The organism is Brevibacterium sp. CCUG 69071 (assembly GCF_021023135.1).
In the GTDB taxonomy this organism is placed as follows: Bacteria; Actinomycetota; Actinomycetes; order Actinomycetales; family Brevibacteriaceae; genus Brevibacterium.
The window spans coordinates 55298-256923 of sequence record NZ_PGFV01000005.1; the positions used below are offsets into that span (position 1 = coordinate 55298).

186 protein-coding genes, 5 tRNA genes, 3 pseudogenes and 1 riboswitch (1 of these 195 cut by a window edge) are annotated in these 201626 nt (G+C 66.0%); of the genes and pseudogenes, 53 read left to right on the forward strand and 141 right to left on the reverse strand.

The window, feature by feature from the left end; genetic code table 11:
- On the reverse strand, positions 1–390 hold the 5' portion of the coding sequence (gene rpsG / locus CV023_RS14240) for a 30S ribosomal protein S7 (protein ID WP_230746784.1). Its footprint begins 81 nt before the window's first position; 390 of the gene's 471 nt are visible here — the first part of the coding sequence; its start codon is at positions 388–390; the stop codon falls past the left edge of the window.
- Positions 390–764, reverse strand: coding sequence for a 30S ribosomal protein S12 (rpsL, locus tag CV023_RS14245; RefSeq protein WP_167951898.1), 375 nt, complete (start codon positions 762–764; stop codon positions 390–392). The genes rpsG and rpsL overlap by 1 nt, the downstream gene beginning before the upstream one ends.
- A gap of 501 nt (positions 765–1265) precedes the next feature.
- Between rpsL and CV023_RS14250 the strand changes: the two genes are divergently transcribed.
- The gene (locus tag CV023_RS14250; protein ID WP_442859944.1) at positions 1266–1682 is read left to right on the forward strand and encodes a Fur family transcriptional regulator; all 417 of its coding nucleotides are present in this window, start codon (positions 1266–1268) and stop codon (positions 1680–1682) included.
- Positions 1683–1777: 95 nt separating this feature from the next.
- Entirely contained in the window at positions 1778–3985 is a 2208-nt protein-coding gene (katG, locus tag CV023_RS14255; RefSeq protein ID WP_230746791.1) for a catalase/peroxidase HPI, read from the forward strand.
- Positions 3986–4133: 148 nt separating this feature from the next.
- On the opposite strand, the gene CV023_RS14260 is transcribed toward katG, so the two are convergent.
- The 5 genes from CV023_RS14260 to CV023_RS14280 form a co-directional block, all read right to left on the reverse strand.
- The gene (locus CV023_RS14260; RefSeq protein WP_230746793.1) at positions 4134–4922 is read right to left on the reverse strand and encodes a hypothetical protein; all 789 of its coding nucleotides are present in this window, start codon (positions 4920–4922) and stop codon (positions 4134–4136) included.
- A gap of 88 nt (positions 4923–5010) precedes the next feature.
- Entirely contained in the window at positions 5011–6525 is a 1515-nt protein-coding gene (locus tag CV023_RS19045) for a sensor histidine kinase (RefSeq protein ID WP_230746795.1), read from the reverse strand.
- Positions 6522–7250 (reverse strand): response regulator transcription factor, encoded by a 729-nt coding sequence (locus CV023_RS14270; RefSeq protein ID WP_230746797.1) that lies wholly within the window; start codon positions 7248–7250, stop codon positions 6522–6524. The genes CV023_RS19045 and CV023_RS14270 overlap by 4 nt, the downstream gene beginning before the upstream one ends.
- A gap of 15 nt (positions 7251–7265) precedes the next feature.
- Positions 7266–9383 carry an ArnT family glycosyltransferase gene (locus tag CV023_RS14275; RefSeq protein WP_230746798.1) on the reverse strand — a complete coding sequence of 706 codons (2118 nt, stop codon included), beginning with the start codon at positions 9381–9383 and terminating at the stop codon, positions 7266–7268.
- Complete coding sequence (locus tag CV023_RS14280) at positions 9376–10635, reverse strand: glycosyltransferase (RefSeq protein ID WP_230746800.1); 1260 nt, start codon at positions 10633–10635, stop codon at positions 9376–9378. Before CV023_RS14280 ends, CV023_RS14275 begins: the two co-directional genes overlap by 8 nt.
- A 108-nt stretch (positions 10636–10743) precedes the next feature.
- Between CV023_RS14280 and CV023_RS14285 the strand changes: the two genes are divergently transcribed.
- The 3 genes from CV023_RS14285 (at position 10744) to CV023_RS14295 (ending at position 13723) form a co-directional block, all read left to right on the forward strand.
- Complete coding sequence (locus CV023_RS14285; RefSeq protein ID WP_230746802.1) at positions 10744–11430, forward strand: DUF1707 SHOCT-like domain-containing protein; 687 nt, start codon at positions 10744–10746, stop codon at positions 11428–11430.
- Positions 11427–12452 (forward strand): 6-phosphofructokinase, encoded by a 1026-nt coding sequence (locus CV023_RS14290; RefSeq protein ID WP_230746804.1) that lies wholly within the window; start codon positions 11427–11429, stop codon positions 12450–12452. Before CV023_RS14285 ends, CV023_RS14290 begins: the two co-directional genes overlap by 4 nt.
- A 107-nt stretch (positions 12453–12559) precedes the next feature.
- Positions 12560–13723, forward strand: coding sequence for an IS1249 family transposase (locus CV023_RS14295; RefSeq protein WP_230746805.1), 1164 nt, complete (start codon positions 12560–12562; stop codon positions 13721–13723).
- Between the two features lie 138 nt (positions 13724–13861).
- Here the strand turns inward: CV023_RS14295 and CV023_RS14300 are convergent, their stop codons facing one another.
- The 3 genes from CV023_RS14300 to CV023_RS14310 all read right to left on the reverse strand — a co-directional run bounded on the left by CV023_RS14300 (position 13862) and on the right by CV023_RS14310 (position 22561).
- Positions 13862–17734: a DNA-directed RNA polymerase subunit beta' gene (locus CV023_RS14300; protein WP_284934718.1), complete on the reverse strand. Its 3873-nt coding sequence runs from the start codon at positions 17732–17734 to the stop codon at positions 13862–13864.
- Positions 17735–17802: 68 nt separating this feature from the next.
- Positions 17803–21282, reverse strand: a complete 3480-nt coding sequence (gene rpoB / locus CV023_RS14305; RefSeq protein WP_230746807.1) for a DNA-directed RNA polymerase subunit beta — start codon at positions 21280–21282, stop codon at positions 17803–17805.
- Positions 21283–21478: 196 nt separating this feature from the next.
- Positions 21479–22561 carry a GNAT family N-acetyltransferase gene (locus tag CV023_RS14310; RefSeq protein WP_230746809.1) on the reverse strand — a complete coding sequence of 361 codons (1083 nt, stop codon included), beginning with the start codon at positions 22559–22561 and terminating at the stop codon, positions 21479–21481.
- A gap of 77 nt (positions 22562–22638) precedes the next feature.
- Between CV023_RS14310 and CV023_RS14315 the strand changes: the two genes are divergently transcribed.
- Complete coding sequence (locus CV023_RS14315) at positions 22639–23436, forward strand: MBL fold metallo-hydrolase (protein ID WP_230746811.1); 798 nt, start codon at positions 22639–22641, stop codon at positions 23434–23436.
- Here CV023_RS14315 and CV023_RS14320 read toward each other — a convergent pair.
- From CV023_RS14320 to CV023_RS14400, 17 genes are all read right to left on the reverse strand, one after another.
- On the reverse strand, positions 23423–24631 hold the full coding sequence (locus CV023_RS14320) for a hypothetical protein (RefSeq protein ID WP_230746813.1): 1209 nt from the start codon (positions 24629–24631) through the stop codon (positions 23423–23425). The genes CV023_RS14315 and CV023_RS14320 overlap by 14 nt on opposite strands.
- Positions 24628–25410, reverse strand: a complete 783-nt coding sequence (locus tag CV023_RS14325) for a hypothetical protein (protein ID WP_230746815.1) — start codon at positions 25408–25410, stop codon at positions 24628–24630. Before CV023_RS14325 ends, CV023_RS14320 begins: the two co-directional genes overlap by 4 nt.
- Positions 25407–26663, reverse strand: a complete 1257-nt coding sequence (locus CV023_RS14330; RefSeq protein WP_230746817.1) for a hypothetical protein — start codon at positions 26661–26663, stop codon at positions 25407–25409. The genes CV023_RS14325 and CV023_RS14330 overlap by 4 nt, the downstream gene beginning before the upstream one ends.
- Positions 26664–26823: 160 nt before the next feature.
- Positions 26824–27210 carry a 50S ribosomal protein L7/L12 gene (rplL, locus tag CV023_RS14335; protein ID WP_230746818.1) on the reverse strand — a complete coding sequence of 129 codons (387 nt, stop codon included), beginning with the start codon at positions 27208–27210 and terminating at the stop codon, positions 26824–26826.
- A 57-nt stretch (positions 27211–27267) separates the two neighbouring features.
- Entirely contained in the window at positions 27268–27801 is a 534-nt protein-coding gene (gene rplJ, locus CV023_RS14340; protein WP_230747235.1) for a 50S ribosomal protein L10, read from the reverse strand.
- Positions 27802–28163: 362 nt separating this feature from the next.
- Entirely contained in the window at positions 28164–29183 is a 1020-nt protein-coding gene (gene adhP, locus CV023_RS14345) for an alcohol dehydrogenase AdhP (protein WP_230747240.1), read from the reverse strand.
- A 139-nt stretch (positions 29184–29322) separates the two neighbouring features.
- A complete protein-coding gene (gene exaC, locus CV023_RS14350) occupies positions 29323–30846 on the reverse strand; it encodes an acetaldehyde dehydrogenase ExaC (RefSeq protein WP_230746820.1) in 1524 nt (507 codons plus the stop codon).
- A gap of 113 nt (positions 30847–30959) precedes the next feature.
- Positions 30960–32258: a helix-turn-helix domain-containing protein gene (locus tag CV023_RS14355; RefSeq protein WP_230746829.1), complete on the reverse strand. Its 1299-nt coding sequence runs from the start codon at positions 32256–32258 to the stop codon at positions 30960–30962.
- Positions 32259–32401: 143 nt separating this feature from the next.
- Positions 32402–33097, reverse strand: coding sequence for a 50S ribosomal protein L1 (gene rplA, locus CV023_RS14360; protein ID WP_230746830.1), 696 nt, complete (start codon positions 33095–33097; stop codon positions 32402–32404).
- Between the two features lie 64 nt (positions 33098–33161).
- On the reverse strand, positions 33162–33599 hold the full coding sequence (rplK, locus tag CV023_RS14365) for a 50S ribosomal protein L11 (RefSeq protein WP_230746832.1): 438 nt from the start codon (positions 33597–33599) through the stop codon (positions 33162–33164).
- A 275-nt stretch (positions 33600–33874) separates the two neighbouring features.
- Positions 33875–34783, reverse strand: a complete 909-nt coding sequence (nusG, locus tag CV023_RS14370) for a transcription termination/antitermination protein NusG (RefSeq protein WP_230746834.1) — start codon at positions 34781–34783, stop codon at positions 33875–33877.
- Between the two features lie 65 nt (positions 34784–34848).
- On the reverse strand, positions 34849–35127 hold the full coding sequence (gene secE / locus CV023_RS14375; protein WP_230746836.1) for a preprotein translocase subunit SecE: 279 nt from the start codon (positions 35125–35127) through the stop codon (positions 34849–34851).
- 99 nt (positions 35128–35226) lie between these two features.
- A tRNA-Trp gene (locus tag CV023_RS14380) sits at positions 35227–35299 on the reverse strand.
- Positions 35300–35379: 80 nt separating this feature from the next.
- Positions 35380–37053 (reverse strand): metallophosphoesterase family protein, encoded by a 1674-nt coding sequence (locus CV023_RS14385; RefSeq protein WP_230746837.1) that lies wholly within the window; start codon positions 37051–37053, stop codon positions 35380–35382.
- A 33-nt stretch (positions 37054–37086) separates the two neighbouring features.
- Positions 37087–38169: a UDP-N-acetylmuramate dehydrogenase gene (locus CV023_RS14390; RefSeq protein WP_230746839.1), complete on the reverse strand. Its 1083-nt coding sequence runs from the start codon at positions 38167–38169 to the stop codon at positions 37087–37089.
- On the reverse strand, positions 38166–38609 hold the full coding sequence (locus CV023_RS14395; RefSeq protein ID WP_230746841.1) for a MaoC/PaaZ C-terminal domain-containing protein: 444 nt from the start codon (positions 38607–38609) through the stop codon (positions 38166–38168). The genes CV023_RS14390 and CV023_RS14395 overlap by 4 nt, the downstream gene beginning before the upstream one ends.
- Entirely contained in the window at positions 38606–39055 is a 450-nt protein-coding gene (locus CV023_RS14400; protein ID WP_230746843.1) for an FAS1-like dehydratase domain-containing protein, read from the reverse strand. The genes CV023_RS14395 and CV023_RS14400 overlap by 4 nt, the downstream gene beginning before the upstream one ends.
- Positions 39056–39248: 193 nt before the next feature.
- Here CV023_RS14400 and CV023_RS14405 point away from each other — a divergent pair, with 193 nt between their 5' ends.
- The gene (locus CV023_RS14405; protein ID WP_230746844.1) at positions 39249–40958 is read left to right on the forward strand and encodes a biotin carboxylase; all 1710 of its coding nucleotides are present in this window, start codon (positions 39249–39251) and stop codon (positions 40956–40958) included.
- Between the two features lie 110 nt (positions 40959–41068).
- Positions 41069–42289: a serine hydrolase domain-containing protein gene (locus tag CV023_RS14410; RefSeq protein ID WP_230746846.1), complete on the forward strand. Its 1221-nt coding sequence runs from the start codon at positions 41069–41071 to the stop codon at positions 42287–42289.
- A 1-nt stretch (position 42290) separates the two neighbouring features.
- Here CV023_RS14410 and CV023_RS14415 read toward each other — a convergent pair whose 3' ends face one another.
- The 11 genes from CV023_RS14415 to CV023_RS14465 all read right to left on the reverse strand — a co-directional run bounded on the left by CV023_RS14415 (position 42291) and on the right by CV023_RS14465 (position 53781).
- On the reverse strand, positions 42291–43427 hold the full coding sequence (locus tag CV023_RS14415) for an MFS transporter (protein WP_230746848.1): 1137 nt from the start codon (positions 43425–43427) through the stop codon (positions 42291–42293).
- Between the two features lie 17 nt (positions 43428–43444).
- Positions 43445–44563, reverse strand: a complete 1119-nt coding sequence (locus CV023_RS14420) for an NAD(P)/FAD-dependent oxidoreductase (RefSeq protein ID WP_230746849.1) — start codon at positions 44561–44563, stop codon at positions 43445–43447.
- Between the two features lie 199 nt (positions 44564–44762).
- A complete protein-coding gene (locus CV023_RS14425; RefSeq protein ID WP_230746854.1) occupies positions 44763–46184 on the reverse strand; it encodes an FAD-dependent oxidoreductase in 1422 nt (473 codons plus the stop codon).
- 30 nt (positions 46185–46214) lie between these two features.
- Positions 46215–46541 carry a ferredoxin gene (fdxA, locus tag CV023_RS14430; protein ID WP_230746856.1) on the reverse strand — a complete coding sequence of 109 codons (327 nt, stop codon included), beginning with the start codon at positions 46539–46541 and terminating at the stop codon, positions 46215–46217.
- Entirely contained in the window at positions 46538–47338 is an 801-nt protein-coding gene (gene cobA, locus CV023_RS14435) for a uroporphyrinogen-III C-methyltransferase (protein WP_230746859.1), read from the reverse strand. Before cobA ends, fdxA begins: the two co-directional genes overlap by 4 nt.
- Positions 47339–47340: 2 nt before the next feature.
- Positions 47341–48654, reverse strand: a complete 1314-nt coding sequence (locus CV023_RS14440; protein ID WP_230746867.1) for a sulfate adenylyltransferase subunit 1 — start codon at positions 48652–48654, stop codon at positions 47341–47343.
- On the reverse strand, positions 48654–49562 hold the full coding sequence (gene cysD / locus CV023_RS14445) for a sulfate adenylyltransferase subunit CysD (protein WP_230746869.1): 909 nt from the start codon (positions 49560–49562) through the stop codon (positions 48654–48656). Before cysD ends, CV023_RS14440 begins: the two co-directional genes overlap by 1 nt.
- Positions 49559–50299 carry a phosphoadenylyl-sulfate reductase gene (locus tag CV023_RS14450; RefSeq protein ID WP_230746871.1) on the reverse strand — a complete coding sequence of 247 codons (741 nt, stop codon included), beginning with the start codon at positions 50297–50299 and terminating at the stop codon, positions 49559–49561. The genes cysD and CV023_RS14450 overlap by 4 nt, the downstream gene beginning before the upstream one ends.
- The gene (locus CV023_RS14455; RefSeq protein ID WP_230746873.1) at positions 50296–52020 is read right to left on the reverse strand and encodes a nitrite/sulfite reductase; all 1725 of its coding nucleotides are present in this window, start codon (positions 52018–52020) and stop codon (positions 50296–50298) included. Before CV023_RS14455 ends, CV023_RS14450 begins: the two co-directional genes overlap by 4 nt.
- A 154-nt stretch (positions 52021–52174) precedes the next feature.
- Positions 52175–52957, reverse strand: a complete 783-nt coding sequence (locus CV023_RS14460; RefSeq protein WP_230746875.1) for a sirohydrochlorin chelatase — start codon at positions 52955–52957, stop codon at positions 52175–52177.
- The gene (locus CV023_RS14465; protein WP_230746880.1) at positions 52954–53781 is read right to left on the reverse strand and encodes an aldo/keto reductase; all 828 of its coding nucleotides are present in this window, start codon (positions 53779–53781) and stop codon (positions 52954–52956) included. Before CV023_RS14465 ends, CV023_RS14460 begins: the two co-directional genes overlap by 4 nt.
- Before the next feature lie 151 nt (positions 53782–53932).
- Between CV023_RS14465 and CV023_RS14470 the strand changes: the two genes are divergently transcribed.
- Positions 53933–54553, forward strand: a complete 621-nt coding sequence (locus tag CV023_RS14470) for a hypothetical protein (protein WP_230746881.1) — start codon at positions 53933–53935, stop codon at positions 54551–54553.
- Here CV023_RS14470 and CV023_RS14475 read toward each other — a convergent pair whose 3' ends face one another.
- From CV023_RS14475 to CV023_RS14510, 8 genes are all read right to left on the reverse strand, one after another.
- Entirely contained in the window at positions 54554–54976 is a 423-nt protein-coding gene (locus tag CV023_RS14475) for a twin-arginine translocase TatA/TatE family subunit (RefSeq protein WP_230746884.1), read from the reverse strand. It abuts the gene before it with no gap.
- Positions 54964–55755: a twin-arginine translocase subunit TatC gene (gene tatC / locus CV023_RS14480; RefSeq protein ID WP_230746886.1), complete on the reverse strand. Its 792-nt coding sequence runs from the start codon at positions 55753–55755 to the stop codon at positions 54964–54966. The genes CV023_RS14475 and tatC overlap by 13 nt, the downstream gene beginning before the upstream one ends.
- Positions 55752–55997, reverse strand: coding sequence for a twin-arginine translocase TatA/TatE family subunit (gene tatA / locus CV023_RS14485; RefSeq protein ID WP_230746887.1), 246 nt, complete (start codon positions 55995–55997; stop codon positions 55752–55754). Before tatA ends, tatC begins: the two co-directional genes overlap by 4 nt.
- Before the next feature lie 38 nt (positions 55998–56035).
- A complete protein-coding gene (locus CV023_RS14490; RefSeq protein ID WP_230746888.1) occupies positions 56036–57052 on the reverse strand; it encodes an intradiol ring-cleavage dioxygenase in 1017 nt (338 codons plus the stop codon).
- Between the two features lie 71 nt (positions 57053–57123).
- Positions 57124–58104 (reverse strand): squalene cyclase, encoded by a 981-nt coding sequence (locus CV023_RS14495; protein WP_230746890.1) that lies wholly within the window; start codon positions 58102–58104, stop codon positions 57124–57126.
- 138 nt (positions 58105–58242) lie between these two features.
- Positions 58243–58319, reverse strand: a tRNA-Met gene (locus CV023_RS14500).
- Positions 58320–58346: 27 nt separating this feature from the next.
- Positions 58347–58419, reverse strand: a tRNA-Thr gene (locus tag CV023_RS14505).
- Between the two features lie 79 nt (positions 58420–58498).
- Positions 58499–59299: a glycerophosphodiester phosphodiesterase gene (locus CV023_RS14510; RefSeq protein WP_230746892.1), complete on the reverse strand. Its 801-nt coding sequence runs from the start codon at positions 59297–59299 to the stop codon at positions 58499–58501.
- Positions 59300–59429: 130 nt separating this feature from the next.
- Between CV023_RS14510 and CV023_RS14515 the strand changes: the two genes are divergently transcribed.
- Positions 59430–60602: a hypothetical protein gene (locus tag CV023_RS14515; protein ID WP_230746893.1), complete on the forward strand. Its 1173-nt coding sequence runs from the start codon at positions 59430–59432 to the stop codon at positions 60600–60602.
- Positions 60599–61831: a M20 metallopeptidase family protein gene (locus CV023_RS14520; RefSeq protein ID WP_230746894.1), complete on the forward strand. Its 1233-nt coding sequence runs from the start codon at positions 60599–60601 to the stop codon at positions 61829–61831. The genes CV023_RS14515 and CV023_RS14520 overlap by 4 nt, the downstream gene beginning before the upstream one ends.
- Before the next feature lie 326 nt (positions 61832–62157).
- Here the strand turns inward: CV023_RS14520 and CV023_RS14525 are convergent, their stop codons facing one another.
- Positions 62158–62688, reverse strand: coding sequence for a J-domain-containing protein (locus CV023_RS14525; protein ID WP_230746896.1), 531 nt, complete (start codon positions 62686–62688; stop codon positions 62158–62160).
- Positions 62689–62796: 108 nt separating this feature from the next.
- Positions 62797–62878, reverse strand: a tRNA-Tyr gene (locus CV023_RS14530).
- A gap of 159 nt (positions 62879–63037) precedes the next feature.
- On the opposite strand from CV023_RS14530, the gene CV023_RS14535 reads away from it, so the two are divergent.
- Positions 63038–63529, forward strand: coding sequence for a YajQ family cyclic di-GMP-binding protein (locus CV023_RS14535; protein WP_230746898.1), 492 nt, complete (start codon positions 63038–63040; stop codon positions 63527–63529).
- 18 nt (positions 63530–63547) lie between these two features.
- Here the strand turns inward: CV023_RS14535 and CV023_RS14540 are convergent, their stop codons facing one another.
- From CV023_RS14540 to CV023_RS14550, 3 genes are read right to left on the reverse strand one after another with little or no spacing between them, the layout of a single operon-like run.
- Positions 63548–64306 (reverse strand): alpha/beta hydrolase, encoded by a 759-nt coding sequence (locus CV023_RS14540; RefSeq protein WP_230746900.1) that lies wholly within the window; start codon positions 64304–64306, stop codon positions 63548–63550.
- Positions 64307–64364: 58 nt separating this feature from the next.
- A complete protein-coding gene (locus tag CV023_RS14545) occupies positions 64365–65291 on the reverse strand; it encodes a GTP pyrophosphokinase (protein WP_230746902.1) in 927 nt (308 codons plus the stop codon).
- Positions 65292–65313: 22 nt separating this feature from the next.
- A complete protein-coding gene (locus CV023_RS14550) occupies positions 65314–66729 on the reverse strand; it encodes an FAD-dependent oxidoreductase (RefSeq protein WP_230746903.1) in 1416 nt (471 codons plus the stop codon).
- 116 nt (positions 66730–66845) lie between these two features.
- Between CV023_RS14550 and rarD the strand changes: the two genes are divergently transcribed.
- From rarD to CV023_RS14570, 4 genes are all read left to right on the forward strand, one after another.
- Positions 66846–67760: an EamA family transporter RarD gene (rarD, locus tag CV023_RS14555; protein ID WP_230746905.1), complete on the forward strand. Its 915-nt coding sequence runs from the start codon at positions 66846–66848 to the stop codon at positions 67758–67760.
- Between the two features lie 82 nt (positions 67761–67842).
- Positions 67843–68244, forward strand: coding sequence for a GntR family transcriptional regulator (locus CV023_RS14560; RefSeq protein ID WP_230746914.1), 402 nt, complete (start codon positions 67843–67845; stop codon positions 68242–68244).
- A gap of 3 nt (positions 68245–68247) precedes the next feature.
- Positions 68248–69165 (forward strand): ABC transporter ATP-binding protein, encoded by a 918-nt coding sequence (locus CV023_RS14565; protein WP_230746916.1) that lies wholly within the window; start codon positions 68248–68250, stop codon positions 69163–69165.
- A 46-nt stretch (positions 69166–69211) separates the two neighbouring features.
- Positions 69212–69886 (forward strand): hypothetical protein, encoded by a 675-nt coding sequence (locus CV023_RS14570; RefSeq protein WP_330166663.1) that lies wholly within the window; start codon positions 69212–69214, stop codon positions 69884–69886.
- Between the two features lie 8 nt (positions 69887–69894).
- On the opposite strand, the gene CV023_RS14575 is transcribed toward CV023_RS14570, so the two are convergent.
- The 4 genes from CV023_RS14575 to CV023_RS14590 are packed head-to-tail and all read right to left on the reverse strand — an operon-like array spanning position 69895 to position 74033.
- The gene (locus CV023_RS14575) at positions 69895–70953 is read right to left on the reverse strand and encodes a permease (protein WP_230746921.1); all 1059 of its coding nucleotides are present in this window, start codon (positions 70951–70953) and stop codon (positions 69895–69897) included.
- Positions 70954–70958: 5 nt separating this feature from the next.
- Positions 70959–71969 carry a polyprenyl synthetase family protein gene (locus tag CV023_RS14580; protein WP_230747241.1) on the reverse strand — a complete coding sequence of 337 codons (1011 nt, stop codon included), beginning with the start codon at positions 71967–71969 and terminating at the stop codon, positions 70959–70961.
- A 58-nt stretch (positions 71970–72027) separates the two neighbouring features.
- On the reverse strand, positions 72028–73329 hold the full coding sequence (locus CV023_RS14585) for a geranylgeranyl reductase family protein (RefSeq protein WP_230746923.1): 1302 nt from the start codon (positions 73327–73329) through the stop codon (positions 72028–72030).
- The gene (locus tag CV023_RS14590; RefSeq protein ID WP_230746925.1) at positions 73326–74033 is read right to left on the reverse strand and encodes a demethylmenaquinone methyltransferase; all 708 of its coding nucleotides are present in this window, start codon (positions 74031–74033) and stop codon (positions 73326–73328) included. The genes CV023_RS14585 and CV023_RS14590 overlap by 4 nt, the downstream gene beginning before the upstream one ends.
- Positions 74034–74143: 110 nt before the next feature.
- Between CV023_RS14590 and CV023_RS14595 the strand changes: the two genes are divergently transcribed.
- Positions 74144–75508 carry an isochorismate synthase gene (locus CV023_RS14595; RefSeq protein WP_230746929.1) on the forward strand — a complete coding sequence of 455 codons (1365 nt, stop codon included), beginning with the start codon at positions 74144–74146 and terminating at the stop codon, positions 75506–75508.
- Positions 75509–75590: 82 nt separating this feature from the next.
- Positions 75591–77057: an HNH endonuclease gene (locus CV023_RS14600; RefSeq protein WP_230746937.1), complete on the forward strand. Its 1467-nt coding sequence runs from the start codon at positions 75591–75593 to the stop codon at positions 77055–77057.
- Between the two features lie 46 nt (positions 77058–77103).
- Here the strand turns inward: CV023_RS14600 and CV023_RS14605 are convergent, their stop codons facing one another.
- A complete protein-coding gene (locus CV023_RS14605; protein ID WP_230746941.1) occupies positions 77104–78825 on the reverse strand; it encodes a thiamine pyrophosphate-binding protein in 1722 nt (573 codons plus the stop codon).
- Positions 78826–78884: 59 nt separating this feature from the next.
- Between CV023_RS14605 and CV023_RS14610 the strand changes: the two genes are divergently transcribed.
- Together CV023_RS14610 and CV023_RS14615 are read left to right on the forward strand one after the other, a co-directional pair.
- Complete coding sequence (locus CV023_RS14610; RefSeq protein WP_230746942.1) at positions 78885–80435, forward strand: alpha/beta hydrolase; 1551 nt, start codon at positions 78885–78887, stop codon at positions 80433–80435.
- A 15-nt stretch (positions 80436–80450) separates the two neighbouring features.
- On the forward strand, positions 80451–81161 hold the full coding sequence (locus tag CV023_RS14615; RefSeq protein ID WP_230746945.1) for a hypothetical protein: 711 nt from the start codon (positions 80451–80453) through the stop codon (positions 81159–81161).
- Between the two features lie 25 nt (positions 81162–81186).
- Here the strand turns inward: CV023_RS14615 and CV023_RS14620 are convergent, their stop codons facing one another.
- The gene (locus CV023_RS14620) at positions 81187–82266 is read right to left on the reverse strand and encodes an o-succinylbenzoate synthase (RefSeq protein WP_230746946.1); all 1080 of its coding nucleotides are present in this window, start codon (positions 82264–82266) and stop codon (positions 81187–81189) included.
- An 84-nt stretch (positions 82267–82350) separates the two neighbouring features.
- On the opposite strand from CV023_RS14620, the gene CV023_RS14625 reads away from it, so the two are divergent.
- From CV023_RS14625 to CV023_RS14635, 3 genes are read left to right on the forward strand one after another with little or no spacing between them, the layout of a single operon-like run.
- Entirely contained in the window at positions 82351–83268 is a 918-nt protein-coding gene (locus CV023_RS14625; protein ID WP_230746947.1) for a 1,4-dihydroxy-2-naphthoyl-CoA synthase, read from the forward strand.
- A gap of 17 nt (positions 83269–83285) precedes the next feature.
- Positions 83286–84530: an AMP-binding protein gene (locus CV023_RS14630; RefSeq protein WP_230746949.1), complete on the forward strand. Its 1245-nt coding sequence runs from the start codon at positions 83286–83288 to the stop codon at positions 84528–84530.
- A 52-nt stretch (positions 84531–84582) separates the two neighbouring features.
- Positions 84583–85515, forward strand: coding sequence for a 1,4-dihydroxy-2-naphthoate polyprenyltransferase (locus tag CV023_RS14635; RefSeq protein WP_230746951.1), 933 nt, complete (start codon positions 84583–84585; stop codon positions 85513–85515).
- Here the strand turns inward: CV023_RS14635 and CV023_RS14640 are convergent.
- Positions 85512–85784: a DUF4229 domain-containing protein gene (locus CV023_RS14640; protein WP_230746952.1), complete on the reverse strand. Its 273-nt coding sequence runs from the start codon at positions 85782–85784 to the stop codon at positions 85512–85514. The two genes, CV023_RS14635 and CV023_RS14640, sit on opposite strands and share 4 nt — an antisense overlap.
- 84 nt (positions 85785–85868) lie before the next feature.
- On the opposite strand from CV023_RS14640, the gene CV023_RS14645 reads away from it, so the two are divergent.
- Positions 85869–86309, forward strand: coding sequence for a PLD nuclease N-terminal domain-containing protein (locus CV023_RS14645; RefSeq protein WP_230746954.1), 441 nt, complete (start codon positions 85869–85871; stop codon positions 86307–86309).
- Positions 86310–86535: 226 nt separating this feature from the next.
- On the opposite strand, the gene ccsB is transcribed toward CV023_RS14645, so the two are convergent.
- The 14 genes from ccsB to CV023_RS14715 all read right to left on the reverse strand — a co-directional run bounded on the left by ccsB (position 86536) and on the right by CV023_RS14715 (position 100811).
- Complete coding sequence (gene ccsB, locus CV023_RS14650; RefSeq protein WP_230746956.1) at positions 86536–87555, reverse strand: c-type cytochrome biogenesis protein CcsB; 1020 nt, start codon at positions 87553–87555, stop codon at positions 86536–86538.
- Positions 87556–87693: 138 nt separating this feature from the next.
- The gene (gene resB, locus CV023_RS14655) at positions 87694–89397 is read right to left on the reverse strand and encodes a cytochrome c biogenesis protein ResB (RefSeq protein WP_230746957.1); all 1704 of its coding nucleotides are present in this window, start codon (positions 89395–89397) and stop codon (positions 87694–87696) included.
- Positions 89397–90161, reverse strand: a complete 765-nt coding sequence (locus CV023_RS14660; RefSeq protein WP_230746959.1) for a cytochrome c biogenesis CcdA family protein — start codon at positions 90159–90161, stop codon at positions 89397–89399. Before CV023_RS14660 ends, resB begins: the two co-directional genes overlap by 1 nt.
- Positions 90158–90754 (reverse strand): TlpA family protein disulfide reductase, encoded by a 597-nt coding sequence (locus tag CV023_RS14665; RefSeq protein WP_230746961.1) that lies wholly within the window; start codon positions 90752–90754, stop codon positions 90158–90160. The genes CV023_RS14660 and CV023_RS14665 overlap by 4 nt, the downstream gene beginning before the upstream one ends.
- Positions 90751–91392, reverse strand: coding sequence for a histidine phosphatase family protein (locus tag CV023_RS14670; protein WP_230746962.1), 642 nt, complete (start codon positions 91390–91392; stop codon positions 90751–90753). The genes CV023_RS14665 and CV023_RS14670 overlap by 4 nt, the downstream gene beginning before the upstream one ends.
- Positions 91389–92726, reverse strand: coding sequence for a glutamate-1-semialdehyde 2,1-aminomutase (hemL, locus tag CV023_RS14675; protein ID WP_230746963.1), 1338 nt, complete (start codon positions 92724–92726; stop codon positions 91389–91391). The genes CV023_RS14670 and hemL overlap by 4 nt, the downstream gene beginning before the upstream one ends.
- A 47-nt stretch (positions 92727–92773) precedes the next feature.
- Positions 92774–93259, reverse strand: coding sequence for a MarR family winged helix-turn-helix transcriptional regulator (locus CV023_RS14680; RefSeq protein ID WP_230746967.1), 486 nt, complete (start codon positions 93257–93259; stop codon positions 92774–92776).
- Positions 93256–94248 carry a porphobilinogen synthase gene (hemB, locus tag CV023_RS14685; protein ID WP_230746969.1) on the reverse strand — a complete coding sequence of 331 codons (993 nt, stop codon included), beginning with the start codon at positions 94246–94248 and terminating at the stop codon, positions 93256–93258. Before hemB ends, CV023_RS14680 begins: the two co-directional genes overlap by 4 nt.
- Position 94249: 1 nt before the next feature.
- Positions 94250–95869: a uroporphyrinogen-III synthase gene (locus CV023_RS14690; RefSeq protein ID WP_230746975.1), complete on the reverse strand. Its 1620-nt coding sequence runs from the start codon at positions 95867–95869 to the stop codon at positions 94250–94252.
- Complete coding sequence (gene hemA, locus CV023_RS14695) at positions 95866–98343, reverse strand: glutamyl-tRNA reductase (protein WP_230746986.1); 2478 nt, start codon at positions 98341–98343, stop codon at positions 95866–95868. The genes CV023_RS14690 and hemA overlap by 4 nt, the downstream gene beginning before the upstream one ends.
- On the reverse strand, positions 98340–99035 hold the full coding sequence (locus CV023_RS14700) for a redox-sensing transcriptional repressor Rex (RefSeq protein ID WP_230746988.1): 696 nt from the start codon (positions 99033–99035) through the stop codon (positions 98340–98342). The genes hemA and CV023_RS14700 overlap by 4 nt, the downstream gene beginning before the upstream one ends.
- Positions 99036–99062: 27 nt before the next feature.
- Positions 99063–99308, reverse strand: coding sequence for a glutaredoxin family protein (locus CV023_RS14705; RefSeq protein ID WP_230746989.1), 246 nt, complete (start codon positions 99306–99308; stop codon positions 99063–99065).
- A 74-nt stretch (positions 99309–99382) separates the two neighbouring features.
- Positions 99383–99481 (reverse strand): 30S ribosomal protein bS22, encoded by a 99-nt coding sequence (locus tag CV023_RS14710; RefSeq protein WP_009882927.1) that lies wholly within the window; start codon positions 99479–99481, stop codon positions 99383–99385.
- A gap of 133 nt (positions 99482–99614) precedes the next feature.
- Positions 99615–100811 (reverse strand): acetoin utilization protein AcuC, encoded by a 1197-nt coding sequence (locus CV023_RS14715; RefSeq protein WP_230746991.1) that lies wholly within the window; start codon positions 100809–100811, stop codon positions 99615–99617.
- Between the two features lie 101 nt (positions 100812–100912).
- Here CV023_RS14715 and CV023_RS14720 point away from each other — a divergent pair, with 101 nt between their 5' ends.
- On the forward strand, positions 100913–102331 hold the full coding sequence (locus CV023_RS14720) for a TrkH family potassium uptake protein (RefSeq protein ID WP_230746993.1): 1419 nt from the start codon (positions 100913–100915) through the stop codon (positions 102329–102331).
- Positions 102324–102986: a potassium channel family protein gene (locus CV023_RS14725; protein WP_230746994.1), complete on the forward strand. Its 663-nt coding sequence runs from the start codon at positions 102324–102326 to the stop codon at positions 102984–102986. The genes CV023_RS14720 and CV023_RS14725 overlap by 8 nt, the downstream gene beginning before the upstream one ends.
- Before the next feature lie 44 nt (positions 102987–103030).
- Here the strand turns inward: CV023_RS14725 and CV023_RS14730 are convergent.
- The 4 genes from CV023_RS14730 to CV023_RS14745 form a co-directional block, all read right to left on the reverse strand.
- Positions 103031–103101: transfer RNA gene (locus CV023_RS14730), tRNA-Gly, on the reverse strand.
- A 173-nt stretch (positions 103102–103274) separates the two neighbouring features.
- Positions 103275–104330, reverse strand: a complete 1056-nt coding sequence (locus CV023_RS14735) for a hypothetical protein (protein WP_230746995.1) — start codon at positions 104328–104330, stop codon at positions 103275–103277.
- Between the two features lie 294 nt (positions 104331–104624).
- Positions 104625–106277, reverse strand: a complete 1653-nt coding sequence (locus CV023_RS14740) for a solute symporter family protein (protein ID WP_230746996.1) — start codon at positions 106275–106277, stop codon at positions 104625–104627.
- The gene (locus CV023_RS14745; protein WP_230746997.1) at positions 106274–106615 is read right to left on the reverse strand and encodes a DUF485 domain-containing protein; all 342 of its coding nucleotides are present in this window, start codon (positions 106613–106615) and stop codon (positions 106274–106276) included. The genes CV023_RS14740 and CV023_RS14745 overlap by 4 nt, the downstream gene beginning before the upstream one ends.
- A 107-nt stretch (positions 106616–106722) precedes the next feature.
- Here CV023_RS14745 and CV023_RS14750 point away from each other — a divergent pair, with 107 nt between their 5' ends.
- On the forward strand, positions 106723–107604 hold the full coding sequence (locus CV023_RS14750; RefSeq protein WP_230746998.1) for a helix-turn-helix transcriptional regulator: 882 nt from the start codon (positions 106723–106725) through the stop codon (positions 107602–107604).
- 56 nt (positions 107605–107660) lie between these two features.
- Here CV023_RS14750 and proC read toward each other — a convergent pair whose 3' ends face one another.
- From proC to CV023_RS14800, 10 genes are all read right to left on the reverse strand, one after another.
- Positions 107661–108497 carry a pyrroline-5-carboxylate reductase gene (proC, locus tag CV023_RS14755; protein WP_230747005.1) on the reverse strand — a complete coding sequence of 279 codons (837 nt, stop codon included), beginning with the start codon at positions 108495–108497 and terminating at the stop codon, positions 107661–107663.
- Between the two features lie 30 nt (positions 108498–108527).
- Positions 108528–109511, reverse strand: a complete 984-nt coding sequence (locus CV023_RS14760; RefSeq protein ID WP_230747008.1) for a sugar phosphate isomerase/epimerase family protein — start codon at positions 109509–109511, stop codon at positions 108528–108530.
- A gap of 128 nt (positions 109512–109639) precedes the next feature.
- The gene (glpK, locus tag CV023_RS14765; protein WP_230747012.1) at positions 109640–111172 is read right to left on the reverse strand and encodes a glycerol kinase GlpK; all 1533 of its coding nucleotides are present in this window, start codon (positions 111170–111172) and stop codon (positions 109640–109642) included.
- A gap of 57 nt (positions 111173–111229) precedes the next feature.
- Entirely contained in the window at positions 111230–111952 is a 723-nt protein-coding gene (locus tag CV023_RS14770; RefSeq protein WP_230747015.1) for an MIP/aquaporin family protein, read from the reverse strand.
- A 91-nt stretch (positions 111953–112043) separates the two neighbouring features.
- Positions 112044–113762 (reverse strand): glycerol-3-phosphate dehydrogenase/oxidase, encoded by a 1719-nt coding sequence (locus tag CV023_RS14775; RefSeq protein ID WP_230747031.1) that lies wholly within the window; start codon positions 113760–113762, stop codon positions 112044–112046.
- Positions 113763–113941: 179 nt separating this feature from the next.
- Positions 113942–114919, reverse strand: coding sequence for a Ppx/GppA phosphatase family protein (locus CV023_RS14780; RefSeq protein WP_230747033.1), 978 nt, complete (start codon positions 114917–114919; stop codon positions 113942–113944).
- Between the two features lie 9 nt (positions 114920–114928).
- The gene (locus tag CV023_RS14785; RefSeq protein ID WP_230747040.1) at positions 114929–115711 is read right to left on the reverse strand and encodes an enoyl-CoA hydratase/isomerase family protein; all 783 of its coding nucleotides are present in this window, start codon (positions 115709–115711) and stop codon (positions 114929–114931) included.
- A gap of 40 nt (positions 115712–115751) precedes the next feature.
- Positions 115752–116873: a bifunctional 2-methylcitrate synthase/citrate synthase gene (locus CV023_RS14790; protein ID WP_230747042.1), complete on the reverse strand. Its 1122-nt coding sequence runs from the start codon at positions 116871–116873 to the stop codon at positions 115752–115754.
- A complete protein-coding gene (gene prpB, locus CV023_RS14795; protein WP_230747044.1) occupies positions 116870–117775 on the reverse strand; it encodes a methylisocitrate lyase in 906 nt (301 codons plus the stop codon). The genes CV023_RS14790 and prpB overlap by 4 nt, the downstream gene beginning before the upstream one ends.
- Positions 117775–119271 (reverse strand): MmgE/PrpD family protein, encoded by a 1497-nt coding sequence (locus tag CV023_RS14800; RefSeq protein WP_230747046.1) that lies wholly within the window; start codon positions 119269–119271, stop codon positions 117775–117777. The genes prpB and CV023_RS14800 overlap by 1 nt, the downstream gene beginning before the upstream one ends.
- A 241-nt stretch (positions 119272–119512) precedes the next feature.
- On the opposite strand from CV023_RS14800, the gene CV023_RS14805 reads away from it, so the two are divergent.
- Together CV023_RS14805 and CV023_RS14810 are read left to right on the forward strand one after the other, a co-directional pair.
- Entirely contained in the window at positions 119513–120052 is a 540-nt protein-coding gene (locus tag CV023_RS14805) for a DUF4916 domain-containing protein (protein WP_230747048.1), read from the forward strand.
- 149 nt (positions 120053–120201) lie between these two features.
- Complete coding sequence (locus tag CV023_RS14810; protein ID WP_230747051.1) at positions 120202–121182, forward strand: universal stress protein; 981 nt, start codon at positions 120202–120204, stop codon at positions 121180–121182.
- A gap of 900 nt (positions 121183–122082) precedes the next feature.
- On the opposite strand, the pseudogene CV023_RS14815 reads toward CV023_RS14810, so the two are convergent.
- A pseudogene (locus CV023_RS14815) lies at positions 122083–123129 on the reverse strand (fibronectin type III domain-containing protein); the annotation flags it as partial.
- A 78-nt stretch (positions 123130–123207) separates the two neighbouring features.
- Positions 123208–123316, forward strand: a riboswitch (TPP riboswitch).
- 23 nt (positions 123317–123339) lie between these two features.
- On the opposite strand from CV023_RS14815, the gene CV023_RS14820 reads away from it, so the two are divergent.
- Genes CV023_RS14820 through CV023_RS14830 form a run of 3 tightly spaced genes read left to right on the forward strand, consistent with a single transcriptional unit; the run spans position 123340 to position 126297 of the window.
- Entirely contained in the window at positions 123340–123969 is a 630-nt protein-coding gene (locus CV023_RS14820; protein WP_230747053.1) for an ECF transporter S component, read from the forward strand.
- Positions 123969–125465 carry an ABC transporter ATP-binding protein gene (locus CV023_RS14825; RefSeq protein WP_230747054.1) on the forward strand — a complete coding sequence of 499 codons (1497 nt, stop codon included), beginning with the start codon at positions 123969–123971 and terminating at the stop codon, positions 125463–125465. Before CV023_RS14820 ends, CV023_RS14825 begins: the two co-directional genes overlap by 1 nt.
- Positions 125455–126297, forward strand: a complete 843-nt coding sequence (locus CV023_RS14830; protein WP_230747056.1) for an energy-coupling factor transporter transmembrane component T family protein — start codon at positions 125455–125457, stop codon at positions 126295–126297. Before CV023_RS14825 ends, CV023_RS14830 begins: the two co-directional genes overlap by 11 nt.
- A gap of 32 nt (positions 126298–126329) precedes the next feature.
- On the opposite strand, the gene CV023_RS14835 is transcribed toward CV023_RS14830, so the two are convergent.
- Positions 126330–126872: a hypothetical protein gene (locus tag CV023_RS14835; RefSeq protein ID WP_230747058.1), complete on the reverse strand. Its 543-nt coding sequence runs from the start codon at positions 126870–126872 to the stop codon at positions 126330–126332.
- A 74-nt stretch (positions 126873–126946) separates the two neighbouring features.
- Between CV023_RS14835 and CV023_RS14840 the strand changes: the two genes are divergently transcribed.
- The gene (locus CV023_RS14840) at positions 126947–127531 is read left to right on the forward strand and encodes a DUF1016 N-terminal domain-containing protein (RefSeq protein ID WP_284934791.1); all 585 of its coding nucleotides are present in this window, start codon (positions 126947–126949) and stop codon (positions 127529–127531) included.
- Between the two features lie 13 nt (positions 127532–127544).
- On the opposite strand, the gene CV023_RS14845 is transcribed toward CV023_RS14840, so the two are convergent.
- Together CV023_RS14845 and CV023_RS14850 are read right to left on the reverse strand one after the other, a co-directional pair.
- A complete protein-coding gene (locus CV023_RS14845) occupies positions 127545–128147 on the reverse strand; it encodes a class I SAM-dependent methyltransferase (protein WP_230747063.1) in 603 nt (200 codons plus the stop codon).
- Between the two features lie 23 nt (positions 128148–128170).
- A complete protein-coding gene (locus CV023_RS14850; protein ID WP_230747064.1) occupies positions 128171–129061 on the reverse strand; it encodes a LysR family transcriptional regulator in 891 nt (296 codons plus the stop codon).
- Positions 129062–129207: 146 nt separating this feature from the next.
- On the opposite strand from CV023_RS14850, the gene CV023_RS14855 reads away from it, so the two are divergent.
- The 3 genes from CV023_RS14855 to CV023_RS14865 all read left to right on the forward strand — a co-directional run bounded on the left by CV023_RS14855 (position 129208) and on the right by CV023_RS14865 (position 132356).
- Entirely contained in the window at positions 129208–130416 is a 1209-nt protein-coding gene (locus CV023_RS14855) for an NAD(P)/FAD-dependent oxidoreductase (RefSeq protein ID WP_230747065.1), read from the forward strand.
- 40 nt (positions 130417–130456) lie between these two features.
- Entirely contained in the window at positions 130457–131992 is a 1536-nt protein-coding gene (gene amaB, locus CV023_RS14860; RefSeq protein WP_230747073.1) for an L-piperidine-6-carboxylate dehydrogenase, read from the forward strand.
- Positions 131993–132131: 139 nt separating this feature from the next.
- Positions 132132–132356 (forward strand): PLD nuclease N-terminal domain-containing protein, encoded by a 225-nt coding sequence (locus CV023_RS14865; RefSeq protein WP_230747074.1) that lies wholly within the window; start codon positions 132132–132134, stop codon positions 132354–132356.
- A gap of 36 nt (positions 132357–132392) precedes the next feature.
- On the opposite strand, the gene CV023_RS14870 is transcribed toward CV023_RS14865, so the two are convergent.
- Positions 132393–132596, reverse strand: a complete 204-nt coding sequence (locus CV023_RS14870) for a hypothetical protein (RefSeq protein WP_230747075.1) — start codon at positions 132594–132596, stop codon at positions 132393–132395.
- Between the two features lie 173 nt (positions 132597–132769).
- Between CV023_RS14870 and map the strand changes: the two genes are divergently transcribed.
- The 3 genes from map to CV023_RS14885 all read left to right on the forward strand — a co-directional run bounded on the left by map (position 132770) and on the right by CV023_RS14885 (position 135409).
- Positions 132770–133537, forward strand: coding sequence for a type I methionyl aminopeptidase (gene map / locus CV023_RS14875; protein WP_230747082.1), 768 nt, complete (start codon positions 132770–132772; stop codon positions 133535–133537).
- Positions 133538–133604: 67 nt separating this feature from the next.
- Complete coding sequence (radA, locus tag CV023_RS14880) at positions 133605–134960, forward strand: DNA repair protein RadA (protein WP_230747084.1); 1356 nt, start codon at positions 133605–133607, stop codon at positions 134958–134960.
- 56 nt (positions 134961–135016) lie between these two features.
- Positions 135017–135409, forward strand: a complete 393-nt coding sequence (locus CV023_RS14885; protein WP_230747087.1) for a VOC family protein — start codon at positions 135017–135019, stop codon at positions 135407–135409.
- Positions 135410–135418: 9 nt separating this feature from the next.
- Here the strand turns inward: CV023_RS14885 and CV023_RS14890 are convergent, their stop codons facing one another.
- Positions 135419–136213: a hypothetical protein gene (locus CV023_RS14890; protein ID WP_230747089.1), complete on the reverse strand. Its 795-nt coding sequence runs from the start codon at positions 136211–136213 to the stop codon at positions 135419–135421.
- Positions 136214–136249: 36 nt separating this feature from the next.
- On the opposite strand from CV023_RS14890, the gene CV023_RS14895 reads away from it, so the two are divergent.
- Positions 136250–137284, forward strand: a complete 1035-nt coding sequence (locus CV023_RS14895) for an A/G-specific adenine glycosylase (RefSeq protein WP_230747090.1) — start codon at positions 136250–136252, stop codon at positions 137282–137284.
- 27 nt (positions 137285–137311) lie between these two features.
- On the opposite strand, the gene CV023_RS14900 is transcribed toward CV023_RS14895, so the two are convergent.
- The 16 genes from CV023_RS14900 to CV023_RS14975 all read right to left on the reverse strand — a co-directional run bounded on the left by CV023_RS14900 (position 137312) and on the right by CV023_RS14975 (position 153645).
- On the reverse strand, positions 137312–137896 hold the full coding sequence (locus CV023_RS14900) for an amino-acid N-acetyltransferase (RefSeq protein WP_230747092.1): 585 nt from the start codon (positions 137894–137896) through the stop codon (positions 137312–137314).
- A 139-nt stretch (positions 137897–138035) separates the two neighbouring features.
- Positions 138036–140588, reverse strand: coding sequence for an ATP-dependent Clp protease ATP-binding subunit (locus CV023_RS14905; protein ID WP_230747093.1), 2553 nt, complete (start codon positions 140586–140588; stop codon positions 138036–138038).
- Positions 140589–140661: 73 nt separating this feature from the next.
- The gene (locus CV023_RS14910; protein ID WP_230747094.1) at positions 140662–140826 is read right to left on the reverse strand and encodes a hypothetical protein; all 165 of its coding nucleotides are present in this window, start codon (positions 140824–140826) and stop codon (positions 140662–140664) included.
- A 235-nt stretch (positions 140827–141061) separates the two neighbouring features.
- Complete coding sequence (locus CV023_RS14915) at positions 141062–141394, reverse strand: histone-like nucleoid-structuring protein Lsr2 (protein ID WP_230747095.1); 333 nt, start codon at positions 141392–141394, stop codon at positions 141062–141064.
- Positions 141360–141605, reverse strand: a complete 246-nt coding sequence (locus tag CV023_RS14920) for a hypothetical protein (protein ID WP_230747096.1) — start codon at positions 141603–141605, stop codon at positions 141360–141362. Before CV023_RS14920 ends, CV023_RS14915 begins: the two co-directional genes overlap by 35 nt.
- Positions 141606–141610: 5 nt before the next feature.
- Positions 141611–143170 carry a lysine--tRNA ligase gene (lysS, locus tag CV023_RS14925; RefSeq protein WP_230747097.1) on the reverse strand — a complete coding sequence of 520 codons (1560 nt, stop codon included), beginning with the start codon at positions 143168–143170 and terminating at the stop codon, positions 141611–141613.
- Between the two features lie 123 nt (positions 143171–143293).
- Positions 143294–144184: a Rossmann-like and DUF2520 domain-containing protein gene (locus CV023_RS14930; RefSeq protein WP_230747098.1), complete on the reverse strand. Its 891-nt coding sequence runs from the start codon at positions 144182–144184 to the stop codon at positions 143294–143296.
- Positions 144181–146112, reverse strand: coding sequence for a PH domain-containing protein (locus tag CV023_RS14935; RefSeq protein WP_230747103.1), 1932 nt, complete (start codon positions 146110–146112; stop codon positions 144181–144183). The genes CV023_RS14930 and CV023_RS14935 overlap by 4 nt, the downstream gene beginning before the upstream one ends.
- A gap of 2 nt (positions 146113–146114) precedes the next feature.
- On the reverse strand, positions 146115–146615 hold the full coding sequence (locus tag CV023_RS14940) for a PH domain-containing protein (protein ID WP_230747108.1): 501 nt from the start codon (positions 146613–146615) through the stop codon (positions 146115–146117).
- On the reverse strand, positions 146612–147073 hold the full coding sequence (locus CV023_RS14945; RefSeq protein ID WP_230747110.1) for a DUF3180 domain-containing protein: 462 nt from the start codon (positions 147071–147073) through the stop codon (positions 146612–146614). The genes CV023_RS14940 and CV023_RS14945 overlap by 4 nt, the downstream gene beginning before the upstream one ends.
- 18 nt (positions 147074–147091) lie before the next feature.
- Positions 147092–148027 (reverse strand): 2-amino-4-hydroxy-6-hydroxymethyldihydropteridine diphosphokinase, encoded by a 936-nt coding sequence (folK, locus tag CV023_RS14950; protein ID WP_230747111.1) that lies wholly within the window; start codon positions 148025–148027, stop codon positions 147092–147094.
- Complete coding sequence (gene folP, locus CV023_RS14955) at positions 148027–148866, reverse strand: dihydropteroate synthase (protein ID WP_230747112.1); 840 nt, start codon at positions 148864–148866, stop codon at positions 148027–148029. The genes folK and folP overlap by 1 nt, the downstream gene beginning before the upstream one ends.
- A gap of 9 nt (positions 148867–148875) precedes the next feature.
- Positions 148876–149499 carry a GTP cyclohydrolase I FolE gene (gene folE / locus CV023_RS14960; protein ID WP_230747113.1) on the reverse strand — a complete coding sequence of 208 codons (624 nt, stop codon included), beginning with the start codon at positions 149497–149499 and terminating at the stop codon, positions 148876–148878.
- Positions 149499–151631, reverse strand: a complete 2133-nt coding sequence (ftsH, locus tag CV023_RS14965) for an ATP-dependent zinc metalloprotease FtsH (protein ID WP_230747116.1) — start codon at positions 151629–151631, stop codon at positions 149499–149501. The genes folE and ftsH overlap by 1 nt, the downstream gene beginning before the upstream one ends.
- Positions 151632–151785: 154 nt before the next feature.
- Positions 151786–152337: a hypoxanthine phosphoribosyltransferase gene (gene hpt / locus CV023_RS14970; RefSeq protein WP_230747122.1), complete on the reverse strand. Its 552-nt coding sequence runs from the start codon at positions 152335–152337 to the stop codon at positions 151786–151788.
- A 78-nt stretch (positions 152338–152415) separates the two neighbouring features.
- On the reverse strand, positions 152416–153645 hold the full coding sequence (locus tag CV023_RS14975; RefSeq protein ID WP_230747123.1) for an MFS transporter: 1230 nt from the start codon (positions 153643–153645) through the stop codon (positions 152416–152418).
- A 156-nt stretch (positions 153646–153801) separates the two neighbouring features.
- Between CV023_RS14975 and CV023_RS14980 the strand changes: the two genes are divergently transcribed.
- Positions 153802–155046: an amidohydrolase family protein gene (locus CV023_RS14980; RefSeq protein ID WP_230747124.1), complete on the forward strand. Its 1245-nt coding sequence runs from the start codon at positions 153802–153804 to the stop codon at positions 155044–155046.
- 13 nt (positions 155047–155059) lie between these two features.
- Here the strand turns inward: CV023_RS14980 and tilS are convergent, their stop codons facing one another.
- From tilS to dacB, 3 genes are read right to left on the reverse strand one after another with little or no spacing between them, the layout of a single operon-like run.
- Entirely contained in the window at positions 155060–156100 is a 1041-nt protein-coding gene (gene tilS / locus CV023_RS14985; protein WP_230747132.1) for a tRNA lysidine(34) synthetase TilS, read from the reverse strand.
- A complete protein-coding gene (locus CV023_RS14990) occupies positions 156087–157103 on the reverse strand; it encodes a zinc-dependent metalloprotease (protein WP_230747137.1) in 1017 nt (338 codons plus the stop codon). Before CV023_RS14990 ends, tilS begins: the two co-directional genes overlap by 14 nt.
- A complete protein-coding gene (gene dacB, locus CV023_RS14995) occupies positions 157100–158515 on the reverse strand; it encodes a D-alanyl-D-alanine carboxypeptidase/D-alanyl-D-alanine endopeptidase (RefSeq protein ID WP_230747144.1) in 1416 nt (471 codons plus the stop codon). Before dacB ends, CV023_RS14990 begins: the two co-directional genes overlap by 4 nt.
- Before the next feature lie 105 nt (positions 158516–158620).
- On the opposite strand from dacB, the gene CV023_RS15000 reads away from it, so the two are divergent.
- The gene (locus tag CV023_RS15000) at positions 158621–159109 is read left to right on the forward strand and encodes an inorganic diphosphatase (protein ID WP_230747146.1); all 489 of its coding nucleotides are present in this window, start codon (positions 158621–158623) and stop codon (positions 159107–159109) included.
- A 245-nt stretch (positions 159110–159354) separates the two neighbouring features.
- Positions 159355–159999, forward strand: coding sequence for a VOC family protein (locus CV023_RS15005; protein ID WP_230747148.1), 645 nt, complete (start codon positions 159355–159357; stop codon positions 159997–159999).
- 215 nt (positions 160000–160214) lie between these two features.
- Here the strand turns inward: CV023_RS15005 and CV023_RS15010 are convergent, their stop codons facing one another.
- The 9 genes from CV023_RS15010 to CV023_RS15050 form a co-directional block, all read right to left on the reverse strand.
- Positions 160215–162776 carry a PhoX family protein gene (locus tag CV023_RS15010; protein ID WP_330166664.1) on the reverse strand — a complete coding sequence of 854 codons (2562 nt, stop codon included), beginning with the start codon at positions 162774–162776 and terminating at the stop codon, positions 160215–160217.
- A 177-nt stretch (positions 162777–162953) separates the two neighbouring features.
- Complete coding sequence (locus CV023_RS15015; protein WP_230747152.1) at positions 162954–163715, reverse strand: CPBP family intramembrane glutamic endopeptidase; 762 nt, start codon at positions 163713–163715, stop codon at positions 162954–162956.
- Between the two features lie 35 nt (positions 163716–163750).
- Complete coding sequence (locus tag CV023_RS15020; RefSeq protein WP_230747161.1) at positions 163751–167635, reverse strand: efflux RND transporter permease subunit; 3885 nt, start codon at positions 167633–167635, stop codon at positions 163751–163753.
- A gap of 111 nt (positions 167636–167746) precedes the next feature.
- On the reverse strand, positions 167747–169033 hold the full coding sequence (locus CV023_RS15025) for an MFS transporter (RefSeq protein WP_230747164.1): 1287 nt from the start codon (positions 169031–169033) through the stop codon (positions 167747–167749).
- Positions 169030–169866, reverse strand: coding sequence for a nitroreductase family protein (locus tag CV023_RS15030; protein ID WP_230747166.1), 837 nt, complete (start codon positions 169864–169866; stop codon positions 169030–169032). Before CV023_RS15030 ends, CV023_RS15025 begins: the two co-directional genes overlap by 4 nt.
- Positions 169867–170397 carry a peptide-methionine (S)-S-oxide reductase MsrA gene (gene msrA, locus CV023_RS15035; protein ID WP_230747178.1) on the reverse strand — a complete coding sequence of 177 codons (531 nt, stop codon included), beginning with the start codon at positions 170395–170397 and terminating at the stop codon, positions 169867–169869.
- A 58-nt stretch (positions 170398–170455) separates the two neighbouring features.
- Positions 170456–171121, reverse strand: a complete 666-nt coding sequence (locus CV023_RS15040; protein WP_230747180.1) for a peptide deformylase — start codon at positions 171119–171121, stop codon at positions 170456–170458.
- Positions 171122–171140: 19 nt separating this feature from the next.
- The gene (locus CV023_RS15045) at positions 171141–171944 is read right to left on the reverse strand and encodes an HpcH/HpaI aldolase/citrate lyase family protein (RefSeq protein ID WP_230747182.1); all 804 of its coding nucleotides are present in this window, start codon (positions 171942–171944) and stop codon (positions 171141–171143) included.
- A gap of 8 nt (positions 171945–171952) precedes the next feature.
- Entirely contained in the window at positions 171953–172462 is a 510-nt protein-coding gene (locus CV023_RS15050; RefSeq protein ID WP_230747185.1) for a MaoC family dehydratase, read from the reverse strand.
- Between the two features lie 88 nt (positions 172463–172550).
- On the opposite strand from CV023_RS15050, the gene CV023_RS15055 reads away from it, so the two are divergent.
- Positions 172551–173210 carry a histidine phosphatase family protein gene (locus tag CV023_RS15055; protein WP_230747187.1) on the forward strand — a complete coding sequence of 220 codons (660 nt, stop codon included), beginning with the start codon at positions 172551–172553 and terminating at the stop codon, positions 173208–173210.
- A 34-nt stretch (positions 173211–173244) separates the two neighbouring features.
- Here CV023_RS15055 and CV023_RS15060 read toward each other — a convergent pair.
- Together CV023_RS15060 and CV023_RS15065 are read right to left on the reverse strand one after the other, a co-directional pair.
- Positions 173245–173835: pseudogene (locus CV023_RS15060) on the reverse strand (SRPBCC family protein).
- Positions 173748–174095: an ArsR/SmtB family transcription factor gene (locus CV023_RS15065; protein ID WP_230747188.1), complete on the reverse strand. Its 348-nt coding sequence runs from the start codon at positions 174093–174095 to the stop codon at positions 173748–173750. Before CV023_RS15065 ends, CV023_RS15060 begins: the two are co-directional and overlap by 88 nt.
- 149 nt (positions 174096–174244) lie before the next feature.
- Here CV023_RS15065 and CV023_RS15070 point away from each other — a divergent pair, with 149 nt between their 5' ends.
- Positions 174245–175066 (forward strand): HAD-IIA family hydrolase, encoded by an 822-nt coding sequence (locus CV023_RS15070; RefSeq protein WP_230747190.1) that lies wholly within the window; start codon positions 174245–174247, stop codon positions 175064–175066.
- A 238-nt stretch (positions 175067–175304) separates the two neighbouring features.
- Here the strand turns inward: CV023_RS15070 and CV023_RS15075 are convergent, their stop codons facing one another.
- Positions 175305–175550 carry a hypothetical protein gene (locus CV023_RS15075; RefSeq protein WP_230747192.1) on the reverse strand — a complete coding sequence of 82 codons (246 nt, stop codon included), beginning with the start codon at positions 175548–175550 and terminating at the stop codon, positions 175305–175307.
- Between the two features lie 527 nt (positions 175551–176077).
- Here CV023_RS15075 and CV023_RS15080 point away from each other — a divergent pair.
- Positions 176078–176374 carry a hypothetical protein gene (locus CV023_RS15080; RefSeq protein ID WP_230747193.1) on the forward strand — a complete coding sequence of 99 codons (297 nt, stop codon included), beginning with the start codon at positions 176078–176080 and terminating at the stop codon, positions 176372–176374.
- A gap of 142 nt (positions 176375–176516) precedes the next feature.
- Here CV023_RS15080 and cls read toward each other — a convergent pair whose 3' ends face one another.
- The 4 genes from cls to CV023_RS15100 form a co-directional block, all read right to left on the reverse strand.
- Positions 176517–177989, reverse strand: coding sequence for a cardiolipin synthase (gene cls / locus CV023_RS15085; RefSeq protein ID WP_230747194.1), 1473 nt, complete (start codon positions 177987–177989; stop codon positions 176517–176519).
- A 183-nt stretch (positions 177990–178172) separates the two neighbouring features.
- Positions 178173–179345, reverse strand: coding sequence for an acyl-CoA dehydrogenase family protein (locus CV023_RS15090; protein ID WP_230747195.1), 1173 nt, complete (start codon positions 179343–179345; stop codon positions 178173–178175).
- Between the two features lie 25 nt (positions 179346–179370).
- Positions 179371–181389: an acetyl/propionyl/methylcrotonyl-CoA carboxylase subunit alpha gene (locus tag CV023_RS15095; RefSeq protein ID WP_230747196.1), complete on the reverse strand. Its 2019-nt coding sequence runs from the start codon at positions 181387–181389 to the stop codon at positions 179371–179373.
- Between the two features lie 8 nt (positions 181390–181397).
- Entirely contained in the window at positions 181398–183011 is a 1614-nt protein-coding gene (locus CV023_RS15100; protein ID WP_230747197.1) for a carboxyl transferase domain-containing protein, read from the reverse strand.
- A 94-nt stretch (positions 183012–183105) separates the two neighbouring features.
- Between CV023_RS15100 and CV023_RS15105 the strand changes: the two genes are divergently transcribed.
- A complete protein-coding gene (locus tag CV023_RS15105; protein ID WP_284934742.1) occupies positions 183106–183741 on the forward strand; it encodes a TetR/AcrR family transcriptional regulator in 636 nt (211 codons plus the stop codon).
- A 21-nt stretch (positions 183742–183762) separates the two neighbouring features.
- Here CV023_RS15105 and CV023_RS15110 read toward each other — a convergent pair whose 3' ends face one another.
- The 3 genes from CV023_RS15110 to CV023_RS15120 all read right to left on the reverse strand — a co-directional run bounded on the left by CV023_RS15110 (position 183763) and on the right by CV023_RS15120 (position 188212).
- A complete protein-coding gene (locus CV023_RS15110) occupies positions 183763–184683 on the reverse strand; it encodes an NADP-dependent oxidoreductase (RefSeq protein ID WP_230747198.1) in 921 nt (306 codons plus the stop codon).
- A gap of 141 nt (positions 184684–184824) precedes the next feature.
- Entirely contained in the window at positions 184825–187002 is a 2178-nt protein-coding gene (locus tag CV023_RS15115) for a 3-hydroxyacyl-CoA dehydrogenase NAD-binding domain-containing protein (RefSeq protein ID WP_230747199.1), read from the reverse strand.
- Between the two features lies 1 nt (position 187003).
- Positions 187004–188212 carry an acetyl-CoA C-acetyltransferase gene (locus CV023_RS15120; protein ID WP_230747200.1) on the reverse strand — a complete coding sequence of 403 codons (1209 nt, stop codon included), beginning with the start codon at positions 188210–188212 and terminating at the stop codon, positions 187004–187006.
- A 294-nt stretch (positions 188213–188506) separates the two neighbouring features.
- Between CV023_RS15120 and CV023_RS15125 the strand changes: the two genes are divergently transcribed.
- From CV023_RS15125 to CV023_RS15145, 5 genes are all read left to right on the forward strand, one after another.
- Positions 188507–188917, forward strand: a complete 411-nt coding sequence (locus CV023_RS15125) for a hypothetical protein (RefSeq protein ID WP_230747202.1) — start codon at positions 188507–188509, stop codon at positions 188915–188917.
- A gap of 133 nt (positions 188918–189050) precedes the next feature.
- Positions 189051–189413 carry a hypothetical protein gene (locus CV023_RS15130; protein ID WP_230747204.1) on the forward strand — a complete coding sequence of 121 codons (363 nt, stop codon included), beginning with the start codon at positions 189051–189053 and terminating at the stop codon, positions 189411–189413.
- Between the two features lie 85 nt (positions 189414–189498).
- Positions 189499–190101 (forward strand): DUF4396 domain-containing protein, encoded by a 603-nt coding sequence (locus tag CV023_RS15135; protein WP_230747207.1) that lies wholly within the window; start codon positions 189499–189501, stop codon positions 190099–190101.
- A gap of 45 nt (positions 190102–190146) precedes the next feature.
- On the forward strand, positions 190147–191010 hold the full coding sequence (locus CV023_RS15140; RefSeq protein ID WP_230747209.1) for a uroporphyrinogen-III synthase: 864 nt from the start codon (positions 190147–190149) through the stop codon (positions 191008–191010).
- 471 nt (positions 191011–191481) lie between these two features.
- A complete protein-coding gene (locus tag CV023_RS15145; protein ID WP_230747211.1) occupies positions 191482–191637 on the forward strand; it encodes a hypothetical protein in 156 nt (51 codons plus the stop codon).
- Positions 191638–191820: 183 nt separating this feature from the next.
- Here the strand turns inward: CV023_RS15145 and CV023_RS15150 are convergent, their stop codons facing one another.
- The 3 genes and pseudogenes from CV023_RS15150 to CV023_RS19175 all read right to left on the reverse strand — a co-directional run.
- Positions 191821–192456 carry an AAA family ATPase gene (locus CV023_RS15150; protein WP_230747212.1) on the reverse strand — a complete coding sequence of 212 codons (636 nt, stop codon included), beginning with the start codon at positions 192454–192456 and terminating at the stop codon, positions 191821–191823.
- Between the two features lie 36 nt (positions 192457–192492).
- Positions 192493–192699: an Rv0909 family putative TA system antitoxin gene (locus CV023_RS15155; RefSeq protein ID WP_230747214.1), complete on the reverse strand. Its 207-nt coding sequence runs from the start codon at positions 192697–192699 to the stop codon at positions 192493–192495.
- Positions 192700–193197: 498 nt separating this feature from the next.
- Positions 193198–193377, reverse strand: a pseudogene (locus tag CV023_RS19175) (winged helix-turn-helix transcriptional regulator); the annotation flags it as partial.
- Positions 193378–193602: 225 nt separating this feature from the next.
- Between CV023_RS19175 and CV023_RS15160 the strand changes: the two are divergent.
- Entirely contained in the window at positions 193603–193827 is a 225-nt protein-coding gene (locus tag CV023_RS15160) for a 2-hydroxymuconate tautomerase (RefSeq protein ID WP_230747216.1), read from the forward strand.
- 82 nt (positions 193828–193909) lie between these two features.
- Here CV023_RS15160 and CV023_RS15165 read toward each other — a convergent pair whose 3' ends face one another.
- The 8 genes from CV023_RS15165 to CV023_RS15200 form a co-directional block, all read right to left on the reverse strand.
- Positions 193910–194146 carry a hypothetical protein gene (locus CV023_RS15165; RefSeq protein ID WP_230747218.1) on the reverse strand — a complete coding sequence of 79 codons (237 nt, stop codon included), beginning with the start codon at positions 194144–194146 and terminating at the stop codon, positions 193910–193912.
- A 1218-nt stretch (positions 194147–195364) separates the two neighbouring features.
- On the reverse strand, positions 195365–196135 hold the full coding sequence (locus CV023_RS15170) for a GNAT family N-acetyltransferase (RefSeq protein ID WP_230747220.1): 771 nt from the start codon (positions 196133–196135) through the stop codon (positions 195365–195367).
- Positions 196136–196176: 41 nt separating this feature from the next.
- A complete protein-coding gene (locus CV023_RS15175; protein WP_230747222.1) occupies positions 196177–197220 on the reverse strand; it encodes an FUSC family protein in 1044 nt (347 codons plus the stop codon).
- A 167-nt stretch (positions 197221–197387) separates the two neighbouring features.
- Positions 197388–198479 carry an ISL3 family transposase gene (locus CV023_RS15180; RefSeq protein ID WP_230747224.1) on the reverse strand — a complete coding sequence of 364 codons (1092 nt, stop codon included), beginning with the start codon at positions 198477–198479 and terminating at the stop codon, positions 197388–197390.
- 1049 nt (positions 198480–199528) lie between these two features.
- Positions 199529–199792: a hypothetical protein gene (locus tag CV023_RS15185; protein ID WP_230747225.1), complete on the reverse strand. Its 264-nt coding sequence runs from the start codon at positions 199790–199792 to the stop codon at positions 199529–199531.
- Positions 199793–199871: 79 nt separating this feature from the next.
- A complete protein-coding gene (locus CV023_RS15190; protein ID WP_230747226.1) occupies positions 199872–200306 on the reverse strand; it encodes a holin in 435 nt (144 codons plus the stop codon).
- 11 nt (positions 200307–200317) lie between these two features.
- A complete protein-coding gene (locus tag CV023_RS15195; RefSeq protein ID WP_230747227.1) occupies positions 200318–201217 on the reverse strand; it encodes a hypothetical protein in 900 nt (299 codons plus the stop codon).
- Between the two features lie 63 nt (positions 201218–201280).
- The gene (locus CV023_RS15200) at positions 201281–201613 is read right to left on the reverse strand and encodes a hypothetical protein (protein ID WP_230747228.1); all 333 of its coding nucleotides are present in this window, start codon (positions 201611–201613) and stop codon (positions 201281–201283) included.
- Positions 201614–201626 lie beyond the last annotated feature (13 nt).

Consider the following 201626-nt stretch of genomic DNA (forward strand, 5'->3'; position numbering starts at 1 on the left):
GCCGTTGCTCGCATCGAGGATCTCGTTCATCAGTCGCTCGGTCATTGTCTTCTCACGACGCTGGCGGGCGTATCCCACCAACCAGCGCAGTGCCAATGTGGTCGAACGCGTCGGACGAACATCGACCGGCACCTGGTAGGTCGCACCGCCGACACGGCGGGAGCGGACCTCGAGGGACGGACGGATGTTGTCGAGAGCCTTCTTGAGGTTGACAACTGGGTCGTTGCCGTTCTTCTCGCGGGTGCCTTCGAGGGCACCGTAGACGATCCGCTCTGCGGTCGAGCGCTTTCCGTCAAGCAGGATCTTGTTGATCAGCTGGGTGACGAGCGGCGAGCTGAAGACCGGGTCAACGACGATCGGTCGCTTGGGTGCAGGACCTTTACGTGGCATTACTTCTTCTCCCTCTTCGCACCGTACTTGCTGCGGGCCTGCTGACGTCCCTTGACGCCCTGGGTGTCGAGCGAACCGCGCACAATGCGGTAGCGGACACCCGGCAGGTCCTTGACACGACCACCGCGCACGAGCACGATCGAGTGCTCCTGCAGGTTGTGTCCTTCACCTGGGATGTAGGCGGTCACCTCGATCTGGCTCGAAAGCTTGACACGAGCGACCTTGCGAAGAGCCGAGTTCGGCTTCTTGGGGGTAGTGGTGTACACACGGGTGCACACTCCACGACGCTGCGGGCTGCCCTTCAGGGCAGGAGCGTCGGATCCTGCTGGGTTGACATGTCGTCCCTTGCGGACGAGCTGCTGGATTGTCGGCACTAAGCGTTCTCCATTTGCTTCTCGATAGACCTAATTCCCAATTCCGGCCATGGCGAACGCCATGTCTGCGAACCGTGGGACATATCCGACTGGACACCGGGTGAAGCTCGGCTCCCGATGCCAGTAACCGCGCGAACCTGCGAACCCTGCGGTCGGGTGTGTCGCAAGGACACGGACTCACAGAAACGAGGATCGGCGGTCTGCTCCGAAGAATTCTCACTGGGGGTCCGAGCCTCACAGAACGCTCGGTAGGATCATTCGACGGTGCAGATAACACAATCAGTCGCATTACAGAATATCGCGCCCGTGCACATCAGGTCAAAACCGGCCCCCGCGGCTCCGGGCTGTGACTCCGCGCGCGAAGGGGACCACGCCCCGCCTCGGCGCAGGGAAAGGCAGGCCTTCCTTGACTCATTCAAATGTAGACGGCATTCTGTTGCTGTGAGCGGGACGACTCAAGATCACGGACAGGACTCCTCCGCAGCCTTGCGGAGCAGCTCTCTGCGCGTGACGAAGCAGAGGTCAGCGGTCCTCGATGCCGTGTGGGATCATCCGCACGCGGACACCGAGACCGTCATCAATTCTGTGCGCGAACGACTGCCCTCGGTTTCTCACCAGGCCGTCTACGACTCGCTTCACACGCTCACCGAGGTCGGACTCGTGCGGTGCATCCAGCCGTCCGGGTCCGTCGCCCGCTACGAAAGACGGATCGGGGACAACCACCACCACCTCGTGTGCCGTTCGTGCAATCTCATTGTCGATGTCGACTGCACGATCGGTCAGGCCCCGTGCCTGACGCCTTCACACGACTCGGGATTCATCGTCGAACAGGCCGAGATCACGTTCTGGGGCCTGTGCCCCGAGTGCGCGGGATCGGAGTCTGGGCCGACGGATTCCGACTTGTCCCCTGCCGTCTGAGTCGGGTCATACCCCGGCCGAGCCCCCAAGTCCAGTCCTCTCTCCGATCTGTCTCCCAACGAGTCCGCAGCGGACTCGACTGCGAAAGGAACACGATGACCCAAACGACCACCGGCGGCTGCCCCGTCGCACAGACGAGCTCGGCGCCGGAACAGGAGCCGGACAACGAGAATCTCGTCACCCCCTTCCAGGGCGATGCGAACTCGCAGTGGTGGCCCAACCGCCTCAATCTCAAGATCCTGGCCAAGGGACAGCCGGCCCGCAATCCGATGGACCCGGGCTTCGACTACGAGGCCGAGTTCAACAGCCTCGACTACTACCAGCTCAAGGCCGACATCGAAGAGCTGCAGAAGTCCAATGAGGCATGGTGGTCCGCCGACTTCGGTCACTACGGTCCTTTCATGATCCGCATGGCCTGGCACTCGGCCGGCACCTACCGCGTGCAGGACGGCCGTGGCGGCGGCGGTGAGGGCCAGCAGCGCTTCGCCCCGCTGAACTCGTGGCCGGACAACGTCTCGCTCGACAAGGCCCGGCGCCTGCTGTGGCCGATCAAGAAGAAGTACGGACAGAAGATCTCCTGGGCCGACCTCTTCATCCTCGCCGGCAATGTCGCCCTGGAATCGATGGGGTTCAAGACCTTCGGCTTCGCCGGTGGCCGCACGGACGTGTGGGAGCCCGACAACGACGTGTACTGGGGCTCGGAGTCCGAATGGCTGGGCACCGACAAGCGCTACGCGGGCAACCGCGAACTGCAGAAGCCTCTGGCCGCGACCACGATGGGTCTCATCTACGTCAACCCCGAAGGCCCGGAGGGCGAGCCCGATCCCGTCGCCGCCGCGCACGACATCCGCGACACCTTCGGACGGATGGCGATGAACGACGAGGAGACCGTCGCCCTCATCGCCGGCGGCCACACCTTCGGCAAGACCCACGGCGCTGGACCCGAGTCCCACAAGGCTGCTGACCCCGAGGCCGCTCCCCTGGAGGAGCAGGGCCTGGGCTGGAAGTCCGACTTCGGCAGCGGCCAGGGCAATGACTCCATCGGCTCGGGAATCGAGGTCACCTGGACCTACCACCCGACCCGCTGGGACAACGAGTTCTTCCACATCCTCTTCGCCTACGAGTGGGAGGTCTTCGAGAACGAGGGCGGTCACCTGCAGTGGCGTCCCAAGGACGGCGGCGGGGACGACATGGTCCCGATGGCCCAGGGTGACGGACGTCGTGAGCCCCGCATGCTCACCACCGATCTGTCGCTGCGCTTCGATCCGGCCTACGAGAAGATCTCGCGTCGGTTCAAGGACGATCAGAAGGCCTTCGAAGATGCCTTCGCCCGCGCCTGGTTCAAGCTCACCCACCGCGATATGGGACCGGCTACCCGCTACCTCGGTCCCGAGGCGCCGAGTGAGGAGCTCATCTGGCAGGATCCGGTTCCGGCCGGCACTCAGCTCGACAAGGGTCAGCTCGAGGCTGTCAAGGCAGCCGTGCGCGAGTCCGGTCTGAGCGTGCCCCAGCTCGTCTCGACGACCTGGGCCGCCGCCTCCTCGCACCGCGTCTCCGATATGCGCGGCGGAATCAACGGCGGACGTCTCCGCCTCGAGCCGCAGCGCAGCTGGGAGGCCAATGAGCCTGCCAAGCTCGCCGAGGTGATCCCGGTTCTCGAAGGCATCGCCGAGCAGACCGGTGCCTCCTTCGCCGATGTCGTGGCGATCGCCGGTGCCGTGGGCATCGAGACCGCTGCCGCTGCCGCCGGACACGAGATCACCGTGCCCGTCTCCACCGGCCGCGGAGATGCCAGCCAGGAGCAGACCGACGTCGACTCCTTCGGCTACCTCGAGCCGACCCATGACGGGTTCCGCAACTACCTCACGGAAGGTCTGCCGCTCAAGGCCGAGTACCTGCTGCTCGATCAGGCCAGCCTGCTGGGCCTGACCCCTCCGGAGCTGACCGTGCTCATCGGCGGCCTCCGGGTCCTCGGAGCGAACTACGAGGACTCAGAGCTCGGCGTGTTCACGCAGCGTCCGGGTGAGCTGACGAACGACTTCTTCGTCAACCTGCTCGAACTCGGCAATGTATGGAAGCCGATCGGCCCCTCCGAGACCGCCAACGTCTACGAGTGCTACTCCCCCGAGGGTGAGAAGCTGTGGACGGGCAGCCGGGTCGATCTGCTCTTCGGTGCGAATTCCGAGCTGCGGGCCCTCGCCGAGGTCTACGCCTCCGACGATGCGCACGAGAAGTTCATCGCGGACTTCGTCAAGGTCTGGTCCAAGGTCGTCGAGGCGGACCGCTTCGATCTGCACCGCTGAGGCACGGACACGGTCACTGAAGTGACCGGCCTGAGCGCATGACGATGCCCCCACCGATTTCGGTGGGGGCATCGTCGTCTCTGCATGTTTGTCGTCGGCGCTGTCGTCTGGCAGGGGTCGGCCTGGTTGGGCTCGGCCGGGCTAGACGCTACTCGTCGCGGTTGAGGACGGCGAACCCGGTGAGGATCTGCTCGAAGTGAGTCACGGCGGCGTTCTCGATGTCAGTGTCGTCGCTCGTCGCCGAGGTGGTGTCGCCGGTGGCGTCCGAGCCGTCGGACGAGTCGCCTGTCGATGACGAGCCGTCCTGGCTGCTTCCATCGGTGCTGCTGCCGTCGGAACTGCCGCCATCGGAACTGCTTCCGTCCTGGGAGCCGCCCGACGTCGTTCCGCCGTTCGACTGGCCTCCGTTCGACTGGCTGCCGTTCGACTGGCCGCCGGGCATGCCTCTGCCGTTCTGCGCGCCGCCGCCCTGCTGGGCACCGCCCCCGTTCTGGGTCCCGCCCTGCTGGCCGCCGGGGCCGCCCATTCCTCCGGGGCCGTTCTGTCCACCCGGTCCCTGGCTCGAGCCGGACTCGGATGAGGCCATGACGGCCGAGGCGCCGATCGCGCCCCCGGCGAGTCCGCCGACGACGAACAGGGCCGAACCGGCGAGAATCGCCGGAACGAGCGGCACGCGCCGCTTCTTCTTCCCGCTCTCCGGGGTCGCCGCCGTCGGCGGGTAGGCAATGGCCGGACCCTGGTTGGAAGCAGGGCCCGGAGACGCCACCTGGTTGGGGTTCCGGCCCAGGCTCGGGTTCTGCCCCTGGTTGGGGTTCTGGCCCGGGTTCTGGCCCGGGTTCTGGCCCTGGTTCTGGCCCTGGTTCGGGGTCTGACCCGGGTTCGGAGTCGGCGCCTGGTTGGGGTTTTGGCCCGGGTTCTGGTTCTGGTTCTCGGTCATGGAATCTCCTCTGTTGGTCAGTGATTCCACTCTCGGCCACGGCGCTGTAGCCCATCCCAGCCGAGCCTGTGCCCTGGCTGTGGGATCCTCAGGCCGCGCGGAGTCGCAGCTCGAAGACCGTCCCATCGTCGGAGCTCGACATCGTGATGCTGCCGTGCATGAGGTCGACGAGACCGGCCGCGATCGCCAGACCCAAACCGGAGGAGCCTCCCTGCACCCCGGCCCGGGCCCGTGAAGCGTCGCCGCGGACGAAGCGATCGAAGACCCTGTCACGGATCTCCTCGGGGATTCCCGGACCGTCGTCGCTGATGCGGATCGCCACGATGTCCCCGGGCATCTGTCCGGAGATGGGCTTGTGCGCAGCCAGGGCTTCGACGTGGACCCGGGTTCCCGGGGGCGTGTGCACGCAGGCATTGGTGATCACGATCGACGCGGCCTGACGAACCTGATCGGCAGCACCCCGCGCTTCGAGGGCCTCGGGCGGGAGGTCGAGGACGATCGAATGGTCGGGGTGGACGACGTGGGCGTCCTCGACGAGCTCGAGCAGCAGGGAGGACACGTCCACGGTGTCCTGCTTCGTCGGCTGACGTCCGGCCTCGAGCCGTGCCAGGAGCAGCAGATCATCGACCAGAGCCGACATCCGCATCGCCCCCGCATCGATCTTCGACAGGGAGGTGGTCACCTCGGCGGGCAGGTCCTCACGGTAGGGACGGGTGAGGTCGGCCCAGCCGCGGATCGTCGCGATCGGGGTGCGCAGCTCGTGCGAGGCGTCGGCGACGAAACGTCGCATCTGCTCCGTGCCCCGATAGCGCTCCTCGAGGGCGGACCCGACGTGGTCGAGCATCCGGTTGACGGAGGCTCCGACGTCGCCGACCTCCGTGCCCGGCACGGCGAGCTCGCTCGGCACCCGCAGCGCGAGTTCTGGTCTGCCGGCGCTCAGCTCGAGATCGGTGACCTCGCGCGCGGTGCGGGCGACGTCCCGCAGGTCGCGCAGCTGCCGATGGATGATGATCGCCATCAGCGCCGCCGTCGTGAGCACGCCGATGATGACGACGAAGACCGTCGTCCACGCGGTGCGCTCGAGCGCAGAGTCGACATTGCCCTGCGGGACTCCGTAGACGGTCGTCGTCCCGTCATCGTCGAAGGCCACGACACGATAGGAGCCGAAGCCGGGGACGTCGACGGAGCGGTGTCCCCCGGCCGCGGACCGGGTGCCCTTCTCCAGCAGGGTCGACACGGCCTCGGCGGGGAGGACCTGCGGCCGGGACTGCCCCGCCTCGGCGATCAGCCCCTCACCACCGTCGCCGGCATCGACGACGACGAGCGCACCGTCCCCGACTCCGGGCTGGAACAGGTAGCGCAGGGCCTCGTCGACCGGTGACTGCGAATCCGAGCCGCCGGGACCCTGGTCCGGTCCGCCGTCGGAGCGGGCATGCTGGGTCATGCTCGAGAGCTGAGCGTCGAGGTCGGACATCAGCGAGGTCCGCACGCTCAGCCACGAGGCGGCACCGATCCCGGCCCCGACGAGGAGGAGCACGAGACCGGCGATGACGATCAGCCGAGTCTGCAGCCGCAGCCTGCGCACGGAGAACGCCCGGCTCACTGATCCGCCCGCAGGATGTAGCCGGCCCCGCGCTTGGTGTGGAAGAGGTTCGGCAGCTCGGCGAACGGGGCGTCGATCTTCTTCCGCAGATAGGACACATAGAGTTCGACGATGTTGCCGTTGCCGCCGAAGTCGTAGTCCCACACCCGGTCGAGGATCTGCGCCTTCGAGAGCACCACCCGCGGATTGCGCATGAACAGCAGCAGCACTTCGTATTCTCGAGCCGTCAGCTCGATCGGGTGCCCGGCGCGGGTGACCTCATGGGATCGTTCGTCGAGTTCGAGATCACCCACGCGCAGCACATCGTCCTCGTCGGCAGGGACGCTCGGGGCGCTGCGGCGCAGCCTGGCCTCGATCCGGGCGATCACCTCGTCGAGGTTGAAGGGCTTCGTCACATAATCGTCCCCGCCGAGACGGAGGCCCGTGAGCCGGTCGTCGATCTCGTCACGGGCCGAGAGGAAGACCACCGGAGTGTCGATGCCCTCTCCGCGGATCTTCTCGATGACCGCGAACCCGTCGAGGTCGGGCAGCATGACATCGAGGACGATGGCGTCGAAGTGCTCGCCGCGGGCCAAGTCCACGGCCTCTCGGCCGGTGCCGACTCCTGTCGCCTCCCAACCTCTGACATGGCAGGCCATGACGAGGAGTTCCGAGAGATTGGCTTCGTCATCGACGATGAGCACGCGTGGCGAGCTCGTGTCGAGGCCCTTCGCAGTCGGATTCATAGAACGATTATCCCCTCAACCGGCGCTGAGATCGTAGAGCGCAACGTCATCGACGGTCGTCGCTCCGAAATTCGCCGCGACCCAGGCCGCGATCTGCGAGGAGGAGGAATCGGAATCCGAACCGCCGGGTCCGCCGCCGGTTCCCGATCCGATGTAGTAGTGGATCTGCCCCTCGGCGACAAGCTGCTGGAACTCCTCGAGGGTCGGTGAGGGATCCGTGCCGTTGAACCCGCCGATGGCCATCACAGGCTCCTCGAGCGCGAGCTGGTAGCCGGCAGCCTGATTCGCCCCGGTCGCCGCCGCGACCCAGGTGAAGTCGGAGGCATCCGCGGAGAGCAGTTCGGTGAGTTCGTCCGAGGGCTCGGAGCCGTTGAGCAGACCGCCCATGCCGCCTACCCCACCGCCGCCGGGGCCACCCGCGGCGCGTTCGGTGCCGTCCCCGGCGGTCGAGTTCCCACCGCCGGGGGCTCCCCCGCCGCCGGGCATGCCGCCTCCGCCACCGGGACCTCCGCCCATACCCGAGCTCGTGCCGGCGATGGTGACGATGGATCCCTGAGTGCTGCCGGCGATCGTCCGCACGGACAGCTGCGCCGGAATCGCTGCGCTGCCGAGGATGGCGACGGCCACGAGCACCGAGGCGAGCGCGCGGGTGGGTCTCCGGTGCGCGGTGACGATGAGGCACAGGCCGCCGAGGACGGCCACGATGAGCACGCCCCACCGCAGCCACCCGGGGATCCCGGACATCTCCGAGCTGATGATGAACTGCCAGGCACCGGTCAGCACCCAGGCCACCGCGAGGAGCAGTCGCCTGACGTAGCCGGGTCGGCTCAGCAGCACGGCCACACCGATGCCGATGACCACAGCGATCGCCGGAACGAGAGCCACGGTGTAGTACTCGTGGACGATTCCATTCATGTTCGAGAGCACCAGCCAGGTGACGACGAGCCAAGCGCCCCACATGAGCACTGCCGCGCCGAGGCTGCCGCTCCTGCCGTTGCCGTCTGCCGTCCTGCCATTGCCGTCTGTCGCCCTGTCGGTCACGCCGCCGGTCTCCCCGTCGGTCACCCGTTCCGTGACCGCGGTGCCGCCGCGACGACGGGCCACCTCGGCGAGGATGAGGAGGACGATCGTGACGAGGAGGAGAACGAGTGCGGTGGGCAGGAACCAGGAGACCTGCTGGCCGAAGCTGCCGGTGAACAGTCGGGTGATCCCTGTTTCGCCCCAGCCGCCTCCCTGACCGCCGCCACCGACGGAACCGGTCTCATTGCCGGTCAGTCGCCCGAAGCCGTTGTAGCCGAAGGTGAGTTCGAGGAATGAGTTCGTCTGGGAGCCGCCGACGTAGGGACGGCTGTCCGCGGGTGTGAGCTCGACGAGCGCGATCCACCATCCGGCGCTGACGACCATCGAGCCGATCGGCACGAGCAGCCACAGCAGACGCCTGACCCACGAGGTGCGGGCGAAGAGCACCCAGGCGGCGGCGAGGCCGGGCACGATGAGGAGGACCTGGAACTGCTTGGTCAGGAAGCCCAGGCCCAGGCACACTCCGGCGAGGACCAGCCATCCGGCTATGCGGAGTGCGGCTCGGTCATGCCTGCCGGCAGCGGTGCGCAGGGCGTGCTGGGTGGCCACGACGGCTCCGACCATGAGGGTCACGAGCAGCGCGTCCGGGTTGTTGAAGCGGAACATGAGTGCCACGACGGGAGAGAGGGCGAAGATCCCGGCCGCACCCAGGGCAGCGGCCCGCTCCAGGCCCGCTCCGAGGTGGCCGCGCAGCGCCAGCCTCGTCGAGTGGGCGATGAGAAGCACGGAGACTCCGGCGAGGAGCACCTCGGGCAGCAGCATCGAGAACGAGGAGAACCCGAAGACGCGGGCGCTCAATGCCATCAGCCACAGGGCGGCCGGGGGTTTGTCGACGGTGATCGCGTTCGCGGAGTCGAGAGAGCCGAAGAGGAACGCCTCCCAGTTCTCCGATCCTGCCTGGACAGCCGCGGCGTAGAACGAGTTCGCCCAGCCGTTCGCGCTGAGGTTGACGAGGAAAGCTGCCACGGTGCCGAGCGTGAGCACGGCCAGTACGACCGGGTACCAGTGCCGTCGCCATCCGGTGGCGTGTGTTTCGCTGCGAGTCTCAGACATGCTGCGTCTCCCCCTGTGCGGTCTGTGCGGTCTGTGTGGAGTCGGCGCTGTGTGTCCCCGCTCGGCGAGGAGCACGAGCGAACACCCAGGTGCGCATCAGGACGAACCGGACGATGGTGGCCGCGAGGTTCGCCGCCGTGAGTACGGCGAGCGTGGCGATGCTCGCCCACTCGCCGGTGAAACCGGCAGAGACGGCCAGACCCGCCGAGGTGAAGGCGAGGCACAGACCGAAGGCGGCGAACCCCTTGAGCTGGGAGACGAAACGGCGGTGCGGTGAGCGCACGCCGAAGGTGTGGCTGCGGTTGAGTGCCGTATTCATCACCGTCGAGATGAGCAGGGCACCGATATTGGCCACAGCCGGGGAGACCACCTGGATCCCGAACAGGAACAGCACCGCGTAGAGGAGGGTGCTGATGATTCCGACGTCGATGAAATGGAGGATCTGGGCTCCGGTGTTCGGGGCCGGCACCTCATGCCCGTCCCAGGGCCGGCCGCTGGTGCGCAGCCGTACGATCCCCTTGATGTCCTTCCACGCCGTGGCGACGACGTCGACGGAAGAGTCGGGATCGTCTGTCCAGTCGGTGCCGAACTCGTGGATCCGGTACCCGGCCCATTCGGCGCGGGCGAGCAGCTCGGTGTCGAAGAACCATTCCTCGTCCTCGACCTCGGGCAGCAGCTCCTGCGCCGCTCTTGCCGAGAGCGCCTTGAACCCGCACTGGGCGTCGCTGAATCCGACGCCGAGGCTGAACTTGAGCAGCCGGTTGTAGCAGCGGGAGATGATCTCGCGTTTGACCCCGCGGCTGACCTCCAGCCCGGGCAGCAGCCGGGAGGCGATCGCGACATCGGCCAGCCCCGAACGGATGACCTCGACCATCGGGTCGAGGACCCTGATGTCCGTGGCCAGATCCACATCCGTATAGGCGACCACCTCGGCGTTCGAGGCCCGCCACACCTGGGAGAGCGCGCGTCCGCGGCCCTTCTCCTCGAGTCGGACGTACTCGACGTTCGGATGTGTCGCTGCCAGCCTCGCCCCGATCTCGGGAGTCGAATCGGTGCTCGCATTGTCGGCGATGATGACCGTGACCTCGGTGGTGCGTCCGCTGTCCGCGGCGAGCAGGGTCTCGACGGAGGCGGCGAGGCCGGCCTCCTCGTTGTAGACCGGAACGACGAGGTCGACGGTCGTGGGCGGACGGGTGGCCGTGGATGCTGTCTGCGCCTCGGGCTCCTGCCAGGCGATGTTCTCGTGTCTCATGGACTCCACATTCCCGTCAGCGCTTAGGCCGGGCATGGGTCGAAGCTGTGGCCAGCCTGTGGACTGTGTCCGGCAGGCCCGAGTGTGGTTCCCGCTACACTGGGCACCATGCCACACGACGACTCCGAGCAGCCTGCGACACCACGCATCCGCGCCTCCGACAAGGACCGGGACGCCGTCCTGGCGGTGATCACCGAAGCCGTGAGCAATGGTCGACTCGATCCGGAGGAGACCGCCGAACGTCAGGACGAGGCGATCTCCGCGAAATACCTCGACGAACTCCTGCCCCTCATCCTCGACCTGCCCGAAGGTCATGAGCTCTGCCGCGATCTGCAGCGCCAGACCGGGGGCGGAACCACGGCCGGTGCCTCGCTGGTCCAGCGTTCCGGGCCCTCTCCCCTGGCCCCGCGAGCCGATCCGGGATCCGCGGCACCCGTCAACTCCGTGGCCATCATGTCCGGACGCGAGGTCGACGTGCCCGCAGGCACCGCCGAGGTGACCACCTACGCTCTCATGGGCGGGGACAACATCGACCTCTGCGAAGTCATGGGCCCCGGGGTGACGGTGTCGGTGACCTCGTACTCCATGTGGGGCGGCCACGACATCTATGTGCCGCCCGGTGTGCGCGTCCGCGACGACACCGTGAACATCATGGCCGGCAACGAGATCCGCCAATCGGCGAAGGGCGACGGTTCGAACGGGACTCTCGTCCTCAAGGGCGTGTCCCTCATGGCGGGTCACGATGTGCATCTGGCCAAGGGATACCGAGCGAAGGATCAGGGACAACTGGAATGAAGATAGGCGTACTCACCTCCGGCGGCGACTGCCCCGGACTCAATGCGGTCATCCGCGGGATCGTCCGCAAGGGAATCCGATCACATCACAACGAATTCGTCGGCATCCGCGACGGCTGGCGCGGACTGCTCACCGACGACATGTTCGAGATGTCGATGCTCGACGTCCGCGGCCTCTCCGGGCGCGGCGGCACGATCCTCGGCACCTCCCGGACACATCCCTACGAAGACGGCGGGCCGGAGCGGATGCGCACGGTGATGGCCGAGCACGGGATGGATGCGATCATCGCCATCGGCGGGGAGGGCACCCTCGCCGGTGCCTCCCGACTCGTCGACGAGGAGGGCCTGAACATCATCGGGGTCCCGAAGACCATCGACAACGACCTCGGCAACACCGACTACACCTTCGGCTTCGACACCGCCCAGTCCATCGCCACCGAAGCGATCGACCGTCTGCGCACCACGGCGGAGTCCCACCACCGCTGCATGGTCATCGAGGTGATGGGCCGCAACGTCGGCTGGATCGCCCTGCACTCGGGCATGGCCGCAGGCGCCCACGCGATCCTCATGCCGGAGTTCCCCGTCAGCTTCGACCAGATCGAGGAGTGGGTGACCTCTGCCCGGGATCGCGGCCGTGCACCCATCGTCGTCGTCGCCGAGGGGTTCATCCCCGAAGGACTCGACGAGCAGATCGCCGATGCCGGTGTCGACAACAAGGGCCGGACCCGCCTCGGCGGAATCGCGAACCTCCTGGCACCGAAGATCGAGGAGATCACCGGCATCGAATCGCGGGCCACGATACTGGGCCACCTGCAGCGAGGCGGCTCCCCCACCGCCTACGACCGCGTGCTCTCGACCCGGTTGGGGATGGCCGCCGCCGACCTCGCCGAGGCGGGACAGTGGGGGAAGATGGCCAGCCTCAAGGGCACGGAGATCGTCGCCGTGGAGATGGCCTCGGCAGTGGACAGCCTCAAATCCGTGCCGTTGGACCGGTGGGAAGAGGCGCAGGTCCTCTTCGGCTGAGGCCCCGGATGTGAGGGTTATAGGCCAGATTGTGTGTACAGGATAGGCTCCTTTCCCAGTAGGCAGTAGGGCACTACAGGGGTGAACATGCTCTGGAAGCATGTTCAGTGTCCAATCCCCGAAATCACCCCCACTGTGGTGTATGCGAAAACAGACTCGTCAAGAACGGTGAAACCAGCGCAGGCCGCACCCGATGGCGATGCAAACACTGCGGAGCCTCAACCACTCGAACCCGGACTGATATCACCAGGAAAGCCGAGTTCACCAGCTTCATCGACTGGCTCACGAGCACCCGCAGCAGAGGCGACTTCGCCACCAGCACACGCACGTTCAACAGACACACCCAGTGGTGCTGGAACGTGGCCCCCACCGTGTCGCCGACGGGTGAGATCCACGATCAGATCATGCTCGATGGCACCTACTTCAACGGGTGGTGCGTCCTCATCGCCCACACCGGCGAACACGTCATCGACTGGCAATGGTGCGACAGAGAGAAGAACGAGTCCTGGACCGCGCTCATCGAACGCATCCCCGCCCCCGTCGTCGCGATCGTTGATGGCAACGGGCCCCTGACAACGACGGTCAAACGTCTCTGGCCGACCACACGGATCCAACGCTGTCACTTCCATATCCGCCAAGGCGGACACCGACATCTCACCCGGCGTCCGGCCCTGCTAGCCAACAAAGAACTCCTCGCGATCTTCACCACCCTCAAGAACGTGACGACACTCGACGAGGCCGCTGCCTGGACGGGCGAGTTCGCCGCGTGGGAGGCGAAGTGGGAGACGTTCATCAAGCACCGCACGCGCCCCCAGGCGGGACTGGCCCGGCCCGCGCATGTCCGGCCGGGCCAGACCTGGTGGTATACGCATCAGCGCACACGCAAAGCCTGTCGACTCCTGGCCACTCTCATCAGTGGTGGCCACATATTCACCTGGCTGGAACTGGCCGACGAGGGTATGAGGATCGCGAAGACGACGAACGCGTTGGAGGGCGGCCCGAACAAGGCAATCAAGGACTTCCTGCGCATGCACAGGGGCCTGCCGATCGAGCATGCCAGACGGGGAGTCGATTGGTTGCTGTATCTGCGCACAGAGGCCGCGAGGGATCCTTGGGAGTTCGTGACTCCGGCTGCGTGGGAGAAGAAGCCTGCGCGCCGAGTCGCTCGCAATGAGTCCGGCCGTGCGGAGACCACGTCGTTGTACGGGACCTCGTTCAGCATCGAGGACGGTAACGGAATCCAGAAGGGGTGGGGTGGACGATCACGGTGAAACCACCTGGTTCAGCCGGGAAGACACGCCCTACCCATACACACATTGTGGCCTATAACCCGGATGTGAACCGGTGAATGACAAGAGGGGCACCCACCTGATGGCGGGTGCCCCTCTTGTCTGCCTAGCGGCTCAGCCTCAGCTGAACGCGCCGTAGTCGTAGTCCTCCAGCGGAATCGCGGAGCCGGAATCGGCGCCGATGCCCGCGTAGAAGTCGCCGTAGCTGTTGGTGAACATCTCGGCCTTGGCCTCTTCGGTCGGCTCCACCACGATGTTGCGGTGTGTCTGCAGGCCGGTGCCGGCAGGGATGAGCTTACCGAGGATGACGTTCTCCTTCAGACCCATGAGCGTATCCGACTTGCCTTCCATCGCGGCCTCGGTGAGGACGCGGGTGGTCTCCTGGAAGGACGCGGCGGACAGCCACGACTCGGTGGCCAGCGAAGCCTTCGTGATGCCCATCAGCTCGTCACGAGCCGATGCCGGCTGGCCGCCTTCGGCGACCACACGACGGTTCTCGGCCTGGTAGCGGCCACGGTCCACGAGCTCGCCGGGCAGCAGGTTCGTGTCGCCCGACTCGATCACGGTCACGCGACGCAGCATCTGCCGCACGATGACCTCGATGTGCTTGTCGTGGATGCCCACACCCTGCGAACGGTAGACCTTCTGAACCTCCTCGACGAGGAAGCGCTCAGCCTCACGACGACCACGGATGCGCAGCACCTGCTTCGGATCGACAGCACCGACGACCAGCTGCTCGCCGGCCTTGATGTGCTGCCCGTCCTCGACCATGAGTCGGGCACGCTTGGAGACTGCGTGCTCGATCTCTTCGCTGCCGTCATCGGGGGTGATGATGACGAAGCGGGTCTTGCGGCTGTCGTCGATCTTGGCCCGACCGGTCGCCTCGGCGATGGGGGCGAAGCCCTTCGGTGTGCGAGCCTCGAAGAGCTCGGTCACACGCGGCAGACCCTGGGTGATGTCACCCGAGGACGCCGCCGCACCGCCGGTGTGGAAGGTACGCATCGTCAGCTGGGTTCCCGGCTCACCGATCGACTGGGCAGCGACGGTGCCGATGGCCTCGCCGATGTCGACGAGCTTTCCGGTCGCCATCGAACGGCCGTAGTGCATGGCCGAGATCTGCGTATCGGAATCCGCGGTGAGCACCGAGTGGACCTTGAGGTCCTCGATGCCGGCGGCGACCAGCGTGTCGATCGTCGCGGCGGTGACGTCGGTCTTCGCCGGGACGATGACATTGCCATCGGCATCGGTGACGTCGGAGACCGTGAGACGACCGTAGAGGCTGGTCTCCGCATATTCGTGCGGAACCAGGTTGCCCTCGTGGTCGCGTTCGGCCGCCGGCAGGGTGATGCCCTTGTTGGTGTCGGCGTCGGCGGTGCGGATGATGACGTCCTGGGACACATCGACGAGACGACGGGTCAGGTAACCGGAGTCAGCGGTTCGCAGAGCCGTATCGGCCAGTCCCTTACGAGCACCGTGCGAGGCGATGAAGTACTCGAGCACCGCGAGGCCCTCACGGTAGTTCGAGACGATCGGACGCGGGATGATCTCACCCTTCGGGTTCGTCACCAGACCGCGCATACCGGCCAGCTGACGGACCTGCATCCAGTTACCGGAGGCACCGGACTCGACGAGGCGGAGCACGGAGTTCTCCGCAGGGAAGTTCGTCCGCATCACCTGGTCGACCTTCTCGGTCGTCTCGGTCCACAGCTTGACGAGCTCGTTGCGGCGCTCGTCATCGGTCAGGGCACCGAGTTCGTACTGCTGCTGGACCTTGGTGTCGATGGTCTCCGCCTCGGCGAGGATCTCCGTCTTCGCCTCGGGCGAGACGACATCGGACATCGCCACGGTGATTCCCGAGCGGGTGGCCCAGTGGAAGCCGCCGGCCTTGAAGTTGTCCAGCGTGTGGGCAACTTCGACCTTCGGGTACTCCTCCGCGAGGTGGTTGACGATCCGGCTCAGCGCCTTCTTGTCGATCGTGGAGTTGATGAAGGTGTAGTCGGCGGGCAGGTACTCGTTGAACTCGGCGCGGCCGAGGGTGGTCTGCACGTCGAGCGGATCGCCGGCCTGCCAGCCCTCGGGCACCTCGATGTCGGAGCCGGGAACAACGTTCTCCAGGCGGATCGTGATGACCGAACCGAGGTCCAGCTCACCGCGATCGAAGGCCATGACGGCCTCGCCCATGCCGGAGAAGGAACGTCCCTCGCCGGCCAGGCCCTTGCGCTCGGAGGTGAGGTGGTAGAGGCCGATGATCATGTCCTGTGAGGGCATGGTCACGGGCTTGCCGTCCGAGGGCTTGAGGATGTTGTTCGCCGAGAGCATGAGGATGCGGGCCTCGGCCTGCGCCTCGGGGCTCAGCGGCAGGTGCACGGCCATCTGGTCACCATCGAAGTCGGCGTTGAACGCCGAGCAGACGAGCGGGTGGAGCTGGATGGCCTTGCCCTCGATGAGCTGCGGCTCGAAGGCCTGGATGCCCAGACGGTGCAGGGTCGGCGCACGGTTGAGCAGCACCGGGTGTTCGGTGATGACCTCTTCGAGGACGTCCCACACCTGCGGGTGCTGACGCTCGACCATCCGCTTGGCCGACTTGATGTTCTGCGCATGGTTGAGATCGACCAGGCGCTTCATCACGAAGGGCTTGAACAGCTCGAGTGCCATGGTCTTGGGCAGACCGCACTGGTGCAGGCTCAGCTGCGGGCCGACGACGATGACCGAACGGCCCGAGTAGTCCACGCGCTTGCCGAGCAGGTTCTGACGGAACCGGCCCTGCTTGCCCTTGAGCATGTCGGACAGCGACTTCAGCGGACGGTTGCCCGGTCCGGTGACGGGGCGACCGCGGCGGCCGTTGTCGAACAGCGAGTCGACGGCTTCCTGGAGCATCCGCTTCTCGTTGTTGACGATGATCTCGGGAGCACCGAGGTCGAGCAGACGCTTGAGGCGGTTGTTGCGGTTGATCACACGACGGTAGAGGTCGTTGAGATCCGAGGTCGCGAAGCGGCCTCCGTCGAGCTGGACCATCGGGCGCAGCTCCGGCGGGATCACGGGAACGACGTCGAGGACCATGCCCTCGGGGTTGTTGTCCGTGGTCAGGAACGCGTTGACGACCTTGAGGCGCTTGAGCGCGCGGGTCTTGCGCTGTCCCTTGCCGGTGTTGATCAGCTCGCGCAGCTTCTCGGATTCGGCATCGAGGTCGAAGTCGAGCAGACGCTTCTGGATCGCCTCGGCGCCCATCGCTCCGGTGAAGTAGAGGCCGAAGCGGTGGAACATCTCGCGGTACAGGCTCTCATCGCCCTCGAGGTCGTTGACCTTGAGGTTCTTGAAGCGGTCCCACACCTGCTCGAGACGGTCGACCTCACGGTCGGCGTTCTTGCGGAGCTTGTCCATCTCCTTCTCGGCGACGTCGCGCAGCTTCTTCTTGGCCTGGGCGGTGCCGCCGTCGGCCTCGAGTGCTGCGAGATCCTCTTCGAGCTTCTTGGCCCGGCGGTCGATGTCGGCGTCCCGGCGGGTGCCGATCTGCTGCTTCTCGACATCGATCTTGTTCTGCAGGCTGGGCAGATCCCGGTGCCGGGAGTCCTCGTCGACCGAGGTGATCATGTAGGCGGCGAAGTAGATGACCTTCTCGAGGTCCTTCGGAGCCAGATCCAGCAGGTAGCCCAAGCGCGAGGGAACGCCCTTGAAGTACCAGATGTGGGTGACGGGAGCGGCGAGCTCGATGTGGCCCATGCGCTCACGGCGCACCTTGGCCCGGGTCACCTCGACGCCGCAGCGTTCGCAGATGATGCCCTTGAAGCGGACCCGCTTGTACTTGCCGCAGGCGCACTCCCAGTCCCGGGTGGGTCCGAAGATCTTCTCGCAGAAGAGTCCGTCCTTCTCCGGCTTCAGGGTGCGGTAGTTGATGGTCTCAGGCTTTTTCACCTCACCGTGTGACCAGCCGCGGATGGCTTCCGCGGTGGCAAGACCGATGCGCAGTTCATCAAAGAAATTGACGTCAGGCACGTAAATCCTCTTTCCTGGCGATGAACACCTCGTTCATCGCAAAGTTGTGTCGGTTGAAGTGGAAGTCCTCAGACTTCTTCTACGGTCTGGGCTTCGCGGCGGGAGAGGTCGATGCCGAGCTCTTCAGCTGCTCGGTAGACTTCGTCCTCCGAGTCACGCATGTTGACCTCGTCGCCGTCCGAAGACAGAACTTCGACGTTGAGGCACAGGGACTGCATCTCCTTGATGAGGACCTTGAACGATTCGGGGATTCCCGGATCGGGCAGGTTCTCGCCCTTGACGATGGCTTCGTAGACCTTGACACGGCCCGGAATGTCATCGGACTTGATCGTCAGCAGCTCCTGCAGCGTGTACGCAGCGCCGTAGGCCTCGAGGGCCCAGACTTCCATCTCACCGAAGCGCTGACCACCGAACTGCGCCTTACCACCGAGCGGCTGCTGGGTGATCATCGAGTACGGTCCGGTCGAACGCGCGTGGATCTTGTCGTCGACGAGGTGGTGGAGCTTGAGCATGTACATGTAGCCGACCGAGATCGGGTACGGGAACGGCTCACCGGAGCGACCGTCGAACAGCTGGGCCTTGCCCGAGGAGTCGATGAGACGATCCCCATCGCGGTTCGGGGTGGTCGAATCCAGCAGTCCGCGCAGCTCCTGCTCGTGCGCGCCGTCGAAGACCGGGGTCGCGAGGTTGGTGCCGGCACCCGCCTCACGGGCGGCGTCGGGCAGCTCGGCGGCCCATTCGGGGCTGCCTTCGATCTTCCAGCCCTGCTTCGAGATCCATCCGAGGTGGATCTCGAAGACCTGACCGATGTTCATACGACGGGGAACACCGTGCGGGTTGAGGATGACGTCGACAGGGGTTCCGTCGGCGAGGAACGGCATGTCCTCGACCGGCAGGATCGTCGAGATGACGCCCTTGTTGCCGTGACGGCCGGCCATCTTGTCGCCGATGGTGATCTTGCGCCGCTGGGCCACGTAGACGCGGACCATCTGGTTGACGCCGGGCGAGAGCTCGTCGTCCTCCTCACGGTCGAAGACGCGGACGCCGATGACGGTGCCGATCTCGCCGTGGGGCACGCGCAGCGAGGTGTCGCGGACCTCACGGGACTTCTCACCGAAGATCGCCCGCAGCAGGCGCTCCTCCGGGGTCAGCTCGGTCTCACCCTTCGGGGTGACCTTGCCGACGAGGATGTCGCCATCGGTGACCTCGGCGCCGATGCGGATGATGCCGCGATCGTCGAGGTCGGCCAGGGCGTCGGGCGAGATGTTCGGAATGTCCCGAGTGATCTCCTCGGCACCGAGCTTGGTGTCGCGAGCATCGACCTCGTGCTCCTCGATGTGGATCGAGGACAGGACGTCGTCCTGGACGAGTCGCTGGGAGAGGATGATCGCATCCTCGAAGTTGTAGCCTTCCCAGGACATGAACGCCACGAGGAGGTTCTTGCCCAGAGCCATCTCGCCGTTCTCGGTCGAGGGGCCGTCGGCGAGAACCGCACCGACCTCCACGCGATCGCCTTCGTCGACGAGGATGCGCTGGTTGTAGGAGGTGCCGTGGTTCGAACGCTTGAACTTCGCAGCCCGGTAGGTCTGCTGGGTTCCGTCGTCGGCGAGGACGGTGACGAAGTCGGCCGAGACCTCGGTGATGACACCGGGCTTCTCGGCGACGATGACGTCACCGGCGTCGACGGCGGCACGGTATTCCATGCCGGTGCCCACGACCGGAGCTTCGGACATCACCAGCGGCACAGCCTGACGCTGCATGTTCGCACCCATCAGGGCGCGGTTGGCGTCGTCGTGCTCGAGGAACGGAATCAGCGCCGAGGCGACCGAGACCATCTGACGTGCGGAGACGTCCATGAAGTCGATCGAGTCGTACTGGACCAGCTCGGCTTCGCCGCCGCCGCCCTTCGGACGGGCGAGGACCTCGACCTCGGCGAAGCGCTGCTCTTCGGTCAGCGGCGCGTTGGCCTGCGCGATGTTGAACTCGAGCTCGTCATCGGCGGTGAGGTACTGGGTGTCGTCGGTGACGACACCGTCGACGACCTTGCGGTAGGGCGTCTCGATGAAGCCGAACGGGTTGATCCGCGCATACGAGGCCAGCGAACCGATGAGACCGATGTTCGGACCCTCAGGGGTCTCGATCGGGCACATGCGTCCGTAGTGCGAGGGGTGGACGTCGCGGACTTCCATGGCGGCACGGTCACGGGAGAGACCGCCCGGTCCCAGAGCGGAGAGGCGACGCTTGTGGGTCAGACCCGCGAGCGGGTTGTTCTGATCCATGAACTGCGAGAGCTGCGAGGTGCCGAAGAACTCCTTGATCGCCGCCACCACGGGGCGGATGTTGATCAGGGTCTGCGGGGTGATCGCCTCGACGTCCTGGGTCGTCATGCGCTCACGCACGACGCGCTCCATGCGGGACAGACCGGTGCGGACCTGGTTCTCGATGAGCTCGCCGACCGCACGGATGCGGCGGTTGCCGAAGTGATCGATGTCATCGAGCTTGACGCTGAGCTCGATGTCCTCGCCGTCACGCACACCCTTCGAGGTGTCCACACCTGCGTGCAGGGACACGAGGTAGCGGATGGTCGCGACGATGTCGTCGGTGGCGAGCACCGAGTCCGAGAGCGGAGCGTCGACGCCCAGCTTGCGGTTGACCTTGTAGCGGCCGACCTTCGCCAGGTCATAGCGCTTGGGGTTGAAGTAGAGGTTGTTGAGCAGGTTGCGGGCCGCCTCGGCGGTCGCGGGCTCGGCGGGGCGCAGCTTCTTGTAGATGTCGAGCAGCGCTTCGTCCTGCGTGTTGACCGTGTCCTTGGCCATGGTCTCGCGGATCGACTCGAACTCGCCGAACTCCTCGAGGATCTTCGATTCGGTCCAGCCGAGGGCCTTGAGCAGGACGGTCACGGACTGCTTGCGCTTGCGGTCGAGGCGGACCCCGACCTGGTCGCGCTTGTCGACCTCGAACTCCAGCCAGGCACCGCGGGAGGGGATGATCTTCGCAGTGAAGATGTCCTTATCCGTGGTCTTGTCGACACTGGATTCGAAGTAGGCGCCGGGCGACCGGACCAGCTGGGAGACGACGACGCGCTCGGTGCCGTTGACGATGAACGTGCCCTTGTCCGTCATCAGCGGGAAGTCACCCATGAACACCGTCTGGCTCTTGATCTCGCCGGTGTTGTTGTTCATGAACTCGGCGGTCACGTAGAGCGGCGCCGAGTAGGTCATATCGCGTTCCTTGCACTCGTCGATCGAGTACTTGGGAGCCTCGAACCGGTGCTCCCGGAACGACAGCGACATAGATCCACCGAAGTCTTCGATCGGTGAGATCTCTTCGAAGATGTCCTCGAGTCCCGAGGTGGTGGCGACAGAGTCGTCTCCGACCTCGATGGCTTCGGCGACGCGGTCCTGCCACGCTTCCGATCCGATGAGCCAGTCGAAGCTGTCGGTCTGGAGACCGAGCAGATCGGGAACCTCGAGGGGTTCGCGAATCTTCGCGAAGGAGATTCTCTGTGGGGGGTTAGCGGTCCTGGTGTTGTCGTTGGCGGCGGCCAATGGGATCCTTCCGAGTGCTTCACCATTTGATACGTTGACTGCCCACTCGCCATCACATTCCCAGCCGTGGGTGTGTCGGGTTTCGACACTCGGCGACAACGTGGTTCACTTGAGTGGAATTGGCTTGCCCCCCGCTATATGAAGGCACGCCACAGGCAGAGCAACGCAAATATCAAGCTTATAGCATCCGGTCAAGTCATGCAAGATTCTTCTTCCACAGGCCGACCCACGCCCAGGTGGCGAATCCCGCGGCATCGTTGATCGCGAGCATCCACGTGTTCTCCACCGCGTTCCAGGTGTACACGCGCTCCACACTCGAATCGGCGCCGAGGCGCGCGTGATTGGCGATCTTGAGCCGGGCACCGAGACCGTGCCCGCGATGTTCTCGAGCCACAAGGGTCGATCCCTGCCAGCCGATCTCGGGCCGATCCGCGAAGTGGGCGACCTCGGTGAAACCCGCGGCCTCCTCTCCTCTGAGCGCGAGTGCGGTGGACACGATCTCGCGCTTCTCGGCCCGTTCCGCGTCGAGGACCCGGACCCGGGCCGCATCCCATTTCTCCTCGTCGCCGAATTCGGCGGCACCTGGAGTGTCCGTCGACATCTTCTGATGGAGGACGGCGATCTGCTCGAGCCGGTGCTCCGGCGTCGGACCCTGCCAGGTCTCGATCACATAGCCGTCCTCGCGATCCGCTGGGTCTTCGTCCGCCCCGGCCGGCCCGTCTCCCGTGGCCTCGCCGCCGACCCTCGCCACCGAGCAGCGTTCGAGCTGTCGGAACGAGTATCCGCGGCCGGCCAGGAAGGCGACATCTGGTTGGGCGCTGGGCAGGCTGCCGAACCCGGACCCCGCCGCGATGTGCGCGCCCTGCGGCGCGGCATCGCGGACCGTCGGCGGCAGTTCGCAGTAGCTCGACAGCCGCGTCCGTCCGGCGGCTCGCATCTCCTTCTCCATCACCTGCAGCAGCCGGGAGCCGAGCCCCTGCCGCCGATAGGCGGGATGGACGGCGCACCACAGATCCGCGACATCGATGTTGTCGCTCAGCGGCAGATAGGCGAGGCCTTTGGCCACGATCATTCCGCCGAGGCGGCCGATCCAGGTCGTGTGGGTGAGATAGTCGTTGACCGAGGACAGCTGGCGGCGGACTTCGGCGGGCAGCGGATCGAAATCCTCCCCGAGTCCGGAACCGCGGTTGATGAGCGTGTCGAAGTCGAGCACCTCGGCGAGGATGCCGTCCACGGCCTGCTCGCTCAGCTCTCCCGCCCGGATCCGGGTGATCTCCATTGTCGGTGCCGTCCTCGTCGTGTGCGTGGTGACCGTCCTCACGCGACAGCCTCTGGCAGACATTCTAGACTTCGAGGATGGTCAGCGTACATGTACTCAGCTTCGATCCCGCCGGCGTCAACTCCGGCATCATCACCGGCGGGCAGCGCAGCCTGCTCGTGGACTCCGGCCCCGGCCCTCTCGCCGCGCGGACTCTCATGGACCGTGCGGTGGAGTTGGCAGAGGAATCCAACGGGCGGTCGCAGCCTGTCGACGTGGTCATCACCCACGACCATTGGGATCATTTCTTCGGCACTGCGGAACTCGTGCGCGCCGGGGCCGAGACCGTGCACGCCTCCACCTCCTTCGCCGCCGACCAGGAGGCCACCGCCTGGATCGCACTCGATGCGGTGCGCAGCGGTGAGGAATCCGACGACTACCTCGGGCAGCTGCCCCTCGACCCCATGGAGCTCGTCGTCGCCGTCTCCCCCGTCGACGGTTCGCCCGGCGAGCACGGCACCCTCGACCTCGGGGACTGCCCGGTGGAGTTCCATGTCCTCGGCGGACATTCGACGGCCGACCTCATCGTCCGACTCCCCCGGGCGGGAATCGTCTTCGCCGGCGATCTCGTCGAAGAGGGCGCTCCCCCGCAGGCCGGAGCCGACGCCTCGCTGAGTGAGTGGGCGAACAGCCTGCGCGCGCTGCTCGACTTCCCGGAGGCGGAGATCTTCGTCCCCGGGCACGGACGGCCCGTCGACCGCAGCTTCGTCGAGCGTCAGCTCGCCGATGTCGAAGGTCTGCGGGAGAAGCAGTCCGACGCCGAGGTGGCCCTGCCCTCACGTGCCCTGCCCGGTGAGCATGATCGTCGGGTTCCCCGGGAGATCAGGGTGGTGTGATGCCGCGCTGCCGGTGCAGCTCGGTCACGAGGTCGCCGCCGATGGCGCCGAAGAGCGTGTGCGACCAGATGCCGGGCACCTCCGCATAGGGGCGGTCGCCGTCGTAGATCCACTGCGGTTCCCGTCCTGCGTCGAGATCGTCCAGGCAGGTCGAGCAGACCGGTACGCGCACGCTTCTGCCCTCGGCAGATCCTGTCGCGGCCGTGCTCACTCGCGCGCTCGTCTGCGCTTCGCCGTGCAGCGGGTTGATCGTGCACAGGCTCTGCGGGGCGCCTCCGGTGCGCTTCGCCTCGGCCCGGGCCGCACGGGAACCGCGCTGGCCGGAGCGATGCAGCTTCACCTCGGCGATCTCCCGTCCTGCCTGGCGCAGGAGCACCATCGCTCCGGCCAGGTCGATGCGCTCGGAGTCCTCGTCGTCGACGATGGCCCGGGCCGCCTGATAGGCGTCGAGTCCGCGCTCGACCCTCTCGGCATCGGCGGGCTCGAGGCTGCTGGTCTGCAGCGTCTCGATCTCTTCGGCCAGTTCGAGGGTCTCGGAGCTGATGGTCTCCCGCAGGGACCTCCGCTGCAGGGAATCGACCCTCTCGAGCATCCGGGAGGGAAGACGGAACTGCTGCTGCGTGCGCGTCGCCGCCGCCCGCGAACGCCTGGCCCGAGCGAGCCAGATCCCGGCGATGACGAGGGCGAGCACGAGCACGGCACCGCCGAGGAACAGGCTCGAGAACGATCCCGAACCGTCGACCGTCTGCACCTCGCTGCCGGGAGCCTGCTGCCCGGTGACCGCCTCGTCCTCGGTGCGCTCCTGCGGGTCCGCATAGAGGTCGAGGAGCGTATTCAGCTTCGTCGTCGACGGGGTCGAGACGTTCCAGTCCTGTCGGGCGACGGTGAGCTGGTGCATCACCTGCATGTGCAGCTCGTGCTGGTCCTCGAAATGCTCGTCGACGGCCAGGTCGGACTGGCCGTTGATCATGATGAAGGCGCCCTCTCCCCCGTGGAAGACCTTGATCTGCTCGAGGAGGTCCCGGTCGACAGTCTGCTCATCCACGGCGATGACGTAGACGGCGAAGTCGATGTCCCCCGTCTTCGCCTCGGCCTTCTCCAGCAGGCCGGGGTTGAGGGTGCCCGCGAGGGACTCTTCGACGTAGAACGGGTCGGTGTGCAGCGCCTCGGCGACCTGCTGTGCATCGATGCTCATGCCTGTCTCTTCCTCGTCCATGCCCGCCAGGCGAAGATTCCGCCGGTGCCCAGTCCGCCTCCGACGAGGATGCCGAAGATCGCGCCGGCGACCGCGCTGCCGGCCGGATAGCTCAGGGCCCGGGGATCGTCTTCACGTTCCTCGTTGACGACGATCGGTTCGCCGTCGCGGTCGAGAGTGCGCGAATAGCTGTCCGCGGGGTCCTCGACCTCTGCGCCTTCGAGCGCGCGCACGTAGGTGAGGGCCTGAGCCGAGGCACTGTCGTCGATATCGGTCTCCGGGCGCGCTTCGAGACGACGGACGACCCCTTTGTCCCCCACCGACTCGGTGCTGTTGCCGATCACGAGGACCGTGGCCCGGTCATCGGGCAGCTCCACGGCGATGCGGGCGGCGAGCAGATCGGCCTCGCCGTCGGCATCGTCGAGATCCGAGGTGGACAGGAACGCGACGTAGATCGGCACCTCGAGGTCGCGGGTCTCGTCTCGGATGGCGGCGAGGTCGGCGTCGTCGATGTCGAAGGCCTGGTAGCCGTCGATGTGGATCGGGTCGGCCGCGAAGGAGGCAGCGATCGCACGGTAGCGTGCCGGGTCGTAGTCGGGGTCGTACTGACCGTCGATGCGATCGTCGTAGATCGAGTCGACGGAGATCTCATCGCTGTCCCCGGCGGCGATCCGCACCGACCTGGCCTCGTCGAACTTCGAGACGCTGAACATCGTCGCCCCGAGGGTCACCGCGGCGAAGACGAAGACTGCCAGCGCCCATCTCCACCATCTGGTCATCGCGGACCTCCCGATGCCAGGGCGTTGGAGGAGCCCGCCAGAGAGTTCGCGGAGCCCAGGGATGCCAGCAGCGCGTCCTCGAGCGGTTGGAAGCTGCCGAAGCCCGAATGCGCATAGACGTCGTCGCGGAGGTAGTAGGGCACCGGGCGGCGCGAGCCCGGCCGTTTGGGCACCATCAGCCGTGCCGGTTCGTGTCCTTCGTCGACCGCACCCCGGCAGTTCGCACACAGGTCGACGGTGAGGTTCGTTCCCTGCTGGCGGAGGACGAACTGCTCGATTCCCTTCGTGTGGTGGGGGAAGAGGAAGCAGAAGCGCGGTGCCTGAGCCGTAGACGAGGATCGTGAGCGCAGGCATGAGCGCACCCAACGATCGGTGAGCACGAGCGCATTGACTCCGTGGCGGTGGGTGAAGTCGGGGCTCTCGGCCCAATCGGGATGGGTGTCGATGAGGGCGGTGAGCGCCTCTTGGATTCGCCGTCCCCGGTCGTAGAGACTCCACCTCTCCTCGTTCGCGTCTGTGGGTTCGGGCAGCGGCTCGAGGGCCTTCTCCACACGGTCCTTCAGGGATCGGCTGCGGACGAGTTCGGGCTCGGTCGTCAGGCTCGTCCGCCAGGAGTACTGTTCCCGGCGTCGCAGCAGCCAGGCGCTCAGTCCGAGGGCTGCGAGGGCGGCGGCGCCGAAGACGAGTCCGTCGGGGTTGCCGATGTTCAGCCCCGTCGCGGAGATGTAGTCCTCGTTGCGATCTCCCGCATCACGGGTGTCGAAATCGGGCGGGGCGGGCGGTTCCTCGCCCTGTGCGGCCGCGACGAGGATGGCCAGCTGGTAGGGCACAGCCAGTTCGACCGGGAGGAAGTCGCCGCTGGCCGAGCGGGCCAGCGCCGTGGACGACCGTGGGATCGCTGGGCCGTTGCCGTCGACGAGGTAGGCCTGGGCGTTCGCTCCTCCCACGGCCTGCGAGAACAGGATGAGCGTCTGTTCGGCATCCCCGTCGTCGTGCACGCTGTAGGCCAGATCCGAGGTGAACCGTGCCCAGTCTTCGGCGGCTCGGGGCGGGACCTCGGAGACGATGGCGATGTAATGGGGCAGGCCCGACTTCGCGGTCTGTGCGGAGGCCGATTCGATCGCACTCTTCTGGTTTTCGGTGAGACCGGGAGCGACGATCTCATCGATGTAGAGCGGGCCATCGGCCCAGGCGTCGCGGATGCGCGATCGCAGCGTCTCGAGCGCGGAGGCCCCGGTGGTCTTCTCGGTCACTGTTCAAGGATATTGCGTCGGCGCTGATCCCGCCGACGCCGCCGGTTCCGGTTCTGCAACACTCACACTTACGGCGCAGGACCCGAACGCGAAGAACCCCACAGTGGTCCACTGTGGGGTTCTTCGGGATCAGGCAGCAGTCAGACCGCTGCCTGTGGAATCACTTGAGGGTGACGGTCGCGCCGGCAGCCTCGAGGGTTTCCTTGGCCTTCTCGGCATCTTCCTTGGAAGCGCCTTCGAGGACGGCCTTGGGGGCTCCGTCGACGAGGTCCTTGGCTTCCTTGAGTCCGAGGGAGGTGAGCCCACGAACTTCCTTGATGACGGGAACCTTCTTCTCGCCGGCCGATTCGAGGATGACGTCGAATTCGGTCTGCTCTTCAGCAGCAGCGGCTTCTCCGCCACCGGCAGCGGGAGCGGCGGCGACGGCGGCCGGAGCGGCAGCCTCGACGTCGAATTCCTCTTCGAACTTCTTGACGAAGTCGGAGAGTTCGATCAGGGTGAGCTCTTTGAAGCCTTCGATGAGCTCTTCGGGTGTGAGCTTAGCCATGGTGGCCAGTCCTTCCTGTGGGGGTCACACGGTGTGACCAGGTTGATGGGGTGATGCTCAGTCGTCCGAAGCAGGAGCGGATTCCTGCTTCTCGCGGAGGGCATCGACAGTGCGCGCGGCCTTGACCAGCGGAGCGGTGAACAGGTAGGCAGCCTGGTGGAGGCTTGCCTTCATGGCACCGGCTGCCTTTGCAAGCAGCACTTCGCGGGATTCGAGGTCGGCGAGCTGGTTGACCTGCTCGGCGGTCAGGGCTGCTCCATCGAAGTAGCCGCCCTTCACCACGAGCTGGGAGTTCGCCTTGGCAAAGTTACGCAGAACCTTGGCAGCCTCCGGGGGTTCGCCGTTGACGAACGCGATCGCGGTGGGCCCACTGAGGTGCTCATCGAGACCGGCGACTCCGGCTTCCTTGGCTGCAATCTTGGTCAGCGTATTCTTTACCACGGCGTAGCTGACGTTCTCACCGAGAGAGACGCGCAGTTCTTTCATCTGCGCAACGGTGAGACCGCGGTACTCGGTCAGCAACACAGCATCGGAGTTCTCAAACTGCTGTTTGATCTCCTCTACTGCGGCTGCCTTGTCTGGCCTCGCCATGGTATTCCTTTCATAAGTCGCACGGTCTGCCCCGACACCAAAAAAGCGCTCCACGCAGGAAGGCGTGAAACGCTTCACCGTTCGGTTCATGCGAACCTTCCGGAAGTATCTCGTGCTCACCTGCGTGGGTCACTCGCTTGCGAGTCTTCGTCTGCGGGCATCGAGATTCGATGGCGAATTTCGATGGATCCACAGAGACCGACGGTCTTGGGTGTCTTCAGTCTAACCAATCGGCAGCGATCCCGTCCACTCGCCCTCGGAATACGCACCGAGAGCCTGGTCACGTCCCCTCCCCCAACTACCTGACGGCGGCCCAGATACCTTGCGCAAGGGATCTGGGCCGCCGTCGGGTAGCAGTGGGGTCAGTATTCGATGACCACGCGGCCGTCGATCTTGCCGTGGAGCATCTCGTCGAAGATGCCGTTGATGTCCTCGAGCGGACGCTTCGAGAACGTCGGGTGGATCTTGCCCGCGGCATAGAACTCGAGCGCCTCGACCATGTCCTGGCGGGTGCCGACGATCGACCCGCGGATCGTCAGACCCTTGAGGACGATGTCGAAGATCGGGGCCGGGAAGTCGCCCGGGGGCAGACCGTTGAAGACGATGGTGCCGCCTCGGCGGGTCATTCCGATCGCCTGGCCGAAGGCCGCGGGGTGGACCGCGGTGACGAGCACGCCGTGGCTGCCGCCGACCTTCTCCTGGATGATCTCCGCCGGGTCCTCGGCGAAGGCGTTGACGGTGATCTCCGCGCCGTGCTTCTTGGCCAGGGCGAGCTTGTCATCGGCAACATCGACGGCGATGACGCGCATGCCCATGGCCACCGCATACTGCACCGCGATGTGCCCGAGCCCGCCGATTCCGGAGATGACGACCCACTGTCCGGGTTTGACCTCGGTGCGCTTGAGGCCTTTGTAGACGGTCACACCCGCACACAGGACGGGGGCGATCTCATAGGGGTCGGCGCCTTCGGGGATGATCGCGGCGAACTTCGTGTCCACGAGCATGTATTCGCCGAAGGAGCCGTCGATCCCGTAGCCGCCGTTGACCTGGGACTCGCACAGCGTCTCCCAGCCCTGTCGGCAGTGTTCGCAGGTTCCGCAGGCGCTCCACAGCCAGGCGTTGCCGATGGTCTGCCCGACCTCGACGTCGGTGACTCCGGGGCCGACCTTCTCCACGGTCCCCACACCTTCGTGACCGGGGATGAGGGGGACCTTCGGTTTGACCGGCCAGTCGCCGTGAGCGGCGTGGAGGTCGGTGTGGCATACGCCCGAGGCGATGAGTTTGACGAGTGCCTGGCCGGGGCCCGGCTCCGGGATGGCGTTCTGACCGACCGTGAGGTCTTTGCCGAATTCCTCGACGACCGCTGCTTTCATTCCTGACATCATTGACTCCTTTGTGGTGATGTGGCGAGGTGGATTTCATGCATTGCGGGGTTTGAGATTGTGGCCGAAGCACCCGACGGCGGCCCAGCTACGTGGCGCGAGGTTGCTGCGCCGCCGTCAGGTAGCAGTGGGGGCGGGATCAGAAGAAGCCCTGCTTGCCCTCCGCGTAGCTGACCAGCAGGTTCTTCGTCTGCTGGTAGTGGTCGAGCATCATCAGGTGGTTCTCACGTCCGATGCCCGAGGCCTTGTAGCCGCCGAACGCGGCGTGTGCCGGGTAGGCATGGTAGTTATTCACCCACACGCGACCGGCCTGGATGTCGCGACCGGCCCGATACGCGGTGTTGCCGTTGCGGGACCAGACACCGGCGCCGAGGCCGTAGAGAGTGTCGTTGGCCGTGGCGACCGCATTGTCGTAGTCGCTGAAGGTGGCCACCGAGACGACGGGTCCGAAGATCTCCTCCTGGAAGATCCGCATGCTGTTGCTGCCCTTGAAGATCGTCGGCTGGACATAGTAGCCCCCGGACAGGTCCCCGCCGAGGTCGGCCCGGGCACCGCCGGTGAGCACCTCGGCGCCCTCCTGCTTGCCGATGTCGAGGTAGGACAGGATCTTCTCGAGCTGATCGTTCGAGGCCTGGGCGCCCATCATGGTGTCGGTGTCGAGCGGGTTGCCCTGGACGATCTTCTTCGTCCGAGCGACGACCGCGTCGAGGAAGGGATCGGCGATGGATTCCTGAACGAGGGCCCGCGACGGACAGGTGCAGACCTCACCCTGGTTGAGGGCGAACATCGTGAAGCCCTCCTGCGCCTTGTCCCAGAATGCGTCGTCGTTGGAGAGCACGTCCTCGAAGAAGATGTTCGGCGACTTGCCGCCGAGCTCCAAGGTCACCGGAATGATGTTCTGCGAGGCGTACTGCATGATCAGACGGCCCGTGGTGGTCTCGCCGGTGAACGCGATCTTGCGGATGCGCTTGTTCGAGGCCAGCGGCTTGCCGGCCTCGAGGCCGAAGCCGTTGACGATGTTGAGCACGCCGTCGGGCAGCAGGTCGGCGATGAGTTCGGCGAGGACGAGGATCGAGGCCGGGGTCTGCTCGGCGGGCTTGAGGACGATCGCGTTGCCTGCGGCCAGCGCCGGGGCGATCTTCCACACGCCCATGAGGATCGGGAAGTTCCAGGGGATGATCTGCCCGACCACGCCGAGCGGTTCGTGGAAGTGGTAGGCGACGGTGTCCTCGTCGATCTGGGACAGTCCGCCTTCCTGGGCTCGGATCGCCGAGGCGAAGTACCGGAAGTGATCGACGGCCAGGGGCAGATCGGCGTTGAGTGTCTCACGCACCGCCTTGCCGTTGTCCCAGGTCTCGGCGACAGCGAGGGTCTCGAGGTTCTCCTCGATGCGGTCGGCGATCTTGTTCAGGATCACCGCACGCTCGGCCGGTGAGGTCTTGCCCCAGGCAGGTGCCGCCTTGTGCGCGGCATCGAGGGCGACCTCGATGTCCTCGGCGGTGCTCGCGGGAACCTCGGTGAAGGTCTTGCCGGTGATCGGGGTGGGGTTCTCGAAATAGTTGCCCTTGACCGGCGGAACCCACTGTCCGCCGATGAAGTTCTCGTACCGAGACTTGAAGGTCACAAGCGAGCCGTCCTGGCCGGGCTGTGCATAAACAGTCATTGCAACTCCTTTGATGCGTCTGCTTCCACCGGATGTTCTCCGTGTGCTTCAGACGCTACAGAGGGCAACGTTGCACGTGCGTTGCATCACATCCTCGGCCGGCGGCGCGAGGCTCAGAGTCCGAGGGCTTCGAGGCGGACGAGCGCCGCATTGCGTTCGGGGGCCTCGGGCGGGGCGAGGCGCAGCACGGCCATGAGCACTTCGTCATCGCTGCGGAACTGGGGCAGTCCGGCATAGCGCCACAGCTGCTGCCAGGTTCCGTCCTGGAGCAGAGTCTCGCGCATCAGCGCATCGAGCTCATCGCTGATCTCCCGGACGCCCGGCGCATCGGACTCCGGCAGCACCCGCCCCCGGTACCGATCGAGCGCGGTCTCCACATCCCGCTGCGCCAGCGCTTGGTGGATCCGTTCGACATCAGAGCCGAAGCCGCCGCGCAGCCGGTAGGGGCGGGCGTCGACCCGCAGATCGCCGAGGTGGTCGATGGCCCGGCGCAGACGTGTGATCTCGGCGCGGACCGTGACTTCGCTGCCGCCGACCGGCCACAGCTGCTCGACCAGTCCCCCGCCGCTGATGCCCTCCGGGCTGCGGTGGAGGAGGAGCAGGATCTCCGCGTGGCGTCTGGTCAGTGTCAACGACGTGCCGTCGGGGCCGCGCAGCTGCGGAGCAGTCCCGGTGACCGTGAGGTAGGCGTCCGGTCCTTCGCCGGGACGTGAGAGCTCGCCGGAGTTCGGGGTGTAGAGCTCGGAGAGTCCGGCGCCGGCGACCTTGGCCGTCGAGGTCAGCAGCGGCAGGACGATCGAGGACACGGCGTCGTCTCCCCCGGTGACATCGATGATGCCGAGGACCTGTCCGGTCAGCGGGTGTTTGACGGGCACGGCGCTGCAGCTCCAGGAGTGCACCTCGGGGGCGAAGTGCTCGGCCTGACTGATCTGCACGGCGCTGCCCGACCGCAGGGCCAGACCGGGCGCCGAGGTGCCCATCACATCCTCCGACCAGTCGGCTCCGGGCACGAATCCCATCGATTCGGCCCGATTGCGCACCGACCGTTCGCCTTCGACCCACAGCAGTCGTCCCTGTTCGTCACCGAGCGCCACGAGCAGGCCCGCATCGTTCGCGGGCTCGATGAGGTGGGAACGCAGCAAAGGCATGATCGAGTGGAAGGGGTGACGCCGTCTCACCTCGGCGAGCTGCTCGGCCTCATAGGCCACCCGGGTCTGCACCCCGGCAGGATCCCGCAGGCGGTCGAGGGAGCGGGTCCAGGATTCGAGGACGGAGGGGCGCACGCCCGGCGCAGACGGGTCGGTGTCGTGGGAGCTGAGACTCTGCAGGCGTTCATGGGCCCGGCGGACCATGCGCTGGTACTCGTCTTCGAGCAGCGGCATCGATTGCATGGCGGGGCGATCCACCTCCATCGGCGGGAGTCAGAGGGTTGTCTCAGTGGTCACAATCTATCCTCGAAGCCCGAGCCGGGCAAGGCCGCAGACAAGAAGGGGCGGGAAGTGATCAGCTCACTTCCCGCCCCTTCTCAGGCGAACTCTATGTCCGGATCGGTCGATCAGACTCGCAGAGTCGAGTTGTCGATCGGCACACCGGGACCGTTCGAGGTCGACACGGTCGCCTTCGTGATGTAGCGGCCCTTCGAGGAGGACGGCTTGAGGCGGAGGATCTCCTCGATCGCGGCATCGAAGTTCTCCTGCAGAGCAGCCTCGGTGAAGGAGACCTTACCGATGATGAAGTGCAGGTTCGAGTGCTTGTCGACGCGGAATTCGATCTTTCCGCCCTTGATGTCGGTCACGGCCTTGGCGACATCCATGGTCACGGTGCCGGTCTTCGGGTTCGGCATCAGGCCGCGGGGACCCAGCACCTTACCGAGACGGCCGACCTTGCCCATCATGTCCGGGGTGGCAACCGCGGCGTCGAAGTCGGTGAAGCCGTCGGCCACCTTCTCCAGCAGGTCATCGGAGCCGACGAAGTCAGCACCTGCTTCGCGGGCTGCCTCTGCACGGTCGCCGGCGGCGAACACCAGGACCCGGGCGGTCTTGCCGGTACCGTGCGGAAGGTTGACGGTGCCGCGCACCATCTGGTCTGCCTTGCGGGGATCGACCCCGAGGCGGAGGGCGACCTCGACGGTGGCGTCGTACTTCGCCACCGTGGTCTCCTTGGCCAGGACGATCGCCTGAGCCGGTTCGTACTTCACATCTGCGGCGATCTTCTCGACCGCGGCCTCATAGGCCTTTGAACGCTTTGCCATCTGCTTCTCTCCTTGCAGTCGTGGTGTGGGCTGCGTGGGCCCTGCCACTGTGGGTTGTGGGGTCTCAGACCTCGACGTCGGTGGTGATGCCCATGGAACGAGCGGTTCCGGCCACGATGCGGTCGGCCTGTTCCAGGGTGTTTGCGTTGAGATCGGGCATCTTCGTGCTGGCGATCTCACGCACCTGATCGGCGCTGAGGTGAGCGACCTTGACGGTGTGCGGAGTGGCCGAACCCGACTTCACTCCGGCAACCTTCTTGATCAGTTCTGCGGCCGGCGGGGTCTTGAGCACGAAAGTGAACGAACGATCTTCGAACACAGTGATCTCGACGGGAACGACGTTCCCGCGCTGGGATTCCGTGGCGGCGTTGTAGGCCTTGCAGAATTCCATGATGTTGACGCCGTGCTGGGCAAGCGCCGGACCGATCGGAGGCGCCGGGTTGGCGGCACCTGCCTGAATCTGGAGCTTGACGAGGCCGGCTACCTTTTTCTTGGGAGGCATGTACGGTCCTTAATCTTGAAGTTTCGATGCGCCAGACGAATACGGCGCATCGTCCGATCGCGGCCTCCGATAAGAGCCGCGATCAAACCACACCAGTATTCCATGCGCACTCACCCCGGAGCAAATGCCCGTGAGTGGGATCACGGCGGCTCCGACCACTGGAATCCCGGCTCGGACCCACGGCTCGAGGCCACAGTTCGAGGTCCCGGCTCGTACCCCCGAGACGCGAGAAGGGCCCGGACGAATCCGGGCCCTTCTCGGTTACGCATCTGTGGTCAGAGTTTGGAGACCTGGTCGAAGCCGAGTTCGACGGGGACATCGCGCTCGAAGATCGACAGCAGCACGGTGAGCTTCTGCGATTCCGGACGGATCTCCTGGATGGTCGCGGGGTGACCCTCGAAGGAGCCCTCCTTGACGAGCACGGACTCACCGACCTCGAACTCCACCTCGGTGATCGGGGCGGACTTCGCAGCCGCCTCGGCGGCCGGACCTTCGGCTGCGGCGGCCTCAGCCTGACGCTCTTCGAAGATCGGGGCGAGCATCGTGAACACCTCGTCGATCGACAGCGGGGTCGGATCGTAGGCGTTGCCGACGAAGCCGGTCACGCCCGGGGTGTGGCGCACGGCGCCCCAGGACTCATCGGTCAGCTCCATGCGGACGAGCACGTAGCCGGGGATGCGGACGCGGCGGACCTGCTTGCGCTGGCCGTTCTTGATCTCGACGACGTCTTCCATCGGAACCTGGGACTCGAAGATGAAGTCCTCGAGGTTGAGGCTGACGGTGCGGTTCTCGAGGTTCTGCTTGACGCGGTTCTCATACCCTGCGTAGGAGTGGATGACGTACCAGTCACCCTCCTGCATGCGCAGTTCGGATTTGAACTCCTCGGCCGGATCCACGGCATCGTCTTCGGCCGGAGCCTCGGCGGCTTCGCCCTCGACATCATCGGCGGCAGTCTCGTCCGCGTCGGCGGGTGATTCGGCGGCAGGGACCTCGTCCGCGGTGGCTTCGGCGGCTTCGCCCTCGGCGGAGTCCGCGACATCTGCGGTCTGGGCGACCTCGTCGGTCTCGACGACATCCTCGGTCACGACAGCCTCGGCGTCGGCCGCCGGTGCGTCGATCGATTCGTCGACGGTCGCGTCCTGAGTCTCAGGGGTCTCCTGCTCGGGTGAACTGGTATCCGACACCGATCAAATCCTCGCTTCTGGTGTAGTGATTCCCGGATGGGAGTGAAAAGTCTGAGCTGTGTGTGTCACCACAATGGCCACAGCGGTGTCCCGCCGAAGACGAACCCGACGAGCTTGCCGAAGACGAGGTCGAGGACCGTGACCAGGAGCATCATGAAGAGGATGAATCCCAGGACCACCAAGGTGTAGTTGACCAGCTGCTTGCGTGTCGGGGTGACGACCTTCTTGAGTTCGGCCACGACTTCGCGGAAGAACTGGAGGATTCGTCCGAAGAACCCGAGCTTCTTTCGACCGGTGGCACTGCTGGGTGCGCTGCCAGTCTTCTTTGCCGGTGTGTCGCTCACACATCCTCACTCGGTCGGTTTCATTGGGGACTTCACAATTGTTTCATGCCTGTCGAGGACGGCATCTCGCCGAGACGACGACGGCAGATGTCAACTGCGCAGGGGTGACAGGACTCGAACCTGCAACCTACGGTTTTGGAGACCGTTGCGCTACCAATTGCGCCACACCCCTTCAGCCGGACTTCTCCGACCACGAGAAACGAGCATACCGTCTCCGACCGCCGTTCGTCGAACCGGGTCTCCGGGGGCGTCTCAGTCCTCGTCGGGCGTGCTCGGCGGCTGGGCCGCGAGCGGCAGCGGAGTCGGGAATCGGACCCAGGGTTCGATGGTCACGACCTCATCGGGTGTGACCGTGATGATCTGCACGTCGATGGGGCGCTTCGTGGCATTGTCGACGCGGAGGATCGAGAGTTCCGCGTTCATCTTCAGCGGGCCCGGGGTCAGCGCGTTCGCCAGCGCCCCGCCGGTGGTGGAGCTGAGATAGCGGACTCCGCTGCCGAAGGTTTCCGGTCCGACCCGCCGGTGCCAGTGTCCGCTCAGAGCGTACTGCGCACAGCCCGAGCGCAGCGCCGGGGCGCCGACCTTCGCATCGTGGATGAGCATGATGTCGAACTCGGTCTCGCAGGCCTCGGTGCGAAGCTTCTGCGCGTACTGGTCGGCCGTGAGATCGGTCTCGAGCTGAGCTCCGGAGCCGAAGACGGTGCGTCTGGGGTCGGGGCCGCCGAAGAAGGTCACTCCGGCCATCTCCGCGGTCGAATCCTCGAGCACCTTCCAGCCGCGGCTCTTCGCATGTCCGCTCGTCTCGGTCGAGTCGTGGTTGCCTTTGACCATCATCCGCGGCAGGCCATCGGGCAGTTCGTCATCGAGGACGTCGAGGCAGTAGTTCTCCGCCGAGGTTCCGGTCATGGTGATATCGCCGCCGTCGATGTAGGCGTCGGCTCCGCTCATGCCCGCCACGGCCCCGACCACCCGGGCCATGCCGATGTTGCAGTGGATGTCCGAGCCGAACACGAAGGTGCTCACGCCCTCGCCTGCCCCGGTGTCACCGTCCGTGCCGACTCCCGCCGGGGGCACGAGGCCTCGGTCGCTCCAGTTGCCCGTCAGGGGTCGCTGGTTCCATTGCGCGCGGAGGTTGGCGAGCACCTGATCGTAGAAGGCGTCGTTGTCGTCGGAGAAGTCCTTGACCGCGGTGAACGCGGTGTCGATGATCCCGCCGAGGCGGCCCGTGACCTGGGAACCGGCCAGCGGAGTCCCGTCGAAGGCGGGATCGGCGACAAGGGGCTCCGGGCGTCTGAGCACGGCGGTGCCCAGGCCCGCGAGGACGAGCACGGTGACGAGGCCGATGCCGATGAGCTCCTTGCCGACGAAGGCGCGCATGACCCCGTCCAGGCGGGTGGGTCCGAGCACCACGGCCACGCCGACGAGGATTCCGGTGATGAGGCAGACGGCCAGTGCCCAACGGGAGAGGATCTCCCTGCTCAGCCCCTCGACGACCTGGTCGACCTGAGCCTGCGGGGCGGAGAACAGCGAGGCGTAGGAGGCGATGTCGCCGCCGAGGGCATCGACGGCACCTCCCCCGGGCACCGCCTCGGCGGCCGATCTCCCATCGCCGAGTCCGCCGTCGGCGTCCCGCCGCTGGGATGCCGAGGTCCGGCCCTCGTCCGCGGAGACCCCGGAGACCGGAATCTCGCCGATGTCGACTCGCAGCCCCAGGCCGAGGGGGATGTAGTCCTCGGCGGGGACGAGAAGGCGCCCCAGAGGCCCGAAGTCGACGGTCAGCCGGGAGTCCGCGGTGAGACGATACTGCGCCTCATGCGGGCCGAAAGTGAGATCGGCGCGGGCGGTGAAGAGCGACCACGGCAGGGTCGCCAGAGCGACCACGGCGAGGGTGATGAGCAGGGTGGAGGTTCGGCGGCGCGGTGACACTCCCCCAGTCTAGGGAAGAAATCCAGGGAAGATTCAGAGCCGGCAGCCGACGAAGGTCGGTTCGGGCTCGAGGACGATGCCGAAGGACTCCTCGACACCTGCCACGACCGTGCGCGCGAGCTCGAGCACATCGTCCGTGCTCGCCTCACCGCGGTTCGTCAGCGCCAGGGTGTGCTTGCTCGAGAGCCGGGCCCGCCCGGCGCCCACGCCGAAGCCCTTGGCGAAACCGGCGTGTTCGATCAGCCAGGCCGCCGAGGTCTTCGTCCGCCCCGGAATCTCGGCCCCGCTGAGCGGGTCCGTGACGGGGAAGCGGGGCGCTTCGGACGGCAGCGCATCCGGGTCGTCGACGATCGGATTGGTGAAGAACGATCCGGCCGACCAGGAGTCGTGATCCGCCGGGTCGAGGACCATGCCTTTGGACCGGCGGAGGGCGACGACGCTGCTGCGCACGCGCTCGGCGGCGACGCGCTGACCGATCTCCACGTCGAGCGCCGAGGCCAGCTGGGCGTAGCGGACGGGCAGCGACTCGGAGCTGCGCTGGAGCGCGAAGGTCACCGAGAGCACGACGAACTGCGGTGTCCCGGCCGCCTGTGCGGCACGTTTGAGCGCCGAAGTGCGGTAGCCGAATTCGAGTTCGACCGCGCTGAGATGACGGATCTGACCGGCGATCCGATCGAAGACCTCGACGGAGGTGATGAGCTCGCCGACCTCGGTGCCGTAGGCTCCGACGTTCTGAATCGGGGTCGCCCCGACCGAGCCGGGGATCCCGGACAGCGCCTCGAGTCCGGAGAGTCCGCGCTCGAGGGTGAGGGAGACGAACTCGTCCCAGCTCTCCCCCGCCTCGGCGGTGACTTCGCTCGTCGACTCCGAGACCTCCGTGACACCCACACCCGTGGTCGCCACCACGCAGACGGGACCGGAGAAGCCCTCATCGGCAATGAGCAGGTTCGAGCCGCCGCCGATGAAGAGCACATCGTGACCGCCCTGGGTCTGCAGCTCCAGGGAGTGCTCACGGCAGAACTCGAGCAGCTCCGCGCGGTCCCGCGCCACCCTGAGATCCGGGGCCGGACCGCCGAGGTGGAAGGTGGTGAATTCGGACAGGTGGGTCGAGGTCACCGGGAGACCCGCACCTGGGTGCGGCTGAGCACGTCGGTCTCGCCGGACTTGACGGTGACGTCGATGCGCGCTGTGCCCAAGGCCGCGTCGACGGCGCCGACGGTGGCACTCAGCGCAAGCGAGGCGGTCGGGGTCGCCGGAGTCCCGGATTCGGCATCGGGGACGAGCACCGGGGCGGAGAAGCGGGTGCGGTAGTCGACGACCGAACCGGGATCGCCGAGCCATTCGACGATCGGGGCGATGACCACGGCCATCGAGAGCATGCCGTGGGCGATGACTCCCTCGAGTCCGACCTCGGTGGCGAAGCGCTCGCTCCAGTGGATCGGGTTGTGATCGCCCGAGGCGGCCGCATAGTCGACCAGGGAGGCTCGGGACAGGGGGATCTCGGCTTCGACGACGGTGTCGCCGATGGTCAGCTGGGAGAAGTCGATGGTGCTCATTCTCCGTCTCCTCTCACGACGATCGTCGAGGTCACGGTGACCACGGGCTGGGCTGCGACATCGGTGATCTCGGTGCGGGTGGTGATCATGGCGTTGCTGCCGGCGGCGCGGACTCCGTCGACATGGGTGGTGGCCTCGAGGCTGTCGCCGGCGACGATGGGGCGGGTGAAGGAGAACTGCTCGGAACCGTGGACGACCTTCGAGAAGTCGATGCCCGAGTCCGGATCGGAGATGTAGGCGGCCTCCGACTTCTGCGCGATGATCACGGCGAAGGTGGTCGGGGCCACGACATCGCGGTAGCCCAGGGAGGTCGCCGCCTCGGCGTCGAAGTGGTAGTCGGCCTCGGCTCCGGTGGCGAGCGCGAATTCCGCGATCGCCTCCCGGGACACCTCATAGGGCCTGGGCAGGGAGTAGCTCGCTCCCTGTTTCTCGGTATTCACCGGCATAGTGCTCTCTTTCCGACGGTGGGGACTGCGTACTCCCAGCCTAGCCGCCTGCTTCGCCTCGGCGGAATCCGAGCGGCGGCGGGTGCGGGCCACCGGGAGTTCGCTTCCGGTTCATGGAATTGCTTCACTATCGGCCACAGCGCACTAGAACTGTTATATGTTGTCCACATCACATTGTACGAAGGAGTGAGCGATGACGAGTGAATCTTCGAACACGACCGCCACGTCGCAGAAGACGAACGACCGACCCCGGGTCAAGGACGGTGTGGCGGTTCCGTCCCCCGACTCTCCGGGAACGCCTCCTCCGAAGGCCGCGACCGCCTCGGCGACGGGTGCCGCAGCACCGAGCGAGCCGATCGATCCGGCCGAAGCCGAGGTCGCCGTCGGCACCGATGCCGCCTACGCCGGCGAGGAGGCCGACCGGGTCCAGATCCGACGACCCCTGCGCAACATCTCGGAGGTCCGACACTTCTTCCGCACCAATCAGACCCCGATCTACTTCATCGGGGCGACCCCCTTCAATCTGCTCGGCCTCGACCGCTGGGTGCGCAACTTCTCCTACATCACCTACTACGACGGCTGGGACGGCGGACACCCGCGCGTCTTCTCCCCGCGCTACAAGCCCTTCGTCGAGTTCGAGTCCGGTGAGGCGATCAACAACTGGCTGCTGCTCAACGCCGAGGTCCGGGCGCACATGACCCGCAACGTCCCGCACGGCGAGCGGGTGCAGGTGGCGATGGTCTTCTTCGACGAGGAGACCGAACGGATCTGCCGTGAGCTCGGCTACGATCTCATCCTGCCCTCGGCGGCTCTGCGCAATCAGCTCGACTCGAAGATCGAGACGACGAAGCTCGGCAATGAGGCCGGTGCCTTCTCCGTGCCCAACGTCCTGACCACGGCCGATACCTATGAGGCCCTGAATGCGGGGGCCGCCGAGGCGGACCTGGGCACCGATCTGGTCGTGCAGACCCCCTACGGCGATTCCGGGAAGACCACGTTCTTCATCTCCTCGGCCGCCGATTGGGAGAAGTACAAGGACGACATCATCGGCGAACAGCTGAAGATCATGAAGCGGATCAACAACACACCGGTGGCTGTGGAGGCCGTGATCACCTCGAGCGGCGTCGTCGTCGGCCCCTTCCTCACCGAGCTGGCCGGGTTCACCGAGCTGACTCCGTACAAGGGCGGCTGGTGCGGCAATGAGATGACCCCGGATGTGCTCACCGCCGATCAGCGAACCCGCGCCAGGGACCTCGTGCGCAAGATGGGCGAAGGTCTGCGCAAGCGCGGGTATCGCGGCTTCTTCGAGGTCGATGTGCTCGTCGATCTCGACACCGACGATGTCTGGCTCGGCGAGCTCAATCCGCGGATCTCGGGCGCCTCGGCGATCACGAACGTCACGGCCGGAGCCTATGCCGACGTGCCGCTGTTCCTGTTCCATCTGCTCGAGTACCTCGACGTCGAATTCGATCTCGACGTCGACGAGATCAACGAACGGTGGGAGGAGCTCTCGGGAGCCGACGAGTGGTCGCAGATGGTCATCAAGGAGACCGCCGACATCACCGAGTACATCACCCACTCCCCGCTGACCGGACAGTACTTCCTCGACCAGTACGGCACCCTGACGTACAAGCGGGCGGCCCTCGACTGGCATCCCCTGCAGAACGGCAGCGAGGTGTTCTTCCTGCGCATCTACGGTGCCGGGGAGTATCGCTGGAAGGGAGCCGACCTCGGCGTGCTGGTGACGAAGAACCCGCTGCAGACGAAGGCGGGCGGCTCGAACGCCCTGAGCATCCGCGCCAAGCACTTCATCGATTCGATACGCGCCATGTACTCCGGCGTCCCGGTCGCGGCCGAGGACCCCTCCCCCGCCCTGGGCGGGCCCGGCGCCAAAGGTGACTGACCGAACGGCGGGCGCCGCGGCGCCCGGTGATACTCTCGTCACGGACTGCGCGGCCGGAGCCGGCCGCCTGAGGAGTTTCGAGGCAGCGATGAGAGAGCTAGAGGTGAAGCGTGGCTGAGACGTCACCCGAGGAGACCGTGCCCGTCGTCGACCCCGCCGCAGGGGTCGACCGGGACAACTGGCAGGAACCCGACCACGTCCGCTGGTCCTTCCAGCACGTCGATCAGGTGCTGCCGACGACGCCGATCTCACGCGGCTCGGGCCCGATCGCCGAACTCCCCGCCGACCTGCAGGACCTCGGTGCCGTCGAGATCCCGGCCACCGAGTTCTCCGCGGCGCGCACCGTGCGCAGCGTCATCGAGGACAGCGACACCGATGCCTGGATGGTCCTCCACAACTCCACCGTGCTCACCGAGGAGTACTTCGGCACGATGGGACCGGAGACCGAGCACCTGCTGATGTCGGTGAGCAAGTCGCTCATCGGCACCGTCGCCGGCAACCTCGTCGGCGCCGGGGATCTCGATCCTGCTCGCCCGATCACCGACTACGTTCCCGAGCTCGCCTCCTCCGGCTATGCCGGGGCGAGCGTGCGCCACATCCTCGACATGCGCTCGGGCATCAGGTTCTCCGAGAACTACCTCGACCCGCAGTCCGAGGTCAGGCAGATCGAGGAGTCGATCGGCTGGTCCGAGGCGAAGCGGGAGACCCCGGGCATCGGCATGTATGACTTCCTCACCACTCTTGAGGCGAAGTCCGAGCACGGCGGGCCCTTCGAGTACCGCTCGTGTGAGACCGACGTCCTCGGCTGGGTGTGCGAGAAGGTCGCCGGCGAGAGCATGCAGACGCTGATGTCGCGTCTGCTGTGGTCGCGCATCGGCGCCGAACGCGATGCCCTCATCGCCACCGATCAGTACGGTGTGGGAATGTTCGACGGAGGGATCAATACGACCCTGCGGGACCTCGCCCGGTTCGGCTGCCTCTATGCGAACCGCGGAGTGTCCCTGACCGGCGAGCAGGTGGCGCCGACCTCGTGGATCGGTGACACGCTCACCGGCGACGCGGACACCCGGCAGGCCTTCGCCGACGGCCCCGGCGACAATCGGATGCCCGGGGGGATGTACCGCAACCAGTTCTGGTTCCCCTACCCCGATTCGCACGCCTTCCTGGCCCTGGGCATCCACGGCCAGATGATCTACATCAACCCCGGCGCAAACGTCGTCGGCGTCAAGCTCTCGAGCTGGGGCCTGCCCCAGGACGCGACGAAGCTGTTCCCCACCATCCGGGCCTTCGACGCGGTGGCCAAGGCCGTCGCCTCGCCCCTGCCGGACTGAGTCAGTCCTCGCCGAGGCGGACCGTGCGGAACGCAGAGAACCACAGTCCGATCGCGGTGAGTCCGAAGATGCAGACCGCCGCGGTCAGCGCGAACTGAGCGCCCGCTGCCGCGGTGACGACCCCGGCCACGGGTGAGAAAACGACGATGACGGCCCGGTCGGTCGAGCGCATCGTCGTGTTGGTCCGGGCCTGGAAGGCATCCGGGGTGATCGACTGCCGGTAGGCCATCTCGCGCGAGTTGCTCAGCCCGATCGCGAAGCCGTGGAGGAGCTGCCCGAGGAAGAGGACGGACACGGCAGTCAGTTGCGGGGCCTGCCCGACCTGCCCCGCCTGATGTACAGGCATTGCGGCCAGGAGCACGAGCACTCCCACCGTGGAGATCGCATGGGCGAGAATCACCGTCCGGCCGTAGCCCAGACGCAGTCCCACCGGCCGTGTCGCCACCGCTCCGATGATCCCGCCCAGTCCGCTGCCGGCCACGATGATGCCGAACCAGAAGGCGTCGAGGCCGATGTCGGAGAGGATGTAGTCGGCAGCGACCGTGAGAAGGATCGCCTGGGCGGCGAACCAGACATGGGTCCAGATCGCCAAGTCTCTCAGGCTGCGATTCGCGTACACCCAGCGCAGACCGGCCCCGATCTCCCTGAGCAGCTTCCGGTCACCGTCGCCGAGCGCCGGTCCTGCGGTCTCCGCGGCCGCATTGGTCCCGTCGATGCGAGCATGCGCGGACTGCAGCGCAGCGGACGGGATGAGTCGGGGGACGAACGCCTGGGAGGCGCTGTCATTGATCAGCGTGGCCGTGCCGAGCACGGCGACGAGCAGCAGCAGAATCGGCAGCGAGAGGTGCCCTGACCACCACAGCAGCGGGATGAGGCAGAGCAGGCAGGCCCGCATCAGATCGCTGGCGATCATCACCGGCCGCCGTCTCACCCGGTCGATGAGTGCGCCGAGGACGAGGCCGAAGAGCAGATAGGGAAGCCATCTGGCGGCACCCAGCCAGCCGAGGCCGATCGCCCCGGCATGCAGGTGCTCAACGATGATGACCTGGAGTGCGAGGAAGGTGATCCAGGCGCCGAAGCCGGAGACCGTTTCGGCCGCCCAGAACCAACGGAAGGCTCGGGGCAGCACCGCTCTCATGGGCTCAGACTAGCAAGTCACAGTCCGAGGTCGGCGATCTCCGCGGCGGGCTGGCCGAGGATCGCCCTGGCCACCGCGTCGCCGATGAGCGGGCCCATGGTCAGTCCGCCGGCACCGAACCCGGAGGCCAGCCACAGGCCCGGCGCGCCGGGCACCGGACCAGCGAACGGCAGTCCGTCGGCACGCACCGACATCGGGCGGATGCCGATCCGCGTCTCCAGCACGCTCGCCTCGGCGAGTCCCGGTGCGATGGACAGGGCATCGTCGAGCACCTGCTTCTGCCCGGCGGCCGTCGTCCTGACGTCGAACCCGACACCGTCCTCACGGGTGGCGCCGATGACGATGCGCCCGCCGTCGAAGGGGGTGATGTAGTGGTGGTCGAGCGGGTGGACCGTCGGCCACACCGCGGTGTTGGTCTCCGGCAGCCGCAGGTGCATGAGCTGTCCGCGCTGGGGTGCGATCTCCACCGCGGTGCCGAGGGTCTGCAGGATCGCTGCGCTGCGGGCTCCCCCGGCGATGACCAGGACGTCGAAGTCCTCCCTCGCCGAGGTGGTGCCCACCGACCAGGTGCGCGCACCGGCGGCGGTGATCGTATGGGCCGCGTCGTGGATCAGCCTCGCGCCCTTGAGCGCGGCGCCGGTGAGGATGGCATCGCGGAAGGTGCGCCCGTCGACCCGTCCGCCGCCGGTCACGAGCAGCCCGGTCATCTCGGCGGCCAGCGGAGGGAAGACCGCGGCGGACTCCGCCGCATCGAGTTCGCACATCTCACCGGCCACGGAACCGGCGGCGGCGACGCGTGCACGGATGGTTTCAGCCGCCTCGGCAAGGGTCCCGGGGTTCCGATTGACGACGAGGGCTCCGGTGCGCCGATAGCCGAGTTCGGGGATCCCGAGCTCGCGCAGCCGGTCGAGGAATTCGGGGTAGAAGTTCCCGCCGGCGGCGTAGGTGTCATAGTAGGCGCCAGTGCTCGTGGACACCCAGGGGGCGATGATCCCGGCACTGGCCGCGGTGGCCTGGCCGGCCATGGCGTCGTCGATGACGGTGACGTCGGCACCTCGGGAGGCCAGTCCGAAGGCGAGGGAAGCTCCGGCGATGCCGCCTCCGATCACGGCGATCCGGGCAGAACGGTCGGTCACGGTCAGACTCCTTCGTCGATGCCTATGCGCCGCGGCCTGCAGCGCCTCTTTCCGAGCCTACGTCCTTCCTCGGCGCATAACGCCCCAAGACTGACACGTTCTACCGTTGCAACGGTAGGACGTGTCAGTCTCGGCGACTGTTGTCTCGGAGACCGAGTGCCGCGGCGACTAGTGTCTCGGAGACCACTGCCTCAGCGCCTCAGTGTCCGGCGGCCGGCTGCCCTGCCGGTTCGTTCGAGACGTGTCCGCGCGCCTCGGCGAGCATGCCCTCACGGGTCGCGATCTTCACACGCTCACGGCCCTCGGCCTCGCCGGCGGCCTTCTCCGCCGTCTCGACCCGGTGGTAGCCCTCCCAGTCGACATAGTCGATGCCTTTGGACTCGAGGAGGTCGACGATGGCGTCCTCGCTCGGGTTCACCGGTCCGGTGAGAGCTCCCGAAGCTCGATCCTCGAGGATGTGCGTGATCGTCTCGAGGGCATCGCCCTTCGTGTGCCCGATCAGCCCGACGGGACCGCGTTTGATCCACCCGGTCGCGTAGACGCCGGGGATGACGTCGGCCTCGGCGGCCTTGGCCTGTTCTTCGGCGTCGACGACGCGTCCCTCATGGTTGGGGATGACGCCTCGCTTCGCATCGAAGGGCAGCTGCTGCAGTTCGCTGCCCGCATACCCGACCGCCCGGTAGACGGCCTGGATGTCCCAGTCGTGGAAGTTCCCGGTGCCCTTGACTCCCCCGTCGCCGTCGAGCTCCTGGCGTTCCGTGCGCAGCCCGGTTACCCGATCCTCGCCGAGGATGGCCACCGGTGCGTGGAGGAAGTGCAGGTGGAGGCGTCGCTTCGCACCCGTGGGCTCACGCATCGTGAAATCGGTCAGGGTCTTCGCGACCTGCTTGACCTGGTTCGAGGACTCAATCGCAGCCATCGACCCTTCGTCGAACTCGAAGTCCTCGGGATAGACGATGATATCGACATCGGCCACATGACCGAGTTCGCGCAGCTCCAGCGGTGTGAACTTCGCCTGCGCCGGTCCGCGGCGTCCGAACACGTGGACGTCCGTGACCTGCGAAGATTTGAGCCCTTCGTAGACGTGGTCCGGAATTTCGGTGGTGTGCATGTCGTCGGCCTGTTTGGCCAGCACCCGGGCCACGTCGAGGGCGACATTGCCGTTGCCGAGCACGGCGACCTGCTCCGCTTCGAGCGGCCAGGTCTGACCCACATCGGGGTGCGAGTCGTACCAGTTGACGAAGTCTGCGGCGCCGTAGGAACCAGGCAGGTCGACACCGGGAATCGACAGCGGCGCATCAACGAAGCAGCCGGTGGAGAAGATCACGGCATCGTAGAGGTCGGTGAGCTCGCCCAGTCCGAGGTCGACGCCGTACTCGACGTTCGAGAACAGGCGGATGTCGCCGCGGTCGAGGACCTTGATCAGAGCATTGATGATGCCTTTGATCCGCGGATGATCGGGAGCCACACCATAGCGGACGAGACCGAAGGGAGTCGGCAGGCGCTCGAAGAGATCGATGCTGACCTCGAAGTCGCGGTCTGCCTTGGTGAGCAGGTCGGCGGCGTAGATGCCGGCTGGGCCGGCACCGATGATGGCCACCCGGAAGGGCTGGGTCGTCATGGTTCTCCTTCTCATCGGGCGAAGCCCGGGTCAGTCGTCGGTGTTCTGCGGGGGCAGGCCCGCGATGAAGGGGTGGTCGGCGTCGATGACGCCATGGGCGGCGGCTCCGCCCGGGGAGCCGATGTCGTCGAAGAAGTCGACGTTCGCGGCGTGGTAGGACTCCCACTCCTCGGGAACGTCGTCTTCGTAGAAGATGGCCTCCACCGGGCAGACGGGCTCGCAGGCACCGCAGTCGACGCATTCCTCGGGGTGGATGTAGAGAGAGCGTTTGCCCTCGTAGATGCAGTCGACCGGGCATTCCTCGATGCAGGCGCGGTCCTTCACATCGACGCAGGGCTGGGCGATGATGTAGGTCATGGATTCCTCGTGAGTGCGGGTTGGGTCTGCGCCGCTGCTCTGAAGGCACCGACGGCGTAGGGGCTCAGGGTCACGACGTCTCCGGCGACGATGATGGCCGGGGACTTCACCGAGCGTCGCGCTGCCTGGAAGGCGATGGTGTCGAGCGTTCCGATGGTCACTCGCTGGTTCTCTCCATAGCCGTCCTCGATGATCGCGACCGGGCAGTCTCCCCCGCGTGCTCCTCTCGCGAGCGTCATCGCCGAGTGGGCCAGGGTGCCGATGCCCATGAGGACGACGACGGTGTGGTCACGCCCCCCGCCGAGTTCGGCCAGCTGATCGTGTCCGGTGACGACGCTGTAGGCGGTGGCGAGTCCGCGGTGGGTCAAGGGGATGCCTGCCACGGCGGGCACCGAGTTCGCGCTGGTCACACCCGGGACGACCTGTACCTCGACGCCGGCGGCGATGCAGTGGGCGGTCTCCTCCCCACCGCGGCCGAAGACGAAGGGGTCTCCGCCCTTGAGCCGGACGACGCGGCGTCCGCGCCGGGCTTCTTCGACGAGGATCTCGTTGATGCGCTGCTGCGGCACCGGGTGATGACCGGGATGTTTGCCGACGTCGATGATCTCCGCTTCGAGTGCTCGTCCCCGTTCGGTTTCGAGCTGATCGATGACCGAGCGGGCGCCGAGGCGGTCGGCGACGATGACATCGGCGCCCTCCAGGGCACGCAGACCCTTGACCGTGAGCAGACCCAGGTCACCGGGGCCGGCGCCGATGAGCAGCACGCTGCCCGGTGCCTGACGGGTGAACAGGCTCATGGTCACTCCTCCTCGGGGGCGTGGATGCCGGCGGCGACGGTCCCCCCGGACTGCCGATCGATGATGAGGAAGCCGCCGGAACGGCCGTGCTCGCGGAAGTCGGCCAGCGGCAGCGCACTGGCCAACTTCACCCGGGCCACGCCGATGTCGTTGCCCGCGAGCACCTCGGCGTCCTCGATCTGCGAGGTGGCGAGGTTCCGTCTCGATTCGACGGTGACGATGCCCTTGACCGTGGTGGTGCCGGCCTTGACGAGCACCCGATCTCCGGTGCGCAGCCCCTCAGCGGTGAACGGGAACACCTCGGCGCGCAGCTCCTTGCGCGGCTGCGGCAGGGTCCCGGCCGCGGCGAGCACGCTGCCGCGGGCGGTGTCGATGTCATCGGCCAGGCGCAGCGCCACCGACAGCGGGGCGCCCGCGGACTCCAAAGGCCCGTCGGCGGTGTCGATGCCCACGACCGTGGTCCTGATGCCGGCGGGGTGGACGTCGATCTCATCGCCGAGGTGGACCCGCCCGGAGGTGACCTGCCCGGTCACGGCCCGGTAGTCCCGGTATTCCTCGGGGTCGAGTCCCGGTGCGAGCCCTCCCTGAGGTCGCAGCACCGACTGCACATCGAGGCGGAAGGGCTCGAGGTCGGCGGTGTTCTCCTCCTTGCTCGGCAGGGTCTCGAGGAGTTCGAGCAGAGCAGGCCCGGAGTACCACGGCGTGTTCGCCGAGGTCTCCGCCACATTGTCCCCGGCCAGTGCGGAGACGGGAATGAGATGCGGTGCCTCGAGGCCGATCTCCACTGCCAGCGCCTCGACCTCGGCCTCGACCCGTTCGAGTTCGGCCCGATCGTAGCCGAGGAGGTCGATCTTGTTGATCGCGATGATCACGTGCTCGATGCCGAGCCGCTGGACCACGGTGAGATGGCGGCGAGTCTGCTCGGTGGCTCCGGTGCGGGCGTCGATGAGGACAACCACGGCGTCGGCGGTCGTGGCTCCGGTGACCATGTTGCGGGTGTACTGCACATGTCCGGGGCAGTCGGCGAGGATGAAGGAGCGGCGGTCGGTGGCGAAGTACCGGTAGGCGACGTCGATGGTGATGCCCTGTTCGCGTTCAGCTCGCAGCCCGTCGGTGAGCAGGGCGAAGTCGAACTCTCCGCCGAGGAATCCGCGTTCCCGACTCGTCGCCGTGACGGCCTCGAGCTGATCGGCGAGGATCGCCTTCGCATCGTGGAGGAGCCGGCCGACGAGCGTCGATTTGCCGTCGTCGACGGATCCGGCGGTGGCGAAGCGCAGCAGCGTCTTCGTCGTCGTGGTCACTGGTGTCGTCGTCATCAGAAGTATCCGTCCTTCTTCCGGTCTTCCATCGCCGCGGCCGAGATCCGGTCGTCGGCGCGTGTGGCTCCGCGCTCCGTCACGGTGGTCACGGCCACCTCGGCGAGGACGGAGTCGATGTCGGAGGCATCGGACTCCACGGCTCCGGTGCAGCTCATATCGCCGACGGTGCGGTAGCGCACGGTCCGTCGGATCACGTTCTCGTCCTCGCGCGGGGTCGAGAACTCACCCGTGGCCCACCACATGCCGTCGCGGTTGAAGACCTCGCGCTCATGGGCGTAGTAGAGCTCGGGCAGGGCGATGTTCTCCCGGGCGATGTAGCTCCACACGTCGAGTTCGGTGAAGTTCGAGATCGGGAACACGCGGACGTGCTCACCGCTGACGTGCCGGCCGTTGTAGATGTTCCACAGCTCGGGTCGCTGGTTGCTCGGGTCCCAGCCGCCGAACTCATCGCGCAGGGACAGGATGCGCTCCTTGGCACGGGCCTTGTCCTCGTCTCGGCGGGCTCCGCCGAACACCGCGTCATAGCCGCCGGCCGCGATCGCGTCGAGGAGCGGCTGGGTCTGCAGGGTGTTGCGCGTCCCGTCGGGGCGTTCGCGCAGCCGACCGTCGTCGATGTAGTCCTGGACCTTCGCCACGCTGAGCTCGAGGCCGTAGTGTTCGGCGGTCTCGTCGCGGAACTTCAGGATCTCCGGGAAGTTATGCCCGGTGTCGACGTGGAGCAGCCCGAAGGGGATCTTCGCTGGCCAGAAGGCCTTCGCCGCCAGGTGCAGCACGGTCACGGAGTCCTTGCCGCCGGAGAACAGCAGCACCGGCTTCTCGAACTCGGCCGCGACCTCACGGATGATGTGGATGGCCTCGGACTCGAGGACGTCGAGGGTGGACAGGGGTGCGTGGTCGATGCTCATACGTGTAGTCCGCATTCTGTTTTCGAAGTGCCCGACCAGCGACCGGCGCGAGGGTCCTCCCCCTCGGCCACGGGACGGGTGCAGGGCTGGCAGCCGATGGACGGGTAGCCCTGCGACAGCAGTGGATTGACCGGCACGTCGAAGGCGCGCGCGTAGTCGAGGAGGTCATCGAAGGACCAAGAGGCGACGGGATTGACCTTGACCAGGCCGTTCTTCTCGTCGAAGGTCACCAGCGGGGTGTTCGCCCGCGTCGGAGCCTCGTCGCGGCGCACCCCGGTGAACCAGAGCTCATAGCCGGCCAGGGACTTGCTTAAAGGTGCGACCTTGCGACGGGCACAGCACAGACCCGGATCGCGGGCGAAGAGGTCCTTGCCGAATTCGGCGTCCTGCTCGGCGACCGTCTGCTCGGGCATCACGTCGACGATGTTGACGTCGACCTTCGCCGCCACCTCGTTGCGGGTGGTGTAGGACTCCGGGAAGTGGTAGCCGGTGTCGAGGAAGAGCACGTCGACCCCGGGCAGGTACTGAGCGACGTAGTGCGGCAGGGCGGCATCGGCCATGGAGCAGGCCACGGCGCAGGCAGAGGTGTCGAAGTTCCGGGAGACCCAACGGATGACATCGGCGGGGTTGGATTCGACCACGCCGTTGTCGGGGTCACCGGCCAGCGCCCGATTGCCTGCCTCGGCGAGGGCTTTGAGATCCTCGATGCTGCGCTTGTCCGTGGTGGTCGTGCTCATACCAGCTCCTCATCATCGACGCGGTGGGCCCATTCGGAGAACGTCTCGGCCTCGGATCGGCCGTCGAGGAAGCGGCGGACGAGTGTCTCGACGTAGTCGCCGAGGTTGTCGGCGGTGACCTTGAGACCGCGGACGGTGCGTCCGAGGCCGGCTTCGTCGCGGTCCTTCGATGCCAGTCCCCCGCCGACGTGGACCTGGAAGCCGGGCACCTGTTCGCCGTCGTCGGTGGTCACAATCTGACCCTTGAGTCCGATGTCGGCGGTCTGGATCCGGGCGCAGGAGTTCGGGCAGCCGTTGAGGTGGAGGCTGATCGGATGAGGCAGATCGATGCCGGCCAGGCGCTCCTCGAGCTTGTCGATGGTGTCCGCGGCGGTCTGCTTGGTCTCGACGATCGCGAGTTTGCAGTATTCGATGCCCGTGCAGGCCATCGTCGAGCGGCGGAAGAGGTCCTTGCGGCTGGAGAGCCCGAGGGCGTCGAGGCCGGCGACGACGTCATCGACATCGGATTCCTCGATGTCGAGGAGGAGGAGCTTCTGGTGCGGAGTGGTCCGCAGCCGGGTCGAGCCGAACTTCTCGGCGAGGTCGGCGATCTGGCCCAGCAGGGTCCCGGAGACGCGTCCGACGACCGGGGTGACGCCGATGTAGTAACGGCCGTCGACCTGCTTGTGCACGCCCACGTGGTCTCCGGCGACGATCGGCTTGGTCGGTGCGGGCCCGTCGGCGAGGCGGTAGCCGAGGTATTCGGTCTCGAGGACCTCGCGGAACTTCAAGGGTCCCCACTCGGCGAGGAGGAACTTCAGGCGCGCCTTGTTCCGCAGGCGGCGGAAGCCGTAGTCACGGAAGATCTGGGTCACGCCCAGCCAGGTCTCGACGACCTGGTCGGGGGCGACCCACGTGCCCAGCCGTTCACCGAAGCGGGGAACCACGGAGAGGGCACCGCCGACCCACAGGTCGTAGCCGATGCCGTGTTCGGGGTGGTCGACGGCGACGAAGGAGCAGTCGTTGATCTCGTGGACGACGTCCTGGCTGGGGTGGCCGGTGATCGCGGTCTTGTACTTGCGCGGCAGGTTCGACAGGCTCGTATCGCCGATGTAGCGCCGGGAGATCTCCTCGATCGCCGGCGTCGGGTCGATGAGCTCGTCGGCGGCGATGCCGGCCACGGGTGAGCCGAGGATGACACGGGGCACGTCTCCGCAGGCCTCGGTGGTCTGCAGGCCGACGGCCTCGAGGCGCTGCCAGATCTCCGGGACGTTCTCGATCTCGATCCAGTGGAGCTGGATGTTCTGCCGGTCGGTGAGGTCGGCCGATCCGCGCGCGAAGTCGTTCGAGATGTCGGCGATCGTGCGCAGCTGCTCGGTCGTCAGCTTGCCGCCGTCGATGCGGACCCGGAGCATGAAGTACTCGTCTTCGAGCTCATGGGGTTCGAGCTTCGCGGTGCGGCCGCCGTCGATGCCGGGCTTGCGCTGGGTGTAGAGCCCCCACCAGCGGAACCGGGCATGGAGGTCATCGCCGGTGATCGAGGAGAACCCCTGTTTCGAGTAGACCTCTTCGATGCGGGCGCGCACATTCAGCCCGTTGTCCGCGGCCTTGTCGATCTCGTTCTGGTTGAGCGGTTCGGTGCCGTCGACCTTCCACTGGCCGTTGGACTTCTTCGGCCGCGCGGGTCGCTTCGGAGCCCCCGTGTCGGGGTCCTTCTTCAACTCATCGACATGTGTGGACATCGTCGCCTCCAAACGCTGCGGTGCACATTCGACTGGTTACGCTACTGGAGGCCTGATTGCTCAACAAATTAGGGTGCCCAAACAATGTCGCATCGTGTCGAACTAAGTCATGAGACGGTCCGTGACGATTTGCGACGGAGGAGTTGACCGTCGTTCACAGCACTGAGATCATGCGCTCCCGGACGACGTCGACGAGCCCCTGGGGCACGTCGTCGATCGCCTCTCCCGCAGGGTCGACCAGGCTTTTCGCATCGTCGGCCGAGGTCAGCAGCGGGTCGGTGAGGATGTCGGCAGTGCCCTCCACGAGCTTCTGCGCGACGTCTTGGAAGAAGCCGGGGGCGAGCAGGTAGCTGGACAGGACAATCCTGCCACCGAGCGCTCTTTTCTGCTCAACAATGCCGCCGATGCTGGCCTCTCCCCCGGCGTGGAATCCCACGTCGACGGGACGTCCCAGTTCGACCGACAGATGCTCGCCCATCTCCCGGCAGGCCGCGTTCGCCCGTTCATCGCTCGATCCTGCGGCGGCGAGGACGATGTGGTCGTCATCGGTGAGTGAGGGCAGGCGGGCGGCGAGCACTCGGGCCAGGCGCCGGTCGGGTCCGAGTGTCGGGGTCAGCCGGATGTCGCGGGCCGCAGTTCCGTTCGCCCCGCCGGCCCCGCCTGCCGTCGCCACGGCCTCGGCCAGATCGACGTGGACGTGATAGCCCGGGGAGAGCAGAAGTGGGACCAGCACGGTCGGGGCCTCGGACGGAAGCGTTCGGAGCACCTCGGCGACATCGGGATTCTGCACATCAACATGGCCGAGCATGACCTCGGCGACGAGGCCTCGGGCTCGCAGGTCCGCGGTGACCCGGGCGGCGAGCGCCTCGATGAGCCTTTGGCCCTGCTCCGAGGATGTCCCGTGGGAGATCAGTCCGAGTGCGGGGCGCGGGTTCACAGGACCTCCAGTGGAAGCGGTGAGGTGGGCGGCGGGAATGCTGCGTCGATGTCGGCGAGGTCGGCGGCGGTGAGCTCGATGGCGGCGGCAGCGGCATTGGCGCGCACGTGCTCGGGCGTCGAGGATTTGGGGATGGCGATGACGTCACCGGTCCGGATCGCCCAGGCCACGAGGATCTGGGCGATGGTGGCCTCGTGTCGTCCGGCCACCTCGGCGAGGATCGGGTCGTCGAGGAGTCGGCCCTGTTCGATCGGAGAATAGGCCATGGTTCCAATCGGGGGTTGGACGCTTCGATGGTGCGGGAGGAGGTCGAATTCCGGCCCGCGCCGGGACGGGTTGTAGAGGATCTGGTTGACCTGCGGCATCGCCGGCAGTCCGGCGAGGTCGGCGGGGTCGAAGTTGCTCACACCCCAGGAGCCGATGAGTCCGCGCTCACGCAGCTCCTCGAATCCGGCGATCGTCTCCTCCAGCGGATGGGGCCCGGGCCAATGGAGGAGGTAGAGGTCGATGCGGTCGGAGCCCAGTGCCCGCAGCGAACGCCGGCACGCGGTGACCGTGCCTTCCCTCGAAGCGTTGGCCGGCAGCACCTTGTCGACGAGGAAGACCTCGTCGCGCATCCCGGCGATCGCCTCGGCGACCAGGTCCTCGGCACGGCCGGACCCGTACATTTCGGCTGTGTCGATGAGGGTGAGACCGAGTTCGATGCCGGTTCGCAGGGTCGCGATCTCGCTGGACCGAGTGGCGGTGTCGTCCCCGAGGTGCCAGGTGCCCTGCCCGAGGAGGGGAAGCACAGTGCCGTCGGCCAGTGTGGTGGTCGGGATCATTCGGTCATGGTAGCCGACGCCGGTCTGCCGATGTGTCCGTCCGGACACATATGTCCCCGGATGCGCACACGCTCCACGCTCGGGCTGCGATCGACCGTGGCAGAATCGACGGTGTACGAACGACACCCGTGATCCACCCAGGAGAATGATCATGACACCGATGCGCCGGCTGACTTCGATGCCGCGGCTGCTCACCGCCCTCGCCGGCACCGCGCTGGCCCTGTCACTGACCGGCTGCGGTCTGCTCGGCGGTGGGAATGAGAGCGACCCCGCAGAGTCAGACGCCGCCCAGACGGAGGATGCCCAGTCCGCTGAGGCTGCGGAGTCCGGCGAATCCGAGGGCCAGATGGGACAGGCGGCGGAGACCGAAGAACCCACCGAGGCGGCCGAGCCCGAGCCGAGCGAGACCGAATCCGAGGATCCGTTCGCCGACGCTGCCACAACGACCAACTGGGCCAGCGACGATGCGATGGAAGTCGACAAGAAGGGCAACGGCACGGTGCCGGCCACATCACTCGAGGCCGATCTCGTCGACCTGTTCGAGAACGAACTCGACTTCGAGGTCAAGAAGGCAGAGTGCGCGGAAGATATGGATCTCCGCGAATGGTACGGCTTCGAGACGTGCAACGTCACGGTCAAGGACGACTCGATGACCAAGAAGGAGAAGACCTACTACGGGACGGTGAAGATCGTCGACCACAAAGACAAGATGATCAAGTACGAGCTCATGTTCCCCGGGATCGACAAAGAGGACTTCGACTTCAAGGACTGATCACCGATCGGCGGTCGATCCCACCGCTGCCCTCTCCTCGTCGCCCACATGACCATCGGTCGTGTGGGCGACGAGTCGTTTCCGGGGGTGTCCGGATGATCCGCTGATGACATATCGACCGGGCGCCTCGGCGGCGGAAGCGCCGGCCGCACCGGGTTCGCCCTCCGCACTGCGGACCGGGTCCTGTTCGTCCAGGGCTTCGCGGATGATCCGTCGCGGATCGTACTGGCGGGGGTCGAGCGTCTGCCAGTCCTCGGCACCCAGCGACTCGGCGGCACGGTCCTTGGCGACGTCGAGCTGAGACCGGAGCAGCCGGACCAGCTCGCCGAGCTTCTGTGCGCAGGAGGGCAGTCGGCTCGGACCGATGACGATCAACGCGATGATGCCGACGAGGACGATCTTCTCGAAGCTCAGACCGAACATGTTCGGCTCCTTTCAGTGTGCGGCTGATCCGGTGGCCGGTCATAGCCGCGGGTGCGGTCGTGGATCCAGGCGATGGCGAGCGCGGCGAGGAAGAGCAGGGCCATGGGCGCCGCGACGAAGACCATGGAGAGGACATCTGCGGCCGGGGTGACCAGGGCCGCGAAGATGACGATTCCGACGATGCTCACCCGCCATGCCTTGGCGATCGTGCGCGCCGAGAGCAGCCCCATGAAGTTGAGGACGACGAGGAAGACCGGGAGGACGAAGGCGATGCCGGTGGCCAGGACGATCTTGAACACGAAGTCGAAGTAGTAGGAGGCCTGCAGGATGGTGCTGTCTTCGGAGGCGGCGAAGGACGTGAGCACCTCGACCATCCGGGGGAAGATATAGAGGCCGGTGAGGCAGCCGCCGATGAAGAGCGGGAGTGCGGCGGAGAGGAATCCGAAGGTGTATCGCTTCTCCCTGACCGTCAGCCCCGGGGTGAGGAAACCGAAGATCTCGCCCAGCCAGACCGGGCTGGAGACGATGATTCCGGAGTACACGGCGATCCGCAGCTGGAGGTCGAAGGCTCCTGTGACGCTGTCGTAGTTGAGCGAGGCGCTGCGGGATTCGGCGAGCTCGGTGATCGGTGCCCGCAGGACATCCATGACGAAGTCCGAGGCGAGGTAGCCGATGACGGTGCCGATGAGCAGCGCCACCGCCGCGCGGATCGCCCGATTGCGGGCTTCCTTGATATGCGCGGACAGGGGCATCTTCGCCGCGGCGGTGGCAGTGCTCATGATCGGGTCCGCGCCCGCGCCTCGGCGGTGATCGGGTCGGTCACTGCTTCATAGGAGACGCATTCGCTCTCGGCCGCCGAGCCGGTGTCGGACGGGGACTTCTTCTCGGTGGTCTCGTCCTTGAGGATCCGGACGGACTGTCCGAGGCTCTTGGCGAGCGCGGGGAGTTTCGCCGCCCCGAAGACGAGGACGATGATCGCGAGGATGACGAGGGCGTGCCAGCCCGTGAGGTTGTGCAGCATGATGTGTGGCCTTTCGAATGGGTGTCTGCTGGGCGTGACTATTGGGCGGAGGAGTCGCTGCCGTCTCCGGCGGGAGCCTCACCGTCGGGAGGTGCTCCTCCGCCCTCGGGTCCGGCGCCGCCCTCGGGCGGCTGACCGCCTTCGCCGCCGCCTCCCCCGGCAGGTGCGGCACCGCCGGTGGGTTCGGTGTCCGTGTCGACGGGGACGTCGAGGGAGGCCACGTAGCCGGAGTCGGTGTCGCCGCTGATCGTGGCGAGCTGGTGTTCGCCGCCGTCGTCGCCGAAGACGTTGTCGTCATCGAGGCTGATGGCGGCGAGGTTCTTCGCCGATCCGTCGTAGGCCTCGAGTTCGAACACGGCGTTGCAGGCGTCTTCGGTAAGGGCCATCTGCGAGGTGGCGATCGCGTTCTCGGCATCGGTGATGGAGTCGACGTCGGGGTAGACCTCGAAGTGGATGTGCGTCCACCGCCCGGAGTAGCAGCCCGGGAAGACCGAGGTGAACGACACTTCGCCGTTCTCGTCGGCGACCTGGACGCCGCGCAGCCAGGTCGCGTCCTCGACACCGTCGGAGTACATCGAGTACCGGCCCTGGGCGTCGCAGTGCCAGGCGTAGACGGCGACTCCTTCGAAGGGGGCGTTGTCGCCCGCCATATCGGTGACCTTGAGATTGAAGGTCAGGGGCACGCCCTCGACGGTGTCGGAGCCGTCGATGTTCGAGCGGATGTCGGAGCGCACGATTCCCGACTCTTCGAGGATGTCCGGTCCGTTGGAGCCGTCTGCCGGGTAGGGGCCGGCCGTTTCGTCGGGGATCTCCGTGACCGATCCGCTGCTGCTCGAGCTCGAACTCGTCGAGCCGGAGGCTCCGGAGCTGCAGGCGGCCAGGGCCATGGTGCCGACTCCGGCGCCGACGAGTCCGAGGACCCCGCGACGGCTGAAGAGGGTGCGGATGTCGAAGGAGGCGCCTTGGTCGACGACCTCCTCCTCTGGACGGTCGAGGAGTCTGCCCTCAAAGGCGGGGCCGTCGGGTGTCTGGTCCGGTTCGGGTACGCGAGCCATGAGCTGTCCTTCCTTCGCTGATGTGATGACACCATCGTGGAGGCCGGCTCTGGCGCGGGACTGTGGCGTTCCTAGGTCACAGCTGAGGATGCGGAGGACGAATGTGCGCCGTCCCACCAGTCGAGGACGCGCAGGGCCTGCAGGGTCACCCATTTCGAGGGCTGGCCAGGGGGAACGTCGACGTGGAACCACACCTCTCCGTCGTGTCGGTGCCCCTGCAGCCAGGACCCGTCTTCTTCCCGTTGGCTGCGGATGGACTCGATCGCCTCGCTCATCCGCGGGTCGGGGACCGCTCTGTCGGCCTGCGCCGCGCGTCGGAGGAAGTCGGTCGCGGGGAGGATGCCGTAGAACCACCGTCGGGGGTGGAAGAGTGCGAAGACGCGATCGTCGAAGGGTTCGCCGCTGCTCTGCCGACGGAAGAGATCGCGGGTGAGCAGGTATTCTTCTCCCCGGGCCCGCGCCTCGGCGACCCGTGCGGAATCACCCGTGACCTGTTGGTAGTCGAGCAGTCCGATCAGGGCATTGAGGGTGGAGTGGAATGAGGAGACCTGCGAACCCTCGACCCATTCGCAGTTCCATCCTCCGTCGTCCTGCTGGTGGGTGAGGAACCAGTCGACGATGCCGTCGACCTCGGCGCCGAGCCAGAGTCCATTCGACAGGGTCCAGGAGTTGATGCACACGTCGACCTCGCCGCCCCAATAGGGCAGGTCCTCGTATTCCCAGCGCACCGCGGTGAGCTTCTCTGCGGTGCCGGCCAGCGCCGAGGCGTCGACTCCCCAGTCGCGCAGATCGTTGAGTGCCCAGGTGGTGGCCGTCCATGGCTGTGGTGTGTCTTCGTCGCCGCTGAAGTTCGCGGGGAAGAAGGCTCCTCCAGCCCAGGTGCCTTCCGGATCCTGCCGGCTCAGCAGCTCGCGGCTGAATCCTTCGCGCACCACTCGTGCTCGCGTGGACTGCCAGGTCTCCTCTGCGGCGCCGAGGAGGTCGCGCTCGACCTGCCACCGCAGGGCGGGGTCGGAGTCGAGAAGCCAGTCAGCCAGTCGTGCATCGATCATCGTCGTTCCTCTGCATCCAGCCTCGCCCCGGACGGGTGAGGTTCCTGGCACGAGGCTACGCCGCCCTACGGATGCGCGGAACCTCCGGAGACGAAAGAACTCCCCCACCGGACTGTCCGTCCTGGTGAGGGAGTTGAGTGGTAGCGGGAGGGGGACTCGATCCCCCGACCTCACGATTATGAGTCGTGCGCTCTAACCAGCTGAGCTACCCCGCCCCAGCGCCGCAATCTAGGCGACACGAGAGCCCCGAAAGGGAATCGAACCCTTGACCTTCTCCTTACCATGGAGATGCTCTGCCGACTGAGCTATCGGGGCAACAGGTAAGAATTTACACGGGTTTCCATGACCGGGGCAAATCCGGTCTCGGTGACCTCACTCACAAATCGCCCGACTCCTACTTCACGGGATCGAATCGGCCGGCCAGGAACCCCTGCAGCCGCCCGGGCTGATTGGTGATGATCCCATCGACCTCGGCGTCGAGGAGCTCCCGCCATTCGTTCATCCCGTCGACCGTCCACACGAACACGCCGAGGTCGTTGTCGCGGATCTCGGCGACGACCGATTTGCGCAGACTGAAGCCCTTGTACGAGGGGTTGATCGCGACCGCACCGAGACCGCGGGCGATCTCGATGTCCTCGGGCTTGGGCACCATCCGGAGCAGGAAGCGAGTGACCATCGGCAGCAGATCCCGGCAGGTCTCGAGGGTCTCGGTGTTGAAGGACTGGACGACCATCCGGTCGGCCGTGCCGGTCTCGACGACGAGCTCGGCGATGCGGGCCACCGCACCGGAGGACCACTCCCCCTTGAGCTCGAGGAGGAGCTCACCACCTCGGTGCTGGATATCGCGCATCACCGCGGCCAGCGTGGGAATCCGCACCCCGGTGAAACCAGGGCCCATCCACGACCCGGCATCGACGAAGGACAGCTCCTCGGCGGTCAGGTTCGCGACCGGACCCTTCCGGTTCGTGGTCCGGTCGAGATCGGGATCGTGGAGGATGACGGGAACACCATCGGCACTCGTCGAGGTGTCGACCTCGATGAAATCCACGCCGAGGGCACGAGCGGCATCGACCGCGGCGAGACTGTTCTCCGGCACCACCGCGGAGTAACCTCGGTGCGCGATGACCAGCGGACGGTTCATCGATCCGGGTCGCTCGGTCATGCCTCGCTCATGCAGGAACTGCAGAAAACTCATACGCCCACACTATGCCCTACCGCCTGCGCACGTAGTCCCACAGTTCAGGAAACGAGGACGAAACACGCTCAGAGCTCCGATGACGTACTATCTTGTGAGCTGATTCACTTTCCCCTAAGAAGGGCTCACCATGGAAGCCATATTCGCAGCCGCGATCGTCCTCGCCTTCATCGCTCTCGGCGAACTGATCTCGATCTGGTCCAAAGCGCGGGTGCCCAGCCTGCTCGTCGCAATGCTCGGCATCTTCATCTTCGCGAAGATCGGCATCGTCCCCGACACCGTCGTCGACGACTCGATGCTCGTGCAGATCTACACCATCCTCGTCGCACCCCTGCTCTTCCACATGGGTACGCTCATCCCCCTGCGGGTGATGCTCAAACAGTGGCGCTCGGTCATTATCGCCGTAGCCGGAATGCTCGCCGCCGTCCTCCTCATCCTCGTCGTGGTCGCCCCGCTCTTCGGCTTCGAGACCTTCGTCGCCGGCTCCGGACCGCTGGCCGGGGGCATCGTCGCTACCGGCCTGACCACCGAGGGCCTAACGGCCCATGGAGCCGCCTCATCAATCATCGTGCTGCCCGCCCTCGTGCTCATGCTCCAGTCACTGCCGTCGATGCCGATGACGAACTTCCTGCTCCGCCGCTATGCCACCAAACTGCGCGACAGCGGCGAACTCTACGAACTCGCCGCCGCCCATCACGAGGAGGACCAGGAGGCCGCGACAAAGAAGAAGCTCGTCACCTTGCCGCACTTTCTCGTCGACAATCAGCTCTTCATGCTCTTCCTCATCCTCGTCGGCGGTTCGCTCGCGACGCTCATTGCGATCCCGACCCACATCCCATCGTCGATCGTCGCTCTCATCCTCGGCATCATCGCCACCGCGATCGGGCTCTCCCCGGACAAGGCGATGGAGCGATCGAACTCCTTCGGCGTCGCCATGGCCGGCGTCATTGCCATCGTCATGGCCCCGCTGGTGGCCGCTTCGGTGCAGGACGTGATCAACGCCTTCCTGCCCACCGTCACGATCCTCATCGTCGGCGGCGCGGGCATCATCGGCGGTGGTTACATCGCCACCAAGCTGCTGCGGTGGAAGTCCACCCTGGGCATGTCGGTGGCGCTGACCGCCATGTACGGTTTCCCCGCCGACTACCTCCTGACCAACGAGGTGGCCCGATCGATCGCCCGCGACGACGATGAGAAGGAGGCCCTGCTCAACGTCATGCTCCCGCCGATGCTCGTCGGCGGCTTCACCTCGGTCTCGGCAGGTTCCGTGGTCATCGCCAGCGTGCTCGTGAGCCTCCTGTGAGCGGCGTGACCAGCGCCGGTCAGGACCTCTTGACCGAGGCCGCCGGACTCCTGCCGCAGCTGCAGGAGCTGCGACGCAGACTCCACGCCGACCCCGAGGTCGGACTCGATCTCCCACGCACCCAGGCCACGGTGCTGGAGTCCCTGGCCGACCTCGACCTCGAGATCACCACCGGGGAGGGAACCACCTCGGTGGTGGCCGTGCTGCGGGGCACCCATCCGGACAGACCGGCCGAGGCTCCCGCGGTGCTGCTGCGCGGGGACATGGACGCCCTACCCGTCGAGGAGCTGACCGCAGAGCCGTTCGCCTCGACCAACGGGAACATGCACGCCTGCGGACACGACCTGCACACCGCCGGACTCGTCGGTGCCGCACGCCTGCTCCACACCCACCGCGGCGAGCTGCGCGGAGATGTCGTGTTCATGTTCCAGCCGGGCGAGGAGGGGTACAACGGGGCGTCGGTGATGATCGCCGAAGGCGTCCTCGACGCCGCTGGCCCGCGGGCGATCGCGGCCTTCGGCGCCCACGTCCATATGGGCGAGCGCGGGGTCGTCGCCACCAGGCCCGGGACCCTGCAGGCCGGTTCGAACGTCCTGCACGTCACGATCAACGGCCACGGCGGCCACGGCTCCCAACCGGTCACGGCGGTCGACCCGGTTCCGGCCCTGGCCGAGCTCGTCACCGCTCTGCAGAACATGGTCAGCCGCCGCATCGACGTCTTCGACCCGATCGCGCTCTCGGTCACCCAGTTGCAGGCCAGTGAGGCCGTCAACGTCATCCCCGCCTCGGCGAGCCTCGGAGCCACCGTACGGACCCTCTCCGAGGATTCTCTTGACACCGTCCGGACTCGGTCGAAGCAGTTGGCCGAGGGCATCGCCGCCGCCCACGGGTGCACCGCCGAGGTCGACTTCGAGGTCCAGTACCCCGTCACCGTCAACGACGAGGACGAGACCGCCTGGGCCCTCGACGAGGTCCGCGGTCTCCTCGGCGATGACAGGGTGGAGGTCCTCGAACAGCCGATCATGCCCAGCGAGGACTTCTCCTTCGTCCTCGCCGAGGTGCCGGGAACGTACATGATGCTCGGGGCCAAACGCACCGATGTGCCCGAGGAGCGCCAGGGGAACAACCACTCCCCCTTCGTCGTCTTCGACGATTCGGTGCTCGGGGATCAGGCCGGACTGCTCGCGCACCTGGCGATCGCAAGGCTCACGGCCGAGATGTCCGCGTAACCGAATCGGAACACGACTGCCCACCCGGCTCACCAGGGCCTGGCTAGCACTGCCAGTGTGACTCCATCGATCCCCCGGACCCGTGACCTGACCCTCGACCTCGCCCGCGTGGTCTGCGTGCTCATCGTCGTCTTCGTCCATCTCGTACTCACCGGGGTGCAGCTGCTGTGGCTGCCGATGCCTGCCCCGGGTAGCGGGGTGTGGTGGCTGAGCCGACCGCTCTTCGTCATCGCGGTCCTGCTGCTCGTGTGGGCGATCTCGACGGGGACCAAACGGTGGGAGAGCCCGAAGCCGGTGCTCGCGCCGCGGTGGTCCTCACCAGCGGTTCAGCCTCGACGGAAGGACCACCACCGGCGCCGAGGTGACGGCGGGGTCTCCGCGCCATCGCCGTTCGTCGGTTCTTCGGCCCGGTCCGCGGCCCGCTCGCTGTCCGACCTCCGCTCCCGCCAGGCGGCGACCTCCTTCTCGACATCGCGGGGCGGGGTGAACACGGGTGGGCCTTCGCGCAGGTCCATCACGGCGGCGCGGACTCGGGCATTGAAGCCGGCGAGGTAGTCCCGGACGTCGGCTTCGCGGGTGAAGGCGTCGAGAGTGTCCTCGAGTACCGCGCTCTCCTTGCGCAGCTGGAAGGCGGCGGGGGCGACCCCGCTCATGTCCTCGCGCTCCATCTTCTGTTTGATCCACCAGTCGGGATCCTCGGAGTTGTGCAGTCCGCTCAGGGGTCTGCCCAGTCCGGGCAGGTCGTCGAAGTCACCGCGCCTGATCGCCTCGTCGAGTGCGGATTCGACGATGGCGTTGCGGTCCTCGAGCGAGTTCATCCGCTTGGGTGCGTGGTCGTCGTTCGCATCGCCGTTCATCACTGTGCCCCTCGTGTCCGCTTATCCCTACGCTATGGACTCGGGAGCTCCGAGGCAAGGGAAAAGCCCCGTGACCAGAAACTGGTCACGGGGCTGATCCGCTCTGCGTGGCAGATGAAGGATTCGAACCTTCGAAGGCAATGCCGGCTGATTTACAGTCAGCTCCCTTTGGCCGCTCGGGCAATCTGCCGCAGGTGGCGCTCGATGAGCACTCGAAAAGAATACTAGCAGCGGGACCGTTTTACCAACTCGATAGACGCAGGTCACAATTGCCGGTCTCGACTAGACTCGGGCATCAGTGACTCACCCATACCGGCTGCTGCCGGTCACCGACCACGAAGGAGCTTCCATGGCCAGCGAATCATCGTTCGACATCGTCAGCAAGGTCGATCGGCAGGAGGCCGACAACGCCCTCAATCAGGCTGCGAAGGAGGTCAACTCCCGTTACGACTTCCGCGGCACCGATGCCTCGATCGCCTGGAGCGGCGAGGCCGTGCAGATGAAGGCCAACAGCGAGGACCGAGTCAAGGCCATCCTCGACGTCTTCCAGTCGAAGCTGGTCAAGCGCGGAATCTCGCTGAAGTCCCTCGAGGACGGCGAGCCCTACCCGTCCGGCAAGGAGTATCGCATCGATGCCTCGATCAAGGAGGGCATCGACAAGGACAATGCGAAGAAGATCTCGAAGATCATCCGCGACGAGGGCCCCAAAGGCGTCAAGGCGCAGATCCAGGGCGATGAGCTGCGCGTGAGCTCGAAAAAGCGCGATGACCTGCAGGAGGTCATCGCCCTGCTCAAGAGCCAGGACCTCGAGGTCGACCTGCAGTTCGTCAACTACCGCTAGAGGCAGGGCCGGGCTCCCTCACCCTGCCGAGAGGCTGCGGGCGAACTCCGTGAGTTCGCCCGTGACCGCGGTGCTCATCTGCTCGTCATCGATGCTCGGTGTCCCGTCGCCGCTCTGCGGCCCGTAGTCGCCGAAGCTCGCGTGACTGGCACCGGGAATCTCGACCATCCGGGCAGAAGCGGGCAGATGGTCACGGTTCTCCGCGATCTTCTGCGGTGTGGAGAGTCCGTCGGCGCTGCCGGAGAGACTGAGCACGGGAATGTCCGAATCGGAGATATCTGTTCCGCAGTAGGAGGCGAAGAGGACGAGGGCCGCGGCCTCGGAGGCCGCGGAACACGCGCGCACCCCGCCCATCGAGTGGCCACCGACCATCCACGTCTCGACCTCGGGCACATGCCCGGTGAACGCCGTGAGCCCGCGCGGGTCGAAGAGAGCCAGACCCAGCCAGGGTTTGACGATGACCACAGTGGTCCCGGTGTCGACGGCCAGTCCGACCAGTCGTGCGGCGTAGGCGTCGGCATCGACCTTCGCCCCCGGATAGAAGACGAGCCCGAGGCTCGAATCGGCCTCTCCCGTGGGGCGCAGCACCATGGCATCCGCATCCTCGGCCACCTCGAGGCCAGGCTCGGTGAGAACGGACTCCAACGGTCCCGGTTCGGCCTCCATCACGCCGGTCTTCGCCCACACCGCCAGCGCGATCGCCGCACCGACGATGATCACGAGGAGGACGGCGATCAGGCGGATCGCCCACCGGCGCACGGTTCGAGCAGAGGCCACGTCTGGATCCTACTCTTCCAGGATGACCGCCGACGCCGCAGCAGGCCCAAGAGACGATTCAGTGTCCGGGCAGCTCGAGGGGAATGTAGTACAGGCCTTTCGAGTCCTCCTCCACGCTGACCCGCAGGCGGTCGTCGACCTGGACGAACTCATTGACCTTGATGGTGCCCTTGACCTCGGCGAGTCTGCGCACGGCGAAGGCAGGAATGAGTCCCTGACGGCCGTCGCCGTCAACGGCCAAGGCGTATTTGGGCCCGGTGGCGCGGACCTTGACCACGATGGTCCGCTGTTCCGCGAGCTGGGCCGCGAGGTCCGAGTCCGGTTCGGGGTTCGTCAGGGCCGAGAGCTCTTCGGCCAGAGTGTCGGCCATATCGTCGACGGTGGCGAGCATGTTCGCCATGGCCCGAGCGAACTCCCCGTGGAGCTCGCTCGGCTTCATCGCCGCACCGGGCTTGTACATGTCCTCATGCGTCAGTTCGCCCCAGGCATCCTGGAGGCGGGTCTTGACCTGGATCTCCGCGAACACCGGTTCACCATGGTCGGAGGGGATCTGCAGGGTCACATGGCAGGCACGGTACCCGCTCGGCTTCGGCGGGTCGACGTAGTTCTTCTCGTCGACGAGGACGAACGAGCCCAGCTGCTGCGGATCCCGCAGGGAGTCGAACATCATGATCTGATCCCGCGGGGACTTGCACAGCACCTTGACCCCGACGATATCGCGGATCTGATCTTCGACATCGCCGACCGACTCGAGGTGCAGCGTGGGATCATCCTCGAGCTTCTCAGTGAGCTTCTTCAACGTCCGTGCCGAGTCCTTGATCCGATGGCCGTCGACGTCGAGCCGAGAGATGTCCTTGTCCTTGAGCAGTCCCCGCTGCTGGGCCTTGAGCCAGTGCTTGATCTGCACAGCGGCAGACTCCCAGGCCTCGAGCCGCTGCGCATACGCCTGCTCAACAAGCGTTCGCAGCGTCGAATCCGCGCTCATGTCCTCGCCTGCCGCAGTCGAATCAGTGGCCCGAGACGGGTGCCGCGGATTCGCTGTGGACGTGTCCGCGCGCCTCGGCGAGCATCCCCCCACGGGTCGCGATCTTCACACGCTCACGGCCCTCGGCCTCGCCCGCGGCCTTCTCCGCCGTCTCGACCCGGTGGTAGCCCTCCCAGTCGACATAGTCGATGCCTTTGGACTCGAGGAGGTCGACGATCGCATCCTCCCCCGGGTACACGGGATCGCTGAGCACACCGGCGCTGCGGTCGTCGATGATGTGCGTGATCGTCTCGAGGGCATCGCCCTTCGTGTGCCCGATCAGCCCGACCGGACCGCGCTTGATCCAGCCGGTCGCATAGACGCCGGGGATGACATCGGCCTCGGCGGCCTTGGCCTGTTCTTCGGCGTCGACGACGCGTCCCTCATGGTTGGGGATGACGCCCTTGGCGGCGTCGAAGGGCAGCTGCGGCAGCGCCGTACCGGCATAGCCGATGGCCCGGTAGACGGCTTCGACGTCCCAGTCGTGGAATTCGCCGGTGCCAGTGACATTGCCCGTCCCGTCGAGCTCCTGGCGTTCCGTGCGCAGCCCGGTCACCCGATCCTCGCCGAGGATGGCCACCGGTGCATGGAGGAAGTGCAGGTGCAGACGGCGCTTCGCACCCGTGGGCTCACGCATCGTGAAATCGGTCAGGGTCTTCGCGACCTGCTTGACCTGGTTCGAGGACTCAATCGCAGCCATCGACCCTTCGTCGAACTCGAAGTCCTCGGGATAGACGATGATATCGACATCGGCCACATGACCGAGTTCGCGCAGCTCCAGCGGTGTGAACTTCGCCTGCGCCGGTCCGCGGCGTCCGAACACGTGGACGTCCGTGACCTGCGAAGATTTGAGCCCTTCGTAGACGTGGTCCGGAATTTCGGTGGTGTGCATGTCGTCGGCCTGTTTGGCCAGCACCCGGGCCACGTCGAGGGCGACATTGCCGTTGCCGAGCACGGCGACCTGCTCCGCTTCGAGCGGCCAGGTCTGACCCACATCGGGGTGCGAGTCGTACCAGTTGACGAAGTCTGCGGCGCCGTAGGAACCAGGCAGGTCGACACCGGGAATCGACAGCGGCGCATCAACGAAGCAGCCGGTGGAGAAGATCACGGCATCGTAGAGGTCGGTGAGCTCGCCCAGTCCGAGGTCGACGCCGTACTCGACGTTCGAGAACAGGCGGATGTCGCCGCGGTCGAGGACCTTGATCAGAGCATTGATGATGCCTTTGATCCGCGGATGATCGGGAGCCACACCATAGCGGACGAGACCGAAGGGAGTCGGCAGGCGCTCGAAGAGGTCGATGCTGACCTCGAAGTCGCGTTCGGCCTTCGTCAGCAGATCAGCCGCGTAGATACCTGCAGGGCCGGCACCGATGATGGCCACCCGGAAGGGACGAGTCATTCTCACACCTCTCTAGTCATTCATACCCGAGTCTATCGCCAATGTAGGTCGTCCTTACAACGACGTGAGCAAGCTCGCATTCCCACCGCGGCCCGAGACCTCACTAGACTCTGAGTGTGAGTACGAATCCTGCCCCCGATGAAAGCGCCTTCCGCCGCGCCGGCCTGATCAACGGCTTCAGCGCCTACCTGCTGTGGGGCATCATCCCGCTCCTGTTCGCCGCGGCCGCTCCCACCGGCGCCCTCGAGCTCGTCTCGCACCGGGTCATCTGGTCCCTCGTCTTCTGCGCGATCCTGCTGCTCTTCACCGGCGGATTCGCCCGCACCTGGAAGATCATCACCTCCGGCCGCACCTTCGGCCTCCTCGCCCTCGCCTCGGTGCTCATCGCGATCAATTGGACGGCCTTCATCTACGGCGTCGAATCCGGCCACCTCGTCGAGGTTTCACTGGGCTACTATCTCAATCCGCTGATCTCGATCGGACTGGGCGTGCTCTTCCTCGGTGAGAAGCTGCGCCCGCTGCAGTGGACGGCCGTGGGCTTCGGCCTCGTCGCCGTCATCATCGTCGGCCTCGGCCTCGGCCGGATGCCCTATCTCTCGTTCACCGTCGCCCTGTCCTTCGGCCTCTACGGACTGGTGAAGAACAAGGTCGGCAATCGGGTCGGGGCGCTCGAGGGGATGACGATCGAGAGCATGGTGCTCACGGTCCCCGGACTCATCTACCTCATCGCCCTCGGCGCCCAGGGCCTGTCGACGTTCACCGGCTTCGGCGCCTCCCACGTCATCATCATCCTCATCACGGGCCCGGCCACGGCGATCCCGCTCATCCTCTTCAGCGCCGCCGCCCGCCGCATCCCCCTGTCCTGGGTGGGCATGCTGCAGTACATCACTCCGACGATGCAGTTCATCATCGGCACCGTCATCCTCGGCGAGGCGATGTCCACGCCGAGGTGGATCGGCTTCGTCGTCATCTGGATCGCCGTGATCCTGCTCAGCGTCGACCTCGTCCGAGCCAGTCGCCGGCGACGCTGACTTCGGGACCGAAGACCCTTGACAACCGCATTGGTGGCATGGTTAATTAGTTGAGTAACTAACCAACCCACCAGGAGTCACCGTGATCGACGACGACAGACCGCTGTTCGCACAGATCGCCGAGAAGGTCGAGGATTCGATCATCAACGGCACACTGCCCGAGATGTCCCGAGCACCCTCGACGAACGAACTCGCGCACTTCTATTCGATCAACCCGGCCACCGCGGCCAAGGGAATCAATCTCCTCGTATCCAAAGGGGTGCTCGAGAAACGGCGCGGCATCGGCATGTTCGTCACCGACGGCGCTCGGGCGCTGCTCATCAACGAACACCGCACCACCTTCTCCGACAGCTTCATCACTCCCCTGCTCACCGAAGCCAATCGCCTCGGCCTGGGCTCGGAGGACGTGATCGCGCTCATCACCGAGCGCTCCCGAGAGATCCACCTGACCACCGCACTCGACCCCGCCGCCACGAAGGGATGAGACATGACCTCCGTCATCGAGGTCCGCCACCTCACCAAGACGTACAAGACCACGACCGCTCTCGATGATGTCAGCCTGAGCATCGAGGCGGACTCGATCTACGGACTCCTCGGCCGCAACGGCGCCGGCAAGACGACGCTGATGTCGATTCTCACCGCACAGAACTTCGCCACCTCCGGCGAGGTCGAGGTGTTCGGCGAACACCCCTATGAGAACGCCCGAGTGCTCAACCGGATGTGCTTCGTCCGGGAGAGTCAGAAGTACCCGGACGACTCCACCGCCAGGCACGCGCTGGCCGGTGCCCGGCTGTTCTTCCCCCGCTGGGATCAGGCCTTCGCCGAGGAACTCGTCGCTGACTTCCGGCTCCCGCTCAAGACGCCGATCAAGAAGCTCTCGCGCGGACAGCAGTCCGCCATCGGAGTCATCATCGGCTTGGCCTCACGAGCGGAGATCACGTTCTTCGACGAGCCGTATCTGGGCTTCGACGCCGTCGCCCGCCAGCTGTTCTACGACCATCTCATCGCCGACTACGCCGAATGCCCGCGGACGATCCTGCTCTCGAGCCACCTCATCGACGAGGTCGCCGATCTCATCGAGAATGTCATCGTCATCGACCATGGTCGCATCATCATGGACGAACCCACCGATGCGGTGCGGGGTCGCGCGGTCAACATCGTCGGCGACGCCGACTCCATCCAGCGCCTCGTCGCCGGCCGTGAGGTCATCCACCGTGAGACTTTGGGCCGGGTCGCCTCGGTGACGATGCTCGGCCGGCTCAGCGAGGTCGACCGCCACTACATCGCCGAAGCCAATCTCGATCTCACCCCGGTCTCCCTGCAGCAGCTCGTCGTGCGCTCCACCCGCGATGAGACAGCCGAGCACACCGATTCCGACACCGATGTCAGGAGCCTTCAGCCATGACCGCCACAGCAGATTCCCCCGGCCTCGCAGCCGCACCATCGGCGTTGTGCGCCTTCAGTTCACGAACACGCAGACCTTCGTGTGGGTGCCCGTGCTCGTCCTCGGCGGGGTGTGGCTGATCACGCTCATCGTCTACTGGATCATCTCTGCCTCCGGGGTCGAGGGTCCGATGTACAGCGGCGGGTCCCAGGCTCCCCTGTGGTACTTCGCCGTGGTCGGTGCCCAAGCGATGAATCTGACCTTCTACTTCTCCCAGGCGATGAGTCTGACCCGTCGCGAATTCTGCCTCGGCTCACTGGTGGCCGCGGCAATCAGCGCGGTCGGGATCTCCCTCGTCTTCGTTCTCCTCGGCCTCATCGAACAGGCCACGGACGGGTACGGAATCAACGGCTACTTCGCCTACCTGCCCTGGTTGTGGGAGGCGGGACCGCTGGCCGCTGGACTGACCTACTTCGTCCTCACGATGCTGTGGTTCGTCCTCGGCTTCTGGTTCGCGATCGCCTATAAGCGCTTCGGGCCGCTGATCCTCACGATCTCGCTGCTCGTGATCGCGCTCCTGATTCTCGGCGGGGCTGCACTCATCAGCGCCAATCAGGCCTGGCCCGAGGTGTGGCTGTGGTTCGTCTCCGCCGAGGCCACCGGACTGGCACTGTGGGCCGCGGCTCTCTGCACGGTCTTCGCCGCCGGCTCTTACCTCACCCTGCGTCGCCTGACCACCTGAGTGAGGACTCAGCCGAGCAGAAGGAGCAGGCCGCCGGCGAGCACAGCGGCCACCGCCACGGCCGCACCCATGGCCGCGGTGGTGCGCCAGCCCATGGACTTGCCCACCATGACCATCGAGGGGACGCTGAGCGCCGGCAGCGCCACGAGCAGGGCACCGGTGACTCCAGCTCCGACGCCCGCGGCCAGCAGAGCGAGGACGATCGGAATCTCCCCGCCGGTGGGAATGACGAGCAGCGTGCCCACGACCGCGGCGAGCAGGATCGCTCCGGCCCCGAGCTGCGCCTCAAGTCCGTAGACCCCGGTCAGCCAGGGACTGATGAGTCCGATGAGGAAGACGAGGGCGAGGTGTTCGGGAACGAGGATGAGGGTGAACCTGGACAGGGACCGCAGATATCGGGTGGGAAGCGAGGACAGCCTCGGCGGGCTCGGCTCGGGCTCCGGAACCACCTCGGCGCGGCCGGTCACCCAACGCCCGATGAGGGCACTGGCACCCACGGCGATGAGGAGGGCGAAGACTATCCGCACGGCCACGTAATGCCACGGCAGGACGAGAACGAGGAAGATGAGGACGGCCGGGTTGAGCAGCGGATTGCCCACCCAATAGGCCAGCGCCGCCGACCTCCTCACCCCGGTGTCGCGCAGGCCGGCGGCGACGGGGGCGGCACAGCAGGTGCACATCATGGACGGTGTGGAGAGTGCGGCCCCGACAAGGGCCTGACCGGTATGACTGCGCCGATTCATCAGCCGCAGCAGCCAGTCCCGTGGGACGAGCGCATCGATAGCGGCCGCGATCAGCAGGGCCACGAGCAGCGCCTTCCACACGGCGGTGAAGTAGACGAGCGTGAAGTCCCAGGCGCCGGCCAGTGAGATCGTCTCCCCGGCGGCGTCGAAGAGCGGAGTCCCGTCCCAGACAGAGGTCTGGCTCATCGTCCAGGCCTTGTCCCAGTACGGCATCCACTTCGACCAGCTCAGGCCGATGACCAGCACGGCGGCCAGAACGCCCAGGCCCACCCAATCGACGGGCGAGAGCCGGCGGGGACTGCTTGGAGCCGAGGTGACGGACATGGTGGTCAGGCGCTGCGGGCGACCACGGAGTCCGCGAATGCGAACAGGGAGTCCTTGACCAGCCCGTCGGGCAGCGGCCCCAGCGAGGACTTCGCGTCCTCGGCCCAGCGCAGAGCCTCGGCGCGGGCCTTCTCGGTCACGGGATGCGCGGCCAGTGCGGCACGCGCGGCCTCGAGCGCAGAATCGGAGGACAGATCCGCGTCGAGGAGATCGACCACCTCGGCGGCGGCCGCATCACCGTCGGCGGCAGCAGCGCGGACGTAGAGCACGGGCAGGGTCGGCACGCCTTCACGCAGGTCCGTGCCCGGAGTCTTGCCTGAGACCGATGAGGTGGTGGTGAGGTCGATGATGTCGTCGGCGAGTTGGAAGGCGATGCCCACGCGTTCGCCGAAGTCGCGGACGGGTTCGGCCAGGGCCTGATCGGCACCGGAGAACATGACCCCGAACTGCGCCGAGGTCGCGATGAGCGACCCGGTCTTGTCGGCGAGGACCTGGATGTAGTGCTCGATCGGATCGGTGCCCTCGGGCGGGCCGGTGAATTCGTTGAGCTGTCCGAGGACGAGGCGTTCGAAGGTCTCGGCCTGGATCCGCACGGCTTCGGGACCGAGCTTCGCGGTCACCCCCGAGGCCTTCGAGAACAGCAGGTCGCCGGTGAGGATGGCCACGGAGTTGCCCCACACCTCGTGTGCGGCCGGAGCACCCCGACGTACCGGGGCGTCATCCATGACATCGTCGTGGTAGAGGGAGGCGAGGTGGATGAGCTCGACGGCCACGGCCGCATCGAGGATCTCGTCGCAGTCGGCCTCGCCGAGGCGGGCGGTGAGCAGCACGAGGTTCGGTCGGGCGCGTTTTCCGCCGGCGGCCAGGAGATGCTTCGACGTCGTGTCCGGCAGCTTCCTCGTCTGCGCGGTCGCATCGTAGAGCCTGGTCTCGACGGCCTCCAACTGGGTCGAGATGTCCGCCGAAAGCTGTGCATCGGCACCGATGAAGGTCGCCGGAGAGGCTAGGTGGCTCATGTCCTCGTCATTCGTCGTAGTCGGTGTCGGCGGGCGGGTGCCGCCGTCGCGATCGTGCTCAGGCATTGCTCGTGGCCGGAACAATTCGGGTCAGGGCGGAGATCACCCGGTCGATGAGATCGGCCTCGGTCACCGTCGGGTCGCGGTAGAGGTTCGCCAGCAATTTCACGACGAACTCCATCACGACGTCAACACCCATACCGTACTTGATTCCGAAGTGCATGAGTGCAGGGTGTCCGATGACGGCGGAGAACACGCGCCCCAGGGTGAAGTAGCCGCCGAGTGAGTCACCGATGAGAGCCGGGTACTCCTCGAGGCGTCGGCGCATCACGTGCCGGGGATAGCGCGCGTAGGTGGAGATCACCTCGGCGGCCAGTCTGGCGGACTCGAGGGCGTAGTCGATGCCCTCTCCGTTGAAGGGGTTGACCATGCCGCCGGAGTCGCCGATGAGCAGCAGCCCCCGATGGAAGTGCGGGGTGCGATTGAAGGCCATCGGCAGTGCCGCGGACTTGATCGGGCCCAGGGAGGTGGTCTCGTCGATGCCCCATTCGTGGCCCATATCGGCGATCCACTGACTCATCATGGCCTTGAAGTCGACCTGACCGAACTGGGGTGAGGAGTCGAGGAGGCCGGCACCGATGTTGATGGTGCCGTCGCCCAGCGGGAACAGCCAGCCGTAGCCGGGCAGGATCTCGGACTGGCCCGCCTGGTTCGTCGAGCGCATCTCGACCCAGCTCTCGATGTAGTCGTCGGCATGCCTCGGCGAGGAATGGTAGGCGCGGACGGCCACACCCATCGGCCGGTCGTCGCGCTTCTCGAGGCCCATGGACACGGCCAGCCGGGAGGAGACCCCGTCGGCGGCGATGACGATCGGGGCTCTGAAATGGGCTTCGGGGCCGACGCGACGGCCGCGGTGGTCGGTGCCGGAAGCGTGCACGCCCTGGATCCAGCCGTCCTCGCCGATGTCCGGTGACATGGCCTTGACCTGCTCGAAGAGCCTGGCGCCGCTGCGCCCGGCGTGGCGGGCGAAGGCTTCGTCCATGCCCATGCGCGGGCGGGTCAGCCCGTAGTTCGGGGTGCCGTCGATGTCGGGCCAGTCGAGTTCGAGTCGGTGCCCTCCGCCGATGAGACGCAGCCCGCGGTTGCGGTGCCAGCCGTCCTCGACGGGAGTGTCCATGCCGAGGTAGCCGACCTCTTTGACAGCGCGCGGGGTCAGGGCGTCTCCGCAGATCTTGTCGCGGGGGAAGCCGGACTTCTCGAGGATGATGACCTCATGGCCGGTCTGGGCGAGGTAGGCCCCGATCGCCGAGCCTGCGGGACCTGCGCCGACGACGATGACCTCGGCGTCGAATTCGTTCACAACCGGGCTGCTCCCGGCTTGAGCGCGTGGTGGACGGCGACGATCCCGCCGGTGAGGTTGCGGTACTTGACCTGGTCGAAGCCGGCGTCGCGGATCTGGTGGGCGAATTCGTCCTGATCGGGCCAGGCGCGGATGGATTCGGCGAGGTAGACGTAGGCCTCGGGGTTCGAGGACACGGCCTTCGCGACCGCGGGCAGGGCCCGCATCAGGTACTCCTTGTACACGAGGCTGAACGGGTCGAAGGTCGGCGTCGAGAATTCGCAGATGACGAGCCGGCCGCCGGGTTTGAGCACGCGCAGCATCTCCGCCAGGGCGGTGTCGACCTCGTGGACGTTGCGGATGCCGAAGGAGATCGTGACGACGTCGAAGCTCGAGTCCGAGAACGGCAGATCCATCGCATCGGCGTAGATGAAGTCGATCTTCGGGTGCCTGCGGCGGCCTTCGGAGAGCATCCCGGAGGAGATGTCCCCGGCGACCACCTCGGCGCCGTGCCGGGTGAAGGTCATCGACGAGGTGCCGGTGCCCGCAGCGAGATCGAGGACCCGCTCGCCGGGGCCGGCCGCCACCGAATACGCAACCGTCCGCCGCCAGGAGCGGGCGAGACCGAAGGTGAGGACGTCGTTGGTGAGATCATAGCGGGAGGCGACGTCATCGAACATCGAGGCGACGTCGTCGGGCTGCTTGTCCAGCTGGGCACGGTTCATGTCCTTATTCTCTCAACACCTGAGCCCGGGGGCGAATCCTCGGACACCGGCTTCTCACGGCGCGGGATTCAGCCCGAATTCGCGCGGAACTCGACTAGGCTGGGCACGTCATGACTACGACCTTCACCGCCTCCGCCATCACCTCCGCCCCACAGCGCCTGCACGTGCGCTCCCGCTTCGTCGACGACGTCGATCCGGGGCCCGGCTTCCCCTTCGAATCCGGACTGCCGACCACGGTCGAACAGACGCTGGAGCTGCTGCCCACCTCGGCGTTCTCCTGCTGGGTCCGCGACACCTCCGGGCTGATCGGGTTCGGGCGGACCCTGCGGATCCGCGCCCGAGGCCCCGAACGCTTCGCCGAGCTCTCCGCGGCCTGGAAGGCGCTCACGGCGGCCGCCTCGGTCGAGGACGAGGTCGAACTCCTCGGCTCGGGACTGATGTGCTTCGCCACTGTCGCCTATTCCGGGGAGTCCGAGGTCGATTCGATCATCCACGTCCCCGAATTCGTGCTCGGTCGCCGCGGCGGTCGCGTGTGGCTGACCTCGATCGCCGCCGAAGGCACGGTCCCCACTCCCCCGGTCCTCCACGCCGAACCCCTGCGCCGGGTCACCTCGGCGAGGTCCTCGGACGGGGACCTTCCCGCCGCGGACTGGGCGGAACTCGTCGCCCGAGTCTCGGACATGCTCACCCCAGTCGCCGATTCCGCCGAGGTGGACGCCTTCGCCGAGGATCCGACACTGCGCAAGATCGTCCTCGCCCGCGACGAGGTGGTCACCACCGAGGATGACATCGACGTGCGCTCGGTGCTCGGGGCGCTCAACCGCAGCTACCCGAGCTGCTGGACCTTCGATGTCGCCGGCCTCATCGGGTCGACTCCGGAGCTGCTCATCGGCGTCGACGACAGGCGGGTGTCCTCACGGGTGCTTGCGGGCACGTACCGGGTCGAGTCGGACCCGAGTGCGGAGATGCCGGCGGCGCGGAAGCTGCTGAGCGCCCACAAGGACTCCACCGAGCACGCCTTCGCGATCGCGTCCCTGCAGCGCAGCCTCGGCTCCGTGGCCGAGGACGTCTCCGTCGACGAACGCCCGCACCTGCTGCCCTTGGCCAATGTCATCCACTCCGCCTCCGACGCGCAGGCGCAGCTGCCCCAGGGCTCGGAGCTCACCGCCCTCGATGTTGCCGCGGCGGTGCATCCGACGGCGGCGGTCGGCGGGTATCCGCAGGCCAGTGCCGTGGTCCATGTCGATGAGCTCGAACCGCTCGATCGCGGCCGCTACTCGGGTCCGGTCGGCTGGATGGACGGGCGCGGCAACGGTCAGTTCGGCATCGCCCTGCGGTGCGGGCAGCTCGAGGAGCGCAATCGGATCCGACTGTTCGCCGGGGCCGGCATCATGCCCGATTCGGACCCCGACGCCGAGGTGGCCGAGACCGAGGCGAAGTTCGCTCCGATGCGCCGGGCGCTGGGGTTGGGGTAGGTCGCGGCTTGGGTTGACACGCTGTCAGGGTTGGCGAGTGCGACGTCAGTGCCGTGTCAGTGCCGACTCATAGTGTTGATCCATGGACGCACACAGCGCAGACGGATCCGAAGACGGGTTCGTGGATCCGGAGCCCTGGCTCGCGGATCCCGAGGTCTTCACTGAAATCGATCGGTGGTGTGCAAGCCTGCGCACGCTCGGACCGTCGCAGTCTGCCAAGGACTCGCAGCTAAGGATCCACACACTCGAACGTCTCGCCTCCACCATTGCCGCAGTGCAGTCCCGCGAGGCCGTCTCACTGCACAATTTCCGCAGGCGCGAGGACCTCGCCAACGGTCTGCCCAAGAAACAGCGCGGCGTCTATGCCGGGGACGAGATCGCCCTGGCCAAGCGCGTCTCACCGGCCACCGGACGGAAGTTCCTCAGCAGGTCGCGCACTCTCTGCCAGGACCTGCCGAAGACCTACGCCGCCTTGAGCGAGGGAGCGATTCCCGAGAGCCGTGCGCAGATCGTCGCCGAAGGGACCGCGAAGCTGAGTCGCCGCGAGAGGAAGATCGTCGACAAGGAGCTGGAGGGTCGACTCACCTGGACGGGCAACAGACGCGTGGCTCGTGAAGTGCGCGGGCTCGTCCAAGAGATCACTGCCGATACTGCCGCCGACCGTGCCGCCGCGGCTGCCGAACAGCGTCACGTGTCCCTGCGCTGCCTCGACGACGGGATGGCGCGGATCAATGCCGTCCTGCCGATGGTTCAGGCCGTTGCCGTCTTCGACGGTCTGCGGGAGGCCGCACTCAGCCGGGCCGCGACGGCGAGTCGGGGCGCTGACGATGCCGGCGAGGGTGGCGATGGTGGCGCCCCCTCCGCCGCCGGCGATCTCGCCGGAATCCGACGGACCGAGAGGCAGCTGATGGCCGATGTGCTTGTCGAACAGCTCACCGGTCAATCGAGAGCCGGCGACGTACCCACACAGGTCCACATCGTGATGGAGGCCGAGAGCCTCTTCGCCGACGGCAGAGTCCCCGCCTGGCTGCCCGAGCACGGCCCGCTGCCGGCGCGGACGGCACGGGAATTCCTCACGGCGAACGAAGCCGACACCTACCTCCGGCGCGTCTTCACCGCACCCGAATCCGGGAAATTGGTTTCGATGGACCAACGTCGACGCAATTTCAGGGGACTTCTGCGTCGCATGCTCATCTTCCGCGACGACGTCTGCCGCACCCCGTGGTGCGATGCCCCGATCAAGCACGCCGACCATGTCAGGCCGGCGGCCGAGGGCGGCCAAACCGAATGGTCGAATGCCTCAGGCCTGTGCGCCTCGTGCAACTTCGCCAAGGAGCACGCGGGATGGCGGCACGAGGCCACGGCCGAGGGCCTGACGGTGATCACTCCCACCGGCACCTACACCGCCGAGGACGCACCGCTCGTGACGAAGCTGCGCCGATCGGCCGATGGGTCAGCAGTTGGGCAGAACCCGGTCACGCACAGCACCGAGGAGAACAGTGCCGTCGAGAAGCTCTTCGCCGAGCGGATCCTGCGGGATACGGGCTGACCGCCCACGGGGCGCAAGCGCCTCGCTCGGTCGCCGCCGCCCTCGATCACTCGCCGATGGCGACCTCGATGATCCGGCGCACCGGACCGCCGTCTTTCGGTCTCTCGATCTCTTTCATGACGGCATCGGCGTCATCGGCCTTTGCGTAGTCCCAGCCGAAGGCGGCGGCGAGCGCATCGAATCGGCGCCCGTGCGGCACGGTGAAATAGCGTTCGAGGTACTGCTCGACGTGGCCTTGGGAGTGTTCGAGGCCGGAGAAGATCGCACCGCCGTCATCGTTGAGGATGACGATGGTGACGTCTCCGACCTCTTCGCTGCTCGGGGTGAGCAGCCCCCCGACGTCGTGGAGCATCGCCACGTCGCCGATGAGGAGGACGACATGGTCGCCGAGTCCGAGCGAGAGTCCCGTCGCCGTCGACACCAGTCCGTCGATGCCGGCGAGACCACGCGAGGCGTGGATGTGCGCGCGAACCTCGGTGACCTTGCTGAGGTAGCGGACCGAGTTCGAACTCGCGACGAACAGGGTGATCGGCGAAGCGGCGAGACGTTCGGTGATGGCGCGGGCACGCGAGGCAGGTTCTGTCGATCGCGCGACGAGCTCCTGCCCCGCCTCGGTCCACTTCCGGCACCACTGGGCTCGATCAGGACGTGCCGGTGCTCCGTCGATTGCGTCCGCGCCTGCGCTCGAGGGCGCTTCCGTCTTCACCTCGAGCCTGAGGGCATCGACGTCATCGGGCAGGCGCTGGATCTGCACCCCCTCGTCGGCCAACAGCGCGGCAACGGGACGAGTCAGGGTCGGTTTGCCGTGGACGATGACGGTGTCGACGGCCGCGCGCAGCTCGGCTCGCTGGCTGAGCACCTCGGCATGGGCGGGCACGAACGTCCGCGAGCCTCTCGTGTCGAAGCTCAGGGGGCTCGAGGGCTCGGCAAGCACCGGCAGGCTGTGCGCTTCCGCGAGCTGCCGCAGAGAATCGGCCGGGTGACCGCCCGCGTCACCGCCGGCGATGACGGTGGCCTCGGTGATGCGCAAGCGGTGAGTGGGCGCCGGCTCTGCACCAGTGTCCGGCTCGCCGCCGGACTCGTGCCGCAAGCCCTCGATTTCGCACTTCCAGGCACCCAGCTCCTCTTCGCTGGGCACCAATGGCACGTCGAACTGCACATTGAACTGGACCGGACCGGATGCTCTCTGGCCGACTCCGCCGATCTCGCCCACGGCCCGGCCGACCGCCTCGGCGAGCCAGGTTTCAACGTCGCCCACTTTGCCGTATTTGCCGCCACCGAGGGAATCACTGCCGCCGAGGGCAGGCACGTCGAAGCGAGCCCGCACATCGCTGAGCACCCGCGACTGGTCGTCTATCGTCTGATTCGCCCCGGTCCCCCGTAGCCTGGCGGGGCGATCGGCGGTGATCGCAATGAGAGGCAGGCGCCCGTACGAGGCCTCGAGGATCGCCGGATGGAGGTTCGCCACGGCCGAACCCGAGGTCGTGATGATGGCGACGGCTCCCGACGCATTCGACCCCGACTCAGAGGCAGCGCCCGCTTCGCGACCCCGAGCCGCGCGCAGCCCGCGCGCCAGACCCAGCGCCAGGAACCCGGCATCGCGCTCATCGATGCGCACATGCGTGCGGATCAGCCCCGCCTCGGCGAGTGGAGCGAGCGCATAGATCAAGGGCGCCGACCTGGAACCGGGCGCAATGACGACGTCCGTGACCGAAGAGGCGACCAGGGCCCGGGCAATCTGCTGCGCCACTGCGCTCGAATTCGACATCACCTGATATTCAACCACTAACCCACCTGCGGTTCACATTGGCCGACTACGCTCGACCCATGCGCCGATCGATCCTCATTGCGGTTGGAGCGCGTGCCATCCGTTCGCTGACCGCCGCCCGCTCCCACCGCGGACGCTTCCCCACCCTCGACCAGAACAGCTCATTCCTCGGCCCCGAACCCCGGGGCAAGGATGCCCGCAAGTGGCATATCCGAGACAAGCGCAAGCTCTCACCCCGCTTGCGGGAGTTCTTCATCTACTCCCCCGCCCTCGGCCGCACCGTCGGTGTCAGGGTGCTCCTGCCCGGCATCCCTGCCGAGGTCAGCCCCGTCATCCACCTCTACCATGGGGGCGGCGACGACTTCCGGTCATGGACCGACTTCGGTGCCGCGGAGGAGCTCACCCTCAACTCCCCCTATCTCATCGTCATGCCCGACGGCGGCGCCGGAATCTATTCGCGGTTGGCCGTCGGCAGCGAGGTCCATGACTGGCCGCGCTTCCACAACGTCGAGATCCCCGACTTCCTGCGCAAGACCTATTCCGTCGGCTTCGCACCGGAGAGCCAGCTGCTGGCCGGCCTGTCGATGGGCGGCTATGGGGCGATGAAGTATGCGGCCTGGCATCCCGACCGCTACAGCGGTGCCGCGGCGTTCTCCTCTCCGCTCGATCCGCTCTCCGCCGTCCCGGCCTTCGACATCATCGCCATGCGCGAGGGCGCGAAGTCGATGACGATCTTCGGCGACCCCACCTCCGACCGCAGCGAATGGATCGCCAACTCGCCCTACGGTCTCGCCGAGAACCTCCGCGGGCTCGACCTGTGGTTCAGCGCCGGCTCGGGCAGCCTCGAAGAGTCGAAGGACCGGGACCTGCTCGAGTCGATGATCAACAGTCAGGGCGAGCGCTTCTCCGCGCGCCTCAACGCCTTGGGCATCCGCCACTCCTGGTTCCCGCGCACCAGCGGGCTGCACAACTGGACGAGTTGGGAGCGTGAGCTCGGCGCATGGCTGAAGACGCTCGAGCGCCGTCGCGACTATGGAGATTCGAACCGTCGGACTCGACCGCGCCGAGAGGTCGCCGACGGTGGGGAGTTCTCCTTCCTCACCGGGCACGCTCTCTTCGACATCCACGGGTGGCGGGTCGAGATCTCACGCCGCCGGGCACAGATCGTGCGCTTCGGCGAGGTCAGCGCGGCCGGCTTCTCGCTCAGCGGCACCGGCAGCTTCCGGGTTCGCACGCCCGGCCTCTACACCCCGAACGGACGCTACGACATCTCGGTCTCGGGTCCGACCGGGGACAACGCCTACCAGCAGCGCGCGGACAAGAAGGGACGTCTGACCTTCACCGGACGGCTGGCCGCGGCCATGCACGACCCGATCATCCCGGGAAAGCGCACCCAGCACTTCACCACGCTGGGACAGGAGGAGATCATCACCGTGCGGATCGCCTCGGCGCCGGAGGACTCGACCACGATCGTCTCGCGCGACTCGCAGGCCGACTCGCAGGCCGATGTGTCGGATCCGGCACACGTCGACGACGAAACCGGTCAGAGCTCCGCATATGGTTATACCGGTCGCACTTCCGCGGCCGCGCAATCTCCTTCGGAACGCTGACTCGAGAGGTCAACCATGAAACGCATACTCCCAGCCATCGCTCTCATCGCCGGACTGTCCCTGGCAGGCTGCACCGGAGGCGGTGAGGGACAGACTCAGGACGAGGGCGGCAACGATCCTTCGCAGGCGGCAGCGGCCGAGGAGTCACAGGTGACTCAGCTCGACGAGGCGAAGCTCAAGGAGATCCTCGAGTCCACCGATGCCGACGGGCAGACCTTCAAGTCCATCGACACCGGCTCTTCCTCGGGAAGCGAAGCACTCAAAGCCATGGAGAACGCCGAATTCGAACCGGCCGAATGCAAAGACCTGACCATGGCCGCGCTCAACGCCTCGCAGGCCAGCAAGGGCACCACGGTCGCCGGTGCCTCCTCGGACAGCACGCTCTCGGTCGGTCTGAGCAGCTTCGCCGACGAAGGTGCCGCCGAATCGCAGCTGCAGAACTCGAGCAAGGTCACCGAAGAATGCAACGATGTCACCATCAAGACCCAGGGCATTGAGATGACGATGAAGTTCGAGCCCTTCGACGCCAGCGTCGCCGGCGCCGACGAAACCGTCGGAGTCAAGGCCACGATCGATGCCGGTGGTCAGACGGTGCTGAATACGAGCTCGATCAACGCCCGCGTCGGAAACAACATCGTCGCCGCCGCCAACATCGCCGACATCGACGAGGCGACGGTCGGCAAGACCGCCGAGACCTTCGTCGAAGCCGTCCAGAACGCGGGCTGAGTCAGCGTCTCAGCGTGACGGCCTCTCAGCTGCGCAGATAGGCCCAGCACTGCCGCACTCGGTCGGCCCACCACTCGAATCGTCCCGGATCCACCGCCAGCTCCTGCAGGCGGTCAGGGTCCGGGACGATTCGCGTCACGGGTATCTCTCCGTCGACCGGTCGCATCCCCGCGTCATCGGCGACGACATCTGCGCCGAAGAGCCGCACCGTGCCCAGCCCGCAGGCCGGGCTCGCCCCGAGGATCTCCCGACTGCGTGCGGTGTGAGGAAGCTGGGCGGCCAGCTCGGCCCCGGCGGCCAGACCGACCGAGGACTCGAGCGCGGAGGAGACCACTGCCGGCAGGCCGCATGCCTCGATGATGGACCGCGCGGCCGCCACTCCGCCGAGGGGCTGGACCTTGACTATGATCACCTCGGCAGCACCGAGTTCAGCCACGCGCATCGGATCCTCGGCCTTCCGGATCGACTCGTCGGCGGCGAGCACGATCGGCAGACCGCGCGCATCGAGGTCCTCACGCAGTCGCGCCAGCTCCTCGACAGCGGCGACCGGCTGTTCGAAGTATTGGAGGCCGAGGCCCGCGAACTCATTGCAGGCACGCAGAGCATCGGTGCGGGAGTATCCGGCGTTCGCATCGAGGCGCAGCGTCGTGTCAGGAAACAGCCGGCGGAATTCCTGCAGCCTCTCGCGATCCGCAGGCAGGGAGTCGATCCCGTGCTCGGCGACCTTCGCCTTGACGGTGCCGACCCGGCCATAGCGGGCGAGGATCGGCTCGACTTCGCCGGGAGCACAGGCCGGCAGAGTCGCATTGACGGCGACGGACCGCGCAGGTGCGCTTGGCGCGGCAGGACTCAGGGGCGCACTGGCGCCGAGACCTGCGAACTCGAGGGCCGCCCGCAGCCACCGCGAGGCCTCGGCGGTGCCGTATTCGAGGAACGGAGAGAACTCCGCCCATCCGGCAGGACCTTCGAACACGACGATCTCCCGCTCGGTGATCCCGCGGAAACGCGTGACCATCGGCAGCCGCAGCACATGCATCCGGTCGACGAGGTCACCCACCGAGTCGAGACCTGCGGAACCGTGCACCCCGCTCTCACTGGCAATCATGCGGCCAGCCTATCGCCTGGGCCGCAGCGCCCGGACCCCGACGCCGCCTCACCCCACCGCCGCACAGGCGATAGGCTGGGGACCATGACGGTTTCTGACATCTTCGACCCTTCCCAATGGCGCGAAGTCTCCGGCTTCGACTTCACCGACATCACCTACCACCGCGCCGTCAACCCCGACGGAAGCGACCTCGGCTGCGTGCGCATCGCCTTCGACCGCCCCGAGGTCCGCAACGCCTTCCGCCCGCACACGGTCGACGAACTCTATCGGGCCCTCGACCACGCTCGGCAGACCTCGGACGTCGGTGCGGTCCTGCTGACCGGCAACGGACCGAGCCCGAAGGACGGCGGCTGGGCCTTCTGCTCCGGCGGCGACCAGCGCATCCGCGGACGCTCCGGCTACCAGTACGCCGAGGGAGAGACCCGCGAAACGGTCGACCCCGCCCGGGCCGGACGCCTGCACATCCTCGAGGTCCAGCGCCTCATCCGCACCATGCCCAAGATCGTCATCGCCGTCGTCCCCGGCTGGGCCGCCGGCGGCGGGCACAGCCTCCACGTCGTGTGCGATATGACCATCGCCTCGGCCCAGCATGCGAAGTTCAAGCAGACCGACGCCGATGTCGGCTCCTACGACGCCGGCTACGGCTCCGCCTACCTCGCGAAGCTCGTCGGGCAGAAGAAGGCCCGCGAGATCTTCTTCCTCGGCCGGACCTATTCGGCCCAGGACATGGCCGAGATGGGGGCTGTCAACGAGGTCGTCGACCACGCCGAACTCGAGACCGCGGCGCTGACCATGGCCCGTGAGATCCTCGGCAAGTCCCCGAACGCGCAGCGGATGCTCAAGTTCGCGTTCAACCTCGTCGACGACGGACTCATGGGCCAGCAGGTCTTCGCCGGTGAGGCCACCCGTCTGGGTTACATGACCGACGAAGCCGTCGAGGGCCGAGACGCCTTCCTCGAGAAGCGCGACCCCGACTGGGCCCCCTACCCCTGGTACTACTGAGCGCGCCGAGGCGAACCGTGGACTCCCCCGCCATGCAGGCCACCGAGCTGACCCCGTCCGAGCTTCCCGAGGCCATCGACCGGGCCCTGAACGGTGATTCGATCCTCGTCCTGCCCCGCACTCGGGACGGTGCCATCGCCGAGGTGGAGCCGGGTTCCTGGGCAGGTTCCGGTCCGGCTCCGGCCCTCATCCTCTTCACCTCCGGATCGACGGGCGCAGCCAAAGGCGTGGCCCTGTCCGCCGAGGCCCTGACCACCTCGGCGTGGGCAACCGAGCGATTCCTCGCCGGTCCCGGCGTGTGGCACCTGTGTCTGCCGGTCAACCACATCGCGGGCTTCCAGGTGGAGCTGCGGGCCCGGCTGGCCGGACGCGCACCGGTGCGGACCACCTCGGCGAGGTTCACCGGCGATTCCTTCGCCGCCGAAATCGAGGACCTCCTCACCGGCGCCGGGGAGCGTCCCGCCTACACCTCCCTTGTGCCCACTCAGCTGCACCGCGTGCTCGAGAACGAGCAGGCCAGCGCCGCGGCCGCCCGCTGTGAGGCGATCCTGCTCGGCGGTTCATCGATCTCACCGGCGCTGCTCGACCGGGCGGACGAGCGCGGACTGTCCATCGTGCGCACCTACGGGATGAGCGAAACCGCGGGCGGCTGCGTCTATGACGGCATCCCCTTCGACGGGGTCGCCGTCACCATCTCCGAGGCGGGCACGATCGACCTGCACGGCGATGTCGTCGCCGAGACCTACGTCGACATCGGCGACGACGGCACCATTACCGCGCTGCCCAGCACGACGCTGACGCGCGACGGACAGGGCAGGAGGATGATCCGCACGAGCGATCTCGGACGCCTCGATGCCGGTGTGCTCACGGTCCTCGGCCGTGCCGATGACATCATCATCTCCGGGGGTGAGAACGTCTCGCCGCATGCCCTCGAGACCGGGCTGCTGCCGAGCTGGCAGAAGCACGGCATCGCCGAGGTGCTCGTGACCTGGGTGCCCGACGAGGAGTGGGGGAAGCGGATCGTCGGCCTCGTCCGACTCGGCGACGACGTCGACTCCGCGGTGGAGGAGACGCTCGATTCCCCACGTGGGCTCGCCCGTCTCCTCACCGGCCTCGACCACGGAATGGGCGGCCTGCTGCCCACCGAGGTCTTCGTCGTCGAGCAGATCCCCAACCGCTCGATCGGCAAACCCGACCGACGAGCCGCGGCAGATCTGGCGCTGCGTCTCGAGGGGCCGGACGCCGAATACCCTATGAAGTGAACTATCGGTAAAATGAGACGGTTCCGACATTCGTGAGGAAGGTATCCCACCCATGGCAACTGCCGCGCAGTGGATCTCCGGTGCACGCTTACGGACCCTGCCACTGGCAGTCGCCCCCGTTCTCATCGGAACCGGAGCCGCGATCGGCTCGCTCGGCGGCTTCACCGCATTCATCATCGATGACTTCAGCGATAATGCCTCACACCTGTCAATGCCGCAGATCCTGTTCCGCGCAGTGCTGGCGCTGATCGTCTCCCTCTGCCTGCAGATCGGCTCGAACTTCGCCAACGACTACTCCGACGGCGTCCGCGGCACCGATGACGTCCGCGTCGGCCCCGTCCGGCTGACCGCAACGGGACTGGCGGAACCGGCCGCGGTCAAACGCGCAGCCTTCGGCTTCTTCGGCCTCGCCGGAGTCGTCGGGGTCGCACTCGTGCTCATCGCCCAGGCCTGGTGGTTCCTCTTCGTCGGGGCTGCCGCCGTGGCCGCCGCCTGGTTCTACACGGGCGGAAAGCGCCCCTACGGGTACATGGGCCTCGGCGAGGTCTTCGTCTTCATCTTCTTCGGCCTCGTCGCCACTCTGGGCACGATGTGGATGCAGGTCGGCGAGCTCACCCTCAGCGGCTGGGCCGGTGCCGTGGCCATCGGATCGCTGGCCTCGGCGGTCCTCATGGTCAACAACCTCCGCGACATCCCCACCGATCTCGACGCGGGCAAGATCACAATGGCGGTGCGTCTCGGGGACAATCGGGCGCGCATCGCCTACGCCGTGCTCGTGCTGCTTCCCTTCGCCCTGCTGGCTCTGGCCATCCTCGACGGACATCCTACGGTGGCGCTGGCGATCCTCGCGCTCGTGCTCGCCTTGAACCCGCTGAAGACGGTGCTGCGGGGCACGACGGGCCCCGGTCTGATCCCGCCGATCAAGTCCACGGGCCTGACTGCCCTGTGCTTCGCGGGACTGATGGGGCTCGGACTGGCGCTTTAGCGGTCTTCGTTCTCGTCGACGATGTGGTCCTCGACGGATTCGTCGACGCCCTTCTTCTTGGGCCGGTTCGCCCGCTTCGCCACGCGTTCTTCGATCTCCTCGGCGACCTTGGTGCGCATCCTGCCGAGGAACAGGTAGCTGAGCAGGGCCCCGATGAGAATGGCCGCCACGGCCATGACGAGGTTGAACCCGAGGAAGGGCTGCAGCACCAATCCGACGGCGACGATGATGCCCAGGCGGGCGAGCGTATAGATCCAGAAGTTTCGCATTGGCACCATTTTAGTCCGTTCTCGTGACCGTTTCGTCACCGCCCGCCTGAGTGGGTGTTCAGGTTCGTGGACTATCCTTGGATCATGGCACGACTACTCATTGCCGCGATCGTCCTGGCGGCAGCGGTGACACTGTACGGACTCTTCGATTGCCTGTTGCGCGATCGGGGTCTGGTCCGAGTCCTGCCCAAACCCGTGTGGGCGATCATCATCCTCGTCCTCCCCGTCCTCGGGTTCGTCCTGTGGTACATCTTCGGACGCGGTTCGGAGGACAAGCCCTCCCAGGCGCCGCGCCGCCGCGGACCGACCGCTCCTGACGACGATGAGGACTACCTGCGCAAGGTCGATCGCGACGTCAAACTCGGCAAGCACGCCCCCGAGCCGCCCAAGTCCGAGGACACGAAGCCCTCATCCCCTGAGCCGCCGGTCACGGACGCCGACGACGCCTCGGGCGATACCGGTGAGCGTGACTCCAACACCGACGAGCACGGCTCGAAGGGCGAGGGCCGCGGCCACTCGAACTGAGCGCAGTCCCGCTCGAACCGACACTTCCGAGACGCTTCGGAGACAGTTCCGAACAGAAACAAGCCCGGATCGGCAATCAGCCGATCCGGGCTTGTTGCATCTCTTCACGCCAGTCCCTCGCGCAATGGCCTGCCGCCGAGCAGAGGCAGAGTCCCGACCAGGCGGGTGAGCGTGGATGAGAGTGGCATCCTCCGCCGAAGGGCCGGTCGGCCCTACGGCCGTCGGCTCAGTCGAGGCCTGAGTACGAGTGCAGTCCGTTGAAGTAGACGTTGACGACGGTGAAGTTGAAGATCACCGCGGCGATGCCGATGAGGTTGAGCACCGCCACCTTCGTCGGACCCCAGCCGCGCGTCGCACGGGCATGGAGGTAGGCGGCGTAGATGACCCAGACGACGAAGGTCCAGATCTCCTTCGAATCCCAACCCCAGTAGCGGCTCCAGGCCACCTCGGCCCAGATGGCGCCGGCGATGAGGGTGAAGGTCCAGGTGATGAAGCCGACCGCGGCGATCGTGTAGGAGATCCGCTCGAGGTCGACGCTCGATGGCAGACGGTGCATGAACCGCAGCCACTTCGGGTCCTTCGTCTCATGCACGCTTTTCAGGATCTGGAACACCGCGAGGATCGCTGAGATGTAGAGCAGCGCGGTGGAGAGGATCGCGATCGGCACGTGGATGGCGATCCAGTACGAATCGAGGGCGGGGATGAGCTTGGCCGCCGGGGTGTAGAAGACCGTGATCGCCAGTCCCAGGCACAGGAGCACTCCCCCGGAGACGAAGGTGCCGAGGTAGCGGACGTCCTTCTTGATGTTGACGGTGAGGTAGACGAGCACGGTGATCGCGGTGGCGGTGAGCACATACTCCATCATGTTGCCCCACGGCACCCGCATCACGGACAGGGCGCGAGTGATCACCGCGGCGGCGTGGAGGAGGAACGCAAGCACGAGCAGGGAGGTGCCGATCCGGGCTCCCCGGCGACGTTTGGCCCGGCTCGTGGAGCTCGATGTGCTCGGGGCCGCCTCGTCGTCCTCGGTCTCCGGCGGATCGAGGACGGCCGTGGTGGCGGTCTTCCGATTCGTCCGGCGCACCGTCGAGACCTTGGCGGTCGCGGCCACCTTGTCCTGTGTGGTCTTGAGCTCTCGGCCGCCGAAGAGGTCGAAGGCAAAGAAGATCATGGCGACCGCATAGACGATCATCGCCGAGATGATCAGCTGGTTCGACCACATTGCGAGGTCAGTGTTGACGTCCATTCATCCTCCGCACCACGGGTGCTCTTCCATTGCGTCGTTCGGTTGCTGCATTCTCGGTCTGCCGCGTCGGCGGTCGCCGTGTCGCGATGGCCGACAACCGCACTCCGCGGCAATTCTACTCCGCGTAGTGGTGATAGCTCATCTTTTGCTCCGGCCGCGGGAATCGGTCGGGCTCTTCGGGGCGTCTCGGCCCTCCGCGTCATCCGGGTCGTCATCGTCATCGCGGAGGTCCGCGGCCAGGTCCGTGGCCGCACGTTCGACCATCGGATCCTCACCGCGGGCCAGTGCCGCCACCTCGACGGCGCCGTCCTTGATCCGCACCCACATGCGCCGCCGCGGAATGAACAGGGAGAGTCCGAGTCCGAGGAGGACGAAGATCGCACTGGCGAGCATGAGACCCTGCGTGGGGTCCTGGGAGATGTCGACGGCGATGTACTTCTTGACCCCGTCGAAGGTCACGGAACCGCCGTTGGGCAGCTTCTGCGTGTCGCCCTCGGACAGTTGGATGAGCAGCGGATTGCCCGAGGCGTCGGTCATCTCCGTCATGTTCTCCGCGTCGAGGGAGTACACGGACTGCGGGGTGCCGTTGTCGAGGCCGAGGTCGCCGGTGTACCCGCTCATCACGAGGTAGGGGTTGCGCAGCTCGGCGAAGCTCGAAACCAGCTCGCCGTCCTCGTTCTGCGTGGCCGTGGGCAGGAAGACTCCCACGAAGCCCATCTGCGTGCCGGCGGCATCGGGGACCTTGATGACGCCCTCCGAGGTGTAGCCCGGGTCTCCGCCGTCGGGGATGAACACCTGCGGACCGGACTGGACGATATCGCCCTTGGCATCGCGGACCGTGATCTCCGGGGCGTAGCCGTTGCCGGTCAGGTACACCCCGGTGCTGCCGACGCGGACGGGTTCGTTGACGCGCAGGACATGCGATTCGGACTTCCCGTCGGCGGTCGCGGTGACCTTCGCATCGAACGTCCGCGGCTGACCGAACTGATTGCCCGCCGCGCGGTCGTCGAAGGTCGAGGTGAAGCTGTCGAGCTTGAGCCGGAAGTCGGGCAGATTGTCGGCATCGTAGTAGGAGCCCGGTTCGAAGGAATCGTAGGCGACGAGCGAGTTCGTGAAGGTGTCGCCTTCGACGAGGATGCGCTGGCCCTGGTAGCCGAACAGAGACCCGATCGCCATGGTCAGCGTGGCCACGAGCAGGGCGATGTGGAACACGAGGTTGCCGGTCTCACGCAGGTACCCGCGTTCGGCGGCGATGTGGTCGGAATGACGCGAAGTGCGGTAGCCGAGCTTCTTCAGCCGCGCCTGCGCGGTGTCGAGGAAGGCTTCGTCGGCCGCGGCCCGGTCCCCGGACCCGTCCTCATCCCTCGCCGAGGTGAACGCCACGTATCCGGGCATCCGCCCCAACCGCCTCGGCGCCTTGGGAGGTGCCGAGCGCATCGCCTTCCAATGCTGGGCGGAGCGCGGGATGACACAGCCGATGAGCGAGATCATCAGGAGCAGGTAGATCGCGGAGAACCAGATCGATGAGTACACATCGAACATCTGGATGGTGTCGAGGAACTCGCCCCAGGCCCCGTTGTTCTCGAGGAAGGTGTTGACTCGGCCCGGGTCCTGGATCCGCTGCGGCAGCAGGGAGCCGGGAATCGCGGCGAGGGCGAGGATGAGCAGGAGGATGAGTGCCACACGCATCGTCGTCAGCTGTCGCCACGCCCACCGGCACATGCCGATGAATCCGAGCTGCGGCTGAGTCACGTTCGTCTTCGCGGCGCCTGACTTCGCCTTCGCGGCCTTCGCCTCGGCGGACTTCTTCTTCCCGTTCGACGGTTTGGTTCGCTCCGTCACTAGATCACCACTTCGAATCCATAGATCAGTCCCTGCAGGTTCGTCATCCACAGGTTCCAGAGTCCGCTGACCATGACCAGGCCGAGGACGATGAGCAGGATGCCACCGACCCGCACGATCGTCGTCTGGTGCCTGCGCACCCAGGTCAGGCGGCCCGCGCCCTTGTGGATCGCGATGGCCAGGAGGATGAAGGGAATGCCGAGTCCCAGGCAGTAGACGAAGGCCAGCAGCGTCCCGCGCCAGATCGAGCCGTCGCCGCCGAAGCCGACGGACATCGCCAACACCGCGGACAGGGTCGGTCCCACGCAGGGAGCCCAGCCGAGGGCGAAGGTGGCACCGAGGACGGGGGCACCCCAGAGTCCGGCCTTGGGTCTGGCCTGGATCCGGTGCTCTCTCTGCAGCAGGCCGAAGCCGCCCATGAACACGAAGCCGGCGATGATGACGACGGCGCCGAGGATGCGGATGAGCACTCCCTGCCACTGGGAGAACACCGCACCCAGGGCCGAGAATCCGGTACCCAGGGCCACGTAGACGACGGTGAAGCCGAGGACGAAGAGGGCGATGCCGACGACGACCTTCCACGTCTGCTTGTCCTTGAGCGAGGAGCCGGAGAGTCCGGTGACATAGCCGACGTAGCCGGGGACGAGCGGCAGCACGCAGGGCGAGACGAAGGACACCACACCCGCAAGGGCGGCCGCGCCCGCGGCGAGGAGCAGCGGGCCGGTGAGAACCGTCTGGGCGAAGTCCGCCCCGATCCCACTCACTCGGCCTGCACGTCCTCGATGAGTCCCTTCAGCGTCGAGGCGTCCACCTCGCCGACGACCCGGGCCGCGGCCCGCCCTTCGGCGTCGAGGACCACGGTCGACGGCGTGGCCTGCGGAGGAAGCACGCCCGAGAGCAGGGCGACCATGTCACCGTCGGTGTCGAGCATGTTCGCGTAGGGCACCTGGTAGTTGGAGATGAACGCATTCGCCGCGGCTTCCTGGTCGCGGACGTTGACGCCGATGAACTGCACCTTGTCACCGAATCCCTCGGACACGGATTTCAGGTCCGGAGCTTCCTTCCGGCAGGGCGGGCAGGCCGCGTACCAGAGGTTGATGACCACGGGGGTGGGGCGGAGCTCGGCCAGGGACATCGACGTGCCGTCGAGGGTCTCGAACTCGAGTTCCAGCGGCTCACCGCGATCCTTGACCGCGACCTGGGAGACGACTCCGGAACCGGAGACGTAGCCCTGGTCGGATCCGGCCTGATCGGCCAGCTCATCGTTCTCGCTGCAGGCGTTGAGCACCACGGCGGTGCCCGCGATCAGTCCCGTCAGCAGAGCGCGTCGGTTGAGCGGATTGGGCCCTCCACTCATGCTCCTGCCACCGCTTGACCGGGCTGCAGATCTGCACAGATGCTCTCGTAACTCACGGATACAAGTGTGGCCGAATCGAATGTGAAACTCGTGATAGAAGCCAGGTCACACTCCCGCTTCCGCGGGTCGTGGACGAGCGAACGGGACTCCCCCGCCAGACGCGACATCCAGATCGGCAGCTGGTGAGAGACGATGACGCCTTCGGCTTCGGGCCCGTACCCGGCCAGCTTCGCCCGCAGGCTGGCCATGGCCGCCTGCATGCGCAGCACGATCTGCTTGTACGGCTCACCCCAGGACGGAGTCAGCGGGTTGTACAGGCGCACGAGGTTGCGCGGTTCGGCGAGCCTGCGGGGGCCCAGCTTCTGCCCCTCGAAGGAGTTCGCGGCCTCGATGACCCGGTCGTCGGTGTGTACCGGCAGACCCAGCTTCTCGTGCAGCGGCGCGATCGTCTGTTGGGCACGCAGCAGCGGTGAGGCCACGAGCAATGCGGGGCGGGTCGAGGCAGCGGCGAAGTGGTCACCGACCCGGCGGGCCATCTCGTGTCCGCGTTCGGTCAGCCCGAAGTTCGGCAGCCGACCGTAGAGGATGCCCTCCGGGTTGTCGACCTCGCCGTGGCGGACCAGGTGGATGACCGTCATGCCGTGGCCTCGTCCGGCACTGCGGCCGCGGCCTTGGCGGCGGCGGGCAGGGCGGCGATGATCCGCTCGAGGATCTCATCGGTGTGGGCGTAGGAGAGGAACCAGGCCTCGAAGGCGCTCGGCGGCATGTGGATGCCGGCGTCGAGCATCGCATTGAAGAACGCCGAGTAGCGTGCGACGTTCTGCGAGCGTGCGTCGGTGTAGTCGACGACCTCACGGTCGGTAAAGAAGACCGAGAACATCGAATTCGCCGACTGGATGACGTGGGCGACGCCTTCGGCCTCGAGGCTCGCTGCGACCGCGGGGCGCAGGATGTCCGCGGCGCGGGCGATGTGGCTGTAGACGTCGAGTTCGGTCGTGAGCTTCAGCGTCGTCAGTCCGGCCGCCGTGGCCACGGGGTTCCCGGATAGGGTTCCCGCCTGGTAGACGGGACCGGAGGGAGCGAGGTGGGCCATGACATCGGCGCGACCGCCGAAGGCCGCCGCGGGGAAGCCGCCGCCCATCACCTTGCCGAAGGTGAACAGGTCGGCCGGACCCTCCGGGTACCCCAGCGACTCCGCTTCGAAGCCGTACCAGCCTGCGGCGGAGACGCGGAACCCGGTCATCACCTCGTCGCTGATCATCAGCGCGCCGTGCGCCTTCGTCAGCTTTCGGATGGTGTTCGTGAAGCCCTCGCGCGGCGGCACGACGCCCATGTTGCCGGGGCTGGCCTCGGTGATCACACAGGCGATGTCCGCTCCGTGTTCGGCGAAGACGGCCTCGAGTCCGGCGGCATCGTTGTAGTCGACGACGATCGTGTCCTGCGCCTGGGCTCCGGTCACTCCGGGGGTGTCAGGCAGGGAGAAGGTCGCCAGGCCGGATCCGGCCTGGGCGAGCAGGGAGTCGACGTGTCCGTGGTAGCAGCCGGCGAACTTCACGACCTTGGACCGGCCGGTGTATCCCCTGGCCAGACGGATGGCCGACATCGTCGCCTCGGTGCCCGAGGAGACCAGGCGCACCTGGTCGACGGGGTCGACGCGGGCGACGATCTCCTCGGCGAGTTCGACCTCACCGGTCGAGGGTGTGCCGAAGGAGAAGCCCTTGACGGCGGCCTCCTGGACGGCGGCGAGCACCTCGGGGCGGGAGTGGCCCATGATCATCGGCCCCCAGGAGCCGATGAGGTCGATGTAGTCGTTGCCGTCGGCATCGCGCAGCCAGGCCCCGGTCGCCGAGGTGATGAAGCGCGGGGTGCCGCCGACGGCTTTGAAGGCCCTCACCGGGGAGTTCACTCCGCCGGGGATGACGTGTTCGGCCCGGGTGAACAGGGCCGCCGAGTTCGCTGTCTGTGCTGTCATGGGTTCTCCTGATTGTCTCGCCGGGGTCAGGGTCGGGCTGGACGGGGTCAGTCGCAGGGGTGGCTCGGGTCGGCGTCGATATCGCGCATGTGCGCGGTGACCTTGGTGAAGATCCGCCCCAGAACGGCCATCTCCTCGGGATCGAGCAGATCGACGAGGTGCTCGCGGACTCCGGTGACGTGGGTCGGGGCGGCTGCGGTGAGCAGCTCCCATCCGGCCTCGGTCATCCGGCAGTTCACGCCGCGTCCGTCCTCGGGGATCGCGAAGCGCTCCAGCAGGCCCTTCTTCTCCATCCTGGCCACACTGTGGGTCAGCCGCGACCGCGACATCGTCGTGTCGCTGGCCAGCAGCGCCATCCGCATCGTCCGGTCCTCGTGTTCGCTCAGCCGCACAAGGATCTCGTACTCGGGCATGCCGATGCCGTGCTCCTCGCGGATCTCCTTGTCCAGCTGCGCGGTGAGCAGCTGGTGTCCGGTGAGGAAGCTCCTCCAGGACTTCTGGTCGACGGTGCTCAGCCAGCGGGTCTCGCTCATGGCTTCGGTCCGTTCAGGCCCTGGGCGACCTCGGTCGCCCAGTAGGTCAGAATCGCGTCGGCGCCGGCACGTTTGAAGGCGATGAGTGATTCCTCGATCGCCCGTTCGCGGTCGATGGCGCCGGCGGCGGCCGCGAATTCGATCATCGCGTACTCCCCCGACACCTGGTAGGTCCAGACCGGCACGAGCGACTCGCGGGCGACCTCGGCGAGGACATCGAGGTAGGGCAGTCCGGGCTTGACCATGACCACATCGGCGCCTTCGGCGAGGTCGAGGCTGAGTTCGCGCATCGCCTCGCGTCCATTCGCGGGATCCTGCTGGTAGGTCTTGCGGTCGCCCTGGAGTTCGGAGTCCACGGCCTCCCGGAAGGGACCGTAGAAGGCCGAGGCGTATTTCGCGGTGTAGCCCATGATCACGGTGTCGGAGAATCCGGCCTCGTCGAGGGCTTCGCGGCAGACCGCGACCTGGCCGTCCATCATCCCCGAGAGTCCGAGGACCTGGGCACCGGCGCGAGCTTGGGCCACGGCCATCGCGGCGTAGCGGGACAGGGTGGCGTCGTTGTCGACACCGCCGGCGGAGTCGAGGACTCCGCAGTGTCCGTGGGAGGTAAATTCGTCGAGGCAGAGGTCGGCCATGACCACGGTGTCCTCGCCGAGGTGCTCGGCCAGAAGGCCCAGAGCGCGGTTGAGGATGCCATCGGGGGCATCGGCCTGGGATCCGATCTCGTCCTTGTGCTCGGGGATGCCGAAGAGCATGAGGCCCCCGACCCCGGCGTCCACGGCCTCACGGGCGGCCTCGAGCAGACTCTCCAGCGTGTGCTGCATGACGCCGGGCATCCCGCCCAGCGTCACGGGCTCGTTCAGTCCCTCTTTGACGAACATCGGCAGGATCAGCTCGGCGGGGTGCAGCCTGACCTCGGAGACGAGGCGGCGCAGGGCCGGGGTGGTGCGCAGGCGGCGGGGGCGGACGGTTCCGGGTACCAGGGACATCTCAGGCCTTCTTTCTGCGGCGTGTCTGACTGGGCCGGCTCGGGGTCGTCCCGGCGGCCAGGTCCTCCTGCCGCTTCGCGAGTGCATAGTCGACGAGTCCGTCGATGAGTGAGGTGAGGTTGGCTTCCTCGGCCAGCACGTCGACGCGCAGTCCGTGCTCGGCTGCGGTGTTGGCCGTGGCCGGGCCGATGCAGCAGATCACCGAGCTCGGCGCCGGTTTGCCGGCGATGCCGACGAGGTTGCGCACCGTCGAGGAGGAAGTGAAGAGGAAGGCGTCGAAGTCGCCGGCCTTGATGGCCTCGCGGATCGGTGCCGGCGGCGGAGAGGCCCGGACGGTGCGATAGGCGGTGACGTCGTCGGGGTCCCAGCCCTTCTCGAGCAGTCCGGACACGAGCACTTCGGTGGCGATGTCGGCGCGCGGCAGCAGCACCGTGTTCATCGGATCGAGGTCTTCGACGTGCTCGGGCCAAGAGGCGGCAAGGCCTCGGGCCGAGTGTTCGCCCTCGGGCACGAGGTCGGGGGTGATGCCCCAGTCCGTGAGCGCGGCGGCGGTGCGCCCGCCGACCGCTGCGACCTTGACCCCGGCGAGGGCACGGGAGTCGAGCCCGAAGTCCTCGAACCACATCCGCACGGCCCGCACAGCGTTGACCGAGGTGAATCCCACCCATTCGTAGGAGCCGTCGACGAGCCCGCGGATGGCCTTCTCCATCTGCGTCGGGGTCCGCGGGGGCTGGACGGCGATCGTCGGCACGACGGTGCCGACGGCACCCAACTCTCCGAGCGCCTCGGCGGTGGAGGTGCCCTGTTCCTTGGTCCGCGGGATGAGGACCTGCCAGCCGAAGAGCGGCTTGGACTCGAACCAGCCGAGTTCGTCCCGCGAATCCACACCTTGTCCCATGATGACCACCATACGGTCCGAACCGCTGTGGACCATCGTCAGGGCCTGGCGGAGGGTGGTTTCGATGCTCGTCTGCTCGGTCGTGGAGACGTCCCAGCCCAGCAGCACCGTCGTCTCCTCGTCCCAGCCGTCGTCGAGCAGGGCGCGGATGGCCTGCTCGTGTCCGGCGGCGGAACCCGTGAGGACGTGTGTGGTGTTGCGGTGGCGGGAGACATCGACGTGGGTCTGCGGTCCGGCTTCGATGAAGCGGACTGAGCGGACCCGGTTCGTCGTCAGCGCGGTGCCGGTGAAGGCCGCGGTCGACGCGGACAGGCCCACACCCGGGACGATCTCGACCTCGACCTCGGCCTTGCGGCACACGACAGCCTCGGCGGTGGTCGTGGTGAAGATGATGCCGTCGTCGTTGCTCAGCCGGACCACGGTCTTGTCGGGGCGGGCGAGCTCGGCGAGCTTGCGCCCGCGGGTCGAGGCCGTGGCGCCGAGGGAGGAGGCCTCGATGAGTTCGGCGGCCTGGGGGACGTAGGCGGTGACGATCTCCGAATGCACATCGGTGTCGTAGACGACGAGTTCGGCATCGGCGAGGATGTCGGCCCCGCGCATGGTCATCAGTCCGGCTTCGCCGGGCCCGCTGCCGATGAAGACGACGCGCGGTGCCTCGGGCAGCAGCCGGCGCGGCTGCACCTGTCCCGTCTGGCTCGAATTCGCTCCGGCGTCGCTCGTCATACCTGCTCCTGGGCCTTGACGGGGGTGAGGTGGTCCGCCGAGGCGGCGGGGTCGATGCCGAGCTGACCCAGCAGGTCCTCGGCGGCGGCGATACCCAGCTCGTCGGCGATGCGGGCGAGTTCCTTCCCGGCGATCGAGACCGCGGTCTCGGACTCGGAGGACCAGTCGACATCGGGCACGATCGGCAGTTCGGCACGCTGGCGGGTGCGCGCGAGCTTTCCGTCGTCATCGGCCATGACGGCGTCGACGACGAATTCCCGACCGTCGATCGTGGCCAGGGCTCCGATGGGGGCCGAGCATCCGGCCTCGGCGCGGGACAGGATGGCCCGTTCGCAGGTCACCGCCAGGTCGGTGGTGACATCGTGGAGGCGGCGCAGAGCGGCCCGGACCTCGACGTCGGCGGCCATGGCGTCGGTGTCCACGGCGTAGGGGCTGTCGGCACCCCGGGTCTCCACGGCCAGGGCACCCTGGCCCGGCGCAGGCAACATGGTGGTGAAGTCGAGGGAGTCGGTGGCCTCGGCCAGTCGTCCGATGCGGCGGACTCCGGCGGCGGCGAGGACCACCGCGTCGAGGCGGCCGTCGCGGACGTGGGCGATGCGGGTGTCGACGTTGCCGCGGACCCCGCGGACCTCGATGTCGGGGCGGGCGGCACGCAGCTGCACGGCACGTCGGGGCGAGCCGGTGCCGATCACGGAGCCGGCGGGCAGTTGGGACAGGCTGAGCCCGTCACGGCCGATGAGGACGTCGGCGGGGTCGACCCGGGGTGGGATCGCGGCCATCTGGATGCCCGCCTCGGGGGTGGTGGGCAGGTCCTTGAGCGAGTGCACGGCGATGTCGATCTTGCCCTGGTGCAGGGCCTGCCGGACGGCGGAGACGAAGACGCCGGTGCCGCCGAAGCCGGCCAGGGGCGACATATTGACATCGCCTTCGGTGACGACCTCGACGATCTCGACTCGCCAGCCGGTCAGGGCGGCGAGCTGATGGGCGATCGCCGTGGACTGGGAGCGGGCGAGCTGGGAGCGGCGGGTGCCGAGTCGGATGGTCCGGCCGGAGAAGTTCTCGGGTTCGACGACGTCGAGGGTGTGATCGGCCACGGGACGGATCCCGTCGGCCTCGATGTGGTTCGGGCTCGAGGCGGTCGCGACCTTCGTCTCGGGTTTCGTGATCGCGTGGGCGACCTTGTTCGTGGGCAGGTCGAAGAGCTGCATGAGGGCCTGCGCGTAGTCCACGTCGGTCTCGCTCACGGCCAGTTCCTTGACCTTGACGGTCGGGGTGTGGATGAGCTTCTCCGCGACCCGGTGCAGGGATTTGCGGACCTCCGCGAAGGACTTCGCGTCGATGCTTTCGCCCAGCTTCTTCTCCAGCCGGGCGGTTTCGGCTGCGAGCACGTCCTTGGCGTGGGAGCGCAGGGCGGTCACGGTCGGTGCCACGGCGCGCTCCTTGGCTCCGGTCTCGATCTTCGCGAGCTCCTCGTCGATGATCCGACGCACGGATTCCACGGTTTCGACGACTTGGGCGTCACGCTGCTTGTCGGAGCTGGTCAGCATGGTCCGGATCTCGCCGAGGCCGAACAGGGCGACGTGCTCGAATTCGCGGACGCTGGGGTCGATGTCGTGGGGCAGGGCGAGGTCGACGAAGGCCTTGTTCGCCGCGCCCTTGGGGTTCTGGGCGAGACCGGCGACGATGTCGTCACGGCCGACGACCACGGCGCGGGCGCCGGTGCAGGAGACGATGAGGTCGGCGTCGGCGATCTCCTCGGCCATGATCCGCGGTGTCAGTTCGCGGGCTCGTCCGCCCACTTCGGCGACGAGGCGCTCCGCCTTCTCAAGGGTCCGGTTGAGCACGGTGATTCGGCTGACGCCTTCTTTGTACAGACCCGAGACGACGAGCCCAGACATCGCGCCGGCCCCGATGACCAGCGCGTTCGCTGCGCGCAGGGAGCCGATGTGGGCGGCGGAGGCTTCGAGGGCGGCGCTGAAGAGAGAACGGGCGACCTCGTCGAGGCCGGTCTCCGAGTGCGCACGCTTGCCCACCCGCAGGGCCTGCTGGAGGGCGTGGGAGAGACCGGAAGTCAGTGCTCCGGCCGACAGCGAGTCGGTGAAGGTCGAGCGCAGCTGGCCGAGGATCTGGGCCTCGCCGATGGCCATCGAGTCGAGCCCGCAGGCGACCTTGAGCAGGTGCTGCATGGCCTGGGTGTCGTAGTGGGCATAGAAGTGCCCGGCGATGTCCGACCATTCCTTGTCGATCGAGGACACCAGCGCATTGCCGAGGTCGGCGAGCCCGCCGTGGAAGGCGGTGACGTCGGCGATGAGTTCGAGGCGGTTGCACGTGGAGAGGACGGCGAGTCCGTCCACGTTCTCACCGGCGATCGCGTCGCTGCGCAGCTCGGAGACCTCGCCGGCGCGGAAGGCCAGCGCATCGAGCATGTCGATCGGCGCCGACTGGTGCGAAATGCCGAGAACCAAGAGAGTCAATGCCTGTGCTCCTCAAAACCTGGATTGAGCGGTGCCGAATCAAGCGCCGAATAGTATGCGAGTACTTGCAGCTCACTGGCCAGATCGACCTGATGCACGCGGACGGTGTCCGGGGCGTCGAGCACGGTGGGTGCGAAGTTGAGGATGCCGCCGACTCCCGCGGCGGCGGCGGTGCGGGCTGCCGCCGGAGCGGCGGAGGCGGGCGCGGCCATGACCACGAGGTCGATGTGTTCGGGCCAGGTCGCAAGCTCGTCGAGGCGGGAGATCGTGATCCCGCCGATCGCGGTTCCGATCTTCTCCTCGTCGATGTCGAAGATCGCGATGAGTTCGAGGCCGCGGCGTCGGAATCCGGCATAGTCGGCCAGGGCCGAACCGAGGCGTCCGGCGCCGATGATGGCCACGCTCCGGGAGCGGTCGAGTCCGAGGAACGTCCGCAGCGTGGACGTCAGGTCCTCACACGAGTAGCCGACCCCGCGACGGCCCGAACGGCCCAGCTGTGACAGGTCCTTGCGCAGGATCGACGGCGACACCCCGCTATGCGCGGCGAGTTCATCCGAGGACACGGTGGTCCGACCAGTGGCACCGATCGTCTCGATCGCCTGCAGGTAGATCGGGAGTCGGGAGATCACGCGTTCGGGTACGTCCTTGCGAACGACACCCTCAATCCTGTTGGCGGACAGAATCTCGCCCACGAATCCGTGTCACTCCTTCATTCGATCTCATGCTCCCAGAGCGTCGAGCGCCCTGGTCAGCCGGTTCTTCTCGACCCGATGGAAGCTGTGCTGCCGCCCGTCGAGGAGGACCACCGGGACGTCCCAGCCGTACTGTCCGGCCAGGTCGTCGTCGGTGTCGATATCGACCTCGCGCACGCTCACGTCTCTGCCTCCGACCACCTCGGCGATGGTCTCACGTGCACTCTGGCACAGATGGCAGTCGACGCGGGTGAGGAAGGTCAGCTCGACCATGGTCTGCTCCTCATCGGGTGCAACAAACCCCGCCGAAATGAATTCGAGCGGGGGCGTAGGACCGTGACTCGGCCTTACTTCTTGTTGCGACGCTGGTGACGTGTCTTGCGAAGCTGCTTACGGTGCTTCTTCTTCGACATACGCTTGCGGCGCTTCTTGATGACTGAGCCCACGCGGGTACCCCTTGTGCTTGTCGGTGGAGGTGAACATCAGGTGCCCACCCTTTGAACTAACCGTGCAATTCTATCGCTTGGCCGCCCGCATTCCCAAAACTGTGTCGCGATCCACAGCAGGGCGGGGATCTCGTCAGTCGAAGTACGGGTCGAGTCCGAAGAAGGGGAAGAGGTTCTTCCGGGTTCCCATCACCGCCCGGTCGAGCTCGGATTCGGGGTCGAAGCCGTTCGTCCAAGCCGTGAACTCCCCCGCATAGCCGTCGGTCATCGACAGCGGAGCCTCGCGACCGGTCTTCGTCTGTGCGTAGTGGGCCCAGCGGCCGGGGATCCGCGCGGCCGGATCGATGTCGAGTCCCGCGGAGATCGCCAGGAGATTCGTCCAGGCCCGGGGCACGACGTCGATGATCGAATAGCCCCCTCCCCCGACGGAGAGCCAGCGGCCCTCGGCGTGGGTCTCGGCCAGTGAGCGGATCATCTCCGCGGCCACCCGCATCGCGTCCACGCTCAGTCGCATGTGCGTCAGCGGGTCCGAGCGGTGCCCGTCGCAGCCGTGCTGGGAGACGATGACGTCCGGGGCGAAGCCGTCGATGATGGCCGGGACGGTGGCGTCGAAGGCACGCAGCCAGTCGGCGTCTCCGGTGCGCGGGGGCAGGGCGATGTTCGCCGCCGAGGCGGCCGCCCGGAGTCCGCCGATGTCTGCGGCGAAGCCGGAGCCGGGGAAGAGGAATTTGCCGGACTCGTGGATCGAGATCGTCAGCACCCGGGGGTCGTCCCAGAAAAAGGTCTCGACGCCGTCCCCGTGGTGGGCGTCGATGTCGATGTAGGCGATGCGTTCAAAGCCTGCGTCGAGGAATTCGTGGATCGCTCCGGCCGCGTCGTTGTAGACGCAGAACCCGCTGGCCTTGTCCGGCATCGCATGGTGCATACCGCCGGTGAAGTTCACGGCGTGGGCGAAGTCACCGGAGATGATCGCCTGTGCGGCATCGACGGAGCCTTGGAACAGCATCGCCGAGGCGGTGTGCATGTTCTCAAATCCGGGGACGTCCTCGGTGCCGATCCCGTACCGCTGGGCATCCTCGTCACTCAGACCCGCTGCGGTGCCGGCCTGCTTCACCGCGGAGATGAAGGCGGCGTCGTGGAGGCGGGCGAGCTTGTCCTCGTCGATCTCGCCGACGGTGTTCACGTGGACGTTGGCGGCGTCGAAGAGCCCGAAGTCCATCGCCAGCTTGGCGGTCAGGTCGAGCCTGAGGGGGTGCATGGGGTGGCTGGGACCGAAGTTGTATCCGGTCACCGCATCGTCCCAGACGACATACACATCGCTATCGGCCATGCGCTCCATGCTATATGGCGCAGTTCACTTGCGCCGATTCCCGTCCGCGGAGATCTGATTCCCGTCCGCGGAGATCTGATTCCCGTCTGCGGAGATCTAACATGGTGCTTGTGTCCAAGAATTCCTCGCAGCGCTTCGATCGGCTGCTGCGGCCCGGCCGGTGGGTCCGCGACTTCGTCGACGACCTCGCCGTCGCCTCCCCCGCACGCCTGGCCATCGGCTCCTTCCTCGCCGTGGTGGCGCTGTTCGCGATCCTGCTGATGCTCCCGGCGAGCATGCGCGACCCGGGTTCGGTCGGACAGGCCGAGCACATCGCCAATGCCGTGTTCGTCGCGGTCTCCGCGGTGTGCGTGACCGGGCTGACCCCGGTTGTCACGGAGAGCTACTGGTCGGACTTCGGCGTCTCGGTCATCACCGCCGGCATCCAGGTCGGCGGTCTCGGGATCCTCACCCTCGCCTCGGTGCTGGGGATGGCGGTGTCCCGCCGCCTCGGCGTGCGGCAGCGGCTGATCGCCCAGCAGGCCACCTCGGCGCTCAACTTGGGCCAGGTCGGCACACTTCTCAAGACCGTGGTCATCACCATCGTCACCGCCGAGGCGATCCTGGCGCTGCTCCTGTTCCCGCGGTTCCTCATCCGCGGGGAGAGCCTCGGCGATGCCGTCTGGTATTCGGTGTTCTACTCGATCTCGGCGTTCAACAACGCCGGCTTCACCATCCACCCGGGCGGCGGGGCCTACTTCGCCTCGGATCCTTGGATCCTGTCCCTGCTCATGCTCGGAGTCTTCGTCGGCGCCCTCGGCTTCCCGGTCGTGCTGATGATCGCCATCCAATGGAACCATCCGAAGCGCTGGGACCTGCACACCAAGCTGACGCTGACGACGACGACCGCGGTGCTCGCGATCGGTCTGCTCTTCCTGCTGATCTTCGAGTCCGCGAACCCCGCCACGCTCGGGGACAAAGGGGCCGGGCACACCTTCGTCGAGGTCCTGTTCATGGCGGTGATGCCGCGTTCGGGCGGGTTCGCGACGATGGAGATCGCGGACATGAGCCAGGCCTCCCACCTGCTCATGGACCTGATGATGTTCATCGGCGGCGGATCCTCGTCCACGGCCGGCGGGATCAAGGTCACTACGGTCGCGGTGCTGGTCCTCGCCGCCCTCGCCGAGGCCAGAGGAATGCAGGATGTGCACGTGTTCGGGCGGCGGCTGACCTCCTCGACGATCAAGCTCTCGATCTCGATCCTGCTCACCGGCGCGACCATCGTCTTCATCGGCACCCTGCTGATGCTCCAGATCAGCGCCGAACCGCTCGACCGGGTGCTGTTCGAGGTGATCTCCGCCTTCGGCACGGTGGGTCTGAGCTCCGGAGTCTCGGCCTCCGTGTCCGAATCCGGGCTGTACGTGCTCTCGGTGATCATGCTCATCGGACGTCTGGGTACGATTACACTTGCGGCGGCCCTGTCCATGCAGGACACGGTCCGTCTGTACCGCTATCCCGAAGAAAGGCCGGTCGTTGGCTAACGAGAACACCTCAATCCTGGTCATCGGGCTCGGACGCTTCGGGTCGTCGACGGCGGCGACCCTGGCCAAGCTGGGCCGGGAGGTGATGGCTATCGAGCACAGCGCCGAACTCGTCAAGGACTGGAGCGGCAAGCTCACCCACGTCGTCGAGGCCGATGCCACGAACATCGATGCCCTGCGACAGGTCGGGGCCGGTGACTTCTCCACCGCCGTGGTCGGCATCGGCACCTCGATCGAGGACAGCGTGCTGACGACGGCCAACCTCGTCGACCTGGGCGTGGGTCAGGTATGGGCGAAGGCGATCTCGCCCTCGCACGGCAAGATCCTCCACCGTATCGGCGCCCACCACGTCCTCTACCCCGAATCCGATGCCGGCAGACGGGTGGCGCACCTCGTGAGTTCGCGGATGATGGAGTACATCGAGTTCGACGAGGGCCACTTCGCGGTCGTGAAGATGCGTCCGCCCCGAGAGATCCAGGGGTTCACGCTCAGCGAATCGGGAGTGCGCGACAAGTACGGTGTGACGATCGTGGGCATCAAGAGTCCCGGTCGCGACTTCACCTATGCGGAGCCGACGACACGTGTGGGCAAACAGGATCTGCTCATCGTCGCCGGCCACGTCGAGCTGCTCGGTCGCTTCGCCGGCCGGCCGTAGGGGCGGGTTGGCGCAGACTTGCCGCGCTGTGCGGGCACAAAGAGAGCGGGCGACGGGAATCGAACCCGCGTCGTCGGCTTGGGAAGCCGAAGCTCTACCATTAAGCTACGCCCGCGAATCGTGTCTGACCTGGGGTCGAACGACTCGCCACCAGTGTACAGCCTCGGCGAGCTCGCTCAGCCACAACCGCTGGGAAGAAGTCCCTGTGCCATGTACTTGTCCGTGACACTCGGTCTTCTGGCAAGCGGTTGACCCGGGCGTTGCGGGCAGCGCGGCGGTTTCGCCGCATCAGCGGATCTGGAAGCCGCGCAGCTGGGGCACTTGACCGAACAGTCGCGTCGCACAGTCCTCCAGCCGTGTCGCATCGGCGAAGGTGAGCCTGACGATCCGATATCCCATCGCGATGAGCCGATTCGTCTGCAGCGCCTCCTTCTGCATGAGCGGAAAGCCGTTGTCGGCATATTTGGTCACTCCATCGACCATGACGATCGTCTTCGTCTCGCGGTGCAGAAAATCGACACGCGCGATCGTCCGCCCCGCATCGACAATGTCGACTTGCTGTTCGAAGCCGGTCAGCTTGAGCAGACGAAGGTTGTACGAACAGCGGCTCTCCGCATAGCTCTCGGAGAACGGACCGATGATCGAGGCCAGATGCGCTGCACGCTTCCGGCCCTTTGTCAGCCGGTCGAGCACGGGAGCGAAGTCCTGCTCGACGACTCCCTGCGCGAGCCTCGCGGTATCGGGCGCGTATCCCACGCGAGCTGCGTGATCGGCCGCCTTCGCCGAGCCGAACACCCTCAGCCGCAGGCATGATTCCAGTGCCGCAAACCCCTCGGCTTCCCCGAGCTGTCCGACGAGGTCGAAGCCGGTGCGAATCGGAGAGGTCAGCGCCATCTTGCCGATCCGAACCACATCCTCCTCCGGTATCGGCCTCGTCGTGCGAGTGATGTCTCGACTGGCACCGCGCCGGGAAGGATTGGCGATGCGGACCCGTCCCCGAGGCGGACGATACAGAGGAAGCTCGTGGATGAACGCCGCCGAACTCCCCCAGACGACGTCATCGGGCCAGTAGTGAGGGTACGAGGCCACACGCAGCTTCTCGATCGTGTCGAGAAGTCTGTAGCTTCGCCGCCCCGACTTGTCCGTCTCCTCTCGCACCATTGCGATCCACGCCTCGTCACTGATGAGGGCTGCGATCGGCCGGTGCTCGGATCGACCGCAGCGGCGAATGATCGAGTACATTCCATAGGTCAGTTTGAGAAGGCAGCAGCCGATCGCGTGTGAGATGAGCCTGCTGTTGCTTCCGTGGCTGCGCAGTTCGGAGGTTCGCACGACGTTGTACATCCACTGATCATCCTGGCAGCGGCGAATGGGGGCAACGACGGCAGATCCCCTTGGGGAAACCGCTTCCCCATCCACAGGCAATCTGCACGCGAGTCCGGCTCCTATCCCCAGCCGATCTGCCTCGAGTGGGCCATGCCTGGCCAGGAAGTGGCGCAGAAAGGTGCGGCAAACGACCGGAAGTTCGGCGAATGGGCTCCAGCCATGCACAACCGCTCGCCAGAAGTCCCTGCGCACGGAACTAGTCCGGTACACAGGGACTTCTGGCGAGCGGTTGTCGGCGAGGGCGCGACGGCGCTAGTGCTCCACGGCCTCCTCGGCGCCGAAGCCGGTGTGAGCGCGGACGTCCATCTCCGCGGCCAACTCCGGGCTCTCGACGGTCCGGTCGGAGATCGATCCGATCCAGCCGAGGATGAACCCGAGCGGAATCGAGATGATTCCCGGATTCGACAGCGGGAAGATCACGAAGTCGGCGCCCGGGATCATCGCGGTCTCCGAACCGGAGACGACCGGGGAGAAGGCGATGAGCAGGATCGCCGAACCGAGGCCGCCGTAGATCGACCACACCGCACCGCGGGTGGTGAAGCGCTTCCAGAACAGCGAGTAGATGATCGTCGGCAGGTTCGCGCTCGCCGCGACCGCGAAGGCCAGGGCGACGAGGAATGCGATGTTCTGACCCTGCACGCCGATGCCGCCGATGATCGCGACGGCGCCGATGACGATGACCGTGCGACGGGCGATCTTGACCTCGGCCTCCGAGTCCTCGACCTTGCCCTTCTTGATGACATTGGCGTAGATGTCGTGAGCGAACGAGGCCGCGGCGGTGATCGCCAGCCCCGCGACCACGGCGAGGATCGTCGCGAAGGCCACCGCGGAGATGAAGCCCATCAGGATGGGCCCGCCGAGGTGGAGTGCCAACAGCGGTGCCGCTGAGTTCACTCCGCCCGGGGCTTCCTTGATCGCATCGGCGCCGACGAGCGCGGCGGCACCGTAGCCGAGGACGAGGGTGAAGAGGTAGAAGGCGCCGATGAGCCAGATCGCCCACACCACGGAACGCCGGGCCTCCTTGGCCGTGGGTACCGTGTAGAAGCGCATGAGCACGTGCGGCAGTCCCGCCGTGCCGAGCACCAGGGCGAGCGCCAGGGAGATGAAGTCGAGCGGGTTCTCCCCGTACTGCAGACCCGGATTGAGCACGGCCTCGCCGACACCCTCGGCCGCATTGTCCGCCGCGGAGGCCAGCAGGGTCGAGAGATTGAAGCCGTTGAGCGCGAGCACCCAGATGGTCATCGCACCGGCACCGGCGATGAGCAGGACCGCCTTGACGATCTGCACCCAGGTGGTGCCCTTCATTCCGCCGACGAGCACGTAGATGATCATCAGCGCGCCGACGACGGCGACGACCAGCGACTGGCCGACCTTGCTGTCGATTCCCATCAGCAGCGAGACGAGTCCGCCGGCTCCGGCCATCTGCGCGAGCAGGTAGAAGAAGCACACGGCGAGTGTCGACAGCGCCGCCGCCATGCGCACGGGCCGCTGCTTGAGGCGGAACGAGAGCACATCGGCCATGGTGAACTTGCCGGTGTTGCGCATGAGCTCGGCGACGATGAGCAGAGCGACGAGCCAGGCGACGAGGAAGCCGATCGAATAGAGGAATCCGTCGTAGCCGTTGACGGCGATGGCCCCGCAGATGCCGAGGAAGGATGCCGCCGAGAGATAGTCGCCGGAGATCGCGAACCCGTTCTGGGGGCCGGTGAACGACCGACCGCCGGCATAGTAGTCGGAGGCGGACTTGTTGTTGCGGCTGGCCCGCAGCACGATGAACATGGTCACCGCGACGAAGGCGGCGAAGATCGTGATGTTGAGGACCGGGTTGTTCTCGACCTCGGTCACACCCTGGGAGACGAGATCGACTCCGGATGCGAAGAGGTCTCCGATGGCCAATGTGCTCATGAGGTGTGTCCTTCCGACTCCCGCTGCAGGCGCTCACGGATCTGCGAGGCCGGCGGGTCGAGCTTCTTGTTGGCGAACGAGACGTAGAACATCGTGATCGCGAACGTCGAGACGAACTGCAGGAGCCCGAGGACCAGCCCGACATTGATTTCGCCCGCAACCTTCGTCGACATGAAGTCATGGGCGTAGGTGCTGAGGATGACGTAGAGGAAGTACCACGCCAGGAATGCGATCGACAGCGGTATCACCACTGAGAATCTCTTGCGCTTGAGCGCCTTGAAAGCGGGATCGTCCTCTTCGGCGAGGAAGTCGACCCGCTGGGTGGCAGGATCGGTCATAGCTTCTCCTTCATATGTGCAGAACTACGGTGGTCTGGATCACATACGTTCAAACTAACGCTCAGTATGTACTGGGGAATACCACCGAAAGTTGGTAGCTTATTCACATGAATGCGAAAGGCAGAGAAACCCGGGTGCTCAAGGCCGAGACCCGCCGGCTGTTCGTCGAAGCAGTCGACTCCCTGCATCGCAGCGGAACGGGCGATGTCGTGTTCGGCGGGATGGTCGAAGAGGACTCGGTCGCCGTCGAGGCTGTCGCCGGCGCCGGCAAGGACAGACTCTCGTCACTGGTCGTGAGCACCGGGCGCGGATTGGGCGGACGCGCGATGACCGAGGGAACGCCGCAGCTGACCAGAGACTACGAGATCGATCCCTTCATCACCCACCACTATGACGAAGAGGTTCTGGGCGAGGGGATCAAGGTGCTCATCGCCGTGCCCACCCTTCGCGGCGGAGACGTGACGGGGATGGTCTATTGCGGTCACCGCAGCGACTATGCCGCGGCCGCTCAGCAGACCGGTGATCTGGTCAAGCGGGTTCGGCAGCTCTCGGTCGACCTCGGACGGCTCGGACAGCCCTCACTGCGCAAGGCGGTCCCGGAGCCCGAGCAGCGTTACTCCGACCTCGATGCGTCCAGCCGCGAGGCGCTGCGCCACACCTACGCCGAACTGCGCGCCATCCGCTCCGAGCTCGCCGACGACGAGACAAGGGACCGTCTGTCCTCGGTGGAGAACCGGCTCGCGGACATCCTCTCCGGCCACAATCCGGACCTGGTTCCGACCCCGACGTCGAAGGTGAGCCTGTCTCCCAGGGAGACGGACATCCTCTCCCACGTCGCCCTGGGATGGTCGAATGCCAGGATCGCCGAGGCGCTGAAGCTCCGTGAGTCGACGGTGAAGTCCTATCTCAACACCGCCATGGTCAAACTCTCGGCCAGGACCCGGCACGAAGCCGTGTCGATCGCTCGATCCTCGAGCATCCTGCCCTGAAGGACGGCTGCGCTCACGGCTGCGTCGCTGCTGACCCAACAGCCGCCGCTGGGCACTCAGCCGTTGATGACCTCGGAGTTCTCCCGCTCCATCTCAAGGGAGCGGTCACCGGCGGCACGGGCGGCCGCCTCGGCGATGTCGAAGATTCCGGAGTCGAGGAACTGTGAGAGCCCGGCCAGGGTGGTCCCGCCCTTGCTGCTCACGGCCTGGCGCTGCGCGGCCGGGTCTGGCTTCTCGCTGAGCAGTCGCCCGGCGCCGTCTGCGGTGGCCACGACCATCTGCTTCGCGCTCTCCTCGCTCAGTCCCATCTTCACCCCGGCGGCGATCATCGCTTCGGCCAGAAGGAAGAAGTAGGCGACACCGGACCCGGAGATCCCGGTCATCGCGGGGATCTCGGATTCGGAGAGTTCGACGACGAGCCCCGCTCCGGACAGCAGGGTGTGCAGGGTCTTGACGGTGGCGGAGTCCACCTCGGCGTCGGGGGCCAGCGCGATGACGCCGTGGCCGATGGAGCTGGGGGTGTTCGGCATGATCCGGACGATCGGGTTGCCCGGCGCAAGGACCGCCAGGTCGGCGGACGCGACGCCGGCCGCCATGGACACGAGCACGGCCTGCGGGTCGAGTTCGGCGGCGAGATCGCGCAGCGTCTCTGCCATCATCCAGGGTTTGACGCCGAGGAGGACGAAGTCCGCACCGGCGGCGGCCTTCCGATTGGCCTCGGGATCGTCCTCCACGGCGGTGACCGTGGCGTTCGGGAGTTCGGTCGAGAGCTTCTGCGCCGAGGCGGCCGAATTCGTGGTGGCCCTGACCTCGAGGTTCTCGTCGGCGCTGAGGATGCCTTTGATCAGTGCCGTGCCCATGTTTCCCGTGCCGATGGAGGCGATGGAGGTCAATTCGGACCTGCCTTTCTCATTGCGTGTGGTTCAGTTCTTCCCGGTGCGATCCGAGGTGCGCACATGGCTGCCGGAGTTGCGGTGCGGACCGCGGTCGTTGAGTCCGAGATGTTTGCGGGCGAAGGCGATCGAATCGGCGAGCATCTGCTCCCGGGTCGACTGCTTGCGCTGGAAGCGGGTGTTGACCTCGACGACCACGTCGCCGGACCAGTCGTGTTTGGCCAGGTACTGCAGCGTCTCCGCCACCGGCATGGTGCCGGCGCCGGGGACGAGGTGTTCGTCCTTGAGCGAGCCGGAGCCGTCGGTGAGGTGGACGTGGCGGAGTTTGTCGAAGATCTCGGCGACGGTGTCGACCGCGTTCATCCCGGCCGTGGAGGCATGGGAGAAGTCGAAGGTGAGGTTGTCGTAGTCCTCGTCGAGCGGATTCCAGTCCGGGTAGTAGACGAGGATCTCCCGCAGGCCCGCCCGCCATGGGTACATGTTCTCCACGGCGAGTGCGACTCCGGTCTCCTCGGAGACCTGACGGACCCCGTCGACGAAGCCGAGCGCGTATTCGCCCTGCCAGCGGAAGGGCGGATGGAGGACGACGGTCGTGGCGCCGACCTCCTTGGCGAGGTTCGCGGTGATCCGCAGCTTCTCCCAGTGGTCTTTGTGGAGGACCCGGGGCAGGAACAGCAGGGTCGGAGCGTGCAGCGACATGACCTCGAGGCCGGTGTCGGCGGCGAGGCCGTTGATGAGGTCGACGTCGCGGGTCTCGGCGTTGTGGGTGACCATGATCTCGACGCCGTCGTAGCCGTGCTTGGCCGCCTGGGCGAAGGTCTCCTCCACGGTCATCGGGGACACCGAGGAGCTGGAGAGACCGAGCCGGATGGGATGTTCGGAGACGTGGTGGGCGTCGTGGTCGTAGACCTCGTGAGAGTCGAAGTAGTTGCGATGGCGCCGGGAATTCGAGCGCGCGGAATTCTTGGTGGTGTACACCTTGCGCTGGGACTTCGACCGCTTCGAGCTGCTCATCGACTCCATTTTAACGCCCCGAAATTCCACGTTTGCTCAGAACCGCCCCTCCCACTGCTACCCGACGGGGGCTGAGCTACCTGGCGCCAGGTAGCTCAGCCCCCGTCGGGTAGCAGTGGTGGTGGGGATCAGCCGTAGAGTTCTTCGACGTCCTCGTCGACCCACTTCTTCGACTTGTCGACCGCCTTGGACCAGAGCCGGTAGACGCGGTCGACCTTCTCCTCGTCCATCTCGGGGTTCCAGCGCTTGTCCTCGTGCCAGTTGGCCTTGACGTCCTCTTCGCCGTTCCAGAACTTCACAGCGATTCCGGCCGCATAGGCCGCACCCAGGGCCGTGGTCTCGACGACCTCGGGACGGATGACGGGAACGCCGAGGAGGTCGGCCTGGAACTGCATGAGCGTCTCGTTGGCGACCATGCCGCCGTCGACCTTGAGCTCGGTGAGTTTGACGCCCGAGTCGAGGTTCATCGCATCGAGGACCTCACGGGACTGGAAGGCCACGGACTCGAGAGCCGCACGGGCGATGTGATTCTTATTCACATAGCGGGTGAGGCCGACGATGATGCCGCGGGCATCGGATTCCCAGTGCGGGGCGAAGAGACCGGAGAATGCCGGGACGATGTAGCAGCCGCCGTTGTCCTCGACCTGCTTGGCCAGGGTCTCGACCTCCGGGGCGTCCTTGATCAGGCCCAGGTTGTCGCGGATCCACTGCACCAGCGAACCGGTGACCGCAACGGATCCCTCCAGGGCGTAGACCGCCTCGGCGTCGCCGATCTTGTAGGCCACGGTTGTGAGCAGACCGTTCTTACTGGCCACGGGCTCGGTGCCGGTGTTGATGAGCATGAAGTTGCCGGTGCCGTAGGTGTTCTTGGCCTGGCCCTTCTCGAAGCAGGCCTGCCCGAAGGTCGCCGCCTGCTGATCGCCGAGGATGCCGCAGATCGGGGTGTCGATGATCAGCCCGTTCTTCGCACCGTAGCCGTAGATCTCGGAGCAGGACCGGATCTCGGGCAGCATGGAGACCGGGATCCCCATCTCGGAGGCGATGTCCTCGTTCCAGTCGAGGGTGTCGATGTTCATCAGCATCGTCCGCGAGGCGTTCGTGACGTCGGTGACGTGGACTCCCCCGTTGGTGCCGCCGGTGAGGTTCCAGATCACCCAGGTGTCCATGGTGCCGAAGAGCAGGTCACCGGCCTCGGCGGCTTCCTTGACCCCGTCGACGTTGTCGAAGATCCACTTGGCCTTCGGTCCCGCGAAGTAGGTGGCCAGGGGCAGACCCACTCGGTCCTTGTACTTATCGGGTCCTTCGTCTCCGGCGAGCTCGTCGCAGACCTTCTGGGTGCGGGTGTCCTGCCAGACGATGGCGTTGTAGACGGGTTCGCCGGTGTTCTTGTTCCAGACCACCGTGGTCTCACGCTGGTTGGTGATGCCGATGCCCTCGAGCTGGTGCCTGTTGATGTTGGCCCTGCTCAGCGCCTGGCCGATCGCTTCGTTCGTGTTCTTGATGATCTCCGTCGGGTCGTGTTCGACCCAGCCGGCGCGGGGGAAGATCTGCTCGTGCTCGAGCTGGCCCGAGGACACGATCTGTCCCTCGTGGTCGAACACGATCGCCCGCGACGAGGTGGTTCCCTGGTCGATTGCGAGGATGTACTTTTCCTGGCTCATTCTTGACTCCTGTGTCGAGGTGGTTCGGACTGTGCTGCTGTGCTCAGCTCAGATAGCTCAGATGAAGATCCGCGAGGCCACACCGGCGATAATTCCGCCGACCAGCGGTCCGGCGATCGGGACCCACGAGTACGCCCAGTCCGAGCTGCCCTTGTTCGGGATCGGCAGCAGGGCGTGGACGATGCGCGGACCGAGGTCACGGGCCGGGTTGATCGCGTAGCCGGTCGGACCGCCGAGGGAAGCACCGATGACGACGACGAGCAGGCCGACGGCCAAGGGTCCCAGTCCGTGCGGGGTCCCGCCGAAGAGCAGGATGACGAAGACGAGGACGAAGGTGGCGATGACCTCGGTGACGAAGTTCCAGCCGTAGCTGCGGATCTCCGGACCGGTGGAGAAGGTGCCGAGGATGTTCCCGGCCTCCTTCTCCTCGTCGTAGTGCTTCTTGTACACGGCCCAGGCGAGGAAGGCACCGATCATCGCACCGATCATCTCGGCGGCGAGATAGGCGATGGTGTTGCCGAAGGTCACGGCGATGCCCGGCGCGTACTCATCGGCTCCGCTGGCGAGGATGCCGAAGGTCACCGCAGGGTTGAGGTGAGCGCCGGTCTTGTAGGCGACGAACACACCAGCAAAGACCGCAAGGCCCCAACCGAACGAGATCAGCAGCCAGCCTCCCCCGTTGCCTTTCGTCTTGCCCAGCACCACATTGGCGACGACTCCGACGCCAAGGAGGATGAGCATGGCGGTGCCGCCGATCTCATAGAGGAAGATAGTACCCATATCTCACAAACTCCTATTGTTTGTCCTGCTCGCGGGTATTTCCATGACAGTTGCTATTCAGTTGTCGCTATTCGATTGGACTTCTCAGACCTCAGGCCAGGGACTCTTCTGCGAGTGCCGCCGCCTCCGCATCGTGACCCATCGACTCTGCGGCGATCTGGGCGTCGACGTGGGCCTTGAAGTCCGCGACCTCGGCGGCCTGCTTCTCGGCGTCCCAGCCCAGCAGCGGGGCGACGATGGCGGCGACCGCCTCGGCGGCGTTCTTGCCCCGGTCCCTGACTTCGTAGTTCAGGCGCATCCGTCGCTCCAGGATGTCGGAGAGGTGGACCGCACCCTCCGAGGCGGCCGCGTAGTGGGCCTCGACGCGCAGGTAGCGCTCGGCGCCCTCCAGCTCACGGCCGAGCTCGGGATCGTCGTCGACGAGGTCGAGAAGGTCCTCGAGCAGGGTTCCGTAACGGCGGATGAGGCGCTTGACCCGGTCGGTGTCCCAGCCGTACTTCTCTGCGATTCCGGACTCCCCGCGACGCACGGCACCCACACCTTGGGCGCCGAGCAACGGCACCGACTCGGTCAGCGAGCGGCGATCCTTGGCATCGTCGCCGAGCACGAAGTCCACGGCGTCCTCGGCCATCACCCGGTAGGTGGTGAACTTGCCGCCGGCGATCGCGGCCAGCGCAGGCTCGACCTCCATCACAGTGTGTTCGCGGGAGACCTTCGTCGAGGCCTGACCCTCCTTGACTACCGGCTGGAGCAGCGGACGCAGACCCGAGTAGACGCCGATGATGTCGTCTCGGGTGAGCTTGTCGGCGAGGATCGCGTTCGCGTGTTCGAGCAGGTAGTCGATGTCGTTCTCGGTCGCCACCGGCACGTCCACGTCCTCGTTCCACGGCGTGTCTGTGGTGCCGATGACCCAGTAGCCCTCCCAGGGAATGACGAAGAGCACGGACTTCTCGGTCTTCGAGATGATGCCCGTGCCCGGATCGGCCTTGATCTTGTCCTGGGCGACGGTGATGTGCACGCCCTTGGACGCGAGCACCTTCAGTCCCGCGTCGGCGTTCGCCAGGTCCTGCTGCTCCTCGGTCCAGACCCCGCCGGCGAGGATCGTGCGCTTGGCGTGGATGTCGAATTCGGTGCCGGTGAGCTCGTCACGGGCGCGGACACCGGTGACCTGATCACCGTCATGGAGGTAGTCGATGACGGAGACGTGGTTGGCCGCGGCAGCGCCGTAGCTGACCGCCGAGCGTACCAGGGTCATGACAAAGCGGGCGTCGTCGACCTTCGCGTCGTAGTATTCGAGCGCACCGACCGCGGCGTCATCGGCCAGGCCCGGGAAGTGCGAGCTCAGGGCCTTCTTGCTCAGGTGCCGGTGCATGGGCACGGCCCGCTTGCGTCCCGGGCGTGTGGCCATCGTGTCGTAGAGGAGGACGCCGGAGCCGATGAAGGCCCGGTCGATGAGGCGGTGCTCGAATGGGAAGACGAAGGCGACGGGTTCGACGAGGTGGGGCGCGGTGTGGGTGAGCAGCAGATCGCGTTCCTTGAGTGCCTCGGCGACGAGCTTGAAGTCGAGCATCTCGAGATAGCGCAGTCCGCCGTGCATGAGCTTCGAGGAGCGTGAGGAGGTGCCGGAGGCCCAGTCCTTCGCATCGACGACGCCGACCTTGAGACCACGTGTCGCAGCGTCGAAGGCCGATCCCGCTCCGGTCACTCCTCCCCCGACGACGAAGACGTCGAGGGGATCGGAGGCGGTGGTGTTCTGCAGCATCTGCAGGGACTGATCACGGAACGATGGGGAGAGTTCGCCATTTCGCATTGACTGTTCTGTTCCTTCTATCAAACGTTCGGACATCCACCATTATCGTCTTCCGACCGACTCTGTGGGGCGAAGTTCGGTAGATATGAAGAACCTAACAGGCAATGAGCAGAAGTGAAACTGTCCGCACAGAAGAGAAAACGTCCGGTTATCCGGCTCTGTCGGCCGCGATCCGTGGGTCAGTCGAGTCCGCCGACCGGTTCGACACGCATCGCCGAGGAGGTCTCGGCGGAGTCGAGCAGGTCGAGTTTGCGCATGATGATGCCTTCGCGCAGCGCCCAGGGAGAGATGCTCATGACTCCCACGTCGAAGATCGTGAAGGCCGCCTCGGCCACGATGGCTCCCGCGAGCACCTGACCGGCCCGGGCCTGCGAGACTCCCGGCAGGGTCGCCCGCTCCTCCGGGGTCCGCGCAGCCAAGGTGTCGATGATGCCGGCGAGGTCCCGGCGGAAGAGCTTGCGCGGAGCGTAGATGCCGTCCCCGCTCGGGGCGGCTCCGGCGATCCGGGCCAGGGACCGAATGGTCTTCGAGGAGCCCACGACATGGTCCGGGGTGCCGACGCGGTTGACCTTGCCGGCGATGCGGCCGATCTGGGAGCGCGCGTATTTGCGCAGCTGGTGGATGTCGTCCTCGCTGGGCAGCGGATCGGGCAGGAAATCGGAATAGGTGCGACCGGCGCCGAGCGGAATCGACACCGCCGCCTGCGGGTACTCGTCCTGTCCGGCCGCGATCTCGAGCGAACCGCCGCCGATGTCGAACAGCAGGATCTTGCCGGCCGACCAGCCGAACCAGCGACGCGCGGCGAGGAAGGTCACCCGGGCCTCGTCCTTGCCCGACATGACGTTGAGGGTGACCCCGAGCTGGGAGTTGATCGACTCGATCAGACTGTTTCCATTCGGGGCGTCCCTGACCGCCGAGGTGGCGAAGGCGAGGATCTGCTCCGAACCCTGGTCCTCGGCGATCTCGACCGCCTCGGCGATGAAGCTGTGCAGACGCTCCTGCCCCTCCGCGGAGATCTCACCGTCATCGCCCAAGTACTCGGCCAGACGCAGCACCTCCTTATGGGAGGTTGCAGGCAGAGGCGGGGCTCCGACATGAGCGTCGACGACAAGCAGGTGGACGCTGTTGGACCCGATGTCCAGAACGGCTAGGCGCATTCGCTCAGTTTAGCGCCAGTCCGAGCCGCGGAAGTCGAACTCGGGCGACCGCTTGGCGAAGAAGGCCTCCTGGCCGCGAGCGATCTCCGCCCGGTACGCCTCGTCGAGCCACGCCGGGGGCGCAGCGGTGTCGAGTTCGCCGGCGAGCACGGCCTTGGCCCCGATCTGACTGAGCCGGGACTGCGCAGAGATCCGCTCCCCCAGCGACTGCGCCGCAGCCAGCGGGGCCTCTGAAACCTCGTGGAAGAATCCGAGCTCGCGCATCTGATCGAAGGAGACGATCGAGGCGGTGGTGAGCAGGTATCTGGCCCAGGCGTCGCCGAGGACTTTGGCCAGTCGGCGGGTCGGTCCCGGCGGGTAGACGAGCCCGAGCTTCGCTGCGGTGACGCCGTAGATCGATCCGGGGGCGGCGATGCGGATATCGCAGGCCGCGGCGATCTCGGTGCCTCCCCCGACGCAGTTGCCCGCAATGGCCGCGATGGTCACGGTCCGCGCATTCGCCACGGCCGCCTCGGCGGTGGAATTGAGGGACCAGAAATCATCGAGCGGGACGTCGAGATCGGCGATGTCGGAACCTGCGGAGAAATGCCCGGCGGCACCGGTGATCACCAGGGCGCCGATCGAATCATCGGCATCGACGCCGGCGATGATGTCCGGCAGGGCCCGCCACATCGGGCGGGAGATGGCGTTGCGTTTTTCTTCCCGATCGATGACGAGGGTTCCGACTCCACCGGTGACGGTGAAGTCGAAACCCTCGAGATCGACCGGACGGTAGGCACCGTCAGCGGTCATGTGTTGAGCCTTTCAGCTGTGACGATTCAGCGCTGCCGCTTCAGCCCCGGTTGTCCGGAACTTCGCGCTGCTCTTCACCGTCGTAGGCGCTCAAGGGCCGGATCAGGGCGTTGTTGGCCTGCTGCTCCATGATGTGAGCGGTCCAGCCGGTGATCCGGGCCATGACGAAGATCGGGGTGAACTGATCGGTGTCGAAGCCCATCAGGTGGTAGGCCGGGCCCGACGGGTAGTCGAGGTTCGGGTAGATGCCCTTGCGGCCGACGAAGTCCTCTTCGAAGGCGTTGTAGAGGTCGAGCAGATCGGTGGCACCCTTCGCCTCGACCATATTCTCGAAGGCCTTGCGCATGGTCGGCACCCGCGAGTCGCCGTTCTTGTAGACACGGTGCCCGAAGCCCATGATCTTGGCCTTCTTGGCCAGGGCGTCGTCGATCCAGGCCGATGCCTTGTCAGCGGTTCCGACTTCTTCGAGCATCGCCATGACGGCCTCGTTGGCACCACCGTGCAGGGGTCCCTTGAGGGCACCGACGCCGCCGGCGACCGCCGAGTACAGGTCGGCCGTCGTCGAGGTGATCACGCGGGTGGTGAAGGTCGACGCGTTGAAGGAGTGCTCGGCGTAGAGGATCATCGAGATGTCGAAGCAGCGCACGACCGCCTCGTCGGGAACCTCATCGAAGACCATCTTGAAGAAGTTCGCGGCGTAGCCGAGGTCCGTCGTCGGGGCGACGGGGTCGAGTCCGTGGCGACGACGGTGGTCGATGGCGACGATCGTCGGCAGCTGGGCGTAGAGACGCTCGGCCTTGGCCAGGTTGGCTTCTTCGCCTTCGACGTCGGCCTCAGGATCGACGGCGCCGAGGTAGGACACGGCCGTCTGCACCACGTGCATCGGGTGGCAGTCCTTGGGCAGGTCGAGGATGAGCTGGACCAGCCTGTCATCGACGGTCCGCTGAGAGCGCTCCCGGGCCTTGAACTCCTCGAGCTGAGCCTCGGTGGGCAGTTCGCCGTTCCAGATCAGGTAGGCGACATCTTCGAAGCTGCGCTTGGCGGCGAGCTCCTGCACGGGGTAGCCGCGATAGGTCAGCGAATTCGTTTCCTGGACTACCTTGGACACGGCCGTGGTGTCGACGACGACCCCGGCCAGTCCCTTCTTGATTTCTTCGGTCACTGGTGACCCTCCTGTGAGAAGTTGAATACGGCTGAGTCAAAATCGTTGTACGCAGCGTAGTCGATGGTGTCGTAGAGGTCCGCACGAGTCTGCATTCCCTCGAGCAGGTCCACCTGAGTGCCCTTGTCCCGAATCGTCTGCAGGCCCGACTTGATCGCACCCATGGCGATGCGCAGAGTCGTGACCGGGTAGATCACGAGCTTGACTCCGACATTCGCCAGCTGTTCGGTCGTGAACAGCTCGCTCTTTCCGAATTCCGTCATGTTCGCCAGGATCGGCACGTCCACGCTGGAGGCGAACTTCTCGAATTCGCCCAGATCCCGCATGGCCTCCGGGAAGATCATGTCCGCTCCGGCGTCGGCATAGGCCTTGGCCCGGTCGATCGCCGCGTCCAAGCCCTCGCCGGCGCGAGAGTCGGTGCGCGCGCAGATGACGAAGTTCTCGTCCCGGCGGCCCTTGGCCGCGGCCTTGATCCGCTTGGACATCTCGGCGGTGGTGACCACCTCTTTTCCGTCGAGGTGGCCGCAGCGCTTCGGATTGACCTGATCCTCGAGGTGCATGCCCGACATCCCGGCGTCCTCGAACTCCTGGACGGTGCGGGCCACGTTCATGGCCTCGCCCCACCCGGTGTCGGCGTCGATGAAGGTCGGCAGGTTCGTCACCCGGGCGATGTTGCGGCCGTGGTCGGCCACCTCGGTGAGTGTGGTCAGTCCGATGTCGGGCAGGCCCATGGCGGCGGAGAACGCACCGCCGGAGATGTAAACACCTTCGAATCCGGTCTGCTCGATGATCTGGGCGTTGATCGGGTTGATGGCTCCGGGGAACTGGACGATCTGGTCCCCGGCGAGCAGTTCGCGGAACTTCGCCCGACGCTCGGCCGGGGTCGCTGTGGCGCCCAGCATCAGAAGATGCCCTTCGAGCCGCTGTGCTCGAGTCCGTCGACGGCGAAGGACAGTTCGGCCACGCCTTTGGCGTCGAGGCTCTCGAGGTTCTCGGCCAGCTCGATGAAGCGGGTCTGCTCAGCACCGGTGAGGATGCCCTCGGAGAGGGTCTTGAACTTCTCGATGTAGTTCGCTCGGGCGAAGGGACGGGCACCCAGTGGGTGGGCATCGGCGACGGCGATCTCGTCGACCAGCGTCGAACCGTCCTCGAATTCGATCTCCACGCGGCCGCCGAAGGCCTTCTCGTTGGGATCGGTCGAGTGGTACCGGCGGGTCCATTCCTTGTCTTCGGTGGTCTCGATCTTGTGCCACAGTGCCACGGTCTCCAGGCGGTCGGCGCGCTCGGGGGCGTAGGAATGCTCGTGGTGCCAGCCCTGGTCCTCCATGGCCACGGCGAAGATGTACATGATCGAGTGGTCGAGGGTCTCGCGGCTGGCCTTCGGATCCATCTTCTGCGGATCGTTGGCGCCGGTGCCGATGACGTTGTGGGTGTGGTGCGAGGTGTGGATGACGACGCGTTTGATCTTCGACAGGTCCTCGATCTCCCCGCCGAGCTTGCGGGCGAGGTCGATGAGCGCCTGCGCCTGGTACTCGGCCGAGTGCTCTTTGGTGTAGGTGTCGAGGATCGCGCGCTTGGCCTCACCTGCTCCCGGCAGCGGGATGGTGTAGCGAGCTTCGGGGCCGGAGAGGATCCAGGCGATGAAGCCGTCCTCGCCTTCGTAGATCGGGTTCGGTGCGCCCTCGCCGCGCATCGCCCGGTCGACGGCTTCAACGGCCATCTTGCCGGCGAACGCAGGGGCGTGGGCCTTCCATGAGGAGATCTCGCCCTTGCGGGACTGGCGAGTCGCGGTGGTCACGTGCAGGGCCTGCTGGACGGCCTGGAAGGTGACCTCGGTGTCGAGGCCGAGCATCGCGCCGATTCCGGCCGCGGCCGAGGGGCCGAGGTGGGCGACGTGGTCGATCTTGTGCTCGTGCAGGCACATGCCCTTGACCAGGTCGACCTGGATCTCGTACCCGGTGGCCACACCGTTGATGAGGTCCTTGCCGCCGATGCCCTTATGCTGGGCGACCGCGAGGATCGGCGGGATGTTGTCGCCGGGGTGGGAGTATTCGGCGGCGAGGAAGGTGTCATGGAAGTCGAGTTCGCGGACCGCGACGCCATTGGCCCAGGCGGCCCATTCCGGGGAGAAGCGTTCGTTCAGCGGCAGGCCGAAGATTGCGGCGCCGGGGGTGAACCGGTGGGTTTGGGCCTGCTCGCGAGCGTGCAGCGGTGCCGAACGGCGCACCGAGGCGGCTGCGACGGAGGCGTTGTCGATGACTCGGTTGATCACCATCTCGGTGACGTCTGCGTCGACCGGAGTCGGGTCGGAAGCAACCTCTGCGATCTTCCAGGCGAGCTGGTCTTCGCGAGCCAGGTTCTCTGAGCTCTTATGCGTGCGGACTTCATGATTGATCATGGATTTCCCCTTCAAACGTCCTTGACCGTGTGGGTCGAGTGTCGTGGTCACCACTGTAGGCTACGTCACTGCGCTGTCACGGATCGGCCGGAATTTTATCTCGACATCAAGATACTTTACCCGAAGCCTCCCCTCGATCACCACCGGGCGGAAGAGCAGGCCAAGCCCCGGCACTCGGCAGGGCCCGCCGGGTTCCGGCTGAAGCCTTCTGCCGCGGCCCACGATGTGGGACGATGGCACAATGACGCGCACCGCCTTAGACTACGACGACAATTGGTTCGACGACGCCGAATTCTCACAGCTGCGACGACGCATGCCCATCCCCTACGTCAACGCGATTCCCGTGCGGGTCGGAGAGTCGGGCAAGGTCGAGCGCATCGGACTGCTTCTGCGCAGTCTTGACGACGGCACCCTGGGCCGTGAGGTCGTCGGTGGACGGATCCGCTTCCACGAGTCGATCCGCGCGGCGCTAATGAGGCACGCGGAGAACGATTTGGGGCCGATGGCCCTGCCCGTCATTCCGCCGGCGATCGCCCCGTTCCACATCGCCGAGTACTTCCCGACAGAGGGCTCCTCCCTTCTCTACGATCCGAGGCAGCACGCGATCTCGATGTGCTTCATCCTCGAGGTCCGCGGCGAGTGCACCCCGCGCGCCGATGCGCTCAGCCTCGATTGGCTGACTCCGGAGGAGACGCAGCGAGAGGACATCGTCTCCGAGCTCTGCCACGGCCAAGAGCACGTCCTGCGAGTCGCCCTCGCGCATCTGGGCTTCCCGATCTGAGGGGTCGAGCTCGCCGGAGCAACCTGAGCCGGAAATTTTTCTACAAGACGTAGAAGTCCTTTGATAGACTGGCCCTGATGCCGACGGAGTTGGTTTTCGGGGCCGTCGTCGGTCGCAGGGTTGGTCAGGCCCCGATGGAGAGGTCCATCATGACTGCCGCACCCCGTCCCACCGATTCTCGCCCCACAGATGCCCGTGCCACCGATTCCCGTGCATCCGAGGCGTCGCTGGAGCATTCACTGGGAGTCCTCGTCGGCTTCGACGGTTCCGAGCTGGCGGCCCTGGCCGTTCGCCACGGCGCTGCGGAATCGACCCGACGCAATGTCCCTCTGACCGTCGTCACGTCGTATACGGAACCGGTCCCCGTCTATGCGAACATGGCCTCCATGCCGCCCGAGAATGAGGCCGAGGTCGCCGAGCGGGCAGCGGAGAGGACCCTCGCCGAGGCGGTCGAACTGCTCCGCGATCACGAGGGCCCGAAGAGCTTCCGCACCGCGCCCGGCGATGCCGCCGGTGTCCTCATCTCCCTCAGCACCAGTGCCGATGTCGCCGTCGTCGGCGCCCGCGGCCGCGGCGGTTTCATGGGTCGGATACTCGGCTCGGTCTCCACCGCCCTGCCCGCCCATGCGCACTGCCCGACGATCGTCGTGCCCCGGCACTCAGGCTCCGAGGAACACTCGCCGGCTGCAGGGCAGGAGTCCGGTCCCGTCGCTGTGGCCGTGGACGGCTCGGAGGCCGGCCGGGTCGCGATGTTCACCGCGGCCCAGGAGGCCTCGCTTCGGCGCACCGGGCTCGAGATCATCTGCGTGCTTCCCGCGGGCGAGGAATGGCTGTACTGGTACCCCGACCTCGAACTCAGCTCCGAGGTCACCGGGCGTCGCCAGAAGCAGCTTGAGACTGCCCTGGGCACGGAGGCCGAGGGGCTGCAGGCTCAGTTCCCCGAGCTGCCGATCACCACCTCGGTGCCGGTGGGCGATCCGAAGTCGACGATCGTCGAGACCACCGGCCGTGCCCAACTCACGGTGCTGGGCACACGCGGTCGCGGAGCCGTGAAGTCGGCGCTGCTCGGCTCCGTCTCCCGCGGAGTCCTCAATCATGCCGCAGGCCCGGTGATGATCGTTCCCAGCTGAGCTGGTGTCGATCCCAACTGAGCGGGTGTCGCTCGCTCTGCGAGCGGAGGGCTCAGTGACTGCAGGCGCGACGGCGACGTCTGGCGAGGAGCACCAGTCCGGCACCGAGGAGAACGGCGGCGGCGCCGATGGCGACCGGCAGTCCCATCTCACCGCCGGGCCGGGGCAGGTCGCCGCCGACCGGGTCTGTGCTACCGGCACCGGCGTCGTGGGAGTCCGAGTCGGACTCCGCTCCGGCAGCGTCGGACTCCGCTCCGCGCCCGGGTCACCTTCTCCCCCGTCGGAGCCTGCTTCTTCGCCCGCGCCGGCCTCAGCGCTTTCATCTGCCGTTGCTTCGGTGCCGCCTGAGTCAGCTTCGGTGCCGTCGGCGCCCGCATCCGCTCGGGCGCCAGCGTCGGAATCCGCTTCAGAACCAGTATCGGTGTCCGCTTCGGCAGCATTCGCCTCGGAACCCGCGTCCGTGCCCCCTTCAGCGCCTTCGGATCCGGCGTCTGCTTCCGCTCCTGTACTGTCCGCCTCGGCACCATCTGCGTCCGCCTCGGCGTTCGCACCGGGATCAGGGTCCTCGTCGCCGGCTCGAGTGAGCTCGACGTCGTCGATCTGCTCGGAGGCGGCCTGAGCCGAGACCTGTCCGTCGGCTCCTGACGGCACCTCGTAGGTCGTCGCCCGCAGTGCATCGTCGGAGACCCGCATCCTAGTGAACGCGGGAACGTCGTTATGGACGCTCTTGGCCTCCCAGTCGAGACCGGGCACGTAGTCGTAGAACTTCGACCCCGAGGACGAGGTCAGCGTTAGATAGAGGGTCTGCCCTTCGTCCTTCTCCTGCTCGCGGCCGCCATCGGATCCTTCGACCGGCTGCCCCTCGGAATCCATGAGGAAGGTCCGGTTATAGATGTGATCGTGCCCCGAGACGACCAGGTCGATGTCATTGCGAGCGGCGACCGGCGGAATCGCCTTGCGCAGCTTCTTCACATCGAGATCATCGTTGTGCGTCGCAGTCGAATAGATCGAGTGGTGGAATCCGAGGACCTTCCACCGGGCCTCGTCACCGTGCTCAGCCACAACCTCGTCGATGAACTCGGCATGCTCATCCGTGTCGAGATTGTTCGAGTTGATGTTGATGAACAACACGCCGGAGTCGATGAACCAGTAGTCGCCGCCGGAGGTGATCAGTCCGTCTCCCCCGTGATCCTGGCTGACGTTCGGTCGGTTGAAGTGCTGCTCGTATGACTTCGAGCCGACATCGTGGCTGCCGATCGTCGTCGCCTGGGGCACGGTCGGGGTCGCCTCCGGAGCGAGATACTGTGCGTACTCGTCCTGATCGCCCGCCGAGTTCACCTGATCACCGAGCGAATAGAAGAAGCGCGGCGCCTCGGCCGTGGTCAGACCCGAACTCAGCGTCCGAGCCCAACCGGTCGCATCATCGGGCTCACCGCTGCCGGAGCCGACCTGCGGATCACCGAAGACCAGGAACTCGCTGTCCCCGCCCGGCGTGCCGGTGGTGAAGGTCTCCACCGACGTGAACCCATCTTCTTCGCTGCCAACCTGGTAGGCGTACTCGGTGCCCGCTTCCAGACCGGTCATGCTCGCATGGTTGTAATGTCGCTTGAGATCGGTCGAGCGACCGGAATCGGAGGTCTCAACGCTGTCGGCGTCTTCGGGCAGCTCTTCGCCCTCGAGCTCGGAGACCTTCACCCACCGAACCTCTCCCCCATCCGAGCTCTCGCTCATCCACGACAGATTGCGGGAGAACTCATCCGCACCGACCTGCAGAACAGGATCGGTGATCGTCGAGTCCTCGACCACCTCGGCGTGAGCCGGAACGAGAGCGGCGACGAACGCGGTGAGAAGTGCGAGAACCGACGCGGAGCTGAGGGACCTGATGAGAAGCTGAGTTTTCACCAGACCATTCCTACCGAGCAGTAGTAACAGAAGAGTCTGCGGCATACGTCCCTGCCTGAAACGGCAGGTGAACGCTCCATGATGAGAACGGCTCGGCCGAACCCAGACCCTGTTGTACAGTGGTGGCTACGACAGGGGAGCGCCGCGAGGGGCGCTGAGAGTGCAGATGAAGCTGCAGACCCTCGAACCTGATGCGGTTAGCACCGCCGAAGGAAGTCGAGACTCTTCTACCCCTCCTTGATCTGAGGAGGCACAATGCCGAAAACGACCGCACCGGAACCCGCTGCGAAGACCGCACCCGCACACACCCAGGCACCGAAGACGAAGAAGTGGCGGGTCGTCGACTACGTCACCACAGCCGTCCTCGGCATCGCCGTCGGACTGATCTTCTGGGTGCTGGCCCTGAGCTGGAAGGTCCTCGAACTCGGCTTCCAGGCCTTCCCACCCTCGATCGGACTGATCGCCGGACTCTGGGTCCTCGCCGGACCCCTGGCCGGAGCCATCATCCGCAAACCCGGTGCCGCCCTGCTCTGCGAACTCATCGCCGCCGTCGTCGAAGCCGTCCTCGGTTCGCACTTCGGGGCCACCGTGCTGCTGTCCGGGCTGATCCAGGGCCTCGGCGCCGAAATCATCTTCGCGGCCTTCGGCTACCGCCGGTTCTCACTGTGGATCACCACACTCTCCGGCCTCATGGCCGGGGCCTTCATGTCCGTGAGCGAGAACATCATGTACAACGCCGAATGGCAGCCGAGCTTCCAGATCGCCTACGCCATGTGCGCGATCGTCTCCGGTGCCGTGATCTCCGGCATCGGCGCCTGGTACGCCTACCGGGCGATCGCCCGCACCGGGGCGCTGAGCTCCTTCGCCTCCGGCCGCATCCGCTGATGTCCCTGCCGATCACGGCGCACGGCTACTCGTGGACCCATGCCGACCGCGAACGAGCCGCCGTCGGCCCCCTCGATCTCGACATCGCCGCCGGTGAGAAGATCCTCCTGCTCGGCCCGTCCGGGGCAGGCAAGACCACGCTTCTGCATGCGATCGCCGGCGTCCTGCCGGCTGAGTCGGGAGAGTCGACCGGTGAGCTGCTCGTCGGAGACGCCGCACCGGATCCTCGCCGAGGCGGCACCGGGCTGGTCCTCCAGGACCCCGATTCGCAGGTGGTCTTCTCCCGGGTCGGCGACGATGTCGCCTTCGGAATGGAGAACCTGGGCCTGCCCGCCGCGACCATCGAGTCGCGCATCCCGAGCTCACTGGCGGCAATGGGCCTCGAACTGCCGGCGAATCACCCGACCGCGGCACTCTCCGGCGGCCAGAAGCAGCGTCTGGCCCTGGCCGGGATCCACGCCATGTCTCCCGAGGTCATCGTCCTCGATGAACCCACCGCGAACATCGACCCGGACTCCGCGGAAGCGGTCCGGGACGCGATTCTCGCCACCCAGGCGGCCACCTCGGCGACGATGCTCATAGTCGAACACCGGGTGAGCCTGTGGCTCGACCACGTCGACACCGTCGTCGTGATCGGACGCCGTGGATTGCTCGCCCAGGGCCCGCCGAGGCGGATCTTCGACGATCCGGCGCTGTCCGAGGTCCTGCATGAGTGCGGGATCTGGGTACCCGGGCGCCACGAGAACAGAAGCCCGGTCGAACCTGCAGATCACACCGAAAGCGAGGTGCTGCTGCGCACGAGGGACCTGAGTGTGGGGCGAGCGCGGGCGAAGGTCCCGGCCGCTGTCGGGCTCGACCTCGCGATCCGGGCGGGTGAGGCCGTGGGCATCCTCGGCCCCAATGGCGCGGGCAAGTCCACGACGGCACTGACCCTGGCCGGGCTGATCGCGGAATTCTCCGGTGAGGTCCTCGCCGAGGCGGGGCTGCGGACCGGGACGAAGCACGCCCGACCGTTCCGTTGGCCTTCGGCCCAGCTGGCGCCGCGGATCGGGATGGTCTTTCAGGAGCCCGAGCATCAGTTCCTCTCCCGCAGCGTCGCCGAGGAGTTGGCTCTGGGGCCCAAGCTCGCCGGCTGGTCGGCGACCGAGATCGATGTCCGGGTCTCCGAGCTGCTCGATGTGCTCGGTCTCGACGGTCTTGCCGAGGCGCATCCGCAGGGACTCTCCGGCGGCGAGAAGCGGCGGCTGTCGGTGGCGGCGATGATGGCTCCCCGCCCGCGGGTCCTCATCGTCGACGAACCGACCTTCGGCCAGGACGCACTGACCTGGGCGGGACTGGTCGAACTGTTCCTCGACGTGCTCGCCCACGGCACCGCGGTGGTCGCGGTCAGCCACGACCACGCCTTCCTCGATGCGATCGGTGCCAGACGAATCGAGCTTCCGGCCTCCGGGTCCGGTGTTCGGGTCGAGGCGAAACGGGGTGCTCGTGTCGACTGAGACTCGATTGCAGGCAGAACGCTCCGAGGTCGAAGACCCCAGCCAGCTCATTCCTGTGGTGCGCCGGACCGCCCTGGTCCGATGCAATCCGCTGACGAAGATCGCCGTGGCACTCATCCTCATGGTCGGGGCGCTGCTGAGCATCGACCTCGTGTCGGCGGGCGTGGTCCTCGGGTTCACCCTGCTCGGCCTGCCGGCGACCGGGCTCGACCTCTTCGCCGCGCTCAAGCGCCTGTGGTTCCTGCCGCTCGGTGCGCTGCTGGCGGCCTGGGGCACGGCAATCCTCGCGGAGAAGACCGGAGCCGTCGTCATCGATCTCGGCCTGCTGCTCATCACCACAGGCTCTCTCGATGCGGCGGCGGCGATCTTCGTCCGTGCCCTGGCCTTGGCGATTCCGCTCATCGTGCTCGCTTCGACGATCGATCCGCGCGACCTCTCCGATGCCCTCATCCAACATCTGCGACTGCCCGAGGTGGTCGTCGTCTCGGTGCTCGCGGCCTCCCGGCTGCTCGGATTGCTCGTGAGCGAATGGCAGACCCTGTCAATGGCCAGACGCGCGAGAGGTGTGGCCGGAGGATCGATCCTCCGCCGCACGGGGAGTCTATTCGGCGGAGTCTTCGTCTTGCTTGTGGTCTCGATCCGCCGCGGCACCACTCTGGCCATGGCGATGGAGGGCAGAGCGTTCGGGCGTCCCGGCAGGACGTGGCGGAGGCGTTCGACATTCGGCGCCCGTGATCTCGTGGTCGTGGTGCTCGCGATGGGCGTGTGCGTGCTCGCAATCGTCGCGGCTCATGTCCTGGGTACGTGGAACCCGATCATCGGCGGGGACTGAGAGGTCAGGATTCGCTCAGTCCTCAGACACGCTCAGAACTGCTGGAGGAAGCCCTTGAGGAAGGCCCGCCAGTCCTCGAGCGCTTCGGGGCTCGGCAGCTTCGACGCGGTGATCACCACGAGCGATCTGTCCTCGGTTTTCGTCTCGGCCGCGATCTCGATCTTCGTCCCGTCCTCGAGGTTCGCTCTCCAGAATGAGCGCTTCGCCGTCTCCGAGGTGCGAGGTGCAGCGGAGAGAGCGACCCCGTTGAGGGATCCGTCGACGTGGGAGGCGAGCGCGGCGACGAGGTCGCTGCGCTGCCCGACGATCGTGCGGGAGACCGCGACGTCGAAGGTTCCGTCGGCGCGTTGGCCGGGCACCCGCCTGCCGATCTCCTGCTCATAGGCCACGACAGCACCCTGGACCCACCAGCCGTGTTTGTCGACGACGCCGTCGAACTGCGGATAGAGGGCATCGGCGAGTTCCTTGTGACTCGCCGAGGCTCCTCCCGCCGCTTCGAGACGCTCCCGCGTCTTCGCCCAGGGTTCTCCGAGCGCCTTCTCGATGGACTCGATGTTCACTGCCTTCGTCGCCATAGCAGAAGTCTATTTGGCGGTGAGTCCCCCGTCGATGGTGTTCTCGGTACCCGTATCTACGTCAGTGCCGCAAGATAAATCGACTTGCAGCTGATCTGCGTTCCGCGTTTCCTGATATGAGAGGGCTTTCCCGCAACGATTTGTTCTACATGCGGTCATTTGCCCGCGCTTGGCCTGAGTGGACGGCAAAAGTCCCACAGGCTGTGGGAATTTTTCCGTGGGGTCACATCCGAATGCTTCTGGACAAGGTTGACAGTCAACTCGCCCGAGAATGGTATGCGGCAGCAGCGGCCGAAAACGGCTGGTCCCGAAACGTGCTCGAACAGCAGATCTCCAGCAGACTGATTGACCGGGAGGGCAACGCTTCGTCAAATTTCGCTGCACATCTTGAGAAGCAGGATTCCGCGTTGGCACGCCACCTGACTAAGGATCCTTTCGTCTTTGATTTTCTGGCGCTCGGATCTGACGTTGATGAACGGCCACTCGTCGAGCTCCAGCGCCATCCCCTCCGGGACGAGCTGTCATGGGCACACCTGTCGCCGGCGTTCCCCGTCCACTTCGCCTTCATCTCCCGCACCGATGCGACCCTGTCCCCGGCCACCGAGGCGTTCATCGCCATGTCGAAGGGACCTCTGAACGACCTCCAGGGTCCGTGGTGAGGGCGATGCAGCCTCAGACCCGTTCGGCGATGAGGACGAGGAATCCGCTGTCGGTCTCAAAGGGGTGGAGTTCCCAGGTCGAGAGCTTGAGGTTGACGATCATGCCGGTGGACTCCACATCCTCGATGAAGTCGGCGAAGTCGTAGTCGCGTCCGGCTCCGAATCCGGCCACGAAGCGCCCTCCGGACTTCATCGTCGATTTGATGTTCGACAGCGTCTGACGTCGTGAGGCCGGATCGAGGAAGGACAGGACGTTGCCGGCGCAGAAGGCGACGTCGATGTCCGTGACGCCCGCGGATGCGAAGTCGAAGACGGCGAGGTCGCCGGTGTGCCATTGGCCGCTAGGGAAGTCCTCCTCGGCGACGGAGATGAGAAATTCGTCGAGATCGACCCCGTAGACCGAATGCCCCTCATTGATGAGCAGCCCGCCGGCTCGACCGGTGCCGCAGCCGGCGTCGAGGATGCGGGCCCCGCGCGGAGCCATGGCGTTGACGAAGCGAGCCTCTCCCCCGATGTCGTGCCCGGCGGCGACGAGTTTGCGCCACCGTTCGGCGTAGTTCGCCGAATGATCGGGGTTGGTCTCACGGATCCTGTTCCACTGATGATCGAAGCTCATGGCCCAATCCTAGGCCGAAACCCTCACGCGAAGACCTCGGCGACCACCTCGGCGACGGCCCTGACCGGCCCCGCCGGATCCGGGGAGGTCAGCACGATGATCTCCCGACCGCCTACCTCGGCGTCGGAGCCTGCGGTGACCGGGTGGAGCTCGACGTCCGGCCCGCCCAGGGACATCATGATCGGCGTGGCCAGGGTCAGGCCGAGTCCGGTGCCGGCCAGGGCGAGCGCCACGGCCGTATCCGTGACGATGTGAGTCTCCTTGGCGGCGATCCCCAGCGCCGAGGTGGCAAGGCGCATCGCTCGGCCGAATAGCTCCTCGGCCGGGGGCAGGATCCAATCGGCCTCAGCCAACTCCTCAGGCTCGGGCAGGGGCGCACCGGCCGGGACCACGACGCCGAATTCCTCCGCGGCCACGGCGTGCCAGCTCAGCCCCCGCATCGGCGGCAGCGGCACGGCCGGATAGTTGATGCCGATGCCCAGTTCGATGGCGCCGTCGATGACGGCCGCGGACATCGTCTCGACATTGATTTCGCGGGCCCGGACCCCGATATCGGGATGCCGGTCGCCGAGGATCCGCACGATCTCGGGCAGCGCTCTCGTCGACGCGGAGCCGAAGACGCCGAGGGTGACGATGGCCTCGCTGCGGAAGTCCCGACCGAGCATGGCCATCTCGGCCTGCTTCTGCGCGGCGAGGATGCTCCGGGCACGCGGGAGCAGGGTTCGGCCCGCCTCGGCGAGGACTAAACCCCTGCCGCGGCGGAGGAAGAGCTCGGAGCCGACGACCCGGCGCAGCGCGGTGATGTGCTGGGAGACGGCGCCGATGCTGTAGCCGAGCTGCTCGGCGGCCCTCGTCATCGAACCGAGTTCGGCGACGGCGACGAAGGTACGCAGCTGTCCGAGTGTCCATCCCATGGGCTCAGCATAGAGTGTTTTCACGTTTCCTAAAAACAGTTTTCACAGACTCGCGCTTGTCCTTAAAAGTGATCGGAAGCACAATGGCATCAGGCCGCAGTTCGCCGACGACGAGGTCGGCGCGGCAGGACACAGCGAGGTGAAACGTGGACAACGCAGCACCAGCACAGACGAACGAACCACCGGCGAGCGCCGAGGTGGTCATCATCGGCGCCGGAGTGATGGGAGCGTCCACCGCCTACCATCTGGCCAAGGCCGGGGTGAGTGACATCGTGATCGTCGAGCGCGACACCCCGGGATCGGGGTCGACGTCGAAGGCCGCCGGCGGCGTCCGCTGCCAATTCTCCGATGCGCTCAATATCGCCCTCTCGGTCCGCAGCCTCGAGGTGCTGCGCAACTTCGAGGCCGATTTCGGCATCGACATCGACCTGGTCAGCAACGGCTACCTGTTCCTCCTCGACACCGCCGAGGCGGTTGAGGCCTTCCGCGCCAATGTCGCGCTCCAGCAGAGTATGGGACTCGACTCCCGCATGCTCACCGTCGCCGAGGTGGCCGAACTCGCCCCCTATGTCGAGACAGAAGGACTCCTGGCGGGGGCCTTCAATCCAGGGGACGGGCACTGCACTCCGGAGGCGGTGGTCGCAGGCTACATCACCGCCGCCCGCGACCTGGGGGTGCGCGTACTCAAGTCCTGCGAGGTCACCGGCTTCGAGACGGCCGGTGAGGATACCGCGGGACGCCGGGTCGTCTCGGTGATGACGAACCGCGGCACAATCGCCTGCTCTCAGGTGGTGTGCACTGCGGGAGCCTGGTCCGGCCGCATCGGCGAGTTGGCCGGGGTCGACCTGCCGGTGACTCCGCTGCGCCGCGAGATCATGGTCAGCGAACCCGTGGACACGGACACCCTCGGCGTGGACCTGGCGTCGATGCCGTTCACCATCGATTTCACGACGAGCTTCTACGTCCACCCGGAAGGGCCGGGACTGCTCTTCGGGTGCCCGGATGAGACCGATGTCGAGAGCTTCGACGATCGACGCGATCCCGACTGGCTGGCCACATTGGCCGAGCACATCGACCATCGGGCACCGGCTCTGGCCGACGTCGAGCCGGGGCGCGGCTGGGCGGGACTCTACGAGATGACCCCCGATCACAATGCGATCATCGGCGAGGCCGAGGAACTCGACGGCTTCTTCTACGCCTGCGGATTCTCCGGGCACGGGTTCCTCATGGGCCCGGCCGTCGGCGAGGTCGTCGCCGACCTCATGACCGGACGCGAACCCTTCGTCGACGTTTCGCCGCTGGACAAACGCCGCTTCGCCACCTCGGGGCTCCGCCGAGAACTCAACATCGTCTGACTCACGAACACGCACACGATCCACCGACGAAAGGACAGCAATGACCGCCCTGCCCACCGACCAGACCATCACCGACCTTCTCACCTCGGGACTGAACGCCTGCGGAGTGGACACATCCGTCCTCGACGGCAGGACCGCCCCGGCGAGTCTGCCTGCCCGCTCCCCCATCACCGGTCAGGAACTCGACACCCTGGCCGCCGACACCGCAGAGACTGCCGCGGCGAAGATCTCCGGGGCCGTGACCGCATTCGAGACCTGGCGTGACGTGCCCGCTCCCGTGCGCGGCCAGCTGGTCCAACGCTGGGGCCGGCTGCTGGCCGAGCATAAGGAGGACCTGGCGAAGATCATCACCGTCGAGGCCGGCAAGACCCCATCCGAAGCCGCCGGTGAGGTGCAGGAGATGATCGACATCTGCGAGTTCGCGCTCGGTCAGTCCCGGCAGCTGTGGGGCAAGACCATGCCCAGCGAACGCCCGGGTCACCGGCTGATGGAGACCTGGCATCCGCTCGGAGTGGTCGGCGTGATCTCGGCCTTCAACTTCCCCGTGGCCGTGTACTCGTGGAACACCGCCCTGGCACTCGTCGCCGGTGACGCCGTGGTGTGGAAGCCCTCGGAGAACGCGGTGCTCGCTGCCTTGGGTGCCCAATCCCTGCTGGCCCGGGCCGCCGCCGAGGTGGGGGCGCCCCAGGGTCTCGTGCCCGTGCTCATCGGCGGACGGGACATCGGCGACGTGATGGTCAGAGACTCGCGAGTGGTCCTGGTCTCGGCGACGGGCTCGGTGCGGATGGGCCGTGAGGTCGGTCCGGTCGTGGCCGAGCGCTTCGGTCGGATCCTGCTCGAGCTGGGTGGCAACAATGCCGCGATCGTCGCCCCGAGCGCGGACATCGATCTGGCCCTGCGCGGAGTCGTCTTCGCCGCGGCCGGCACTGCCGGGCAGCGCTGCACGACCCTGCGCCGGCTCATCGTGCACGAATCGATCGCCGCTGACTTCGTGGACAAGATCGTCGCGGCGTATCGGACGCTGAGCATCGGCTCGCCCACCGATGACGGAGTGCTCGTCGGCCCGCTCATCAACTCCGGGGCCTACGAGGCGATGCAGTCGGCAATCAAGCAGGCCGAAGCCGAGGGCGGCGAAGTCCTCTGCGGCGGCGCACGCGTGCTGGCCGATGAGCGCCCGGATGCCCACTATGTGCAGCCGGCGGTCGTGCAGATGCCCGCGCAGACCGCGGTGATGGAGGACGAGACCTTCGCCCCGATCCTCTACGTCGTCACCTACTCGGATCTCGACGAGGCACTCGAGATCCACAACGGCGTGCCGCAGGGACTGTCCTCGGCGATCTTCACCTCTGAGCTGGCCGAATCCGAGCGTTTCCTCTCGCGTTCCGACTGCGGCATCGCCAACGTCAACATCGGCACCTCGGGTGCGGAGATCGGCGGTGCCTTCGGCGGTGAGAAGGAGACCGGCGGCGGCCGCGAGTCGGGCACCGATTCGTGGAAGGCCTACATGCGGCGGGCCACGAACACGATCAACTACTCGGGCGAACTGCCGCTGGCTCAAGGAGTGGAGTTCCTCTGAGTCAACGCGAAGCTCGAAAAAGTCGTCGCCAGTGACGACCTTTTCGAGCTTCGCGTTGCCTGATGGTGCCCAGGGCCCTCCTCGATCGCCAATGGCGCTCGCAACGACCACTTTTCCGGCACTGTTGTAGCCTGAAACCATGAATGAGAATCCCCTGCTGCCGGCCGCCTACGACATCATCTGGTCGGGAATTCTCTTGGCCTTCGTCGCCCTGCTGATCTGGGCGTTCGTGAGCATCTACCGCTCTGATCTTGATGCCCCATCGAAGCTCGTATGGGCGATCATCGTGTTCCTCCTGCCAGTGATCGGACCGATCTGCTGGTTCGTTATCAAGTCACGCCGCACCGTCAGCCAGTTCGAGTGAGCTGAGCTGAACGAATCGGACGATTTGCAAGAGTGTTCAAGGATGCGGGTGTCGGTCTTCGGCCGACGCCCGTTTCCTGTGCGTCCACAGGAGTGAGATCAAGCCGACCAGGGCCGCCGCGGGGAAGACGATGAGTTCGAGGATCCACACCCAACCGCCCTCGTGGATATCGTCAATACCCAAATGCATGGAGTTCGCCAGAACAAGACCGAGAATGAATGCCGTGAAGATATCCCTCATGGCGGGGAATCTACCTCGACGGCGACAGACTGACAAGGCTCCCTGCGTGGTCTCCGCTCAGCGTCAGTTGTCGAGCTGTCTGGTTCGTCACGGAATCTGCTGGCGAGCGCGACGGGCTGAGTGCGAACGACTAAAGTTGCAGATGAGCGAAGAAATGATGAAGGAGAGCACCCGTGATTGAGCTGAAGACACCCGCCGAGATCGACAAGATGGCGGTGACCGGCCGATTCGTCGCAAAGACCTTGGCCGAACTGTCTTCGATCGCCGAACCGGGCATGAACATCATGCACCTGGAGAAGCGGGCCCGACAGCTCGTCGCCGATGCCGGTGCCAAGTCCTGCTACTGGGACTACGCCCCCTCCTTCGGCGAAGGCCCCTTCCGCAACGTCATCTGCCTCTCCGTCAATGACGGCGTCCTCCACGGCAAACCGCACGACTACGTGATGAAAGACGGCGACCTGCTGACCCTCGACTTCGCTGTCTCCATCGACGGCTGGGTCGCCGACGCCGCCCGGTCGGTCATCGTCGGCAACGGAACCGATGAAGACCAGCGTCTCATCGACTCCACCTGGGAAGGCCTGCAGGCCGGCATCGGCGCCGCCCAGGCCGGGAACCGCCTCGGCGACATCTCGAAGGCCATCGGCGATGTCGCCGACGCTCAGCGCATCCCGGTCAACCTCGACTTCGGCGGCCACGGCCTCGGGCACACCATGCACGAAGATCCGCACGTCGCCAACCGCGGCAAGGGCGGACGTGGCCTCGTCCTCAAGCCGGGCCTGACCCTGGCGATCGAACCCTGGTGGTCCTTCACCTCGAAGAAGCTCAGCGTGGACAAGGACGGCTGGACCCTGCGCCTGGCCGACGGTTCGAACGGCGCGCACTCGGAGAACACGATCGCCATCACCGAAGACGGGCCCAGGGTGCTCACCACCCTCGACTGATCTCCACTCGACCGTGGCTGCGAGGCACTGACGCTGCGGCGTCAGTGCCTCGTGCCAGAATTGCGGTATGTCTTTCACCTGCGCCGAATGCGGCTACTCGACGGTCAAATGGCTCGGGCGCTGCCCGGAATGCCAAGCCTGGGGCACCCTCGAGGAGAAGGGCGCCGGGTCGACGAAGGTGAAGACGAAAGTCAAGAAGTCCAGCGGCGCGAAGTCGATCAACCTGGTCGACTCCTCACAGGCACAGGCCCGGACGACCTACGTCAGCGAATTCGACCGTGTGCTCGGCGGCGGCATCGTCCCCGGCGCAGTGGTGCTGCTCTCCGGAGAACCCGGCGTCGGCAAGTCCACCCTGCTGCTCGACGTGGCCGCCCGCATCGCCAAGTTCGGCACCAAGGTCCTCTACGTCACCGGTGAGGAGTCAGCGGGACAGGTGCGGCTGCGGGCCGAACGAATCAACGCCCTCGAAGACTCCCTGCTGCTCGCCGCCGAAACCGATCTCGGGGCCGTACTGGGCATGATCGAGGCGGAAGCTCCCTCGATGCTCATCGTCGATTCGATCCAGACGCTCGCCTCCTCCGAAATCGACGGCGTGCCGGGTGGAGTCACCCAGGTACGCGAGGTCGCCGCCGCACTCATCCGCGAGGCCAAGGCGAGATCTCTGCCCACGGTCCTCGTCGGGCACATCACGAAAGACGGAACCATCGCCGGGCCGCGGCTGCTCGAGCACCTCGTCGACGTCGTCTGCAACTTCGAAGGCGAACGACACTCGCGGCTGCGTATGCTCCGCGCCGTGAAGAACCGCTTCGGACCGACCGACGATGTCGGCTGCTTCGACATGGAGGAGGACGGGATCAAGAGCCTTGAAGACCCATCGGGGCTCTTCCTCTCCCGCAGCGGAAGCAATCCGCCCGGCACCTGCCTGACCGTGACGCAGGAGGGCAAACGACCGCTGCTCGTCGAGGTCCAGTCGCTCATCACCGAATCAGCCGGCGGGCAGTCCCGACGCTCCGTCTCCGGGGTCGACTCATCCCGAGTGGCGATGATGCTCGCGGTGCTCAGCCAGAACCTCGGCAACCTCAGCCTGGCCAAGAACGATGTGTTCACGGCCACCGTCGGTGGAGCGAAGCTCGCCGAACCGGCCAGCGACCTCGCCATCTGCCTGTCACTGGCCTCGGCCGCGTTGGGACGACCGCTGGCCGCGAAGTTCGTCGGCATCGGAGAGATCAGCCTCTCCGGAGAGATCCGCAACGTACCCAACCTGGGCCAGAGACTCAACGAGGCGGCCCGCCTGGGCATCACCCATGCGATCGTCGCCAGAGGTGCGATGCGCAACGTGTCGACGCCCAAGGACATGGCGATCAAGGAATGCGACCACATCGCCCAAGCCGTCGAAATCCTGCTCAAGCCCAAGGAGTCCTAAGAGGCAGTTGCGGGAAAACTCGGGACTTCTGCCCGAAAATGGCGCATCCTTGGAAGATGACCACGACAGTCTTTCCAGCCATGCGAACCACGGATGGGCAGGCCACGCTCGCACTGCTGGCCACGCTCGGCTTCACCGAGCGGCTGCTCGTCCGCGACGAAGAGGACCCGGAGATCATCGTCCACGCCGAGTTCGCCCTCGGCGAGACCGGCGGCATCATGTTCGGTTCGGTCCGCAACGACGGTTCTGCCCTCGACAATGTGGGCGGCAGCTCGATCTACGTCGTCGTCGACACCGAGCGGGAAGTCGACCGTCTCTACCAGGAGATCGTCGACATGGGGCATGCGATCGTCCGCCCCGTCGCCACGCAGCCTCACGGCGGCAGAGAATTCGACTTCCGCGACCACGACGGAAACTCGTGGGGAGTAGGTTCCTACCGAGGAGCCTGAGACTCAGCCTTAGGAGTCCTCGGGCTCATCGGTCTTCTTCTCCGACTCCCCCGATTCCTTCTCCTTCTCGGCCTTCTCCTTCTCAGCCTTCTCCTCTTCGGCTTCCTTCTTCTCCTTGGCTTTGGTGGCCGCATCCTTCTCGAGCTCGAACTCCGTCGGCTCACTCTTGAGCTCACCGAGCTTGACGACGAGCTCGTACTTGCCGGGAGCGAAGTCCTTGTTCGTCCGGTTGCAGTTCTTATCGACCTGGATGCGATTCCACTTCATCTTCGAGGTCTTCTCTGACTCCGGAGCGAACTCGGTCGACGCCTCGGCGTTCTCGTCCTTGTCAGCCGCGCAGTACTTTGAGGACCAGACGACATCCCCGTCCTTCTTCACCTCAAATTCCTGCTGCTCCGTCCCGACTTCGATGAGGCAGGTAGCATCATGCTTGTTCTCGATGACCATGCCCAGCTCGGGTTCGACCCCATCCTTGACGCTCTTCTTGTCGATCTCGGCCTTGAGAGCGACCTTGTCATCGGGGCATCGCCCGCTCGCTGCCTTCTCATCGGGCACCGGGGCTTCGGTGTTCTCCTCGGCCGTGGGGCTGGTCTCCGCAGCGACATCGGTCTTGCCCTCGTCATTGCCACCGATGGCTTTGACGATCCCGACGATGCCGAGGATGAGCAATCCGATGACGACGAGCCCGAGCACAGCCAGCGTGATCCGTCGCCGACGGTACACGTGCGCAGGCTGCTTCCCGCTAGACTGGCGGGGCTGCCCGGCACCGTTCTTCGGCTGCGAACCACGATTGGAAGGAGTCATCGCTTTGAGCCTAGGCCGAAGCGTTGGAGCATCCAAATGACACACCGAGCGACCGCCGAAACGAGTTCCCGCGGCACCCGTCCCGTCTTCCCGGAGGTTGCCGCAGAGGACATTCGCCGAGTCCGCAGCACGATCATCTCCTGGTTCGACTCCGCAGCCAGAGACCTGCCGTGGAGAGCACCCGGAACGAGCGCCTGGGCCATTCTCGTCAGCGAGATCATGTCCCAGCAGACCCCCGTCTCCCGCGTCGCACCCCGCTGGCAGGAGTGGATGGAGACCTGGCCGACACCGGCCGACCTCGCGCAGGCTCCCACCGCCGAGGTGCTGCGACGTTGGGATCGACTCGGCTACCCGCGTCGGGCTCTGCGCCTGCAGGAAGCGGCCCGAGCCATCAGCGAGGACCTCGACAACGAGGTGCCGGAATCGGCCGAAGAGCTCGAACGACTGCCCGGAATCGGTTCATACACCGCTGCGGCCGTCGCCTCGTTCGCCAATGGTCAGCGGACCACCGTCCTCGACACGAACGTCCGCAGAGTCCTCATCCGACTCTTCGCCGGACAGGAGCGGCCGACGGCCTCACCCGGCCGGGCGGAGACCCGGTGGGCGGCTCAATTCGTTCCCGAGGTCGACCATGTGAAATGGAACGCCGGAGTCATGGAGTTCGGTGCTCTCGTGTGCACCGCCCGGAACCCGAGCTGCGGGCAATGCCCGCTGCAGGACATGTGCGCCTGGAATCGACTGGGCAGACCCGCCTCGGCGACGAAGCCGAAGACGCAGAAATGGGCGGGCACGGACCGGCAGCTCCGGGGTGCGATCATGGACGTGCTCAAGGCCGCCCACGAGGAAGCCGAGGGCACGGACTCCGACGCGGTGTGCATCGACCTCTTCACGGCCTCGACGACCCGGATCGATCCCGAACTCCTCGACACCCTGGGGACGGCCACCTCGGCGAAGCTGGGGACGATGAGGGACCTGAGCACGGATGCCGAACGGGTCTCACGACTGATCGCCGACCTCGTCACCGACGGGCTGGCGCACCGCCGGGGCGAACTGCTGAGCCTGCCGCGCTGAAACCCGCAGGCCGCCATCGCCGAGGGCTCAGAGGAACTTGATCATCCGCGAATTGCCCAGGGTGTTGGGTTTGACGCGAGCAAGGTCGAGGAACTCGGCGACGCCTTCATCGGTCGAATGCAGAAGCTCGACGTAGACCTCCGGAGAGACGGGGATGCCTTTGATCGGCTCGAAGCCCAGGGAGCCGAAGAACCCGGTCTCGAAGGTCAGGCAGAAGATCCGGTCGACGCCGAGCTGCCGGGCATCGGCGATGAGCTGGCGGATGAGGGCCTTGCCGACTCCCCTGCCCCGGTAGTCGGGCGAGGTGGCGACCGTGCGCGCCTCGGCGAGATCGGACCAGATGATGTGCAGCGCCCCGCAGCCGGCGAGGATCTCCGTGCCGTCGGGTTGGGGGTCGACGACGAGCCAGAACTCCTGCAGCGTCTCGAAGTAGGTCACCGTGTCCTTGGCCAGCAGGATGCGATCCTCGGCCAGCGGCGCGACGAGGGCCTCTATGCCTTTGACGTCGCCGGTCCTGGCACGGCGCAGGTAGAGGCCACCGGGCAGTCCGTGATTGTCGTGGTGGTCCCGGGCGATCCGATCGTGGTCGAAATCCTCTGCGGCTGAGCTCATGACCTCATTCAACACCATCGACGGCGGGCACGAAAAAGCCCGGGGTCCCAGCTGCTGCTGGTCCCCCGGGCCTTCACGACTCAGCGAGCCGAACGGGTGCCTTCGTCAGGCAGCGATCCGATCAGTCGGATCACTCCGATCAGGAAGCCGAACTGCCCGAACCGGTGGAACCGGACGAACCGGCACCGGCCAGCTCGTTCTCGGCATCCGAGTCGCCGTCACCGCTCGGGACGAGGCTCTCGGTCTCCACGCCGTCGAAGGTGAACTCTGCGTCCTTGCCTTCGCCCGTCACGTCGACCTTGATGGTCTGACCCCGACCGATCTCCTTGAACAGGATCTTCTCGGAGAGATGATCCTCGATCTCGAGCTGGATGGTCCGACGCAGCGGACGGGCGCCGAGCACCGGATCGTAGCCGCGATCGGCCAACAGGGACTTCGCCGCATCCGTGAGTTCGACCTTCATGCCCTGGTCGGCCAGACGGGTGTCGAGCCGCTCGAGGAACAGGTCGACGATCTCGAGGATCTCTTCCTTGTTCAGCTGCGGGAACACGATGGTGTCATCGACGCGGTTGAGGAACTCGGGGCGGAAGTGCTGCTTGAGCTCCTCGTTGACCCGCTGCTTCATGCGATCGTAGTTGTTCTTGGTGTCACCCTCGACCTGGAATCCCATCTGAAGACCGCTGGAGATGTCGCGCGTTCCCAGGTTGGTCGTCATGATGATGATCGTGTTCTTGAAGTCGACCTCGCGCCCCTGGGAGTCGGTCAGGCGACCGTCTTCGAGGATCTGCAGCAGCGAGTTGAAGATGTCCGAGTGGGCCTTCTCCACCTCATCGAAGAGGACTACGGAGAACGGCTTGCGACGGACCTTCTCGGTCAGCTGGCCGCCCTCTTCGTAGCCGACGTAGCCAGGAGGCGAACCGAAGAGACGCGAGACGGTGTGCTTCTCCGAGTACTCCGACATGTCGAGGCTGATGAGCGAGTCCTCATCGCCGAACAGGAACTCCGCGAGAGCCTTCGCAAGCTCGGTCTTGCCGACGCCGGTGGGCCCGGCGAAGATGAACGAACCGGACGGGCGCTTCGGATCCTTCAGACCCGCACGGGTCCGGCGGATCGCACGGGAGATCGACTTGACCGCGTCGTTCTGCCCGATGATGCGCTTGTGCAGCTCGTCTTCCATCCGCAGCAGACGCGAGGACTCCTCCTCGGTGAGCTTGAAGATCGGAATGCCGGTCGCCGAGGCGAGAACCTCTGCGATCAGGTCCGCATCAACGGTCGCCGAGGTGTCCTTGCCGCTCTTGCGCCAGGCCTCGGTCTGGTCGTCCTTCTCCTGCTGCAGCTTCATCTCGGAGTCGCGCTCCGAAGCCGCCAGCTCGAAGTCCTGAGCGTCGATCGCGGCTTCCTTGCGGTGCCGAGCCTCGAGGATCTGCTCCTCGAGGTCGCGGATCTCCTGGGGAACCGAGAGACGCGAGATGCGCAGCTTGGCACCGGCTTCGTCGATGAGGTCGATCGCCTTGTCCGGCAGGTACCGGTCGTTGACGTAGCGATCGGACATGTTCACGGCCGCAGCCAAGGCACCTTCGGTGATCGTGACCTTGTGGTGGGCTTCGTACTTGTCACGCAGCCCCTTGAGGATCTCGATCGAATGCGCCAGCGAGGGCTCGGGGACCTGGATCGGCTGGAAGCGACGCTCGAGGGCGGCATCCTTCTCGATGTGCTTGCGGTACTCCTCGAGTGTGGTCGCACCGATCGTCTGCAGCTCACCGCGGGCGAGCATCGGCTTGAGGATCGAGGCCGCATCGATCGCACCTTCGGCGGCACCGGCACCGACGAGGGTGTGGATCTCGTCGATGAACAGGATGATGTCACCGCGGGTGCGGATCTCCTTGAGCACCTTCTTCAGGCGTTCCTCGAAGTCACCACGGTAGCGGGAGCCCGCGACCAGGGAGCCGAGGTCGAGCGTGTAGAGCTGCTTGTCGACGAGGATCTCCGGGACATCGCCGTTGACGATGGCCTGAGCCAGTCCCTCGACGACGGCCGTCTTGCCGACACCGGGTTCGCCGATGAGGACGGGGTTGTTCTTCGTCCTGCGCGAGAGGATCTGCATCACGCGCTGCATCTGCTCATGCCGGCCGATGACCGGGTCGAGCTTCGCCTCGCGAGCGGCGGCGGTGAGGTTGGTTCCGAACTGGTCGAGGACCAGCGAACCCGATGGGGTCCCCTCTTCGCGTCCGCCGGCGGAGACGGGCTCTTTGCCCTGGTAGCCGGAGAGCAGCTTGATGACTTCCTGACGGACCCGTCCCAGGTCCGCTCCGAGCTTGACGAGCACCTGTGCTGCAACACCTTCACCCTCGCGGATGAGGCCGAGCAGGATGTGCTCGGTGCCGATGTAGCTGTGGCCGAGCTGCAGCGCTTCGCGGAGGCTGAGCTCGAGGACCTTCTTGGCGCGCGGGGTGAACGGGATGTGCCCGCTCGGCGCCTGCTGCCCCTGTCCGATGATCTCCTGGACCTGGTCGCGCACCTGCTCGAGGGAGATGTCCATTCCCTCGAGTGCTTTGGCCGCCAGGCCTTCACCCTCGTGGATCAGTCCGAGCAGGATGTGCTCGGTTCCGATGTAGTTATGCTTGAGAAGTTTGGCTTCTTCCTGGGCGAGCACCACCACGCGGCGGGCTCGGTCAGTGAACCGCTCGAACATATTCACCCTCCTCGGTCTTGTTATTCTTCTGAGCCTAACGACCTGGGGCACGGTTCTATTGCCCGTTTCGCCATCAGCCGAAACCGTTTGGCTGTGGGCGAAATCCGGTCATCGCAATCCGTGCGGACCCAAGCCGCGTCACAATGTCGTCGCCGAGGTGGTCCGACGACCCCGCGACGAAGAACGGCGACGCCATTTCCGCTCGGAATTCCCCTTCCGAGACCAGTTCTAAAGCCATCACATATCGCCTTGTCAAGAAGACACTATTGCCCGCAATTGCGGGAACCGCGGATCGGACCACGGATGGGGCGAACCTAATTCTGGCAAATTCCTGTGACAAAGAACTGACGGTGCCGATTCGTACGAGATTTGAATTCTCATCGCGTGAATGGCCGAGGGGCCAACGGTCGAACCGTTGGCCCCTCGGCTTGGAATGCGGATACTGCGGCTCTCGAAGAAACCGCAATCAGACCCTATTTATCGGCTGCTTCGTAGGCTTCCACGATCTCCAGCGGAATACGTCCGCGGTCACCGAGCTGATACCCGTTCGCCTGTGCCCATTCGCGGATCTTCGCGGTGTCGCGCTTCGGGCCCGCATTCGAGCCCGCACGGCGTCCGCGTCCCCCGGGGTTGGCTACCCGGCGAGCCTTGGCGATGAACGGAGCGAACGTTTCACGGAGCTTATCGGCATTCTCTGTCGAGAGCTCGAGTTCGTATGTTGCCTGGTCGAGGCTGAAGCGCACGGTCTCCGCCGCTTCGGAGCCGTCAAAATCATCCGTGAGAACGAGTCGCATCTCCCTTGCCATGATCACTCTTTTCATAATCAGAGGTTTTTGTCGAAGTCAGCTTAACATCCGTTTGTGTATTACCGCCTAATTCACTAACTTCATGCTCCGAATACAATTTATCGATCTGCTCGCGTTCGGTGCGGTCAGCGCGAAGAATGTTGCGCATCACATACCAGAACAGCAGCCCCACGCAGATCGAGGGGAGCAGAGCCTTGATGAGATCCATCATTGAAATCAGCCTTCCTGAACCGTTTCGTCGCTCGAATTCGCAATCGGTTTCGTAAACGGGAAGAGAATCGTCTCGCGGATTCCCAAACCGGTCAGTGCCATCAGGAGGCGATCGAGTCCCATTCCCATTCCGCCGGTCGGCGGCATGCCGTGTTCCATGGCGGTGAGGAATTCCTCGTCGAGCCCCATCGCCTCGTCATCGCCCTTCGCAGCGTCGGCGGCCTGCGCCTCGAAGCGTTCGCGCTGGATGACGGGGTCGACGAGCTCGGAATAGCCTGTGGCGAGCTCGTAGCCGCGCACATAGAGATCCCATTTCTCCACGACGCCCTTCTTCGTCCGGTGCTCGCGCACCAGCGGAGAGGTGTCGACGGGGAAGTCGGTGACGAATGTCGGCGCCCACAACTTGTCCTGGTGGAAATGCTCCCACAGCTCCTCGACGTACTTTCCGTGGGAGCGGAAGACGCCGCCAAGGTCGACATCGTGTTCGGCCGCGATCTTATCGAGCACCTCAAGACCGGTCTCCGGGGTGACCTCGACCCCGGACTCCGCGGACAGGCTCTCGTACATACTCACCACGGCCCAGTCGCCGCCCAGATCGTAGTCGCTGCCGTCTTCGAGAGTGACCACGAGCGAACCGGTGGCCTCCTGCGCGGCATTCTGGATCAGCGTCTTCGTCAGCTCCGCGATCGAATGGTAGTCCCCATAGGACTGGTAGGCCTCGAGCATCGCGAATTCCGGCGAGTGGGTGGAGTCTGCACCCTCGTTGCGGAAATTGCGGTTGATTTCGAACACGTTCTCGATGCCGCCGACGATCGCGCGCTTGAGGAAGAGCTCGGGGGCGATGCGCAGGTACATATCGATGTCGTAGGCGTTCATGTGCGTCTTGAACGGACGTGCGGCGGCACCGCCGTGCATTACCTGCAGCATCGGCGTCTCGATCTCGACGAAGTCCTGGTCGGCGAAGGTCCGGCGCAGGGAGCTCATCACCTTGGAGCGGGTGAGCATCGTCTCCCGCGCCTGCTCGCGTGTGATGAGGTCGAGGTAGCGCTGGCGGACGCGAGTGTCCTCGGCCAGCTCGGTGTGCAGTCCCGGCAGCGGGCGCAGCGCCTTCGAGGCCATCGACCAGGAGTCGGCGAGCACGGAGAGCTCGCCGCGCTTGGACTTGATGACCTTGCCGTGGACGAACAGGAAGTCACCGAGGTCGACATCGGTCTTGAAGTCGTCGAGGCGCTCCTGACCGACTTCCCGCAGCGAGAGCATGCCCTGGAGTCGGGTGCCGTCGCCGGACTGCAGGGTCACGAAGCACAGCTTCCCGGTCGTGCGCACGAAGACCACGCGGCCGACGACGCCGACGATGTCCTCGGTCTCCTCCCCCGCTTCGAGTCCGTCGTGAGCGGCATGGACCTCGCTCAGCGTGTGGGTGCGGGGAATCGAAACCGGGTACGCCTCGGTCTCGGAGTCCAAGAGCCTGGCGCGCTTTTCCTTTCGGATCCGGATCTGCTCCGGATCGAGATGTTCGGGTGAAAGGTCTGCGTTCTCGGGCGTGTTCGACTCGGTATCTGCCATGGAATCAAGGCTACCGTGCCCTGCCCCACGGGGGAATTCGGAGCCACCGGTCCGGTCGGGTGAACAGCCGCGTGAGCAGCCGAGTGCTCAGTTGCGTTGTCAGCCGACTGCTCAGCCGTGCGCTCAGTCGAGTGCGGCGAGGATCTCCTGGGCCTGGGCGTCGCTGATCCGCCCCAGGCTGAGCGCCTTCGCCGTGGTCGACCGGGCCAAGGCGATGTAGCTGTTGCGGGCCGCCGGGTTGGAGACGCTGAGACTGAACTCACTCAGTGCGCTCAGGTGGGCGGCGACGGTTCCGGTGTCCCCGCGGCTGACCGGTCCGGTCAGAGCCTTGGGTCCGTTCTGCAGCGTGTTCGCCACGCTCGCATCGACGAGGGCGGTGAGCACACGCGCAGGATCGTCGACTCCCGCCTCGGCGAGCATCTCCATGGCTTCGCTGATGATCGTGATCGAGTGGTTCGAGGCATGCGTGATGGCCGCGTGGTAGAGGGCGCGGTCGGCCTCGGCGAGCTCGATCGGTTCGGCGCCCATCTCGACGACGAGAGCCTCCCCGACCGCGCGGATCGGCGCGGGTGCGGTGACCGCGACCGTGGCCTGACGCAGCCGCGTCAGATCGACCTCGGTGCCCGTGAACGACAGCGAGGGATGGAGGGCGATGGGAAGCGCGCCGAGGCGGGTCCCGGCGTCGAGGACATCCGTGCCGTAGCGTCCCGAGCAGTGGACGAGAATCTGTCCGGAGTGGATCCGCCCCAGGTTCGCCAGCCCGGTGACCAGGGATTCGATCTCTCCGTCAGGGACGGCGATGAGCAGCAGCTCGACCCGTTCGGCGATCTCGTCGGGGTCGAGGACGGGTACGCCGGGGAGCATGCTCTCGGCTCTCTCCAGGCTCGCCGCCGAGGTGGCGCTGACCCCGATGACCGCGTGCCCGGCCTGCCGCCAGGCGGCACCGACGCTCGCACCCAAGCGGCCGCAGCCGATGATGCCGATGCCCAGCCGCGGGGCGTCGTCCGGGCTCATCCGCGGTCCCCCTCGGCTGGGCGGTGGGCGGTCGTGGCCGTCTTCGCCTCCGCGTCGAAGCGCTGGCGGGCGATGCGGGTGCGATCGGCGTGCTCGTTGAAGAAGCGTTTGGCCTCATCGACACCCTGGTGGGTGACGCTGGGCATGATCGGGCCCGCGGTCGAATGCACTGACACCGAGGCGAGCCGCAGTTTCCGCAGCAGAGGACCCTGATGGTATTTGAGCGACTGCACGCGCACGTGGGGGACGAAGTCGACCCTCCGGTCGAGCGCCCCGAGGCGGAGGACGAGCATCGATTCGGTCAGCGCGTAGGCCCGCCGCTTCCACACCAGCGGGTCGATGATCCGTGAGGACCGGGGCTGACCATGGAACAGCGCCTCCGCGGCGGGGGCCTGCGGATCCTCGGACTTCCGGTCATACATCGCCGAGCGGATCAGGGTGTCGGCGCTGACGCCTTCTGGCAGCTGCGGATCGGGCAGGGCGAGGCCGACCATGAGCAGCGCCTGGTCGATGTCGCCGACGGGCAGAAGCAGGTTCGAATCTGTCGAGCCGCTCGCGCTGGCGATGTTGTATTCGGCCTTCCACCAGCCGGCCCAGCGCCACAGCAGCGGCTGGTGCAGGCACACGGCCTGCAGCCGATCGAGCGGGATCACCTTGCGTGAGGTGGCGAAGAGGCCGTGGTTGACGGCCAATCCGTTCTCGCTGAGCCGCACGACGAAGTTCGCATTGTCGAGGTTCTTCTTGAACACGGAGAAGGCGGCGAAGATGCCGGGGATGACACCGACGAGCATCGGGATGAATGCTTCGGTGATGCCGAAGGCCAGGAGCACGATGGCGGCGGCAAGGACGAGGAGGACGACGAGGACCGAGATGATGGTCTCGGTCTTGAGCAGTGAGGACACCACCACCCGGTGCACGGGCACCCGGATGATCTCGCCCTCCTTGCCGACATTGGCCGAGAGATTGTACGGCGCAAGCAGTTCGTTGAGACTGCCCTCGGCTTCGTGGGAGACGCCATCGGCCATCGTCCCGAGCCGCTTGCTAAGGCGCACGCCGATGCTCTCATCCCGGCGTTCGGGTACCGAGCGATCGATGCCCGGCTCCGCGGCACCGGCGGCAGCAGCGGTGCCGTCGGTCTCGGCGCCGGCCCCCGCGGCTCCAGCGGCACCGGCAATCCCTGCGGTCCCGGCAGCGACGGAATTCCCCGCCCCAGGCGCCCCAGGTGCCCCTGCTGTCCCGGACTCCCCTGCCGGCGAGACCGACCCGGCACCAGCCTCGGCGCGGGCGGTCCCCTGCTTCTTCGCCTTGACGGCGGCGAGCAGTTCGTCGCGCAGCTCCTCGGCGCGCTTCCTCGCCAGGTACTTCAGGGAGATGTTCGAGTCGGAGCCGCCGGCGACGTCGAAGACGAGCTCGGCCATGCCTAGCATCCGCGGCAGCAGCTTCTGCTGCAGCTCGATGGACTGCACCCGGTCCAAGCGGGCCTTGCGCAGCTTCTTCGACAGCAGTCCGCGACGGTAGTAGATGGACTCCTCGTCGACGCGGTAGCCCATCACCCTCCACGCCAGCCAGCTGATGAAGGCGGTGAGCAGGAGAATGAGGACGATGCCGCCGACCACGGCGAGGATAACGAGCGGATGGGAGCGCAGCCACCCGGCGAACCCGAGGTCGACGCCGTCTCCGGTGGCCAGATCCTCGACCGCGGACTGGACGAAGTTCTGCAGTCCGTAGGCGGCGGCGATGAAGATACCGACGAGCACGGCCAGGCTCTCGAGGATCGGTGTCAGCGGGTGGACCCGGTGCCACACCTCGGGTGCGGCCGCACCGTGCAGGGAGCTGGTGACGGGAGAGTCGCTGACGGCTGAGTTGCTGACCGCAGAGTCAGCGGCGGCAGAGTCGCTGATCGTGGGCTCGGGCTGTTCCTCGCTCATGCTCACAGACCCGCCAGATTGACCTGGCCGAGTCCGGCGAGGCTGTCGCGGAGACGGTCGGCCTCTGCACGGGGCAGGCCGGGGATGGTCGCATCGGTGGCCGCCGAGGCGGTGTGGAGTTTGACAGTGGCCATCCCGAACATCCGGTCGATGGGGCCGGAGTCGACGTCGACGAACTGTAGCCGGCCGTAGGGGACGACGGTGGCCCGGTGGAACATGATGCCGCGGCGGATGAGCAGATCGTCCTCGCGTTCGGCATAGCCGATCGCTCTGGCCTGGCGCAGGGTGATGATGACGATGAAGACGGTGAAGGCCACGAGCACTGCCCAGATCGCATGCAGCCAGGGCACCTCGGCGGTGAAGATGATGGCGAAGACGAGGGCGACGATGATCATCGGCACGAGGATGATGAGACTGCCGATGACCTCCTTGAGCCCGTATTTCGGACTGACCCGGTTGAAGTTCACATCGGCTCCGATTGAGAAGGACAGGTCACGGCTCATGCTGCTTCGGCTCCTGGCGGGTCTTGGGGCGGGATCTCACAGAACCCTTCGACGATCATGCCGACGATCGTGAGGACGGCGGCGGCGATCATTGCGAACAGCATACCTGCCGCCAGATCGTTGCGGATTCCTGGGGCGGAGAGGAAGTAGTATGCGGCATTGCCGACGTACCAGCCGGCGAGGCCTGCTCCGGTCAGGGCGCTGGCCTTGGCCATGATGGCCACCCGAGCCGCCTGCAGGGGGTCGATCTCCTTGGTCCGGTCGCCGTCGTTCCATTTCTTGATCGGCCACCCGAGGACGAGCAGGACGCCTGAGAGAATGAGCATCCCGATGATCGCGAACCAGGGCAGGCCGGGCAGTGCAAAGCCCTGGCTTTCGAGCACCACGTCGACCACCGGCGCCAGCACTGCGCCGATGACGGCCCAGACGGCGAGGGTCCCCGAGGATGTTCTCTGCATGGTTCCCAGTCTGTCAGATCAGGGGTCCGTTGGTGAGGGCAGTTTCGTGATCTCCTGCCCGGAGAGCTCCGCGAGCACCGTGGTCAGCGGACGCCTGCCCGCAGGGGTGAGGATGCTCGTCTGCTCCTCGAGTTCGGCCCAGGGGGCGAGGACGAAGGCGCGTTCGTGGGCGCGCGGGTGCGGCAGGCTCAGCACCGCGGTGTCGAGGATCGTCTCATCCTCGCCTCTCCCGTATCGGATCAGGTCGATGTCGAGCGTGCGCGGCCCCCACCGCAGCTCCCGAGTCCTCCCGCAAGCGACTTCGATCCCCTGGGCGACGGCCAGCAGCTCGTGCGCCGTCAGGCTCGTCCTGACCAGAACGCCGAGGTTGTGGAAGTCGTTCTGCTCGACCCCGCCCCACGGGGCCGTGAGGTAGAGCGAGGACCGTGCGGTCACAGTGATCCGCGGGTGCCGGTCGAGAGCCTCGACGGCGAGTTCGAGAGTGTCCTTCGGATCGCCGAGGTTGGCCCCGAGATTGAGGTACGCCTCGGTCTCTGTGGGCACCTCGTCCACGGAGACGTCCACGGAGGCGTCCGCATCGCGAGCGCGTGAAACGCTGACGGAGACGTCGGCGAAGCTGCGTTGGATGGGGGCGCTGGGTTTGTGGACGACGACGTCGACCCGCTCGGCGAGGGTCAGGCAGTGCGTGGCGATGGTCTCGGCGAGTGTTTCGATGAGATCGAAGGTGTTGTCCTCGACGATGTGCGCGACGTCCTCGGCCAGCTCCCCGTAGTGGATGGTCTCGGCGATGTCGTCGCTGGCCGCGGCCGCAACCACCGAGGTGTGGAGGGTGACGTCGATGACGAAGTCCTGGCCATCGCGTTTCTCGAAGTCGAAGACCCCGTGGTTGCCGCGCACCCGCAGTCCGCGCAGCTCGATCCGGTCGGGTGCGTGCGGGTGCTTCTGCACGCCCATCAGGCCTGCACCCCGCGGGCATGCTCGGCCACGGCGGCAACGACCCGGCAGGCGATCGCCGAGGTGGCCGGTTCGTGGACGCGGACCGCCCAGGCCCCGGCCTGAGCCGCCAGGGTCGAGATCGCAGCGGTCGCCTGGTCCTTCGCGGCCTCCTCGGCGCGCTTCGGATCCTTCGGAGAGAGCAGGGTGGAGATGAAGCGCTTGCGGCTGGCGGCGACAAGGAGTCGGTGCTCGAGCACCGCGAACTCATCGAGGGCGGCCAGGATCTGCCAGTTGTGCTCGGCGTTCTTCGAGAACCCCAGGCCGGGATCGACGATGATGTTCTCCGTCTTCACCCCGACGGCGATGGCCTCGTCGATGCGCACACGCAGCTCGGCGATCACCTCGGCGACGACATCCTCGTAATGGAAGGTAGCGGCTGCCTGATCGAGGTAGCCGCGCCAATGCATGAGCACGACGGGGGCCGCGGTCTGCGCGGCCACGGACAGCATCGTCGGATCCGACTGTCCGGCGGAGACGTCGTTGATGATCTGGGCGCCGGCATCCAGCGAGGCTTCGGCGACCTTCGCCCGCATGGTGTCGACGCTTATCACGATGCCGGCAGCGGCGAGCTCTCTGACCACGGGGATGACTCGCCGCAGCTCCTCGGCCTCGTCGACGCGGACGGCTCCGGGGCGGGTGGACTCCCCGCCGACGTCGATGATGTCGGCACCGGCATCGAGGAGGTCGATCCCGTGAGCGATGGCCCGCTCATGATCGAACCAGCGTCCGCCGTCGGAGAAGGAGTCGGGCGTGACGTTGAGGACGCCCATGATCTTCGTGGGTTCGGGATTCGGCATCGGTGTCCACTACCCCCGCAGGATCAGGCTCATCGCTTCTGCTCGGGAGGCGGTCTCCCGCAGCTGGCCGCGGACGGCCGAGGTGATCGTCGAGGCTCCGGGTTTGCGGACCCCGCGCATGGTCATGCACAGGTGCTCGGCCTCGACGACGACGATCGCTCCGCGCGGTTCGAGGTGTTCGACCAGTGCGTCGGCGATCTGCGTGGTCAGCCGTTCCTGGACCTGCGGACGACGGGCGTAGATCTCGACGAGGCGGGCCAGCTTTGACAGGCCGGTGACCTTGCCCTGCTTGCTCGGGATGTAGCCGATGTGGGCGACGCCGTGGAAGGGCACGAGGTGGTGTTCGCACATCGAGTACAGGTCGATGTCGCGGACGAGGACCATCTCCTCGTGGCTGATGTCGAAGGTCACTCCGAGGACTTCGGAGGGATCGCGGTGGAGACCGGCGAAGACCTCCTCATAGGCGCGGGCGACTCGGGCGGGAGTCTCGAGCAGCCCCTCCCGGTCGGGATCCTCTCCGACGGCGATGAGGATCTCACGCACGGCGGCGGCGATCCGCGCCTGGTCGACCTTGTTCTCGTGCCCGGCGGGGGCCGTGCCGAGGCCGGCGGTCACCCCTTCGATATCGGCCATCAGATGCCGTTCCCTCTGTCGTCGTTCGGGTTGATCGGCCCGTTGGGGCCGGTCGGGCCTGTCGGGCCGTCGGGGCCGGTCGGTCCGCTCGGGTTCTCGGGAACGTGCGGACCGTTGACACCGGTGGGGCCCGCGCCCGGGATGTCGGTGGTGTCCACCTCGGCGCCGGTCGAGCCCTCACCTTCGGACTTGCCGTTGGCCGAGGGCGGCGGATCGATCGGACCGCGTTCGGAGACCGGACGATCGTCGTGGGCCAGCCACACCTCGCGGGTGGGACGCTTGACGACATCGGCGAAGATCGCCTCGAGGGCGGCCTGGTCGAGGGTCTCGCGTTCGAGCAGCTGGTAGGCCAGATTGTCGAGCACGTCGCGGTTGTGGGTCAGCGCCCAGTAGGCGTCGGCGTGGGCGGAGTCGACGATGGTCCTGACCTCGGCGTCGATCGAGGACAGGGTCGAATCCCCGTACTCGTCTCCCCCGCCGTAGCCGCGGCCGGCGAAGGGCTCGGACTGGTCGTCGCCGATCTTGACCATGCCCAGCTTCTCGCTCATGCCGTACTGGGTGACCATCTTGCGGGCGATGCCCGTGGCCTTCTCGATGTCGTTGCTGGCTCCGGTGGTCGGGTCGTGGAAGACGATCTCCTCGGCCACGCGCCCGCCCATGGCGTAGGCGAGCTGGTCGAGCAGCTCATTGCGCGTCGTCGAGTACTTGTCCTCGCTCGGCAGCACCATGGTGTAGCCCAGGGCCCGACCGCGCGGAAGGATCGTCACCTTCGTGACCGGATCCGTCTGGTTCATCGCCGCCGCGACCAGGGCGTGACCGCCCTCATGGTAGGCGGTGACGAGGCGTTCCTTGTCGTTCATCAGGCGGGTCCGCTTCTGGGGTCCGGCGATGACGCGGTCGATGGCCTCATCCAAGATCCGGTTGTCGATGACCTTCGCGTTCTCACGGGCGGTCAGCAGGGCCGCCTCGTTGAGCACGTTGGCCAGATCGGCACCGGAGAATCCGGGGGTGCGCTTGGCGATCTGCCCGAGATCGACTTCCTCGGCCAGGGGTTTGTCCGCGGCATGGACCTCGAGGATGTGCTTGCGGCCCTTCATGTCCGGGGCTTCGACGGGAATCTGCCGGTCGAAGCGGCCCGGGCGCAGCAGCGCCGGGTCGAGGACATCGGGGCGGTTGGTCGCGGCGATGAGGATGACATTGGTCTTGACGTCGAAGCCGTCCATCTCAACGAGGAGCTGGTTGAGCGTCTGCTCGCGTTCGTCGTGGCCGCCGCCCATGCCGGCGCCGCGCTGGCGGCCGACGGCGTCGATCTCGTCGATGAAGATGATGCAGGGGGCGTTGGTCTTGGCCTGTTCGAACAGGTCGCGGACGCGGGAGGCGCCGACGCCGACGTACATCTCGACGAAGTCGGAGCCGGAGATCGAGTAGAAGGGCACTCCGGCCTCACCGGCCACGGCCTTCGCGAGCAGGGTCTTACCGGTGCCCGGCTGGCCATAGAGGAGCACGCCCTTGGGGATCTTCGCACCGACAGCCTTGAACTTCTCGGGCTCGGCGAGGAATTCCTTGATCTCCTCGAGCTCTTCGAGAGCCTCGTCGACTCCGGCCACGTCCTTGAACGTGACGTCGGGGTTCTCCTTGTTGACGAGCTTGGCCTTCGACTTGCCGAAGTTCATCATCTTCCCGCCCGACATCTGGGAGATGAGGAACCAGAAGACAACGAAGATGATGACGAAAGGGATGAGGGTTCCCAGCAGGGACATCAGCCAGGACTGCTTAGGCACCTCGTCGGTGAATCCCTTGTCCGGGCTCGCGGAGTCGACGGCCTTGACGACCTGCTCACCGCGCTGCTCGACGTAGAAGAACTGGACCTTCTTGCCGAAGTCCTGGTCGCCGACCTTAAAGTCCTCTTTGAGGGTGAGGTCGACGCGCTGGTCCTTGTCGACGATCTTGGCCTGCTCGACCTTGTCGTCGCCCAGCAGATCCAGACCCTGTTCGGTGTCGATCTGGCTGAACCCGACCCGGCTGAAGAGCAACGCCCCGATGGACACCACCAGCAGGGCCATCACGATCCAGATCAACGGCCCCTTCGTCGCCTTGTTGAGCAGTGGGCGACGCTTGTTCGACTCGGCCATAAGTCCTCTCAGGAAAAAGATGTGGGCAACCGCTTCAGGCTACCGAGGCTGCCTGGGAACATCCCCCACAGCCTAGTCCCTGTCACCGGTATAGCCCGAATGGGACCGGCGTTGTTACCGGTCCCAGCGGATCCGATTGCGCTCTCGACGTAATTCAGCTGTAGACGTGCTGCGCCAAGGTCGCGACGAAGGGAACGTTGCGATACTTTTCGGCGTAGTCGAGGCCGTAGCCGATGACGAACTCGTTGGGGACGTCGAAGCCGACGTACCTGACGTCGATGTCGACCTTGACGGCCTCGGGCTTGCGCAGCATCGTGCAGATCTCCACGGTCGCCGCCCCGCGGGTGCGCAGGTTCTGGACCAGCCAGGACAGGGTCAGACCGGAGTCGATGATGTCCTCGACGATGAGCACATGGCGGCCGGTGAGATCGGTGTCGAGGTCTTTGAGGATGCGCACGACGCCGGAGGACTTCGTCCCGGAGCCGTAGGAGGACACGGCCATCCAGTCCATCGTCACCGGGGAGTGCAGGGCCCGGGCCAGATCGGCCATGACCATGACCGCGCCCTTGAGGACGCCGACGAGGAGGATGTCCTTGTCCTTGTAGTCTTCATCGATGGCGGCGGCCAGCTCAACGAGTCGTGCGGCTATCTGTTCTTCCGAGACGAGTACCTGGTCGATGTCACTGCCGAGATCGTTGATGTCCACTGCGGTCGATTCTCCTCGTATGGGGTGGGTGTGCCTCCATTATGGGTCACCGACGACCCGCCGTGCCACCGCGGAGGGTCACAGTGTGAGTTCCTCGTCGACCGAACCGGGGGATGCGGCGAGGAATCCGGTCACGCCCATGAGCGTCGAGACTCCGACCATGAACCACAGCGGCACCGCCCATCCCCCGCTGAGACCGAGTAGTCCGCCCACGGCGAGCGGGCCGATAGCGGCGAGGATGTAGCCGGAGGACTGCACGAAGGCGGAGGTGCGAGCGGTCACCGAGACCTCGCGGGTTCGCCCGGTGATGAGGGCGAGTGCGGCCGGGAAGGCGAAGCCGCCGTAGGAGAGGAGGATCGCCCACAGCGCGGGGACCGCGGTCGGGGCCAGCAGCAGGCCCGTGTATCCGATGACGGCGCTGAGAGAGAAGCTGAGGAGGAAGAAGCGCGGCAGGATGCCGCGCATGATGATCTGCGGGGCGAGGAAGCCGCCGGGAATCCCGCCGAGGGTGACGATCGTGAGCATGATGCCCGCGGCCACCGGATCGAGGCCCGCGTCCCGGTAGATCTGCGGCAGCCACCCGAATTGGACGTAGGCGTTGACGGACTGGAGCCCGAAGAACATGGCCATGTACCGGGCCTTGGAGGAGGTGTATATGTGGCGCCGAGGCGACCCTGCGGCATCCGTCTCGGGCGCGCTCGCGCGCAGGTTGGGCACCGATCCGGCCAGCCTGAGCACGGTCCAGGAAAGCAGAGCGCAGGCGGGCAGGAGCACCCAGAAGCCGAGACCGAAGCGCCAGTCCTCGAAGTGTCCGGCGATGGGGGCGGTGAGGAAGGCGGGGAACATCGAGCCCAGGCCCAGCGAGACTGTGAAGGCGGTGGCGCCGAGTCCGGCGCGGTCGGGGAAGCGGGTCTTGACGAACACCGGCAGGATGACGTTGCCCAGCGACATTCCGGCCAGGGCGAGGACGGTCAGCGCGGCGAATCCGACCCAGTCGCCGACGAGCACCCGGGCGCCGACGCCGAGGGTGATGAGCGAACAGGCGATGACGAGGGAGGTGAAGAGGCCGACCCGGCGCAGCAGCGGCACGGCGAGGAATCCGCAGATCGCGAACACGAGCCCCGGCAGCGCGGTGAGCAGCCCCGTCTGCCATTCGACCAGGGCAAAGGCGGACTTGACCTCTGAGAGCACCGGGCCCAGTGAAGAGGCGGCGGGACGCAGCGAACAGGCGATGAGGATGAGGGTAAGCAGCGCCAGCGCATCGAGCCCCCGCCCGGTGCGGGGTGCTGCGGTGGGCTCAGTGGTCATGGCCTCATCCTTTCAGACGGTTCGGTGTCGGTTCGCACCCGGACCGGCGGAGGTGCCCATCCGGAACTGTGGAGGTGCGCCGGGCGTCCCTTCCGAGGCGAGCTTCAATGGTATACCGTTTAAGCGACCGCCTGTCCCCGCTCGAAGGATGCCGCCATGACCCTGCTGACGAACGTCCGCCTGTTTTCCCGTCGGCCCGATGATCAGGCCGTCGATGTGGAGATCGCCGCTGGGCGGATCTCCGGCATCACCGCCTCGGCGGGATCGCCGGTTGAGACTGCCGGCGAGACCATCGACGGCGGGGGCAGGCTGCTGCTGCCCAGCCTCGGCGACGTCCATGCTCATCTCGATTCGAACCGGATGGGTCAGACCTTCCGTCCGCACACCGCCGATGGGACCCTGCACGGGTACATCATGAACGATCGGGAGAACTGGCGCGGCGGCGAGCGCAGCGTCCGCGATCAGGCGGCCTTTGCGATCGGGGCGATCATCGCCTCCGGCGGCACGCGGATCCGATCGCATGCGCAGGTCGACGCCGACTGCGGTCTCGAGCGCTTCCGTGGGGTCCGTGATGCCCTGGCCGATCATTCCGATGTCCTCGACTCGCAGCTCGTCGCCTTCCCGCAGGCCGGGATCGTGTCCGAGAAGGGGGTGCGGGATCTCCTCGATGCGGCACTGTCCGAAGGCGCCGATCTCGTCGGCGGACTCGATCCGCTGCTCTATGATCGGGATCCCGTGGCCCACCTCGACGTGGTCTTCGCTCTGGCCGAGAAGCACGCGGCAGGCGTCGACATCCACCTCCATGAGGGCGGCAGCGCCGGCGTGTTCTCGATGGAGGAGATCGCCGCCCGGACGAAGTCCCTGGCGATGGAAGGCCGGGTGACGATCTCCCACGCCTTCGCCCTGAGTTCGAACCCCGAATCGGAGGTTCGCCGCGTGATCGAACTCCTCGCCGAGGCGGGCATCTGCCTGACCACGGTGGCTCCTGCCAAGAGCGTCCTGCCGCAGACGCTGCTGACAGAGAACCGGGTGGCCCTCGGCCTCGGAGAGGACGGGCAGCGCGACTACTGGAGCCCTTACGGCGACGGGGATCTGCTGCGGCGGACCTGGCAGCTGGCCTTCACGAACGGGTTCCGGGCCGATGCCGCTATCGAGCACTGCCTCGACATCGCCTCCCGGGGCGGCGCCCAGGTGATGGCCGGGGCCAGACCCGACGGCTCCACACTGACCGAGGATGCCAGGTTCGGGCTGGCCGTCGGCGCCCCCGCGGACTTCATGCTCGTCGATGCCGATACGGTCACCTCGGCGATCATGGACTGCCCGACGGACCGTGACGTTTACAAGGCGGGTCGGCTGATCGCCTCGGGCGGACGGCTGCTCGGCGGGCTGCGCCTGGACTGACGAGGCGAGAGTCTCAGCGGGCCTTGGCGGCGAGCTGAAACCGCAGTCGGGATCCGGCGATGATGACCTCGGTGTCCCCGGGCAGGGACAGCCGGCCCCGCTTTCCCGCTCTGATCAGGGCGGAGAGTTCGGCGATGCGTTGGGCCCCGAAGCTCTGGGCCGGAACGCCGAGGGAGGTCAGCCAGTCGCGCAGCACTCGGGTGAGGATCGCCTCGGGCAGGGCGGTGAGCCGTTCGAGAGGGATCTCGGAGTGTCCGCGCAGTTCGGCTGCGTCCTCCTCGGCGATGGAGTCGAGGCAGTCGGCATCGGTCCGGCACAGTTCGGCGGTGCGGGAGAGGTTCGCGGTGATCGGCTGCCCGAGTTCGGTCTCGAGCCGGGCGAGGAGTCGGCGGGTGCGCACCCGCGCAAAGGACTCGTCCTCGTTCATCGGGTCGTCCCACACGGTGATGTTCTGTGCCGCACACGAAGCGGTGGTCTCGGCCCGGGTCAGGCCGAGCAGGGGACGCAGCAGCGCCCCCGTGCGCGGGGCCATTCCGGCCAGGGACCGAGTGCCGGAGCCGCGCATGAGTCCGAGCAGCACGGTCTCGGCCTGGTCGCTCTGGGTGTGCGCGGTGAGGATCCATCTCGCCCCGGCCCGTGAGCGCGCCGCCTCGAGGGCTGCGTAGCGGACGTCCCGGGCGGCCGCCTCGAGGCCTACGGTGCCGGCGTCGACGGAGACGGTGCTGATCTCTGCGGGCACACCCCAGGATTCGGCGGTGGCGAGGACACGGCGGGCCACCTCGGCGGAACCGGTCTGCAGTCCGTGGTCGACGGTCACCGCGCGGGCCTCGCACTCCCCGCGGCGGTGGAGGAAGGCGCAGGCGTGGAGCAGGGCCATCGAGTCCGCTCCCCCGGACACGGCGAGGATGATGCGTGGCGGGGCACCGGTCCCGGGTCCGACTTCGCTTGCGTTCACCTCGGCCAGCAGGGCGCGCACGGCATTGCGGATGGCGCTGCTGGCGGGGTCGAGGCTCGGACGGCGAGGCGGCGGGCCGGGTGTCTCAGCCGTGGACACGGTCAAGCCACAGGCGTGGGGTCTGGATCTCCGCGCTCGTCGGAAGATTGCGCACCGAGGCGTAGATGGCCGAGAACCCGGTCTGGCCGACCTCGCGGCGGACTGCGCGGACGAACTTCGCCCCGTCGCGGTACTGCGCGAGCTTGAGATTCAGGCCCAGCAGATTGGACAGGAATCCGCCCTGTCCGGCGTCGCGGCGGGCCTCGAACTTCCGGCGCAGCTTCCGCACGCTCGGGATCACTTCGATGCCGACCTCGTCCATGACGACGTCGGCGTGGCCTTCGAGGAGGCTGAGTATCGCCGAGGCCTCATCGAGGGCTTCACGCATGTCCTCATCGCGGATGAGGTCGACCATGCTGGCCTCGCCCTTGACGATCCGGCCGAGGGTGGCGAAGAGATCCGCGACGCCTCCGATCCCGGAGACCTTGAGCGGGGTGGCGACGACGCGGGAGAGCAGGGTGCGCATGTGCTCGCGCAGCCAGGGTGCGGTGGCGAACTGGACCTGGTGGGTCGCCTCGTGGAGGGCCACCCACATCCGGAAGTCACGCGGGTCGACGTTCATCGCCTCCTCGGCGATGAGCACTGCCGGGGCGACGAACATCAGGCGTCCGGTCTCGACGGCGAAGGGGTCGAATTGGCCGAGCACCCTGGTCGAAAGCAGCGAGAGGACTCCGGCGAGTTCGACGGCCGCGCCTTTCGCCGTGGCCGGACCGACCGGGGCCGGCAGGGCACCCGGTTCGACCATGCCGTTGATCGACTGCGCGTTCGCCTTAACCCAGCCGAGCTGGTCGAGGACGAGCACGGAACCTGCGGCCAGGCGCGAGCGCACGTCATCGGCGTGCTCGGGTGTCAGCAGGAAGGAGTCGAGGACGAGGTCCTGGGCGGTCAGCGCATTGTCCTTGAGTCCGGCGACCAGCTGGTCGAGTTCGTCCGGGTCCGGGACCTTCGCGGTGGGCACGAGTTCGCGGGCGGTGCGGGCGGCGAACTTCTCGTCGATGATCATCGGCACCCGCAGTTCGCGAGCACGGTGACGACATCGTCGACGGTCTTTCTGGCTTCCAAGATCCTGTCCTTGTCCACATCGTCGATCTGCAGGGAGAAGACGAGATAGCGCCCTTCGGCGTCGAGCACCCCGCCGGCCAGGGAGGTCACGGTCGAGAGCGTGCCCGTCTTCGCGTGCACGGTGCCGGCGGCGTTCTCGTCCTCGGTCAGCCGCTCGGTCAGCGTTCCTGTCAGTCCGCCGACCGGGAAGTAGCTGATCAGCCCGGCAAGGGAGTCATCGGCGACCACCGAGGCCTGGAGGATCGTCGTCAGGTCGTGCGGGCTGATCCGGTTCTCGTAGGACAGCCCGGAAGTGTCTTCGAGATGGATGGTGCCCAGGTCCAGGGAATCGCCGAGGGCGGCAAGCACCGCTTCGGGTCCGGCCTCGATGCTGCCGGGTTCGCCCTGGGCGATGGCGACCTCGTTGCCGAGCACCTCGGCGACGACGTTGTCACTGTGCACGAGCGCGAATTCGACGATCTCGGAGAGCGTCGCCGATTCCACCTCGGCGAGGGGCTCTGCATTCTCATCCGCGGCCTGTTCGCCTGCGTCGCTGCTGTCGGTGACCGTGATTCCGGCCTTCTTCAGCTCCTTCTCGAAGGTGGAGAAGGCGTCCTTGGCGGGCTTGTCGCTGCGGCCGCGCCATGCACGGTCCTTGCTGCCGACGTAGCCGGAGTCGACCATCAGCGGCTGGATCGGGGTGATCACGCCCTTGGCGATGTCCGCCCGCTCCCAGCCGGGACTGAAGTCTTCCCCCGAGTACCGGGACGTATCCAGGTTGAGGGCCACCTCGGCGACGTTCTTGCTTTTCAGGGACTCAGCGGTCTGCTCAGCCAGGGTCTTCAGTCCGCCGTGGCCGTTGACGGAACCGGGGTCGGACTCCCCCGCGGACAGCAGCGGGTCCCCGCCGCCGGTCAGGGTCACCGTGTCGGTGGAGGCGTCGAAGCTCGTCGTGGTCTTCAGCCGCGCCTGACCGCCGATGGTCTCAAGGGCGGCGGCCGCGGTGAGCACCTTCGTCACGGACGCCGGGGTGCGCGCCTTGGTTTCGTCCTTCGCGTAGAGGACGTCATCGCTGAGCCCATCGCGGACTTCGATGCCGAAGCCCTTGACCTTCGCGTCCTTGAGGATCGCGTCGACCTCCTCGGGGATCTTCGTCGGTGTGGGAGCGGAATCGTCGACCGCCGAGGCCGGCGCCGGGACCTCCTTGCCGGTGGCATCGGGGGTGGGCACGGCCTGGACCTCGATGGCGGGGTCGGTGGTGAGGAACCCGGGCATCCCGGGGACGAGATCATAGGCGTCGACGACGGTGTAGGCGCCCAGGGCCAGGACCAAGATGCCGGCGGTGACGACGGCGCCTGTCTTCTTGCGTTTCAAACGCGAGCTCCCGTTCTTCTGACCGCATTCCGGTCGCTGTGCTCATCGGTGGTGGGGACTTGTAAGCTCTATTCTAGTGATGCACGCCTAGCTTGAAGGAGCACTATGGAACTCTTGGCCACGATCGAGATCCCGCGCGGTTCGCGCAACAAGTACGAAGTCGATCATGAGACCGGTCGGGTGAAGCTCGACCGCTACCTCTACACGTCGATGCAGTACCCCGCCGACTACGGCTTCATCGAGGACACCCTCGGCAATGACGGCGACCCTCTCGACGTGCTCGTGCTGCTGACCGAGCCGCTGTTCCCCGGCGTGCTCGTCGACGTCCGGCCCATCGGCATGTTCCAGATGGAGGACGAGGCAGGCGGCGACGACAAGGTCCTCGCCGTTCCCGCCGGCGATCCCCGCTGGGAGGGCTTCGGCGACATCGGCGATGTCGACAAGTTCACCCTCGACTCGATCGAGCACTTCTTCACCCGGTACAAAGATCTCGAGCCCGGCAAGTTCGTCAAGGGATCGAGCTGGGTCGGCCGTGAGGCCGCCGAGGCCGAGGTCAACGCCTCGATCGAGCGCTTCAAGGCCGAGGGGCACTGAGGCTCGACACGCCCAGCCGCGACCGCTGAGTCGCGGTTGGCGCAGTGACACCTGCGTAGCGCTGTTCGCGCTGCGACGACCGCCCGGACGTTGAACGTCCGGGCGGTTTTCTGTTTTGCGCCGGCTGTGGGCGCGTCTCGGGTGCGGCGCGGTCGTGGCCTCGGGGTGTGCGGCCGTGGTCTCGATCACAATTTCTTAGGTGAGCCTAATGGGAAGTGTGAGCCAGGTTATGCGATTGTCGAGTCATGAAACTCGATCATGTGTCATTCGCCAGTGAACCCGATGGCTACCAGGCAACGGCCGAGAGGATCTCGGAGCGGCTCGGTGTGGTTCCCTACGACGGCGGTGTGCATCCTCGATTCGGCACCAGAAATCTGATCTTCCCCCTCGCGAACGGCCACTACCTCGAAGTCGTCGAAGCCTTGGAGCACCCGGCCGCGCTGTCAACACCCTTCGGTCAGGCGGTTCGGGCGCGGTCCGAACTCGGCGGCGGCTGGATGGGCTGGTGTGTTTCGGTCGATGACCTCACCGAAGTCGAGACCCGCCTTGAACGCAAGGCAGTCGACGGCAACCGCACACCGGAGACCGGCCTCGAGCTCAGGTGGCTGCAGATCGGAGTCAAGGGGCTCATCGCCGATCCCCAGCTCCCGTTCTTTATCAAGTGGTCCGCCGACTCGTCCCAGCACCCTTCGTCCCACAAGACCAACGGGGCGGTGGCCATCGACACCCTGCAGATCGCCGGCGATCGCGATCGCCTCCGCGACTGGCTGGGCACCCAGGACGCCAAGCCGATTCCCGAGATCCACATCGACTGGTCCGCACCCCACGGCACTCCGGGCATCATGTCGGTGAGCTTCGAGACGCAACACAACGGCCTCGTCACCATCTGAGCCGTCTGAGGTCCGGTTCCGAGGCCCGCAGACCGGGACTCACGCGTCCCTCACTGTCCGCAGCGCCGGAGAACTCAACCCAACAAGCAAGTTCAGGACGATCCGTGCGGGATTCTATAGTCAGATTCCGCACGGATCGTCCTGAACTTGTCTTCAGCGACTGATCCGATCGTCAGACTGCTCCATTCGGCCACATGGCCGGCAGACTGGCAGGGTCACTCGCCAGTAGTCTCGTCCTCGAACTGAGTGTCCGCTCCGCCTTCGGCTTCGCCTGCCTTCTTGCGCTTCATGTGCGCGGCGGTGGCCATAGCACCGCCGGCGGCCAGCAGACCCGCACCGCCGCCGAGCAGCGGAAGCGTGCTGTCCGAACCGGTCCACGGCAATTCGCCGCCGTCCGAGCCGCCGGAACTCGAACCTCCGCCGTTCGAGCCTCCTCCGGAGCCTCCGCTCGCGTTCCCGCCGGAACCCGAACCTGAACCGCCCGAACCGCCCGAACCCGAGCCGCCGGAGCTGCTCGATCCGTCCGAGTTCGATGCCGCGCCCGCAGCGGCGGCATCCTTCGCGCCGTCCTGTGAGCCGGCCTTCGAACCGGTGCTGTCGGCAGACGAACCGTCCTTCGACCCGTCGTCACCGCCGGATTCGTTCGCAGACCCGTCCTTGTCGGCCGAGCCGCCGTCGGCACCGTCGGACCCGTCCGCGTCGGCGTCCTTGTCATCCGGGTCCTCCGGCGGATCGGTCGGGGTCTCGCCGCTGCCCTTGATCACCTGCACGACCGTGGGCCGCGGGAGGGCTGCCTTGCCGCCATCGACGTCGGTCTCGTCGACGTAGTCGGGGAACTGCGAGTGCTGATCGGACCATTCGCCGTCTTCGCCGGGGTGCTGGACGGCGACGAACGCCGAGGCGTAGGAGTCGTGGACGAGCGGTCCGCAGACTTCGGCCTCACGCGGCACGGAGAGGAACTGCTCGACGCGTCCGCGCTGGTCACCGTCGATCGTGACCTTGAACAGCCCATCGCAGTAGCCGATGCCGTCTGGGGCGCCGTCGGTCGAGATCCACAGGTTGCCTGCGGAGTCGAAGGCGACGTTGTCGGGGCACGAGATCGGCGAGACCTGATCGACGGGGAATCCCGAGAAGTAGGTCTGATCGCCCTGCTTCGGGTCTCCGCAGACCATCAGCAGGGTCCAGTCGAATTCGGTCCCGGTGTGGTCTCCCCCGCGTTCGGTGATCTCGACGATGTGGCCGTCGCGGTTCTCCGTCCGCGGATTGGCCTCGTCGACTCCGGCCTTGCCTTCGGTGCCGCGGGCGTCGTTGTTCGTGCACGCCACGTAGATCTTGCCGTTGACCGGGTTGGGTTCGACATCCTCGCAGCGGTCCATCTTCGTCGGCCCCACCTTGTCGGCGGCCAGACGGGTGTGCACGAGCACCTCGGCGACGGACATGCCCGCCACCTGCGACTTGCCGCCCTTGATCAGCGGCAGCCACTTTCCGGATCCGTCGAACTCCCCGTCGGAGGGCACGGCACCGGAGCCGTCGATCTCGTCCTTCGGCGAGTTTCCGGTGAACTTCGCGACGAACAGGTCACCCTCGGTCAGCAGGGTGAGGTTGTGGTCGAGATCGCCCTCGACGTACTTGCCCTTCGAGACGAACTTGTAGAGGTAGTCGAACTTCTCGTCGTCGCCCATATAGGCCACGGCCTGCCCGGATTCGGCGATGCGGACATTGGCGCCCTCGTGCTTGAGACGGCCCATGTTCGTGTGCTTGCGGGGTGTGGAGTCCGGGTTGCGGGGGTCGACTTCGACGATCCACCCGAACCGGTTGGCCTCATTGGCGTATCCGGCATTGTTCGTGTCGAAGCGGTCTTCATCGGCCTCCCAGCCGTTGGCCGATTCCTCATCGGCAAGTCCGTAGCGCTTGTCCGCCGCCGAGGTGCCCGGCGCCCGGAAGTAGGAGTTGAAGTTCTCCTCGCCGGAGAGCAGGGTGCCCCAGGGAGTCAGCCCGCCCGAACAGTTGCCCAGGGTGCCCTGCGCCTTGTCGCCGTTCGGGTAGTCCTTGGTGCGCAGCAGATCGGATCCGGCGGCGGGGCCGGTGAAGGCGTATTCGGTGTCGATGAGGAAGCGCCGATTGTGCTTGCCGTTGACATCGACCTTCCACGGGGACTTCTCGTCGTCGCGGACCAGGTCGATGACGGTCAGGCCGTGGGCGTTGCGGCTGATCTCCCGCTGCGTGGCCGCATCCATCGACTCGGGGTACATGATCGCGTCGTTCGTGTATTCCTGGTTGGCGAAGAGGATCGCCGTGTTGCCGTCGCCGTCCTCGTCGACCTGGATCGAGAGGTAGTCGTTGTTGTAGCCGAACTGGCGGCGCTGGGCCTCGACGCTCTGGTTCTCGGGGTCGAACTTCGGTGCGTCCGGGAACAGGGGGTCGCCCCAGCGGACGATCGGATGCCAGGAGTAGCCGTCGGGGACGATGAACTTGTCGACTTCGTGCTGGACCGGATCGATCGCGGTGAAGTCGAGGCTGCCGCCCGCGGTGCCGGCTGCTGCGGCGGCCTGTGCGCTGGGGCTCGGTGCCGTGGTCACGGCGACGGCGAGCGCACCGGCCGCGGAGACGCCCAGCATGGCGCGTCGCGAGAGCTGGGCTCCCACGATGTCACGGAAGTAGCCGTTGGCGGAGGTGTTGCAGGTGGCCTTGATGCAGGCGTTTCCGCACTTGAGTGCGCAGGTGACGGGGCTTCGCTTTCCCTTCACATGGCCGGCCATGGGCAGAAGTTCACGCATCGATTATCTCCTCGCAACGGTTCTGGTGAGTCACTCGATCGAGACTTCCAGCGTCAACTTGCCCGGGCGCTACCCGTCGGTGAACCGTGAGTGAATCCCCGCGGAGCAGTAGATTTCGTCAGGGAAACTTTGTCTAAAGCCTCAGCGGCGTCGGGCTCGCCGATTTCGTCTATAGCTTCAGCGACTGTCGACGAGGGTGAGCACGCCGGGAACGAGGAAGCCGACCGCGTCGATGATGAAGTGCGCCCACACGAGCGGCATCAGCCGCCCCCGGCGCATGAAGTACCAGCCGAAGATGAGACCCATCGCGACGTTGCCGATGAATGGCCCGATCCCCTGATACAGGTGATAGCTGGCGCGGAAGACTGCAAGGCCGATGATGATCGTCCACGGCCCGTACCCGAGCCGGCGCAGGCGTTCGGCGCCGAAGCCGAAGATGATGACCTCTTCGAGGATGCCGTTCTTCGCGGCCGCGAGGAGGAGCACCGGAACCGTCCACCAATGGTCGCCGAGGTTGGCCGGCTGAACCTCGGCGGTGATCCCGAGTGCCCTGCCGCCCGCGTAGACCCCGAGGGTGCCGATGCCGATGATGAGGAAGATCAGCGTGCCCTGACCGAGGTCCCGGACCCGGTGACCGTCGACGCCGAGGCGGGCGCTCAGGTGCCCGGCGCCCTGGTCCCTGGTCAGCAGGTAGAGGGCGAGGGCGACGGGCACCAGGGTGAAGCCGATGTCGAACAGCTGGTAGATCAGGTCGAAGCCGGGCCGCGGGTTCAGCGAGGTGTTGAGCTTGGCCTGGGCATCGCTGATCGGCCCGCGGGTGGAGATGTCGGCAAGCCGGACGATCGCGTAGATCGCCGACTGACCCAGCGACAGCGCCGCAACGAGACCGAGCTCGAACCACAGGCGCTTCTTCTCCTGGGGTTCGAGCTCGGTCATCATGGATCCCACTGTAGCGGCACGGGAGGGTGCCTGAGTCAGTGCTTCGGTTCGTCCTCCGGCCCACGATCCCGTGCATCCGAGTCAGGCGCGTCCGTGCTGGGCACATCAGTGTCAGGCGCCGCCTCGGTGCGGGCGGCCTCGGTGGGGGCGGCCTCGGTGGGGGCCGCCTCAGTGTCCCGGCGCTCCTGCGTCGCGCCGTTCCCCGACGCCGAGGCGGTTGTCGAGGACCGCTGTGACCGTGCGTTCGCGGTCTCGGCGGCTCGCGCCTCGGCGACGTCGAGGACCTGCCCGCGAGCGAGGTTCTTCACGTACTTCTTCTCCGCCCGGCGTTCCTTGACTCCTTCGAGGAGGAGGTAGAGGACGGGGACGAGGATGAGCGTGAGCAGCGTCGAGCTGACGAGTCCGCCGATGACGACGATGGCCAGCGGTTTGGAGATGAACACTCCTCCGCCGGTCAGCCCCAGGGCCATCGGAATGAGCGCGAAGATCGTCGCCGCCGCGGTCATCAGGATCGGCCGGTAACGCAGCCGGGCACCGTGGACGATGGCCGTGCGCAGTTCGACTCCGCGGGCTCGGAAGTGGTTGATGAGGTCGATGAGCACGATCGCATTCGTCACCACGATGCCGATGAGCATGAGCAGACCGATCATCGAGGTCAGACCCAGCGGGGTGTCCGTGAGCAGTGAGAGCGCGATCGAACCCGTCGCCGCGAACGGAATCGAGACGAGCAGGATCAGCGGCTGCAGCAGCGACTTGAAGGTCGCGACCATGATGACGAAGACGATGAGGATCGCCGCGAGCATCGCCAGACCCAGCTGTGAGAACGCCTCGTTCTGCTCCTGCGTGGCTCCGCCGGTGTCGACGGAGACCGAATCGGGCAGATCGAGCTCGTCGAGGGCACTCTGCACGTTCGTCGACACGGTGCCCAGGTCATCGCCCTCCGGCGTCACAGACACGGTGGTCGAACGCTGCGAATCCGTGTGGCGGATCGTCGGTGCGGTCTTGACCTCCTTGACCTCGGCTACGTCATCGAGCTTGATGAACCGCGGTTCCGCGGTCGGAGCTGGCGCCCCGGCGTTGGCTCCGGGATCGGCCGCAGCGCCGGCACCGCCACCGGCGCCTCCTGCACCCTCGGCAGCACCTCCGCCTGCACCCCCGGCCGAACCGGCACCGCCGGCTCCACCCGCGGCACCACCGGCGTCGGCAGCACCCGCGCCACCGGCCCCGCCGGCTGCACCCGCGTCGCCGCCGGCTCCGGCGTCACCGCCGGTCGGCGTCGTCTCCTTGGGCTTGCCGGGGATCTTGAGATCGCGCAGCTTCTCGACGGTGTCGGCATTGCGGTCGAAGAGCAGCACCGAATGCGAGACATCGTCGATGACGACCTCTCCGAGGTTCTGCCCATGCATCGCCCGCTGCACGTACTGGCCGATCGAGGCCTCGGTGAGGTTCTCCTCGGCGGCCTTCTTGTGGTCGACCTTGACCTCGATGACGGGCTGGACCGCCTCGACATCGCTGGTCACCGACTGGGCGCCGTCGATGCCTTCGAGTTTGTCGGTCACCTCGTTCGTCGCGTCCTCGAGCTCCTTGGGTTCCGAGGCGGAGAGCGTGACGTCGATGGTCTGCGCACCGGGTGCCGAGGTCTGGCTCTGCACCTCGACCTGCCCGACGTCCTCAAGACCGTCGAACTCATCCTGCAGCTGGTTGGAGATCGACTCCGCGGAGACTCCGGACTTCGAGTTGACGATATAGGTTCCCGTGATCGAGGAGTCGTCGGTGAACCCGAAGGTGGTGCCGCCCAGGGACAGCTGGTAGTTGTCGACGTCGCCGTCGTCTTCGAGGATCTTCTCCACGGGTTCGGCCTGCTTCGAGGCTTCCTCGAGAGAGGTGCCCGGATCGAAGGTCTGGGAGACCTGCAGGGAGTCCTGACCGGTGTCGCCGAAGAGCTCAGTCTTCAGCTGCGGGACCATCGCCCCGGTGCCGATGAGGATGAGCACTGCGACGAGGATCATCACCACCGGGTGTTTGGTGGAGAAGCCGATGACCGGCATATAGGTCTTCTGCAGCCGGGTGACCGGCGAGCGCATTCCGGCGAGTTCGTCGACCTCGACGGTGCCGTCCTCGCTCTCGCCGTAGCGGGGTCCCTCGGTGGCCACAGTTCCCTGGCCCGGCACCGAGGCGGTCGTCTCAGCGCCCGTGGGCGCGCCGATCGAGGCAGTCGCCCCGGTCGAAGCCGCGGCCCGCGCATCCGACGTGGACCGCGCGTCCGAGGTGGACCCCGCACCCGCCTCGGCGCCGGTGGAGGTCTCATCGTGTCGCCCGGTGGCGAAGATGCTGTGCTTCTTCTCCGCCTTCTTCGCAGCTTTCCTCTCGCTGCGCCACTCGGAGAGCATGGACTTCCGGTCGCGACGGATCTCGGCCTTCTCCGCACGGGTGAGCTTGACCTTGGCCTCACGCTGGCGCAGGAACCAGTAGGCGAGCACCGGCACAATGGTCAGCGCCACGAACAGGCTCGAGAGCAGCGCGATCGTCGCGGTCAGGGCGAAGGGCCGGAACATCTCCCCCGTCTGCCCGGACACGAACGCCAGGGGCAGGAACACGGCCACGGTGGTCAGGGTCGAGGCGGTGATGGCGCCGGCGACCTCGGAGACCGCGGCGAGGATGTTGGAGAATTTGTCACCACCCGAGGCATGCCGTCGTCGGATCGCCTCGATGACGACGATCGAGTCGTCGACGACGCGGCCGACGGAGATCGTCAGCGCGCCGAGGGTGAGCATATTCAGCGTCTCCCCGCCCATCCACAGACCGATCAGGGCGATGAGGAGGGAGAGCGGGATCGAGATCGCGGTGATGATCGTCGCCCGCACGGACAGCAGGAAGACGAGGATGACGAGGACGGCGAAGATCAGCCCCAGTCCGCCCTCGTTGAGGAGGTCGTGGATGGACTGCTCGATGAACGGCGCCTGGTCGAAGGCGGAGACGAACTCAGTGTCATCGCCCATCGACTTCTCGAGCTCGGGCAGCTTATCGGCCACCGCATGGGAGACGTCGACGGTGTTCGCGTCGGATTCCTTCATGATCGAGATCGACAGGGAGGGCTGTCCGTTGGTCCGCGAGATCGATTCGATGGGGGCGTCGACGAGTTTGACGTCGGCGACGTCGGAGAGCGTGATCGGGTCGTCCTTGCCGCTGACCACGAGGTCCTTGATGGCATCGACCGAGCGGATGCGGGTGCCGACCTCGACCGGGGCCGTGCCGTCGTCGCCGTTCAGTTCGCCCGCCGAGGTGGGGACGCCGTTGGACTGGAGGATGCCGGCGATCTCGTCGAGGCTGGCGCCTTCGTCTTCGAGGTCGTCGCGGCGGATGGTGATCTCGACCTGTTTGGTCTTCTGCCCGGAGATCATCACCTGGGAGACGCCGTCGATCTTCTTCAGCTCGGGTTCGGCGATGTCGTCGAGGTTGGAGGCGAGCTTGTCCTCATCCGCCTCGGAGGTCACGGACAGGGCGACGACGGGGATGTCGTCGGTGCCCATCATGTTGACATCGGGTTCGACGCCGTCGGGCAGCTGAGGCTGAACCTGGGCGACCGCTCGCTGCAGGGCCTTGATGACATCGTCGGAGTCGTCGCCGTACTTCGTACTCACGGTGATCTGCGCACTGCCCGCCGAGGCGGTCGAGGTCATGTCCTCGACCTCCGGCAGAGCCGTCAGGGCACCTTCGAGCGGGTCGATGACCTCGGATTCGACGGCCTCCGGAGTGGCTCCTTCGTAGGAGGCGCTGACCGTGGCCTGTGGGTTCTCGAGGGAGGGGAAGAGCTCCTGCTTGAGGGCTCCGGCACCGATCACACCGAAGATCACGGCGACGACGGAGATGAGTGCGATGAGTGCGCGGTTCTTCAGGCTCAGGCGGGTCAGAAAACTCACATGGGGACTTTCTCTTCGAGGGGCCCGGCGCCGCTGACACGCGCCGACTTCACCATCCTAGTGAGTGTGAGGTCCACGGCACATGAGGATAACCTGAATTCTCGACGTCCCTCAGTCGGTCTGAACCCGCACCCGCGGACGCGTCTCGCGGCCGGTGAACCACACCCCCGCGGCGATGAGGCAGAGCGCCCCGGTGAGCACGAACGCCCACGAGTAGTCGAAGTGGTCGACGACGGCTCCGGCGATGACCGGGCCGAGGATCGCCCCGCCGTCGAGGGCCATCTGATACTTCGAGAGCACCCGTCCGCCCTTGCGGTCACGGCCGATGACATCGGCGACGGTCGCCTGCTGGGCCGGGTTGGCCAGGCCGGAGCCGATGCCGGCGAGGACGGAGAAGACGAAGAACAGCCAGATCGAGTCGGTGAAGGCCAGAGCTGCGGTGGTCACGCCCAGGCTGAGCAGCCCCCATTGGATGAAGGGCTTGCGACCGTAGGTGTCGGCGAAGCGGCCGACCACGGTCACCGCCGAGGCGTTGCCGATGGCGAACATCGTCAGGGCCAGACCGGCCACTGCGGTGTCGGCTTTCAGCGCTTGGATGGCGAAGAGCGGGTAGATGGCGACACGGATGCCCATGGCCGACCAGCCCTGGACGAAGGCAGAGAGCAGTGCGGACCGGTAGGCGGAGTCCTGCCATGCCTGGCGGAAGGTCATGACCTTCATCTGCTTTTCGTCCTTCGTCGCTTCGAGGCGGGCGCGGCCCGATTTCGTCGAGGAACCGAAGGATGCGGTGGAGGCGAGGAAGATGCGCACGACGATGGCGGCGATGACGAGACCGACCGCGTAGATGATGAAGGGGATGCGCATCCCCCAGCCGGCCATCGCCCCGCCGAGCACGGGGCCGGCGATGTTGCCGACGAGGAAGGCGGTGGCGTAGGTCGAGGAGGCTTTGGCGCGGGCGTCGACCGGGGCCAGGCGGATGATCAGCGCCATCGCAGAGACGCTGAACATCGTCGACCCGATGCCGCCGAGTCCGCGGAAGATCAGCAGCTGCCAGTAGTCCTGGGCGAAGGCCACGGCGCCGGTGGAGGCGGCGACGATGAGCAGACCGGTGATGTAGATGCGACGTTCCCCGAAGGCGTCGACGAGGCGGCCCGAGGTGGGTGAGAAGACGAACCGGAAGAAGGCGAAGGAGGAGACGACGATGGTCGCGGCGGTGACGCCGAAGTCGAAGCTCGCAGCGAACTGCGGGAGCACCGGGGCGATGATCCCATAGCCCAGCGCCACGATGAAGGCGGCCGCGACGAGGACGTAGATCTGCTTCGGGAGTCTGCGATCATCTTCCGTGGCTGCGTCGGTGGGGTTCGCGTCCGGGCCTGTCTTCTCGTTCTCCTCGCTCACAGCGTATCGAGGAACTGTTCGGGCTCGGGCAGGGGGCGGGTGCTCGTCTGCAGGCGCTGTCGGTAGCGGTCCGGGATCGCACCGATGTAGAACCAGCCCATGAGCAGTTCGTTCGCCTCCAGTCGGTGCAGACGCCGCACGGACGGTTCGTTGGTGAGGTTGCCCGAGCGCCACATGACGCCCCAGCCGGCCTGCCACAGGGCGAGTTCGAGCAGGTGCCCGGCTCCGGCGGCGACGGCGTGCTGTTCCCAGTCGGGGACCTTCGGGTGGTCGGACGATGAGGAGACGAGGGCGAGGATGAGTTCGGCTCGCAGGGGCTTCTCGTTGATCTCGCCGGGTTTTCTTGTCACTCCGGCCGCTTCGTCGAAGGCCTCGCCGAGGCGGATGCGGTCGTCCCCGCGGATAATGAGGAAGCGCCAGGGGCGCAGTCCCTTGTGGTCGGCGACCGAGGAGATCGTGCGGATGATCTCCCGCAGGTCCGCATCGTTCGGGGTCAGGGATTCGACCTTGGAGATCGAGCGGCGGGCGGCGATGGCGCTGAGCACGGGGTCGGCTGCGATGTCGATCGCAGTCGGCGTCGAATAGTCGGGTCCGCGTGAGCCCGCCGAGGTGGCCGAGCCGTGTCCCTGATCAGGCGCGGTATCGGTCGCGCCCGCCTCGGCGCCGCCGTGGACCGTGGTGCTCTCAGATTCCGCGGCGAGCTTCTTCGCCCACGTCCCGGATTCGCCGTCGAGGAAGTGGGCGCGCGCCCGCTCCTTGGCGAGCTTCCGCGCCGCCTTCTCCTTCGGACAGTCGGACTTCCTCTTCGAGCCCTTGTCCTTGTGCTTGCCCATTCACCCCACCCAATCCGCAAAGGCCTCCCGTGCGCGGGAGAGCTTCGGATCAATGATGACACGGCAGTAGCCGTTGTCGGGGTTCGCGGTGTAGAAGTCCTGATGGACCGCCTCGGCGGGGTAGAACGTCGAGAGCGGTTCGAGGGTGGTCACGATCGGAGAATCGAAGAGTTCCTGCGCCTGCGTGATGGCGGCGGCGAAGCGCTCCTTCTCCGTCTCGTCCCGGTAGAACATGGCCGAGCGGTACTGGGTGCCGACGTCGTAGCCCTGGCGGTTGAGGCTCGTCGGGTCGTGGCCGGTGAAGAAGAGTCCGAGGATGACGCTCTCGGGGACCACGTCGGCGTCGAAGGTGACCTGGAGCGCCTCGGCGTGGCCGGTGGTCCCGGAGCAGACCTCACGGTAGTGCGGGTCCGGGGTGTGACCGCCGGTGTAGCCGGAGATCACCGAGGTGACTCCGGTGGTGCGCTGGTAGACGGCGTCGAGGCACCAGAAGCAGCCGGCGCCGAGGGTGAGGGTACGAAGATCGCTCATATTTCCTACAACGATGTGCGCGTGCGCTTATTCCCGGAGCACCGACATCAGGACTGGCTCACATCACCATGGCGCTGGGCAGGGAGAAGCCGAGTTCGGCCGCGGCCTGCTGTGTCGAGGGCTGATTCCAGAATCGGGCGACCGAGGTGTTCGTCGCCAGGGAGCGCATCTCGGCCTTGTCGAGGAACAGGATCCCGGACAGGTGGTCGGTCTCATGGGCGACGATGCGCGCCGACCAGCCGGTGACCACCTCGGCGAGGGGATTGCCGTCGAGGTCGAGACCTCTCAGGTCGATCTCTCGGGGACGGGCGACGACGGCCTGGTAGCCGGGGATCGACAGGCAGCCTTCGAAGAAGGCGACGTCCTCGGAACCGGCACGCTCATACTCGGCGTTGAGGACCACGCGCAGGGGCATGGGGTGGCGCTGCCGCACCTTCGCGACCTCGGGGTCGAGGCTGCCGGGGTCCTCGGCGACGAACATCGACAGGCCGATGCCCAGCTGTGGCCCGGCGAGGCCGACGCCCGGGGCTGCGAGCATGGTCGCCCGCATCACCTCGGCGAGTGTCGCGAGTTCGCCGTCGTCGACCTGCCCGTCGAAGGGGCGGGTGGGCGAGCGCAGGATCGGGTCCCCGGCCTCGACGATCGGGGCCACTCCCCCGTTGTCCGCCGCGGCGGTCAGCACCGAGCGGATCTGGGCGGCGATTCGAGTGTCAGCGTCGTTCATGTTCTGCTTCTTCGTGTGTTCAGACGGCGCGGGCGACGATGAGCTCGGCGTGCTTGAGCAGCGGTGCGTCGATCATCTTGCCCTCATAGGCGAAGGCGCCCTTCTCGGTCCGCGCGAGTTCGAGGACGGCGTTCGCCCAGGTCAGCTGCTCCTCGCTGGGGCGGAAGGCCTCGCGGACGACGGGCACATGGTTGGGGTGGATGGAGACCTTGCCGCTGAAGCCCGACTGCACGGCATCCTCGGACTCTTCACGCAGTCCGTCGAGGTCGGGGATGTCGGCCCAGATCGAATCGAGGGCGAACTTCCCTTGGGCGCGGGCGGCGAGCAGGGTCGAGTTGCGGACGTGCTTGGCGACGTCGCGGTAAGTTCCGTCGGCCTTGCGGGAGGATCCGCCGCCGAGGTCGGCGATGAGGTCCTCGGAGCCCCACATCAGGGCGTAGGCGTTGGGGGCGGCGGCGATCTCGGCGACGTTGATCGCGCCGAGTCCGGTCTCGATGAGCGCGATGACCTGGTAGTCGGAGAGGATCGTCAGGTCGGAGGCGTGCTCGGACTTCGGCAGCATCACGGCCGTGTAGTCGGTGCGGGCGAGCATCCGCAGATCCTCGCCGAGGTGCTCGGAGTCGCGGGCGTTGACGCGCACGACCGTGCGGCTGGGGTCGAGGGGATAGTCGATGATCGCCTCGCGGGCGGCGGCCTTGTCACCGTCGTTGACGGCGTCTTCGAGGTCGAGGATGACGATGTCGGAGCGTTCAGCGGCCTTCGTGTACCGGTCGGGGCGGTCGCCGGGGCAGAACAGCCAGGCGGGTTTGAAGTCGAGTGCCATCGTGGAGCTCACTTTCCGTGTGCGGTGTCGTCGGTGCCGGGCTTGGCGTGGGACGAGTCGAACATCATGGTCTGGCGGACGGCCTTGGCCACGAGCGTGCCCTCCTGGTTGTAGCCGCGGTGTTCGAGGGTGACGATGCCCTGACCGGGGCGCGATTTCGAGGCCCGTTTGTCGAGGATCGTCGTCTCCGCGTAGAGGGTGTCGCCGTGGAAGAGCGGGGCCGGGAAGCTCACCTCGGAGAAGCCGAGGTTGCCGACGATGGTGCCTTGGGTCAGCTGGGTCACGGAGAGTCCGATGAGGGTGGCCAGGGTGAACATCGAGTTGACGAGTCGCTGGCCGAAGGGTTCGGTCTCGGCGAAGGCGGCGTCGAGGTGGAGGGCCTGGGTATTCATGGTCACGGCCGTGAACCAGGTGTTGTCCGCCTCGGTGATGGTCCGGCCCGGGGCATGCCTGTAGGTGGCTCCGACTTCCATCTCGTCCAGCCACAGACCCCGTTGTTCGATGACCTTCTCGCTCATGTGTCTCTCCTCACTCGTCGTGATTCGAGCTTATCGCCTGTGCCGGGAGGTCTGTGAACCCGGGGCGGCTTCGGTAGCCTCGGTGACTATGACCATCACGCGCAGACTGTTCGTCGTCGCCCACCCCGAGTCCCGGCATCACGTCGAGGGGCGCGTCGGCGGATGGTACGACTCGGAACTCACCGAGCGCGGACTGCGGCAGGCGGACGCGATCGCCGCGGAACTGCGGCGGCGCATCCCGGCGAGCACCTCGGCGGAGGTGTTCTCCTCGGATCTGCGCCGGACCTGGTCGACCGCCGAGGCGATCGCTAAGTCCCTGGGCGCCGTTGCCTCAGCTCTTCCGGGCCTGCGTGAGAAGTCCTATGGAGTCGCCGAGGGGCGGGAGCAGTCGTGGCTCGATGAGCGCTTCGTGTTCCCTCCCGTGCCCGAGGCCCCCTTCGACCATGGCCTCCGCCTCGACCATGTCGAAGGCATCGACGGAGCGGAGACCAGGCGCGAGGCAGGGGCACGGGTGTACGCGGCAATGGACAGCGTGCTGGCGCGGCCGGCGACTGAGCAGGTGGTCGTCACGCATGGGTTCGCGCACTCCTTCGTCGTCGGCCGGTGGCTCGAGCTGCCGCTCGAGGCGATGGGTCGGGCGACCTTCGCGGCCACCTCGGGGTGCATCACCGAACTGAACGAAGACGATGTGTTCGGCAATCGGACCCTGCGGTCGCTGGCTGCGGTGGACCACCTCGGCGATCTTTGATGTGGTTCGTCTTCGAGTGGAGCACCTCCGATGCTCAGCCAACTATCTCGGCGTCGAAGACAGTGAACGCGGAGTTCCAGCCGTCGTAGGCGCTCGCATCGGTGCCCGAATCGTTGGGGAGGCCGATGACGGTGAAGGTCATCCGCGTCGACTCGGCGTCGGTCTCGTCGAAGACGATGCTGACGAGCGGTGCATCGTCGATGTCCTCGGGACTCCCCCACGTGAAGTCGAGCCGCCGAGGCTCCTCGATGCGGCGATACCGCCCGGCGGTCGGGAACTCCTGACCGGTGTCCGGGATGCGCATCGTGTAGGTGTAGGTGCCGCCGACGCGCAGGTCCACGCTCACCGATTATCGCGGGGTGACGAGGGTTTCGGGGTGGAACCAGCGGGCCATGACGTCCGGGTTCGTCCAGGCTTCCCACACGCGGTCACGGGGCGCGGCGAAGTCCCGGACGATGGTGAAGCTCGGCTGGTCGGCGGGCGTGGTGTCGGTGGTGGTGTCGGTCGTGTTCATGATGGTTCTCCTCCTTGAGTCGATCATTCTTCCGCTGGCGAGGTGGCTCGGTCGCGGCCGGGGCCGTCCTCGGCGAGGACCGTTTCCAGATTGTCGAAGCGCTGCTGCCATTCCTCATGCGCCGCGAGCAGCCACCCGGTGGCGCCTGAGAGATGCTCGGCGTTGAGCGAGACGATTCGCCGCTGTGAGTGCTTCGTCCGGGTGATGAGCCCGGCCTCCTCGAGGACCTTGAGGTGCTGGGAGACCGCGGGCCGGCTGATCGGCAGCGGATCGGCCAGCTCTCCGGAGCTCAGTTCTCCGCCGCGCAGACGATCGATGATCGCCCGTCGCGTCGGATCGGCGAGAGCCCCGAAGACGAGGTCAAGATCCATTTAACCACTTCCTTAATTAAGCAGTTCCTACAATACATCTCCGCGATCAGGAGTCAAGGGTGAGTTCACTTCCCGCTCCCCCGCCGATCATGAACGCGACTAGGCTGGGGGTGTGCCGCTTCGGCCCACCCGCTGACTCGAGGAGAGAGATGGATCGCGATTCGATCGACTGCTGGCTGACCGACATGGACGGCGTCCTGGTCAAGGAGAGCAATCCCCTGCCCGGCGCCGCCGAGCTGCTGGCGCAGTGGCGGCGGGCCGACATTCCCTACCTGGTGCTTACGAACAATTCGATCTACACCGCCCGCGACCTCTCCGCCCGGCTGCGCTCGAACGGACTCGACGTACCCGAGGCGAACATTTGGACATCGGCGATGGCGACCGCGGACTTCCTGTCCAATCAGGTCGAACACGGCACCGCCTACGTCGTCGGCGAGGCGGGGCTGACGACGGCGATCCACGAGACCGGCTTCGTCATGACGGAGAGGGATCCGGAGTTCGTCGTCGTCGGCGAGACCCACTCGTACTCCTTCGAGGCGATCACGAAGGCGATCCGGCTGATCCAGGGCGGCTCCCGCTTCATCGTCACCAACCCCGATGCCACCGGCCCGAGCCCCGAGGGCATTCTGCCCGCCACCGGGGCCATCGCCGCCCTGATCACGAAGGCCACGAACCGCGACCCCTACGTCGTCGGCAAACCGAACCCGATGATGTTCCGGTCGGCGCTGAACAAGATCGGCGCGCACTCGATGAGCACCGCCATGATCGGCGACCGGATGGACACCGATATCATCGCCGGTATGGAGGCGGGCATGCACACCGTGCTCGTCCTGTCCGGAATCTCATCCGCCGAGGATGTCCGCCACTTCCCGTTCCGCCCCAATGAGATCGTCAACGGCGTCCACGAACTCCTCGACGTTCCCCTCGAACAGCGCGAGACGCTCGGCCCCGACGTCACCGGCTCGGCCTGAGCAGGCGCGGCCTGAGCGGTCGCGGCGGGACGCCCGAATCCACCTCGGCTGAGACGCCGCCTCCACGGGCGCGGCCTCCGTCGTACCAGCCAGCCCACACGGTTCTCCCGCCGAGAAACGGGGTAAGTGTCGAAACACTGACTTAGTGCACGCCACTCCCAGCCAAAACGGGCTCAGTGTCGAAACACGCATGTGTACACCCGCGATTCGACACTCAACCCGTTTTCAATGATTGGCCTCAACCCTCCAGCTCAGCCTTGACCAGACTTTTGATGACGTTTAGTACCGTTTGATTGAATTTGGCTTTCATCATCGACATACTGATTTCATGTTCCAGGTACTCACTGCGCAACAGCTCCGCGAGCTGGGCATGTCTCGAGCCCATCTGGCTGAGTCCGAGCTTTGCTGCCTGCACAAGGTGAGACGAGGCCACTATGTGGTCACTCGCAGATGCAATCGAGGTCACCATCAAGCGATTGCTCATCTGTCCAGCGACGAAGAGACCACATTTCCCACGGAGTACGGCGACATTCGGGACCGGGCGGAAGCGCTTCGCCTGCAGATCGCCTGCCGCCGCGATTCGCTTCCGCCCAACGCCGTGTTCTCACATGTTTCGGCCGCACTCATTCACAACCTCGATCCAGTTCTCACTGGAACGTCGAAAGTCGAGATCTCGCGACAGTCCCCCACCCGAAATTACAACGGGCTCTACAGCTACTCCCGTGCACTCTCCGCCGGGGATACGACAGACGAGTCGCCTATCCGGCGACGACTCTTCCCCGCACTCTGGCTGACTTGGCACTCGATCATGCACTCGAAGTCTCCGTTCCACTCATGTCACAGGCACTGCACGCCGGCACCGTGACACCCTCTGACATCGAGGCGTTCGTGGCGCACGGCCGACGTGGCCGAAGACGAGCCAGACTCGCACTCGAACTTGCCGACGCCCGACACGAGTCGCCTTCTGAAGCATTCTGCGCAGTGAAGTTCTATCGGCATGGGATCACCGGAATGGTCCCTCAGCTCGACGCTTTGACCGAGTCGGGCGAGTTCATCGGTCGCAACGACTTTCGCCACAAGAAGGCCCAAGTAGCAGTCGAAGTCCACGGAGTCGGCAAGTTCTACCTCAACTCGAATGGTCCCGACGAGGCTGCGAAAACGAGCCATCAGCGAAACATGGACTTGCTCAATGCCGGCTTCACGGTGTTCAATCTGAGCTTCGGCGACCTGTTCCGGCCGCGGATATTCGCCGAGATCAAGCGCAGCATTGAACGGGCTACCCGCACGTTTCCGCCGAAGACAGACTGAGCGTCGAGACACTGGCTCGCCGCAATCCCGCCCGCCCAAATCGGGTTGAGTGCCAAGAAACACATGTGCACACCCGCACTCCGACACTTAACCTGTTTCTCGCGAGCATCACCAGGTGCGAGGCCGCCTCGGTGGGCGCTTCCTACTGCAGTGCCGAGGTCAGGCGCATCGCCGATTCCATGTACCGGCGGATCAGGGGGCGCTTCTCCCATTCCTCGAGAGAGAGCTCAGGGCTGACCCGTTGGTAGTCGGCGATCACCTCGTTGATGTCATCGACGAGGTCCCCGCCGGTCGTCAGCAGGCTGATCTCGTAGTTGAGGCCGAAGGAGCGCATGTCCATATTCGATGAGCCCATCACCGCGTACCTGTCGTCGACGACGAAGCACTTCGTGTGCAGAACCTCGGGTTTGGGGAAGAAGAAGATCCGCACCCCGGCCTCGAGCAGGGACCGGTAGTAGGAGGATTGGGCCCGGTCGACCATGAACTGGTCGGCCTCCTCGCTGACGTAGAGTTCGACGTCGACCCCGCGCCGGGCGGCCGTGACGACCGCGGCGAGCAGGGACTCATCGGGCACGAAGTAGGGACTGACGATCGCCAGCCGCTTCTGCGCCAGATACATCATCGAGGTGAAGACCTTGAGATTGGGCTCGGTGGTGAACCCCGGCCCGGAGGGGATGAGCTGCATCGCACTCGTCGCACCCCCGACATCGGGCTGATGGTCATCGCCCTCATAGGGCCTGATCCCCAGGGCCTCACCGCATTCGGTGTACCAGTCGGTGGAGAACACGGCTTCGAGGCCCGCGACGATAGGGCCGCTGAGTTCGACCATGATGTCGTGCCAATGGCGGCCGATCCGCACGTTCTTCTTCTTGAGATAACTCGAATCGATCATGTTCTGCGAACCCATCATCGCCCGCTTCCCATCGACGACGAGGAGTTTGCGGTGGTTGCGCAGGTCGATCCGGCGCAGCTTTCCCCGCCACGGGATGAACGGCAACATGAGATGCCAGTCGATGCCCGCCCGACTCAGACGCTTGCCCAGACGGTGGAAGCCGGGATACTTCCGCGAACCGATGTGGTCGAAGAGCACCCGCACCTGCACACCGCGCTCCACGGCGCGTTCGAGGGCGCAGAAGAAGATGTCGGTGGTGGAGTCCCAGGCCATGATGTAGATCTCGGCATGCGCGTACTCCTCGGCAGCGTCGACGAGTTCGGTCATCCGGCGGATGCTCTCCTCGTAGTCGGAGATCACCCCGTGGCTGTCCCCGGTGACCATCGGCAGCGCGGTCAGCGAGCGTCCGAGCTGGGCGACCGAGACGAATTCACGCGGGGCGTCGAGCGACGGCGGCACATCGGGCAGCTCATCGGCACCCTCGTGCATGAGTTCGTTCGCCTCGGCCTGGATCCGCGCCCTGCGCTGATTGATATAAGGGCTGCCGAGCAGCAGGAATGCCGGGATCCCGACGATGGGCACGAAGAGGATGAGCAGCAGCCACGCCGAGGACGAGGACGGCCGGCGGTTCTCCGGCACCACTCCGATGGCGATGATCTTCGCCGCATATTCGATGACGAGCCACGTCACCGAAGCCACGGTCGCTACGACGCTGAGATCCATGCACGCCCTCCTCGCCTGCGTTCGCGGCCCTGTGGTTCACCGGCGGCCGGACCTGTGGCCGCTCCCGGTCAACACTATCGGTTCGTCGCGCGGGCCGAAGCGCAGGGCGAGCCGACGCGGTCAGCGGAGTCTCACCGACGCGGTCAGCGGAGACGCACCGGACCGGTCAGCTCACTCGGACCCTCAGATGCCGAGTTCGCGGGCGATGAGCATGAGCTGGACCTCCGTGGTGCCCTCGCCGACCTCGAGGATCTTCGAGTCGCGGTAGTGGCGGGCGACGAGGTACTCGTTCATGAACCCGTAGCCGCCGTGGATCTGGGTGGCGTCGCGGGCGTTGTCCATCGCCGCCTCACCGGCGACCATCTTCGCGATGGCCGCTTCCTTCTTGAACGGCAGTCCGGACAGCATCCGCGAGGCCGCGAGGTAGTACGCGGAGCGTGCGGCGACGACTCGCGCCTCCATGCGGGCGATCTTGAAGGAGATGCCCTGGAAGTCGGAGATCGGTTGGCCGAAGGCCTGGCGTTCCTTCGCGTACTTCACCGATTCGTCGACGCAGCCCTGGGCGGCACCGACGGAGAGTGCGCCCACGGCGATGCGGCCTTCGTCGAGGATGCGCAGGAAGTTCGCATAGCCGCGCCCGCGCTCGCCGAGCAGGTTGGCCTCAGGCACCTGCACATTGTCGAAGGTCAGGGGGTGGGTGTCCGAGGAGTTCCAGCCGACCTTGTCGTATGCCGGTTCGGCGGTGAAGCCGGGGGTTCCGGTCGGGATCATGATCGTCGAGATCTCGGGGACCTCACGACCGGACTTCGAGGTTCTCGTCCCGGTCACGGCGGTAGCCGTGACGAGGCGGGTGATGTCCGTGCCCGAGTTCGTGATGAAGCACTTGCCGCCGTTGATCGTCCAGGTGCCGCCGTCCAGGGTGGCCTTGGTCCGGGTGCCGCCGGCGTCGGAGCCGGCCTCGGGTTCGGTCAGGCCGAAGGCGGCGAGTCCGGAGGCGTCGGTGAGCTTGGGCAGCCATTCGCGCTTCTGCTCCTCGGTGCCGAAGCGGTAGATCGGCATCGCGCCCAGCGAGACTCCGGCCTCGAGGGTGATGGCCAGCGACTGGTTGACGCGCGCGATCTCCTCGATGGCCAGGCACAGCGCGAAGTAGTCGCCGCCCATGCCGCCGTACTCCTCGTCGAAGGGCAGACCGAAGAGGCCCATCTGCCCCATCTTCGCCACGAGCTGATAAGGGAACTCGTGCTTGGCGTCGAGTTCGGCCGAGACCGGCGCGACCTCTTCGTCGGCGAATTTCGCGACTCCTTGGCGCAGGTCCTCGTATTCTTCGGGCAGCATGCCCGGAACGAAAGCTGTCATGATTTCCTCCCCGCTCTGTGCGTGGTCAGTTGGTTGGTTCATCGGCTGGTGTGGCAGTTTGCTCTGATTCTTCGTCGACGACGGTGGCGAGCACCTCGTCGAGTCCGACTTGGGTTCCCTGCACGGCGGTGACGGTGACGATCCCGGTCGCCGGTGCGGTGAGCACGTGTTCCATCTTCATCGCCTCGATGACGACGATCGGGGCGCCGGCGTCGACGTGGTCGCCGGACTCGACGCGGATCGCCACGACGGATCCGGGCATCGGGGCGAGCACCTCGGCGCCGCCGAGCCCGGGTGTCAGTGAGGTATCGGCCTGCGGTCGGGTGAAGACGTGGATGCCGCGGTCGCTGCTGACCCAGATGCTGCGGTCGCGCGCGTCGGAGAAGACCCGTGCGGTGTGCTGGATGCCGTCGAGGACGACGTGCCACTGTCCCACATCGTCAACTGTGACCTCGCCGATTCGCGCCTCGATCTCGGCGAGCTCTCCCCCGCTGCTCAGCGCGACCGTGGGTCGGAAGTCGGGACGTGAGGTCCGCCATGCAGTCGGACGATCCCACGCCGAGTCGGTTTCCGAGTTCCGCGACAGGTGATCGGCTGTGACGGCCCCGGTCAGGCTCGCCCCTGCCGCACCCGTGGTCAGGAGCACCGCAGCCGCGGCGACCTGAACGTCGACCTCGCTCGCGGTGTGGGCCAGCCGGCCCTCGCCGAGGTTGTCGATGAGTGAGGTGTCGAGCTCCCCGGAGATGACCCGGCTGTCGGTGGCGAGCGTGCGCAGGAAGTCGATGTTCGTGACGATTCCGGGCACCGCCGAGGCGGCGAGAGCGGCATCGAGTCGCTTGAGCGCCGCCGTCCGATCGGGGGCATGGACGATGAGCTTGGCGATCATCGGATCGTAGTCGGAGGCGACCTGCTGTCCTGCCTCGAGCCCGGCGTCGACGCGGATGCCCTCACCGCTCGGGAAGACGACGTCGAGTGCACGGCCGCCGGTGGGCAGGAACCCACGGGAGGGATCCTCGGCGTAGATGCGGGCTTCGATCGCATGCCCGGACATCGTGATGTCGTCCTGGGCCAGCGGCAGCACCTCTCCGGCACCGACGCGCAGCTGGAGTTCGACGAGATCGACTCCGGTGACCTCCTCGGTGACGGGGTGTTCGACCTGCAGCCGGGTGTTCATCTCCATGAAGAAGAACTCCTCGGGCCGGTCGGCGCCGACGATGAATTCGACAGTGCCGGCACCCACGTAGCCCACGGACTTCGCGGTCTCGCAGGCGGCCTGGCCGATCCTGGCCCGCGTCGCCTCGTCGAGCAGAGCCGAGGGGGCCTCCTCGATGACCTTCTGGTGGCGGCGCTGCAGCGAACATTCACGTTCGCCGAGGTGGATGACGTTGCCGTGCGCATCGGCCATGACCTGGACCTCGATGTGGCGAGGGGTGGCAACGAGGCGTTCGAGGAAGAGGGTGTCGTCGCCGAAGGAGCTCGCGGCCTCTCGGCGGGCGGTCTCCAAGGCTGCGGGCAGATCGGCAGGCTCGAAGACCGAGTGCATGCCTTTGCCGCCGCCGCCGGCGGAAGGTTTGATGAGCACGGGGAAGCCGATGTCCGCAGCGGCCGCGACGAGGGACTCGTTGCTCATGTCGGCGTCCTTGGTGCCGGGCACCAAGGGAACACCGCGCTGGGAGACCGCGTTCTTCGCCGTGATCTTATCGCCCATGGTCCGGATGGCGTGCGGGCCCGGGCCGAGGAAGACGATTGCCGCGTCATCGCAGGCCGCGGAGAAGTCGGCGTTCTCGGAGAGGAATCCGTAGCCGGGGTGGATCGCCTCGGCGCCGGTGGCCCGAGCCGCGGCGATGACCTTGTCGATGCGCAGATACGATTCGGAGGCGGCGGCCGGACCGAGGTGCACGGCGGTGTCGGCGGCTTTGACATGAGCGGCGTGGGCGTCGGCGTCGGAGTAGACGGCGACGGTGCGAATGCCGAGTCTGCGGCAGGTGCGGATGACGCGGAGCGCGATTTCGCCGCGATTGGCGATGAGGACCGTGTTGAACATGGAGGGGCTCACATTCTGAAGACGCCGTAGCCGCTGGCGTTCAGCGGGCGTTCCATCGGGGAGAAGCGGGCGAGGTCGAGGGCGAGGGCGAGCACCTGGCGGGTGTCGCCGGGCTCGATGATGCCGTCGTCCCAGAGCCGTGCCGTCGAGTAGTAGGGGTTGCCCTGGGCTTCGTACTGGTCGCGGACGGGCTGTTTGAACTCATCCTCCGCCTCGGCGCTCCAGGTCTCTCCGCGAGCTTCGATCTGGTCGCGTTTGACCGTGGAGAGCACGCTGGCCGCCTGTTCGCCGCCCATCACGGAGATGCGGGCGTTGGGCCACATCCACAGGAAGCGGGGTGAGTAGGCGCGGCCGCACATCGAGTAGTTGCCGGCGCCGAAGGAGCCGCCGATGACGACGGTGAACTTCGGGACGCGGGCGGTGGCCACGGCATTGACCATCTTCGCGCCGTGCTTGGCGATGCCGCCGGCTTCGTAGTCGCGGCCGACCATGAACCCGGAGATGTTCTGGAGGAAGATCAGCGGCACGCTGCGCTGGTCGCAGAGCTCGATGAAGTGGGCGCCCTTGACCGCGGATTCGCCGAAGAGGATGCCGTTGTTCGCGACGATGCCGACCGGATGGCCGTCGAGGTGGCCGAAGCCGGTGACGAGGCTCGTGCCGTATTCGGCTTTGAATTCGTGGAATTCCGAGCCGTCGACGAGGCGGGCGATGACTTCGCGGACGTCGTAGGGAGTGCGCGAGTCGACGGGGACGACCGAGGTGAGTTCCTCGGCCGCGTACGCGGGCTCGCGGGGGTCGACGACGTCCCAGTTCGGTGCCACCTTCGGTCCGAGCGTCGAGACGATATCGCGCATGATCTCCAGAGCGTGGGGATCATTGGCCGCGAGGTGGTCGGTGACACCCGAGACCCGGGAGTGCAGCGCTCCGCCGCCGAGCTCCTCGGCCGTGACTTCCTCACCTGTCGCGGCCTTGACCAGGGGTGGGCCGCCGAGGAAGATCGTGCCCTGATCAGCGACGATAATCGATTCGTCGGCCATCGCGGGGACGTAGGCGCCACCGGCGGTGCAGGAGCCGAGGACGGCCGCCAGCTGCGGAATGCCTGCGGCCGAGAGCGTGGCCTGGTTAAAGAAGATCCGACCGAAGTGCTCACGGTCGGGGAACACGTCATCCTGGTTCGGCAGGTTCGCACCGCCGGAGTCGACGAGGTAGATGCACGGGAGGTTGTTGTCCTTCGCGATCTCCTGCGCGCGCAGGTGCTTCTTCACGGTGACGGGATAGTAGGTTCCGCCTTTGGCCGTGGCGTCGTTGGCGACGATGACACATTCGCGTCCGGCCACGCGACCGATGCCGGTGATGATGCCGGCCCCGGGGCTCGCATCCTCGTACATGCCGTTCGCGGCCAGCGGCGAGAGTTCGAGGAAGGGGGTGCCGGGGTCGAGCAGGTGTTCGACGCGTTCGCGCGGCAGAAGTTTGCCGCGATCGATGTGCCGCTGCCGCGATTTCTCGGGTCCGCCGAGCGCCGTGGCCTGCACGCGCTCCCGGAGCTCGGCGATGAGCTCGGCGTGGGCGTCGGCGTTGACCTGCCCCGCTGCCGGACTGACCGCAGTTCCCACTGCTCTCATTCCACTCCCCATTTCAGTTAATGAATCTTAACTGACTGCTATGATACTGCTCACAGGCGAAAGTGACAATGCGGGGGCGAAAGGAGGCGAGAGCGTGAGAAGCGAGGGCACGGACGCAGCGAAGAACTGCTCACCGACCGCGGCGAAGCCGACTCCCCGCGCCGAGGCGAAGGCGGCTCGACGCGAGCAGCTGCTGAGTGTGGCGAAGACGCTCTACGCCCGGCACGGCTTCCACGGGGTCAGGCTCGACGACCTCGGCAAGGGAGCCGGAATCTCCGCCCCGGCGGTCTATCGGCACTTCGATTCGAAGGAGGCCGTCCTCGAGGAGCTGCTCATCGGGATCTCGGAGTATCTGCATGCCGGCGGTACGCAGATCATCGCGGCGCACGAAGAGGCGGCGGCCGCCTCGGCGCTGGGGGCTCTCATCGATTTCCATGTCGAGTTCGCGATGAGCGAGCCCGAGCTCATCCGCATCCAGGATCGCGACTTCACGGCTCTGCCGGAGGAATCGCGGCGGACGGTGCGCCGTCTGCAGCGTTCCTATGTCAGCGCCTGGGCCGATGTCGTCTCCCGCCTGCACCCCGAGTGGTCGCTCAACGCTGCGACGGTGCGGGTGCACGCGGTGTTCGGGATGATGAATTCGACCCCGTACCAGGCTCGGCGATCAAGCGCCGAGGTGGTCGGGGTCGAATTGCGCGCCGCCGCTTCCGCGGCGCTGGGGTTGGCCTGAGCCGAACCCGTTCAGGGCTGATCAGGGAACGATGACGATCTTGCCGCGGGTGTGACCGGCGGCGTTGTCCTTGAAGGCCTGCGGCACCTCGTCGAGGCCGTAGGTGCCGGCCACCTCGACGGTGAGCCGACCTTCGTCGACGAGCTGGCCCAGGCGGGCGGTCTCGGATCCGTCGGGGCGGACCCAGATGTAGCGTCCACCGTGTTCGGACACGCTCGGGTCGGCGACCGAGGCGTGAGCTCCGCCGTCGGCGAGGACGGCCAGAGTCGTCTCGAGCTGTTCGCCGACGTAGTCCACGACCCCGTCGACCTTGCCGCCGGCAGCCTCGAGGACACGCTCGACCACGCCATCGCCGTAGGTAACGGGTTCGGCCCCGAGCTCACGGAGGTAGTCGTGGTTGCGCTCCGAGGCGGTGCCGATGACGCGGGCGCCCGATGCCCGGGCGATCTGCACGGCGAAGCTGCCCACTCCCCCGGACGCACCATGGACGAGGACGGTCTTTCCGTCGATCTCGCCGAGGGCCTCGAGGGTCCGCAGAGCGGTTCCCCCGGCCAGCGACAGCCCGCCGGCCTGCTCCCAGCTCAGGCTCTTGGGCTTCGGTGCCACCGAGCGGACGGGCACGGCGACCTTCTCGGCGAAGGTTCCTGTGCTCAGGACATCCTTGCGGGCGTAGGCGATGACCTCATCGCCGATGGAGAATTCGGGGGTGTCGAAGCCGAGTCCGACGACGACTCCCGCAACATCCCAGCCCGGGGTGACCGGGAACTGGACGGGCATGAAGGAGTCGAGGTGCCCGCCGACGAGCTTCCAGTCGACCGGGTTGACGCCGGCGGCCTTGACCTCGATGAGCACCGAGGCCGGCGGCAGCTTCGGATCGTCGACCTCGCGGACGGTGATGTCGTCGAGGTTGTCGGTGTACTGGTCGTAGACTGCTGCGCGCATGGCAATGGCCTCCCGGTTGTCGTCTCGGTGACTGAGGTATCAGTGTGTCCGGACAACACCGGGAGGCCAGCGGCCTATTCCCTGCGGTGGGAGATCCTACGTGGTGGGAGATCCTATGGAGTTCCTACGTGGCCGGAGCTCCTACTCGTAGGTCTCGTTCGTCTTCGCCCGCTCGACCAGTGAGGCCGGCGGGGTGAAGTGCTCGCCGTAGTTCGCCGCGAGTTCCTTCGCCCGCTCGACGAAGCCGGCCAGACCGCCCTCGTACTGGTTGACGTATTGGAGGACGCCGCCGGTCCAGGCGGGGAAGCCGATGCCGAAGATCGATCCGATGTTGGCATCGGGCACGGAGGTGAGCACTCCCTCGTCGAGGCATTTGATCGTCTCGATCGCCTCGGCGAAGAGCATCCGCTCCTGCAGATCGGCAAAGGGCTGATCCGTGGAACCGGACTCGAACTTCTCCCGCAGCCCCGGCCACAGCGTGGTCCGCTTGCCGGACTCGTCGTAGTCGAAGAAGCCGGCGCCGTCCTTGCGTCCGGTGCGGCCCTGCTCGACCATCCAGTCGATGACGGACTCGGAGGGATGCTCGACCCAGGTGCCGCCGGCCGCCTCGGTGCCGGCCTTCGTCTCCTGGCGGATCTTCTGGGACAGGGTCAGCGTCAGCTCGTCGAGCAGCTGCAGGGCACCGGTCGGGTACCCGGCCTGGAGAGCCGCCTGTTCGACGGTGGCCGGCTCCACGCCCTCACCGACGGCGGCGACCGCCTCGGCGATGTAGGTGCCGATGACACGGGAGGTGTAGAAGCCGCGGGAGTCGGTGACGACGATCGGGGTCTTCTTGATCTGCTGGACGAGGTCGAAGGTGCGGGCCAGGGTCTCGTCCGAGGTCTTCTCGCCGCGGATGATCTCGACCAGCGGCATCTTGTCCGCCGGCGAGAAAAAGTGGACGCCGATGAAGTCCGCATCCCGGTCGACTCCGGTGGCCAGTTCCGTGATCGGCAGCGTCGAGGTGTTCGACCCGAGGACGGCGTCGGGAGCGACGACGTTCTGGATCTCCTGGAACACCTGCTGTTTGACGGGCACGGATTCGAAGACGGCTTCGATGACGAAGTCGACCCCGGCGAAGTCCTCGACCGAGGCGCTCGGGGTGATCCGGTCGAGGACCGCCTTGGACTTCTCTTCCGTGGTCTTGCCCTTGGACAGGGCGGATTCCTCTCGCTTGGCGGCGTAGGCCTTGCCCTTCTCGGCGGCGGCGAGTTCGACGTCCTTGAGGACGACCTCGATGCCGGCCTTGGCCGCGGTGTAGGCAATCGCCGCGCCCATCATGCCCGCTCCGAGCACACCGAGCTTCGTCACCGGCCGGGGCGCGATGCCCTCGGGTCGGGATCCGCCGGAGTTGATGTGTCCGAGGTCGAAGAAGAAGGCCTTGATCATGTTCTTCGCCACGGGAGTGTGGGTGAGGTGGACGAAGTAGCGGGTCTCGACGGCCAGAGCGGTGTCGATGTCGACGTAGGCGCCTTCGACGGCGGCGGCGATGACCGCGCGCGGGGCCGGCATCGGCGCACCCTTGGTCTGGCGGCGCAGCAGTGCCGGAATCGCCGGCAGCATGGCGCCGAGCTTCGGTGATGTCGGGGATCCGCCGGGGATCTTGAAGCCCTTGACGTCCCAGGGCTGAGCGGCCTCGGGGTTGGCCCGGATCCAGTCTCGGGCCCGATCCTCGAGTTCGGCGAGAGGAGCGAGCTCGTCGACGAGGCCGAGGTCGAGGGCGTCGGCGGCCTTGAACTTCGTCGAGGGCAGGATCGCCTTCTGCAGGGCCTCCTGGATGCCGAGCAGTCGCACGGTTCGCGCGACGCCGCCGCCTCCGGGGAGCAGCCCGAGGGAGACCTCGGGGAAGCCGACGCGCAGGCTCGAGACGCCGTCGGCCGCGACCCTGTGGTGGGAGGCCAAGGCGAGTTCGAGTCCGCCGCCCAGGGCGGCGCCGTTGATCGCGGCGACGACCGGCCTGCCCAGGGTCTCCAGGCGACGCAGCAGGGACTTGACGTGATTGGTCTGTGCGGCCTCGGCTTCTGAGTTCTCGGGGTCGGCCGCGCGCAGCTTGTTGAGATTGCCGCCGGCGAAGAAGGTCTTCTTCGCCGAGGTGAGGATGACGCCGGTGATGTCGTCGACGTTGGCCTCGAGCCAGTTCACGGTGCCCTCGAGGGCGGCCGCGAAGTGCTCGTTCATGGTGTTGACCTTGGCGTTCGGGTCATCAACGACGACCGTGACGATGCCCTCGGCGTCGGTGGTGTGTGCGTATTCCGTGGTGGAGTTGTCAGTGTTCGTCATGTCAGACCCTTTCGATGATCGTCGCGATGCCCATGCCGCCGCCGATGCACAGCGTGACGAGGCCGCGCTTGAGGTCGCGGCGTTCGAGTTCGTCGAGGACGGTGCCCAGAATCATGGCGCCGGTGGCTCCCAGGGGGTGGCCCATGGCGATGGCGCCGCCGTTGACGTTGACCTTCTCGTGCGGGATGGACAGGTCCTTCATCCACTTGAGGACGACTGCGGCGAAGGCCTCGTTGAGCTCGAAGAGGTCGATGTCCTCGACGGTCAGGCCCGCTTTGTCGAGGACCTTCTGGGTGGCCGGGGTCGGTCCGGTGAGCATGATGGTGGGCTCGGATCCGGTCACGGCGGTGGCGACGATGCGGGCGCGCGGCTTCATTCCCATCGTCTGGCCAACCTCGGCGTCGCCGACGATGACGAGGCCGGCGCCGTCGACGATTCCCGAGGAGTTCGCGGCGGTGTGGACGTGGTCGATGGCTTCGACCCAGTGGTACTTCTGCAGGGCCACCTCGTCGAATCCGGCCTGGGCGGCGACCTTGGTGAAGGCAGGGTTGAGCTGTGACAGGGATTCCACGGTGGATCCGGGGCGCATGTGCTCATCGCGGTCGAGGAGGGTGACCCCGTTGATGTCCTTGACGGGGATGATCGAGTTCGCGAAGTAGCCGTTCTCCCACGCCGAGGCGGCGCGTTTCTGGGATTCGGCGGCGAAGGTGTCCACGTCGGTACGGCTGAATCCTTCGGTGGTGGCGATGAGGTCGGCGCCGATGCCCTGGGGCACGAAGTAGGTGTCGAAGTTCGTCGTCGGGTCTTGAGCCCATGCGCCGCCGTCGGAGCCGAGGGGCACGCGGGACATCGATTCGACGCCGCCGGCGAGGACGAGGCTCTCGAAGCCGGAGCCGACCTTCTGGGCGGCCATGTTGACGGCTTCGAGCCCCGAAGCGCAGAAGCGGTTGATCTGGACCCCGGCCACCGATTCGTCGAGACCGGCGACAAGGGCGGCGGTGCGGGCGATGTCCCCGCCCTGCTCGCCGACGGGTGAGACGACGCCGAGGACCATGTCATCGATGGCCTTGTCGTCGAGGTCGGGATTGCGTTCGCGCAGGGCATCGATGAGCCCGGTCACGAGGTCGATGGGTTTGACACTGTGCAGCGCGCCGCCGCGATTCTTACCGCGCGGGGTGCGCACCGCATCGTAGATGTACGCTTCGCTCATGTGGTCCTCACAGTCCTAGGGAGCGTCCGGGGACCCCGAGTGGGATCCCTGACGTGGATGAGTCGATGACGGCCGAACGGCCGCGCGGCTGATCGATCGTTCAGTAACATTCACACCCCCATTCAATACCAGTTGGCTGTGACGGTCAACACGAACCAGGGGCGCGTCCCAGCGTTCGAGCGAGGATGGGGGTGTGACCAAAATCACTTTCTAAGACCGGTTGGCGAATGCCGGAAATCACGCCCGCAGTGCTTAGAATTGGTCCATCTAACACTCTTAGTTTCCCGGAGAATCATGTCCTCGATCATTCCTGCCCGAATCACCCCTGCTCGTTTCGGCTCGAAATTCCTCGCACTGTTCCTGGCCCTCGGTCTGCTCGCCGGCCCTATCGTGCTCGACGCACCCCCGGCCGAGGCCGCGACCAAGAAGTGTTCGGCGAAGATGTCGAACTCGAAGCCGCGCCAGTACTCGAACACCTGGGTCAATGTCTCCAAGGTCGGCTCGAAGGCGAAGATCACGACGACCGCGCACTACAAGACGACGAAGACGCAGAAGAAGGCGACCGCCTCGAAGAAGGGCAAGGCCTCGCTGAAGTACTACATTTCGGGTGCGACTCCCGGCAAGAAGGTCTCGGTGACCGTCGTGGCGAAGAAGGGCAAGACGACCTGGAAGTGCTCGACGTCGTTCAAGCCGAAGAAGAAGTAGCATCGTTCCACTCGCCAGCGACCACACCCACGACGAGTATTCTCTGCCGGATACTCTCTGGTCGGAGCTGGGCCACACCCTGTGGCTCGTCGCCATCGGTGCCAACATCGTCACCATCCTCGGTTTTGTCGCCGTGGAGTACGGGCGGCGGCTGAACTCGACCGTCACGGTCGTCATCGGCACCGTGGCACTCTGCCTCCTCATCGGCGGCTTCTTCGTCGAGTTGGGGCAGGGTTTCTACGTCGACGACGAGGCAATGTGGACCTGTCCGTCGGGCATCAGCGGCGTTCAGATCACCGAGTCGGCGAATCGGTCGCTGCCTGCCGGCATCGTCGAGTGTCGCAGCGATTCGCGCAGGAATCTCGTCGTCGGACTCATGCTGGCCGGAAGCGGACTCACTCTGGCGACTGTCGCAGTCGTGCGGTCCGCACGTCTCTGTGCGCGCACCGCGAAGCCCGCGGTCGCCGCCGTCGTTGGATACGATGCACGTCGGTGACCGGTGGTTGATTGACCCTCGTGGGCAAGAAGCGTAACGTCCGAATTCAGATACCCCCTGGTGGTATTGGTGAAGGAGGTGTTCGATGAGCAGCCACATGCATGGCGGACACGACGATGCTCACCACAGCGACGATGGTCACGCATCGGGCCACGCCCATGACATGTCGGGGATGGCGGTCGGGGCGACATTGCACTGCCTGACGGGGTGCGCGATCGGCGAGATCATCGGGCTACTTGTCGGCACCGCCGCCGGCTGGTCGAATCTGCCCACCACAATCCTGTCGATCGGACTGGCGTTCGTCTTCGGCTATTCCCTCTCGGCACTGCCGCTGGTGCGCGGCGGCATCGCACTGTGGGCAGCCCTGAGCCTGGTCCTCGCCGCCGACACTCTGTCGATTGCGACTATGGAGATCGTGGACAACCTGGTGATGCTGGTGATTCCCGGTGCAATGAATGCCGGCCTGCTCAATCCCATCTTCTGGGTGTCCATGGCAATCTCTCTGACAGTTGCCTTCTTCGCCGCCTGGCCCGTCAATCGAGCCCTGCTGCGTGGCGGGAAGGGGCACGCCATCACCCACCACGCCCTCGGCGATGACGCGGGAATGGACAATCGGCCTCTGGTCATCGGCATCAGCGCATTTCTGCTCGGAGGCTTCGTCGCCTCGCTCGGTTCGCTGCTGAGCTGATCCCGGGAAGTTGCCCTGCGGATCCTGCTCGACAAGGATAAGAGCATGGAAGAGTCCACTGATGGCGATGCGCTCCCCCTGACCGGCAAGCGGATCGTGCTGACGGCCCAGAGGCGAGCCGAACAGTTCGCCACCGCGCTCGAACGGCGTGGAGCGACTATCATGCATGCACCGACCCTGTCGGTGGTGCCGCATGTCGACGATCCCGAACTTCTCGCTCGCACTCGCGCTCTCATCGATGAGCGGCCCGACATCGTCGTCATCACGACCGGCGTCGGGTTCAGGGGGTGGGCGGAGGTGGCCGAAGCCGGCGGGCTCGCCGAGCAATGGCATGCCATGCTGTCCGAGGCTCGCATCATCGCCCGCGGGCCGAAGGCACGAGGGGCGATTCAGGCCGCCGGACTGAAAGCCAGCTGGGTCGCCGAGTCGGAGACCAGCGCGGAGATCCAGGAGAAGCTGCTCGAAGCAGGCGTGAACGGCGAGCGCATCGCAATTCAGCATCACGGGTCTGGAGCCGACGGACTCAATGAGGCGTTCGACGCCGCCGGCGCCGATGTCTGCTCGCTGGTGATCTACCGGTGGGGGCCTGCACCCGATCCCGATGCCGTAGTGGCTGCCGTCGAATTGGTTGCACGCAGGGAGTGTGATGCGGTGGCCTTCACCTCTGCACCCGGGGCTTCCGCCTTCCTCAAGGCAGCCGAGGAACAGGACTTGCTGCCTGAGGTCATCGCCGCGTTCACGGACGAGCACCGGGTCCTTGCCGCAGCCGTCGGCGACGTCACCGCCGCGCCTCTATGGGACCACGGGATCAAGGTGGCGATTCCTGCTCGCTTCCGGATGGGGGCGCTCGTGAACACCTTGGTCGACGAACTCATGGGCACGAAAAACTCCCCTCTCGCAGACGGTTGAGTCTGGCGATTAAGCAGTTTCCGAGCCGCCTGCGGGAATTGAACCTGCGACCCATTCATGATGCGGGTGGGCCAATCGTTTCACGCGATCAGAATTTCTCTTGATGCTGGCCAAACCTTATCGACAGCAAATCTTCGTTGCTCCAGTTCGCTTGACGATACTCAGGATTGCCGAGTCAGTGCCGAGATAGCGCGCCAGCTGAGCGCTGGATCGAGCCAGGCTGCCCGTTTCATTCATTGTCAAGCATGACCGCCTGACGGTGACGTGGGATGTCTCCTTCGAGTACTGATCCGGCAATCCACAGAACAGCGCTGACATCCTCGATACGACAGTCGATAACACCCAGCCCGGGTCGATCATCTTCCTCCACCCCTGGCCCGGCAGGACAACAATACAAAACGTCGTCGCTCCCGTCATCGATCGGCTGAAGGACCGAGGCTATCGGTTCGTCACGGTCTCTGACCTCATCAGATGGCGCCCAGCAGCAGGGATCACATCGAGGACATTGCGCTCAAACCCTTCCTCGACCGCGGCGATTTCAATGTCACCACCGATGAGCAGATCCGAGCCTCCGATGTGTCGCGACCGACTGCAGGTCTCATCCGGCATCCGTTCGTCAGCACTTGAACTCACCCCCACCTGGCGAGTCGAACTCACGGACGCACTCATGGACACTTCCCACTATGACGGTTATGCGGAACCGGTGCGAGGCAGCTGCGGCCATGGCGATCGGGCTGTTGCAGCGGACATAGGCGCGGCCTCGGGCAAGTACCGATGTTCTCCGGACCGCTTTCAATGAGGCGCAATTCCTCACGACGACTCGATCCGACGCGGACTGAGCAATCCAAGAACATCATCGACGACCGCTTCTCGGCGCGAGAGCACGACACGACACCAAGGCTCATCAGCCCCGACTTCCCCAGTTTCGAGTATGTGGTTCTGCAGTTCGAGCCAGTGTTCCCAGTGCCGCTTGAAGGAATAGCTGCGGACGACTCTTTTCCGTTGCGTTTGACCCTTGAGCGCCGTGTCACGATTCGTTTCGATGTAGATGATCATCGGGCGGTACCCACACAGTCGGGCAAGTTCGACAATCATTCGTCGACTCCAACGTCGAGTTCCCGGGTCATGGACCACAAGAGAACCGCGGCCGCGGTTGAGAATCCGGGCGAATACCCAGAGATGGGCGATTACGTGGACGATTGGTCGACCATACGCGTAGGGCAACCACGGCACCAAGCGACGCAAGCGACAACGTACACGGTCCGGGTCCGCCATACGAAGCCCGGGAGATTGAATCCGCAGAGCCTTGAGTGCCTCAGTCTTGCCGGCACCGGGGACGCCGGCAACAACAATGAGTGGGGTGGCCGGTGCGTTGGCGCGTTCAGCGGATTCTACTTGAGGTTCCTGGCATCGCCTGGCGGCTGAGATGCTCTGTCGTCGACTCACTTCAGACCATTGCGCGCGGGACTTGATTGCGTGGTTCTATCGGCGACCGGCGGGGCGGTCATTGGGGTCATCGTCATCGAGGCCGATCGCCCGATCGGCCGCGTCACGAGCTTTCTTGATCTTCTCGTCATGGCGTCCTCCGGTGGCCCTGCGCGCGGCGGATTCGGCCTGGTCGAGGAGCTGCCGGCCTTTCCCTCCCCGGAGTGCGGCCTTGAACTTTCTGACGTAAGAACCGAGTCCCATGATGGCCTCCCTATGTCCGCTAGTGTGAGTAAGCATAGAGGCGAAGTCTGCGACTCGAAGGTGAAAGGCGTGACAGGACCCTGATGTTGCGATCCCCCAACGTTGACCCCGACTTCGCGATCGTTCGTTGCGGCCAAAAGACCGGCTAAGCATCCGGTCGACGCGCGGATTGCTGCCGGTGAGTCAAACCAGCCGGGCGTTGCCTGGTCGCCAGTAATCCCCGGTCATGGCTTGCGGCCGGGGACCGGTCGAGACCGGTCCGGAGTCGTCGCGGTTCTGCACCTATGCAAAGCACGACTGCCTCGCCATGCGCCCAGCATGAATCGGCCCGCCATCGCGCGCCGATTCTGTCCGCGGACTTGCAGGTTTCGGGCAAGCCAAATTGAAGCGCTCAGCAATTTCGTCGCGGACGAATGATGCATGCGAGGGTGCAGACGCATTACGCCGCTGCGGCGCTAGTCGCGCAGACGTTCACGCCTCCGAACGATGCTCGTGACCCTATCTGTGCAGAACCTCGACCACCGGTTCCAGGCTCCTGCCCTCATCTGTGATTCGATACGTCACCCGCGGAGGGACAGTGGGTTCCACTTCACGATCGACGAGGCCGTGTTCGACTAGAGCCTTCAGTTCGCTCGAGAGCACCTTCTGCGATATTCCGATGACCGGCCTCTGCAGGTCCGCGTAACGACGCTCTTACATGAGTAGCTCCCACAGCACCAGCATCGTCCATCTACCGCCGACGATGTCGATGGTGGTCCGCATGACTTCACCGCAATAGTCCCGTGCTGTCGCTGACATGTCCTACCTCGAAGATGGCTGCTGACCTGAAAGTGCCGTCTTCCGGGTTCGCTGTGTATCAAGCAGGCTAGTTGAAGAACGAGCCGAAGAACAGAAGGAGAAGCTATGCCCATCGTCAATCTCGACATCGTCCCCGAACTCATGAACGGCGACAGGGAGTCGCAGTATCGGAGAATCACACGTGGCATCACTGACGCGATTGTATCGAGTACGGGAGCGCCTGCGGAATCCGTGCACGTGCTGATCAACGAGGTCTCCTCCGCGAAGTATGAGGTCGGAGGCACCATGCTGAGTGAGCAGTTTGACCGCGCGGAGCAGGCAGTGCCGTAGCAGCTTGGAGTCAAGACTCGAATGCCCCAGCCCACCACTCCGGTGGGCTGGGGGCCTATTGTCGTTTCCGTTTCGAGTTACTTCAGTGAAGCGCGAAGTCGAGGACCTGTTTCTCGCCCAGGTGATTTTCCCAGGTCACTTGCAGCTGACCTGTTTTCCTCTCCGGGGGTGGAGCTAGTTCGAACTGGACGTGTTGGCCCGGTATCAGTTCGGGCACGCTGATGTCGCTGTGCACGTCACCGGTGATTGCGACGTGGTACGCGGCGGTGTCGCCATTGCGGAGGGTGCACTCGTCTTGGCTTTGTTGAATCAGTTCCATGATTCGCTCCTGCGGTTGGCTGGGCACCGAAGTATACCGGGCGCTACTGGGGAATTCTCAGAGCGGCGTGGGGACTACCTAGCACTGTCGGAAGGTGCAATGGTGTGGTCCCATGGGTGATATTCCTGGTCTCCTTCTGTCCTGCGAGAGCGCGACCAGGTGACGATGGTTGCAATCCCAGCACCCACGACCGCTGCGACAGTAAGAGTTAAAGCCATTTTGATCAAATCGCGAGGAATTGACATAGGTAACCACCTTCTAGCATCGTCGGCATAGCAATTGAAGTATACCGTCGATGCTCGCATCGACGGGTTGGCCTCGCTTCACGGTTGAGCCCTCTGCCGCGTCACTGCCTCGGTCAATATTAGACCGCATGATCGGGTCCAGTGACGTCTGCAGTGGAACGTGGCGCGAATGGCAGAAGATCCTAAACCAGGAACCTGCCCGTAGCTCGTTACGTCATCGCCCACCCGTCCCGGTGCGTGCTCGCGTCCAGCGGGCTGGTGTCGGCGAGGTCGGCGACTCTCCGTTGCCCGATCGGTCCCGGCCCTCGCCGGTGAGAACTAACTGGCCCCGCCGTGGCGCCAGGGCCGTCCCGTGCATTCAGCGTCTAGAGTGTTTCCTTATGCACTCGATCACGCTTGTCGCAGATCGACCGAGTTTCGCAGCGCGATCCGCCACAGTCAGATCGGTGCGACTCACAGCGAACTCGATGTCTTCTTGGCTCCATGGCCGCCACAGGTTCGCCGCTCGCTCGCTTTTCCTCGGCCCGGCCTGAACACCCCACTCGCGTAACCACCTGCCAACGGGGGACACCCCCACCCCGACTGCCGCGGCAATATCAGCAACACGCTCACCAGACTCACGGCGTCGCGTGATCTCAACCCGCAGGCGCTGCTTGTCTTCGGCAACCGCATAGCCTCGCCCTGGCGCAATAGGACTGATGCCTCGGCGGTACCGGGCATAACAGCGCCTGCACAGGCCCCGCAAGACAGCAGGTCGGTCACACCAAACAACAGCACAAGTGGTCATGATGGACTCGACGATGAGGGCATGGGCTCAGGGTAGCTGATGAAGAATCGATGCCCCCGGACTCAACGCGGGTGGACCACCTAGCCTGATGCTCGTCTGCCATGACACCTCTGTAGATTCGGGTGTGATCGTGCGGCCGGGAGCTAGGTTGTCGGCGCACTACTGCTCTGCCGAGGCTAATGGAAACTAGGAACAGTGAGTGACTAAGCTGAGCTTCCTCCAATCTGCAAAAAGCTCGAATCCTACTGCTGACGCCAGGAAAGTAGACGCAGCATTATCGAATTGGCACCGGTACTGCGGTTCGGCACCTTGAGCCAAGGCATCTGCCGTAATCGCTCGAACGGTGGCTTTGGCTAGACCATTCCGGCGTGCTCTCGAGAGAGTAATCACCCCGATGTCTGCAATCTGAGTGTCCTGCAGAATGTACATGCTGGATACTGATGCAAGTGACTCGTTGACAAACGTTCCGTACACCAGCCAATCGTCAAGTTCCACGAGCGCTTCGTCGAGATCTGTCTGTGGCGCGGCCTTCGTCAAATCGGAGAATGCTTTTTCATCGGCTTGAGTCAGACGTCTAGTTCGTGAATCCGATTCCTGTTCCTGCATTCCTGCACGACGGTCCTCTGGTACATACAAGAGGCGGATATGTTCTTGCGGGTCGTAGGCGAGGCCGTCGGTCTCGACGAGGTGCTCAGCTTGCTGAGCGGTGATGATTTCACTATCCCGGAGTCCGAACTGGGAAGCCAGTTCGGCTGATGTTGTGACGATGGTAGGCCCGCCCTGGACTCGCAAGATGGAGACTCCCTGATCACGGCCATGGTGGTCAGTGACAGCAACGAATGCCTGATGAGACTGCAGTTTACGGGCTGCCGGTGGTATCCACCGCTCGATGACAGATAAGTTATACATTGCGGTTCCCACTTCAATCGGTTGACGCGATTCCTCATATTGCACCATAGGCTCAAACCCACAGCCTGAGGGCATTCTTCCACGGCCCCCTAAGCGTCATTCGGTTCTCGCGCCTCCCGAGCGGAAGCGACGTCGTCGACGACAACGACGATGTGTCGCAGACTCGTGATCAAAGCTCCATAGAGCGGCCAGGAGGTTTCGGGCAGCTTTCCATCGCCTGAGAGGTTCTTCGCCAGCGAGTCCAGACGATCATAGACCGGTTCGACATCGGCGTCAGGGTCACTGATGGAGTGACCGGTGTCCTTGACGATCTCAGCCCACTTGCGACGGAACCGTGTGTCCCATTCCCCCTCGGCATACGAGGCGTCTCTGAGCGTGCGAGCTAAATTCCGCAGGTGTGAGATTCCTTCATCGACGCGAGAGAGAATGTTTGAGTAGTCCTCTTCCCCTGCCTCATGGTGCTCTCTGTTCGCTCGCTGGTTCTTGAGCGTCTTTCGCAGGTCTCCTCTCGGGTTCGCCTTTCTGCTCTCTCGCGCGAAGCGCACGGACTGCCAAGCGGTATTGAGTTCGTCGGTCATCGATTCTGTTTCGCGGAACCAGTCCTCAGCCCGGTCGGTGTCCCAGGAGTCGCTGAATTCGTCTGACATGCTCATCAGGACGTCGCCCATGCGCCGATTGATGCTGTCGACGTAGCGGGAAGCTTGCCGGTCCCGAATCGGCGGGATGATGATGAGGTTGACAGCGAGACCGACCGCGACGCCGAGCGCGATCTCGACGATGCGTTCCACGAGCAGGGGCTGCTGACTGTCGAAGCCGCTCCCAAGGACGAATATCGCTGTGGTGGCAATGGCGATCCCCTCATCGCGGATCCACGTCACGCGAGCTCCGATGAGTCCGACAAACAGTGCAAGAGCAAACGTCCACAGGCTGACCCCGAGGAAGCTGCCGATAAGGAACGACAGGCCAACGCCGATCGCCGAGGCCACCGTCGACTGCGCACCTCGAGAGAGCGACCGGTAGACCGTCGCGTGAACGGTGAGGAGAGCGGTCCATGGTGCGAGGAATGGCATGGCCGAGTCAAGGATCGTGATCGACAGCCACCATGCCGCCGTGGCAGCGATGACTGTCTTCACGATCTGAAGGGTGTCAGTGGTGAATTCTGGGCGTTGCAGGGTTTCGATGATCTTCTTAGTTGCCATTGGCGAGGTTTGCTCCGAGGTAGCTGCGCGATATATGCCGATTACAGCGTAAACGCAGATCCTTCTGAGTCTGAAATTCGGAATCGTTGAGGATTATGGGCTCATCGTAATTGAGAGTGTAGAACCGGTCTGAAACCACCGGATTCGAGTAGACACCTCGCGATGTGATGCGTGAGGTTGCGGAATCCCAGCGCGGACCCGCGGAGATGTTCGAGTCTGCCGTTGATCGCTTCAGTGGGACCGTTCGATGTTCCCGGTCGGGTGAAGAACGCGAGCACATCGGAGGCTCGACGCTTCAAAGTTCGTCCTAAGCGTTTGAGCTCGACAAGTTCGGATGGCAGATTCGTTGTCAGGGCGTCGATGACCGTTTGCAGGAGAACTCGGCGACGTACCTCGTCGAGTGCATCACCGGCGAGTTTGACGACGTGGAAGGGGTCCATGACTTCGACAGCGTCGGGCAGTTCTTCGGCTGAGGCTGTTTTGAACCCGGAGAATCCGTCCATCGCGACGACGTCGATGCCCTCACGCCAGTCCCTCGGACGGGCCTTCAACCATTGCTTGAACACCTGCTTCGACCGTCCCGGCACCATGTCGAGCAACCGCGCCGGACCTGCTGCCTGGCTGATCGGGGTGAGGTCGATGATGACGGTGACGTACTTGTCACCACGCCGTGTGTGCCGCCACACGTGCTCGTCGACACCAATGACGGTGACCCTGTCGAAACGGGTCGGGTCGTTGATCAACAACCGGCGACCTTCAGCGAGGATTGCGGAGTTCGCGGTGTGCCAGGACACGGCGAGTTTCGCAGCGATCACGGACACAGTATCGTGATCGATGACGAGAGCACGCAACGCCCAGTCGAGGCCGGTTCGAGAGATCTTCGCTCGCGGTGGTGCCGCAGCAGTGGTGTCTTGCCGCCATACCAGGCCGCACTCGACGCATTTGTAGCGGCGGAGGCGAATATGAAGCGTGGTCGGTCGGTGGCCGAAAGGTTCGTGGGCCAGACGACGGACGACGGTATCGCGGACGATCTCGTGCCCACCACACCGACGGCACCAGTCATCAGCAGTGTTGGGTCGGCATTCCAGAATGGCTGTGTGTCCGGTGATGTGTTGGCCGGTGCAGGTGAGATCGAGGGTGTCGAGCCGGCAGAATCTCGTGAGGTCAGGGGTTGAGAAAGTAGGCTTGGCCACGTCGAGGTCTTTCGGATGGACTGTGTGAGAACTTCCATCATCGGAAGACCTCGACGTCTATCCGGGCAGCGCCACACCGTGTCCTGGAATCACAGATCTACACTCTCAATTACGAAGAGCCGGATTATGTGCGCAGTGACACTATCGAATGCGACCGACTGCCAGTACACCATCGAAGGATTCGACCGGTGAGTTGCCCGGTTGCGCCAGTCGGCACCGCCCGAGTTTGTAGATATATCGCAAGCGATGATGCCGACATCGTGCCACAGCCCCGCACAACACCACGGCTCGCACAGTCGCATCCTGAGGTAATTGCCCTCACTGTCGAGGGGCCTCTTCCAAAGTTGAAATATACCAGATCCAGTCTCAGGTGCGACCCTGAAGCACGAGCGACTGCCTCACGCAGGTTGCGAGTCAAATAGTCCAACTATTGAGGCTAGGAACCCGAGTACGAAGACCTTATGAGAATTCCGAGACGACCAGCAAGAACGCTCACCCGGCTCAGGGCACCTCACCTGAAGATCGTCAGGTGACGTTGGCCAAGACAGCAGAAGGTGAGTGAATTTCTACGCAAGACCGTTCGGGCCCTCTTCATATACCCGGTCGCATAGTCGGCTCACTCTTCGAATTCACAATGAATGGTTGAACTGACGAGCATTGCTACACTGTGCGGGCCATCGACGACAAAGCCGCCATCTTCAACACAAGCTCCGGGCACGCGTCTCCGTCATGCAAGAGACCCCATGCAGCGCCTCAGGTCACTGACACTTTCTTTGGGTCGACATCGTTGTGCCGAGGCAGCCATTCAGTGGGGCAGTAAAGAAAGCCCTCTGACCAACATACTTGCTGGTCAGAGGGAGTTGCCGAGCCGCCTGCGGGAATCGAACCCGCGACCTATTCATTCTGAACGATCGTGAACCTGAGAGCATTCGAGTGGATACCGAAGTCGATGTGATGACCGCTTGACCTGGGGCGATGATCGAGTCGGGTGCGAGTGGCGCGTGATCTCTGGGCGAGCCGACTTGGGTTCAAAGCGCATCGTAAACGCATCATTTCCCCTCCCACCACACATCATCCGGCCGCAACCACGCACCCAGCGTAGAGCAGCGGCGGTCATGTAAGCGCACGTAGATCGCCCCATCGAACCCGAGGCGCTCCGCGGTGCCGTCAACCCACTCCTCGCCGTCGCTCTCCCACTCGATGCGGGCACGGACCGGGACAGGCGGACGGTTACGGAACGACGGACGGGCACCCTCTTCGTTGAGGATCTTCTGCCAGTACTTCCAGGTCGCTGTGCCGTAGTCCTCGGTCATGAGGTCATTGTGCACTCGGGCGCGGACACGACACAGACCCCCACCGCGTGATGCGATGGGGGTCTTGTTGCGTCCGAGGTCAGTGTCGGGGCTGGTAGTCCTCGGGTGGTGGGGTATCGTCGACCTCGGCGTCGAGCTGCGCGTCGAGTGCCGCCTGCTCGTCAGCCTTGTGCACTTCGAGCTCGTCGAGCACCTCGGGGGCGTCCTCGTCCACGACTTCGTCCTGGTCGTCAAAGAATGCTTCCTCGCCGACGACGTTCGGGCCGCCGTCATCCTCTGCCGGGATCTCCTCGGCGTTGGTGAACGAGGGTCCGGAGCCTGTGCCGCCGCCGGCGATGGACATCAGCACGGACAGGAGCGTGGCCGTGGCCGTGACAGATGCGATCTGCGCCCAGTCAAGGGCCAGGAGTCCGACCTGGTCGGTGCCGATGAGAGCGATCGCCGTCTGAGCCGCGGTACGGAGGGCGCGTTCGGCGGCGCCCTTCCAGAATTCTTTGGATGCGTAGTTGCTCATGATGTGTCCTTTCAGTCCCGGAGACCCGAGACGACGATGTTGGAGGCGGTGGCCTTCTTCGCGGAGGTCTTGAAGATCAGGCGCAGGCGCGGGGACTTCCCCTTGTAGTCCTTGAACAGCCCATAGGATCCGGTGACGGTCTCGGTGGTGTTCGCGGTGACCTTCACAGTGGCGATCTCGCGGGAGATCTTCGTGGGCTGGCCCTTCTTGTACATGACCTCGGCGAGGATCAGATACCCGTGCTCTCCGGCCTTGAGTCCCTTGATGTCGGCTTTGGCGGAGACGATGAAGTCAGCGGGGCCGACGAGGATCGAGTAGTTTCCCTTGTCGTCGATCTGCAGGTGACGTGTGCCGGTGGCCTTCTGTGCCTTGCGGCGGCTGGTGGTGATTCTCTTGGACATGCCGAGGACTCCTTCTGGTTCGGCTGGTGTGGATGCTTCGGCGGATGCCGAGGTGTAGTTGAGGCGGATGCCGCCGCGGACGAGCGAGAGGGGCCTGGTGCGGCGGTGGACTCCGCCACCGTCGCGCTGTGACCCGCCTGTTCCGGCTGAGGTGTTGCCCTCGATGGTCTTGACCGCCCCGCCTGCTGCGTCTGCTCGGGCGAACGCGATGTGGGAGAACGTGAACACGACGAGGTCGCCCTTGCGGATCTGTGAGGGCGCGACCCACCTGCCGTGCTGGATTGCCCAGTTGCGGCAGACCGCTACACCCGCTGAGTGCGGGTAGTCGATGTTCCGGCGCATCCCCGATTCCTCGCAGATGACCGACGTGAACGCGGCACACCAGGGGTAGGCGGCGCCGTTGACCTCGCGGCCGTAGAACTTGTCGTTGAAGCGGGTTCGGTTGTTGTACTTCTCGGTGTGGCCCACCCACGAATCAGCGCGGGAGATCACTTCCTGGACAGTGGCCATGAGCCCTCCTTTTCGGGCAAAGAGAAAGCCCCTGGCCGGTCGGCTGAGGCTTGTGGTTGGAGATCAGATGTCTTGGTAGGGCAGTCCTGCTTCGGCGAGACGGAACCGGGCTGTGTCGAGTCGGTCGTCGGTGGCCTTGTGGGCTTTACGTTCCCGGTCGAGGAGTTCCTGCAGTTTCACGCTCTCGGTCTTCGCGTCCGTGAGTTGGTCCTGCAGGGACTTCACGAAAGGGTCGACGACTTCGCCTTGGACGACGTCGACCGCGGGTGGTTTCGAGGACCTCAACCAGCGGCGGATGAGCCCGTAGAGGATACCGACGATGCCGCCGGCCCCGAAGAGGACGCCGAGGATCGTGGCAAGGTGGCCAAGGATTGATTCGACTGTGTCGAGCCACACTGGTCACCTCTCG

Coding starts and splice junctions, on each gene's coding strand:
- katG (WP_230746791.1), top strand. CDS start 1,778: ATGACCCAAACGACCACCGGCGGCTGCCCCGTCGCACAGACGAGCTCG.
- CV023_RS14260 (WP_230746793.1), bottom strand. CDS start 4,922: ATGACCGAGAACCAGAACCAGAACCCGGGCCAAAACCCCAACCAGGCG.
- CV023_RS14270 (WP_230746797.1), bottom strand. CDS start 7,250: ATGAATCCGACTGCGAAGGGCCTCGACACGAGCTCGCCACGCGTGCTC.
- CV023_RS14275 (WP_230746798.1), bottom strand. CDS start 9,383: ATGTCTGAGACTCGCAGCGAAACACACGCCACCGGATGGCGACGGCAC.
- CV023_RS14280 (WP_230746800.1), bottom strand. CDS start 10,635: ATGAGACACGAGAACATCGCCTGGCAGGAGCCCGAGGCGCAGACAGCA.
- CV023_RS14285 (WP_230746802.1), top strand. CDS start 10,744: ATGCCACACGACGACTCCGAGCAGCCTGCGACACCACGCATCCGCGCC.
- CV023_RS14290 (WP_230746804.1), top strand. CDS start 11,427: ATGAAGATAGGCGTACTCACCTCCGGCGGCGACTGCCCCGGACTCAAT.
- CV023_RS14310 (WP_230746809.1), bottom strand. CDS start 22,561: ATGGAGATCACCCGGATCCGGGCGGGAGAGCTGAGCGAGCAGGCCGTG.
- CV023_RS14315 (WP_230746811.1), top strand. CDS start 22,639: ATGGTCAGCGTACATGTACTCAGCTTCGATCCCGCCGGCGTCAACTCC.
- CV023_RS14320 (WP_230746813.1), bottom strand. CDS start 24,631: ATGAGCATCGATGCACAGCAGGTCGCCGAGGCGCTGCACACCGACCCG.
- CV023_RS14325 (WP_230746815.1), bottom strand. CDS start 25,410: ATGACCAGATGGTGGAGATGGGCGCTGGCAGTCTTCGTCTTCGCCGCG.
- rplL (WP_230746818.1), bottom strand. CDS start 27,210: ATGGCTAAGCTCACACCCGAAGAGCTCATCGAAGGCTTCAAAGAGCTC.
- rplJ (WP_230747235.1), bottom strand. CDS start 27,801: ATGGCGAGGCCAGACAAGGCAGCCGCAGTAGAGGAGATCAAACAGCAG.
- adhP (WP_230747240.1), bottom strand. CDS start 29,183: ATGTCAGGAATGAAAGCAGCGGTCGTCGAGGAATTCGGCAAAGACCTC.
- exaC (WP_230746820.1), bottom strand. CDS start 30,846: ATGACTGTTTATGCACAGCCCGGCCAGGACGGCTCGCTTGTGACCTTC.
- CV023_RS14355 (WP_230746829.1), bottom strand. CDS start 32,258: ATGGAGGTGGATCGCCCCGCCATGCAATCGATGCCGCTGCTCGAAGAC.
- rplA (WP_230746830.1), bottom strand. CDS start 33,097: ATGGCAAAGCGTTCAAAGGCCTATGAGGCCGCGGTCGAGAAGATCGCC.
- rplK (WP_230746832.1), bottom strand. CDS start 33,599: ATGCCTCCCAAGAAAAAGGTAGCCGGCCTCGTCAAGCTCCAGATTCAG.
- CV023_RS14395 (WP_230746841.1), bottom strand. CDS start 38,609: ATGAGCACCATCGACTTCTCCCAGCTGACCATCGGCGACACCGTCGTC.
- CV023_RS14400 (WP_230746843.1), bottom strand. CDS start 39,055: ATGCCGGTGAATACCGAGAAACAGGGAGCGAGCTACTCCCTGCCCAGG.
- CV023_RS14405 (WP_230746844.1), top strand. CDS start 39,249: ATGACGAGTGAATCTTCGAACACGACCGCCACGTCGCAGAAGACGAAC.
- CV023_RS14415 (WP_230746848.1), bottom strand. CDS start 43,427: ATGAGAGCGGTGCTGCCCCGAGCCTTCCGTTGGTTCTGGGCGGCCGAA.
- CV023_RS14425 (WP_230746854.1), bottom strand. CDS start 46,184: ATGACGACCCAGCCCTTCCGGGTGGCCATCATCGGTGCCGGCCCAGCC.
- fdxA (WP_230746856.1), bottom strand. CDS start 46,541: ATGACCTACATCATCGCCCAGCCCTGCGTCGATGTGAAGGACCGCGCC.
- cobA (WP_230746859.1), bottom strand. CDS start 47,338: ATGAGCCTGTTCACCCGTCAGGCACCGGGCAGCGTGCTGCTCATCGGC.
- CV023_RS14440 (WP_230746867.1), bottom strand. CDS start 48,654: ATGACGACGACACCAGTGACCACGACGACGAAGACGCTGCTGCGCTTC.
- cysD (WP_230746869.1), bottom strand. CDS start 49,562: ATGAGCATCGACCACGCACCCCTGTCCACCCTCGACGTCCTCGAGTCC.
- CV023_RS14450 (WP_230746871.1), bottom strand. CDS start 50,299: ATGAGCACGACCACCACGGACAAGCGCAGCATCGAGGATCTCAAAGCC.
- CV023_RS14455 (WP_230746873.1), bottom strand. CDS start 52,020: ATGTCCACACATGTCGATGAGTTGAAGAAGGACCCCGACACGGGGGCT.
- CV023_RS14465 (WP_230746880.1), bottom strand. CDS start 53,781: ATGATCCCGACCACCACACTGGCCGACGGCACTGTGCTTCCCCTCCTC.
- CV023_RS14470 (WP_230746881.1), top strand. CDS start 53,933: ATGACACCGATGCGCCGGCTGACTTCGATGCCGCGGCTGCTCACCGCC.
- CV023_RS14475 (WP_230746884.1), bottom strand. CDS start 54,976: ATGTTCGGTCTGAGCTTCGAGAAGATCGTCCTCGTCGGCATCATCGCG.
- tatC (WP_230746886.1), bottom strand. CDS start 55,755: ATGAGCACTGCCACCGCCGCGGCGAAGATGCCCCTGTCCGCGCATATC.
- tatA (WP_230746887.1), bottom strand. CDS start 55,997: ATGCTGCACAACCTCACGGGCTGGCACGCCCTCGTCATCCTCGCGATC.
- CV023_RS14490 (WP_230746888.1), bottom strand. CDS start 57,052: ATGGCTCGCGTACCCGAACCGGACCAGACACCCGACGGCCCCGCCTTT.
- CV023_RS14495 (WP_230746890.1), bottom strand. CDS start 58,104: ATGATCGATGCACGACTGGCTGACTGGCTTCTCGACTCCGACCCCGCC.
- CV023_RS14510 (WP_230746892.1), bottom strand. CDS start 59,299: ATGAGTTTTCTGCAGTTCCTGCATGAGCGAGGCATGACCGAGCGACCC.
- CV023_RS14515 (WP_230746893.1), top strand. CDS start 59,430: ATGGAAGCCATATTCGCAGCCGCGATCGTCCTCGCCTTCATCGCTCTC.
- CV023_RS14525 (WP_230746896.1), bottom strand. CDS start 62,688: ATGAACGGCGATGCGAACGACGACCACGCACCCAAGCGGATGAACTCG.
- CV023_RS14535 (WP_230746898.1), top strand. CDS start 63,038: ATGGCCAGCGAATCATCGTTCGACATCGTCAGCAAGGTCGATCGGCAG.
- CV023_RS14545 (WP_230746902.1), bottom strand. CDS start 65,291: ATGAGCGCGGATTCGACGCTGCGAACGCTTGTTGAGCAGGCGTATGCG.
- CV023_RS14550 (WP_230746903.1), bottom strand. CDS start 66,729: ATGACTCGTCCCTTCCGGGTGGCCATCATCGGTGCCGGCCCTGCAGGT.
- CV023_RS14565 (WP_230746916.1), top strand. CDS start 68,248: ATGACCTCCGTCATCGAGGTCCGCCACCTCACCAAGACGTACAAGACC.
- CV023_RS14575 (WP_230746921.1), bottom strand. CDS start 70,953: ATGTCCGTCACCTCGGCTCCAAGCAGTCCCCGCCGGCTCTCGCCCGTC.
- CV023_RS14580 (WP_230747241.1), bottom strand. CDS start 71,969: ATGAGCCACCTAGCCTCTCCGGCGACCTTCATCGGTGCCGATGCACAG.
- CV023_RS14590 (WP_230746925.1), bottom strand. CDS start 74,033: ATGAACCGTGCCCAGCTGGACAAGCAGCCCGACGACGTCGCCTCGATG.
- CV023_RS14595 (WP_230746929.1), top strand. CDS start 74,144: ATGACTACGACCTTCACCGCCTCCGCCATCACCTCCGCCCCACAGCGC.
- CV023_RS14600 (WP_230746937.1), top strand. CDS start 75,591: ATGGACGCACACAGCGCAGACGGATCCGAAGACGGGTTCGTGGATCCG.
- CV023_RS14605 (WP_230746941.1), bottom strand. CDS start 78,825: ATGTCGAATTCGAGCGCAGTGGCGCAGCAGATTGCCCGGGCCCTGGTC.
- CV023_RS14610 (WP_230746942.1), top strand. CDS start 78,885: ATGCGCCGATCGATCCTCATTGCGGTTGGAGCGCGTGCCATCCGTTCG.
- CV023_RS14615 (WP_230746945.1), top strand. CDS start 80,451: ATGAAACGCATACTCCCAGCCATCGCTCTCATCGCCGGACTGTCCCTG.
- CV023_RS14620 (WP_230746946.1), bottom strand. CDS start 82,266: ATGATTGCCAGTGAGAGCGGGGTGCACGGTTCCGCAGGTCTCGACTCG.
- CV023_RS14625 (WP_230746947.1), top strand. CDS start 82,351: ATGACGGTTTCTGACATCTTCGACCCTTCCCAATGGCGCGAAGTCTCC.
- CV023_RS14635 (WP_230746951.1), top strand. CDS start 84,583: ATGGCAACTGCCGCGCAGTGGATCTCCGGTGCACGCTTACGGACCCTG.
- CV023_RS14640 (WP_230746952.1), bottom strand. CDS start 85,784: ATGCGAAACTTCTGGATCTATACGCTCGCCCGCCTGGGCATCATCGTC.
- CV023_RS14645 (WP_230746954.1), top strand. CDS start 85,869: ATGGCACGACTACTCATTGCCGCGATCGTCCTGGCGGCAGCGGTGACA.
- ccsB (WP_230746956.1), bottom strand. CDS start 87,555: ATGGACGTCAACACTGACCTCGCAATGTGGTCGAACCAGCTGATCATC.
- CV023_RS14665 (WP_230746961.1), bottom strand. CDS start 90,754: ATGAGTGGAGGGCCCAATCCGCTCAACCGACGCGCTCTGCTGACGGGA.
- CV023_RS14670 (WP_230746962.1), bottom strand. CDS start 91,392: ATGACGGTCATCCACCTGGTCCGCCACGGCGAGGTCGACAACCCGGAG.
- hemL (WP_230746963.1), bottom strand. CDS start 92,726: ATGACAGCACAGACAGCGAACTCGGCGGCCCTGTTCACCCGGGCCGAA.
- CV023_RS14680 (WP_230746967.1), bottom strand. CDS start 93,259: ATGAGCGAGACCCGCTGGCTGAGCACCGTCGACCAGAAGTCCTGGAGG.
- hemB (WP_230746969.1), bottom strand. CDS start 94,248: ATGTCCCTGGTACCCGGAACCGTCCGCCCCCGCCGCCTGCGCACCACC.
- CV023_RS14690 (WP_230746975.1), bottom strand. CDS start 95,869: ATGACGAGCGACGCCGGAGCGAATTCGAGCCAGACGGGACAGGTGCAG.
- CV023_RS14705 (WP_230746989.1), bottom strand. CDS start 99,308: ATGGTCGAGCTGACCTTCCTCACCCGCGTCGACTGCCATCTGTGCCAG.
- CV023_RS14715 (WP_230746991.1), bottom strand. CDS start 100,811: ATGGCCGATAGCGATGTGTATGTCGTCTGGGACGATGCGGTGACCGGA.
- CV023_RS14720 (WP_230746993.1), top strand. CDS start 100,913: ATGGTGCTTGTGTCCAAGAATTCCTCGCAGCGCTTCGATCGGCTGCTG.
- CV023_RS14735 (WP_230746995.1), bottom strand. CDS start 104,330: ATGTACAACGTCGTGCGAACCTCCGAACTGCGCAGCCACGGAAGCAAC.
- CV023_RS14740 (WP_230746996.1), bottom strand. CDS start 106,277: ATGAGCACATTGGCCATCGGAGACCTCTTCGCATCCGGAGTCGATCTC.
- CV023_RS14745 (WP_230746997.1), bottom strand. CDS start 106,615: ATGACCGATCCTGCCACCCAGCGGGTCGACTTCCTCGCCGAAGAGGAC.
- CV023_RS14750 (WP_230746998.1), top strand. CDS start 106,723: ATGAATGCGAAAGGCAGAGAAACCCGGGTGCTCAAGGCCGAGACCCGC.
- CV023_RS14760 (WP_230747008.1), bottom strand. CDS start 109,511: ATGAGCAGCTCGAAGCGGTCGAAGTCCCAGCGCAAGGTGTACACCACC.
- glpK (WP_230747012.1), bottom strand. CDS start 111,172: ATGAGCCAGGAAAAGTACATCCTCGCAATCGACCAGGGAACCACCTCG.
- CV023_RS14770 (WP_230747015.1), bottom strand. CDS start 111,952: ATGGGTACTATCTTCCTCTATGAGATCGGCGGCACCGCCATGCTCATC.
- CV023_RS14775 (WP_230747031.1), bottom strand. CDS start 113,762: ATGCGAAATGGCGAACTCTCCCCATCGTTCCGTGATCAGTCCCTGCAG.
- CV023_RS14780 (WP_230747033.1), bottom strand. CDS start 114,919: ATGCGCCTAGCCGTTCTGGACATCGGGTCCAACAGCGTCCACCTGCTT.
- CV023_RS14785 (WP_230747040.1), bottom strand. CDS start 115,711: ATGACCGCTGACGGTGCCTACCGTCCGGTCGATCTCGAGGGTTTCGAC.
- prpB (WP_230747044.1), bottom strand. CDS start 117,775: ATGCTGGGCGCCACAGCGACCCCGGCCGAGCGTCGGGCGAAGTTCCGC.
- CV023_RS14800 (WP_230747046.1), bottom strand. CDS start 119,271: ATGATCAATCATGAAGTCCGCACGCATAAGAGCTCAGAGAACCTGGCT.
- CV023_RS14805 (WP_230747048.1), top strand. CDS start 119,513: ATGACGCGCACCGCCTTAGACTACGACGACAATTGGTTCGACGACGCC.
- CV023_RS14810 (WP_230747051.1), top strand. CDS start 120,202: ATGACTGCCGCACCCCGTCCCACCGATTCTCGCCCCACAGATGCCCGT.
- CV023_RS14820 (WP_230747053.1), top strand. CDS start 123,340: ATGCCGAAAACGACCGCACCGGAACCCGCTGCGAAGACCGCACCCGCA.
- CV023_RS14825 (WP_230747054.1), top strand. CDS start 123,969: ATGTCCCTGCCGATCACGGCGCACGGCTACTCGTGGACCCATGCCGAC.
- CV023_RS14835 (WP_230747058.1), bottom strand. CDS start 126,872: ATGGCGACGAAGGCAGTGAACATCGAGTCCATCGAGAAGGCGCTCGGA.
- CV023_RS14845 (WP_230747063.1), bottom strand. CDS start 128,147: ATGAGCTTCGATCATCAGTGGAACAGGATCCGTGAGACCAACCCCGAT.
- CV023_RS14850 (WP_230747064.1), bottom strand. CDS start 129,061: ATGGGATGGACACTCGGACAGCTGCGTACCTTCGTCGCCGTCGCCGAA.
- amaB (WP_230747073.1), top strand. CDS start 130,457: ATGACCGCCCTGCCCACCGACCAGACCATCACCGACCTTCTCACCTCG.
- CV023_RS14865 (WP_230747074.1), top strand. CDS start 132,132: ATGAATGAGAATCCCCTGCTGCCGGCCGCCTACGACATCATCTGGTCG.
- CV023_RS14870 (WP_230747075.1), bottom strand. CDS start 132,596: ATGAGGGATATCTTCACGGCATTCATTCTCGGTCTTGTTCTGGCGAAC.
- radA (WP_230747084.1), top strand. CDS start 133,605: ATGTCTTTCACCTGCGCCGAATGCGGCTACTCGACGGTCAAATGGCTC.
- CV023_RS14885 (WP_230747087.1), top strand. CDS start 135,017: ATGACCACGACAGTCTTTCCAGCCATGCGAACCACGGATGGGCAGGCC.
- CV023_RS14890 (WP_230747089.1), bottom strand. CDS start 136,213: ATGACTCCTTCCAATCGTGGTTCGCAGCCGAAGAACGGTGCCGGGCAG.
- CV023_RS14895 (WP_230747090.1), top strand. CDS start 136,250: ATGACACACCGAGCGACCGCCGAAACGAGTTCCCGCGGCACCCGTCCC.
- CV023_RS14900 (WP_230747092.1), bottom strand. CDS start 137,896: ATGAGCTCAGCCGCAGAGGATTTCGACCACGATCGGATCGCCCGGGAC.
- CV023_RS14905 (WP_230747093.1), bottom strand. CDS start 140,588: ATGTTCGAGCGGTTCACTGACCGAGCCCGCCGCGTGGTGGTGCTCGCC.
- CV023_RS14910 (WP_230747094.1), bottom strand. CDS start 140,826: ATGGCTTTAGAACTGGTCTCGGAAGGGGAATTCCGAGCGGAAATGGCG.
- CV023_RS14915 (WP_230747095.1), bottom strand. CDS start 141,394: ATGGCAAGGGAGATGCGACTCGTTCTCACGGATGATTTTGACGGCTCC.
- CV023_RS14920 (WP_230747096.1), bottom strand. CDS start 141,605: ATGATGGATCTCATCAAGGCTCTGCTCCCCTCGATCTGCGTGGGGCTG.
- lysS (WP_230747097.1), bottom strand. CDS start 143,170: ATGGCAGATACCGAGTCGAACACGCCCGAGAACGCAGACCTTTCACCC.
- CV023_RS14930 (WP_230747098.1), bottom strand. CDS start 144,184: ATGAGCCCGGACGACGCCCCGCGGCTGGGCATCGGCATCATCGGCTGC.
- CV023_RS14935 (WP_230747103.1), bottom strand. CDS start 146,112: ATGAGCGAGGAACAGCCCGAGCCCACGATCAGCGACTCTGCCGCCGCT.
- CV023_RS14940 (WP_230747108.1), bottom strand. CDS start 146,615: ATGAGCCGTGACCTGTCCTTCTCAATCGGAGCCGATGTGAACTTCAAC.
- CV023_RS14945 (WP_230747110.1), bottom strand. CDS start 147,073: ATGCAGAGAACATCCTCGGGGACCCTCGCCGTCTGGGCCGTCATCGGC.
- folK (WP_230747111.1), bottom strand. CDS start 148,027: ATGGGCGTGCAGAAGCACCCGCACGCACCCGACCGGATCGAGCTGCGC.
- folP (WP_230747112.1), bottom strand. CDS start 148,866: ATGCCGAATCCCGAACCCACGAAGATCATGGGCGTCCTCAACGTCACG.
- folE (WP_230747113.1), bottom strand. CDS start 149,499: ATGGCCGATATCGAAGGGGTGACCGCCGGCCTCGGCACGGCCCCCGCC.
- ftsH (WP_230747116.1), bottom strand. CDS start 151,631: ATGGCCGAGTCGAACAAGCGTCGCCCACTGCTCAACAAGGCGACGAAG.
- CV023_RS14975 (WP_230747123.1), bottom strand. CDS start 153,645: ATGACCACTGAGCCCACCGCAGCACCCCGCACCGGGCGGGGGCTCGAT.
- CV023_RS14980 (WP_230747124.1), top strand. CDS start 153,802: ATGACCCTGCTGACGAACGTCCGCCTGTTTTCCCGTCGGCCCGATGAT.
- CV023_RS14990 (WP_230747137.1), bottom strand. CDS start 157,103: ATGATCATCGACGAGAAGTTCGCCGCCCGCACCGCCCGCGAACTCGTG.
- CV023_RS15000 (WP_230747146.1), top strand. CDS start 158,621: ATGGAACTCTTGGCCACGATCGAGATCCCGCGCGGTTCGCGCAACAAG.
- CV023_RS15005 (WP_230747148.1), top strand. CDS start 159,355: ATGAAACTCGATCATGTGTCATTCGCCAGTGAACCCGATGGCTACCAG.
- CV023_RS15010 (WP_330166664.1), bottom strand. CDS start 162,776: ATGCGTGAACTTCTGCCCATGGCCGGCCATGTGAAGGGAAAGCGAAGC.
- CV023_RS15015 (WP_230747152.1), bottom strand. CDS start 163,715: ATGATGACCGAGCTCGAACCCCAGGAGAAGAAGCGCCTGTGGTTCGAG.
- CV023_RS15030 (WP_230747166.1), bottom strand. CDS start 169,866: ATGGGCAAGCACAAGGACAAGGGCTCGAAGAGGAAGTCCGACTGTCCG.
- msrA (WP_230747178.1), bottom strand. CDS start 170,397: ATGAGCGATCTTCGTACCCTCACCCTCGGCGCCGGCTGCTTCTGGTGC.
- CV023_RS15040 (WP_230747180.1), bottom strand. CDS start 171,121: ATGAACGACGCTGACACTCGAATCGCCGCCCAGATCCGCTCGGTGCTG.
- CV023_RS15045 (WP_230747182.1), bottom strand. CDS start 171,944: ATGGCACTCGACTTCAAACCCGCCTGGCTGTTCTGCCCCGGCGACCGC.
- CV023_RS15050 (WP_230747185.1), bottom strand. CDS start 172,462: ATGAGCGAGAAGGTCATCGAACAACGGGGTCTGTGGCTGGACGAGATG.
- CV023_RS15055 (WP_230747187.1), top strand. CDS start 172,551: ATGACCATCACGCGCAGACTGTTCGTCGTCGCCCACCCCGAGTCCCGG.
- CV023_RS15065 (WP_230747188.1), bottom strand. CDS start 174,095: ATGGATCTTGACCTCGTCTTCGGGGCTCTCGCCGATCCGACGCGACGG.
- CV023_RS15070 (WP_230747190.1), top strand. CDS start 174,245: ATGGATCGCGATTCGATCGACTGCTGGCTGACCGACATGGACGGCGTC.
- CV023_RS15075 (WP_230747192.1), bottom strand. CDS start 175,550: ATGAGCAATCGCTTGATGGTGACCTCGATTGCATCTGCGAGTGACCAC.
- CV023_RS15080 (WP_230747193.1), top strand. CDS start 176,078: ATGGTCCCTCAGCTCGACGCTTTGACCGAGTCGGGCGAGTTCATCGGT.
- cls (WP_230747194.1), bottom strand. CDS start 177,989: ATGGATCTCAGCGTCGTAGCGACCGTGGCTTCGGTGACGTGGCTCGTC.
- CV023_RS15090 (WP_230747195.1), bottom strand. CDS start 179,345: ATGACAGCTTTCGTTCCGGGCATGCTGCCCGAAGAATACGAGGACCTG.
- CV023_RS15095 (WP_230747196.1), bottom strand. CDS start 181,389: ATGTTCAACACGGTCCTCATCGCCAATCGCGGCGAAATCGCGCTCCGC.
- CV023_RS15100 (WP_230747197.1), bottom strand. CDS start 183,011: ATGAGAGCAGTGGGAACTGCGGTCAGTCCGGCAGCGGGGCAGGTCAAC.
- CV023_RS15110 (WP_230747198.1), bottom strand. CDS start 184,683: ATGCGCGCAGCAGTCTACGACCAGTACACCGACAACCTCGACGACATC.
- CV023_RS15115 (WP_230747199.1), bottom strand. CDS start 187,002: ATGACGAACACTGACAACTCCACCACGGAATACGCACACACCACCGAC.
- CV023_RS15120 (WP_230747200.1), bottom strand. CDS start 188,212: ATGAGCGAAGCGTACATCTACGATGCGGTGCGCACCCCGCGCGGTAAG.
- CV023_RS15125 (WP_230747202.1), top strand. CDS start 188,507: ATGTCCTCGATCATTCCTGCCCGAATCACCCCTGCTCGTTTCGGCTCG.
- CV023_RS15135 (WP_230747207.1), top strand. CDS start 189,499: ATGAGCAGCCACATGCATGGCGGACACGACGATGCTCACCACAGCGAC.
- CV023_RS15140 (WP_230747209.1), top strand. CDS start 190,147: ATGGAAGAGTCCACTGATGGCGATGCGCTCCCCCTGACCGGCAAGCGG.
- CV023_RS15145 (WP_230747211.1), top strand. CDS start 191,482: ATGGCGCCCAGCAGCAGGGATCACATCGAGGACATTGCGCTCAAACCC.
- CV023_RS15155 (WP_230747214.1), bottom strand. CDS start 192,699: ATGGGACTCGGTTCTTACGTCAGAAAGTTCAAGGCCGCACTCCGGGGA.
- CV023_RS15160 (WP_230747216.1), top strand. CDS start 193,603: ATGCCCATCGTCAATCTCGACATCGTCCCCGAACTCATGAACGGCGAC.
- CV023_RS15165 (WP_230747218.1), bottom strand. CDS start 194,146: ATGGAACTGATTCAACAAAGCCAAGACGAGTGCACCCTCCGCAATGGC.
- CV023_RS15170 (WP_230747220.1), bottom strand. CDS start 196,135: ATGGTGCAATATGAGGAATCGCGTCAACCGATTGAAGTGGGAACCGCA.
- CV023_RS15185 (WP_230747225.1), bottom strand. CDS start 199,792: ATGACCGAGGACTACGGCACAGCGACCTGGAAGTACTGGCAGAAGATC.
- CV023_RS15190 (WP_230747226.1), bottom strand. CDS start 200,306: ATGAGCAACTACGCATCCAAAGAATTCTGGAAGGGCGCCGCCGAACGC.
- CV023_RS15195 (WP_230747227.1), bottom strand. CDS start 201,217: ATGGCCACTGTCCAGGAAGTGATCTCCCGCGCTGATTCGTGGGTGGGC.